The organism is Pseudomonas sp. 273 (assembly GCF_029201425.1).
GTDB lineage: Bacteria > Pseudomonadota > Gammaproteobacteria > Pseudomonadales > Pseudomonadaceae > Pseudomonas > Pseudomonas delhiensis.
In genome coordinates, this window is sequence record NZ_CP116775.1 from 5,081,243 (window position 1) to 5,304,164 (window position 222,922).

Here is a 222,922-nt window from a genome sequence, read left to right on the forward strand (position 1 = left end):
CCCTGATCGCCCACGATGCGGAAATGGCCAGCAACGCCTGAGCCCAGCAGTACCGAAGAAGCCGGCCCCGCGCCGGCTTTTTCATGCCCGCGAAACCTGCGCCCCTGAAACGCAAAAACCGCCCGAAGGCGGTTTCTCACGGCCACGGCGGGCCTACATCAGGAACAGCGTGGCAAGGCCGAGGAAGATGAAGAAGCCGCCGCTGTCGGTCATGGCGGTGATCATCACGCTGGAGCCCATGGCCGGGTCGCGGCCCAGGCGCAGCAGGGTCATGGGGATCATCACCCCGGCGAAGGCCGCCAGCAACAGGTTGAGGGTCATGGCCGCGGTCATCACCAGGCCCAGCTCCCAGTTGCCGTAGAGGTAGAAGGCCACGACGCCTATCACCCCGCCCCAGACCAGGCCGTTGACCAGCGCCACGCCCAGTTCCTTGCGCAGCAGGCGCGTGGCGTTGCTGGTCTGGATCTGGTCCAGGGCCATGGCGCGGACGATCATGGTGATGGTCTGGTTGCCGGAGTTGCCGCCGATGCCGGCGACGATCGGCATCAGCGCGGCCAGCGCCACCAGTTTTTCGATGGAGCCTTCGAACAGGCCGATCACCCGCGAGGCGACGAAGGCGGTGATCAGGTTGGTGGCCAGCCAGGTCCAGCGGTTGCGCACCGATTTCCACACCGAGGCGAAGATGTCTTCCTCCTCGCGCAGACCGGCCATGTTCAGCACTTCGGTCTCGCTTTCCTCACGGATGAGGTCGACCATCTCGTCGATGGTCAGGCGGCCGATCAGCTTGCCGTTCTTGTCCACCACCGGGGCGGAGATCAGGTCGTAGCGCTCGAACGCCTGGGCGGCGTCGTAGCCGTCCTCGTCGGGCTGGAAGGTCACCGGGTCGGTGGCCATGACCTCGGCCACCTGCTTGTCCGGGTCGTTGACCAGCAGGCGCTTGATCGGCAGCACGCCCTTGAGCAGGCCGTCGTAGTCGACCACGAAGAGCTTGTCGGTATGCCCCGGCAGCTCCTTCAGGCGGCGCAGGTAGCGCAGCACCACTTCCAGGCTGACATCGTCGCGGATGGTGACCATCTCGAAGTCCATCAGCGCGCCGACTTCGTCTTCCTCGTAGGACAACGCCGAGCGCACGCGCTCGCGCTGCTGCGCATCGAGGCTTTCCATCAGCTCGTGGACCACGTCGCGCGGCAGTTCCGGCGCGAGGTCGGCGAGTTCGTCGGCGTCCATTTCCTTGGCCGCGGCGAGGATCTCGTGATCGTCCATGTCGGCGATCAGCGTCTCGCGGACGGCGTCGGATACTTCCAGGAGGATGTCGCCGTCGCGCTCGGCCTTGACCAGCTGCCAGACCGTCAGGCGGTCGCCCAGCGGCAGCGATTCGAGGATGTGGGCGATGTCGGCGGGGTGCAGGTCATCGAGCTTGCGCTGCAGCTCGGCGAGGTTCTGCCGGTGCACCAGGTTCTCGACGAGGTCCTGGTGCTGGCCTTCCTGGCGGTGCGCCAGGTCTTCGACCAGCTTGTGCTTGTTCAGCAGCTCGACCACCTGGTTCAGGCGGTCCTGCAGGCTTTCCTGCGGCTTCTTGGCTTCTACTTCGGTCATAGCACGCTCCACCCCCAGCGGCGGAGCGCGCACGGGGGCTTAAAACATCAGGTCGTGTTGAGGCAATCGGGGTTCTGGGTAACTACTGGGTAAGTCCATGGTGGTGTGCCCACGCGCCCATGTCGGGCAGATAGGGGAAATGATAACACTCCGCAGCGCGTTCAGCGTTACAAAATAGCGGCTAGAACAATCGCTTGCGGCACAAAGTTGAGGGTGACTTCACTCGCTATCACTGACGCCGGAAAAAGCTGTCGAGACACCCGGAAATTTCGCGAAGGCCAGGCGGGATAGGCTGCATGCAGCCCTGTCACGGAGGATCGGAAATGCGCCTGCCGCCCCTGCACTGCCTGCTCCCGCTGCTCGCCCTCATGGCAATGGACAGCCCTGCCGCCACGCTGTTCCGCTGCGAGGCCGCCGATGGCCGCGTCGGCTTCCACCAGCATGGCTGCCCGCCGGGCCAGGCGCAAAGCCGGCAGCGGGCGCACAACCCGACGCCGGGCAGCGGCAAGCCGGTGCCCCTCGCCCGCCAGGACCCGGCGCGCCGGCAGGCGGCCCCGGGTGGCGGCGGGACGGTGGTGGTCGGCGAACGCGAGGACGGCTGCGGCAACCAGCTCGACGAGCGGGAAAGGCGCACCGCGATCCTGCAGAAGCGCATCCGAACCGGCATGACCCGCGCGGACGTGGAAAGCGCCTTCGGCCGCCCGGACCGCGTCAGCCAGTTGGACGAGCGGCAGCGCTACCACTACGACGCCAGGCCCGGCCAGGGCAGGCGCACGGTGACCTTCGACGAGTTCGGCTGCGTGCAGGGCAAGAAGGCGCGCCAGCGGCGCTGAGCCTGAGCCCGGGGCCTGAAAGTTCAGGCGCAAAGAAAAAGGGCCTGCATTGCTGCAGGCCCTTTCGGTAGATGGCGCACTCAGGAGGATTCGAACCTCCGACCGCTCGGTTCGTAGCCGAGTACTCTATCCAGCTGAGCTATGAGTGCGCTGGTTGGTGCAGTTTAGCCAGGTTCACCAACTGGTGCAGCAGCTTAGGCCGAGGCCTTTCGTCGCTGCTGGCGTCCGCTTTCGCGTACCGCCTGTGTAGTGGCGCACTCAGGAGGATTCGAACCTCCGACCGCTCGGTTCGTAGCCGAGTACTCTATCCAGCTGAGCTATGAGTGCGCTGATGGGGCGCAGATTCTAGTCCTAACTTTCAGACGTGTCAAACAGATTTTTCAATCTTTTCAGTAGCTTAGCTACCTGACGCGTCATTCGCACCAGAATGTGCAAATGGCGGAGAGGGGGGGATTCGAACCCCCGACACCCTTTTGAGGTGTACTCCCTTAGCAGGGGAGCGCCTTCGGCCACTCGGCCACCTCTCCGCAACACGGGGCGCATGATATCCATGTTTTCCCCGTTTGCAAAGAATTTTTTTAGAAAAATTAATGGTTTGGTTCTTGGTCTTTCTCTTTCTGGATGCGCTGGTAGATCTCTTCGCGGTGGACAGCGACTTCCTTCGGCGCATTCACGCCAATGCGCACCTGATTTCCCTTGACGCCCAGCACGGTCACAGTGACGTCATCACCAACCATCAGGGTCTCTCCGACCCGGCGAGTCAGAATCAGCATTCCTTTCTCCTTTCGTGTTTCGGATAAGCAGTCTGCAAAAAAGAAAAATGGCGGCAGAGCCACTGAATATCAAGTGTGTGCTCCTTCACCCAAGTATTGACCAGTCCACGCGGAATGAAAGTTCCGGTGGCCCGGTCAAAAACGACAAAAGGCGCGGGATGAGCCGCGCCTTTTGCATGATGCCGTCTTACTCGCCCTGGCGGGCCGGGGCATCGAGCTCGAAGGCGGTGTGCAGGGCACGTACCGCGAGCTCCAGGTATTTTTCCTCGATGACCACCGACACCTTGATTTCCGAGGTGGAGATCATCTGGATGTTGATGCTCTCCTTGGCCAGCGCCTCGAACATGCGGCTGGCGACGCCGGCGTGGGAACGCATGCCGACGCCGACGATGGAGACCTTGGCGATGTTGGTGTCGCCGGTGGCTTCGCGCGCGCCGATGTTGGCGGCGGTCTGCTTGAGGATCTCCAGGGCCGCCAGGTAGTCGTTGCGGTGCACGGTGAAGGTGAAGTCGGTGGTGTTATCGTGCGAGACGTTCTGCACGATCATGTCGACTTCGATGTTCGCGGCACTGATCGGCCCGAGGATCTTGAAGGCCACCCCGGGGGTATCCGGTACGCCACGGATGGTCAGCTTGGCTTCGTCGCGGTTGAAGGCGATGCCGGAGATGATCGGCTGTTCCATGGATTCCTCTTCATCAAGGGTAATGAGGGTGCCCGGACCCTCCTGGAAGCTGTGCAGCACGCGCAGCGGAACATTGTACTTGCCGGCGAACTCCACCGAGCGGATCTGCAGCACCTTGGAGCCCAGGCTGGCCATTTCCAGCATTTCCTCGAAGGTGATCTTGTCCAGTCGGCGGGCCTGCGGCACTACGCGCGGGTCGGTGGTGTAGACGCCATCGACGTCGGTATAGATCTGGCACTCGTCGGCCTTCAGCGCCGCGGCCAGGGCCACGCCGGTGGTGTCGGAGCCGCCGCGGCCGAGGGTGGTGATGTTGCCGTGCTCGTCCACGCCCTGGAAACCGGCGACCACGACCACGCGGCCGGCCTTGAGGTCGCTGCGGATGTTGGCGTCGTCGATGCTCAGGATACGCGCCTTGGTGTGGGCGCTGTCGGTCAGGATGCGCACCTGGTTGCCGGTGTAGGAAACCGCCGACACACCGCGCTTGATCAGGGCCATGCTCAGCAGGGCGATGGTGACCTGCTCGCCGGTGGAGACCATGACGTCCAGCTCGCGCGGAACCGGCTGCTCCATGACCTGCTTGGCCAGGCCGATCAGGCGGTTGGTCTCGCCGCTCATGGCGGAGACCACCACCACGATGTCATGCCCCGCCTCGCGGAATTTCTTCACCTTCTCGGCCACCTGCTCGATACGCTCGACGGTGCCGACGGAGGTCCCTCCAAACTTCTGTACGATCAAAGCCATTTCAAAAGCCGCCTGATTCCTGAAGGGCGCCCATTAGACAGGCATCGCTGCCCCTTGCCAAGGCCCGCCGGGCGCGCCGCGGGCCTGGCCTTGCCGGTGCTTACCGGCCCTGTTCGACGAAGGCCTTGGCCAGGGCCAGGGCCTCGTCCAGCTTGCCGGCGTCGGTGCCGCCGCCCTGGGCCATGTCCGGGCGACCGCCGCCCTTGCCGCCCACGGCCGCCGCGGCCTGCTTCATCAGGTCGCCGGCCTTGAGTTTGGCGGCCAGGTCCTGGGTGACCCCGGCGACCAGCACCACTTTCTCTTCGAACAGCCCGCCGAGCAGGATCACGCCGCTGCCCAGCTTGTTCTTCAATTGGTCGACCAGCGCCAGCAGCGCCTTGCCGTCCAGGCCGTCGAGGCGCGCGGCCAGCACTTTCACCCCGGCCACGTCCACGGCGGAACCGGCCAGGTCGTCACCGGCGGCGCTGGCGGCCTTGGCCTTGAGCTGCTCCAGTTCCTTCTCCAGTTGGCGGTTGCGCTCGAGCAGGCCGGAGAGCTTGTCCAGCAGGTTGTCGCGGCTGCCCTTGACCAGGCCGGCGGCTTCCTTGAGCTGCTCTTCGGCGCCGTTCAGGTAGGCCAGCGCAGCCGCGCCGGTCACCGCCTCGATGCGGCGCACGCCGGCGGCCACGCCGCCTTCGCTGGTGATCTTGAACAGGCCGATGTCGCCGGTGCGGGACACGTGGGTGCCGCCGCACAGCTCGACGGAGAAGCCGCCGCCCATGGTCAGCACGCGCACCTGGTCGCCGTACTTCTCGCCGAACAGCGCCATGGCGCCCTTGGCCTTGGCGGTGTCGATGTCGGTCTCTTCGGTCTCGACCTCGCTGTTCTTGCGGATCTCGGCGTTGACGATGTCTTCCAGCCGCTTCAACTGCTCGGGCTTGATGGCCTCGAAGTGGCTGAAGTCGAAGCGCAGGCGCTGGCTGTCGACCAGCGAGCCCTTCTGCTGCACGTGGTCGCCCAGCACCTGGCGCAGCGCGGCGTGCAGCAGGTGGGTGGCGGAGTGGTTCAGCGCGGTGGCCTGGCGCACGCTGGCGTCGACCTCGGCCTTGACCGCGGCGCCGACGCTCAGGCTGCCCTGGGCGACGATGCCGTGGTGCAGGTGGGCGCCGCCGGCCTTGGTGGTGTCGCGCACGTCGAAGCGCACGCCGGCGCCGGACAGGGTGCCGCAGTCGCCGACCTGGCCGCCGGATTCGGCGTAGAACGGCGTCTGGTCGAGAACGACCACGCCCTCCTCGCCTTCGTTGAGCTTCTCGACGGCCTTGCCGTCCTTGAACAGCGCGATGATCTGCCCGGCGCCGGAAACACCCTGGTAGCCCAGGAAGCGGGTGTCGCCGTCGACCTTGACCAGGGCGTTGTAGTCCATGCCGAAGGCGCTGGCGGAGCGGGCGCGCTCGCGCTGGGCCTCCATCTCGCGCTCGAAGCCTTCCTCGTCGAGGGTCAGGCTGCGCTCGCGGGCGATGTCGTTGGTCAGGTCCACCGGGAAGCCGTAGGTGTCGTACAGCTTGAACACCACGTTGCCGGGGATGACGCTGCCTTTCAGTTCGCTCAGGTCCTGTTCGAGGATCTTCAGGCCCTGTTCGAGGGTCTTGGCGAACTGCTCTTCCTCGGTCTTGAGCACGCGCTCGATGTGCGCCTGCTGTTGCTTCAGCTCGGGGAAGGCTTCGCCCATCTCGGCCACCAGGGCGGCGACGATCTTGTGGAAGAAGCTGCCCTTGGCGCCCAGCTTGTTGCCGTGGCGGCAGGCGCGGCGGATGATGCGGCGCAGCACGTAGCCGCGGCCCTCGTTGGACGGCAGCACGCCGTCGGCGATGAGGAAGCTGCAGGAACGGATGTGGTCGGCCACCACTTTCAGCGACGGCGCGTCGTCGTTGGCGCAGCCGATGGCCTCGGCGGAGGCTTTCAGCAGGCTCTGGAACAGGTCGATCTCGTAGTTCGAGTGGACGTGCTGCAGGACCGCGCTGATGCGCTCCAGGCCCATGCCGGTGTCCACGCTCGGCGCCGGCAGCGGGTGCATGACGCCGTCCGCGGTGCGGTTGAACTGCATGAACACGTTGTTCCAGATCTCGATGTAGCGGTCGCCGTCCTCTTCCGGGGAACCGGGCGGGCCGCCCCAGATGTCGGCGCCGTGGTCGTAGAAGATCTCGGTGCAGGGGCCGCAGGGACCGGTGTCGCCCATCGCCCAGAAGTTGTCGGAGGCGTAGGGGGCGCCCTTGTTGTCGCCGATGCGCACCATGCGCTCGGCGGGCACGCCGACTTCCTTGGTCCAGATGTCGTAGGCCTCGTCATCGCTGGCGTAGACGGTGACCCAGAGTTTTTCCCTGGGCAGGTTCAGCCACTTGTCCGAGGTCAGGAATTCCCAGGCGTAGTGGATGGCGTCGCGCTTGAAGTAGTCGCCGAAGCTGAAGTTGCCCAGCATCTCGAAGAAGGTGTGGTGGCGCGCGGTGTAGCCGACGTTTTCCAGGTCGTTGTGCTTGCCGCCGGCGCGCACGCACTTCTGGCTGGTGGTGGCGCGAGTGTAGGCGCGTTTCTCCAGGCCCAGGAAGCAGTCCTTGAACTGGTTCATGCCGGCGTTGGTGAACAGCAGGGTCGGGTCGTTCGCCGGAATCAGCGAACTCGACGCTACGCGGGTATGCCCCTTCTCTTCGAAGAAGCGGAGGAAGGCTTCACGGATTTCAGCGCTTTTCATAGGTTCTTCCACGGAAAAATGCGGCCACGAATCGCCGGCAAAGGGCCGCATTATATCGGCCCTGCGTACCGGGTACAGTGTGTTTGTACGATAGATGGCAGCTATTGTGCTTCCATCCTAGTCAGTCGCGACGAAAGGCGGCGAAAGCCTCGACGATACGGGGAATGTCCGCCGTTTTCACGTCCAGGTGGGTGACCAGGCGCAGGCGCGGGGCGGCGCTGACGCGGATGCCGCGCTCGCCGAGGAAGCCGCGCAGGGCTTCGGCGCGCTCGCCGATGCCGACGTAGACCATGTTGGTCTGCACCGGCTCGATGGCGTAGCCCAGCTCCGCCAGGCCGCGGCCGAGGGTCTCGGCGTTGGCGTGGTCCTCGGCCAGGCGCTCGACCTGGTGGTCCAGCGCATACAGCCCGGCCGCGGCCAGGCCGCCGGCCTGGCGCATGCCGCCGCCGACCATCTTGCGCAGGCGACGGGCCCTGCCGATCAGCTCGGCGCTGCCGCACAGCACCGAGCCCACCGGCGCGCCCAGCCCCTTGGACAGGCACACCGAGACGGAATCGAAGTGGCGGGTGATCTCGCCGGCGTCCACGCCCAGCTTCACCGCCGCGTTGTACAGGCGCGCGCCGTCCAGGTGCAGGCCCAGGCCGCGGCGGCGGGTCAGCTCGCGGGCGGCGGCCAGGTAGGCCAGCGGCAGGACCTTGCCCTGCATGGTGTTTTCCAGGGCCAGCAGGCGGGTACGGGCGAAGTGGAAGTCGTCCTGCTTGATGGCCGCCTCGACCTTGCCCAGGTCCAGCGAGCCGTCGGCCTCGCCCTCGATGGGCTGCGGCTGGATCGAACCCAGCACCGCGGCGCCGCCGCCCTCGTATTTATAGGTGTGGGCCTGCTGGCCGACGATGTATTCGTCGCCACGGCCGCAGTGGGCCATCAGCCCGAGCAGGTTGCTCATGGTGCCGGTGGGCACAAAGAGCGCGGAGGTGAAGCCCAGGCGCTCGGCCAGGGTGGCCTCCAGGCGGTTGACGGTGGGGTCCTCGCCATAGACGTCGTCGCCCAGCTCGGCCCGGGCCATGGCCTCGCGCATCCCGGCACTGGGCAGGGTGACGGTGTCGCTGCGAAGGTCGATGACGGACATGGCGGGCTCCTGGAAAGCGGGGAAAGAGCCCGATGCTATGTGCTTGGCTGCCTGGGGACAAGGCTCGGAAGCGGGTCTTCGCGGGCAGGGGAATGGCGCGGGTGGAGCGGCGTAGGAGCGGATCTCATCCGCGAATCGCGCCGGTGGGTCCGGCTATCGCGGACAAGGTCCGCTCCTACGGCGGGAGGAATACCGTGCCTCCCGGCAACCTGTAGGAGCGGATCTCATCCGCGATTCGCGCCGGTGGGTCCGGCTATCGCGGACAAGGCCCGCTCCTGCGTTGCAGGCGAGCCTGGCTTCTCGTAGGAGCGAGCTTGCTCGCGAACCGCATAGCACCGCAGCCACTGGAAAATCTGTTCGCGAGCAAGCTCGCTCCTACGAAGAGCCCCCAAACGCCGGGCGCTCAGAGTTCCGTGGGCACCACGAGGATGCCCGCGCGCAGGCCGTTTCTCACCCGCGGGTTGGGGAAGATGATGCGGGCGCCCTTCTCTTCGACGATCCAGCGGGTGCCGCCGATGTCCTCGGCGAGCAGGTAGCCGTGGTCCAGCTCGGTGAAGTTGTCCACGGCATCGTCCAGGTGCAGGCGGAAGTGATCGCTGTGCTTGATCACCTCGCGGGACACGGCGAACAGTTGCAGGCCGTCCAGGCCGCCCTCCCCGGCCGGCGCCTCGGTGCCGTCGACCAGCACCTGCAGCAGCCCCTCCAGGCGGCCCAGGTTGACCACCTGGTTCTGCCCGAAGGGCCGTGCCTTGCCCAGTTCCAGGGTGAAGGCCTCGGCACCCAGGCGGCTATAGGTGTAGGAGCTGAAGGTGATGCCGGTCTTGCTCTGCAGCAGCACCGCGTCGATGCCGGCGCTACGCAGCCGGGCCAGTTCCGTGCGGGAATGCTCGCGCCCCTCGCTCCAGGGGTAGAGGGCGAACTGTTCGATCTTCGAGCCGCGGATGGCCGTGTGCAGGTCGTAGTGCAGGCGCTGGCGGCCGTCGCGGGCGAAGAAGGCCGCGGCCAGGCGCTCCAGCTCGGCGGCGCGCAGGGCCTCGCTGCCGCTGCCGTCCTCGTGGCGGCCGCAGAACAGGCGGTTGATGTCCTGCTCCAGGTAGCGTTCGCCGCGGCGCATGGCCTCCGGGTTGCCGAGCAGGAACAGCAGGCGCGCCGCCGGCTTCAGCTCGCCGCGGGCGATGCGCTGGACCAGGCGGTCGAGCAGCTCGATGGGCGCCGTCTCGTTGCCGTGGATGCCAGCCGAGAGCAGCAGGTCCAGGCCGTTGTCGCGGCCGCTGGCGGGGGTCACCTCGAGGGCGCCCTCGGCCAGCCAGTGCAGGCGCGTGCCGTCGGCGGTGAGCTGGATCTTCTCGGTCGGCTCGCGACCGACGAGGGTCAGGTCGAGCAGCTTGCCCAGTGCTAGCATGCGCGGGTCTCCCGGTTGGCCGCCGGCACCTGCGGGCGGCGGCCCCTGCGATCAGTGATGGTCACATCCACAGTCTGGACCATGTTCGTGGACTTCGGCGGCCTCCAGCTCCAGGCTCAGGCTGAGCTGGTTGACCGCCTGCGGGCGGACCACCAGCAGCGGCACCTCGGTGTCCTCCTCGAAGGACTCGGCGTAGATCAGCAGGCCGCCCTTGCCGTCGGCCTCCAGCCACAGCTCGCGGCCTTCCAGGCGGATGGCCAGGCGGGCGCTGTGGGTCTCGCGGCGGGCGCCGGTGGCGTCTTCGAGGATCAGCGGAAGGCTTTCGGTGGTCATGATGTTCAACTCATCTGGAAGGGGTAGACGGAGCCCAGTTTAAGGATCCGGCTCAGTTCATCCAATGCCGTCCGGCATTCCACCAGCAGTTGCGGGTCGGCCAGGTCGGCTTCGGACAGGCGGTCGCGGTAGTGCTTGTCGACCCAGGCCACCAGGGTGTCGTACAGCGCCGGGGTCATGACCACGCCCGGGTTCACCGCGGCCAGCTCGGCCTCGTTGAGCGCCACGCGCAGGCGCAGGCAGGCCGGGCCGCCGCCATTCTGCATGCTCTGCTTGAGGTCGAAGACCTTCACCTCATGGATCGGCCCGCCCTCGGCGGTCAGGCGCGACAGGTAGCGCCACACGCGCTCGTTCTGCCGGCACTCTTCCGGGACGATCAGCAGCATGCTGCCGTCGGCGCGGCTGAGCAACTGGCTGTTGAACAGGTAGGAACGCACCGCGTCCTCCACCGCGACCTGGTCGGCGGGCACCCGCACCGCCTGGAAGCGGCCGCCGCGGCGGGCCAGCTTGGCGTCCAGCTCGGCCAGCACCCTGTCGGTGTCGAGGAAGGCGTCCTGGTGGTAGAACAGCACCTCGCCGTTGCCCACCGAGATCACGTCGTTGTGGAACACGCCCTGGTCGATCACCGCCGGGTTCTGCTGGGCGTAGACCACGCCCTCCTCGCCCAGGCCGTGCAGGCGGGCCACCGCCTGGCAGGCTTCCAGGGTCTGCCGCGCCGGGTAGCGCGCAGGCTGAGGGAAGCGGCTGTCGAAGGCGCTGCGGCCGAACACGAAGAACTCCACTCCGGCCTCGCCGTAGCCCTTGCAGAAGCGCGTGTGGTTGGCCGCGCCTTCGTCGCCGAACTGCGCCACCGCCGGCAACGCCGGGTGGTGGGCGAAGTGCTTCTCGTCGCGGAACATGGCGCCGAGGATACGGCTGGTGACTGGGTGCTCGATGGAGCGGTGGAACTTGCAGTTGAGGTTGGCGGCGGTGAAATGCACGCGGCCATCGGCGGTGTCGGCGCTGGGGCTGACGGTGGCGGCGTTGGCCGTCCACATGCACGAGGCCGAGCTGACCGCGGCCAGCAGCGGCATGGCTTCCCTGGCCGCCTTGGCGATCACCTCGGTGTCACTGCCGCTGAAGCCGAGGGCCCGCAGCGAGGCCACGGCCGGGCGTTCCTGCGGGGCCAGCACGCCCTGCTTGAAGCCCATGTCCATCAGCGCCTTCATCTTCGCCAGGCCCTGCTTGGCAGCTTCCTTCGGGTTGGACGCCACCTGGCTGTTGCTCTGCGAGGCGACGTTGCCGTAGGACAGGCCACCGTAGTTGTGCGTCGGGCCGACAAGACCGTCGAAGTTCATTTCATGGGCGGTCATCACAGGCTCACTCCCGGAGTCAGGGTTGCAGGCAGGGCAAGGCTTTCGCTTTCCAGCGAGGCCACCGGATAGGCGCAGTAGTCGGCGGCGTAGTAGGCGCTGGGACGGTGGTTGCCGGAGGCGCCGATGCCGCCGAAGGGTGCGCTGCTGGCGGCGCCGGTCAGTTGCTTGTTCCAGTTGACGATGCCGGCGCGGCTCTCCAGCAGGAAGCCCTCGAAGCGCTCGCGGGAGTCCGACAGCAGGCCGGCGGCCAGGCCGTACTGGGTGGCGTTGGCCTCGCGCATGGCCTCGTCGAAACCGGCGTAGCGGATGACCTGCAGCAACGGGCCGAAGAACTCCTCGTCCGGGCGCTCGCTCACGGCGGTCACGTCGAGGATGCCGGGGGTCAGCAGGGCCGCGCCCTCCAGCGGCTGGGACATGGCCAGCAGGGCCACGGCGCCATTGGCCAGCAGGTGTTCCTGGGCCTTGAGCAGGTGCTCGGCGGCGGCCAGGGAGATCACCGAGCCCATGAACGGCGCCGGCTGTTCGTCGAAGCGGCCGACCTTGATGCTCGCGCTCACCGCCACCAGGCGCGCCAGCAGGGCGTCGCCCCAGGCACCGGCGGGCACCAGCAGGCGCCGCGCGCAGGTGCAGCGCTGGCCGGCGGAGATGAAGGCGGACTGGATGATGGTGTAGACCGCGGCGTCCACGTCCCGCACTTCATCGACGATCAGCGGGTTGTTGCCGCCCATCTCCAGCGCCAGGATCTTCTGCGGCTGGCCGCCGAACTGGCTGTGCAGCAGGTTGCCGGTGCGGCTGGAGCCGGTGAAGAACAGGCCGTCGATGCCCGCGTGGCCGGCCAGGGCCACGCCGGTGTCGCGGGCGCCCTGCACCAGGTTGAGCACGCCCGCCGGCAGGCCGGCGTCGATCCAGGCGCGCAGGGTCAGTTCGGCGACTTTCGGCGTCAGCTCGCTGGGCTTGAAGATCACCGCGTTGCCGGCCAGCAGCGCCGGCACTATGTGGCCGTTGGGCAGGTGGCCGGGGAAGTTGTAGGGGCCGAACACCGCGACCACCCCGTGGGGCTTGTGGCGCAGCACGGCAGTGGCGTCGGCCAGCGGGCCGCTCTTGGTGCCGGTGCGCTCGCGGTACGCCTGGACCGAGATGGCCACCTTGTTGACCATGCTGGTGACCTCGGTGGTGGCTTCCCACAGCGGCTTGCCGGTCTCCTCGCCGATCGCCCGGACCAGCTCGTCGCTGCGCGCCTTGAGGGTGGCGGCGAAGGCTTCCAGCACGGCGATGCGTTCCTCCAGCGGGCGCCGCGCCCAGGCCGGGAAGGCGGCACGGGCGGCGGCCACGGCGGCGTCGACCTGCGCAGCGTTGGCGGCGCGGCCGCTCCAGACCACGGCCTGGCTGACCGGGTCGAGGGATTCCAGGGCATCGCCCTCGCCCGCCTGCCACTGGCCGGCGATGTAGTGGGTAGTCATCTCTTGTTCTCCTCCGATCCGCGCGGGATCAGCGTTTTCCGGCGGACAGCGGCACCGCGCGCACCGAGGCGCCGGCGGACAGGCGCAGGCGCTTGGCGGTCTGCGCGTCGACCACCAGGGAGCCGGCGGCGACCCGCGCCGGGGCCGCGGCGATGCGGCACTCCTCGCGCTTGCGGTTGTGGATCAGGTAGGGCTCGGCGTCATCGCCCGGCGTGCCGATGGCCAGCACCAGGGCCTGGCTGTCGGCGATGGCGCGGATCTTCTCGGTCGGCGCCTCGATGGCCGGGCCCGCGTCGAAGATGTCGACGTAGCCCTGGTAGCTGAAGCCCTCGGCCTTGAGCATGGCCAGCGCCGGTTCGGTGTCCGGGTGCACGCGGCCGATCACGTTGCGCGCCTCTTCCGAGAGGAAGCAGGTGTACAGCGGGAATTTCGGCATCAGTTCGGCGATGAAGGCCTTGTTGCCGACACCGGTCAGGTAGTCCGCCTGGCTGAACTCCATCTTGAAGAAGTGCCGGCCCAGGCTCTCCCAGAACGGCGAGCGGCCGTCGGCGTCGGACATGCCGCGCATCTCGGCGATCACCTTGTCGCCGAACAGCTCGCGGAACTCGGCGATGAACAGGAAGCGCGCCTTGGACAGCAGGCGGCCGTTGAGGCCCGTGCGGTGGTCGGCATGCAGGAACAGCGAGCACAGCTCGGACTGCCCGGTGAGGTCGTTGGCCAGGAACAGCGTGGGGATCTCGCGGTGGATGCCCAGCTCCTGGGAGGCGCTGACGGTGAGGCCGACGCGGTAGTTGTACCAGGGCTCGCGCAGGCCGACGGCGCCGGCCACGGCGGAGATGCCGACGACCTTGCCGGCGTCGTCCTCGAGGACGAACAGGTAATCGGCGTCGGCTCGCTCGGCTTCGCCGCGGAAAGCCTTCTCGGCCCAGCCGACGCGGTGCGACAGGCGCTGCTCGTTGGCCGGCAGCGTGGTCAGCCCGGTGCCGGTGCTGCGCGCCAGTTCGATGAGGGCCGGCAGGTCGGCGCTGGTGACAGGACGAACGATCATATTCACTCCGTTTCGGCTTCAGGCCGCAGGCTCCAGGCCACAGGCGAAAGCTTCCGTTTGGGCCCGCAGCCTGCCGCTTGCAGCCTGCAGCCCATGACTCACACCGCCACCAGGCGGACGCTGGCACCTTCGCCGATGCCCAGGGCCTCGGCGGTCTCGGCGCTGAGGGTCACCGGCTTGCCGGGCACCCAGTCCAGCTCGGCGACCAGCGCACGGTAGTCCTGCAGCAGGCCGTTGGTGACCAGGTAGCTGCGGGTGGCCTTGGGCACCTCGCCGATGCGCACCGGCACCAGGCGGCTCTGGGCGATGGAGCGGATGCCCGAGGTGCGCGCGTGCAGGGTCGGGCCGCCATCGAAGATGTCGATGTAGTTGTCGGTCTCGAAGCCTTCGCGCATCAGGATGTCGAAGGTGATCTGCGCCCGCGGGTGCACCTGGCCCATGGCCTCCTGCGCCTCGTCCGGCAGCAGCGGCACGTAGATCGGGTAGTGCGGCATCAGCTCGGCGAGGAAGGTGCGGCTCTTCAGACCGGAGAGCTTCTCGGCCTCGCTGTAGTTGAGGTCGAAGAAGTTGCGCCCGACGGCGTTCCAGAACGGCGACTCGCCCTGCTCGTCGCTGTAGCCGACGATCTCGGTGACCACGGCGTCGGCGAAGCGCTCCGGGTGGCTGGCCATGAACAGCAGGCGGCCGCGGGAGTTGAGCTCGGCGATGGGGGTGTTCACCAGCTCGCGCCGCACGTAGAAGCTGGTCAGCAGGCTGTTGCCGGTGAGGTCGTGGCACAGCGAGAGGACGTGGATCTTGTTGTGGATCTTCAGCTCGCGCGAGGCGTGCACGAAGGTCTCGTTGCGGAAGCTGTAGAAGGGCTCGGAGAAGCCGGCCGAAGCGACGATGGCCGAGCAGCCGACCAGTTGCCCGGTCTGCGTGTCCTCGAGGACGAAGAAGTAGCTTTCCTCGCCGTTGTAGCTGACTTCGGCGGCGAACGAGGCCTCCGAGGCCAGGATCTTTTCCTTCAGCCTTTCCGCGTCGTCCGGCAGCGACGTGACGCCGACCGGGCTGTCCGCGGCGAGACGCTGCACCTGCTGCAGGTCGGCCACTTGGGCGGGGCGCATCACCAGCATGGCGTCACTCCTCTAACCAGACAAAACCACATGAACTTTCCCCGTCGCGTCGCGGGCACGGGACAGCCTGCGCCAACGCATTCGGGGCCTGCGAAGAACGGCCGAGCGCACCCGGCCGGGTCGAACCGGTGCCGGCGGAATGGCCGGCGCCGTACTGCCGATCAGCCGCGGGTGAGCTTGGCCACCGCGCGTTCCAGGCGATCCAGGCCTTCGTCGATGTCGGCGTCCTCGATCACCAGGCTGGGCGCGAAGCGCACCACGTCCGGGCCGGCCTGCAGGATCATCAGGCCTTCCTTCTCGGCGGCGTTGAACACGTCCTTGGCCTTGCCCTTCCAGGCATCGGACAGCACCGCGCCGATCAGCAGGCCGAGGCCGCGGACCTGGGTGAAGATGCCGTATTCCTGGCCGAGCTTCTCCAGGCGCGCCTTGAAGCGCTCGTGCTTGGCGCGCACGCCTTCGAGCACCTCAGGAGTATTGATCACATCGAAGGCCGCGCCAGAAACCGCGCAGGCCAGCGGGTTGCCGCCGTAGGTGGTGCCGTGGGTGCCCACCACCAGGTGCTCGGCGATCTTCGCGGTGGTCAGCATGGCGCCGATGGGGAAGCCACCGCCCAGGCTCTTGGCGCTGGAGAGGATGTCCGGGACCACGCCGTAGTACTGGTAGGCATAGAGGTAGCCGGTACGGCCGAAGCCGCTCTGCACTTCGTCGAAGATCAGCAGCGCGCCGTTGTCGTCGCACAGCTTGCGCACGCCTTCCAGGTAGGCCTTGTCGGCCGGCAGCACGCCGCTCTCGCCCTGCACCGGCTCGACGATGACGGCGCAGGTCTTGTCCGAGATGGCCGCCTTGAGCGCGTCCAGGTCGTCGAACGGGATGTGGGTGATGCCCTCGACCTTCGGCCCGAAGCCGTCGGAGTACTTGGCCTGGCCGCCGACGTTGACGGTGAACAGGGTGCGGCCGTGGAAGCTGTTGACCATCGAGATGATCTCGTACTTCTGCGGACCGTAGACGTCGTGGGCGTAGCGGCGCGCCAGCTTGAGCGCGGCCTCGTTGGCCTCGGCGCCGGAGTTGGCGAAGAACACCCGCTCGGCGAAGGTGGCGCCGATCAGCTTCTGCGCCAGGCGCAGGGCCGGCTCGTTGGTGAACACGTTGGAGACGTGCCAGATCCTGTTGGCCTGCTCGGCCAGCGCGCCGACCAGCGCCGGGTGGCAGTGGCCCAGGGAGTTGACGGCGATGCCGCCGGCGAAGTCCACCAGCTCGCGGCCGCTCTGGTCCCAGACTCGCGAACCCTGACCACGCACCGGGATGAAGGCGGCCGGAGAGTAGTTGGGGACCATCAACTGGTCGAAGTCGGAGCGTTGTACCTGAGCATGCGGAGCGGACATCGGTGTTCTCCTGCCTGGTGAGGCGGCTATCGATGGAAGGATTGTAGGGACGAAAGACCGGTTGGCATTGCCGCCAAGCGACAACTTCTTATAGCGCCAACCCGTGGATTTCCGAGGCTTTCGGAAATGCGACAGAAAGCGTCGGTAAGGCGCAGTGTAAAGCCAGGGAAGGCCCGCGGGTACAAGGCGCGGGGGAATTTGTTCGATGGCCGGACAGGGGCGCACCGGGCAGGCTTTTCGTAGGGCGAATAACCGTTCGCGGTTATCCGCCGACGGAGTTGGCGCGGGGGCCAGAGCCAGCCTGGGCGCTTGCTCGCGAAGGGGATTCCCCGGTGGCTACGGCGCCTGAACTCGGCTCCGCCCCTCTCCCTAACCCTCTCCCTGAAGGGAGAGGGGACCGTTGGGCAGATGCTGATGTTTCGGCGTTAGCCGGCTCGCACAGCAATTACCGGCTGAAACCATGCCTCCTCTCGGCACGGACAAGCCCCCTCTCCCTTCAGGGAGAGGGCTGGGGAGAGGGAACGCGGCCAAGCCCAACACCAGCATAACCGGGAGCTTCCCCCGCTCCGCTCACCCCCGCTCCCCAGGCCCCGGCGCACCATCGGCAGCCCCCTGCCCACGACGCTGGTTGCGGTCTTCGCGAGGGGTCACGCCAAAGAAGTTGCGGTACGCGCTGGAGAAGTGCGGCCCACTGGAAAACCCGCAGGACAGGCCGATCTGGATGATCGACTTGCTGGTCTGCATGAGCATCTGCCGCGCGCGGTTCAGGCGCAGTTCCAGGTAGTACTGACTGGGCACGCGGGTCAGGTACTGCTTGAAGATGCGCTCCAGCTGGCGGCGCGACACGCAGACGTGCTGGGCGATCTCGTCGGTGGTCAGCGGCTCCTCGATGTTCGCTTCCATCAGCAGCACCGCCTGGGTGAGCTTGGGGTGGCTGGAGCCCAGGCGGTTCTTCAGCGGAATGCGCTGGCGCTCGCTGCCCTCGCGGATGCGCTCGACCACCAGCTCCTCGGACACCGCGCCGGCCAGTTCCGCGCCGTGGTCGCGGGACAGCACCGCCAGCAGCAGGTCGAGCACGGCCATGCCGCCGCAGGCGCTGAGGCGGTCGCGGTCCCACTCGAACAGGTGGTTGGTGGCGATGACCTTGGGGTAGCGCTCGGTGAAGTCGTCGTGCCAGCGCCAGTGCACCGCGGCGCGGTAGCCGTCGAGCAGGCCGAGCTGGGCCAGCGGGTAGATGCCGGCGGACAGCGCGCCGACGCTGGCGCCGCCGCGGGCCAGCTGCTTGAGGGCGGCGGCCAGCGGCGCGGAGACCTGCTGCGGCGCCTCGTCGGCGACCAGGAAGACGCGCTGGCACTGCTCCAGCACGCCTTGCCAGGCCTGCCCCGGCAGGCGCCAGCCGTCGCCCTCGGCGGGCTGCTCGGCGTTCATGAACACCGGGTCGTAGAGCGCTTCGGGGTGCAGGCGCCGGGCGACCCGCAGGGCCTCCTCGGCGAGCGCCAGGGTCAGCGCGCGGGTCTGGGGCCAGAGCAGGAAACCGATGCGTTGGGCAGTCATGCGGAGGCTTCTGTCGACTTCTTCGGGGGACAGCTTACTTCAAGCTGCCGGAAAGGAACTGCTTCAGACGCTCCGATTGAGGGTTGGCCAACACCTCTTTCGGACATCCACGCTCTTCCACCAGGCCCTTGTGCAGGAACACCAGCTGGTTGGAGACCTCACGGGCGAAGCCCATCTCGTGGGTCACCACCACCATGGTGCGGCCTTCCTGGGCCAGGTCCTGCATGACCTTGAGCACCTCGCCCACCAGCTCCGGGTCCAGCGCCGAGGTCGGTTCGTCGAACAGCATCACCTCCGGCTCCATGGCCAGGGCGCGGGCGATGGCCACGCGCTGCTGCTCGCCGCCGGACATGTGCGCCGGGTAGGCGTCCTTGCGGTGCGCCACGCCGACCTTGGCCAGGTAGTGCTCGGCCTTCTCCAGGGCTTCCTTCTTCGATACGCCGAGCACGTGCACCGGCGCCTCGATGACGTTGTCCAGGGCGCTCATGTGCGACCACAGGTTGAAGTGCTGGAACACCATCGACAGGCGCGAGCGCATGCGCTGCAGCTGGCGGGTGTCGGCGGCCTTGAGCGCGCCGTCCTTGTTCGGCACCAGCTTCAGCTCCTCGCCGTTGAGCAGGATCTTGCCGGCGTGGGGCTGCTCCAGCAGGTTGATGCAGCGCAGGAAGGTGCTCTTGCCCGAGCCGGAGGAGCCGATGATGCTGATCACGTCGCCCGCTTTCGCCGCCAGGGAAACGCCCTTGAGCACTTCGTGGGTGCCGTAGCGCTTGTGCAGGTCTTGGATTTCCAGTTTGTACATGTCGGTTACTCGAATTCAGTCGTTGATCAGCCGGCCCGTACGGAACGGCTCACGCCCGGCCACCTTGGCCATCCAGTGTCCTGCCAGCGCGTAGCGCCCCCGTTCCAGGGCGAAGAGCACGCCGGCGGTCCCGGCGTACAGGGTGCTGACCTTGTCGTTCAGCGGGTCCACCACCTCGAACAGCGCCTCGCCCTTCTCCACCCACTCGCCGGCGCGGCGCAGGAAGCTGACCACCCCGGCATGGGGCGCGGCGAGGTATTCGGTGCCCTCGAAGGGCATGCCTTCGCAGCACTCGGCCGGCGCTTGCGGCCAATCGCCGGCGATCAGCCCCTGTTCGGCGAGGAAGGCCAGGATCGCCTCGGCGTTGGCGCGCGCCTGCTCGACGCGGGTGTCGTCCATGCTGCCCAGCTCGACCGTGGTGGCCATGCACGCCGCGGGCAAAGCCGCCTGTGGATAGGCACGGGCCAGGCGCAGCCAGGGCAGCGAACAGGATTCGTCGAAGGAATTGCCGCCGGAATCCTCCGCCAGCAATGCCACGCCCGCCTTCAGCCGCGCCGCCAGGGAGCGCCACTGCGGCCAGTGCTGGGGAATGGCGTAGAGGTGGATGCAGGCCTCGAAGTCGCAGTGCAGGTCGAGCACCACGTCGGCGTCGCAGGCATGGCGCAGCAGCAGGCGTTGCAGGCCCTGCAGCTCGGAAGTGGCCGGCGCCAGCGCGTCCAGGGCTTCGCGCATGTGCTGGCGGACCAGTTGCACGTTGGCCGGTGCGTCGGCGCCCAGCTGGCCGGCGACGCGCGGCTCGACCAGGGACGCCAGGTCGACGAAGCCGCGGTTGAAATTCTGCCCGCTGCTGGTCTCGAAGCGCCCGAGGTGGCTGGCCTGCAGCCACTGGCCGAGGCCGACGGGGTTGGCCACCGGCACCAGCTCGACGGTGCCGAGCAGGCGCCCTTCGGCCTCCAGCGCGGCCAGGCGCAACTTCAGCTCCCAGGCGGTGCGCATGCCCGGCAGCTCGTCGGCGTGCAGGCTGGCCTGGATGTAGGCCTTGCGCTCGCCGGCGCCATAGCGGAAGACGCTCAGGCGGCGTTCGGCGCCGAGGCTGGCGCAGGGCAACAGGTGATCGATGCGTTGCATGCTCCGCTCCTCCGCCTCAGTGCTTGCGCGGTGCCAGGTAGGCCAGCCAGCGGCGTTCGGCGGCCTTGAACAGGCGCACCAGGATCAGCGTCAGGATCAGGTAGAAGACCCCGGCGGTGATGAAGGCCTCGAACGGCAGGTAGTACTGCGAGTTCACGGTGCGCGCGGCGCCGGTGATGTCCACCAGGGTGACGATGGACGCCAGGCTGGTGGTCTGCAGCATCATGATCACCTCGTTGCTGTACTGCGGCAGCGCGCGGCGCAGCGCCGAGGGCAGGAGGATGCGGCGGTACATCTTCAGGCGCGACATGCCCATGGCCTTGGCCGCCTCGATCTCGCCGTGGGGCGTGGCCTTGAGGCTGCCGGCGAGGATTTCCGCGGTGTAGGCGCTGGTGTTGATGGCAAAGGCCAGGCAGGCGCAGAAGCTGGCGTTGGACAGCCAGGGCCAGAAGGCGCTGTTGCGCACCGCCTCGAACTGGGCCAGGCCGTAGTAGATCAGGAACAGCTGTACCAGCATGGGGGTGCCGCGGATAACGTAGGTGTACAGCCAGGCCGGCAGGTTCACCGCCGGGCGCTTGGACACGCGCATCAGCGCCAGCGGCACGGCCAGCAGCAGGCCCACGGCCAGGGAGATCAGCAGCAGCTTGAGGGTCACCAGCAGGCCGCTGAAGTACAGCGGCAGGTTTTCCCAGATGACGGTGTAGTCGAAGATCATCGCGTGGCTCCCCTTACAGTTCCGCGACCTTGACGCCCACCGAGTAGCGGCGCTCGAGCAGGCGCAGCAACAGCAGCGAGACGCTGGTCACCACCAGGTAGAGGGCGGCGACGAACAGGTAGTAGGTAAACGGCTCGCGGGTAGCGTCCGCGGCCTGCTTGGCCTTGAACATCATGTCCTGCAGGCTGACCACCGAGATCAGCGCGGTGGCCTTGACCAGCACCAGCCAGTTGTTGGTGAAGCCGGGGATGGCCAGGCGGATCATCTGCGGCACCTGCACGCGGAAGAACACCTGCAGGTGGCTCATGCCGTAGGCGAAGCCGGCCTCGGCCTGCCCCCTGGGGATGGCCATGAAGGCGCCGCGGAAGGTTTCCGAGAGGTAGGCGCCGAAGATGAAGCCGAGGGTGCCGACGCCGACCACGAAGGGGTTCAGGTCGATGTAGTCGTCGTGGCCGAGCAGCGGCGCCACGCGGTTCACCAGGTCCTGGCCGCCATAGAAGATCAGCAGGATCAGCACCAGGTCGGGCACGCCGCGGATCACCGTGGAATAGGCGTCGCCGCACCAGGCCAGCCAGCGGACGGGCGACAGGCGGAAGGCCGCGCCGACCAGGCCGAGCACCGCCGCCAGGGCCATCGACAACAGGGCGAGCTGGAGGGTCAGCCAGGCACCATCGACGATGGTGGCCGCGTAACCGTTGAACATGGTCAGCACCTCATGCAACCGCTCGCCGCAGCGGCGAGCGCAGAACGACGGGCCACGCCGCCCGCAGCCCGGAAACCGACGACAGTCGCCAAGACGCCCGCCGCCCAATAAAAAAGTGGCACAAACTTCAGGTCTCGGCCCGGGTTTGCGCCACTTTTCGGTCAGGGGTCAGTTCGAACCGTAGACGTCGAACTTGAAGTACTTGTCCTGGACCTGCTTGTACTTGCCGTTGGCACGGAGCGCGGCGATGGCGGCGTTGAACTTGCCGGCCAGGGCGCTATCGCCCTTGCGCACGGCGATGCCCACGCCTTCGCCGAAGTACTTCTCGTCGGTCAGCTGCGGGCCGACGAAGGCAAAGCCCTTGCCGGCGTCGGTCTTGAGGAAGCCGTCGTCGAGGTTGACCGAGTCGGCGACCACCGCGTTCACGCGGCCGGCCACCAGGTCCATGTTGGCTTCCTGCTGGGAGTTGTAGCGCACCACTTCCACGCCGGCCGGGGTCAGCTCGCCGGAGGCGTAGCGGTCCGCGGTGCTGCCGCGCAGCACGCCGACCTTCTTGCCCTTGAGGTCGGTCAGCGGGTCGTTCAGCGCCGAGCCTTCCTTCATCACGTAGCGGGCCGGGGTGTTGTAGTACTTGTTGGTGAAGTCCACGGACTTCTTGCGCTCGTCGGTGATGGTCATCGACGAGAGGATGGCGTCGATCTTGCGCACCTTCAGCGCCGGGATCAGGCCGTCGAACTCCTGCTCGACCCAGGTGCACTTGACCTTCATCTCTTCGCACAGCGCATTGCCGATGTCGACGTCGAAGCCGGCCAACTGGCCATCGGGGGTCTTGAAGGAGAACGGCGGGTAGGCCGCTTCGATGCCGATACGCACGGGCTTGTCGTCGGCGTGGGCCATAGCGGTGATAGCGGAGAGCGCCAGCGCGCCGAGAAGTGCGAACTTCTTCATCAGTAACTCCTTCGAGGGTAGGACTTCGATTGGCAGGAGAAAGGGGTTGGCCCAGGCTGCCCGTGCAGAAGTGAAGGTTCTTGTCGTCTGCGCGCATTGCCGTGGCGGGTTTCTCGTGGAAAACCACGCCATCCAGGGTGAGCGGCATTCTAGCGACAGCCCCTGGGCGGTTATTTCTTCAATGCGACAACTAATTATAGAAGCGCCGGAGAGCGGGCTTCGACATCTTGACGGGGCGGATTTTAGGTGATCAAGGCGGGAATAGTAAAACCTATATCCACTGCAGGTATCGGGCCATGATATGAATACCTCAGTAATTACGCGGCCTCCAGCCCGGAGGCGGGTTGATGGACGTCGGAAAACACGCACGGGAAGTGTGCGAAATGTTTCCGGGCGCCTCATTTTGTCGCAGCGGGGCGGGTAGTGTTACCGCATGCCATTCGGCGTCGGGCGCCAACCTGTAGGAGCGGGCCCTGCCCGCGATTCGCGCGCAGGGCGCGCTCCTACATGGAATGGTACGGGGGGTGGCGTAGGAGCGGATCTCATCCGCGAATCGCGCCGGGACGGCCGGCTATCGCGGACAAGGTCCTACGACGGTGCATCCCTGGAACCGTAGGAGCGGACTCTGTCCGCGATTCGCGCGCAAGGCGCGCTCCTGCACGTAGGATGGGTGGAGCGAAGCGATACCCATCGCCCCGGCTCAGGCCAACTCGGTGATCAGCTCCAGGGTTTCCGGGTGCCTGGCCAGCAGGCGGATCAGCAAGGTGGCCTGATCGTTGGGGCGCGAGCGGTTCTGCTCCCAGTTCTTCAAGGTCGCCGGTGCGGCATGGAGGATGCGGGCGAAGACCGGCTGGGACATGTTCAGGCGTTCGCGCAAGGCTGCTATCTCCTCCCCGGTGGCAGGCAGCAGCGGCGCCGATTCGACCTTGTGGGTTCGCAGGGTGATCTTGCCCTGCCGCTCCGCCGCCAGATCGTCGAAGCCCTCCAGCAACTCGGCAAAGATGTCACGCTTGCTCATCGCACCATTCCTCTCGATTTCAATTCCGCCTGCAGCAGCACGGCCAACTGGTTTCTCTGCCGCTCGTTCAGATCATCCTGCTCATCCTTGTCGTACAGGGTGAACAACCAGAACTGAGCACTACCCAGCCAGCAGTAATAGATCACTCGCAACCCTCCCCGTCTTCCCTTGCCACGCCCGGGATCACCGAAACGGACCTTGCGCAGGCCGCCGGTACCGGCGATCACATCGCCGGCGTCAGGCCGTGCCAGCAGAAGCTGCTGGAACAACCGAAACGCCTCGTCATCCAGGTAATGACGGCGATTACGCTCGAACGGGGATAGCTCAACGAATGCGGCCTTCATATTATATGCGCTATTAACGTATATTTTTGAAGCCACAGACTGCATGGCTACAACCATGTGGGTCGATCGACCGAATAAGACAGCCCTGTAGGAAATCAGCTCAGCGCACAAAGAAAAACGCCCCGGCTTGCCGGGGCGTCTTTCGTTTCAGCGGCGGATCAGGCGGCCTTCATCGCCCGGTGAGTGTCCACCAGGTGCTGCACCACGCCCGGGTCGGCCAGGGTGGAGATGTCGCCCAGGGCGTCGTACTCGGCGGTGGCGATCTTGCGCAGGATGCGGCGCATGATCTTGCCCGAGCGGGTCTTCGGCAGGCCCGGGGCCCACTGGATGACGTCCGGGGTGGCGATCGGGCCGATTTCCTTGCGTACCCAGGCCTTGAGTTCCTGGCGCAGCTGCTCGTTGGCTTCCTCGCCGGCGTTCAGGGTGACGTAGACGTAGATGCCCTGCCCCTTGATGTCGTGCGGTACGCCAACCACCGCGGCCTCGGCCACTTTCGGGTGGGCGACCATGGCGCTCTCGATCTCGGCGGTGCCCATGCGGTGGCCGGAGACGTTGAGCACGTCGTCGACGCGGCCGGTGATCCAGTAGTAGCCGTCCTCGTCGCGGCGGGCGCCGTCACCGGTGAAGTACATGCCCTTGAAGGTCTTGAAGTAGGTGTCGACGTAGCGGTCGTGGTCGCCGAACAGGGTACGCGCCTGGCCCGGCCAGGAGTCGAGGATCACCAGGTTGCCCTCGGCCGCGCCCTCGATGATGTTGCCCAGGTTGTCCACCAGGGCCGGAACCACGCCGAAGAACGGCTTGGCGGCGGAGCCCGGCTTCAGGGCGTGGGCGCCCGGCAGCGGGGTCATCAGGCAGGCGCCGGTCTCGGTCTGCCACCAGGTGTCGACGATCGGGCAGCGCGACTGGCCGACGGTCTCGTAGTACCACTGCCAGGCTTCCGGGTTGATCGGCTCGCCCACCGAACCCAGCAGGCGCAGGCTGGAGCCGTCGGCGCCTTCGACCGCGGCCTTGCCCTCGGCCATCATGGCGCGGATGGCGGTGGGCGCGGTGTAGAGGATGTTGACCTTGTGCTTGTCGACGATCCTGGCGACGCGGGTGATGTCCGGGTAGTTCGGCACGCCTTCGAACAGCACGGTGGTGGCGCCGTTGGCCAGCGGGCCGTAGACCACGTAGCTGTGGCCAGTGACCCAGCCGATGTCGGCGGTGCACCAGAAGACTTCACCGGGGCGGTAGTCGAACACGCGCTCATGGGTCAGCGAGGCGTACACCAGGTAGCCGCCGGTGGTGTGCAGCACGCCCTTGGGCTTGCCGGTGGAACCGGAGGTGTAGAGGATGAACAGCGGGTCCTCGGCGCCCATTTCCTTGGGGGCGCAGGTGGTGCCGGCGACCTTCATCAGGTCTTCGTACCAGACGTCGCGGTGCGAGTGCCACTTGATGTCCGAACCGGTGCGCCTGCAGACGATGATCTTCTGCACGCTGCTGGTTTCCGGGTTGGTCAGGGCGTCGTCGACGTTGGCCTTGAGCGGGGTCTTCTTGCCGCCGCGCACGCCTTCGTCGGCGGTGATCACGATCTTCGAGCGGCAGTCGATGATGCGGCCGGCCAGGGCTTCGGGGGAGAAGCCGCCGAACACCACGGAGTGGATGGCGCCGATGCGGGTGCAGGCGAGCATGGCCACCACGGCTTCCGGGATCATCGGCATGTAGATGGTCACCACGTCGCCGCGGTGCACGTCCTGGCCGCGCAGGGCGTTGGCGAACTTGCAGACCTGCTCGTGCAGCTCGCGGTAGGTGATTTCCTGGTGCTCGGACGGGTCGTCGCCTTCCCAGATGATCGCCACCTGGTCGCCGCGCTCGGCGAGGTGACGGTCGAGGCAGTTGTAGGAAACGTTGAGGGTGCCGTCGGCGAACCACTTGATGTCGACGTGGTGGTCGTCGAAGGAAGTCTGCTTGACCTTGGTGAAGGGCTTGATCCATTCCACCCGTTGGGCCTGCTCGCGCCAGAAGCCGTCGGGGTTGACCACCGACTGCTGGTACAGCTTCTTGTAGGTGGCTTCGTCGGTCAGGGTATTGGCGGCCACTTCGGGGCGCACGGGATACACGGATGCCGCAGTCATGACACGTTACCTCGGTTCGGAGTGTTGTTCTTGTTGGGACCAAGTTGTAACGGCCGGGGTGCGCAGGGACCATACGACCATGGTCTTACCAATCCTTAGTCGTAGTGATAAGCCCCATCAGCCCGGCTGACGGGGCCTGCGGCAATGCGTCACAGTCCCAACAGACGAGGCAGCCCGAGGGAGATCAGCGGTACGTAGGTGATCAGCAGCAGGAACGCCAGCAACACGCTCAGCCACGGCAGGGCCGCGCGCACGGTGGAACCCAGCGGCATGCCGGTGACCGCCGAGGTGACGAACAGGTTGAGCCCCACTGGCGGGGTGACCAGGCCGATCTCCATGTTCACCACCATGATGATGCCCAGGTGGATGGGGTCGATGCCCAGCTCCATGGCGATGGGGAAGAGGATCGGCGCCAGGATCAGGATCACCGCAGACGGTTCCATGAAGGCCCCGGCGACCAGCAGCAGGACGTTCACCAGCAGCAGGAACTGCCAGGGCCGCAGGCCCAGGTCGACCATCCAGGCGGTGACCTGCTGGGGAATCTGCTCGGTGGTCAGCACATGGGCGAAGAGCATGGCGTTGGCGATGATGAACATCAGCATGATCGACAGCTTGCCGGACTCCAGCAGCACCCGCGGCACCTCGCGCCAGGCCAGGTCCTTGTATACGCACAGGGCCACCCAGGCGGCATAGATCGCCGCCACTGCGGCGGCTTCCGTGGGGGTGAACAGGCCGCCGTAGATGCCGCCGAGGATGATCGCCAGCAACAGCAGCCCCCAGCCCGCCTCGCGCACCGCCCCCAGCACCTGCCGCAGGCTGGCCCGCGGCAGCGCCGGCAGGCGGCGCACCCGCGCCACCACGTAGATCGCCAGCATCAGCACGACCCCGAGCAGCACGCCGGGGACCACCCCGGCCATGAACAGCTTGCCCACCGACTGCTCGGTGGCCGCGGCGTAGACCACCATGACGATCGACGGCGGGATGAGGATGCCGAGGGTGCCGGCGTTGCACAGGATGCCGGCGCCGAAGGCCTGCGGGTAGCCGGCGCGGACCATGCCGGCGATGGCGATGGAACCCACCGCCGCGACCGTGGCGGGGCTGGAGCCGGACAGCGAGGCGAACAGCATGCAGGCCAGCACCGCGCCTATGGCCAGGCCGCCGCGGATGTGCCCGACGCAGGCGTTGGCCAGGGCGATCAGCCGCCGCGCCACGCCACCGGTGGTCATGAAGGCGCCGGAGAGCAGGAAGAACGGGATGGCCAGCAGGGTGTAGTGCTCGCTGGTCTCGAACAGCTTGATGGCCAGCGAGCGCACCGAGTCCTCGCTGAACAGCATGAGCGTGAGCGAGCCGGCCAGGCCCAGGGACACGGCGATGGGCACGCCGATGAACATCAGCGCGAACAGCAGGATGAACAGGAACAGCACCGTCATGGCCGCGTCTCCTCGGTGTCCTGCAGCTTCAGCGCCTCGGCGGCCTCGTCGGCCAGGCCGAGGCCGGTCTGCCGCCCGCGCAGGATGCGCACCAGCACCTCGAGGAAGCGGACGAACACCAGGGCGAAGCCCAGCGGCACGACCAGCGCTATGTGCCATTGGCGCACGCCGAACCGGGCCAGGTCCTCGGCGCCGATGCCGGCGCCGCGCAAGGTGCTCACCCAGTCGAAGCTGCCCACCGCGAGCAGGCCGGCGTAGGCCATGCAGCACAGGCAGGCGAGCAGGCCGAGCCAGCGCTGTACGGGGCGCGACGCCAGGCGCACCAGCACGTCCACGCCTATGTGCCCGGCCGTGCGCACGCCATAGGCCAGGCCGAGGAAGATCAGCCCGGCGAACAGCGCCTTGGTCAGCGCATTGCTCCAGCTCATGTCCTGGGCCACGCCGAGGATGGCATCGCCCACGGCGTAGCTCGGGCCGCTGATGGCCGGCCAGGTATCGCCCAGGTCGTAGAACAGGGTGAACACGTTGGTCACCACCACGTAGAAGAATGTCACCAGCGCCATGGCCGCCAGCAGCAGGGCGATGAGGCCCTCCTCCAGGCGCTCGCAGGCACGCTTGAGTCGTTGCATGGCTTCGCTCCGGAATGGTTCGCAAAAACGGGTTCAGAGGGGACGGTTGGCCGCCTCGGCGGCCTGGATCAGCTCGGGGCCGATGTCGTCGGCGAACCTTCGCCACACCGGCTGCATGGCCTGGCGCCAGCTGGCGCGCTGGGCCGGGGTGAGCTCGTGGATCTGGCTGGCGCCGCTGCCGGCGATCTGCTGGCGGGCCTCGAGGTTGAGCTGCGCGGCCTGGCGGTTGACCTCCGCCGAGACCTCTTCCATCACCGCCTGCAGCGGCTCGCGCAGGTCCGCCGGCAGGCCGTTCCAGAAGGCGGCGTTGGTGATCACCATGTAGTCCACCACCCCGTGGTTGGAGGCGGTGAAGTGCTTCTGCACCTCGAAGACCTTCTGGCTGGCGTAGTTCGACCAGGTGTTCTCGGTGCCATTCACCACGCCGCTCTGCAGGCCCTGGTAGACCTCGGCGAAGGACATCTTGCGGGAGATGGCGCGCAAGGCGCGGAACTGCTCGTCGAGCACCGCCGAGGCCTGCACGCGGAACTTCAGGCCGCGGGCGTCGGCCGGTTCGAGCAGTACGCGGTTGGCCGACAGCTGCTTCATCCCGTTGTGCCAGTAGCCCAGGCCGAGGATGCCCTTGCCCTGCATGCTGGCCAGCAGCGCCCTGCCCTGCGGGCTGCGCTGGAAGCGGTCGACGGCATCGATGTCGTCGAACAGGAACGGCAGGTCGAAGAGCTGGATGGACCTGGCGTAGTGCTCGAACTTGGCCAGGGACGGCGCCAGCATCTGCACGTCGCCCAGCAGCAGCGCCTCCATCTCCTTGCCGTCGCCGAACAGCGAGGAGTTCGGGTAGACCTCCACGCGCACCCGGCCGGGCAGGCGTTCCTCGGCCAGGCGCTTGAACAGCAGCGCGCCCTGGCCCTTGGGGGTGTTCTCCGCCACCACGTGGGAGAACTTGATGACCACCGGAGTCTCGGCAGCGTGTGCCAGGCTGGCCACGGCCAGCGCCAGGACGCCGGACAGCGTCCGCAAGATGGTTCCGAACATCGCTTCGCCCTCTGTTTGTTCTTGTCCGTGCGAGGTGGGCCGGGTTGCCAGCCGGAAACGAGCCTGACGCACTGAGGGCGTTCGGAGAATTCACCATTTCCCAAGCCCGCGTTTGGCATTTTGTAACGCCATGCACGAAGCGCCCTGCGCACAGGGGCGAACGCAGGATCGGGGCGGTGTCGCGAGGAAGTACGGCCGCGCCAGGGACGGCGCGGCTCAGGCGGCATGGCGCCTCAGTTCGGCAGGCGCGCGCTGTGCGTGAGCATCAGTTGCTCGTCCTCGGCGAGCATGCCGGGGATGCAGTCGCGGAGGAATTCGACCCAGGTGCGGATCTTCGCATCGAGGAACTGCCGCGACGGGTAGAGCGCGTAGATGTTCAGGTGGAACAGGCTGTAGCCGGGCATCACCCGCACCAGGCTGCCGTTGCGCAGACCCTCCACCGCCGAGTACACCGGCAGCGCGCCAATGCCCATGCCGGCCACCACCGCCTCGGTCAGGGCGTCGGCGGTGTTGACCTGGAAGTGGGTGTGGTCGATGTGCGCCAGCTCCTCGCCGTCCGGGCCGTGGAACAGCCACTTGTCCAGCGACATCACGCTGTTCACCAGGCGCAGGCAGCGGTGCCCGGCCAGCTCCGCGGGCACCTTCGGCGAGCCGTGGCGGGTCACGTAGGCGGGCGCCGCGCAGAGCACGCTGTGGGTCTGCCCCAGGCGCTTGGAGACGAAGCCGGAGTCGGGCAGCTCGGGGGCGATCACCACCGAGATGTCGTAGCCCTCGTCGAGGATGTCGGTGGTGCGGTTGGCCAGGGTCAGGTCGAAGCTGACTTCCGAGTACATCTCGCAGTACTGGGAGATCGCCTTGATCAGGTAGTGCTGGCCGATGCCGGTCATGGCATGCACCTTGAGCTTGCCGGCCGGGCGCGAATGGGCGTCGCTGGCCTCGGCCTCGGCTTCCTCGATGTAGCCGAGGATCTGCTGGCAGCGCAGCAGGTAGCGCTGGCCGGCCTCGGTAAGGGCGATGCGGCGGGTGGTGCGGTGCAGCAGGCGGGTACGCAGGTGGGCTTCGAGCTTGGCCACGGTACGCGAGACGTAGGCCGTGGTGAGGTCCATGCGCTGGGCGGCGGCGGTGAAGCTGCCGGTCTCGGCGACACAGACGAAGGCACGCATGTTGTGCAGCAGGTCCATCATTTCTCCTGAGAGCCTGTCCGCGAGCCATGCCGGGCGACGCCGGCCATGGCAAAGTCTTGTTACAGATTCGCGACAGGCGGCGAATTGTCGCATAACTGCCCCCGGCGAATTGTTGTTTTTCAGGCAACAATAATTCGCCCAACTGTCAGCTTATCCTGCCCCCGGCCGTTTTCTAGAATCGCCTCCCCACCGCGGCCCCTCCGCAGTTCCCAGGATTCACAGCTGTGTTCCGCCATACGCGCCAGGCTCGTTCCGCCCCCGCTCCGTCACCCCGTCCGCAGCCCCGCGGTCGTACCGCCACCGACACACCCCTGCCCCGATGAACAGCCTCACCCGCATCAGCGCGCGCCTGCCCGGCACCGACGCGCTGCGCCAGGCGGCGTCCGCCTGGGCCCATAGCGACGGCGTCACCTGGGTGTTCATCGGCAAGACACTGCTCACCGCCTTCCTCGCCCTGTGGCTGGCCTACCGCCTGGAACTGCCGCAGCCCAACACCGTGCTGGTCAGCGCCTTCATCGTGCTGCAGCCGCAGAGCGGGCAGGTCCTGGCCAAGAGCTTCTACCGCATCCTCGGCACCCTGGCCGGGCTCACGGTGATGGTCACCTTCATCGCCCTGTTCGCCCAGGAGCGGGTGCTGTTCCTGCTCTGCGTGTCGATCTGGGTCGGCCTGTGCACCGCCGGCGCCGCGCGCTACCGCGACTTCCGCGCCTATGCCTGCCTGCTGGCCGGCTACACCGCGGTGATGATCGGCATTCCCGCCACCCTGCACCCCGAGGGCGCCTTCATGGCAGCCCTGTGGCGGGTGCTGGAGATCACCCTGGGCATCTTCTGCACCGGCCTGGTCAGCGCCCTGGTGCTGCCGCAGACCAGCAGCGCGGCGCTGCGCAACGCCCTGGACACGCGCTTCGGCGACTTCGCCGGGCTGGCCGCCGCGGGCCTTGAGGGCACCCTCGACCACGCCCGCTTCGAGCAGGCCGCCGCGCGCATCGCCGCCGAGGCCGTGGGCCTGGAGAACCTGCGCAACGTCACCGCCTTCGAAGACCCGCACATGCGCCTGCGCAGCGGCCGCCTGGCGCGCCTGAACAGCGAGTTCATGCAGCTGACCACGCGCTTCCACGCCCTGCAGCGCCTACTCGACCGCCTGCGCGAACGCCAGGCCGCCGCCGTGCTGGAAGTGCTGATGCCGTGCCTGGTCGAGGTCGGCGGCCTGCTCGCCGGCTGGCATGGCCGGCCGCTGCGCGATGCCGACGCGGCCTTCCTCGCCGCGCAGCTGGAGCACTGCCGCCAGCAACTGATGCCGCAGATCCGCGAGGCCCGCGCCAGGCTCGCCCACGCCTGCCCGCGGGAGGCCGACCAGCTGGATTTCGAGACCGCCGCCGAGCTGCTGTTCCGCTTCGCCGGCGACCTCCACGACTACGCCCAGACCCACGCCTCCCTGGCCGCCCACAGGCACGCCCGCGAGCAGTGGAAGGAGCGCTTCACGCCCAAGGCCAACGCCGTGGCCGCGGCGGTCGCCGGGCTGCGCTGCGCGCTGCTGGTGATCGTCGGCGGGGTGTTCTGGATCGAGACCTCGTGGGTCAGCGGCGCCACCTTCACCCTCACCTCGGTGCTGATCGCCGCGCTGTCGTCGGCCTCGCCCAACCCCAAGCGCCTGTCGCTGCAGCTGACCCTCGGCACCCTGCTGGGCGCCACCCTGGGCTTCGTCCTCACCTTCCGCGTGCTGCCGCACCTGGATGGCTTCCCGCTGCTGTGCATGGTGCTGGCGCCGGTGTTCGCCCTCGGCGCCTTCCTCATCACCCGACCGCAGTGGAGCGGCTACGGCGTGGGCCTGCTGGTGTGGTTCTGCATCGCCTCGCTGCCGGCCAACCTGGCGCGCTACGACGCCTACACCTTCATCAACGAGTACCTGGCCATGCTGCTGTCCATGGGCATGGCGGTGGTGGCGGCCATGGTGATCCTGCCGCCGAACCGCCCCTGGCTGTGGGAGCGCCTGGAAGCCGAGCTGCGCATGCGCGTGGTGCACACCATCAGCGACCCGCTGAAGGGCCTGTCGGCCGGCTTCGAGAGCGGCACCCGCGACCTGCTCAACCAGGCCTACGGCCTGGCCAGCGGCCGCCCCGACGTGCAGCGCCGGCTACTGCGCTGGATGTTCCAGGTGCAGGAGGTGGGCCTGGCGATCATCGAACTGCGCCGCGAGCAGGCGCGGCTGCCCGACGAGCCCTGGTACGCCGAGCACTTGCCCTGGCGCCGCGCCATCCGCGCCATGGGCCGGGCGCTGATCCGCCTGTTCATCCAGCCCAGCGAGCACAACCGCCTGCGCGCCCTGGCGGCGGTGGAACACGCCATCCACAGCACCCGCACCACCCAGGAACCGCGCCCGCCGCACTTCGGCACCTCGCCGCTGCGGCGCATGTGCAGCTACCTGCACTTCATCCGCACCTCGCTGCTCGACCCCAGCTCGCCGCTGCGCGAGACGTCGCGGGGTTGAGGAAGCCGCGCGCCGTGCCCCACCTGTAGGAGCGCGCCCTGCGCGCGAATCGCGGACAGAGTCCGCTCCTACGGTTCCAGGAAGCACGGTCGTAGGAGCAACTGTCTTGCGGCCCGCGCCGAAATGCTCTTCGTAGGAGCGAGCTTGCTCGCGAATAAACCCCGCTGCGGAGTCCGTTCGCGAGCAAGCTCGCTCCTACAGGTTGCCGGAAGGCGTGGCATTTCCCTGTAGGAGCGGACTTTGTCCGCGATTGGATTCACCCGCCACGCCGGACACCCCGATGGCACGGCCAACGGCGGATAACCGCGAACGGCTATTCGCCCTACGGTCAATTGCCTCTGCCACGCGGAACCATCCGGTGGCACGGTCGTAGGAGCGGACTTTGTCCGCGATAGCTGGAACCACCGGCGCGATTCGCGGATGAGATCCGCTCCTACAATTGGTGCATCCTGATACCCATTGCGCGATGGCCGCGACATGACCGCGCAGCGTCATCATGACCGCATGCGCCCCGCAAACCCCCGCCATTGCTGGATTATTGCCTTTTAGTACGAGGTATTTTTGGCTTCCGGGCATATGAATATGCCCGCCGCGGACCTACCATTTGCTTGCTGTTGAAGCGCGCCGCAACACCCAAGAACCCGATAGCTACATCCCCAAAGACATCTTCCCGATGAAGCCGCCGAACTTCGTCCTGGCCACGTGCGCCCGGATGCGGCTCCCGCTCGGGAAAAAGGCAGGAAAACTCATGAAAGCCCTAGTCGTTCTGGCCCTGGCCAGCTTCTCCACGCTCGCCCTCGCTGCGCAGGCGGACGATGCTGCCCAACCTCAGAGTCCGGCAGTGGAGCAATACACCTACGGAATGAACCTGGACGTCGCCCACGTGGTTTCCACCACCGACGTCTCCAACCAGTGCGGGATAGTGCCCGCGCAGATGACCTACGAAGACTCGCAAGGCCAGCGCCACACCATCGAGTACCAGGTCTGGGGCAACGGCTGCACTGGCGGCTAGGCCCATCCGACGCCACCGCGAAGGGTCCACGCCCCCTTCGCGGCGCGTTGCTCCTTCCCTTCCCTCCCCTCGCCCTTCCCTAAGGCTGCAGCACCGACCTCGCCAGGTTGCGGCTGTGCGCCCCGAACGCCCGGATCAACGCCAGCAACTGCTCGTCCAGCTGCGCATCGTGCTGCAGCGGCGCCACCTCGTTGCCGGCGCTGAAACCGACGCCGGCATCCGCCGGGATCGTTGCCAACCAGTGACCGATCGCCGCATCGAAGGCCGCCGCATGGGCGTGGGATTCGGCCGCCACCACCTCCCGCGGGTAATCGGCCGAATACGCCGGGTAGCCGCCGTCGCCGGAGGCATCGGCATAGGCGGCCAGCAGCGCCGAACCCTGCGGCTTGCGCAGCGACTCCAGCAGCCAGTCCAACTGGTAGCGCTCCACGCCCAGGTGGCGGCTGGCCACGCGGCTGATGGCGGCCTTCTTGTCGGCATCCAGGCCGGCCAGGGCCTTGAGCGCCGTCCACAGCATGCTGGCGGTGGTTTCACCGGGCAGCGGGGTGCTGTGGTAGGGCTGCGTCAGGTCCTGGACGTAGTGCATCGACCAGCCGAGGAAGCGGTAGCCCCAGTACGGGTGGCCGTGCTCGAAGGCGTAGCGCGCCAGGCCATGGAACTGGTAGGCGCGCCACTCAGGCCAGCTGCGCTGCAGGTAGGGCGCACCGGCGAAGATGATCGCCGACTCGTGGTAGAAGCCCATGTGGAACGGCGCCTGGGAGCTGAACTCGTAGCCCGGGTCGCCGAACGGCTGCGGGCCGAAGCCGTAGCGCTGGCCGGCCACGCCGGGGTTGTCGCTGAACAGGTGGATGTCGTGGCCGAAGTCCGGCTCGTCGCTGGCGCTGGCCAGCACCGCCAGGGCCGGGACCGGCTCGCCCGGCTGCAGGGCGATGAAGCGCCAGCGCGCCCAGCCGGAAAGGTCGTGGAACACCAGGACATCCGAAGCCTTCAGGTGCGCCCGTGCCGGCTGGTCGTGGCCCGGCGCGGGCTGGATGGCGTTGGCCAGCTTGACCTCGGGGTTCAGGCGCAAGGCGCCGAGGAAGGCCTGGCGCAGGTCCTGCTCCGTGCCGCTGAAGCGCAGCGCGTCGGGGCGCGCCGGGTACTGCCGGAAGTGCTCGCGGGCGAAGCGTTCCTGCTCGTCGAGCAGGGCCACCAGGCCCTCGCGCTCGGCGGCGAGGAAGGCCTCCAGCGGCTCCATGGGCACCGCCGGCGCATTGGCCACGGCCGGCAGTTGCGCCAGGGCCTGGTAGCTGCCCAGGGCATGGTTGGACCAGGCCCACAGGCAACGCGGCAGGATCAGCAGGGCCAGCAGCAGGACACAGCGCAGCAGGTGGTTCATGGGGCTTCCACTCTTGTCGGTCGATGCCGCGCAGCCTAGCAACCCGCACGCCGCGAAGCACTGTCGCACGGGGCCAGCGCGATTCACCGATAAGGCCAGGCTGACCATCATCAATGGCGCCCCCGGAGCCAGCCACTACACTTGCCGGGCATGACCTGCCGGCATAGCGCCGTTGCCGCCGGCCACCGCAAGAAGGCGTTCCCCATGCTGCAATCCGTTTCCCCCAAGCACGACCTGCCGCTGAAGAACGAAGCCGACCCCCAGCGCAGCGGCGTGCTCGCCCCGTTCAGCATCGCGGCCTTCCGCATCATCTGGATCTGCAACCTGTTCGCCAACCTGGGCACCTGGGCACAGTCGGTGGCCGCCGCCTGGGTGGTCACCGAGGCCCACGCCAGCCCGCTGATGGTGGCGATGATCCAGGTCGCCTCGGCGTTGCCGCTGGTGCTGCTGTCGATCCTCTCCGGGGTGCTGGCGGACAACCACGACAGGCGCAAGATCATGCTCATCGGCCTGTCCATCGAGCTGTCCGGCGCGGCCCTGGTGACCGTGCTGGCCTTCTTCGGCTACCTCGACCCGCTGCTGCTGATCCTGTCGATCCTCTGGCTGTCCCTGGGCAGCTCCATCACCATCCCGGCCTGGCAGGCGGCGGTGAACGAGCAGGTGCCGGCGCGCTTGGTGGGCGATGCGGTGCTGCTCAACAGCGTCAACTACAACGTCGCCCGGGCGGTGGGCCCGGCCATCGGCGGCCTGCTGCTGTCGGCCACCGGCGCGCCCTGGGTGTTCCTGTTCAACTGCCTGTGCTACGCCGCGCTGATCTGGGCCATCTGGCAATGGCGCCGCGAGGTGCCCAAGCGCACCCTGCCGCCGGAGCACATCTTCGAAGGGGTGGTGGCGGCGCTGCGCTTCACCCAGTACTCCAGCGTCACCCGCCTGGTGATGCTGCGCTCGGCGGTGTTCGGCCTCTCCGCCAGCGCGGTCTGGGCGCTGCTGCCGCTGCTGGCGCACCGCAACCCGGACGGCAACGCCTCGGTGTACGGCTACATGCTCGGCGCCCTGGGCCTGGGCGCCATCCTCGGCAGCACGCTGGTGGGCCGCCTGCGCAGGGTGATCGGCACCAGCCGCCTGATCAGCCTGGGCGGCGGCACCCTCGGCCTGGTGCTGCTGATCCTCGGCGGCGTGGACAACCTCTGGGTGCTGTTCCCGGCGCTGATCGTCGGCGGCAGTTGCTGGATCGCCGCGGTGGCCAGCTACAACTCGGCGGTGCAGATACTGGTGCCGGACTGGGTCAAGGCCCGCGCCCTGGCGCTGTACCAGACGGCCCTCTACGGCGGCCTGGCGCTGGGCTCCTTCCTCTGGGGCCACTTCGCCGGGACCATGGGCGTGCAGGGCGCGCTGCTCGCCGCCGGGGTGTTGCTGCTGATCTCGGTGGCGCTGCTGTACAACTCGCGCCTGCCGGAGCTGAACCCCGGCAGCATCGCCCGCGCCCCCGGCACCCTGCCGGGGGAGCCGACCTTCGTCTTCGACACCCAGCGCGGCTCGGTGCTGGTGACCATCGAGTACCGCATCCCGGCCGAACGCACCCGCGACTTCGTCCGCGCGGCCAAGCCGCTGCGCCGCCTGCGCCTGCGCAACGGCGCCGAACGCTGGGCGCTGTACCGCGACATCAGCGACAAGGAGGCCTGGCAGGAGGTCTTCCTGGTGGACAACTGGATCGCCCACCTGCGCATGCTCGACCGCATGACGCTGGAGGACAAGACCATCATCGACACGGTCACCAGCCTGCACGCGGGCGACGCGCCGCCCAGGATGAGGCACGGGGTGAGCTATGAGTCGGGGAGCTACGAAGCGCCGCCGGAGACGTTGGGGTGAGGGAGGATTCGAGCGCACAGGGGGTTCTGCTGCCTGGGCTGAACATCGCTCCCTCTCCCCAGCCCTCTCCCTGAAGGGAGAGGGAGCTTGTCCGTGCCGAGAGAAGGAATGGCTTCAGCCGGAAACCCTCAGTGTTGCCGGCTGACTCCAGAACATCAAACCCTGCCCAACGGTCCCCTCTCCCTTCAGGGAGAGGGTTAGGGAGAGGGCTACGCGTTCGAACCACACACCACACGCCCCCGGCTGACTAAATCGCCAACCCCACTAACACCGCGCACTCCACCAACTCCACCAAAGCCCCCGCCGTATCCCCGGTGGTGCCATCCAGCCTCGCCATCAGCCGGTTGCGCCACCAGAGGAACACCGCCAGGGCCACCACCAGCGCGACCAGGCCGCTGAGGCCGGTCAGCGGCATCAGCGCGGCGTTGAGCGCCAGCATCCAGGGCAGCGCGCGGCGCGGCAGGTGGTCGGCCAGGGCCTGGCCGAGGCCGCCGGGGCGGGCGTAGGGGGTGGTGAGGAACAGCAGCGGCAGCGCCACCCGCGCCAGCCACGGCGCCAGCAGCAGGGCCCAGAAGTGATGGCTGTCGAGCAGGGCCGCTATGGCGCAGAACTTCACCAGCAGCATCACCACCAGCACCACCACCGCCACCGGGCCGCTGCGCGGGTCCTTCATGATCGCCAGGGTGCGCTCGCGGTCGCCCAGCCCGCCCACCCAGGCGTCGGCGGTGTCGGCCAGGCCGTCCAGGTGCAGGGCGCCGCTGAAGGCCACCCACACCGCCAGCAACAGCGCGGCGTGCAGCAGCAGGTAGGTCTCGCCGAAGAAGTAGCCCAGGGCATAGAGCCCGCCGCCCATCAATGCCCCTACCAGCGGGTAGAACAGGGTGGCGCGGCCGAACTGCTCGGGCGTGGGCACCTCGCCCAGGCGGATCGGGATGCGGCTGAGGAACTGCAGGGCGATCAACGGCAGGAACAGGTTGCTCATCGGGGCGCGCTCGCGGCGGACTCGACCGGTTGGATGCTCCAGCCGCCGGCCTGCGGCTCGATGCGCAGCGCCAGCCGTTCGCCGTGGGCGACGCTCACCTGCAGCAACTGCTCGCGCGGCAGGCCCTGGGCGCGTGCGCCGAGCAGGCGCATCACGCCGCCATGGGTCACCAGCAGCAGGTGCTTTCCGGCATGCGTCGCGTACAGCCGCTCCAGGGCCGCGAACACCCGCGCCTCGAAGGCCGCGAGCGGCTCGCCGCCCGGCGGGGTGAAGGCGTAGGGGTCGTTCCAGAAACGGGCTAGCGCATCGCTATCAGTCTCCATCAGCTTAGCTGCGCAAAGCCCTTCCCACTCGCCGAAATCCAGTTCGCGCAGGTCCGCCTCCAGGTGCAGCGGCAAGCCGCTGGCGGCGGCCAGGCGCTCGGCGAAGGCCGCGCAGCGGCGCAACGGCGAGCTGACCAGGGCGTCCCAGGGCGAGGCCAGGCCCAGGCCGGCCTGCATCTGCGCCCAGCCGGCGGCGGTCAGGGCGTCGTCCAGGCGGCCGCGGAAGCCGCCGCCCAGCTCGGTTTCGCCGTGGCGCAGCAGGTCCAGGCGCAGGCTCATGCCGGGCGGTCCGACACCGCCGCCTCGGCGAAGGTGGCCATCTCGGCGTGCAGCCGGCAGGCCTGGCGCAGCAGCGGCACGGCCAGGGCGGCGCCGCTGCCCTCGCCCAGGCGCAGGCCGAGGTCCAGCAACGGCTGCGCCTCCAGGGCCCGGAGCACGCGCTGGTGGCCGGGCTCGGCGCCGCTGTGGGCGAACAGCAGCCAGTCGCGGCACTGGGGGTTGAAACGCACCGCGCAGAGCGCCGCGACGCTGCAGATGAAGCCGTCCACCAGGGCGACGATGCCCTTCTGCGCGCAGGCCAGGTAGGCGCCGGCCAGGGCCGCCACCTCGAAGCCGCCGAGGCGGCACAGGGCCTCGAAGGGCTCGGCGCAGTGCGCGCCATGCAGGGCCAAGGCGCGCTCGATAACCGCGGCCTTGTGCGCCACGCCCCTGGCATCCAGCCCGGTGCCCGGGCCGACCAGGGACACGGCGCGTTCGCCGAGCAGGCCGCAGGCCAGGGCGGCGGCGCAGGTGGTGTTGCCGATGCCCATCTCGCCGCCGATGAACAGCTCGCTGCCGGCCTGCTGCGCGCGGCGCACGGATTCGCGCCCGGCCTCTAGGGCGATCAGACACTGCGCGGCGGTCATCGCCGGCTCGCGGGCGAAGTTCAGGGTGCCGGCGCCGACCATCAGGTGCAGTACGCCGGGCAAAGGCTCCAGCGGCACGGCGGTGCCCAGGTCGATCACTTCCAGGCGTGCGTCCAGTTGGCGGGCCAATACGCTGATGGCCGCGCCACCGCGCACGAAATTGCGCAGCATCTCGCCGGTCACCGCCTGCGGGTAGGCCGAGACGCCCTCCTCCACCACGCCGTGGTCGCCGGCGAACAGGGCGATCCAGGTGTGATCCAGGCTGGGCCGCTCACGCCCCTGCAGGCCGGCGAGGGTGATGGCCACCTCCTCCAGGCGGCCCAGGGCGCCGCGCGGCTTGGTCAACTGGTCCTGGCGCGCGGCGGCCTTGTCGCGCGCCACGCGGTCCACGGGTTGGCACGGCTCGCGCCACCATTGCAGGCTCATACGGGGTCTCCCTTGAGGGTCATGGGCAGGCCGGCGACGGTGAACAGCACCCGTTCGCTGACCTCGGCCAGGGCCTGGTGCAGCCAGCCGGCCTCGTCGACGTAACGCCGCGTCAGCTCGCCCAGGGGCACCACGCCCAGCCCGGTCTCGTTGCTGACCAGGATGATCCGCCCGGGCAGCCCGGGCAGCGTGGCCAGCAGCTCATCGATTTGCGGTTGCAGGTGCGCGCCGTCGTCGGCGAGCAGCAGGTTGGTCAGCCAGAGGGTCAGGCAGTCCACCAGCAGGCAGCGGTCCGGCGCGGCGTGCTCGGCGAGGACCCGCGCCAGGTGCAGCGGCTCTTCCACCAGGCCCCATTCGGCCGGACGGCGTTCACGGTGGTGGCGGATGCGCGCGGCCATCTCGCCATCGCCACTCTGCGCGGTGGCGAAATAGGTGACCGGCAGGCCGCTGCCCTGGGCCAGGCGCTCGGCCAGGCGGCTCTTGCCGGAACGGGCGCCGCCGAGGATGAGTTCAAGCATTGGGGTTCTCCGGGGAAGTCTTGGCCTGTAGGGGGCGCGGCGGTGCTGGTTCGCGAGCAAGCTCGCTCCTACGAAGAGCAGCAGCTTCGTAGGATGGGTGGAGCGAAGCGATACCCATCTCAAAGACCGCACAGGGCTTTCAGTTTGGCGGTATCCAGATACGCCTCCACCTGGTCGGCCAGGCGCTCGATGTCGCGCTCGCGCAGCCCGTGATAGTCCAACGGCTGCACTTCGCCCAGGCCAGCCCAGCGCAGCAATGCGGCACAGGCGTCGGGGGCCTCGAACAGGCCGTGCAGGTAGGTGCCCATGACCTGGCCGTCGGCGCTCAGCGCGCCATCGCAGCGGCCGTTGTCGAGCCGTACCGCCGGGTTCTCCAATGCGGGCCCGGTAGTCACGCCGGCGTGAATCTCGTAGCCGCCGACCTCGGCGTCTTCCAGCGCCAGCCGGCCGCGCACGTTGCGCAGTTGCTTCTCTGGCTCCAGCACCGTGTCCAGCGCCAGCCAGCCGAGGCCGGCGCTGTCGCCGGCGGCGCCCTCCAGGCCGTGGGGGTCGGACAGCGTGCGGCCGAGCATCTGCAGGCCGCCGCAGATGCCCAGCAGCTTGCCGCCATAGCGCAGGTGGCGCTCGATGGCGGCGTCCCAGCCCTGGGCGCGGAGGAAGGCCAGGTCCGCGCGCACGCTCTTGGAGCCGGGCAGGATGACCAGGTCCGCCGCCGGCATGGCCTGGCCGGGGCCGACGAAGGTCAGTTGCACCTGCGGGTGCAGGCGCAGCGGGTCGAAGTCGGTGTGGTTGCTGATGCGCGGCAGCACCGGCACCACCACCTTCAGGCTTTCCCCCGTCTTGGCGGCCTGGCGGACGTCGATGGCGTCCTCGGCCTCCAGGTGGAAGTCCATCAGGTAAGGCAGCACGCCGAGCACCGGGATGCCGGTGCGCTCCTCCAGCCAGTCCAGGCCCGGCTGCAGCAGCGCGATGTCGCCACGGAAGCGGTTGATGACAAAGCCCTTCACCCGCGCCCGCTCGCTTGCCGAAAGCAGTTCCAGGGTGCCGACCAGGTGGGCGAACACGCCGCCACGGTCGATGTCGGCGATGAGGATCACCGGGCAGTCCACCGCCTCGGCGAAGCCCATGTTGGCGATGTCGTTGGCGCGCAGGTTGATCTCCGCCGGGGAGCCGGCGCCCTCCACCATCACCACCTGGTAGGCGTCGAGCAGACGCTGGTGGGATTCCAGCACGGCCTGCTTCGCGATCCGCTTGTAGTCGTGGTAGGCGGCGGCGTTCATGCTGGTCACCGCGCGGCCGTGGATGATCACCTGGGCGCCCACGTCGCTGTTGGGCTTGAGCAGCACCGGGTTCATGTCGGTGTGCGGCGCCAGGTGGCAGGCCTGGGCCTGCACCGCCTGGGCGCGGCCGATCTCGCCGCCGTCGGCGGTCACCGCGCTGTTCAGCGCCATGTTCTGCGGCTTGAACGGCGCCACCGCCACGCCCTGGCGGCGCAGCCAGCGGCACAGCGCGGTCACCAGGGTGCTCTTGCCGGCGTCGGAGGTGGTGCCTTGCACCATCAACGTAGTGCCTTGCGCCATCAGGGGGGTCATGGGGTGCTCCATTGCCCGAGGGCGCTGGCCAGGCGCGCCCAGCCGGCTTCGTCGGCGGGCAGGCCGAAGCGCAGGCTCGGCGGGCTGTCGAAAAGACGCACGAGGATGCCGCGGCGGGCCAGGTGTTCGTGCAGTTCAGCCGCCCGAGGGTAGGCAAGCCACTGGAACAGCGCGGTGCCCTGGGTCAGCAACTGGTGGGTTTTCAGAAGCGCGGCCAGGCGCGCACCGGCCTGTTCCAGCGCAGCGCGGCGTTCGACTTGCAGCGAGTGGTCGGCCAGCGCGCGCTGCGCCACCCAGCGGGTCGGCCCGCTCACCGCCCAGGGCCCGAGCAGCTCGGCCAGGCGCGCCAGCAGCGCCGGTTCGGCGAAGGCGAAGCCCAGGCGCGCGCCGGCCAGGCCGAAGAACTTGCCCAGCGAACGCAGCACCACCAGACCCGGCCAGCCGCCGGCCAACGGCAGCAGGCTCCGCCCAGGGGTGCAGTCGATGAAGGCTTCGTCCACCACCAGCCAGCCGCCACGAGCATGCAGGCGCGCGTGCCAGGCGAGCAGGCGTTCGGCGTCGAAGCGCCGGCCGGTGGGGTTGTTCGGGTTGACCAGCAGCAGCACGTCGAGCTGGTCGATCAGCGCGTCGACTTCGTCGTCCGCCAGTTCCAGCAGTTCATGGCCATGGCGCCGCCAGGCCGCCGCATGCTCCGCGTAGCAAGGCGCCAACACGCCGACCCGGCCAGGCTCGCGCAGGCGCGGCAGGGCCTGGATCGCCGCCTGGCTGCCGGGCAGCGGCAGCAGCGAATCGCAGCCGTAGTAGTCGCGCGCGGCCTGCTCCAGGCCGTCGCCCTCTTCCGGCAGGCGCTGCCAGGCCCTGGCGGGGATGTCCGCCACGGGCCAGGGCCAGGGGGCGATGCCGGTGGACAGGTCGAGCCAGTCGGCCAGATCGATGCCGTAGCGCTGCGCCGCCGCGCGCAGGCGTCCGCCGTGCTCAAGCATGCAGCAGCGCCCCCAGGCCGAGGATCGCCAGCAGCCACAGCAGCACGCCCTGGCGCACCAGGGCCAGCGCCCGCCAGATGTCGCGGGCGCCCGGCGCCGGGCCTTCGCCCAGTTGCGGGCGCTGGTGCAGTTCACCGTGGTAGACGGCATTGCCGCCCAGGGCCACGCCGAGCGCACCGGCGCCGGCGGCCATCACCGGGCCGGCGTTGGGGCTGTCCCACCGCGGCGCCTGTATGCGCCAGCTGCGCAGGGCCAGGCGGGTATTGCCGAGCAGCGCGTAGGTCAGGGCGACCAGGCGCGCGGGGAGGTAGTTGAGAGCGTCGTCGATCTTCGCCGCGGCCCAGCCGAAGCGTTCGAAGCGCGGGTTGCGGTAGCCCCACATGGCGTCCAGGGTGTTGCTCAGGCGGTACAGCACCACGCCCGGCGCGCCGGCCACGGCGAACCAGAACAGCGCGGCGAACACCGCGTCGCTGCCGTTCTCCAGCACCGATTCGGTGGCGGCCTTGGCCACCGCGCTGCCGTCCAGTTCGGCGGTCTCGCGGCTGACCATGTAGCCCACGCGCTTGCGTGCCTCGGGCAGGTCGCCCTGGCGCAGCGCCAGCGCCACCGGCTCGGCGTGCTCGCCCAGGCTGCGCAGGCCGATGGCGGCGTAGAGGGCGATGGCGGAGACCAGCCAGCCGAGATGCGGGAGCAGGGTCAGCAACCAGGTGATGAAGGTCAGTGGCAGTACCGCCAGGGCCCAGGCGGTGACGCCGTGGCTGCGCCAGCCTAGGCCGGGGGTGTTGCTGTCGGGAAGTACGGAGTTGGGCGTAGCACCCTCTCCCCAACCCTCTCCCTGACGGGAGAGGGGCTATCCGTGCCAACCGTCGACAATGGCACTCGGGCTCGGTTGAAGCGGCGCTCCAGGCGATCGGCCAGGCGCCCGAAGGCCACCAGCGGGTGCCAGCGTTTCGGCTCGCCCAGCAGGCCGTCCAGGGCCACGCCGGCGACGCTCAGCAGGGCCAGGCTCATGGGCGTTCCCCCCAGTGGTTCTGGTAAAGCAGTTCGCTCAGCGGGCGCGGCTCGCGCCAGCCCTCCAGGGCCAGCATGGGCGCTGGGTAGAACGCCTCCACCGGCCCCAGGCAGAGCACCGCCACCGCCTCGCTGCCCGCCGGCAGGCCGAGCAGTTCGCCCAGGGCGGCGGGTTCGAACAACGACACCCACCCCAGCCCCAGCCCCTCGGCGCGGGCCGCCAGCCAGAGGTTCTGGATGGCGCAGGCCAGCGAGGCCAGGTCCATCTGCGGCAGGGTGCGGCGGCCGAAGACGTGGGCCTCGCGGCCATCCGCCAGGGCCGCCACCAGCAACTCGGCGCAGTCACGGATGCCTTCGACCTTCAGCCGCATGAATTCGTCGGAGCGCTCGCCCAGGGCCTCGGCGGTCTTCACCCGCTCTTCCTCCACCAGGCCGTGGATGGCCTCGCGCAGCTCGGGGCGGGTGATGCGGATGAAGCGCCAGGGCTGCATCAGCCCGACGCTGGGGGCCTGGTGCGCTGCTTCCAGCAGGCGCGCCAGCAGCTCCGGGGCCACCTCGCCGCCGCTGAAGTGGCGCATGTCGCGGCGTTCGGCGATGGCGCGGTAGATGGCCGCGCGCTCCTCGGGGCTGTAGGCGTGCTCGGTCATGGGCGGAAGATCGCGGTGGCGGCCATCGGGTTCGACGGCAGGTAGAAGTGGATGTAGGACGCGGTCAGGCGGCCCAGGCGGAACACCGCCTCGGCCACCGGCTTGGCGTTCGGGCAGCTGCCGCGCAGGGCCGGCTCCAGGCCGGTGTCCAGCAGCGAGTGGTGGAAGGTGTGGCCGCGCAACGGGCCCTCGGGCAGCTCGACCTCCTGCAGGGCCAGGGCGGCCAGGCGCTTCTGCAGGGTGGCGCGGCCGGGCAGCAGGCCGAGCAGTTGGCCGCATAGGCCATTGGCGTCGGTCAGGCCGTCGAGCAGGTAGAGCATGCCGCCGCACTCGGCCAGCAGCGGCTTGCCGGCGGCGTGATGGGCGCGGATGGCAGCGGCCATGGCGCGGTTGTTCTCCAGTTGTGCCAGGTGCAACTCGGGGTAGCCGCCGGGCAGGTAGAGGCTATCCACCTCCGGCAGGCATTCGTCGCTGAGCGGGGAGAAGAAGCACAGCTCGGCGCCCAGTTCGCGCAGCAGGTCGAGGTTGGCCTGGTAGAGGAAGGCAAAGGCGGAATCGCGCGCCACGCCGATGCGCACGCCGGCCAGGGACGGCGGCACCTCGCGCGCGGCCGGCGCCGCGAAGCTCACCGGCGGCGGCAGGTCCACCGCGCTGCTGGCGGCCAGGGCATCGGCGGCGGCGTCCAGGCGCGCATCCAGGTCGGCCAGCTCCTCGGCCTGCACCAGGCCCAGGTGGCGGCTGGGCAGCTCCAGCTCGGCGCTGCGCGGCAGCGCGCCGTACCAGCGGATCCACTCCGGCAGGCTGTCGCGCAGCAGGTCGCTGTGGCGCTGGCTGCCGACGCGGTTGCCGAGCACCCCGGAGAACGGCAGGCCCGGCTGGTAGGTGGCCAGGCCCACGGCCAGGGCGCCGAAGGTCTGCGCCATGGCCTGGCCGTTGATCACGCCCAGCACCGGGACGTTGAAGGTGCGCGCCAGGTCGGCGGCCGAGGGCGTGCCGTCGAACAGGCCCATCACCCCCTCGATGAGGATCAGGTCGGCCTCCCCGGCCGCCTCCCACAGCAGGCGCCGGCTCTGCGCCTCGCCGACCATCCACAGGTCGAGCTGGTGCACGGGCGCGCCGCTGGCACGGGCGAGGATCATCGGGTCGAGGAAGTCCGGGCCGACCTTGAACACCCGCACCCTGCGCCCCTGGCGCGCGTGCAGGCGGGCCAGGGCGGCGGTGACGGTGGTCTTGCCCTGCCCCGAGGCGGGAGCTGCGATCAGCAGCGCCGGGCACTGGCGCGCTTGCGGCATCAGAACTCCACCCCTTTCTGCGCCTTGATGCCGGCCTTGAAGGCATGCTTGACCAGGCCCATCTCGGTGACGGTGTCGGCGGCCTCGATCATCCCCGGCTGCGCGGCGCGGCCGGTGACCACCACGTGCTGGTGCGCCGGGCGCGCGGCGATGTCGGCGAGCACCGCGTCCAGTTCCAGGTAGCCGTGCTTGAGGGCGATGTTCAGCTCGTCCAGCACCACCAGGCCGATGGCCGGGTCGGCCAGCAGTTCGCGGGCGATGCCCCAGGCCTGCTGCGCCTTGTCGATGTCGCGCTGGCGGTCCTGGGTCTCCCAGGTGAAGCCCTCGCCCATCACGTGGTAGCGCACTTCCTCGGGGAAGCGCCGGAAGAAGGCTTCCTCGCCGGTGCTGGCGGCGCCCTTGATGAACTGCACCACGCCGGCCCGCATGCCGTGGCCGAGGGCGCGGGCGAGCATGCCGAAGGCCGAGCTGCTCTTGCCCTTGCCGTTGCCGGTGAGCACCAGCAGCACGCCGCGTTCGTCCCGGGCCTGGGCGATCTTCTCGTCGACCACTTCCTTCTTGCGCTGCATGCGCGCGCGGTGGCGCTCGTCCTTTTCCGGGGTCTCGCTCATCGTTCTGTCTCCTGGCCGCGGACGGCCGTGCTCGCGGCGCCGGGGCACCGTGGCTGATGGGGCATGCGGGAGTGACGAAGGAACGCAGCCGGGCGGCGCGGGGCCGGGGCTGGAGGGGAATTGCTCATCTGCCTGATCGCTCCACCGCTCTCACCCGCGCGGCTAAAAACCGGGATGACGCGGGGCGATCGGAGCGCGGCCTGGGCAGCGCCCGACGGCTTCCGGCGCGTCGTCGTCGCTACGGGCCGGTCTCCGGGCTCGCGAGTGGAGGTCCTGGGACTTCCCCGGCCGCGCCTTCCCATGCCGTTGGCACAGTGGCTGTTGCGACCGCGTGACTCGCCTACCGTTGCGGGGGCAGCGCCGGAATGACCGAAAAGGCTCGGTTCCACCGGCTTCCCTGTTTCACCTTCAGCCATGACTGAAGGCACCTGTAGCAGGCGCGCAGCTTAGAGGCTGGTGGGGTGGCCGGTCAATCGGCGGCGGCGATGGGTCGCGCCGCCGGCGCCGGCGTCGCGGCCGGGTCCTGGCGGCACCAGCGCAGCCAGATGAACTGCAGCTGGACCAGGGTGGCGCGGGCCAGTTCGCGGTCCTCGGCCGGCAGCCGGTGGTCGCCCTCCAGGGCCTGGAACAGCGCCACGCTGGCCGCATCCAGGGCCTGCTCGCGGCCGGCGCGCGGGCCACCGGCGAGCAGCAGGTCGTGCAGGCGCAGCAGGTAGGCGTCGCGGGCCCGCCGTACGGGGCCGCGGGCCGCGGCCAGGCGCGCGCGGAGGAACAGCAGCTCGTCGCCCAGGTCCAGCGCCAGCAGGCCGCCGCGCCAGCGCGCACGGCGTTCGGCCGGCAGGTTCCTGTAGAACTGCGCCAGGCGCAGCAGGCGGTCGGCGCTGCGGCCGTCGAACCACACCTCCGCCACCGGCAGCGGGCCGCGGGTGAGCCGCGCCAGGTCGACGAGGATGGCCGCCAGCACGCGGCGGTAGTGGCGCTGCCCCGGCGCCAGGCGCACCAGGTTGAACACCAGCACGGCGAAGGCCACGCCGACCACCGTGGCCAGCGCCGAGTTGAGGAAGTGGCCGAGGTCGTAGCTCATCGCGTTGCTCGGCCCGATGTTCTTCACATAGAAGATGCAGAAGGACGAGGCGATGGCGGCGATGGCGGGCCGCGTCATGCACAGCGCGGCGATGAACAGCGGCACGCCCAGCACCAGGGCCAGCGCCGGGAAGCCGTCGCACAGCGGCAGTATCACCAGGCCCGCGATGCCGGCGAAGGGCACCGACAGGACGATGCCGCGCAGGAAGTTGAGGCCGGCGCCAGCCGGGTTGTCGCGGCTGGCGAACAGGCTCAGCACCACGCCGGTGATGGACACCGCGCCCAGGCCGCTGGGCCAGGCCGTGGCCAGCCAGAAGGCCGACACGCAGAGGAATGCCAGGGCACTGCGCAGGCCGTAGAGCAGCCCGCGCTCGATGTCACGGTGCCAGACGATCACCCCCGGCGCGTTGCGCGGCGCCTCGCCGTAGACCAGCGCCTGCATGCTGCGCCGGGCCTGCCCGGCCATCGCCAGGGTGCGCACCAGGCATTCCAGGCACAGGCGCTGCTGGGCGCTCTCGTGGGCCCGCGCGGCCTCGCCCAGGCGCTCGCGGCAGTCCTCGAAGGCGCGGTACCCGGCCTGCTCCAGCAGGTCCATGACCTCGCGCCGCCAGGGCTCCAGCGCGGTGGCGGGCGCCTGGTCCAGCAGCCGCCACTCCCGCGCCACCTTGCGCGCCGCGCGCAGCAGGCCCAGCAGGTCGGCGTTCAGCACCCGCAGCGCCTGGGCCCGGCGGCGGCCGCTCTCGCCCTCGAACCAGGCGTGTTCGCGCTGCGCGTCCACCGCCACGATGCGGCCCATGGCGCGGATCAGCGGGCCGCGCTCGTCGGCACCGGTCAGTTCGGCGGCGGCCGCCTGCAGGCCGGTCTCCCAGGCGCCCTTGCCCTGCTCCGCCAACTGCTGCTGCACGCGCCGCGGCCACAGCACGATGCTCACCAGCGAGGCGCAGAGGATGCCCAGGCCGATCTCCGAGCAGCGCGCCACGGCCTGGTCGAACACCGTCATGGGCGCGGCGCTGGAAGGCAGCGCGACTATCGCCGCGGTGTAGCCGGCGAGGACGAAGCCGTAGGACGAGAAGTTCTGCAGCAGCGAGGCGCCGGCGGTGCAGAACGCCAGCCAGGCCGCCATGGCCAGGAGGAACGGCAGCGGCGCCTGGCCCAGCACCGCGATCAGCGCCACCGAGACCATGGCCCCGAGGCAGGTGCCGAGCAGGCGGAACACGCTCTTGGCCAGCACCATGCCGCTCAGCGGCTGGCTGACCACGAACACCGTGACCAGCGCCCACTGCGGTTGCTGCAGCTCAAAGCGGAACGCCAGGTAGAGGGCGAGAATGCCGGCCAGCACCGACTTGGCGGCGAACTGCAGGTCCGTGCGGCGCGGGCGCAGCACGGCGCGGAAGAACTCGACGAATGGCGAAAGGAAGGCTGGCATGCAGACATACCGGCAAAATCGTTGATCGAACTATTAAATAGCTTGCTAACAATGTCAAGAAACATCCTGTAACCTCCCTGAGTGGAAGGCGACGGATGGTCCCGTCACACAACTCCGCTAGACTCCGTGGGATGACCGAAACCGCTCAAGCCGGCCAGCTGCGCCTGGACACCTCCGCCTCCCCGCCCCTGCTGCAAGTCAGCGGCGACTGGACGCTCGCCCATTTCGCCGACCTGCAACGCCAGGTCGGCGCGCTGGACGGCCAGCGCGCCCATGCCGGGGGCTTCGACTTCAGCCGGCTCGGCGCCCTCGACACCGCCGGGGCCAGCCTGCTCGCCGACCTGATCGGCGCCAGCGGCCTGCAGCGCCTGGACGAGATCGCCGCGGATGTGCCCAGGGAACGCCGCGACCTGCTGCGCGCGGTGGGCAGTTCCATCACCCAGTGCCGCCTGCACGAGAAGAAGCCGCCGCCGCGCAACGCCCTGGTCGAGCTGCTGGAACGCATCGGCCTCGCCATGGAAGCCTTCTGGAAGGACCTGGTGGGCGTGCTCGGCTTCATCGGCCTGACTCTCGAAAGCCTGGCGCGCTGCGCCCTGAATCCCCGGCGCTGGCGGCCCACCTCGCTGGCCGCGCACATGGAACAGACTGGCCTGGACGCCGTGCCCATCGTGGCCCTGCTGACCTTCATGGTCGGCGCCGTGGTGGCCTTCCTCGGCGCCACCGTGCTGAACAAGTTCGGCGCGGCCATCTACACCGTCGACCTGGTGGGCTTCTCGTTCCTGCGCGAGTTCGGCGTGCTGCTCACCGCCATCCTGCTGGCCGGGCGTACCGCCAGCGCCTTCACCGCGCAGATCGGCTCGATGAAGTCGAACCAGGAGATCGACGCCATCCGCGCCCTGGGCCTGGACCCGATGGAGTTGCTGGTGCTGCCGCGGGTGCTGGCGCTGCTGCTGGTGCTGCCGCTGCTGACCTTCCTCGCCATGCTCTCGGGCATCGTCGGCGGCGGCGTGGTCTGCGCGCTGTCGCTGGACATCTCGCCGCGCATGTTCATGGTCATGCTGCAGAACGACATCGCCGTGCAGCACTTCCTGGTCGGCCTGGTGAAGGCGCCGGTGTTCGCCTTCGTGATCGCCGTGATCGGCTGCCTGGAAGGCTTCCGCGTCAGCGGCAGCGCGCAGTCGGTGGGCGAGCACACCACCTCGGCGGTGGTCCAGTCGATCTTCGCGGTGATCCTCATCGACGCCGTCGCCGCGCTGTTCTTCATGGAGATGGGCTGGTGAGCGACGAAGCCATCATCCAGGTCCGCGACCTGTGCAACCGCTTCGGCGACCACGCGGTGCACGAGCACCTGGACCTGGACGTGCGCCGCGGCGAGATCCTCGGCGTGGTCGGCGGCTCCGGCACCGGCAAGTCGGTGCTGCTGCGCGCCATCATCGGCCTGCGCCGGCCCCAGGAAGGGCGGATCCAGGTGTTCGGGCAGAACCTGCTGGAGCTGCCGCCGGAGCAGCGCTCGAGGATCGAGCGGCGCTTCGGCGTGCTGTTCCAGAACGGCGCGCTGTTCTCCTCGCTGACCGTCAGCGAGAACGTCTGCCTGCCGCTGATCGAGCACGCCGGGCTGGCCCGCGAGGACGCCGAGTACCTGGCCAAGGTGAAGATCTCCCTGGCCGGCCTGCCGCCGGAGGCCGGCGACAAATACCCCTCGGAGCTGTCCGGCGGCATGGTCAAGCGCGCCGCCCTGGCCCGCGCCCTGGCCCTGGACCCGGACATCCTGTTCCTCGACGAGCCCACCGCCGGCCTCGACCCCATAGGCGCGGCGGCCTTCGACCAGTTGATCCTGACCCTGCGCGAGGCCTTCGGCCTCACCGTGTTCCTGGTCACCCACGACCTGGACACCCTCTACACCATCTGCGACCGCGTCGCGGTGCTGTCGCAGAAACGCGTGCTGGTGGTCGGCAGCCTCGACGAGGTGGCCGCCAACCCCGACGCCTGGGTCCAGGACTATTTCCACGGCCCGCGCGGCCGTGCCGCGCAGCAGGCGGCGGACCGCCTGCGGGAGGAGAACTGAATGGAAACCCGCGCCCACCACGTGGTCATCGGCCTGTTCACCGTGCTGGTGGCCATCGGCGGCCTGCTCTTCGGCCTGTGGCTGGCCAAGAACAGCAGCGACCAGCAGTACAACTACTACGACGTGATCTTCACCGAGGCGGTGACCGGCCTGTCCCAGGGCGGCACCGTGCAGTACAGCGGGATCAAGGTCGGCGACGTGGTCAGCCTGCGCCTCGACCCGCAGGACCCGCGCAAGGTGCTGGCGCGCATCCGCGTGTTCGACCAGACGCCGATCCGCCAGGACACCCGCGCCAAGCTGGCCATCACCGGGGTCACCGGCACCGCCATCATCCAGCTCAGCAACGGCTCGCCGGAGAGCCCGCCGCTGGTGGGCAAGGACGGCCAGGTGCCGGTGATCAAGACCATCCCCTCGCCACTGAGCAAGCTGCTGGCCAACGGCGAGGACATCGCCACCAACGTCAGCAACCTGATCAACAACGTCAACCGCATGTTCTCCCAGGATAACGTCGACCGCATCAGCCGCACCCTCGACCACATCGACCAGGCCACCGCGGTGATCGCCGAGCAGCGCGGCGACATCCGCCGCACCGTGCAGGAACTGGCCGCGGCCAGCGAACAGGCGAAGCTGACCCTGGCCAATGCCAGCCAACTGCTGGGCAACGCCAACCAGTTGCTCGGCAGCCAGGGCAAGGACACCCTGCTCAGCGCCCAGCAGACCCTCACCGCGCTGCAGCGCAGCAGCGAGAAGATCGACCGCCTGCTGGACAGCAACTACGACTCGGTGAACGGCGGGCTGAACGGCCTGGGCGAGATAGGCCCGGCGGTGCGCGAGCTGCGCGCCACCCTGGAGAACCTGCAGCGGGTGACCCGCCGCCTGGAAGAGAACCCGACCAACTACCTGTTCGGCGGCAACCGCACCAAGGAGTTCCAACCATGAAGGCCCCCTGCGCCTGCTCGGCTACAGCGCCCTCGCCGCCCTGCTCGGGGCCTGCTCGATCCTGCCCAGGGCCGAGACCCCGGACGTCTACCTGCTGCCGGCGCAGCAGCAACCGCCACGCGCCACCCCGGCGGTGGACTGGTCGCTGCGGGTGCTGGCGCCCCGGGCCAGCCAGGTGCTGGACAGCAACCGCATCGCCGTGCAGCCCAGGGGCGACCTGCTCAGCGTCTACAAGGGCGCCCGCTGGGCCGACGGCGCCCCGCCGCTGCTGCGCGACCGCCTGCTCGACGCCTTCCGCGCCGACGGCCGCATCCAGGCCCTGAGCAGCGACGAGGTCAGCCTGCAGGCCGACCTGGAACTGGGCGGCGACCTGCGCGCCTTCCAGGGCGAATACCGCGACAAGGGCGTGGAAGCGGTGGTCATCCTCGAAGCCCGCCTGGTGCGCAGCGCCACCCAGCGCATCGTCGCGACGCGCCGCTTCGAGGTCCGCCAGCCGGCGGCCGGGGAAAAGGTGCCGGAAGTGGTCACGGCCTTCGGCCAGGCCACCGACCGCCTGGCGGCCGAAGTGGTGGGGTGGACGCTGCAGCAGGGGCAGGCGCAGAAGTTCGAGCGGTGAAAGACCGCCCCCATGGCACGTAGGGCGCATAACGCCTACGGCGTTATCCGCCGTTTGGCCTCGGTCCCCGGCGGCGCCAAGGCCAACCTCGGTGTTGGCTGTGGCCCCGGTGTATCGGCGTATAACCGCGAACGGTTATACGCCCTACGGAGCGCCTTTCGCAGGATGGGTTGAGCGAAGCGATACCCATCGCCACGGCTAGTCGGAAACCCGCCTGCGCCAACCCGGATCGGTCAAGCGATAACACTGCAGGGGACTGCGCGGCGAATCCGGTTGGGTCATTTCCAGCAATCCGGACGCCATCGCCGGCCCCAGGTAGTTCTTCCGGAAGGTTGGCCGGTGCGACAACCCCAACCTGCGCATGATTTCCGAGGACTTGAGGGCTTCTCCCTTGTTGAAAGCCTGCAACAGCTGTTGCACGCTCTCGTTTACTTGATCGGTAACTTGATCGCTTACTTGTTCGGTCTGCGCGACTTCGTCCATGGCTGCCAGTAATGCCCGCAACATGTAGTCAACGAAGGGCGTCGCCTGTGCAACATGGTCGGCCTCGGCCAAGGCCGCGTAGTAGGCCTCCTGCTGAGCATGGATGACCGTCTCCACCGGCAAATAAGCCAACAGCGGATTCCAGCGACTGAGTATCAAGGTCTGCCAGAGTCGCCCCATGCGCCCGTTGCCATCGGCGAACGGGTGAATGAATTCGAACTCGTAATGAAAAACACAACTCGCCAGTAGCGGGTGCCAGTCCGTATGGCCCAGCCACTCCAGCAACTGCCCCACCAGCGTCGGGATACGGTTGGCCGGCGGCGCCATGTGTAGCAGTTGGTCACCCCGGTAGATGCCAACACCGCCCTGTCGAAAATGCCCCGCGTCGTCGATGAGCCCTTCCATCAGGCTGGCGTGGGCTGCCAATAGATCGGGTTGAGAGGTCGGGTGCCAGGAAGGCAGGTATTCATAGGCGCGAAAGGCATTGCGCACTTCCTGGATTTCACGGGGCAATCCCAGCACCCGCTTCCCCTCCAGCACGGCAGTGACCTGCTCGACGCTGAGGGTGTTGTTTTCGATGGCCAGAGAGGCCTGGATGGTACGGATACGGTTGCCGCGCCGTAGTTGAGGCGTCAATGCCGAGTCGCCACCCACCGAAAGTCGGCCGACCCGCTCGCAGATTTCACCGACCAATCGCAGCAGTGAAGCGGAAAGGGCAAGCGGTGGTTCATAGGCCTTCATGGCGATATCTGGTCCGAGTCTGCGCAGGCATCCGAAGCGATAGTGCGTACATTGGTGGCACTGCCACCCGTGGCAAACACCGAGCGCACGTTATTGATTCTCCACCCGCCGCAACAGATAGGTATCCATGATCCAGCCATTGGCCTCGCGGGCCTCCAGGCGGGTCTCGCGGATGCGCTCGGCGACTTCGTCCAGGCGCCCAGCGACCAGCAGCTCGTCCGGGGTGCCGACGTAGGCGCCCCAGAAGATCTCCAGGTCCTGGCCGCGCAGGCCGGTGTAGCTGTCCTGGGCGTCGAGCATCACCACCACGTCGTCCACGCCGGCGGGCATGCCCTCGCGGGCCAGGCGGCGGCCGGTGGTGATCTGCACCGCGCCGCCGATGTGGTTGAGCGGGATGCGGTGGCGCGCGGCCAGGGCCTGCACGCTGGTGATGCCGGGGATGACTTCGTAGTCGAAGCGCAGCCGGCCGCTGGCGAGGATGGCGTCGAGGATGCGGATGCTGCTGTCGTACAGCACCGGGTCGCCCCAGACCAGGAAAGCGCCGCATTCGCCGTCGGCCACGTGCTCGTCGATCAGTTGCTCGAACAACGCCTGCTTGGCCGCATTGAGGTCCACCACGCTGCCGGCGTAGTCAGCCACGCCGCGCTCGCGCTCCGGCAGGGCGGCTTCCACCACGCGGTAATCGGTGCGCTCGACATAGCGTTCGCAAATGTCGCGGCGCAGGTCGAGCAGCTTGGTCTTGCTGGCGCCCTTGTCGAGCAGGAAGAAGACATCGGCGCGGTTCAGCGCCTTGACCGCCTGGATGGTCAGTTGCTCGGGGTCGCCGGCGCCCACGCCGATCAGCAGCAGTCGTTTCATGGTCATTTGCAGTGGTAGGGGCTTTCGCCTTCCAGTTCCTGGTCGGCGTCGAGGTCACGGATGATCACCGTGGCCTTGGGGTAGCTGGAGCAGAGCGCGTTGCGCACCGTGTAGAGGCCGGTGCCCTGGGCCAGGAAGGACTTCTTGTTGAGCTTCTGCCCGTTGGCGTCGACGGCGTCGATCTCGTAGTGGCCGCCGAAGGTCTTGCAGCCGCCCAGTACCAGCAGGCTGGCACCGAGCAACAGGGGAATCGCTTTCATTGCCTCTCCTTGTCTGCGACCGGCAAAGGTGCGAAGCCGGTCATTCTGAGGATGTCAGGCCTGCTTCGACAAGCCCGGCGGCCATTTGCTCCCTCAGCGCTTGCCCATGGAGCGGCGCGAGCCGCGGGGTGCCGGCGGCCGGCGCACGTCCTTGTCATGGGCCTTGCGCGGCTGGTAGCCGGCGGCGGCGTCCTTCTGCGCGGCAAGGGCGGCGCGGGTCAGTTCGGCCAGGGACAGCGGGGCCTGGGCCGGGGTGTCCGCGCTGTCGTCGCGCGGCGGCTGTTGCGAGGAAGTCATGGTGTGGACCGGATGAGGGATACGGAAACGGCGCCCATCATACCCGATAGGCGCCACGCCCGCTGCTGCTCAGGCGCCGACCGGTTGCCCCGCGGGCCCCGCCGGCTGCGCCAGGCCGAGGCTTTCGTCGAAGCGCAGCAGGCGCCCGGCGTTGCCCAGCACCAACAGGGTGCTGAGGTTGTGCAGCACGGCGGCGATCATCGCCCCGGCGGCGCCGAGCAGGCCGAAGGCGGCGGCCGCGACTATCGCCAGGGTCCAACCCAGGCCGATCGCCACGTTGACCTGCAGGGTGCGCCGGCACTGGCGGCTCAGCCGCACACAGGTGCCCAGGCGGCGCAGGTCGCTGCCGATCAGCACCACGTCGGCCGAGGCCAGGGCGATGTCGGCGCCGCCGGCGCCCATGGCCACGCCGACCACGCCGGCCTTGAGCGCCAGCGAGTCGTTGATGCCGTCGCCCACCACCAGCGGGCGGAAACCCTTGTCGATTTCCTCGCCGACGCGGCGCAGCTTGTCTTCCGGCAGCGCCTGGGCGCTGACCTCGGCGATGCCCACCTCGCGCGCCACGCCCTCGGCGACGCTGCGACGGTCGCCGGTGAGCAGCAGCTGGCGGCCCAGGCCCAGTTCGCGCAGCTCGGCCATGGCCCGGGGCGCTTCCGGACGCAGGCTGTCGGCCAGCAGCAGCCAGGCGCGGAAACGCCCGCCCAGGGCCAGGCCGGCGATGGGGCCGTCGTGCTCGGGCACCGGCGCCGTGGCGATGCCCAGCTGGGCGAAGAGTTCGGGCCGGCCCAGGGCCGCCTCGCCCTGCGGGGTGTGGGCGAGCACGCCCAGGCCCTGGCGTTCGCGGATGTCTTCCAGCGGGTGGTAGGCGTCGTGGGGCACCAGCGCGGCCAGGGCGCGGCTGACCGGGTGGCTGCTGGCCGCGCCGAGGCTGGCGGCCAGCTGGCGCAGGGCCGCCGAGTCTTCCCCCGGCTCGCCGCGCAGGGCCTGCAGGCGCAGGCTGCCGTGGGTCAGGGTGCCGGTCTTGTCGACCACCAGCGAGGTCAGGTCGGCCAGTTCCTCGAGGAAGGCCGAGCTGCGGATCAGGATGCCGTGGCGCGCCGCCACGGCGATGCCGGCGATGGCCGTGGCCGGCGCCGACAGCACCAGGGCGCAGGGGCAGGCGGCCACCAGCACGGCGAGCATGGCCTGGGGGTCGTTGGTGACGAACCAGGTGACCGCGGCGATCAGCAGTACCAGCACCATGTAGCGCCCGGCGTAGCGCTCCAGCAGGCGGGTGATCGGCGGCTTGGCGCGTTCGGCGCGCTGCATCAGGGCGATCACCTTGCCCAGGGTGGATTCCTCGCCGGTACGCGTCACCTCGATGCGCAGCAGGCCGTCGAGGTTGATGGCGCCGCCGTAGACCTCCATTCCCGCGCCGGCCTCCAGCGGCACCGACTCGCCGGTGATGGGCGCGGTGTCCAGGCTGGCCTGGCCGTCCAGCACCCGGCCGTCGGCCGGCACGCGGTCGCCGGCGCGCACTTCCACCTGGTCGCCGGCGCGCAGTTGGGCGTTGTCCACTTCCTCCACGGCGCCGTCGGCGCGGATCCGCCGGGCCTGGCTGCGGGTCAGGCGGCCAAGGGCCTCGATGGCTTCCTGGGAGCCGATCACGCTGCGCTCTTCCAGCACGTGACCGAAGATCATGATGATCGGCAGCAGCGCGGCGGTCAGCAGGTCGCCGGTGGCCCAGGCGCCGAGCATGGCCAGGGCGATCAACTGGTCGGTGATGCCGTGCAGGCTGGGGTGGCGCAGGCTGGCGGCGGCCGAGCGCAACACCGGCACCGCCACCAGCAGCGAGGCGACGCCCAGCAGCAGCTGCGCCACGCCCTCCTGCTGCGGCGCCAGCCAGCGCCAGAGCAGGCCGAGCAGCAGCAGGCCGAGGGCGAGCATGGCCAGGCTCAGCTGGCGGGCGGCGGCGCGCTGCTCGTCGCGGCTGAGCATGGCCCCGGTGAGATGGCCATGGCTGTGGCCATGGTGATGGCCGTGGTGGTGGTGGTGTGCGCTCATCGATGGCTCAGGTCATTGGGTCGACGCGGTGTCGTCATCCTTGAGGATGGTCGCCCGGGGTGGGAAGCGCGTGTCCGGGCGCTTCACGTATTCCTCGGCCTCGGCTTCGGTCAGCACCCAGATCTGGTTGATCTGGCCGCTCTGGCCAGTCTTCAGCGCGACGAACTTGTCCTTCAGCTGCGGCATCAGGCCGTTGACGATGAACAGGTTGTTCTCGGTGCGGATACGCACCGAGACGGCCACCGGGTAGCTCACGGTCTTTTCGTACAGCCCCAGGCTGACCACCTGCTTGAGCAGGTTGGGCTTGGGCCGCTTGAGGGTGATGACCGGGAAGCTGGCGCTGTCCACCACGCCCACCAGCATGCCCGAGGGCAGCTCGCGGCCGGCCTCGGCGCTGCCGGCGCCGAGCAGCATGCCCAGGGCCAGCAGCAGTGCGCCCAGGGGGCGCCAGCGGTTGCCCCGCGACGGAGTGGAGGAGTGCCGGTAAGCGACAGCGTTCATGGAGTGTCCCGCCCTAGGTGTTTTCTCGGAATGTGGGTGTCGGGCCCGTGGCCCTCGGCGAGCCTAGCGCGTCCGTGTGACATCTGTCCGCCCATTGCTTCACGGCTGCGGCCCCTGGAGGATCAGGCGACCGGCGTCGCGCGGATCGACCGTGGTCACCGAACCGGCCTTGGCGAGTATGCCCGGCACCCGCTCGCGGTACAGCCGCAACAGCAGGCCCGGGTCCTGGCTGGCGGCCAGGCTGGCGATGGTGGCGGTGTCGGCATGGGCCTTGGCCAGGCGCTCGCCGGTCTGGGCGCGGGCCACCTGCAGGGTGCGGTCGGCGGCCTGGGTGGCTGCCTGGGTCTGCCGCGCGGCGTCGTTCTGCGCGCTGGCGACGTTCTGCTCGGCCAGTTGGCTGGCGGTGAGCACGGCGTTGAAGGCGCTCACCGCCTCGCGCGGCAGCGAGGACTGCACGTCCACCCGCTCGATCTCGATGCCCAGCCCGCTGCCGGCGGCAGCCAGTGCCACCAGGCTCTGGTTGACGCCCTGCTGCAGGTCGCCGCGCAGGCGCTCGCGGCGCTCGGCCACGGCGCTGTCGCTGCCGACCAGCTCGGGGCGGGCGACCAGGATGGTGTCCAGGTCGCGGGCCGCGCACACGGCCACAGCATTGCGCGCCACCAGGCGGTCCAGCGCCGGCAGCACGTGCTCGCCCTGGAGCACGTAGGCGTAGGGGTCGACCACCTTGTAGAACACCCGCACGTCCAGCTGCACGACGCCGGCGTCGCCGGTCAGCAGGTAGCCGGAGCCGGCCGTGGCGTCGTTGACCAGGCTGACGTCGAGGTCGGCCTTCTGCGCCTGGGCCGAACGCAGCAGGGTTTCCACCCGGCGCTCGATGACCCGCTCGGCGGCCGGCAGCAGCACCACCTGCTCGAAGGGCCGCGGCCAGGCCAGCAGCAGGCCGGGGTTGGCGATGCGCTGCAAGGCGCCCATGCGCAGCACCACGGCGCGGCTGTCCGGGCCGACCTCGCGGACGTTGGACAGCGCCCAGCCGAGCGCCGCCAGCAGCGTCACGCCATAGAGTGCGACGAACGCCAGGCGCCCGGCCTGCAGCCAGGGGCTGCCGCCCTCCCCGCGCTCAGTCATGCTGCGCACCCGGCTTCGGCGCCGGCAGTTGCGGCGGGCCGTCCACCAGCACGCGGAAAGGCGCGGCGTCGGTACGCAGGACCAGGCGGGTGCCGGAGTTGACGATGGTGCCCAGGGTGTCCAGCGAGCGCAGCAGGTTGTACAGCTCGGGCGAGCCGGCGTAGGCCTTGGCGTAGATCTGCGCCGCCTCGACGCGGGACTGCGCCTCGATGTCGGCGGCCTTGACCGTGGCGTCGGCCTGCAGGATGCGCGCGTCGCGCTCGGCGGCGGAGCGGATCTCGGCGGCCTTGCGCTTGCCCTCGGCGGTGCGCTCGGTGGCGATGGTCTCGCGTTCGGCGCGCATGCGGTCGACGGTGGCGCCGAGGGTCACCGAGGGCAGCGTCAGGCGCTCGATGCCCACCTGCAGCACGCGCACGCCGTAGGTGTCGCGCAGGGTCTTGTCGATCTGCCCGCGCAGGCGCTGCTCGAAGTCGGCGATGCGCACCTTGCCGCCGTCGGTGTTCACCAGGTCGGCCAGGTCGAAGCCGCTGGCGGTGGTTTCCAGGGCCGAGCCGACGAAGGTGCGGATCTGCCGCGCCGCCTCGTCCGGCTGGTTCTGCACCGCGCGCATGAAGCGCTGCACGTCGTCCGCATCGGGCTGCACCTGCCAGGCCACGTAGGCCTGGACGATGATGCGCAGGCCGTCGCGGGTGCCGACGTCCTGCAGGCCGCTGGAGGTGGTGCGCAGGCGCAGGTCCACCGGGATGGCCGCCTCGAAGGGCACCGGCAGGCGCCAGGCCAGGCCCGGCTGCAGCAGCACCCGCACCGGGTTGCCGAAGCGGGTGACCACGGTCGCCTCGCCGGAGCGCACCTGCACCAGGCAGGCGCTGGCGGCGGCGAACAGCACCAGCAGCGCGGCCAGGGCCATGCGCCGCCAGGGCATGGGCCCGCCGCCGGCGTGCTCATGGTCGTGATGAGGGTGGCCGTGCTCGTGGTCGTGGTGCGCGTGGTCGTGGCTGTGCGACGAACTCAAGGGGCGAGCTCCTGTTTGGCCGGCTTGCGCGCCGGGTCGAAGGGCGCGGCGAGGAAGCCGCGCAGGTCGAGGGTCGGCGCATCGCCGGCGCCCAGTCGGTGGTCGATGACCAGGGCGCTGGCACTGCCCAGGCCCTGGCCCAGGCGGGCGAAATACTGTTCCAGCAGGAACGACTGGCCGGCGTCCTGCCAGGCCTTGCGCTCGGCGCCGAAGCGCAGGTCGGCGGCCCGGGCCGCGGCCAGCGTCTCGCGGGCGTCGGCGTTGGCCTTGTCCACCGCCTGGCTGGCAGCCAGGCGGGCCTCGTTGCCCTGTTCGGCGGCCTTGCCGCGCTCGCGGGAGATCAATGCCTGGGCGGTGATCTGTGCCGCCTGCACGCCGTGGTAGGCATTCGCCGCACCGGCCGGCGGGTGGATGGCCTCGACCACGGTGGCGAGGATTTCCACGCCGCTGTGCAGGTCGTCGAGGTCGGCCTGCACGGCCTTGCCGATGTCCTGCGCCAGAGCCTCGCGCTGGCCGCCGAGGACGCTGTCCAGGGTGCGCGAGGCGAAGTCGTGGACCAGCACGCGGCTGGCCGTGCTGCGGATCAGCGCCGGCACGTCGGCGCTGTTGTAGGTGGCGGCCAGGGCCGCGGCATCGCTCAGGCCGATGCGGTAGACGAAGCGCACGTCCATGTTGACCACCTGGAAGCTCTGCTTGCCGTCGGCGGCGCTGGCGATCACCTGGGATTTCTCGCTGCGGTGGGAAGCGTCCCACAGGCGGTTGGCGCTGTCCGGCGCGGGGCCCTCGGCCGGGCCCGGCGGGTCGGCGGTGGCGGAATCGCCGGAGGTGGCCAGTTCGTGGATGACGCCGTTCTCCACCGCGATCACCCGCCCGAACGGCCAGGGCAGCCCGGCATGCAGGCCCGGCTGCAGCACCGCCTCGGGCTTGCCGAAGCGCTCGTAGACGCCGCGGCCGTCCAGGGGCACCTCGTGGATGCCGCTGAGCAGCCAGCCCACCAGCGCCACCAGCGCGGCCACCGGCAGGAAGGCGCGGCGCATGAAGGCGAACGCCCAGACCTGGCGCAGGTCGATGCCGAAGCGCTGCTGCAATTCGTCCTGCAGGAACTGCAGCGGCCGCGGCGGCCAGCGCAGTTGCCCGGCCACCAGGCTACGGGCGACCAGACGCGGCTCCTCGCGCTCGCGCTGCGGCAGGAAGGCGGAAAACACCGCGCGCGCCAGCAGCTCCACGGCCACCGCGGCGGGCAGCAGGCCGAGCAATACCAGCAGGCGCACCGGCCAGAGGTTGTCGGCGCTGGCGAACAGCAGGCCGGGCAGCGACAGCAACTGCACGGCGATGACCAGTCGCAGCAGCGGCGCCAGGGCGGCGGCCTCCGGCCACTGGGCCGCGGTGCTGGCGGCAAGGTGGCGCTCCAGCACCAGCAGACCGAAGGCGCCCAGCAACAGCAGGCCGGCGCCGACATAGGCCGCCTGGCCGAGCTCGGCCCCCGGCAGCGCCAGGCTCCAGCCAGCGCGGATCACCAGCAACGCGGCGACGGCGAGCCCCGCCAGCCAGAGCGCGCCGGGACCGACGCGCAGCAACAGCCCGCGGATGCCACGGCCGATGCTGTCGAGGAAGCGGTCATAGGCACTCAGCGCCTCGGGCGGCAGCGCCTCCTGCGCCACCTCGCGCCCGCCGAACCAGCGCAGCCCCGGCTCCTGCCCCAGCGCCCGCGCCCGCCAGGCGTCCACACGCCAGGCCGACTGCGCCGCCGCGGCCAGCAGCAGCAAGGCCGCGGCGTTGTTGCACAGCAATGGCAGCCAGGGCGAACGGGCAGCGAACAGGCCGATGAGGATCGCCAGGAGGAACAGCAGCCCGGCCAGCACGGCGCTGCCCAGGGCCAGGGCGAACAGGCGCCGGGCATGCACCGCGGCCTGCTGGAAGCGCGGCAGCGCCTGCAGGTCCTCACCCGCGGTGTCCAGGTCGACTCGCATCACAACTCCAGAGGCGGCCATGGGGCCAGCCGGTACATCGGCGCGCAGGGAAACAAAATGTAACCTTATAACAGTCGGGGTGAAATTCTCGTCGAGACTCGGCGCAAAGAAAAGCCCCGTCCGCGATTTGCCGCGCGGCCCCGCAGCGTTCTATCTTGGCGAACCGTTCAAGTACCGCCGAGGTCCCCGATGAGCTCCCTGCGCGAATCCCTCGCCCGCTTCCCCCGCCTCGACCTGGTCGGCGCCCCCACTCCACTGGACAAGCTGGAACGGCTGTCGGCGCGGCTGGGCCGGGAGATCTTCGTCAAGCGCGACGACCTCACCCCGCTGGCCATGGGCGGCAACAAGGTGCGCAAGCTGGAGTTCCTCGCCGCCGATGCGCTGGCCGCCGGCGCCGACGTGCTGGTCACCGCCGGCGCCATCCAGTCCAACCACGTGCGCCAGACCGCGGCGCTGGCCACGCGCCTGGGCCTGGGCTGCCTGGCCCTGCTGGAAAACCCCATCGGCACCGCCGACGCCAATTACCTGGGCAACGGCAACCGCCTGCTGCTCGACCTGTTCGGCGCCCAGGTGGAAGCGGTCGCCAACCTCGACGACGCCGACGCCCTGCTGGAGCAGGCCTGCGAGCGCCTGCGCGCCCAGGGGCGCAAGCCCTACCTGGTGCCCATCGGCGGTTCCAATGCCCTCGGCGCCCTGGGCTACGTGCGCGCCGGCCTGGAGCTGGCCGAGCAGGTGCGCGCCAGCGGCCGCCACTTCGCCGCCGTGGTGCTCGCCTCCGGCAGCGCCGGCACCCACGCCGGGATGGCCCTGGCGCTGGCCGAGGCACTGCCGGAAACCCCGGTGATCGGCGTCACCGTCTCGCGCCCCGACGCCGCCCAGCGGCCCAAGGTGGAAGGCCTGGCGCAACGCACCGCGGACCTGCTCGGGCGGCCGCTGGCGGCGCATTGCGCCGTGCACCTGTGGGACGCCTACTTCGGCCCGCGCTATGGCGAGCCCAACGCCGGCACCCTGGACGCGCTGCGCCTGCTCGCCGCGACCGAGGGCCTGCTGCTCGACCCCGTCTACACCGGCAAGGCCATGGCCGGCCTGCTCGACGGCGTGGCCAAGGGCCGCTTCGCCGACGGCCCGCTGCTGTTCCTGCATACCGGCGGCGCCCCGGCGCTGTTCGCCTACCCGGCGTTCCTGTGAATTCACACGGGTTATATGAATAAGAAATTTTATTATTTTATTGCATAACCATTGACCCCCTATAGTCCCGCGGCCTACTAACCTGCTTGAAACACCAAGAACGAGGGCAACCATGAACTTCTCCATCCTGCGACGCGGTTTCATCTTCGCCGGCCTGACCCTGGCCCTCGGCGCCAGCTTCCTCGGCCAGCAGGCCTCGGCCGACGAGGACCTGCTCAAACAGATCCAGGCCAACGGCGCGATCAAGGTCGGCCTGGAAGGCACCTACCCGCCCTTCAGCTTCGTCGACGAGAGCGGCAAGCTGTCCGGCTTCGAGGTGGACTTCGCCGAGCTGCTGGCCAAGGAGCTGGGGGTGAAGGCCAAGTTCCAGCCGACCAAGTGGGATGGCATCCTCGCCGCCCTCGAATCCAAGCGCCTGGACGTGGTGATCAACCAGGTGACCATCTCCGAGGAGCGCAAGAAGAAGTACGACTTCTCCGAGCCCTACACCGTCTCGGGCATCCAGGCCCTGGTGCGCAAGGGCGACGAAAGCAAGTACGACAAGCCCGAGAAGCTCGCCGGGGTGAAGGTCGGCGTGGGCCTGGGCACCAACTACGAGCAGTGGCTGAAGCAGAACGTGCCGCAGGCCGACGTGCGCACCTACGAGGACGACCCGACCAAGTTCCAGGACCTGCGCAGCGGGCGCATCGACGTGATCCTGGTGGACCGCCTGGCGGCCTTCGACATGGTCAACAAGACCAAGGGCGCCATGGCCCTGACCGGCGCGCCCTTCGCCCGCCAGGAAGCCGGCATCGCCCTGCGCAAGGGCAACCCCGAGCTGCTCGGCGCGCTGAACAAGGCCATCGAGAAGTTCAAGGCCGACGGTTCGCTGAAGCAACTCTCGGAGAAGTGGTTCCAGGCTGACGTGACCCAATGATCGACGAAAGCCTGCAGCTTGCGCTGGATTCCGCGCCCTTCCTGCTCAAGGGCGCGGTCTTCACGGTAGTCCTGAGCGTCGGCGGCATGTTCTTCGGGCTGCTGCTGGGGTTTATCCTCGCCCTGGCGCGCCTGTACGGCCACGCCGTGTTCAGCTGGCTCGCGCGCATCTACGTGTCCTTCTTCCGCGGCACGCCGCTGCTGGTGCAGTTGTTCATGATCTACTACGGCCTGCCGCAGCTGGGCCTGGAGCTGGACCCGCTGCCGGCGGCGCTGATCGGCTTCTCGCTGAACATGGCCGCCTACGTCTGCGAGATCCTCCGCGCGGCCATCGGCTCCATCGACCGCGGCCAGTGGGAGGCGGCCTCCAGCATCGGCATGACCCGCGCCCAGACGCTGCGCCGGGTGGTGCTGCCGCAGGCCGCGCGCACCGCCCTGCCGCCGCTGGGCAACAGCTTCATCTCGCTGGTCAAGGACACCGCCCTGGCTGCCACCATCCAGGTGCCGGAGCTGTTCCGCCAGGCACAGCTGATCACCGCGCGGACCTTCGAGGTGTTCACCATGTACCTCACCGCGGCGCTCATCTACTGGGTGCTCGCCAGCGTCCTGGCGCACCTGCAGAACCGCCTGGAAGCGCGGGTCAACCGCCATGACCAGGAGCACGAGGCATGATCGAGGTACGCAAGCTCACCAAGCGGTTCCGCGGCCAGGAGGTGCTCAAGGGCATCGACCTCTCGGTCGCGGCCGGCGAGGTGGTGGCGATCATCGGCCCCAGCGGCTCGGGCAAGACCACCCTGCTGCGCTGCCTCAACCTGCTGGAGATCCCCAACGGCGGGACCATCCGTGTCGGCGACATCGAGATCGACGCCTCGCGCCCGCTCAAGCCGCAGCAGGGGCTGATCCGCAAGCTGCGCCAGCACGTCGGCTTCGTGTTCCAGAACTTCAACCTGTTCCCCCACCGCACCGCGCTGGAGAACGTCATCGAAGGCCCCGTGATCGTCAAGAAGGAGCCCCGCGAGAGCGCCGTGCAGCGCGCCCGCCAGCTGCTGGCCAAGGTCGGCCTGGCCGGCAAGGAGGATGCCTATCCCAAGCGCCTCTCCGGTGGCCAGCAGCAACGCGTGGCCATCGCCCGGGCCCTGGCCATGCAGCCGGACGTGATCCTCTTCGACGAACCCACCTCGGCGCTGGACCCGGAACTGGTGGGCGAAGTGCTGGCGACCATCCGCGGCCTGGCCCAGGAAAAGCGCACCATGGTCATCGTCACCCACGAGATGAGCTTCGCCCGCGACGTCGCCAACCGGGCGATCTTCATCGACAAGGGGGTGATCGTCGAACAGGGCGACGCCAAGACGCTGTTCGCCCATCCCCGCGAGGAACGCACCCGGCAATTCCTCAGCAAGTTCCTCAACCCCGAGCAGGGTCGCTCCGAATAGATCATATTATTCGATACCAAAGCTCGGATATTTGCGCTTTTTTATCGACTTGATCGGGATCAACATAGCCTCCATGAACCGCGCAGGCCGGCCACTCCGTCGGCCTTGCGCCCCAAGAGGACTGATCCCATGATCGAACGCAGACCCTTCGACCAGCTCGGCGGCGCTCACCACGGCTGGCTCAACGCCAAGCACCACTTCTCCTTCGCCGAGTACTACGACCCCGAGCGCATGAGCTGGGGCAACCTGCGCGTCTGGAACGACGACGAGATCGACCCGGGCACCGGCTTCCCGCCGCACCCGCACCACGAGATGGAAATCATCACCTACGTGCGCCAGGGTGCGATCACCCACCAGGACAGCCTAGGCAACAAGGGCCGCACCGAAGCGGGCGACGTGCAGGTGATGAGCGCCGGCAGTGGCATCGTCCACTCCGAGTACAACCTGGAAAAGGACGTGACCAGGATCTTCCAGATCTGGATCCTGCCGACGCAACGCGGCGGCACGCCGTCCTGGGGCGCCAAGCCGTTCCCCAAAGGCGACCGCGCCGGCCGCTTCGTGACCCTCGCCAGCGGCTTTGAGAGCGACGAGGACGCCCTGCGCATCCGCGCCGACGGCCGCCTGGTGGCCGCCACCCTGAAGGCCGGGCAAAGCGCCGAGTACCCCCTGGGCGCCGACCGCCGCGCCTACCTGGTGCCGGCGACCGGCAAGGTGGAAGTCAACGGCGTGCCCCTCGCCGCCCGCGACGGCGCTGCCATCGCCGAGGAAGCGATGGTGAAGGTGACGGCGCTGGAGGACAGCGAGGTGATTCTGGTGGATGTTGCCTGACGGTCATGGCGAAACGAAAAAGGGCACGCGTCTACGTGCCCTTTTCTTCTCGGCGCATCTAGTGTTCGCCGCCTGGATTCTCCACAGCAGGGCAGGTACCGGGTAACAGATATATCTTCGCTCCGCCCATCACACCTGGTACCTGAACCTCCCGGTAATGCTGCTCAATGTACTCCAGCAACAGCCCGTAAGTGTTCTTCAACTTCAGACGCTCCAGACCATCCACGGTCGCCTCGGGTGCAAGGAGGATAAGCCTAGTTCGAGCGATGGCCGCAATATGCCTACGCTGGAACTCCACCGACCGGGGGTACAAGTAGTACATTTCCCAGAAAGGGGCCCGAACTCCGAGGAAAGCATAGATTCCTGGAAAGTGCGGGGCAGCCATGAACTCGTCTGGTGCAATAGCACACTCTTCTACGACACCACGCAATGCGTTCAACATTTCTACCGTTGGCCGCTCAACCTCGAATTTCCGATTTCCGATAACTATCTGCGAAACATTATCTGCATTGGCCAAGCGCATCCGCAAGAACCTCACTCCCGGCTCACTGGGAAGCCAACAGGCTAGAACCAGAGCGACCGAGAAGGCAAACAGGCATCGTGCGGCAACTCTGGATCTGGCGAAACCGTCGCAGTAGTACGCCAGAGACACGAGCGCGAGAATAAACGGCAAGGTGGCCTGCGCAATGTGACCGAAATCCGCCCGATCAAAGCCCTGCTGCAAATAAGGCAGTCCAGCGATACAAGCAGCCCCTAATAGCAGAATTACGGGTTTTCTCTCCCTCTGCTCACGTCTTTCTCGCCAGAGAAACAGAATGAATCCGCCGACATAGATCAGCGGTATCAACACGCAAGCAATACCAACTGCAACGCTCTGCAGTCCGTTTATGCCAAACTCTGCAGGAAAACCGACGCGCCATAGGAAGGGAATAGGCAATGGCAATTGCCAGTTCGCAGTGAAAAGCACTGAATCGACGAAGGCCCCGCGGAAATCAGCATTGAGCAATATCAGGAACAGCAGCGGCGAATAGCCAATGATGACACCTGCGCCAAAGAACACAGAGGTTCTCGGGAGCAGTTGCCACCTCTTCGTAATGAACAGATAACCTCCGCAAAGGAGGGCTGTAAAAACATAGAAAACACCATGATTCCGGCCAAAGATTGCAGCTATTCCCGTAATGAAGCCGAACCCCAACCAGCGTCGTACAGAATCCGGCCTGGATAGAATCCAGAACACCAGACCACAGAGCATGAGCGATAGGGATTGCTCGAACACCTTATGGCGCGGATACCCGAGACCGATGGTCAGCAAGGCGGCACAACCGAGGCGCCACGCGAACGGTAACCCTGCACGGCACATCGCAAACCAGACGACCGCCAGCCCCATAGTGCCGAACGCAGCACAGGCCAGCAGCATGGAGAGCAACCCGGAGTCTCCCAGAAGGTGGAAAAACAGGCCGTTCCAATAGTAACGGCCGGGGTCGTAGCTGAAGAAGTCCAGTATTGGTAGCTCTCCCAGCGCGGTTCGTTGCGAGGCATACCAGAGCAATCCCTCATCGGCCCAACTGAAGCCATATCGCCATTGCAGCAAGAAAGCCAAGCCGCAGGTCAAGGCTGAACCAAGCAAGGCCTCGACTACCGCACCTCTGATCCTGGAGGCTTCAGGTAAGTCATGGGTCATCTTGTCGATCCTTGGATTGGGAATGAGAGAGCCTGAACCCCAGAGTCGGCTCAAAGTGTAGGTGATCAGTGGAATCACCAAGGCTGCGAAAACTACAGAAGAGGCGACAGGGAGAAGCTGTGAGCGCAACAAATACGCCAGGACAAGGTTGTTAATCAGGAACGCACTGAACGCTATCAAGAAAAAACGCAGCATTGCTCGGCGCTGGCTTCCTGGACGTCGAAACGTCCAGTAGTAGTTGCCAACAAACGACAATCCGAACGCACTGAGGAATGCCACCAGGTTGGCCAGCATAGCCGGCTGAGCGGCCTGGGTGATGAGTCCCCAGGCAACGAGCATATGAATGAGTGTCGCCAGACTGCCAACGACTGCGAATCGAAAGACTCTTAGGCATTCTTGGAGCAGCCAGGATCCGTTCATGAAGAAGGCCCTGTCACTCATTGAGTCTCAGCCAGACAGAACACCGATAGCCCGGCCAACCGATTATGGTGCATCCAGAAAGTCTCCACCTGGCAGATGCTTCTCAATGTGGCATTGACCAGCGGTGAGTGACGAGTCAACTGCGAACGTGGAGACTGAGAACCGCGGCGGACTCGCTCCAACAGACGCAATACCGCTGCCAACGGGAAGACAGAACCAAAAAAGTAGTTCGATTTTTTGATTTTAAGCCCTGCTTTGCGCAAAGTATCTTCCAGTTGACTCAGGGTATATCGACGTCGATGCTCCAAGAATTCGTCATGGCCACTCCAGAGAAACTGGAAAGCCGGAACCGTCACCAGAAAACGAGTGCCCGCCGGTACCTTGTCCCTATACAGAGCCAGTAGCCCGACATCATCGTCGACATGTTCGATCACATCCATCAGCAAAACCAGACTGGCATCCACATGATCTATAGCCTTGCGTAGATGCAGGCACTTGTCCGAAATCATTTCATCCTTTTCGGCAGTGTAACTGGTATCCACACACCATGCTTCACGGGCAGTTGTATGCGTCAATAAATAGCGTGAAAAAAAAGCAGAACCGGAACCTACATCGAGAATGCTGGGACCTATATCCCTCCCAACGATGGAGGATAATGCTTTCGCCTTGGAGCTGTAGTACCAGTGCCCTTCGACAGCAGCGCCAAGAATTTCGGACTCCTTCAGATCCATCAGTCATCCTTAGGTTCATAAATTTTGCGCACCAGATAGATGGGGCGTCTCTTGGTTTCCAGGTAAGTCCTCCCCAAATACTCCCCCAGTACCCCTATACCTACTAGCTGCAACCCTCCCAGAAACGTCACTGCAACCATCAGCGACGCGTAACCAGGTACATCAACCCCATGGATAATCACTTTCAGAGCGATGAACACGGCGAACAAGAACGACACCAAAGAAACGAAAGCGCCTAGATAGGTCCAAATGCGCAGTGGTTCAGTACTAAAACTGGTAATGCCTTCTAGAGCGAAGTTCCACAACCGCCAGCCATTGAATTTGCTTTTCCCGGCAATACGTTGCGGCCGTGAGTAATGGACTTGTGCAGTTCTGAAGCCTACCCATGCGAACAGACCCTTCATGAATCTGCGCGACTCAGGGAGCTTGTTCAGCGCATCGACCACACAACGGTCAATCAGCCGGAAGTCGCCAGCGTTCTCCGGTAGCTTCAAATCGGAGATCCGATTGTACAGTCGGTAGAACCAATTGGCCGAGGCCCTTTTCGGCCATGAGTCAGTATCCCTATCGACACGACAGCCAAGCACGACGTCAAAACCTTCCCGCCATTTCTCAATCATTGTCAGAATCAATGCCGGCGGATCCTGCAAATCCACATCGATAGGCACTACCACTCGCCCAGTGGCAACCTGTAACCCCGCAGTCAATGCCGCTTCCTTGCCGAAGTTCCTGCTCAAATCGACCACTCTCAACCTTGGATCTCGACGCTGTGCTTCTAACACTTCAGCAAGGGTTTCATCGGTGCTGCCATCATTGACGAAAATGACTTCCAGATGAATTTCGGAGCTCTCCGCAAATACTCGGCTCAACTCATCAATGAACAAACCTATTGTCGTCGCCTCGTTGAAAACCGGCACCACGAGTGACAAGGCCAATGGAACTTCCGAGCGAGGATCGGCAGTCAATTCATCACCATCCGTTTTCGTTTGGATTTTTCGCAATGGCCAATGGACCAGAAGCAGAGACAAGCCACAGCAGCACTTGAACTTCAAGGCCTTCGTAAAGGCAGGGGACTAAGTCGGTGCAGAAAACCACACCGACTCGATAGGAGCAAGGTTATCAAAGGAAACTGGTGGACCGAAGGAGGATCGAACTCCCGACCTCCGCATTGCGAACGCGGCGCTCTCCCAGCTGAGCTATCGGCCCGATAGGGTAGGAATCTAACCCAGGCATTACCTGCAGGCAACGATGGCACTGTCGGAAAAATAGACACCCCTCAGCACCCATTCAACGCTTGCGACACAGCCCCATGCCATCGCCCAGCGGTAACAGCGAATAGTCCACCCGCGTGTCGCTTTTCAGCGCCAGGTTCAGTTGCTGGATGGCTCGGGTGTCGGCGCTTTGCGGGTTGGCTTCGAGCACCCGGCCGCTCCACAGCACGTTGTCGAAGATCGCCAGGCCGCCCTGGCGCAGCAGCGTCAGGGCGTGCTCCAGGTAGCGCGGGTAGTTGGCCTTGTCGGCGTCGATGAAGGCGATGTCGAAGCTGCCCGCCTGCCCTTCCCTTTCCAGGTCGGCCAGGGTGTCCAGTGCCGGGCCCAGGCGCAGTTGGATGCGGCTTTCGACGCCGGCGTCGCGCCAGTACGACTGCGCCGTGGCGTTGTAGTCGCCGGGCAGGTCGCAGCAGAGGATGTGGCCGTCTTCCGGCAGGGCCTCGGCCATGCACAGGGCGCTGTAGCCGGTGAAGGTACCCACTTCGAGGATGCGCCGGGCGCCGGTCAGCTTCACCAGCAGGGCGAGGAACTGGCCCTGCTCGGGGGCGATCTGCCAGCGTGCCGTGGGCAGGGCGGCGGTTTCCTCGCGCAGGCGCGCCTTCAGCGGCGTGTCGCGCAGGGAGGTGTCGAGCAGGTATTGGTAGAGCGCGTCGTCGAGGTTGAGCGTACGGGTGGTCATGGGCCCTCCTGAAGATCAGGGATGGAGGGCGAGGCTCTGTACCGCGAGGACGCGCTTGGCTTCCAGGAAGGCCCGCTGCCAGTAGGGGCTGTCGAGGCTGTCCAGGCGTACGGTCCCGCCCGTTCTGGGCGCATGCACGAAGCGCCCCTCGCCGACATAGATACCCGCATGGCTGACGTTGCGTCCACCGTTGGTGGCGAAGAACACCAGGTCGCCGCTCTGCAGGCCCTCGCGGCCGACCACGGGGGCACGCATGCCGATCATCTCGCGGGTGGAGCGCGGCAGCTGCAGGCCGGTGGCGTCGCGGTAGACGTAGCCGATCAGGCCACTGCAGTCGAAACCGCCGTCAGGGGTATTGCCGCCCCAGCGATAGGGCGTACCCACCAGGCCGATGGCGCGTATCAGCACGTCGTCCGCGGCCTGGGAATCGCTGCCGAAGTTGTTCGAGGGGGCGTAGACCACCGGCGGTGGCGCAGGCGGCGTATGGCTGGCACAGGCCGCCAACAGGGAGACCAGTGCGAGAGAGAGGATACGAAGGGAGGTATGCATGTGATGGCATCCCCGATTCAGGAATGCCATCACTTTGCACCGTCAAACGGTTAAGCGCAATACTTAAAGTAAAACTTTAAGATTAGCGCGTTACCGTCTGCTGCGCCTGGTAACCCGGCTCCAGGACGCGTTTGGCTTCCATGTAGCTCAGGCGCCAGTAGCTGTCGTCCAGGTTGTCCACCCGTACACCACCGCCGCGGCGGCTGGCGGAGTGGATGAACTGGCCATCGCCGATGTAGATGCCGGCGTGGCTCACGCGCCCGCGACCACGGTTGTTGAAGAAGATCAGGTCGCCCGGTTGCAGGTCTTCCTTGGAGACCAGCGGGACGTCCATGGTGATCATCTCGCGCGTGGAACGCGGAAGCTTGATTCCAGCCTCTTCGCGGAACAGATAGCCGACGAAGCCGCTGCAATCGAAACCGGTTTTCTCCGAACGGCCCCCGAAGCGATACGGCGTGCCGATCAGTTCGAATGCGCGATCCAGAATGCTGGAAACCCGCCCTGACGGGTTCCCGTTATCATTTCCTGCCCCCTCGTCTTCTACATCCGCCAGCGTTGCCTGATGGTGGTCAATCTGAGCCCAGCTGCGGGTGGCCTGCTCTACGGCAACCTGCTGTTGACCCGGCTGGGACTCCGGCGAATGGCTGGCGCAAGCGGCCAGCAACAAGACGAAACTCATGGGCACGAGGGGTGCGAAGCGTCTAAGCATGGGCACGACCGTGTCTCATTAGTTCCATTAGCGCGCTAATGTGCCCGCTCGATCGAGGCGATGCAAGTTTTTTATCGCGAAATGTGACCTATCAGTTGCGGCAGAATGTCTAAGGCTCGACCGACAATTCTCGCATCGACCCTCGCGCTGAGGTCGGTCAGCCCCGGATTCACCTCGGCGACGAATCCACCGGCGGCGCGGGTGCGCAGCACCGGCTCGACGATGTAGGGGAAGCTCGCCGTGGTCCCCACCAGCAGCACCACCTCGAAGCCCTTGCGCAGTTCGCCGTAGAGGCTGTCGATCGCCGCCTCCGGCAACATCTCCTCGAACAACACCACCGGTGGCCGCAGCACGCCGCCGCAGTCCGCGCAACGCGGCGGCAGCGGACGCTGCAGGTGCGCCTCCAGCTCATCGCTCTCGGCCCCGCACGACTGGCAGAACAACGGCCGCAGCTCGCCGTGGATCTCGATCAGCCGCTCCGGCGGCGAACCGGCGCGGCGATGGAAGCCGTCGATGTTCTGCGTCAGCACCCAGCCCCCCGGCTTGCGCCGCTGCAGTTCGGCGATGGCCTCGTGGCCGGCGTTGGGCGTGGCGGCGAGGCAGGCCCGGCCGAGCTGCGCCAGGTACTTCCAGCACAGCGCCGGGTCACGCCGCAGCATGGGCCCGGAGATGGCCGTCTCGATGGCGATGCCTTCCTCGGTCACGCCGTTGTACAGGCCGCCCAGGCCACGGTAGGTGGGCATGCCGGAATCCGCCGAGAGGCCGGCGCCGGTGATCACCAGGATGCGCTCGGCGCCCTGCAGGGCGTGGACGAGCGAGGCCATCGAAGCGTCCATGGGGTGGTTCCTGTCAGGCTGGCGCGTCGCCAGCGGGTGGATGCTGCGCGGCGAGGCGTTGCAGACGCCCCAGCAGCGTCGTGCGCGGGATGCGCAGGCTGGCGGCCGCCTGTGAGAGGTTCCCGCGCGCCCGGCGCAAGGCCTCTTCTATCAGCTCGCGCTCGTGTTCCGCCAGCCTTTCGCGCAAGCCCATCGCCGGCGCCACGTCATCGGCCGCGACGCTGGCCGCCACGACCTCCGGCGCCTCATCGGCGAAGACCACCTCGTCGAGCACCGCGCCAGCCTGGCCATGCAGCAGCAGGCTGCGGCGGATCACGTTCTCCAGCTGGCGCACGTTGCCCGGCCAGGCGCAGGCCTGCAGGCGCGCCAGCGCCCTCGGCCCCAGGGCCGTCACCTGCGGGTTCAGGCTGCGCGCATCGCGGCGCACGAAGGCCCGGGCCAGCAGCTCGACGTCCGCGGGCCGTTCGCGCAGCGGCGGGATGCTCAGGCTACCGACCTCCAGCCGGTAGTAGAGGTCCTCGCGCAGGCGCCCCTCGGCGATTGCCTGGCGCGGCGCCTGGTTGCTCGCGGCGATCAGGCGCACGTCCGCCTGCATCGGCCGCAGGCCGCCCAGCGGCAGGTAGCTGCCGTCCTGCAGCACGCGCAGCAGCTTGCTCTGCAGGGCCATGGGCATGGAGTTGATCTCGTCGAGGAACAGCGAGCCGCCTTCGGCCAGGGCGAACATGCCCTTGCGGTTCTCGGCGCCGGTGAAAGCGCCGCGGGTAGTGCCGAACAGGGTGCTTTCCAGCAGCGTCTCGGGGATGGCCGCGCAGTTCAGGGCGATCATCGGGCCGCCGCGCCGCGGGCTCAGGGCATGGGCGCGGCGGGCGAAGAGTTCCTTGCCGGTGCCGGTCTCGCCATGGATCAGCAGCGGCAGGTCGGTCGCAGCGAAGATGTCCAGGCGCTGCAGTTGCCGCAGCAGGCCGGGCGTGACGCTGAGGATCGACGGGCAGTCCGGCTCGTCGCCCGCGGCGGCGCCCTCCGCCACCACCTCGCCCACCTCCATCGCCCCGAGCAACTGGCCATCGCGCCCCTGCAGCGGGATCGCCCGGTGCCGGTACTGCAGCAGTTCGCCGCCGGCGCCGACATAGGCCTGCAGCGTATCGATGGATGGCCGCCCCTGCGCCAGGCAGCGCAGCAGGGTGCTCTGCTCGGCCGGCAGCCAGGGCGCGCTCTGCAGCACGTGCATGCCCAGCGCCTGCCGGGGGTCGAGACCGTCGAGCAGGCCACTGGCCCGGTTGTAGTAGACGAAGCGCCCCTGGGTATCGACCACCGTGACCGGTTGCCGCAACCCGTCGAAGATCGGCGCCAGGCTGTCCACCAGCCAGCGCAGCGCGTCATTTCCCGCAGGAACCGTCGATTTGTCGACAACAGCCATGGCAGCCCAGCCTTTTATATCCGTCCGAATTTCGACAACTGTCCCAGTTTCGACGAAAGCGCGCGAGCCCGCACCGCTCCCGGTCAACGCCGGGCCAGTAAAACCGTCGCCGGCGCGCCGGCCCGCCTGGCGCATGCCTTGCAACGTGACGAGCATCCACCTGCAAGAGGAAACGCCATGTTCAAGCACATCATCGCCCGCACCCCGGCCAGCAGCCTGGTCGACGGCCTGACCTCCAGCCACCTCGGCAAGCCGGACTTCGCCAGGGCCCTGGAGCAGCACAACGCCTACATCCGCGCACTGCAGACCTGCGACCTGGACATCACCCTGCTGCCGCCGGACGAGCGCTTCCCCGACTCGGTGTTCGTCGAGGACCCGGTGCTCTGCACCTCGCGCTGCGCCATCATCACCCGCCCCGGCGCCGAGTCGCGGCGCGGCGAGACCGCGATCATCGAGCAGACCATCCAGCGCTTCTACCCGGGCAAGGTCGAGCGCATCGAGGCGCCCGGCACGGTCGAGGCCGGCGACATCATGATGGTCGGCGAGCACTTCTACATCGGCGAATCGGCGCGCACCAACGCCGAGGGCGCCCGGCAGATGATCGCCCTGCTCGAGAAGCACGGCTTCACCGGCTCGGTGGTGCGCCTGGAAAAGGTGCTGCACCTGAAGACCGGGCTGGCCTACCTGGAGCACGGCAACCTGCTGGCCGCCGGCGAGTTCATCAGCAAGCCGGAGTTCCAGCACCTGAACATCGTCGAGATCCCCGAGGAAGAGGCCTATGCGGCCAACTGCATCTGGGTCAACGAGCGGGTGATCATGCCCGCCGGCTACCCGCGGACGCGGCAGAAGATCGCCGACCTCGGCTACCGGGTGATCGAGGTCGACACCTCCGAGTACCGCAAGATCGACGGCGGCGTCAGCTGCATGTCCCTGCGCTTCTGATCGGCCGCCCTGCCGGCGGGCCCTGCGGCCCGTCGACGCCGGCGCGGGCCCCCTCCCCTTCGCCGGCGCTCACGCGTGGCGGCCCCACCGCCACGCCACCGGTTGCCGTCTCGGAGGCGCAAGATGTCGATTTCGGATAAAGGAAAGCTGGGCCTGCCGGCGCTGACCGCCCTGGTGGTGGGCGGCATCATCGGCAGCGGTATCTTCAGCCTGCCGCAGAACATGGCCGAAGGCGCCGGCGCCGGGGCCATCCTCATCGCCTGGGGCATCACCTTCGTCGGCATGCTGACGCTGACGCGGGTGTTCCAGTGGCTGTCGACCACCTGCCCGGAACTGGACGACGGCGTCTATGGCTACGCCCGCGAGGGCTTCGGCGAGTACCTGGGCTTCAACGCCGCCTGGGGCTACTGGATTTCCGCCTGGGTCGGCAACGCCGGCTACCTGGTGGTGCTGTTCAGCGCCCTGGGCTCGTTCGGCGCCCTGGCCTTCTTCGGCGACGGCACCACCTGGCCGGCGCTGCTCGGCGAGCTGGTGGTGCTCTGGCTGATGCACGCATTCGTCCTGCACGGGGTGCACAACGCGGCCATCACCAATGCCATCGTCACCCTGGCCAAGGTGGTGCCCATCGCCCTGTTCATCCTCTGCGTCACCCTGGCGTTCCGCGTCGAGGTGTTCCGCCTGGACTTCTGGGGCAGCCCGGCGCTGGGCAGCATCACCCGCCAGGTGGAAACCACCATGCTGTACACCGTGTGGGTGTTCCTCGGCATCGAGAGCGCCACCGTCTACGCCAGCCACGCGCGGCGCGCGGCCGACGTCAGCCGGGCCACCCTGCTCGGTTTCGTCATCACCCTGCTGTTGCTGGTCTGCGTCTCGGTGCTGTCGCTGGGGGTGGTACCGCAGCACGAACTGGCGCAGATGAAGAACCCGTCGATGGCCCAGGTGATGGCGGCCGCCGTCGGGCCCTGGGGCGCCACGCTGATCAACATCGGGCTGATCGTCTCGGTGGGCGGCGCACTGCTGGCCTGGACCATGCTGGCGGTGGAGATGCTCTACCTGGCCGGCCGCGGCGAAGGGCACACCGCGCCGGCGCTGTTCGGCAGGACCAATGCGGTCGACACGCCCGCCCCGGCGCTCTGGCTGACCAGCACGCTGATCTCGGTACTGCTGCTGATCGCCTTCCTCAACGCCTCGGGCTACAACGCGCTGATCCAGCTGGCCACCTCGATGGCGCTGATCCCCTACCTGCTGTGCGCCGGCTTCTGTCTCAGGCGCGTGCTGCGCCAGCCCACCCCGGCGCTGCTGGCGATGGCGACGCTGGGCACGGTCTATGGCGTCTGGCTGCTCTACGCCGCCGGCCTGAAGTACCTGCTGCTGTCGATGATCCTCTACGCCCCGGGGCTGGGCTTCTTCGTCCGCGCCCGGCGCCAGCGCGGCCTGGCGGCCTTCGGCAACGCCGGCGAACGGGCGCTGGGCGCGCTGGTGCTGGCCCTGGCACTGGTGGCGCTGTGGATGGTCGGCAGCGGCCGGCTGGGGCTCTAGTGGTTGACGGTGTACGACAACATCATCGAGAGCTGGCACAGCGGCCGGCCGCTCTGCTCGTGCCAGGCGTTGAAGGCGGCCTGCACGGCGGCTAGGTCCTTCTGGCTGGTGGGCGCCTTGTCGATGACTTCCTGGGCCTTGAGCGCGGCGACCACGTCGTCGGAGGGGATGAAGGTGTCCTTGCCGGCCATGCGCAGGAAGCGCGGCGCCGACAGCCCGCCCAACTGGTTGCCGCGCTTGGCCAGCAGCTTCCACAGGCCGACGATGTCGGTCACCGGCCAGTCCGCCAGCAGCTTGCCGAAGCTGCCGTACTCGCGGGCGATGTCCAGGACCATCTGGGCGTTGCGCGGCACGCTCTTGAGCTTGCCCAGGTGGCGGATCAGGCGGGTGTCCTGCATCAGGTTCTCCAGCCGCTCGCCGCCCATGAGCACCACCTTGTGCGGGTCGAAGCCGAAGAACACTTCCTCGAAGGCCGGCCACTTGGCGTCCACCAGGCTGTGCTTGAGGCCGGCGCGGAAGATGCGCAGGCTGATCAGCGACAGGTAGCGGTCATCGCTCACCGCGGCCAGCTCGGCCGGGCTTTTCGGCTGCGGCAAGCGCGCCTCCAGCGCCGCCACCGAGCCAAAGCGGTTCAGGCAGTATTCGTGCAGCCATTGGTAGTCGCGCATCGCCCTTCCTTTATTACAGGTTCATCACGTCGACGAAGCGCGGCGTGGCGGTGTCGTCGATACGCAGGCTGGCGAAGTCGAACAGGTTGCGGTCGGCCAGCTGCGAGGGCACCACGTTCTGCAGGGCGCGGAACATGATTTCGGTGCGACCGGGGGTCTTGCGCTCCCACTCCAGCAGCATCTCCTTGACCACCTGGCGCTGCAGGTTCTCCTGCGAGCCGCAGAGGTTGCAGGGGATGATCGGGAATGCCTTGAGCTGCGAGTAGGCCTCGATGTCCTTCTCGTTGCAGTAGGCCAGCGGGCGGATCACCACGTTGCGGCCGTCATCGGACAGCAGCTTGGGCGGCATGGCCTTGAGGGTGCCGCCGTAGAACATGTTGAGGAAGAAGGTCTCGAGGATGTCGTCGCGGTGGTGTCCCAGCGCCATCTTGGTCGCGCCTATCTCGTCGGCGTAGGTATAGAGGGTGCCGCGGCGCAGGCGCGAGCACAGCGAGCAAGTGGTCTTGCCCTCCGGGATCTTCTCCTTCACCACCGAGTAGGTGTCCTTCTCGATGATGTGGTACTGCACGCCGATGGATTCCAGGTAGGCCGGCAGCACGTGCTCGGGGAAGCCGGGCTGCTTCTGGTCCATGTTCACCGCGACGATCTCGAACTTGATCGGCGCGACCTTCTGCAGGTACAGCAGGACGTCGAGCAGGGTGTAGCTGTCCTTGCCGCCGGACAGGCAGACCATGACCTTGTCGCCGTCCTCGATCATGTTGAAGTCGGCGATGGCCTCGCCGACCTGGCGGCGCAGGCGTTTCTGCAGTTTGTTCTGGTTGACCGAAAGGGTACTGGCCATGGTGCTGTGGAATCCGGGGGGAAGACGAAAAGCTGGTTATTTTACGCGCACCCCGCCTTCATCGGTAGCCTGATGCTAGGCTCATGCCCATGACTTGCGACCTCGACGCCCGCCTCGACCTCGCCGGGCAGTTGCTCGAACTGCTGCGCGAGGCCCCCGAAGGCCTCTCCGAATACCAGTTGATCCAACAACTGAAGGCGCGGCATTCCACCCATGTCCCGCACCTGCCGCTGCTGGACAAGCTGGTGCTGTTCCGCACCCACTTCCTGGTGTTCAACGCCCTCTACCGCCTGCGCGATGAGCTTTGCGCCGAAGAAGCCGGCTTCCTGCAGATCGGCCCGCTGCAGATCCGCCTGCTGCCCTGGCAGAGCGGCGCGCCCGGCCTGGTGGAAAGCGACCCGCTGCGCGCCTACTACCTGGACGAGAGCAACCTGCGCGACACCACCGAGCGCGACGTGGAGAAGCTGCTGGAGAGCTTCTGGACGCGCATGCAGGGCGATGGCGAGAAGGCCGCCGCGCTAGCGCTGTTCGAGCTGGAGGACGGCCCCGTGGACTACGCGCTGATCAAGCTGCGCTACCGCCAGTTGGTCAGCCAGCACCACCCGGACCGCGGCGGCAGCACCACGCGCCTGCAGTCGATCAACAAGGCGATGGAAATTCTCGAGCGCTATTACAGCCGCCCATGAAACTCCGATTTGCTCTAACCCCAGGCAGGACGCGGCCCTGGGGCCTTTCCTATACTGCGACACAAGGTCGCACGAGTCTGACGGGCACCGGAAGGCGCTGTCCACGCGTCCCCGGCGCGGCGCTGGGAGGCGGCCTGCATAATAACGAGGAGGTTGCCGAGATGATCCATCATGTGTGGGGGCTCTTCACCCATCCCGATCAGGAATGGCAGGAAATCCGCGGCGAAGAAGAAAGCATCAGCCACATGTACCTGACCCATGTGCTGATATTGGCTGCCATCCCGGTCATCTGCGCCTACATTGGCACCACCCAGGTGGGTTGGGTGCTGGGCAGCGCGGGACCGGTCAAGTTGACACCGGCGAGCGCGATCCAGCTCACCGTGCTCACCTACCTGGCGATGCTCGCCGGCGTCGCCGTCATGGGCGCCTTCATCCACTGGATGGCGCGTACCTACGACGCCACCCCGAGCATGACCCAGTGCATAGTGTTCGCCGCCTACACGGCGACCCCGCTGTTCATCGGCGGCGTGGCCGCGCTCTACCCGCACCTGTGGCTGGGCATGGTCATAGGCACCGCGGCGGTCTGCTACACGGTCTACCTGCTCTACGTCGGCATCCCGACCTTCATGAACATTCCCAAGGACGAAGGCTTCCTGTTCTCCAGCTCGGTGCTGGCGGTGGGCCTGGTGGTGCTGGTGGCGATGATCGCGCTGTCGGTGATCCTCTGGGGCAGCGGCGTGGGGCCGGAATACACCTGAGGTTTGGCTGGCGAATGCAGACCGGGCCCTGGGGCCCGGTTTTCGTTTTTTGGGGTTTGGTTTCTGGCTTGGCCACAGAGTGCTGTCGAAGTCCGCCCCCTCTCCCTAACCCTCTCCCTAAAGGGAGAGGGGACCGTTGGGCAGAATCTGGTGTTATGGCGTCAGCCGGTCAGCCCGGCAGGTTCCGGCTGAAACCATCACTTCTCTCGGCACGGACAAGCCCTCTCTCCCTTCAGGGAGAGGGCTGGGGAGAGGGCGCTCTTGAACCTGGCACCTACGCCGCCGGCAAACTCCGTTCGCGAGCAAGCTCGCTCCTACGCAGAGCAACCTGCCAGCCTTGCCTGAAACTCCACCCGGCTTGCCCGAACCTGCACGGCGGACGAGCGGCCTGCACAACGCCGCCGGCTCCGGCATAATCGGCAGCCGCCGGAGAAAATACTGTATGCCCGAACAGCTCAACGCCCGTGTCGAAGCCTGCTACCAGATGGCAGAAGGCTTCTTCCAGCGCCGCTTCCCGCGCCCGGAAGTGAGCTTCCGCCTGCGCGGGCAGAAGGCCGGGGTGGCGCACCTGGACGAGAACCTGCTGCGCTTCAACCCCCAGCTCTACCGCGAGAACCGCGAGCACTTCCTCAAGCAGACCGTGGCCCACGAGGTCGCCCACCTGATCGCCCACCAGATGTTCGGCCCGCGCATCCGCCCCCATGGCGAGGAATGGCAGCTGATCATGCGCGGCGTCTACGGCCTGCCGCCGGACCGCTGCCACACCTACGAGGTCAAGCGGCGCCGCGCCACGCGCTACATCTACCGCTGCCGCTGCGACGAGAACCCCGACTTCCCCTTCTCCGCCCAGCGCCACAACCTGGTGGCCCAGGGCCGCCGCTACTACTGCCGGCGCTGCCGCACCACCCTGGTGTTCACCGGCGAAGTGGTGCGCGAGTAAGCCCCTTCAGGCAATCACCTTGGCCGCCTTCAGCGCCGCCACCTGCTCGTCGCTGTAGCCCAGTTCGGCCAGCACCTCGGCGCTGTGCGCACCCGCGGCCGCGCCTATGTGCCTGGGCGCCGGCAAGCCGGCGGAGAAGCGGATCGGGCAGGCCATCTGCCGCTGGCTGCGGCCATCGCCGCGGGGCACCTCGGTGACCAGGCCGCGGGCCTGGATCTGCGGGTGCTCCACCGCCTCGGACAGCGGCAGCATGGGTTCCACGCAGGCGTCCACGGCGGCGAAACGTTCGCACCAGTCGGCGAAGTCGCGCTTCTCGAACTCGATGGCGATCTCGCGCTTGAGCACCTGCTGCTCCTCAGCCTTGGGCGACAGGCCGCGGGCGGCCAGTTCCGGGCGGCCGATGGCGGCGCAGAACTGCTGCATGAACTGCGGCTCCAGGCTGCCCACCGAGAACCAGCGGCCGTCGCGGGTGCGGTAGTAGTCGTAGAAACTGCCGCCGTTCAGCGCCTGGGTCTCCATGCCCGGCTCCACGCCGCAGGCCAGGTAGCCGGCGCCGGCCATGCCGTTCAGGCTGAAGGCGCAGTCGGTCATGCTGACGTCCACCTGCTGGCCCTCGCCGGTCTGCTGGCGGTGGATCACCGCGGCCAGCAGGCCCATCACCCCGTGCAGCGAGCCGCCGGCCAGGTCCGCCAGTTGCACGCCCAGGGGCAGCGGGCCGGTATCGCGGCGGCCGGTGTAGCTGGCCACGCCGGCCAGGGCCAGGTAGTTGATGTCGTGCCCGGCGCGGTCGCGGTAGGGCCCGGTCTGGCCGTAGCCGGTGATGGAGACGTAGATCAGCTTCGGGTTGATGGCCTTGAGCGCCTCGTAGCCGACGCCCAGCTTGTCCATCACGCCGGGGCGGAACTGTTCCAGGACGATGTCGTACTCGCGCACCAGCTGCTTCACCACCTCCACCGCCTCGGGCCGCTTCAGGTCCAGGGCGATGCTGCGCTTGTTGCGGTTGAGGTAGGCGTGGCTGGCCGAGACACCTTCGTCGTGGGGCGGCAGCACGCGCACCAGGTCCATGCGCGTGGGCGATTCCACGCGCAGCACCTGCGCGCCCATGTCGGCCAGCAGCAGCGAGGCGAAGGGCCCCGGCAGCAGGGTGGAGAAGTCGAGGACTTTCAGCGAGGCGAGCGGGCCGTTCATGGGCACTCCTGTGTCGTGGTTCTGCAGCCGGGCCTCAGAGCTTCATGCCGCGGCTGATGATTTCCTTCATGATCTCCGAGGTGCCGGCGAAGATGCGCTGGATGCGCGCGTTGGCGTACATCCGGCAGATCGGGTACTCCCACATGTAACCCCAGCCGCCGTGCAGTTGCACGCCCTCGTCGACCACCTTGCCGAGCAGTTCGGTGGTGAACAGCTTGGCCTCGGCGGCCACCTCGGGGCTGAGCTTCTTCTGGTTGTGGTCCATCACGCAACGGTCGGTGAACACCTGGGCCACGTCCACCTGGGTGCGCATCTCGGCGAGCTTGAAGCGGGTGTTCTGGAAGTGCGCGATGGGGCGGTCGAAGGCCTTGCGCTCCTTCACGTAGTCGATGGTCGCCTGCAGCGCCGCCTCGGCCCCGGCCACCGCGCCGCAGGCATTGGTCAGGCGCTCCTGGGCGAGCATGTTCATCAGGTAGTAGAAGCCGCCCTTGGCGTCGCCCAGCAGGTTCTCCTTGGGCACCTTGACGTCGTTGAAGAACAGCTCGGCGGTGTCCTGGCTCTTCATGCCCAGCTTCTTCAGGTTGCGCCCGCGCTCGAAGCCGGGCATGCCGCGCTCCACCAGGAACAGGCCCATGGCGTGCTTGTTGTTGGGGTCGGTCTTGGCCGCGACTATCACCAGGTCGGCCAGCAGGCCGTTAGAGATGAACACCTTGGAGCCGTTGAGGACGTAGTGGTCGCCCTTGTCCACCGCGGTGGTGCGCATGCCGGCCAGGTCGGAGCCGGCGGAGGGCTCGGTCATGGCCACGGCGAGGATGGTTTCGCCGCGGATGATCCCGGGCAGGAAGCGCGCCTTCTGCTCGGCATTGCCGTACTCGGCGATGTAGGGCCCGCACAGCGCCGAGTGCAGCGGGATCATGAAGCCCGGCTCGTTTATCCGCGCCAGCTCCTCGCACATGATCTGCTCGTAGCGGAAGTCCTTCAGCCCGGCGCCGCCGTACTCCTCGTCGGCCCAGGGCAGCAGGAAGCCCTGCTCGCCGGCCTTCAGCCAGACGCTGCGGTCGACCACCCCGGCCTCTTCCCAGGCCTCCTGGTGCGGCACCACCTCCTTGGCGAGAAAGGCGGCGAAGGCATCGCGGAACAGGTTGTGCTCGATCTCGAAGTGTATGCGCTGCATGGCGGCGAATCCTGGTCGTTGGAGGTGCCGGCAGGTTAGGTGCCAGCCCCGCCGCGCCTCAATGACGGCAGCGCTCAGCCTGGATTGACGCTTTCGTTCAAGCGGTGATCGACGCGTGGAGTTGAAGAGCATCGCGGACGAAGTCCGCTCCTACGGTTCCGGGGACGCACGGCCGTAGGGCGTATAACGCCTACGGCGTTATCCGCCGTTGACCTTCGCGCCAGTGTGCCGCTGGCGAAAAAAAGCCCCGCCAGGTGGCGGGGCCCAAACCATAGGAGTGACGTCTTGCTTCAGCGCGCTGTTACCACAGCGGCATGGTGTAGCTGAGGATCAGGCGGTTCTCGTCCACGGAGTTGGAGGAGGCGCTGTTGCTGGCGAAGTCGCTGCGGGTGGTCGCGTTGCGCCACTTGATGCCGAAGCCCTTGAGCGCGCCTTCCTGGACGACGTAGGCGATGTCGGTGTCGCGCTCCCATTCCTTGCCATCGTCGCCGCTGGCGTTGAGCAGGTCGACGTTGTCGCCCTTCACGTAGCGGGTCATGAAGGTCAGGCCGGGGATGCCGAGGCCGGCGAAGTTGTAGTCGTAGCGGGCCTGCCAGGACTTCTCGTCCTTGTTGGCGAAGTCCAGCACCTGGATGTAGTTCACCAGGTAGGGGTCGGTGCCGTTGATGTAGGCGAAGCCGGTATCGCCGCTCATCTTCTGGTAGCCGACGCCGAAGGCGTGGTAGCCCAGGTTGTAGGTGACCATGGCGTTGAACGCCTTGTTGTCGACGTTGCTGCCGCCGTCGTCGGTGGACTTGGCCCAGCGGATGTCGGACTTCAGCGACTGGCCTTCGGCGATCGGCAGGGTCCAGCCGACGGTCAGGTAGTGCTGCTTGTAGAAGTCGTCCAGCTGGCCGTAGTGGTAGCCGGTGCTGAAGTTCTTGGTCCAGTTGTAGGTGGCGCCGGCGTAGTCGAACTCGTTGGTGGTGGTGCCGCTGCGCACGGAGATGTTCTTCTTGCCGCCGGTGGTGACGGTCATTTCCTCGTAGTCGGAGGAGTCGCGGCGGTTGGTCTGGTTCAGGCGGCCGGCGTCGAAGTTCAGGCCGTCGAGCTGGGTGGAGTTGATCGCGCTGCCCACGAAGAGCTGCGGCAGCAGGCGGCTGTCGTTGGTGACCACGACCGGCAGCTTGGGCGTCAGGGTGCCCATCTTCAGGGTGTTCTTCTCGTAGCGCAGCTTGAGGGTGGCGCCACCCTTGCTGAAATCGTCCGGAGCGTCGCCATCGGCGGTCTTGGGCAGCAGGCCGGTGCCGGTGCGGTCCGGGCTGGAGTCCAGCTTCAGGCCCAGGGCGGCGATGCCGTCGACGCCCACGCCGATGGTGCCGTCGGTGTAGCCCGATTCGAACTTCAGGATGAAGCCCTGGCCCCACTCTTCGGCCTTGCTCTGCTGGGCGGGGGTGGAACTGCGGAAATCCCGGTTGAAGTAGAAGTTGCGCAGTTCAACGTTGGCCTTGCTGTCCGAAATGAAGTCGGCATGAGCGACTGCGGGTACGACAATGCTGGCGCCGAGCACGGCCTGCGCCAGCCCGCCCATGGCAAAACCGGCGTAGTTCTTACGGATCATCAGGATTCCCCTTATGGTGTTTTAAGCGTTGAACACGCTGAGCGCCTGGCATGCAGGGCGCGGCCCCCATGGTCTCGCGCAGCCGTTTGGCGGCTCTTCTGTGTTGCGGGGAATCTTGGCCGGGGGTTATTTCAGATCGGCGGCATAGATATAAACTTTTTGTTACAGCTGAACTTTTCCGAAAAACTCGACTACGCGGTCATCGGCTGACAGTAGCGACTGTCAGCAATGACTGACGCACCGGACGGGCGGCAGTATGCTGTCGCCTCCCTCTCCACCACCGCGTCCATCCCATGCAAGAACTGCAACCGCTGATCGAGCGCTACGGCCCCGCCCTGCTCTTCCTCAATGTGCTGCTGGAACAGCTGGGCCTGCCGATTCCGGCCTACCCGGCGCTGATCGTCGCCGGCGCCCTGGCGCTGCAGGGGCACGGGGCATCCCTCGGCGAGGCGCTGGCAGTGGCCACCCTGGCCTGCCTGATCGCCGACACCGCCTGGTACTTCGCCGGCCGCCGCTATGGCGGCTTCCTGCTGCGCAGCATCTGCAAGGTGTCGCTGTCGCGCGACAGCTGCATCCGCCAGAGCCAGAGCCTGTACCTGCGCATCGGCCCGCGCGCGCTGCTGATCAGCAAGTTCCTGCCCGGCGCCGGCGCGCTGTCCACCAGCCTGGCCGGCATGACCGGCACGCCGCTGCGCCGCTTCCTCGGCTACGACTTCGCCGGCTCGGCGCTGTGGGTGGGCTCGGCGCTGCTGCTGGGCGCCGTCTTCAGCGACACCGTCGACAGCCTGCTGGGCTGGCTGCACGACTACGCCAGCCGCGGCCTGCTGTTGCTCCTGGCGGCCTTCGCAGCGTTCATCGCCTGGCGCCTGTGGCAGCGCTACAGCCTGCTGCGGCGCACCGCGCGGGTTCCCCGGATCAGCGTGGAGGAGCTGCGCGAGCGCCTGGACCAGGGCGATACCCCACTGATCCTCGACGTGCGCGCCGAGGCCGGCGAGGACGGCATCCCCGGAGCCATCCCGATGGCCCTGGACAGCCCACTGGACGGGCTGGCCGACAGCCTGGGCCGGGCCGACGTGGTCATCTATTGCGCCTGCCCCAACGAACTCTCCGCGGCCATGCTCGCCGAGCGCCTGCGCAAGCTCGGCTACCCGCGCGCCCGGGCGCTGTCCGGCGGGCTGGAGGCGTGGCATGCGAGCCAGGCCCGGTCCGGAGTCGACGCGCTTTCGTAGCAGCGGGTTCATCCGCGATCAATGCGCGATGCAGGGCTATCGCGGACGAAGTCCGCTCCTACGGGAATGACATTCCGCCGCGGGCTCCGGCAGCCGTGGCGATGGGTATCGCTTCGCTCAACCCATCCTACGACGGTGTTTCTCCTGCGCCGCGCAGGATTCCATCCGCGATTGGACTCACCGGCCACGCCGGGTACCCTGGCGGCACGGCCAACGGCGGATAACCGCGAACGGTTATTCGCCCTACGTCATGGGCGGGCCTGGCGTAGGGCGCATAACGCCTACGGCGTTATCCGCCGAATCGCGGGCAGGGCCCGCTCCTACAGATTGATGGAAAGCGTCAGCGCCGCGAGTGATCCCGGCGCAGCTCGGCCAGCCGCGCGGCCAGCAGGTCCAGGCCGGCTTCGCGGTCTTCCGGCAGGCGGCGCAGGGTCGCCTGGGTCAGGCGCATCTGGCGGATGAAGCGCCGGCAGTGGCGACACAGCAGCAGGTGGCGGCGCACCGCCAGTTTCTCGCGCAGGCCGAGCTGGCTGTCCAGCAGGTCGCTGGAGAGGGCCACCAGTTCCTTGCAGGTCAGCATTGGCCGGTCTCCTCGAAATGCTCCAGGGTGGCGAACAGCTTCAGCCGCCCGCGGTGCAGCAGCACCCGGACATTGGAGAGGGAAAGCGCCAGCAGATTACAGATTTCCTGCAATTCCAGCCCCTGGCGCTCGCGCAGCAGGAGCACGCTGCGCTGCATGTCCGACAGGCTGAGCAGGGTCTTTTCCAGGCACTCGCGCAGTTCGTCCTCGGCCAGCAGGGCCTCGGGCGAGTCCGAATGCCAGGCCTGGGGCGCGGCGCTCCAGTGGCCGTCGGCGGCGAAGCGGCTGTCGTCGACGCTGCCGTGGGGCGCCGGCAGGTCGTCCAGCGACACTTCCCGGCGCACCTGGCGCAGCCTGCTCTTGGCGGTGTTGGCGGTGACGGTCAGCAGCCAGGTCTTGAGGCTGGAACGCCCCTGGAAGCCGTCCAGGTGGCGCACCACCGCGAGCCAGGCGTCCTGCACCACCTCGTCGGCCAGCGAGGGGCCGACGATGGCGCGGGCCACGGCGCGCATGGCGCCCTGGTAGGCCGCGACCATCTCGCGGAAGGCCGCGTCCTCGCCGGCGCGCAGGCGCGCCAGCAGTTCGCCGTCGGCTTCGCCCACCCGGTCAGCGCTTGCGCAGGATCACGCTGCCGATGGAGTAGCCGGCGCCGAAGGAGCTGAGCACGCCGATGGAACCGGCGGGCAGGTCCTCGTGGTACTTGTGCAGGGCGATCACCGAGCCGGCCGAGCTGGTGTTGGCGTAGGTGTCGAGGATCACCGGCGCCTCGTGGGCCTCGGCGTCGCGGCCGAGCAGCTTGCGGGTGATCAGCAGGTTCATGTTGAGGTTGGCCTGGTGCAGCCAGAAGCGCTTGACCTCGGTGACCGGGATGTCGTTCTGCGCCAGGTGCTCGCCGATCAGCTCGGCGACCATCGGGCAGACGTCCTTGAACACCTTGCGGCCTTCCTGGACGAACAGCTTGTCGCGCTGGCCGATGCCCTCTTCCGCAGCGCGGTTGAGGAAGCCGAAGTTGTTGCGGATGTTGTTGGAGAACTGCGTCAGCAGCTTGCTGCTGACGATGTCGAACTGCTGCTTGCCGGCGGCCTGGTCGGCGCGCTCGACGACCACGGCGGTGGCGGCGTCGCCGAAGATGAAGTGGCTGTCGCGGTCACGGAAGTTCAGGTGGCCGGTGCAGATTTCCGGGTTGACCATCAGGATGGCGCGGGCCTGGCCCAGTTGCACGGCGTTGGCCGCGGCCTGCAGGCCGAATGTGGCCGAGGAGCAGGCCACGTTCATGTCGAAGCCGAAGCCCTGGATGCCGAGGGCGGCCTGGACCTCGATGGCCACCGCCGGGTAGGCGCGCTGCAGGTTGGAGCAGGCGACGATGACCCCGTCGATGTCCTGCGCGGTGCGGCCGGCGCGGTGCAGCGCCTCCCTGGCGGCATGCACGGCCATCTCGCAGAGGATGCCCCAGTCGTCGTTGCTGCGCTCGGGGATGCGCGGGACCATGCGCTGCGGATCGAGGATGCCTTCCTTGTCGACCACGAAGCGGCTCTTGATGCCGGAGGCCTTCTCGATGAAGGCCGAGCTGGATTCGCTCAGCGCTTCCAGTTCGCCCTTGGCGATGGCTTCGGCGTGCTGGTCGTTGTACTGGCGGACGTAGGTATTGAAGGACTCCACCAGTTCATCGTTGGAGATGCTGAACGGCGGGGTATAGAGACCGGTTCCGCTGATCACGACTTTATGCACGGTCAATCCTCTTCTCAATCTGGCTGCCGGCCCCGGCAGCATGGTTAGGCATCGATGTGCCCGCCCGCGGGCCGGCACTGCAAAAAGGGGTTCGGCCCGCATGGGCCTGAGGGCACGGCCTGATGACCAGGCAGTGTGCCATCGAAGGTGGCGCGCTGGCATCTTCCACCGCCCAACGGCGACGGCGCTGCGCGGCGCTCGAATAACCGCCGATTATGCGGCAAATCGTCGGCAAATGCCGCTACCGCGGCGCAGTTTTCCAGCATACAGACCTTGTACCGGCCGGTGATTGAAATTCCCGAAAGCCGCTATAGACAGACGATCCAGGCGAGTTGGCGGAACCACCCTGCGCTCTTGCGCAAATGCCCTTGGGGCGAGTGCCCGCATGCCATCGGGCAGGTGCGCTGAACCCCGGCAGGAAAACCGCTGTCGAGGAAAGGGGCGCCCGCCGGCGCCCCTTTTCATTGGCAAGCACAGAGGTAGCGATGCTGGTTTCCCTTCAGGCGCTGCGGGCCCTGGCCGCCTGGCTGGTGGTGTTCCATCATTTCATGCAGGTGTTCTTCGATTTTCGCGCCGACAGCCTCGGCGGGCGGCTGCTGTCCACCCGCGGCCAGGTCGGGGTGGACATCTTCTTCGTCCTCAGCGGCTTCGTCATCCAGTTGTCCTGCGCCGGGCGCCAGGTGCCGGGCCTGACCTTCCTGGCCCAGCGGGTCGCGCGCATCGCCCCGGCCTACTGGCTGTACACCGCCATCACCGCGCTGATCCTCTACGCCTTCGGCAACCTGATGCCGGTCTACGGCGTGGCCCTGCCGCAGCTGCTGCTGTCGCTACTCTTCCTGCCCAGCCAGAACCCCGGCGGCTTCGGCTTCTACCCGATACTGCCGGTGGGCTGGACGCTGAACTTCGAGATGCTCTTCTACCTGCTGTTCGCCCTCTCCTTCGCCGTGGGCGAACGCTGGCGCCCCTGGCTGGTGGGCGCGCTGCTGGCCCTGGTCAGCGGCGTGCTGGCGAAGGCGCCGTGGCTGAGCAACTTCTACCGCGACCCCATCGTCTGCGAACTCCTCTTCGGCCTGCTGCTGGCCGAACTCCACCGCCGCGGCCTGCTGCGCCTGCGCGCCTCGGTGGCGCTGCCGCTGGCGCTGGGCGCGGTGCTGGTGCTGCTGCACTTCCCCGCCGAGCATCCCTGGCGCCCGCTCACCTGGGGCCTGCCCAGCGCGGTGCTGGTGGCCGCCTGCGTGGCGCTGGAGCCGTGGTTCGCCGGCTGCCGCCCGCTCAAGGCGCTGGGCGACTGGAGCTATTCGGTGTACCTGGTCCACGTGATAGTGCTGTGGCTGGGCAGCTACTGGCTGCACCAGCGCCTGGGCCTGGGTCCGTACCAGACGCTGGCGCTGTGCCTGCCGGCGATCCTGCTGCTGGCCTGGCTGAGCTACGAATGGGTGGAGCTGCGCCTGGGCCGGCGCCTGAAGCGGGCCTGGGCGCCGCGCCCGGTGCCGGCCTAGCCGTCGCTGCAGACCAGGCGGTTGCGCCCCAGGGCCTTGCCGCGGTAGAGGCGGTGGTCGCAGCAGCGGTACAGGGCCTCGGCGTCGTCGCCGTCCTGCGGCCACTCGGCCAGGCCGAAGGTGGCCGACAGCGGGATGACATGGCCGCGGTACAGCAGCGGGTTGGCCGCCAGGTCCGTGCGCAGGCGCTCCACCAGCGGCGTGGCGTCGAAGCCAACGGTGTTGCGCAGCAGCAGGGCGAACTCCTCGCCACCCAGGCGGCCGATCATGTCGCCGGCGCGCAGGTGCAGGCGCAGCCGGGCGCAGAGGTACTGCAGGGCCTTGTCGCCGGCGTCGTGGCCCCAGCGGTCGTTGACGTCCTTGAAGTGGTCCACGTCCAGCAGCACCAGCACCCAGCGCTGGTCGTTGCCGCGGGCCTCCTCCAGGCAACGCAGCACCGCGCGCTGGAAGGCCTCGCGGCTGGCCACGCCGGTCAGCGCGTCGCTCATCGCCAGGCGCCGCAGCAGTTGCTGGGCCTGGGCGCGGCGGGTTTCGTAGATGTGCACGAAGGCCATGATCAGCAGGCCGCAGAGGATGGCGTTGCCCAGGTCGATCATCCCCGGGGCGTCCAGGCGCATCGGGTGCTGGCGCAGGTAGAGCAGCGCGGCCACGCCGACGAAGGGCACCGAGAGCAGGAAGCCGCGCCACGCCCCCAGCAGCAGGTAGGCCATCACCGGCATCAGGTAGAGCCAGACGAAGGCCGTGGCCGAGGCCTGCGGCATGATGATGATGTAGACCAGGAAGCAGAAGGTGGGCAGCAGGTAGGCGTAGATCCACGGCGTCAGGTCGCGCACCCGCACCAGGCGCCAGGTGGCCCAGAGCAGCAGCAGGCAGACCAGCACCTCCAGGCCCGCCAGCAGGTAGTTGCCGTTGAGGCACTGGAGCACCGAAAAGACGCCCAGGGTCAGCCCGGTGCAGAGGAAGATCAGGCGCATCAGCAGGCGCTGGTCGGCCAGGTCCAGTCCGCTGGTGCTGGCTGCCGGCTCCCCCGGCGCATTGGCTTTTGCCTTGTCGTGCATGGCTACCTTTCCCTGGCCCCGCCCGGCATGGCGGAGCGCTGGACGAAACGACCGCCCATCCGCGTGGGTGGAGTCTAGCCAGTCCGCCCGCCCGGCATCACCGCCGGTCGTCGCCCGCCGGACGGTGCAACGGAGGCGCCCACCACCCCACGGCGAATTCACGGCAGCTTCATCGCCGCTGCGCTAGCCTTCGAGGAACCCCAACCACGGAGGGCGCCCATGCGCGTACTGATCGCTTCGCTGTCCCTGCTGGCCCTGGCCGGCTGCTCGTCCTACCAGGCCAAGCAAACCGGCACGGTGCCCGCCGACCGCCTGCTGGGCTTCCAGCAGAGCGCCCAGGGCGGCGCCAAGGTCGAGGTCGAGCGCGACCTGGGCTTCCTCGGTGGCGGCTGCATGGTCGCCTTCAAGATCGACCGCCAGTTGGCCGCGCGTATCGCCGTGGGCGAGACCGCCAGCTTCCAGCTGCCGCCCGGCCAGCACATCGTCGGCATCGGCGCCGACGAACAGGGCGAGGGCCTGTGCAGCAAGGGCCTGCTGCGCCGCGAACTGCTGGTGGACCTCGCCGCCGGCGAGACCGCGCAGTTCCGCATCCTCAGCGACGCCAACAAAGGCTTCGACATCCTCCCGGCCCAGCGTTGACGCCCGGGCGGGGCCACGCCCCCGCCCTTCCCCGCTTTACCCGTCGATACGTCGCACCAGGCGCGCCTGCAGCTGCTCCAGCTCGGCGGGGTCGGCCTTCTGCGCGGCGTGGATGCCCAGGCCCTGGCCGGCATAGCGCGGCACTATGTGCACGTGGATGTGGAACACCGTCTGCCCGGCCGGCGCGCCGTTGAACTGGGCCACCTGCACGCCGTCGGGGTTCAGCTCGTCGACGATCGCGCGGGTCAGGCGCTGCACCACGCCCATCACCTTGCACAGCGCGTCGGGGTCGACCTCGAGGATGTTGCGCGCGGCGCTGCGCTTGGGCACCACCAGCGCATGGCCGTGGGACTGCGGGAAGAGGTCGAGGAAGGCGAGCACGTCGTCGTCCTCGTACAGCTTGTAGCAGGGGGCGTCGCCGCGAATGATCTGGGCGAAGATGTTCTGCGGGTCGTAGGTGCCTTGCAGGCTCATGGCGCTGTCCTTGAGCGGTGGATCGGAGGCAGCACCATACCGGCTCGCGGCGCCGCTGGCACCTCCCCCAGCAGGTTCGGCGGCGTATGCTGGGCGTTCGACTTTCAGACCGGAGTTCCCATGCCTTCGCTCGCCGACTTCCCGATCACCCGCAAATGGCCCGCCACCCGCCCCGACGTCCTGCAGCTGTACTCGCTGCCCACGCCCAACGGCGTGAAAGTGTCGATCATGCTGGAGGAAACCGGCCTGGCCTACGAGCCGCACCTGGTCAGCTTCGAGCGCAACGACCAGTTCAGCCCGGAATTCCTCTCGCTGAACCCGAACAACAAGATCCCCGCCATCCTCGACCCCGACGGCCCCGGCGGCCAGCCGCTGGCGCTGTTCGAGTCCGGCGCCATCCTCATCTACCTGGCCGACAAGACCGGCCAGCTGCTGCCCCAGGACCCGGCCCGGCGCTACGAGGCGATCCAGTGGCTGATGTTCCAGATGGGCGGCATCGGCCCGATGTTCGGCCAGCTCGGCTTCTTCAACAAGTTCGCCGGCCGCGAGATCGAGGACAAGCGGCCGCTGAATCGCTACGTGGAGGAGTCCCGGCGGCTGCTCGCGGTGCTGGACCAGCGCCTGGAAGGGCGCGACTGGGTGATGGGCCAGGAGTACGGCATCGCCGACATCGCCATCTTCCCCTGGGTGCGCAACCTGGTGGGCTTCTACGAGGCCGGCGACCTGGTGCAGTTCGAGCGTTTCGGCAATGTGCAGCGGGTGCTGGAAGCCTTCCTGGCGCGGCCGGCCGTGCAGCGGGGGTTGGGGATTCCGGAGCGGGGTTGAGGTTGGGGTTGGGCCTGTAGGAGCGAGCTTGCTCGTGAACGATGGCAGCCGGGCGGGTCGGTGCGCATCCTCAAGAACGCCCTCTCCCTAACCCTCTCCCTGAAGGGAGAGGGGACCGTTCGGCGTACTCGGGTGTTTCGGCGTTAGCCGGCTTGTACCGAGCCTCCGGCTAACACCAAATCCTTTCTCGGCACGGACAAGCCCCCTCTCCCTTCAGGGAGAGGGCTGGGGAGAGGGGACGGACTTCGACACCGCTCCGGAGCCGAACCTGACACCATCGTTCGCGAGCAAGAACTAGGCGTCCCCCTCGCTCCTACGAAAAACCGCGTCAGGCCTCCACCTGGCTCCATTGCTTGGACAGGCGCTTGTCCGACACCGGCACCTTGGTCCCCAGTTGCTGGGCGAACAGCGACACGCGGTATTCCTCCAGCATCCAGCGGTACAGGGTCAGCTGCGGGTCGCGCTTGCCTTCCTGGGCGTGCTTGGCCTGGCGGGCCTTGTACTGGTCCCAGTAGCCGGCCATCTCGCCGCTCCACACGCGGTCGCGCTGGACCTGGCCGGCGACCTTGTCCAGGCGCTGTTCCACCGCCTTCAGGTAGCGCGGGTATTCCTTCAGCCATTCCAGCGGGGTGTCGCGGACGAAGCCGGGGTAGACCAGGTTGGCCAGTTGCCCCTTCACGTCGTTGAGCGGCACCGTCATGGCCAGGTCGACCTTGCCCTTGAAGCGCTTCTGCAGGCCGTGCCACAGCTTGAGGATTTCCAGCACCAGGCGGGCGATGCGCTCGGCGTGCTCGGTCCAGGCGCCGCGCTTTTTCTCCGCCAGCGAGGCCAGGGCCGCGCCGTCGCGGGGCAGGTTCGCCTCGCCTTCGAGGATGCAGCTGTCCAGGCTGGCCAGGAGGATGTCTTCCACCAGAGCCTCGACGCGGCCCAGCTCGCGGTACAGCAGGCCCATCTCGGTCTGCCCCGGCAGCTTGCCGCGGAGGAACTTGGCCGGCTCGGCGAGCTGCTGCAACAGCAGGCGCTGCAGGGCGCGGCGGTGCTGGTACTCGGCCTCGGCCTGGGTCGGGAAGCGGTTTTCCTTGACCGTGCCGCCCTCCTCCACCAGCGCCGGGTAGACCGTCATCGACAGCCCGGCGACCTTCTGCTGGGCCTTCTCGGCCACCTCGGCGAAGCCCTTGGCTTCCACCGGTTTCTGCGGCTTGTCGGACTGCGGGATGGCCAGGGCGGCCTGGCTGGCTTCGGCGAAGCGCGCGGTGAGTTCGGCGAGGTCGCGGCCTTCGCCGAGGAACTTGCCGCGGGCGTCCACCACCTCGATGTTCATCCGCAGGTGGCTTTCCACCTGGGTCTCGGCTTCGGCCCAGGCTTCCTCGGCCACGCGGCCGCCGGTCATGCGTTGCAGCTCGCGACCGAGGGCCTCGGGCAGCGCGCCTTCGGCGAAGACCATCTTGCCCAGCGCCGCGCGGACGAAGTCCGGCACCGGCACGAAGTTCTTGCGGATGGCCTTGGGCAGGTTGCGCACCAGCGCCACGCACTTGGCCTCCAGCAGGCCCGGCACCAGCCATTCCAGGCGCTCGGCGGGCAGCTGCGGCAGCAGCGGCGCCGGCACCCGCAGGGTCACGCCGTCGCGCGGGTGGCCCGGCTCGAAGTGGTAGGTCAGCGGCAACTGCAGCTCACCCAGGCGCAGGCGGTCCGGGTAGAGGCCGGCGGTGACTTCGCTGGCGTCGCGGGCGAGCACGTCTTCCTCGCGCATGATCAGCAGGTCGGGCTGCTGCTTGTGCTCGCGCTCGTACCATTTCTCGAAGCTGGCGGTCTGGTAGATGTCCGCCGGCAGGCGTGCGCCGTAGTAGGCGAACAGGGTTTCTTCGTCGGCGAGGATGTCGCGGCGGCGCGCCTTGGCTTCCAGCTCGTCGAGCTTTTCCAGCAGTTGGCGGTTGGCCGAGAGGCACTTGGCGCGGCTGTTGATTTCGCCGCGCACCAGCGCCTCGCGGATGAACAGCTCGCGCGCCACCGGCGGGTCGATGGGGCCGTAGTGCACGGCACGGCGGCCGACGATGATCAGCCCGTAGAGGGTCACCTGCTCGTAGGCCACCACCTGGCCGCGCTTCTTCTCCCAGTGCGGTTCCAGGTGGTTCTTCTTCACCAGGTGGCCGGCCAGGGGTTCCAGCCAGTCCGGCTCGATCTTCGCCACCATGCGCGCGAACAGCTTGGTGGTCTCGACCAGTTCGGCGGCCATGATCCACTGCGGCTTCTTGCGCCCGATGACGCTGGAGGGGTGGATCCAGAAGCGCCGCTGGCGCGCGCCCAGGTAGTCGCCGTCCTTGGACTTCTGGCCGATCTGGCTGAGCAGGCCGGAGAGGATGGCCTTGTGCACCGCGCCATAGTCGATGTCGCGCTTGGGCTGCTCCCCTTCCTTGTAGGAGCGAGCTTGCTCGCGAACGCTCTTCGCGTCTTTGGCCGCCTGGGGTTTCGGAGCGTTGGGTTGTTCGCGAGCAAGCTCGCTCCTACGGGGAGCATCGCCCTTGCCGAAGGGGAGTTTGAGTTCGCGGCAGATCAGGGTGAGCTGGCGGTGCGCGTCTCTCCACTCGCGAAGACGCAAATAGTTCAGGAAGTTCTTCCGGCACCAGCTGCGCAGGGCATTGGAGCCCAGGGCCTGGCGCTGTTCCTCGAAGCCGCGCCAGAGGTTGATCAGCGCGGCGAAGTCCGAATCCGGGTCCTTCCACTGCGCGTGGGCCTGGTCGGCGGCCTGCTGGCGTTCGATCGGGCGCTCGCGCGGGTCCTGCACGGAGAGCGCGCTGGCCACGGTGAGCACTTCGTTGAGGCTGCCCTGGTTGGCCGCTTCCAGCAGCATGCGGCCCAGCCGCGGGTCCACCGGCAGGCGCGCCAGTTGGCGGCCCAGCGGCGTCAGCTGGCCCTCGCGGTTCACCGCCGAGAGCTCCTGCAGCAGGGTGAAGCCGTCCTTGATCGCCTTGCCGTCCGGCGGCTCGATGAAGGGGAAGGCCTCGATGTCGCCCAGGCGCAGGTGGAGCATCTGCAGGATCACCGCCGCCAGGTTGGTGCGCAGGATTTCCGGGTCGGTGAAGGCCGGCCGGCCGTTGAAGTCTTCCTCGCTGTACAGGCGCACGCAGATGCCCGGCTCGACCCGCCCGCAGCGGCCCTTGCGCTGGTTGGCGCTGGCCTGGGACACCGCCTCGATGGGCAGCCGCTGGACCTTGGCGCGGTAGCTGTAGCGGCTGATGCGCGCGGTGCCGCTGTCGATCACGTAGCGGATGCCCGGCACCGTCAGCGAGGTCTCGGCGACGTTGGTGGCGAGCACGATCTTGCGCCCCGGCATGGGCGCGAAGATCTTCTGCTGCTCCGCCGGGGTCAGCCGCGCGTACAGCGGCAGCACCTCGGTATGGCGCAGGTTGGCCTTGCGCAGCATGTCGGCGGCATCGCGAATCTCACGCTCGCCGGGAAGGAACACCAGCACGTCGCCGGGGCGCTTGCCGATCTCGCGCTCGTGGGCGGCGATCTCGTCCAGCGCGCGGAGGATGCCTTCGTCCACCGAGAGGTCGTCGAACAGCGCTTCGCCGTCTTCGTCCACTTCGGCGGCCAGCGGCCGGTACCAGGTGTCCACCGGGTAGGTACGCCCGGAGACCTCGACGATGGGCGCATCGCCGAAATGCCTGGAGAAGCGCTCCAGGTCGATGGTCGCCGAGGTGATGATCAGCTTGAGGTCGGGCCGGCGCGGCAGCAGGGTCTTGAGGAAGCCGAGCAGGAAGTCGATGTTCAGGCTGCGCTCGTGGGCCTCGTCGACGATGATGGTGTCGTAGCGCTCCAGGTAGCGGTCGTGCTGGGTCTCGGCCAGCAGGATGCCGTCGGTCATCAGCTTGACCAGGGTGCTGTCGTCGCTCTGGTCCTCGAAACGCACCTGGTAGCCCACCAGCGAACCCAGCGGCGTGCCGATCTCCTCGGCCACCCGTGTGGCGACGCTGCGCGCGGCCAGGCGGCGCGGCTGGGTGTGGCCGATCAGGCCGTGGCTGCCGCGGCCCAGCTCCAGGCAGATCTTCGGCAGCTGGGTGGTCTTGCCCGAGCCGGTCTCGCCGGCGATCACCACCACCTGGCTCTTCTGCAGCGCGGCCTTGATCTCGTCGCGCTTGGCGGCGATGGGCAGGCTGTCGTCGTAGCGGATCGCCGGGACGCTGGCGCGGCGCGCCTCGACCTTGGCGCAGGAGGCCTGGAAGCGCTCGACCCACTGCGCCAGTTTGCCTTCGTCGGGGTGCTTGCGCAGTTCGTGGAACTGCCGGCGCAGGCGGTGGCGGTCGCGGATCAACGCCTGGTCGAGGCGTTGCAGGAGCTGGTCGGGGCTGGGCGTTACGTCGGTCATCGGCTGCGCTGGCGTTTCGGCGGAATGCGGCCGCGCGCCTGGCAGGCGGCCGCTCCGGAATGGGACAAATGCGGGGATTGTCGCAGACCAGCGGCCGGCGCCGCCATGCCCAATGCATGGCGGCGGCTTTTCAGGCGGGGGTCAGATGCGGAACTGGCCGACCAGTTGGCGCAGCCGCTCGCCCAGGCCGCTCAGCTCGCCGGCGGTGCGCGCGCCCTGCACGGAGTCCTCGGCCACCTGGTCCACGGCATCGGCGATCTGGTGCACGCTGCGGTTGATCTCCTCGGCCACCGCGGTCTGTTCCTCGGCGGCGCTGGCGATCTGCGCGTTCATCGAGTTGATGGTGCCGATCAGGTTGGCCATGGCGTCCAGCGACTGCCCGGCCTGGTCGGCCTGGCTGCGGGTGCGCCCGGCCATCTCGCTGGCGCGCTGCATGGCCTGCACGGAGCCGGCGGTGGTGGCCTGCAGGCGGTCGATCATCTGCTGGATCTCGCCGGTGCTCTGCTGGGTGCGGCTGGCCAGTGCGCGCACTTCGTCGGCGACCACCGCGAAACCGCGCCCGGCCTCGCCGGCGCGGGCCGCCTCGATGGCTGCGTTGAGCGCCAGCAGGTTGGTCTGCTCGGCGATGGAGCGGATCACTTCCAGCACGCCGACGATGCCGCGCACGTCCTGGCTGAGGGTGTCCAGGGCCTCGCTGCTGCTGCTCACCTCGCCGGCCAGGTCGTTGATCTGCGCCACGCACAGGTCCACCTCGCGCTTGGCCGCCTGGCCCTCGCGGTCGGTGTCGCGGGCGGCGTCGGCAGCGCGCTGGGCGCTGCGCGCCACTTCCTGGGCGGCGGCGGTCATCTCGTTGATCGCCGTGGCCACCTGGTCGGTCTCGCTGCGCTGGCCGGCCATCGCCTGCTCCGAGCGCTGCGCCTGCTGGGCGACGTTGCCGACCAGGCCGGACAGTTGCCCGGTGGTGCCGGCCACCTGCTGCACCAGGTTGTGGATCTTCTCGACGAAGCGGTTGAACGACTGCGCCAGTTCGCCCAGTTCGTCACGGCTTTCCACCGGCAGGCGGTGAGTCAGGTTGCCATCGCCGGCGGCCATGTCGTCGAGGTTGGCCTTGATCCGCAGCAGCGGGCGGACGATGGCGTTGCCGGTGGGCACCGCCACCAGGCCGATGACCACCAGCAGCGCCAGCGCCGAGCCGATCATCAGCAGCAGCAGGTCGTTGATATGGTCGTGCAACTGTTCGCGGGCCTTCTGCACGTCCTCCTCGATGTCGTCCAGGTTCAGCGAGGTGCCGAACACCAGGTTCCACTTCGGCAGGTACTGGGCGTAGCCGATCTTCGGCACGACGGCGCTGTTGCCCGGGCGGGTGAAGCTGTAGTGCACGTAGTGGCTGTCGTCCTGGCCGGCGCGCACCAGCTCGCGGATGGCATAGACGCCATTGGGGTCGCGGAAGCTGCTGAAGTCTTCGCCGATACGTTCTTCGGTGGTGCCCTGGAAGACGCGCACCGAGCGGGTGTCATAACCCCAGAAGTAGCCACCGTTGCCGTAGGTGAGGCGCTTGAGCAGCGCCACCCCGGCCTGGCGCGCCGCGGCGTCGCCCTCGGCCGCGGCCTGGTACTGCGGGCCGACCGCCGCCAGGGCGACGTCGACGAACTGCTTGAGCTGGACCTGGCGGTCCTCGATCAGGCTCTGGCGGATCTGTTCCTCCTGTTGCGTGGACAGCCGCTTCAGCGCCACCAGGGTCACGGCGCAGAGCACCAGGGTGAGGAGCAGGATGGGAATCAGCGCCAGGCTCAGGACCTTGGCGCGCAGGCGCAGGGAGGGAATCACGGGGGCGGCCTCCGTAGGCAGGGACGACGGCATCAAAAAACCCGCCGTGTGGCGGGTTTCTTGTTATCGGCTCAGGCCCTGGCCTTCTTTAGCTCTTCGTCACGCAATTCGCGGCGGAGGATCTTGCCGACGTTGGTGGTCGGCAGGCTCTCGCGGAATTCCACGAACTTCGGACGCTTGTAGCCGGTCAGGTTGTCGTGCATGTGCTTGACCACCTGCTCCTTGGTCAGGGTCACGCCCGGGCGCGGCACCACGAACACCTTGATCACCTCGCCGGAGCGCTCGTCCGGCACGCCGATGGCGGCGCACTGCAGCACGCCGGGGAGGGTCGCCAGCACGTCTTCCAGCTCGTTGGGGTACACGTTGAAGCCGCTGACCAGGATCATGTCCTTCTTGCGGTCGACGATGCGCATGTAGCCGTCTTCCTGGATGATCGCCACGTCGCCGGTGCGCAGCCAGCCGTCCGCGTCGAGGATCTCGTCGGTGGCCTCCTGGCGCTGCCAGTAGCCCTTCATCACCTGCGGGCCCTTCACGCACAGCTCGCCGCGCTCGCCCAGGGGCAGCTCGTTGCCGGCGTCGTCGATGACCTTGCACAGGGTCGAGGGCACCGGGATGCCGATGGTGCCGATCTGGATCTTCTGGAACGGGTTCACCGACACCACCGGGCTGGTCTCGGTCATGCCGTAGCCTTCGCAGATGGCGCAGCCGGTGACTTCCTTCCAGCGCTCGGCCGCGGCCTGTTGCAGGGCCATGCCGCCGGAGAGGGTCAGCTTCAGGCTGGAGAAGTCCAGCTTGCGGAACGCCTCGTTGTTGCACAGGCCGACGAACAGGGTGTTCAGGCCGACGAAGCCGGTGAACTTCCAGGCCGAGAGCTCCTTGGAGAAGGCGTTCAGGTCGCGCGGGTTGGTCACCAGGACGTTGTGGTTGCCGGTGAGCATCATCGCCATGCAATGGAAGGTGAAGGCGTAGATGTGGTACAGCGGCAGCGGCGCGATGAGGATCTCGCAACCCTCCTGCAGGTTCGAAGCCATCAGCTCCTTGCACTGCATCATGTTGGCCACCAGGTTGCGGTGGGTCAGCATGGCGCCCTTGGCCACCCCGGTGGTGCCGCCGGTGTACTGCAGCACGGCCACGTCGTCGGCCTTGGGCGACGCCTCGCGCACGCTCTTGCCGCGGCCCTTGGCCAGGGCGTCGTTGAGCTTGACGGCGTTGCCGATGTGGTAGGCCGGGACCATCTTCTTGACGTACCTGACCACCGCGTTGACCAGCAGGCGCTTGAGCGGCGGCAGCAGGTCGGCGACCTCGGTGATGAGCACGTGGCGGATGCCGGTGCGCGGCAGCACTTCCTCGGCCAGGTGGGCCATGTTGGCCAGGCACACCAGCGCCTTGGCGCCGGAATCGTTGAACTGGTGCTCCATCTCCCGCGCGGTGTACAGCGGGTTGGTGTTGACCACGATGAGGCCGGCGCGCATGGCGCCGAACACCACGATGGGGTACTGCAGGACGTTGGGCAGTTGCACCGCGATGCGGTCGCCCGGTTGCAGGTCGGTGTTGTTCTGCAGGTAGGCGGCGAAGTCACCGGAAAGCTGGTACAGCTCGCCGTAGGTCAGGGTCTTGCCAAGGTTGCTGAAGGCAGGCTTGTTGGCAAAGCGTTGGCAGGACTCCTTGAGTACCGCGAGGATGTTCGGGTACTGGTCGGCATTGATCTCGGCAGCGATACCTGCTGGATATTTGTCCTTCCAGAAATTGTCGATCATGGAAGCCCACTCCGTAAGCAACAGCTGATACACCGCTATGCGGCTGTTTGTTGTGATTTTGACGCCTGCCGGCCCTTTCGGGGAAGCGAAGGCGCGCCGAGATTATCAGCTTTGCCGGGGAGCGACCAGCACAAAGACCGGTCGGCCGGTAAAAAAATGACCGAAAGCAATGCTTTCGGTCACGTTTTATGACAGTCGTCGGAAAGCCCCGGAACAGGGCCTTCGACGTCGGTTTCAGGCGCTCTCGCGCAGCTCGCGGCGGAGGATCTTGCCCACCGGGGTCATCGGCAGGGCCTCCTTGAGGACGATCTGCTTGGGTACCTTGTAGCCGGTGAAGTTTTCCTTGCAGTAGGCCTTCAGCTCTTCCACCGTCAGCCCCGGCTCACGGGCCACGACGAAGAGTTTGACGGCCTCGCCGGAACGTTCGTCCGGCACCCCGACCGCGGCGCAGTTGGCCACCTTCGGGTGGGCCATGACCACGTCCTCGATCTCGTTGGGGTAGACGTTGAAGCCGGAGACGATGATCAGGTCCTTCTTGCGGTCGACGATGCGCACGAAACCGTCCGCGTCTATCACCGCGATGTCGCCGGTGCGCAGCCAGCCCTCGGCGTCCAGCACCTCGGCGGTGGCTTCCGGGCGCTGCCAGTAGCCCTTCATCACCTGCGGGCCCTTCACGCACAGCTCGCCACGCTCGCCCAGGGGCTGCTCGTTGCCCTCGTCGTCGATCACCTTGAGCGCGGTGCCCACCACCGGGATGCCCACGGTGCCCAGGCGCGCCAGCTCGCCGTAGGGGTTGGTGCTGACCACCGGCGAGGTCTCGGTGAGGCCGTAGCCCTCGACCACGGTGCAGCCGGTGGCGGCCTTCCAGCGCTCGGCGGTGGCCGAGACCAGCGCGGTGCCGCCGGAGTTGGTGACCTTGAGGTTGGAGAAGTCCAGGTCCTTGAACTCCGGGTGCTCCATCAGCGCCACGAACAGGGTGTTCAGCCCCAGCAGCGAGGAGAAGCGCCACTTCTTCAGCTCCTTGATGAAGCCGGGGATGTCGCGCGGGTTGCTGATGAGCACGTTGTGGTTGCCGTTGTGCATCATGCACATGCAATTCGCGGTGAAGGCATAGATGTGGTACAGCGGCAGCGGCGCGATCATCACCTCGCCGCCCTCGTTCATCAGCGGGCGACCGTCGGGGCCGTGCTGCGACAGGCAGGCGTCCACCTGCAGCATGTTCGCCACCAGGTTGCCGTGGCTGAGCATGGCGCCCTTGGCCACGCCGGTGGTGCCGCCGGTGTACTGCAGCACGGCGATGTCCTCCAGGCCGACCTTGACCGGCTGCAGGGCGTGGCCGCGGCCCTGCTGCAGCACCTCCCTGAAGGGCACCGCCTGGGGCAGCTGGTAGTCCGGCACCATCTTCTTCACGTGCTTGACCACGGCATTGACCAGCAGGCCCTTGAGCGCCGGCTGCAGGTCGCCCATCTGCGCCTCGATCAGGTACTCGATGCCGGTGTCCGGCAGCACCTCCTGCACCAGCTTGCCGAACAGGTTGACGTAGACCAGCGCCCGCGCCCCCGAGTCCTTGAACTGGTGGCGCATCTCGCGGGCGGTGTACAGCGGGTTGGTGTTGACCACCACCAGGCCGGCGCGCAGGGCGCCGAACACGGCGATGGGGTATTGCAGGACATTGGGCATCTGCACGGCGATGCGCTCGCCGGGCTTGAGGTCGGTATTGCGCTGCAGGTAGGCGGCGAAGGCGGCGGACAGGCGGTCCAGCTCGGCGTAGGTGAGGGTCACGCCCATGTTGCTGAACACCGGGCGGTCGGCGAAGCGCTTGCAGGAGCGCTCGAACACTTCCACCACCGACTTGTAGGCGCCCAGGTCGAGCTGGCTGGGCACACCGGCGGGACGTTTGTCGTTCCAGAATTCCGCTTGCATTGGCTGTTGTCCTCTTTATTACCTGCAAGGCTGTTCCCGGCCGGCTCCCTCGGGCTTCCGGCGCTGGGGCATCCGTCGCAAAGTAGCAGTTGCCCGGAGGAGCGCAAATAGTTCGGGCCTTCCCATTTATTTCGTGAATCTCGCCCCACCGCGGGCGGGATTCACTGCGCATTGCCGGCCGCTGCTAGAATGCCGCCACCCCGAGCCGGCACAAGGATTGCCCATGCCGTACGCCGCCTACTGGCTGACCGCCAGCGACCAGACCCCGCTGTACACCCACCATTGGGCCGCCGACGCGCCGAGGGGCGTGGTGATGCTCTCCCACGGCATGGCCGAGCACGCCGGGCGCTACGCCCGCCTGGGCGAGGCGCTGAACGCCGCCGGCTGGGCGCTGTTCGCCATCGACCAGCGCGGCCACGGCCGCACCGCCGAGCACGGCGACCTGGGCCACTACGCCGACCAGGGCGGCTGGGGCAAGGTGGTGGGCGACCTGCTCACCCTCAACCGCCACGTGCGCGAGCAGCACCCCGGCCTGCCGGTGGTCCTGCTCGGCCACAGCATGGGCAGCTACATCGGTACCGCCTACCTGCTGCAGCACAGCGCCACGCTGCAAGGCGCGGTGCTCTCCGGCTCCAACTACCAGCCGGTGGCGCTGTACCGCAGCGCGCGCCTGGTGGCCCGCTTCGAGCGCTGGCGCCAGGGCCCGCTGGGGCGCAGCGCGCTGATCGAGTTCCTCTCCTTCGGCTCCTTCAACAAGGCCTTCAAGCCCAACCGCACGGAATTCGACTGGCTCAGCCGCGATACCCGCGAGGTGGACAAGTACATCAGCGACCCGCTGTGCGGCTTCCGCTGCAGCAACCAGCTGTGGATCGACCTGCTCGGTGGTCTGGAAGACATCACCCCGGTGCCGCACCTGGCGCGCATCGCCCCGGCCCTGCCGCTGCTGATCATCGGCGGCGAGCGCGACCCGGTCAGCCAGGGCAAGCGCCTGCGCGACCTGGCCCGGGCGATGACCCGCGCCGGGGTTCGCGACGTCCAAACGCAGATCTACCCCGAGGCCCGCCACGAGTTGTTCAACGAGACCAACCGCGACGAGGTCACCCGCAACCTGATCGCCTGGCTGGACGGAATCCTTTCCGCAGGCCAAGGCGCGAACCACGAGGAAAAGCCATGACCCAGGTGCAGAACGTTCCCTACGCCGAGCTCGAAGTCGGGCAGAAAGCCAGCTTCCAGCGCCCGGTCGGCGAGCGCGACATCCAGCTCTTCGCCGAAGTCTCCGGCGACCGCAACCCGGTCCACCTGGATGCCGACTACGCCGCCGCCACCCTGTTCAAGGAGCGCATCGCCCACGGCATGCTCAGCGGCGCGCTGATCAGCGCCGCGATCGCCACCACCCTGCCCGGCCCGGGCACCATCTACCTGGGCCAGAGCCTGCGCTTCACCCGCCCGGTAAAGATCGGCGACGTGCTCGACGTGGAGCTGGAAGTGCTGGAGAAACTGCCGAAGAACCGCGTGCGCATCGGCACCCGCGTGCTCAACCAGAACGGCGAGGCGGTGGTGGAAGGCGAAGCCGAGGTGCTGGCGCCGAAGCAGAAGCTGGACATCGAACTGCCGGCGCTGCCGCCGATCACCATCGGCTGATTACATTTCCGCCGACGGATAATCGCGGACGGAGTCCACTCCTACGTCCGTGCTCGACCGTAGGGCGAATAACCGTTCGCGGTTATCCGCCGCCGGCCGGAACGCCGGTGCCCGACGGCGGCGGCGGATAACGCCGTAGGCGTTATGCGCCCTACGGGTTGGAAAGAGGCGGCGCAGCCTGCAAGACAGTTGCTCCTACGCCTCCAGGAAAGCACGGGCGTAGGAGCGGACTCCGTCCGCGATGAAAAGTCGCAGGCAAAAAAACGGGCGACCGAAGTCGCCCCAAGTGCCTTGCGTGCTCTGTGATCGGGAAGGAAATCAGCCCTTCTTGTGGCTGTCCTTCCAGATGAAATATCCGACTCCACCGCAGAACAGGACCATCAGACCAACGGTGACAATGCCGGCGAGAACCACTTCGTCGATGAACATGATGCTGGCCTCCTGGATCCCTGTGCGTTTTGAAGATGGGCTCAGGTTAGCGTCGGCCGGGGGCGCGATATTGACCTGGATCAATGGCCGCAAAGCCCCGGTTCACGGGGCTTCGGATAACTGATCCAGATCAAGTTCGGGGAGGGTTGGGCTGCGGTGCATGGCCGCGCGGGGCGGCTTTGGAAGGGGAAATCCGGGCAGGCGGGACGGGCTCAGCGCTTCTTCGGCTTGCCCTTGCCCTTCTTGCGGGCCTTGCCCAGCGGCAGGGCCTGTTCGAAGGCCTTGCGCACTTCCTGCAGGCGTTTCTCGTGGACGTCGTGGATGCGCTTGTCGCGCTCGGCGTTGAAGTCGATCAGCTTGTCGTCGTTGCTCATGATCAGGCATGCACCAGGCGGAAAGTCAGGTTCAGGCGGGGGGCGACCGGGCGCTGCGTCTTGGCCACCTGATGCTGCCAATAATGCTGCGTTGCGCCGGACATGACCAGCAGGCTGCCGGAATCCAGCGCCAGGGAATGCTCGATGGCCGTGCGGCCCTTGCGGCGCAGGTCGAAGCGCCGCGTGCCGCCGAGGTTCAGCGAGGCCACCAGGGGGTTGCGGCCGAGCTCCGGTTCGTCGTCGCTGTGCCAGCCCATGGAATCCCGGCCGTCGCGGTAATAGTTGAGCAGCACGCCGTTCAGGCGCTGGCCGGCCTCGGCCTGCACCCGCGCGCGGATTTCCGCCAGCAGCGGCGTCCAAGACAGTGGTCGGTGGACCAGGCCGGAGTAGCGGTAGCTGGCCTCGGCGTCGCCGTACCAGGCCACCAGGCGCGGCACCGGGTAGTCGCGGCCGTGCAGGTGCACGCTGGGCTGCTCCCAGGGTGTGTTCTCCACCAGTTCGGCGAGCCAGGCCGCGGCGCAGGGCGGGTCGCACCAGTGCGGGATCAGGCGCAGCTCGGCGTGTTCGAGGTGGATGGGCGCGTCGGCGAACAGCATGGCGGTAACGGGAGCAGGTCGAGAAGCACAGCTTACTACGCCGCTCAGACCTCGATGTCGATCCAGATGCCCTTGCGCGGCGCCTCGCCCAGGCCTTCGTCGACCGCCTCGGCGGCGTCCGCACCCTCGCCTTCCGCGGCCTCGCCCTGCGCCTGCCGCCGGCGGCGCCGCTGCCGCTGCGAGTATTCCTCCTGCGGCGTCATCTCCGCCGGGTGGCGCTCCAGGCCCACGGCGGCATCGTCGGCGGCCGGGGCCACCGGCGCCACCGGGGCGACGTCCGGGCGCGAGCGCGCCGGGTCCTGCTGCGCGGTGACCGGCAGCACGTCGCTGGGGATCGGCGGGATCATGGCTGTCGCTGGCTCCTCGCGGGCTTCAGGTTGTCGGCTGGCGGCGGCAGGCGCCGGCGCCCTCGCTACACTTCACGGAACAATCCGCATCCACCCCGGCCTGGCCGGCAGCGCGGGGCTGGCGCAGGCCCGTCGCCCCGGCGGCGACTCCACCCGGCCGCCGGGGGCGAACGGGCGTCGCTGAAAGCCGCGTGTTCCGTTACCATAGCCGGCTTTTTGCGGGAGGTGTCCATGGCGCAGTATCAACCGGGTCAACGCTGGATCAGCGACAGTGAAGCAGAATTGGGGCTGGGAACCATCCTGGCGCTCGACGGACGGCTGCTCACCGTGCTCTATCCGGCCACCGGGGATACCCGCCAGTACGCCGAGCGCAACGCCCCGCTGACCCGCGTGCGCTTCGCCCCGGGCGACGAGGTGACGCATTTCGAAGGCTGGAAGATGACCGTCCGCGAGGTCGAGGAGGTCGACGGCCTGCTGGTCTACCACGGCATCAACTCGCACAACGACGCCAAGGTCCTGCCGGAAACCCAGCTGTCCAACTTCATCCAGTTCCGCCTGGCCAGCGACCGCCTGTTCGCCGGGCAGATCGACCCCATGCCCTGGTTCGCCCTGCGCTACCACACCCTGGAGCACCGCACCCGCCTGCTGCAATCCTCGCTCTGGGGCCTGGGCGGCGCCCGCGCCCAGCCCATCGCGCACCAGCTGCACATCGCCCGCGAAGTCGCCGACCGCATCGCCCCGCGCGTACTGCTGGCCGACGAAGTGGGCCTGGGCAAGACCATCGAGGCCGGCCTGGTGATCCACCGCCAGCTGCTCTCCGGCCGCGCCAGCCGCGTGCTCATCCTGGTGCCGGAGAACCTGCAGCACCAGTGGCTGGTGGAAATGCGCCGGCGCTTCAACCTGGAAGTGGCGCTGTTCGACCGCGAGCGCTTCGCCGAGAGCGACGCCAGCAACCCCTTCGAGGACAGCCAGCTGGCCCTGGTGGCCCTGGAGTGGATCAAGCGCGACGAGCGCGCCCAGGACGCCCTGTGCGCCGCCGGCTGGGACCTGCTGGTGGTCGACGAGGCCCACCACCTGGTCTGGCACCCCGAGCAGGCCAGCCCCGAGTACCAGCTGGTGGAAACCCTGGCGCAGATCATCCCCGGCGTGCTGCTGCTCACCGCCACCCCGGAACAGCTCGGCCTGGACAGCCACTTCGCGCGCCTGCGCCTGCTCGACCCGGACCGCTTCCATGACCTGGAGGCCTTCCGCCAGGAAAGCAGCCAGTACCGCCCGGTGGCCGAGGCGGTGCAGGAACTGATCGACCACGGGCGCCTGTCGCCCACTGCCCGCGAGGCCATCCACGGCTTCCTCGGCGACGCCGGCAGCGACCTGCTCGGCGCGGTCGAAGGCGGTGACGAAGAAGCCCGCGCACGCCTGGTCCGCGAGCTGCTCGACCGCCACGGCACCGGCCGCGTGCTGTTCCGCAACACCCGCGCCGCGGTGCTCGGCTTCCCCGAGCGCCGGCTGCACCCCTACGCCCTGCCGAACCCGGTGGAGTACATGGAGCTGCCGATCGGCGAGCACCCGGACCTGTACCCGGAGGTGAGCTTCCAGGCGCAGCTCGATGACAGCACCGACGAGAACGCCCGCTGGTGGCGCTTCGACCCGCGCGTGGAATGGCTGATCGACACCCTGAAGATGCTCAAGCAGTTCAAGGTGCTGGTGATCTGCGCCCACGCCGAGACTGCGCTGGACCTGGAAGACGCCCTGCGCCTGCGCTCGGGCATCCCGGCCACGGTGTTCCACGAGGGCATGAGCATCCTCGAACGCGACCGCGCGGCGGCCTACTTCGCCGACGAGGAATTCGGCGCCCAGGTGCTGATCTGCTCGGAGATCGGCAGCGAAGGCCGCAACTTCCAGTTCGCCCACCACCTGGTGCTGTTCGACCTGCCGGCCCACCCGGACCAGTTGGAACAGCGCATCGGCCGCCTCGACCGGATCGGCCAGCAGCACACCATCCAGCTGCACGTGCCGCACCTGGAAGGCAGTCCGCAGGAACGCCTGTTCCAGTGGTACCACCAGGCGCTCAACGCCTTCCTCGCCACCTGCCCCACCGGCAACGCCCTGCAGCACCGCTTCGGCCCGCGCCTGGTGGAGCTGCTGGACGGCGGCGACGACGAAGCCTTCGCCGCCCTGCTCGAAGAAGGCCAGGCCGCGCGCCTGGCCCTGGAGGCGGAGATGCACAGCGGCCGCGACCGCCTGCTGGAGCTCAACTCCGGCGGTGCCGGCGAGGGCGAGGCGCTGGTGGAGGCCATCGAGGAGCAGGACGACGAATTCGCCCTGCCGATCTACATGGAGAAGCTGTTCGACACCTACGGCATCGACAGCGAGGACCACTCCGAGAACGCGCTGATCCTCAAGCCCAGCGAGAAGATGCTCGACGCCAGCTTCCCCCTGGGCGACGACGAGGGCGTGACCGTCACCTACGACCGCGCCCAGGCCCTGGTCCGCGAGGACATGCAGTTCCTCACCTGGGAACACCCCATGGTCCAGGGCGGCATGGACCTGGTGCTGTCCGGCTCGCTGGGCAACACCTCGGTGGCGATCATCAAGAACAAGGCGCTCAAGCCCGGTACCGTGCTGCTGGAGATGCTCTTCGTCAGCGAGGCGGTGGCCCCGCGCAAGCTGCAGCTGGGCCGCTTCCTGCCGCCGGTGGCGCTGCGCTGCCTGCTCGACGCCAACGGCAACGACCTGGCCGCCCGGGTGGCCTTCGAGACGCTGCACGAGCAGTTGGAAAGCGTACCGCGCGCCAGCGCCAACAAGTTCGTCCAGGCCCAGCGCGACGTGCTGGCCAAGCAGTTCTCCGCCGGCGAGGCCAAGGTCGCCCCGCGCCACGCCGAACGCGTGGAGAAGGCCCGCCAGCAACTGGTGGCTAGCCTCGACGAGGAACTGGCGCGCCTGACCGCGCTCAAGCAGGTCAACCCCAGCGTGCGCGACAGCGAGCTGGAAGCCCTGCGCACCCAGCGCGACGAGAGCCTGGCCCTGCTGGACAAGGCCTCGCTGCGCCTGGAGGCGATCCGCGTGCTGGTCGCCGGCTGATCCGCGCCACGCCGAAAAGGCCGCCCCGGGAAACCGCGGCGGCCTTTTTCATGCCCGCCCAATTGGCGTCACCCCGTAGGAGCGGACTCCGTCCGCGATTTCGCGGGCAGGGCCCGCTCCTACAGGTTGCAGGGAAGCACGGTATGCCTCCCCCGTAGGAGCGGACCTTGTCCGCGATAGCCGGACGATCCGGCGCGATTCGCGGATGAGATCCGCTCCTACGCTGCCCCACTCACGCCATTCCCATGTAGGAGCGCGCCCTGCGCGCGAAATCGCGGGCAGGGCCCGCTCCTACAGCTCAGGCATTCCCCTCCCCACCACCGGCATATCCGCCCCCACCGTCTACTATTGACGCTGCGCAAGGGAATCCACCCCGGGGAGAGCTAGAGTTTTCCCACCAAGCCACTCATTGAGGGATACATCATGTACGAGCGCATTCTGGTAGCAGTGGACGGCAGCCCGGTTTCGGACCGCGCACTGGGCGAGGCGGTCAAGCTGGCCCAGCTGACCGGCGGCGAGCTGCGCGTCATCACCATCGTCGACAGCCCGCTGCGCCATCTGCCCGACTATGCCGTCTACTACAACCCCGAGCCGCTGCGCGAAGCCGCGCTGAAGGCCGCCGACGACGTGCTGGCCAAGGCCCGCGAGCTGGTGGGCGACAAGGTCAAGGTGAAGTTCGACCGGGTCTGCCAGGAGCGCGCCAGCGAGGAAGTCGCCGAGCGCATCGAGCTCGAGGCCGAGGACGCCAAGTCCGATCTGATCGTCATGGGCACCCATGGCCGCCGCGGCGTACGCCGGCTGATGCTGGGCAGCGTGGCCGAGGGCCTGCTGCGCGTCAGCAACCGCCCGGTGCTGCTGGTTCGCGACAAGTAAGTCCAACCCCAATGAAAAAGGCCGTGCGGGGCGCCTCGCACGGCCTTTTTTCGCCTGCCCCACCCTGTAGGAGCGAGCTTGCTCGCGAACGAGCCCCGCTGCGGACTCTGTTCGCGAGCAAGCTCGCTCCTACGAAAGCATCGGCGTCATTCACCCGCCGCCACCGCATTGCCGCGGCAGGAGTGGAAGATATCCAGGCCGGGCTGGTACAGGCTGGTGCGCACGTCCATCAGGCCGAGCACCGAGTGGAACAGGTTGTCATGGCTCAGGCCCTGCTCGTCGCGCTTGCCGGCCAGGCAGCCACGGTCGATGCCCAGGTCGCGCAGGGTCGAGGGGCCGAACCACATCACCATGGGCACGTGGGTCTGCGCCGCCGGGGCGATGGCGTAGGGCGCGGCGTGCAGGTACACGCCGTTCTCGCCCAGCGACTCGCCGTGGTCGGAGACGTAGAGCATCGAGGTGTCGTACCTGTCGCTGTTCTTGTTCAGCAGCTCGATGACCTTCGCCAGGAAGAAGTCGGTGTAGAGGATGGTGTTGTCGTAGACGTTCACCAGCTCGTCCTTCGAGCAGCTACCCAGCTGGTTGGTGCGGCACACCGGCTTGAAGCGCTCCATGTCCGCCGGGTAGCGGTCGTAGTACTCCGGGCCGTGGCTGCCGTCGGCGTGCAGGACGATGATGGCGTTGTCCTTCAGGCCGTCGATGTACGCCTGCAGGTCCTGCAGCAGGGCCTCGTCCAGGCAGCGGTTGCCGTCGCAGAACGGGCCGGGCTGGTTCTTCGGGATGTCGCGGTGCGGCACGCGCAGGCAGGTGCCCTTGCAGTCGCTGTTGTTGTCCAGCCAGAGCACCTGCAGGCCGGCGCGCTGCAGCACGTCCAGCAGGCTCTCGTAGGTCTTGCCCTTCTTGTCGCTGTAGTCCTCGCGGGGGAATTTGGAGAACATGCAGGGCACCGACACCGCGGTGGAGGTACCGCAGGAGTGCACCTGGGTGAAGTTGAGGATGTCCAGCTTCGCCAGTTCCGGGTTGGTCTGCCGGGCGTAGCCGTTGAGGGAGAAGTGGTCGGCCCGCGCGGTCTCGCCGACCACGAAGACGAACAGCGACTTCTTCGCCCGCTGCGAGGCCTTGGCGCCCTGCACCGCGTCCTCGCCGACCTTCTGCACCACCAGCTCGGCCTTCTTGATGCCCAGGCGCTGCTTGCCGTATTTGCTCACGGCATAGATGTAGTTGGTCGGGTTGATGAAGTGGGTCAGCTTGTCTTCCTCGCGGAAGATGGGCGCATAGGTGGAATAGAAGCCGCCCACCATGACCGCCACCGCGGCCACGCAGGCGAACACCACCAGCACCTTGTTCAGCAGCCCGCGCAGGAAGGGCTTGTAGGCCACCGGCAGCGCCCAGACCAGCGCCGACGGCAACGCCCCGAGCAGCAGCAGGTAGGCCACCAGCCGGCCGCTGAACAGCGCCTCGGCCTCGCCCGGGTTGGTCTCGAAGACGTTCTGCACCATCACCGTGTCGATGGTGATGCCATAGCTGTTCATGAAATAGGCGGCCGCCGCCGAGCACAACGCCACCAGGGTCAGCGCCGGCTTGAGCAGCGGGCGGAAGGACACCAGGGTCAGCAGCAGGGTGAAGGCGGCCCAGAGGAAGACGCCGAAGGACGCGAAGAAGGCGATGCGGTACGCCCCCTGCAACGGCACCAGGCCGTCCAGCGCCTTCCAGGTGGCTAGGTTGTAGAACAGCACCAGGGCCAGGGAAAACAGCAGCACCAGGCGGTTGGAGCTGATCGTGGGTAGCAGGCGACGGTTGCCCTCGGACATCGAGGCACTCCTTGACGGTACAGCGGAAAACGGAAAAGCCCGCCGTCCCCGGCGGGCGGGCCGAATCTACTGATCAGTTAGTCAAAAAAGTGTCAAATTCGCCACTGAATCGATACAACGTTTGTCGGCTCAGGCCGATCGCAGCTGCTCCCGCCAGACCGGCAGCCAGCCCAGGCCGGCGGCGGTGACGCCCTGCGGACGGTATTCGGCGCCCAGCCAGCCGTCGTAGCCCTGGGCCCGCAGCGCCGCCAGCGCCGGCGCGAAGTCCAGTTCGCCGCTGCCCGGCTCGCCGCGCCCCGGGGCGTCGGCGAACTGCACGTGGCCGATGTGCCCTTGCAGCTGGCGCACGCATTCCGCCAGGTCCAGGCCCATGCGCGCCATGTGGTAGAAGTCCAGCTGCGCCGCCAGGTTCGGGTGGCCGACGCGCGCCAGCATGTCCAGCTGGTGCTGCGGGGTGTTGAGCAGGAAGCCGGGCATGTCGTGCAGGTTGATCGCCTCCATCAGCAGCGGGATGCCGCGGCCGGCGAAGGCCTCGGCGGCCTGCCCCAGGTGTTCGGCGAGCAGCGCCAGCGCCTGCTCGCGTTCGACGCCCTCGGCCAGGCGCCCGGCCAGCACGTTGATCTTCTGCGGGCGCAGCACCTCGGCGTAGTCCAGGGCCTGGCGCAGCCCGGCGGCGAACTGCGCCTCGCGCCCCGGCACCGCGGCCACCCCGGCGCCGCCCTGCATCAGGTCGCCGGCCGGCAGGTTGAACAGCACCAGCGGCAGGCCGCTGCGCTGCAGCTCGGCCTGCAGTGCCTCGGCCGGCACCTCGTAGGGAAACTGGACCTCCACCCCGGCGAAGCCGGCCTCGGCGGCGGCGCGCACGCGCTCCAGCAGCGGCAGCTCGGTGAACAGCAGGGACAGGTTGGCGCAGATCGGCATGGCGGCGTCCTCAATCGCGGGGTTGGCGGTACTGCTCGACCAGGGTGGCCGGGTCGTGCTCCAGGTGGCCCTGGCTGCCGTGCAGGCGCATCAGTTGCGCGGCCAGGCCGCTCATGGGCGTGGCCGAGCCCTGTTCGCGAGACAGCTTCACCGCGGTATCCAGGTCCTTGAGCAGGGTGCGCACGTGCCACTTGATGGGCTCGAAGCGGCTCTCGGCCATCTGCGGGGCGAGGATCTGCAAGGGCCTGGAGTCGGCGAAGCCGCCGGCCAGGGCCGGGGCGATCAGGCTGGCGTCGACCCCGGCGCTCTCCGCCAGGGCCACCACTTCGGCGATCACCAGGGCGTTGCAGGCGACGATCATCTGGTTGCACACCTTGGTCACCTGGCCGGCGCCGACCTCGCCCATGCGCGTCAGGCGCTGGCCGAGGTGGGCGAGGACGGGGCGGATGCGCTCGATGTCGTCCACCCGGCCGCCGGCCATGATCGCCAGGGTGCCGGCCTCGGCGCCCGGCGTGCCGCCGGAAACCGGCGCGTCGACCCAGCGCATGCCGCTGCGCGCCTCCAGCTCGGCGGCCATCTCGCGGGTGGCGGCCGGCTCCAGGCTGGAGAAGTCCACCAGCAGTTGGCCGGGCTTCGCCCCTTCGACGATGCCGCCGGGGCCGAACACCACCTCGCGCACGGCGGCGGTGTCGGCCAGACACAGCATGACGATCTCGGCTTCCGCGCACAGCTCGGCAGGGCTGGCCACTGCGTGGGCCCCCTCCCCGGCCAGCAGCTCGCGCTTGGCGGCGGAGCGGTTCCACACGCTCAGCGGGTAGCCGGCGGCGAGCAGCCGGCGGCTCATGGGCACGCCCATCAGGCCGAGGCCGGCGAAGGCGATGGAGGGCAAGGCAGACATGGACGACTCCTGTCGGGCAAAATGGCGGGCACGGGGGCGGCCATCTTACCGCCCACCAGCGCCTTCGCCGAGCCTGCGAGCCCGCCGCCGTGGTCATTTCCACGCGCACCGGCAGACCGCCACTATACTTCCCAGGCTTTTTCCGCTATTGAACCGGAGACTGCTCCCATGCTGAAACGCACCCTGGCGCTCGCCGCCTGCTTTGCGCTGTCCCTTTCCGCCAGCCTCACCCAGGCCGACACCCTCAAGGAACTGAAGGTCTCGGCAATCCCCGACGAAGCCCCACCGAGCTGCTGCGCAAGTTCAAGCCGCTGGGCGAATACCTGCAGGAACGCCTGGGCATGCCGGTGAAGTTCATCCCGGTGTCCGACTACGCCGGGGTGGTCGAGGCGCTGGCCGCCGACCGCCTGGACATGGCCTGGCTGGGCGGCTTCACCTTCGTCCAGGCGCGCCTGAAGACCGGCAACGCCATCCCGTTGGTGCAGCGCGAGCAGGACCAGCAGTTCACCAGCAAATTCATCACCGCCGACGCCAGCGTGAAGTCGCTGCAGGACCTCAAGGGCAGGACCTTCGCCTTCGGCTCGGTGTCTTCCACCTCCGGCAGCCTGATGCCGCGCTACTTCATGCAGAAGGACGGCATAGTGCCCGAGCAGTTCTTCTCCCGCGTGGCCTACTCCGGCGCCCACGACGCCACCGTGGCCTGGGTCCAGGCCGGCAAGGTGGACGCCGGCGTGCTCAACGCCTCGGTCTGGCAGAAGCTGGTGGACGCCGGCAAGGTCGACACCGACAAGGTGAAGGTCTTCGCCACCACCCCGACCTACTACGACTACAACTGGACCGTGCGCGGCAATCTCGACCCGGCCCTGGCCAAGAAGATCAAGCAGGCCTTCCTCGACCTGGATCCGAGCAAGCCGCGCGACAAGGCCATCCTCGACCTGCAGGCGGCCAGCCGCTTCATCGAGACCAAGCCCGAGAACTACAAGGGCATCGAGGAGTCGGCCCGCGCCGCCGGCCTGTTGAAGTGAGCCTGCGCCTGACCGGCGTGGAGCACCTCCACGCCAATGGCCAGCGCGCCCTCGCCGGCATCGACCTGCGTGTCGAGGCCGGCGAGCGGGTGGCGATCATCGGCCCCTCGGGCGCCGGCAAGACCACCCTGCTGCGCGTGCTGGCCACCGCCCTGAAACCCAGCCACGGCGAGATCGAACTGCTCGGCAGCCAGCCCTGGCGCCTGGGCAGCCGGGCCCGCCAGCGCCTGCGCGCGCGCATCGGCCTGATCCACCAGGCGCCACCACTGCCACCGCGGCAGCGGGTGGTCAACGCCGTACTGGCCGGGCGCCTCGGCCAGTGGCCGCTGTGGAAGAGCCTGGCCAGCCTGGTCTACCCGCTGGACATCGACGGCGCCCTCGCCGCCCTGCAGCGCCTGGACCTGGGCGACAAGCTGTTCCAGCGCTGCGACCAGCTTTCCGGCGGCCAGCTGCAGCGTATCGGCATCGCCCGCGCGTTGTACCAGCAGCCGGAACTGCTGCTGGCCGACGAGCCGGTCTCGGCCATGGACCCGGTGCTCGCCGGACACACCCTCGCCCAGCTCAACCACGAAGCCGACGCCCGCGGCCTGACCCTGCTGGCCAGCCTGCACGCGGTGGAACTGGCCCTGGCGCACTTCCCGCGCATCGTCGGCCTGCGCGATGGCCGCATCGCCTTCGACAAGCCGTCCGCCAGCGTAAGCCCGGACGACCTGCGGCAGCTCTACGCCAACGAGCAGTTGAGCGTGGATGCCCCGGCGCCGGTCGAGCCGCTGCACGTGGTGCAGATCCCGCGATGCTGAAACCCCGCGACCCCGCCGCCCTGCCGCGGCTGCTGCTGACCCTGCTGGCCCTGGCCCTGCTGTGGCCCGGCGTGCGCCTGAGCGAGCTGGACATCCCCGGCCTGTTCACTGGCGACAACGCCCGCACCATGGCCGGCTTCCTCGCCGGCTTCTGGCCGCCGGCCCACGACGCCGAGTTCCTCGCCGTCCTCGGCCGCGCCACCCTGGAAACCCTGGCCATCGCCACCGCCGGCATGGCCCTGGCCTGGCTGATCGCCTTCCCCGCGGCCCTGCTGGCCACCCGCGCGCTGTCGCTGTCCGCCCTGCCCGCGGCGGCCTGCCGGCCTGGTGGGCGCGCGCCCTGCGCTGGCCGGTGCGGCTGCTGCTGATCGTGCTGCGCAGCATCCCGGAGATCGTCTGGGCGCTGCTGTTCGTCCGCGCCGTCGGCCTGGGCCCAACGGCGGGTGTCATGGCCATCGCCATCACCTACGGCGGCATGCTCGGCAAGGTCTACGCGGAAATCTTCGAGTCGGTGGACCCGCGCCCCACCCGCGCCCTGCTGCTGGGCGGCGGCTCGCGCCTGGGCGCCTTCGCCTACGGCCTGCTGCCCCAGGCGGCGAGCGAGATGATTTCCTACACCGTGTACCGCTGGGAATGCGCGATCCGCGCCTCGGTGGTCATGGGCTTCGTCGGCGCCGGCGGGCTCGGCCAGCAGGTCGACCTGTCGCTGCGCATGTTCGCCGGCGGCGAAGTGGCCAGCATCCTGCTGACCTTCCTGCTGCTGGTGCTGGGCGCCGACCAGCTCAGCCGCTTCCTGCGCCGGAGGCTGGAATGAACCGCGCCCGCGCAGGCCTGCTGCGCAGCCTGGGCTGGAGCCTGGCGATCCTGGTCGCGGTGGCGGCCTCCTTCATCTACCTGCAGATCGACAGCGAAGGCCTGCTCAGCGGCGAAGGCCTGCACCAGATGCTCGGCTACGCCCGCGACTTCTTCCCGCCGGACCTGTCCGCCACGCACCTGCGGGCGGTGGGCCGCGGCGCCCTGGAAACCCTCGCCATGTCGGCCCTGGGCACGCTGCTCGCGGCGCTGCTGGGCATGCTCTTCGCCCTGCCGGCCGCCGGCCGCTTCGGCGCCGCCGCGCAGAGCCTGGCGCGCTTCGTCCTCAACGCCCTGCGCGCGGTGCCGGAACTGGTGTGGGGCGCGCTGATGGTGCTGGCCGCCGGCCTGGGCCCGAACGCCGGCACCCTGGCCCTGGCCCTGCACACCGGCGGCGTGCTCGGCCGGCTGTTCGCCGAGGCCCTGGAAAACACCCCGGCGGAACCCGCCGAGGCCCTGCGCCTGGGCGGCAGCGGGCGGGTCGCGGCCTTCGCCTACGGCACCCTGCCGGCGGTCTGGCCACAACTGGTGGCCTACATCCTCTACCGCTGGGAGAACAACATCCGCATGGCCAGCGTGCTCGGCTTCGTCGGCGCCGGCGGCCTGGGGCAGATGCTCTACTTCAGCCTCAGCCTGTTCCAGCAGGCCCAGGCAGCCACGGTGATCCTCGCCATGCTGGTGCTGGTGCTGGGCGTCGACAGCCTCAGCGCCTGGGCGCGGCAGCGGTGGGTCAGCGCCTGAGCCGTGCCGGTGAATGGGTTTGTCGGTGGCATTGGCGTTGGGTTGACGCCGGTATAGTCCGGCGTCGCCAATGAGTCCAATCGCGGACGGAGTCCGCTCCTACAGGTTGCTGTGAGACATGGCATTCCCACCGAACTTTTCCGCGATAGCCGGAAATATCGGTGCGATTCGCGAATGAGACCCTACCCCGCCACCGCTGTCCCACCTGTAGGAGCGCGCCCTGCGCGCGATTCGCGGGCAGGGCCCGCTCCTACAATGGGGCGAGATGGGAGACGCGAATTTCGATCCAGTCACTCCCGCGAACGACGGAGCCCAGAAGACAGTTGCTTCTACGTTATTTTCTGTTCGCGCCGAGGTGCTCTTCGTAGGAGGACCCCGGCACACCAACTATCGAAGTGGCGCATCAGCGGGAGCGGTATTTCCAGAGCAGATACAGCAGATGGGCAATGCGTCTCACATATCGCATGGCGAACATGGCCAATAGCAGAGACACGGCAAAGGCCACGGTGGCATGGAGGTTCACGAAGCTCTCCATCCCATGCAGGCCCAGCGCACCGCTTGCCCAATCCAATGCCTTCACGGGCAACGGGCGATACAGGATGCCCCCACAAAGGGCGCGAAGAAATAAGTGAGACCTGCAGTAGCAGCGATATACAGAAGGACGAGAGCTGTCTTTTTCATCTTACCTGCAGCACGCCATAGGCACGACTTCCATCGGCAAGCACCATCGGCAAAGTACATTTCAAAGCCGCCGATAGCCAATCGAACTGAACCTGGTATTGCAACACCACACACCCCTTGCTAAGTGCGCCAGGGCCTATCGGATGCAATCTGAAATTGCCTCGACGGATGTGCCGGACAAACGTCCAGTCATCAATCACCTCGTCATCCCTGTAGAGCGAAAACCAGCGCTCCTGATCGACGCCGAATACACGGCTTGCCTTGTTGTATAGCCAGCCGAGACGTCCACCGGACTGGCGATCGAATATGTAGTAGCGCCCCCTGGGCAGAGGGCCTTCGTCCACCCGGGAAACGAATCTCGGGTCGTTGCGAGTCGCGCCGTCACCGGAAAAGGCCGGAAATCGCCCCACCCCACCACACTCCAGATCACTGAAGAACTTGCCATTGAGCTCGAACGAGCAATAAACGGGCATGCCTGCACCACCTGAGCAATCCATCCGCTCCCACTTCCGGAAAACCGCGGCGGTGGGAAGAGTGATGCCTAGGTTGGTCGTACAGACCTCAGGAAAGAATCGCCCGAATACGTCAAGGGATGTAGGAGCCTGCTGTTCCTTCAGGCGAAACGATCGTCACTTGGGTAGCCATCGCTGTCCGGAAATGAAGAAGCCCGGCACTGGCCATAATGCAAGGCTGCTGGGTTTCTCTCGTCCCTGAGACAGAAACCTCCGCTTCACACGCATGAAAAAGCCCGGCATCTGCCGGGCTTCTTCGTATCAGGGCTCACTCGTCGCCATGGATCACCTTGTCCAGGTCCACCGGGTCCCCCGGGTGGGTCCCCAGCTTGACGCGGATGTCCTCGAACATCGCGTCGTATTCCTTGTGGATGCGCACGATGGGCCCGAAGCGCGGATGCAGGCCATGCTTCTGGGCGATGCGGGTGGCGTCGCTGGCGAAGTTGAAGGCCTGGTCCTTGGGCATGTCGAACTCTTCCTTGAAGGCATTGCCGTCGATGCTGCCGTCCATGGTGAAGTGGACATAGGCGCCCTTCCCGGCGTCGTGGCGAATCTCGTAGTACAGGTTGATATCCAGCGCTTGCTGGTCAAGGCCCGGCAGGGCGTGGAGATGCAGGTGACCAGGCTCGAACATGACGTAACTCCTTGCAGTGGTCCCGCAAGTCTAGCTCGCCTGTGGGTAACGCAAGGGGCCCCGGATCAATGCAGGCGGTTTTTTTCCGCACGCTCCTGGACCAGCACCCAGGGCGCCACCACCACTGCCCACAACTGCGGGTCGCGCTCGAGGAAGTCGCGGGCGCGAGCCTCGTCGACCCTGGCCAGGCCGCCGTTGGCCAGCCAGGCGGCGACTTTCTGGCGGTCGTCTTCGGCCACGGCCTGCGCGGCCTCCACCAGGTCGACGGCCTCGGCCACCTGCAGCAGGGCGCCGCGGGCGAAGAACGGCTGCAGCTCCTGCCAGGAAATCATCGCGGTCTCGCCGAGCAGCTTGGCATAGAGGGTGCTAGTTTGTTCAGTCATGGTACTCACCGGGAAATCAGGCGGCGCCATGATACCGCCCGGCCGGCGCCAGGCAAGTTTCCCGGGAGCCGCGTGGGGGCGGATGGACCAAAGGAGGGGTACTGGCACAACGCCGTTTTTCTATACGTTTGTTTCGTCTTTGCGACATGGGTCGAAACGCCCCGCCGCCACCCGCTTTTCAAGCGGCGAAGCGGCACTCTACACTGTACCGGTACAGTTGCCGGCGGATTCCGCCCCGGGCGCAGAACCCGGCGAACCGCGGCCACGAACCACAAGAACGAAAACACAAGAATGAGTGGAGCATTATGAAAAAGGGTACTCAACGTCTTTCCCAACTGTTGACCGCCATGGCCCTGGCCGGCGTCGCCAGCTATTCGATGGCCGCCGATACCATCAAGATCGCCCTGGCCGGTCCGGTGACCGGCGCGGTCGCCCAGTACGGGGAGATGGAGTTCGTCGGCGCCAAGATGGCCATCGAGCAGATCAACAAGGCCGGCGGCGTCGACGGCAAGCAGCTCGAAGGCGTGGTCTACGATGACGCCTGCGATCCGAAGCAGGCCGTGGCGGTCGCCAACAAGATCGTCAACGATGGCGTCAAGTTCGTCGTCGGCCACCTGTGCTCCAGCTCCACTCAACCGGCATCGGACATCTACGAGGACGAAGGCGTCCTGATGATCTCCCCGGCCTCCACCAGCCCGGACATCACCAGCCGCGGCTACAAGCTGATCTTCCGCACCATCGGCCTGGACAACATGCAGGGCCCGACCGCCGGCAAGTTCATCGCCGAGCACGTCAAGCCGAAGATCGTCGCCGTCATCCACGACAAGCAGCAGTACGGCGAAGGCATCGCCACCGCGGTCAAGAAGACCCTGGAAAACGCCGGCGTGAAAGTCGCCGTCTTCGAAGGCATCAACGCCGGCGACAAGGACTTCTCCTCGCTGATCGCCAAGCTCAAGCAGGCCAACGTCGACTTCGTCTACTACGGCGGCTACCACCCGGAGCTGGGCCTGCTGCTGCGCCAGACCTCCGAGAAGGGCCTGAAGGTCGGCTTCATGGGTCCGGAAGGCGTCGGCAACAAGGAAATTTCCGCGATTGCCGGCCCGGCTTCCGAAGGCCTCTACGTGACCCTGCCGAAATCCTTCGACCAGGATCCGAAGAACCAGGCCCTGGTCGCCGCCTTCAAGGCCAAGAACCAGGACCCGAGCGGCCCGTTCGTGTTCCCGGCCTACGCCGCCGTGCAGGTCATCGCCGACAGCATCAAGAAAGCCGGCAGCGAGGACACCGACAAGGTCGCCGCCGCCCTGCGCGCCAATACCTTCGACACCCCCACCGGTGCCCTGGCCTTCGACGAGAAGGGCGACCTGAAGAACTTCAACTTCGTGGTCTACCAGTGGCACAAGGACGGCACCAAGACCGAAGTCAAATAAGGTCTGCCGCCTGAGTCCAGAGCCCACTGCACCAGCAGTGGGCTTTGTTTATTCCGCGTATTCCGGGGGTCCGTCGCGCCACAAGCGCCGCTTCACGCGACGCCCGAGGAGTTAGGTGATGCCTGAGCTCTATCACTACCTGCAACAGCTGATCAACGGCCTGACCGTTGGCAGCACCTATGCCCTGATCGCCATCGGCTACACCATGGTCTACGGCATCATCGGCATGATCAACTTCGCCCATGGCGAGGTCTACATGATCGGCTCGTACGTAGCCTTCATCGTGATCACCGGCCTGGCCATGATGGGGATCGTCAGCCTGCCGATCGTCATCTTCTGCACCTTCGCCGCCGCCATCATCGTCACCAGTGCCTACGGCTACAGCATCGAACGGATCGCCTACCGGCCGCTGCGCGGCAGCAACCGGCTGATCCCGCTGATCTCCGCCATCGGCATGTCGATCTTCCTGCAGAACGAGGTCCTGCTCGCCCAGGATTCCAAGGACAAGGCCATCCCCAACCTGCTGCCGGGCAACTTCGTCTTCGGCGGCGACGCCGGCGTGACCATCTCGTACATGCAGGTGCTGATCTTCATCGTCACCCTGCTGGCCATGTACGGCCTGAGCATGTTCATCTCCCGTTCCCGACTGGGCCGCGCCTGCCGCGCCTGCGCCGAGGACATCAAGATGGCCAACCTGCTGGGGATCAACACCAACAACATCATCGCCCTGACCTTCGTCATCGGCGCCACCCTGGCCGCCGTGGCCGCGGTGCTGCTGGGCCTGCAGTACGGCGTGATCAACCCGAACATCGGCTTCCTCGCCGGTATCAAGGCCTTCACCGCCGCGGTGCTCGGCGGCATCGGCAGCATCCCCGGCGCCATGCTCGGCGGCCTGGTGCTGGGCGTGGCCGAAGCCTTCGGCGCCGACGTGTTCGGCAACCAGTACAAGGACGTGGTGGCCTTCAGCCTGCTGGTCCTGGTGCTGCTGTTCCGCCCCACCGGTCTGCTCGGTCGTCCGGAGGTGGAGAAGGTATGAACAAACGACTCAAGACGGCCTTCTTCAGCGCCCTGCTGGTACTGGCGGTGGCCTACCCGATCCTCGGGGTGAAACTCAGCGTCATCGGCATCGGCCTGCAGCTGGAAGGCGTCAGCCCGGCCACCCTGTGGACCATCGCCGCGTGCGCCGTGGGCATGTTCGTCTGGCAACTGGTGCGCGACCGCTTCAGCCTCAGCCGCGGCCGTACCCTGCACCTGGGCGAGAACAACTTCCTGTATCGCTCCCTGACGCGGCCCTCGGTACAACGCCAGGTGATCGTCCTGATGATCCTGGTCGCCCTGGTCTGGCCCTTCTGGGGCTCGCGCGGCGCGGTGGACATCGCCACCCTGGTGCTGATCTACGTGCTGCTGGGCCTGGGCCTGAACATCGTGGTGGGCCTGGCCGGCCTGCTGGACCTGGGCTACGTCGGCTTCTACGCCGTGGGCGCCTACAGCTATGCCTTGCTCTCCCACTACTACGGCCTGGGCTTCTGGACCTGCCTGCCGATCGCCGGGGCGATGGCCGCGCTGTTCGGCTTCCTGCTCGGTTTCCCGGTGCTGCGCCTGCGCGGCGACTACCTGGCGATCGTGACCCTGGGCTTCGGCGAGATCATCCGCGTGCTGCTGCGCAACTTCACCGACCTCACCGGCGGCCCCAACGGCATCAGCGGCATCGAGAAGCCCTCCCTGCTCGGGCTGACCTTCGAGCGCCGCGCCCCCGAGGGCATGCAGACCTTCCACGAGTTCTTCGGCATCGCCTACAACTCGAACTACAAGGTCGTGTTCCTCTACCTGGTGGCGCTGCTGCTGGTGCTGCTGGTGCTGTTCGTCATCAACCGCCTGCTGCGCATGCCCCTGGGCCGTGCCTGGGAAGCGCTGCGCGAAGACGAGATCGCCTGCCGCGCGCTGGGCCTGAACCCGACCATGATCAAGCTCTCGGCCTTCACCCTGGGCGCCTGCTTCGCCGGTTTCGCCGGCAGCTTCTTCGCCGCGCGCCAGGGCCTGGTGACCCCGGAGTCGTTCACCTTCATCGAGTCGGCGACCATCCTCGCCATCGTCGTCCTCGGCGGCATGGGCTCGCAGCTGGGCGTGATCCTCGCCGCCGTGGTGATGATCCTGCTGCCCGAGCTGATGCGCGAGTTCAGCGAATACCGCATGTTGATGTTCGGCGCCATCATGGTGCTGATGATGATCTGGCGTCCGCAGGGCCTGCTGCCGATGCAGCGCCCGCACCTGGAGTTGCGTAAATGAGTCGACCGATTCTTGAAGTATCCGGCCTGACCATGCGCTTCGGTGGCCTGCTGGCCGTCAACGGCGTCGCGCTCAAGGTCGAGGAAAAGCAGGTGGTCTCGATGATCGGCCCCAACGGCGCCGGCAAGACCACCGTGTTCAACTGCCTGACCGGCTTCTACCAGCCCACCGGTGGCCAGATCCTGCTGCGCGGCGAGCCCATCCAGGGCCTGCCGGGGCACAAGATCGCCCACCGCGGCGTGGTGCGGACCTTCCAGAACGTCCGCCTGTTCAAGGAAATGACCGCGGTGGAGAACCTGCTGGTCGCCCAGCACCGGCACATCAACACCAACTTCTTCGCCGGCCTGCTGAAGACCCCGGCGTTCCGCCGTGCCGAGGCCGAGGCGCTGGACTATGCGGCGCACTGGCTGGAAGTGGTCAACCTGAAGGACGTGGCCAACCGCCCGGCCGGCACCCTGGCCTACGGCCAGCAGCGCCGCCTGGAAATCGCCCGCTGCATGATGACGCGCCCGCAACTGCTGATGCTCGACGAGCCAGCGGCTGGCCTCAACCCGCGCGAGACCGAGGACCTCAAGGCGCTGATCGCCATGCTGCGCGCCGAGCACGGCGTGACCGTGCTGCTGATCGAGCACGACATGAAGCTGGTGATGAGCATTTCCGACCACATCTACGTGATCAACCAGGGCACGCCCCTGGCCGACGGTACCCCGGAGCAGATCCGCGACAACCCGGACGTGATCAAAGCCTATCTGGGGGAGGCCTGAGCCATGCTGAAGTTCGACAAGGTCTCCACCTTCTACGGCAAGATCCAGGCCCTGCACGAGGTCAGCCTGGAGGTGCAGCAGGGCGAGATCGTCACCCTGATCGGCGCCAACGGCGCCGGCAAGTCGACCCTGCTGATGACCCTCTGCGGCTCGCCGCGGGCGGCCTCCGGCAGCATCAAGTACCTCGGCGAGGAACTGGTCGGCCAGGAATCCTCGCACATCATGCGCAAGAGCATCGCGGTGGTCCCCGAAGGCCGCCGGGTGTTCGCCCGCCTGACCGTCGAGGAAAACCTGGCCATGGGCGGCTTCTTCACCAGCAAGGGCGACTACCAGGAGCAGATGGAGCGCGTCCTGGGGCTGTTCCCGCGCCTGAAGGAGCGCTTCAGCCAGCGCGGCGGCACCATGTCCGGCGGCGAGCAGCAGATGCTCGCCATCGGCCGCGCGCTGATGAGCAAGCCCAAGCTGCTGCTGCTCGACGAGCCGTCCCTGGGCCTGGCGCCGATCATCATCCAGCAGATCTTCGACATCATCGAACAGCTGCGCAGCGAAGGCGTGACAGTCTTCCTCGTCGAGCAGAACGCCAACCAGGCGCTACGGCTCGCCGACCGCGGCTACGTGCTGGAGAACGGCCGGATCGTGATGCAGGACACCGGCGCCAACCTGCTGGTCAACCCCAAGGTACGCGACGCCTACCTGGGCGGTTGAGCCCCTGGCGGTAATGCAAAACGGCCCTTCGGGGCCGTTTTTCTTTGCGCGCCGGCCTGGCAACAGCGAGCTTGCCCGCGGACCGGAAATCCATCATGAGGAAACCTGGCTTTGCAGTCCCTCCCCTGTTTCGACAACCGCGCAGGGGACAGAAATGGCGTCAGCCCAAGGCTCCGCAATTGCCGGAAAACACCGTTCGCGAGCAAGCTCGCTCCTACATCCAGCGGCCCGCATTCTTCCTAGCCTGGAACCTCCCACTCAAGGAGGCCAAACATGGAAAGAGGCACCGTATTGCAGAACGACCGCAGCCTGGCCGCAGGCCGCCCCCGCCTGCTCACCCACGCGGGGGCGAGCAGGGGCAACGGTTTCGATGCGGCGAGTCTCAACACCGACTTGTGGCGTAACTCGCACTGGACTAGACTAACCGAACTTAGTCCATCGAGCCCCGCCATGCAAACCGTCAACATCCACGAAGCCAAGACCCATCTGTCCCGGCTCGTAGAGCAGGCCGCCAAAGGCGAATCCTTCGTGATAGCCAAGGCAGGCAAGCCCATGGTCAAGGTCGTTCCGCTGGACGCGCCGGACGCGGGTCAATCGAAGCGACTGGGCTTCATGGCCGGCCAATTCAGCGTCCCGGACGATTTCGAGCGCATGGGCCAGGCTGAAATCGAGCAGCTTTTCGGCAACGACGCATGAAACTGCTGCTGGATACCCATCTGCTGCTGTGGGCAGCCAGCGAGCCGGAGCGCCTGTCGGGGGAAACCCGCGCCTTGATCGAGGCGCCGGAGAACGAACTGTTCTTCAGCCCGGCCAGCCTGTGGGAAATAGCCATAAAACGGGGCCTGGGCCGCAATGACTTCCAGGTGGACCCACGGCTCCTGCGCAGGGGCCTGCTGGACAACGGCTATGGCGAACTGCCCATTGGCAGCGGGCATGCAGTGGAAACCGACAGCCTGCCGTCGATCCACAAGGACCCGTTCGACCGCATCCTGGTCGCCCAGGCCATGGTCGAAGGCATCACCCTGCTGACATCCGATGCCCTGGTTGCGCAGTATCCCGGCCCGGTTCGAAAGGTCTGACAGCAAGAAGAACCCACTGCTTTCTTCAACGCCTCGAGCGACCCCTTCGGGGGTCGTTTTTCTTTGCTCAGGAAACCTGGCTCGCCCGCGCCTCGTCCCCTTCCCGCTGGGCAAGAAACTCCAGCATCTTCTGGCTGCCATCGGTGAGGTCGGCACAGATGGCCGCGCGGGCCGCGGCGCCATCGCCCTTGCGCAGGGCATGCAGCACTTCCCAGTGGTGCTCCACCGCCATGCGCTCGTTGAAGCTGCCGTAGGTCCGCGCGATCAGCGGCCCGGTGCGCATCCACAGGCTGTCGAGGAAGCCCTTGAGCAGCGGCATGCCGGCGATCTCGGCGAGGGCGAAGTGGAAGGCCTGGTTGAGCTTGAGCGCTGCCACCAGGTCGTCGGCATGGATGGCCGCGAGGTTGTCGCGGATGTTCTTCTCCAGCATCGCCAGTTGCTCGGGCGTGACGCGACCGGCCGCGGTCTCGGCGGCCAGGCCCTCCAGGGCCAGGCGGATGCTGCGGATTTCCAGGTACTGCTCGCGGCTCAGCACCGGCACGCGGATGTCCCGCGGCGTGCGGAGCACCAGCGCCTGCTCCTTGGCCAGTTGCAGGATGGCGTCGCGCACCGGCGTCACGCTGGTGCCCAGTTGCTGCGCCAGGTCGCGGATGCGCAGGCGGTCGTCGGGCTGGAAGCGCCCGGTGATCAGTGCCTCGCGCAGCAACGCGTAGACGCCGCTGCCCAGGTAGGCATGGTTGAGGCCGTCGATGGGATAGTTCATGGCTTCCTCGTGGGTCCGGGCGCGATGATGCGGTGCTGGCCGGCGAATTGCCAGCCACCCGCTCAGACGTGCTGGCCGCCGTTGACGTGGATCTCCGCGCCGTTCACGTAGGACGCCCCCTGGGTGCAGAGGAAGTGGATCAGCGAGGCCACCTCCTCCGGCTTGCCCAGGCGGTGCATGGGAATGTCGCGCTCGACGATCAGTTCGGTGCCCGAGGACAGGATCGAGGTATCGATCTCCCCCGGCGCGATGGCGTTCACCCGCACGCCATGGCGGCCGAAGTCGTAGGCCATCTCGCGGGTCAGCGCCGCCAGCGCCGCCTTGGACGAGGCATAGGCCACGCCGGCGAAAGGGTGCACCCGGGAGCCGGCGATGGAAGTGACGTTGATGATGCTGCCCTGGGCCGCCTTCAGTTCCTCGAACAGCCCGCGGGCCAGCAGCGCGGTGGAGAACAGGTTGACGTTGAACACCTTCAGCCAGGTGCCGTAGTCGCTTTCCAGCACGCCCATGCGCTGCCCCTCCGGGCCCTTGGGCGAGATGCCGGCGTTGTTCACCAGGGCGTCCAGGCGCCCGCCGAGCTTCTCGCGGATCGCCGGCAGCGTGGCCTCGACGCTGGCGATGTCCTCCAGGTCCAGGTGGATGTGGTTGAGCAGCCCCTCGGCCCAGGGGCATTCGGCCACCCAGTCCTGGCGCGAAGCGGTGAACACCCGCCAGCCGGCGGCATTGAAGTGCTTCACGGTGGCGTGGCCGATGCCGCGGCTGGCGCCGGTGAGCAGCAGGGTCCTGGGTTCGCTCATGCAGGTATCCGTCCGTTTCGGGCTCGAGGGAGTAGGCTGAATCATGGCTCAAACGATGTGCATTGAAAATATGATGCATCATATTTTATTTGTGATCTAATGGCCGCCAGCACAACCCAGAACGACAAGAACCGGAGTCCAAGCGCATGCCGCTGACCGCCCTCGCCCACGATCCCCTGCTGGAAGCCGCGCCCGCCCAGGTCACCGCGGAACAGGCCGCGGCCATCGCCCGCGACCTCTTCGGCCTGCAGGGCCCGCTGCAACGCCTGGCCGGCGAGCGCGACCTGAACTTCCAGGTCGGCGCCCACGACAGCGCCAGCCGCCTGCTCAAGCTGTCCCACCCGCTGGAGGACCCGCAGGTGGTGGACTTCCAGAACCGCGCCCTGCTGCGGGTGCAGCAGGCCGACCCGAACCTGCCGGTGCAGCGCGTCTACCCGGCCCTCGACGGCCAGTACCAGACCTGGGTGGAAGTGGACGGCCAGCGCATGCTGGCGCGGTTGATGTCCTTCGTCGAAGGCCTGCCGCTGCACCGCGTCCCGCAGCGCTCGCCGGCCCTGCGGCGCAACCTGGGCGAAGCCCTGGCGCGCCTGGACCTGGCCCTGCACGGCTACAAGCACCCTGCCTCCGGCCACGAGTTGCTCTGGGACCTGCAGCACGCCCAGCGCCTGCGCCCGCTGCTGCGCCACATCGAGGAAGCCAGCCTGCGCGAGCTGGTCGAGCGCGCCCTGGACAACTTCGAGGAACACGCCCTGCCGCGCCTGCCGACACTGCGTGCCCAGGTGATCCACAACGACCTCAACCCGCACAACGTGATAGTCGACGCCGCGCACCCCGAGCGGCTGTGCAACATCCTCGACTTCGGCGACATGGTCCACGCCCCGCTGGTCAACGACCTCGGCGTGGCCGCCGCCTACCAGTTGGGCAGCGAGGGCGACGTGCTCGCCCCGGCCCTGGAATTCATCGCCGCCTACCACGCCCGCAACCCGCTGCAGGAAGCCGAGCTGGACATCCTCTGCGACCTCATGGCCACCCGCCTGGTGCTCACCCTGGGCATCACCGCCTGGCGCGCCAGCCTGCACCCGGAGAACCGCGACTACATCCTGCGCAACGCCCGCCAGGCCCGCGCCAGCCTGCAGGGCCTGGCCGGGCTGTCCCGATCCGAGGCGCGCGAGCGCATCGCCCGCGCCTGCCACGAGGAGTCCCCCGCATGACCATGACCAACGGCTACAGCCCGGCCGACGCCGAGCGCCTGAGCGACAAGGAACGCAGCCTGATCGAGCGCCGCGAGCGCCTGCTCGGCCCGGCCTACCGGCTGTTCTACGAACGCCCGCTGCACACTGTGCGCGGCGAGGATGTGTGGCTCTATGACGAGCAGGGCCGGCAGTACCTGGACGCCTACAACAACGTCGCCTCGGTCGGCCATTGCCACCCGCGGGTGGTCGAGGCCGTCGCCCGCCAGGCGGCGGTGCTGAACACCCACACCCGCTACCTGCAGGAAGGCATCCTCGACTACGCCGAGGACCTGCTCGGCACCTTCCCCGCCGACCTGTCCCAGGTGATGTTCACCTGCACCGGCAGCGAGGCCAACGACCTGGCCCTGCGCATCGCCCGCCACCACACCGGCGGCAGCGGGGTGATCGTCACCCGCTTCGCCTACCACGGCGTCACCGGTGACATCTCCGAACTCTCGCCGGCGCTGGGCAGCGGCATCACCCTGCCCGCCCATGCGCGCACCGTGCGCGCACCGGACGCCTACCGCCTGGGCGCGGAGAACATCGCCCGCCTGCTCGCCGAGGACGTGCGCGCCGCCATCGCCGACCTGCGCGCCCACGGCATCAAGCCCGCCGCGCTGCTGGTGGACGGCATCTTCGCCAGCGACGGCGTGTTCGCCGGCCCCGCGGGCCTCCTCGCCGAAGCCGTGGCCGTGGCCCGCGCCGAGGGCCTGCTGTACATCGCCGACGAAGTGCAATCCGGCTTCGCCCGCACCGGCGAGCACATGTGGGGCTTCCAGCGCCATGGCGTGCAGCCGGACCTGGTCACCCTGGGCAAGCCCATGGGCAACGGCCAGCCCATCGCCGGCGTGGTGGCGCGCCCGCAGGTGCTGGAGAGCTTCGGCCGCAGCGTGCGCTACTTCAACACCTTCGGCGGCAACCCGGTGAGCTGCGCCGCCGGCCAGGCAGTGCTCGACGTGATCCGCGACGAAGGCCTGCAGCAACGCTCGGAACGGCTCGGCAGCTACCTGCGCGAAGGCTTCCAGCGCCTGGCCCAGCGCCACGAGCTGATCGGCGACGTGCGCGGCGCCGGCCTGTTCCTCGGCGTCGAGCTGGTCGCCGACCGCGCAACCAAGGCCCCGGCCGCCGCCCAGACGCGCCGGGTGGTCAACGCCATGCGCGAGCGCGGCGTGCTGATCAGCGCCGCCGGCCCGCAGGAGAACATCCTCAAGATCCGCCCGCTGCTGGCCTTCCAGCAGGAGCACGCCGACCTGCTGATCGAGACGCTGGACGCGGCCCTGGGCGAGGTCACCGGCTGAGCGGGGCGCACCGCTACAGGTGCACCCCGACGTTGATCATCCCGGCCGAGTTGCCCAGCATCACGAACTCGCTGGCGAAGCGGCCGACCTGCGCGCCGACCGAGGGAATGACGGCCGGCGCCACGCCGTAGCGGTTCAGCGGGATCTTGTCGCGGTACTCGCCGTGGTAGCCCTGCAGCGCGCCGCCGGTGACCTTGAAGTAGAACGGCGAGTCGTCCAGGTCGAAGCGCTTGCCGGCGTATGCATAGTTGGAGCGCTGGCGGAACGAGTTGCGGAAGGTCGCCCCGCCCCACACCCAGCCGTCGGCGCGGTTGCGCTCCAGGCCGACCAGGTTCTGGTGGTTGTTGTGTTCCGGGTCGTGGTTCCAGTGCCGGGTGATGACGCTGGTCTGCAGGTACCAGGAGTCACCCTCGCCCGCCCAGGCGAGGGGCGCCAGCAGCAGCGCGACGAGCGCGATGATCGGCTTCCTCATGACTATGCCTCAGAGCGTGACGCGGCTGGCGCCGTTGACGCTCATGACGCGCACGCGGTCGCCGACGCGGAACACCTGCGCAGGGTCCACGGCCTGCACGTAGGCGCGGGAGATGCCGTCGTCCTCGCGGACCACGATTTCCACGCCCTGGGTGCGGGTGACGCCCTCCTCGATGGCCGAGCCGGCGGCGCCGCCGGCCACCCCGCCGAGGATGGTGGCGATGGCCGCGCCACGGCCACCCCCGATGCCACTGCCGGCGATGCCGCCGACGGCGGCGCCGGCCAGGGTGCCGATCGGCGTCTTGGTGCCTTCGATCCGCACCGCCCGCAGCGACTCCACGGTGCCCATGCGCACGGTCTGCACCGCGCGGGCGTCGGCGCGGGAATAGCTGCTGCCGGACAGGTCGGAGGCACAGCCGGAAAGCGCCAGGGCACTGCCGACGAAGGCGGCCAGCAGCAGGGAGCGGGGGCTTTTCAGGGTCGAAGCTTTCATGGACGGAGACTCGCGGAGGGTTGCCAAGGGAATGGGCAAAGCCTATCGACCACCCCCTGAACCTCTCCTGAACCCCGTCTGAACCTTCGCTGAACGAAACTGAACGAAGCTGAACGGCGCCGGTTTCAGCCCTGCAAGCGCAGCAGGCGCTGGCGCGCGCGCTCGAACCAGGCCAGCAGGTAGTCCACCAGCAGCTGCGTGCGCCGTGGCAACCCACCCTGGTACGGATGCACCAGGAACACCGGCGTGCTGCGCGTCTGGTAGTCGCACAGCAGCCAGCGCAGGCGGCCGTCGGCCAATTCGTCCTGGAGCATGTAGGACGGCAGCCGGGCGACGCCGACGCCGGCCAGCGCGGCCTTCTTCAGCAGGGTGTAGTGGTTGCTCGCCAGCCCACCGCCGACCTCCACGCGGAACAGCTCGTGCTCGCGCTGGTACAGCCACTGGTCGGGGTCCGGGTAGTGGGTGTTGAGCAGGCAGTTGTGCCGCGCCAGCTCGGCCGGGCTGCGCGGTTCGCCGTGGGCGGCAAGATAGTCCGGCGTGGCGCAGGTCAGCTCCTGCAGGGCGAACAGTGGGCGCGCCACCAGGCGCTCGTCGCCGGCAAGGCCGGAGCGGATAGCCAGGTCGAAGCCCTCGGCCACCAGGTCACGGCGCTCGTTGGCCAGGTCCAGCTCCAGGCGGATGCCCGGGTGGCTGCTGGAGAACTCCACCAACCAGGCATCGAAGAAAGTCTCGCCCAGGGACACCGGCACGCTCATGCGCACCGTGCCGCGCGCTTCCTCCTGCAGCCGCGCCACCGCCTGCCGCGCCCGCGCCGCCTGGGCGTTGAGCGCCTGGGCCTCGGGCAGCAGGGCCTGGCCGGCGGCGGTCAGCGCCAGGCGCCTCGTGGTGCGGTGCAGCAGGGTCACGCCCAGGGCCTGCTCCAGGGCGCTGATGCGCTTGGACAACTGCCCCTTGCTGCACCCCAAACGCTCGGCGGCGCGGGTGAAGCTGCCGCATTCCAGCAGCACGGCGAAAGCCGAGAGGTCTTCCAGCTCGCCCATGATTGTTTCCCCACGAAAACGGAAGGTTGCCGATTGGCCTGGTTATCCAAACAAAATACGTCCCTAGACTGGCTCCGTCACCCACCCGTTCCCGGAGTCAGCATGAAGATCATCCTCGTCGGCGCCAGCGGTACCCTCGGCCAGGCCGTGGCCAGCGAACTGGGCCAGCGCCATGAGATCGTCCGCGTCGGCCGCAGCAGCGGCGACCTGCGCGTGGACATCACCGACAGCGCCTCGATCCGCGCCCTGTTCGAGCAGGTCGGCCCCTTCGACGCCCTGGTCAGCGCCGCCGGCAAGGTGCACTTCGCCCCCCTCGCCGAGATGGGCGAGGCCGAGTACGCCGTCGGCCTGCGGGACAAGCTGATGGGCCAGGTCAACCTGGTGCTGATCGGCAGCCGCTACGCCAACGACGGTGCCTCCTTCACCCTGACCACCGGCATCCTCAGCGAGGAGCCGATCCGCCAGGGCAGCTCGGCCACGATGGTCAATGCGGCGGTGGAAGGCTTCGTGCGCAGCGCCGCCATCGAACTGCCCCGCGGGCAGCGGATCAACGCGGTGAGCCCGAACGTGCTGGTGGAGTCCATGGAGGGCTACGGGCCCTTCTTCCGCGGCTTCAAGCCGGTGCCGGCGGCGGACGCGGCGCTGGGCTTCGCGCGGAGTGTGGAGGGGGCGGAGACGGGGCGGGTTTACAAGGTTTGGTGAGCGACGGGGGCGGCTGGCTTTTCGTAGGAGCGAGCTTGCTCGCGAACGGAATCCTACCGGGTAGCATCGGTGCGCATTCTCAAGAGCGCCCTCTCCCTAACCCTCTCCCTGAAGGGAGAGGGGACCGTTGGGCAGGGCTGGATGTTCTGGCGTTAGCCGGCAACACCACAGGTTTCCAGCTGAAACCATTCCTTTTCTCAGCACGGACAAGCCCCTCTCCCTTCAGGGAGAGGGGACCGTTGGGCAGGGCTGGATGTTCTGGCGTTAGCCGGCAACACCGCAGGTTTCCAGCTGAAACCATTCCTTTTCTCAGCACGGACAAGCCCCCTCTCCCTTCAGGGAGAGGGGGCCGTTGGGCAGGGCTGGATGTTCTGGCGTTAGCCGGCAACACCGCAGGTTTCCAGCTGAAACCATTCCTTTTCTCAGCACGGACAAGCCCCCTCTCCCTTCAGGGAGAGGGGCCGTTGGGCAGGGCTGTGTGGTGGTTCAATTTCCTCGGACACCTCGATAGGTGGAAAATCCACTGAATAGAGGAGTCATTCATGAGCCGTAAACGCAGAACATTCGATGCCAGTTTCAAGCTGCAAGTCGTCCAGATGATCAAGGACCAGGGCCTGAGCATTACGCAGGTCTGCCGAGATATGGACCTGGGAGAGACGGCAGTTCGCCGCTGGATTCAGCAATACGAAGCCGAACTGTCGGGACAGGCGGGAGTGGGTAAGCCGCTGACACCCGAGCAGCAGCGGATTCGTCAGTTGGAGGCCGAGAATCGCCAATTGAAGCAGGACAACGACCTGCTAAAAAAGGCTTCGGCCTTCTTTGCCCGCGAACTGAAGTGATTTACCGATTAATCGCTCAGCAGCAGAAGAAGGTCGGGATTACGCGGCTGTGCCGGCTGCTGGGTGTCAGTCGGTCAGGCTACTACACCGCGCAGCGCCGCCCCTTGCGCCCATCCCTGCACTGCCCGGTAGCCGCCTCCCTGAAAGCCCTGTTCATGAGCTGCGGGCGTACCTATGGGAGTCGTCGCCTCCACGCCGCCCTCAACTCCGAAGGCGTGCGCGTAGGACGCTACCGAGTCCGCCGGCTGATGCGCGAGCACCGGCTTCGGCCTGTCTGGAAGCGCAAGTTCGTGCACACGACCAACAGCAAGCATGACCTGCCGATAGCCTCCAATCTGCTGGCCCGCCAGTTCGATCCTCCGGCCGTAAACCAGGCCTGGGTGGCGGATATCACCTACATCCGTACCCGTCGAGGTTGGCTGTACCTGGCCGCGGTGATGGACCTGTATTCGCGCAAGATCGTCGGCTGGGCGATGGCACCGAACATGCCGGCGGAACTGGTCTGTTCGGCGCTACAGATGGCGATTGCTCAGCGGCAGCCAGCACCAGGCCTGGTCGTGCACTCGGATCGTGGTAGCCAGTACGCCAGCGAGGTTTATCGTGCGCTGCTCAGGCGGCATGGCCTAGTTTTGAGCATGAGCCGCAAGGGGAACTGCTGGGACAACGCCGTCATGGAACGTTTCTTCCTGAACCTGAAAATGGAGCGGGTCTGGCAACGTGACTACGCCAATCATGCCGAGGCTATGACCGACATCGCCGACTACATCGTCGGCTTCTACAACAACGTACGTCTGCACTCCAGCTTGGGCTATCTGCCACCCACCAGCTACGAGCGCAGGCCACCCAGACAACCTATCGAAGTGTCCGAAATTATTTGACCACCACACTGGATGTTCTGGCGTTAGCCGGCAACACCGCAAGTTCCAGCTGAAACCATTCCTTTTCTCGGCACGGACAAGCCCCCTCTCCCTTCAGGGAGAGGGTTGGGGAGAGGGAACGGCGTCAACCTCAGACACCGAAGCCACCGGGTAACTCCGTTCGCGAGCAAGAACTAGGCGTCCCCCTCGCTCCTGCAAGAAGCCCGCACACCCTCACTCCTTCTTCCCCGCATAGCAAACCGGCGAACTCCCCTCCCCCACCCTTTCCATCTCGTCCTCGAGGAACTCCGCCAGCACCCGCGCGTTGTTGTGCTCGGTGTCCTTCGCCGCGTAGAGCAGCGTCAGGTCGCCCTTGCCGGCGATGCCCAGCAGCTTCCACCAGTGCTCCGGGTGCGCCGCCAGCTCGGCGTGGTAGGCGCGGCGGAATTCATCGAACAGGCTGGGATCGTGGTGGAAGCGCTGGCGCAGTTCGTTGGACGGCGCCACCTCCTTGAGCCATTCGTCCAGGTGCAATTCCTCCTTGCTGATGCCCCGGGGCCAGAGCCTGTCCACCAGTACCCGGTAGCCGTCTTCCGCGGCCGGGGCCTCGTAGGCCCGCTTGTAACGAATCATCGGATGCCTCCTTTTGCGACAGTCCCTACCACTGTAGCCCTTGAGCGGGTGCCCCCGGCTCGGTAACGTGGGCGCATTTTTCCGGGAGCCCTACCTCATGCGTCCAGCCCGCCTCTTCCTCTATGCCCTGCTGCCCCTGTTCGCCGCCTGCCAGGTGTGGAAGCCCGAGCCCACCCGCCAGGATGCGCCGACGCGGGTCCAGGGCGAGATCACCCGCCAGGACGGCGGCCTGGTACTGCGGCCGTGCAACGAGCAGCGCCAGTTCAACCTGGTGGACGGCCCCGACAGCGCCGTGGCCCGCGAGTCCCGCGACCTGTTCGCCGATGGCGCCGGCAAGCTGTTCATCGACGCGCGCGGCGCCTACTCCGGCGGCCAGGCCAGCAACACCGACGGCAAGTTCGAGGTGCGCTCGCTGTACCGCCTGCAGAACGAGGGCCATGGCTGCGACGACCCCAACTTCCGCCAGACCATCGTCCAGGCCGGCGGCAACGAGCCGGGCTGGAGCGTGATGGTCAACGCCCAGGGCCTGCTGCTGCAGCGCCCCGGCCAGGCGGACCAGGTGCTGCCCTACGTGGTGGAAAGCGTGCCCGGCGGCAGCAGCAGCTATTCCACCGAGGCCAATGGCGAGAAACTCGAGCTGTGGGTAGCCCCGGCACGCTGCGTCAACGACATGAGCGGCGCGGTGAGCAGCCTCACCGCCGAGCTGCGCCTGGACGACAAGGTCATGCGCGGCTGCGCCTACCCCGGCGCCGCCTACCAGGAGTAGGCCGGCCCGTCACAACCCCAGCGTCGGCAGCGCCTCGGGCAGTGCGCTGCCCTGCTCCACGCAGGCGCGCACCGCGTCGATCAGCGGCTCCAGCTGGAAGCCCTGCTGGATCAGCCACAGCGGGTCGTAGTAGCTGGTGGCATAGCGTTCGCCGCCGTCGCAGAGGATCGCCACCACCGAGCCGGATTCGCCGCGCGCGATCATGCCCTGCGCCGCCAGCAGCGCGCCCACCAGGTTGGTCCCGCTGGAGCCGCCGACGCGCCGCCCCAGGCGCTGCGCCAGGTAATGCATGGCCGCCAGCGACCAGGCATCGGGCACCTTGACCATGGCGTCGAGCACCGCCGGCAGGAAGGAAGCCTCCACCCGCGGCCGGCCGATGCCCTCGATGCGCGAGCCGCAGTCCAGGGTCAGGCTGCGGTCGCCGGTGCGGTAGGCGTCGAAGAACACCGAGCGTTCGGCGTCGGCGCAGAGCACGCGGGTCTGGTGCCGGCGGTAGCGGGCGAAGCGCCCGAGGGTGGCCAGGGTGCCGCCGGTGCCGGGGCTGGAGACCAGCCAGGCCGGCTCGGGGAAGCGCTCGTGGCGCAGCTGCTGGAAGATCGATTCGGCGATGTTGTTGTTCGCCCGCCAGTCGGTGGCGCGCTCGGCGTAGGTGAACTGGTCCATGAAGTGGCCGCCGCTCTCGCGGGCCAGGCGCTCGGATTCGGCGTAGATCTGCGTGGGGTCGTCCACCAGGTGGCTGCGGCCGCCGTAGAAGGCGATCTGGGCGATCTTCTCCTTCGAGGTGCTGGCCGGCACCACGGCGATGAAGGGCAGCCCCAGCAGGCGCGCGAAATAGGCTTCGGAAATCGCCGTGGAGCCGCTGGAGGCCTCGATCACCGGCGCCCCCGGCTTCAGCCAGCCGTTGCACAGCGCGTAGAGGAACAGCGAGCGCGCCAGGCGGTGCTTGAGGCTGCCGGTGGGGTGGCTGGACTCGTCCTTGAAGTACAGGTCGATGCCGGGCAGGCCCGGCGCCTCCAGGGGGATCAGGTGGGTGTCGGCGCTGCGCTGGAAGTCCGCCTCGATGATGCGGATGGCTTCGCGGGTCCAGTCGCGGATGTCGATGGACATGGGGCGTTTCCTCGTTCGGTCAGTCGAGCACCCCGGCGGGCGCGGGCGTGGCGCTGCGCCACTGGCTGAGGGCGACGCCGGCGAACACCAGGGCGGTGGCCAGCAGTTGCTGGCCGTTTAGGCGCTCGCCCAGCAGCAGCCAGGCGAACACCAGGGTGAACACCGGGATCAGGTTGATGAAGCCGGTGGCCTGGCTCGCCGGCAGCCGGCTGACGCCGAAGTTGTACAGGCCGTAGGCGCCGACGGTGACCACGCTGCCCAGGTACACCAGGGCGAACAGCCCCTGGCCGCTGGGCGCCGGCGGCAGGCCCGAGCCGACGGCCGCCAGCGGCAGGAAGAAGACCGAGCCGATGAAGGCCTGCATGGCGGTCAGGATGAACGGCGAGTAGCGCGCCGACAGGTGCTTGAGCAGCAGCGTGTAGCCGGTGGCGCAGACCATCGCCAGCAGCTCGAAGAAGTTGCCCAGCAGCGGCTGCGGCGCGTGCTGGTCGGGCTCGCCGGCGAGGGTCAGCCAGAGCGCGCCGAGCACCGCCAGGGCGAAGCCGGCCCAGGTGTTGCGCGCCACCCGCTCGTGCAGCAGGAGGAAGGCGCCGACCGCCACCAGCAACGGCAGCAGCGCGGTGATCATCCCGGCCTGGGCGGCGCTGGTGTACTGCAGGGCGAAGGATTCGCAGACGAAGTACAGGCACGGCTCGCACACCGCCAGGCCCATCAGGTACTTCCAGTCGCCGCGCCGGTACTCCATGCGCCCGCGCCAGCGCCAGGCGGCGAGGAAGATCAGGCTGCCGATGGCCATGCGGGCGAAGATCACCCACATCGCCGGCCATTCGGCGAAGGCCAGCTTCAGGGCGATGAAGGAACTGCCCCACAGCGCCATGGCCAGGACCAGGCATGCCAGGGCGAAGGGCCGGGACTGCTGCACGGGACGCTCCGAGAAATGAATCCCCGCAGTATAGAAGCGCGCCGCGGGTGGCCGACAGGCACAGCGCCGGGGGAAAACTGTAATGGCCCCGCCAAGGCTCTTCGTAGGGCGCATAACGCCTACGGCGTTATCCGCCGTTGCCCTCGGCCTCGGTGCTCGAGCCAGCGGCGGATAACCGCGAACGGTTATTCGCCCTACGCGTTCACCTGCCCCGTTCCCAGCGACGGATGATCGCGGATAAATCCGCGCCACCATCCCAAGGAGTGGTCCTACTCCCAAGGCTCCCCGCGGGTACGCGGCATGCGCGGCAGGCGCGCCTGCATGGCAGCCTTGGCCAGCAGGTGGGCGCTGACCGGCGCGGTGATGAACAGGAACAGGGTGATCAGCACCTCGTGCAGGCTCACGCCGCTGCCGCTGCTGAAGTACAGCAGCGAACCCAGCGCCACGCCGCCCACGCCGAGGGTCGAGGCCTTGGTCGGCGCGTGCAGGCGCGTGTAGAAGTCCGGCAGGCGGTACAGGCCCACGGCACCGAGCAGGGCGAACAGGCTGCCGCCCAGCAGCAGCGCGCTGACGAGGATTTCCACGAACAGGTTCATTCGATGATGTCTCCGCGCAGCAGGAACTTGCACAGCGCCACGGTGCTGACGAAGCCCATCACCGCGATCAGCAGCGCCGCCTCGAAGTACAGGCCGCTGCCGCGCCAGATGCCGAACAGCAGGATCAGCGCGATGGCCTCCACCGACAGGGTGTCCAGCGCCAGGATGCGGTCGGCCGCGCTCGGCCCTCGCACCAGGCGCGCCACCGTCAGCAGCAGGGCCAGGGCGATCAGCGCCAGGCACAGCGGGATCACGTAGGCGAGCATTCGAACACCTCCTTCAGCGGCGCCTCGTAGCGCGCCTTGATGTCCGCCACCAGGGCCTGCGCGTCGGGCACGTCGAGGCCGTGCACCAGCAGGCTGCGGCGGTCGGCGCTGAGGTCGGCGGAGACCGTGCCGGGGGTCAGGGTGATGACACTGGCGAGGATGGCGATGGGCAGGTCCTCGCGCAGCTCCAGCGGCACCTCGACGAAGCCCGGGCGCAGGTCGCGAGTCGGCCCGAGCACCAGGCGCGCGACCTGCAGGTTGGCCATGACGATGTCGTACAGCACCAGGCCGATGAAGCGCAGCAGCAGGCCCGGGCGCCGGATGCGCAGCGGCGCCAGCAGCATGTCGCGGCACAGCAGCGGCAACGCCAGGCCGAGCACGGCGCCGAGCAGCCAGTGGCCGAAGGAGAAGTCGTCGACCAGCAGCACCCAGCCCAGCAGCAGGCACAGGCTGAGCAGCGGATGCGGCAGCAGGCGGCGGATCATGCGCCACCTCCGGCCAGGATCGCCCGGCGGTAGAGGTCGACGTCCAGCAACTGCTCCGCCGTGGCCTGCAGGTAGGCCTGCAGCGGCTTGGCGAACAGCACCAGGAGCACCGCCGAGGCCAGCAGCGCCACCGCCGCCAGCAGGCGCAGCGGGTCACGCTCGGCGCTGCCGAGGGCGGTGCGCCCGGTATTCCAGAACAGCGTGCTGCCGGCGCGGCTGAGGGCCACGGTGACCAGCAGGCCGCTGCTCAGAACGATGGCCCACAGCGCCAGGGCCTCGCCGCCGCTGGCCGAACGCAGGATCAGCAGCTTGGCGAAGAAGCCGGAGAACGGCGGCAGGCCGGCCACCGCGATGGCGCCGACGAAGAACAGCGCGCCCAGCAGCTGCGGCTGCAGCAACGCCGGGCCCTGCACCAGCAGGCCGGCCTTGTCGCCGCGCTGGCGGGCGATCAGGTCGGCGAGCAGGAACAGCCCGCCCACCACCCAGGTGCTGTGCAGCAGGTAGAACAGCAGCGCCGCCAGGGACTGCGCCGAGCCCAGCGCCAGCACCGCCAGCTGGGTGCCGGCGGACACCACCACCAGGTAGGCCAGCAGGCCCTGCAGGCGGGTGGCCGCCAGCGCCCCGAAGGTGCCGGCCAGGATGCCCGCCAGGGCCAGCGGCCACAGCCAGGCCTGGGCCAGGTTGGCCAGCTCGCCGGCGTGGTCGCCGAAGATCAGCGTGTACACCCGCAGGATGGAGTAGATGCCCACCTTGGTCATGATCGAGAACAGCGCCGCCACCGGCGCACTGGCCTCGGCGTAAGCGCGCGGCAGCCAGAAGTACAGCGGCAGCAGCGCCGCCTTGAGGCCGAACACCACCAGCAACAGCAGCGCCGCGGCGCGCACCAGGGGCGCATCGGCCATACCCAGCTGGGCCACGCGGCCAGCCATGTCGGCCATGTTCAGGGTGCCGGTCACGCCGTAGAGCACGCCCACGGCGATCAGGAAGAACGCCGAGCCCACCAGGTTGAGCACCACGTAGTGCACCCCGGCGCGCACCCGCCCTGCCCCGCCGCCGTGCAGCAGCAGCGCGTAGGAAGCGATCAGCAGGATCTCGAAGAACACGAAGAGGTTGAACAGGTCGCCGGTGAGGAAGGCGCCGTTGAGGCCCAGCAACTGGAACTGGAACAGCGCGTGGAAGTGCTTGCCGCGGCGGTCGTCGCCGCGCAGCGCGTACAGCAGCGCGAAACTGGCCAGCAGCGCATTGGCCAGCAGCATCAGCGCGCTCAGGCGGTCGAGCACCAGGATGATGCCGAACGGCGGCTGCCAGTTGCCCAGGGCGTAGAACTGCACCTGGCCACCGGCGGCCTGTTGCAGCAGCAGCGCGCTCAGCGGCAACAGCGCCAGGGTGGCCAGCAGCGAAAGCCCCCGCGCGGCGCGCGAGGCGTGCCCGACGAGCAGCAGCAGGCAGCCGGCGAACAGCGGCAGCAGGACCGGGGCGATCAGCAGATGGTTCATTCGCCCTCCTCCCGCGCCTTGCCGTCGACGTGGTCGTCACCGGTCTCGGCCAGGCCGCGCAGGGCCAGGACGATGACGAAGGCGGTCATGGCGAAGCCGATGACGATGGCGGTCAGCACCAGCGCCTGCGGGATCGGGTCGCCGGGATGGGCCACCTGGCCCAGCACCGCCGGCTCGCCGGCCAGGCGGCCCATGGCGAAGAGGAACAGGTTCACCGCGTAGGAGATCAGGGTCAGGCCCAGCACCACCGGGAAGGTGCGCGCGCGCAGCAGCAGGTACACGCCGCTGGCGGTGAGCAGGCCGAGGGTGATGGCAAACAGCGCTTCCATCAGCGGGCCTCCTTGGCCGGCGCCGGCTCAGGCGGCGCGTTCAGCTCGCCGAGGCCGGCGAGGATCAGCAGGGTCGCGCCCACCACCGTGAGGTAGACGCCCAGGTCGAAGAGCATGGCCGTGGCCAGCTCGAACTCGCCCACCAGCGGCAGTTGGAAGTGGCCGAAGGACGAGGTCAGGAACGGATAGCCGAAGGCCCAGCTGCCCAGGCCGGTGAGGCCGGCGACGAACACCCCCAGCCCCGCCCCGCGTGAATAGCTCAGCGGCAGGCGGGTACGCACCCAGCGGCTGCCGCAGGCGATGTACTGGAGGATCAGCGCCACCGCGGTGACCAGCCCGGCGATGAAGCCGCCGCCCGGCAGGTTGTGCCCGCGCAGGAAGATGAACACCGCCACCAGCAGCGCCAGTGGCAGCAGCAGCCGGGCCAGGGTCGCGAGGATCGGCGGGTGGGCGTCGGCCGACCAGGCCAGGCCCTCGGCGTCGCGCGCGCGGCGCGGCAGGCGCAGGCCGTCGAGCAGGGCGAAGATGCCCACCGCGGCGATGGCCAGCACGCTGATCTCGCCCAGGGTGTCAAAGCCGCGGAAGTCGACCAGGATGACGTTCACCACGTTGTGCCCGCCGCCCCCGGAAACGCTGTGCTGCAGGTAGTAGCCGGCGATGCTGTCGTAGGGCCGGCTGAACACCGCGTAGGCCAGCAGCGCCACCATCACCCCGCAGGCGACGGCCACCAGGAAGTCGCGCAGGCCGCGCAGGCTGCTGCTTTCCTTCGGCGTGCGCTGCGGCAGGTAGTAGAGCGCGAGCATCAGCAACACCATGGTCACCACTTCCACCGCCAGTTGCGTCAGCGCCAGGTCCGGCGCGGCGAAGCGGGCGAAGGCCAGGGCCACCAGCAGCCCGGCGATGCTCAACACCACCAGCGCCACCAGGCGCTGGCGGTGGAAGACCGCGGTCAACGGCCCGGCCAGGGCCAGCAGCGCCAGGCACAGCGCGGTGACCGGGTCGACCTCGACGAAGGCGCGGCTGCCGGCCAGCGCGGGCAGGCCCGCCAGGCCGGTGCAGACCACCACCAGCGCGGCCAGCAGCAGCCAGAGCACGTAGCGTTGCAGCGAGCCGTTCTCCAGCAGGGCGGTGAGGCCGCTGGCGAAGCCTGCCAGCCGTTGCACCTGCGCCTCGAACACCTCCTTGGCGTCCACCGCCGGCAGACCGGCGAACCAGGCGAACAGCGGCCGACGCTGCAGGTACAGGGCGATGCCGCCGACCAGGGCGATCAGGCTCATCGCCAGCGGCGCGTTGAAGCCGTGCCAGATCGCCAGGCTGTAGGCCGGCAGCGCGCCGTTCAGGCTCGCCGAGGCGGCCGCCGCCAGCAGCGGCGCCACCGTCCAGGCCGGGGCCATGCCGACCAGCAGGCACAGGCCCACCAGTATCTCCACCGGCACCTTCATGTAGCGCGGCGGCTCGTGGGGCGTCTTCGGCAGGTCGACCGGCTCGCCGTTGAAGAACACGTCGTGGATGAAGCGCACCGAGTAGCTCACCGAGAACAGCGTGGCGACGGTGGCCAGGGTCGGGATCAGCCAGTTGAAGGCGCCGGCCATGTTCTGCGAGAGGGTCTCGCCGAAGAACATCTCCTTGCTGAGGAAGCCGTTGAGCAGCGGCACCCCGGCCATGGACGCCGAGGCCACCATGGCCAGCACCGCGGTGTGCGGCATGTACTTCCACAGCCCGTTGATGCGGCGCATGTCGCGGCTGCCGGTCTCGTGGTCGATGATCCCCGCGGCCATGAACAGCGAGGCCTTGAAGGTGGCGTGGTTGATGATGTGGAAGATCGCCGCGACGTTGGCCATGGGCGAGTCCAGGCCGAACAGCAGTGTGATCAGGCCCAGGTGGCTGATGGTCGAGTAGGCCAGCAGGCCCTTGAGGTCGTTCTGGAACAACGCCAGGAAGGCGCCCAGCAGCAGCGTCGCCAGGCCCGTCAGGCCGACCAGGTAGAACCACAGGTCGTTGCCGGCCAGCGCCGGGTACAGGCGTGCCAGCAGGAACACGCCGGCCTTCACCATGGTCGCCGAGTGCAGGTAGGCCGACACCGGCGTGGGCGCCGCCATGGCGTGGGGCAGCCAGAAGTGGAAGGGGAACTGCGCCGACTTGGTGAACACGCCCAGCAGCACCAGCACCAGGATCGGCGGGAACAGCGCGCTGGCCTGCAGCACCCCGCGCGCGGCGAGCACGTCGCTCAGCTCGAAGCTGCCCACCACCTGGCCGATCAGCAGGATGCCGGCGAGCAGCGCAAGGCCGCCGCCACCGGTGACCGCCAGGGCCATGCGCGCGCCGCGGCGGGCGTCCGAGCGGTGGTTCCAGAAGCCGATCAGGAGGAACGACGACAGGCTGGTGAGTTCCCAGAACCCCAGCATCAGCAGCAGGTTCTCGCTGAGCACCACGCCGAGCATGGCGCCCATGAACAACAGCAGGAAGCCGTAGAAGCGCCCGGTGGGCTCACGCTCGGAGAGGTAGTAGCGGGCGTAGAGGATCACCAGCAGGCCGATGCCGAGGATCAGCAGGGCGAACAGGAAGCCCAGGCCGTCCAGGCGCAGGCTGAGGTTCAGGCCCAGTTCCGGCAGCCAGTCGTAGCGCGCCAGCAGCCGTTCGCCGCCGAGCACGCCGCGCTGGGCGAACAGCAGCCCCAGGCCCAGCAACGGGGCGACGGCCGCCGCCGCGGCGCAGGCATTGCGGCCCAGGCGTTCGAACAGGACCGGCAGGCAACAGCCCAGGAAAGGCAGCGCGATCAACAGCGCCAGCATCATGACCTTCTCCTTAATCTTTCAGACACGGCTGACTTACCAGGAAAGCCGTGGAGCCGAACGATTATCCATATCTATCGAACGCGCGTCTTGGATAGAACTATTACGAAAGGCTGGGAACGGAAAAAAGCGCTGTCCGGAAACGATAGCGCGCGACACCGGAAACCGGGGTCGCGCGCCAGGAGCCGTTGCCGCCCGGATGGGCGGAGCGATCAGTGGGAAACGCGGCTGGTGCCGTTGACGGTCAGGATGCGCACGCGCTCGCCGACGCGGAAGATGGCACCCTGGTCGACTTCCTGCACGTAGGCGCGGGAGCTGCCGTCGTCTTCACGCACGGTGATCTCCACGCCCTGGGTGCGGGTCAGGCCTTCCTCGGTGGCCGCGCCCAGCAGGCCGCCGGCCACGGCACCGATGATGGCGGTCACGTAGCTGCCCTTGCCGCCACCGATGGCGCTGCCGCCGATACCGCCCACGGCAGCACCCGCCGCGGCGCCGATCGGCGTCTTGGTGCCCTCGATCTTCACCGGGCGCAGGGCTTCGATGGTGCCCCAGCGTACGTTCTGCACGGTGCGGGCCTCGTCACGGCTGTAGGTGTCGCCGGTCAGGCTGGACTGGCAGCCGCCGAGGGCCAGGGCCACTGCAGTGAAACCGGCGAGCAGGAAGGCGGATTTACGCATACGGAAACCTCCGGATAGATATGTGAATATTAGACTCTGCCGCGCCCCTTGCTGTCACGCCGGCCAAATCAAAGTTTTCGTTCGATTCAGCCACCGTACAGCTTCTTCCTACAGCTGCGGCAAAAGCGCACGTTCATCCCCGATTCCGCTTGGGGTAAGGTCAGCGTCCCCGCGAGGAAGGCCCCATGGACTACTTCATCATCGTCGTCACCACCGCCGCCGGCCTGTACTTCCACTGGTGGCTGTTCGTGCGCATCCGCCGCTGGATGGACCGCGACCTGGCGCTGTCGCTGGCCGGCGACGATCCGCAAAAGCGCGAATACCTGCTGCACTGCCTGCAACTGGCCCGTGACGAAGGCGTGTCGCGCAGCGACCTGCCGGCGTGGCTGCAGCGCGCCGCCGACGACTACCGCGCCGGCTGAGCCAGGCTCCACAGGCGCGCCAGCTCCTCGGCGCGCGCCTCCAGTTCCTCCGCGGCGCCCGCCATGGCCTCGGCCAGGCTGACGGGCCCCGGCACCAAACTGAAGGCCGCGGCGATGCCGGCCTCGTGCAAGCGCCCGTAACCCGGCCCCAGGCTGCCGGCCAGGGCGATCAGCGGGACGCCCGCGGCATGCGCCGCCCGGGCCACGCCGATCGGCGTCTTGCCATGCAGGCTCTGCTCATCCAGGCGGCCTTCGCCGGTGATCGCCAGGTCGGCGCCATGCAGTGCCTCTGCCAGGCCGGAAACCTCGGCCACCAGTTCCACGCCGGGACGGAAGCGCGCCTTGAGGAAGGCCCGCGCGGCAAAGCCCAGGCCGCCCGCCGCGCCGACGCCGGGGAACAGGCTGTGATCCTGGCCCAGGGTGCGGGCGGTGACTTCGGCGTAGCGCGCCAACGCGGCGTCGAGCTGACGGACCTGCTCGGGGCTGGCGCCCTTCTGCGGGCCGAACACCGCCGAGGCGCCGTGCTCGCCGCACAGCGGGTTGTTCACATCGGCGGCGACTTCCACCTCGACCTCGGCCAGGCGCGGGTCGAGGCCCGCCAGGTCGATCTCGTGCAGTTCGGCCAGGGCCGCGCCGCCGTCGCCCAGGGGCTCGCCGCTTGTGGCGAGGAAACGCGCGCCCAGGGCCTGCAGCAGGCCCATGCCGCCGTCGTTGGTGGCGCTGCCGCCGAGCCCGAGGATGACCTTGCGCGCCCCGGCATCCAGCGCCGCGCGGATCAGTTCGCCGGTGCCGTAGCTGGTGGTGCGCGTCGCATCGCGCTGCGCCGGCGCCACCCAGTGCAAGCCACTGGCGGCGGCCATCTCGATCACCGCGGTGCCCTCCTCCAGCCAACCCCAGTGGGCCCGCACCGGCGCCCCCAGCGGCCCGCGCACCTCGCATTCGCGACGTTCGCCGCCGGTGGCCGCCAGCACCGCATCCACGGTGCCCTCGCCGCCGTCGGCCATGGGCCGCAGCAGGATCTCGTCGAGCGGCCGCGCCCGCGACCAGCCTCGGGCGATGGCGGCAGCGACCTCGGGGGCGGACAGGCTTTCCTTGAAGGAGTCGGGGGCGATGACGAGTTTCATGGAGCGGTCCGTGGGCAGGGCGAGAGGAGGCATCCTACACCGCATTACCAACGGTTTCCCTGTAGGGCGAATAACCGTTCGCGGTTATCCGCCGCTTGACCTTGGCCGTATCCCACTCGGACTCATGCCGGGAACCGGGGCGGACTGCGGGTTCGGCTCGACCATGGTGTCGATGATGGAATGGGTGTAACGGCGTACAACCGTGAACGGTTGTACGCCCTACGCCTGTAGGAGCAACTGTCTTGCAGGCTGCGCCGGGGCGCTCCTACATAGGAGGGCGCGGAGCTTTGTACGAGCCGGCGTAGGATGGCGTTGAGCGAAGCGATACCCGTCACCGTGACCGCATGGGTTTCACAAGCTCAACCCATCCTACGAAAAGTGCCGTGCGGGGATCAGGGCGCCAGGCGCTCGCGTTGCCAGGCGCCATCCACCAGGCGGTAGTTCAGGCGGTCGTGCAGGCGGCTCGGGCGGCCCTGCCAGAACTCGAGGCGCTGCGGCAGCAGGCGGTAGCCGCCCCAGTGGTCCGGGCAGTGCGGGGCGACGTCCATGAAGCGCTTCTCGGTCTCCGCCAGCATCCGCTCCAGTTCCTCGCGACCGCTGATCACCCGGCTTTGCGGCGAGGCCCAGGCGCCCAGGCGGCTGCCCAGCGGGCGCACCCGGTAGTAGGCGTCGGACTCTTCCACCGAGACCTTCTCCACGCGGCCCTCGATACGCACCTGGCGCTCCAGCGCCGGCCAGAAGAAGGTCATGGCCGCGCGCGGGTTGGCCGCGAGCTGCTCGCCCTTGGCGCTGTCGTAGTTGCTGAAGAAGGTGAAGCCGCGGTCGTCCAGCCCCTTGAGCAGGAGCACGCGGCAATGCGGCTGGCCGTCGGCGTCCACCGTGGCCAGGGTCATGGCGTTGGGTTCGACCGGCAACTGCTCGGTCTTCACCGCGTCCTCGAACCATTGCTGGAACAGGACGAAGGGCTCTGCGGGCGCCTGGGTCTCGCAGAGTCCGTCCCGGGTGTATTCGCGGCGCATGTCGGCCAGGGTCTGGGCCATCGTCGTCTCCTCAGGAAAGCCAGTGCCATAGCTTAACCAGTGGAAAGCGGGATTGCTTGACCGGCGACAAGCGCCGCGTGGCTTCAGTTGCTTTGGGCCAGGGCCAGCAGGCCGCCGCGGGGGTCAGCATGACTTCGACGCGGCGGTTCTTGGCGCGGCCGGCCTTGGTCTTCTCGTCGGCGATGGGCTGTGCGTCGCCGACGCCCTTGTAGCGCAGGCGGTCGTTGCCCAGGCCGCTGAGGCGGAAGATCGCGGCGATGGCCACGGCGCGCTGCTGGCTGACCTTGTCGTTGGTCGCCTTGTCGCCGCTGCTGTCGCTGTGGCCGAGGATGAACACGCCGGCCTGCTGGTCCTTCTCGACCACCTTGGCGACATTGGCCAGCGGCGCCAGGGTGATCGGCAGCAGCAGTTCCGGGCGCTTGGGATTGAAGGAGCCGTCCACCGGCGCGGTCAGCACCAGGGCGTTGTCGCGGCGTTCGACGCTGAACTTGCTGCCGGCCACGGCGGCGCGCACCGAGGCTTCGTACTGGTCCAGCCAGGCCTTGGTGTCCTGGGCGCTGGGCGCGGCCACCGGGTTTTCCGCCTTGGCCTGGGCCGAGGCGGAATCGCCGAAGGGCCACCACCAGTGGCCGCCGGCCGACTTGTCGGTGGCCGCATCCACCTGGGCCACCACCGGACGGGGCGCCTCGGCGGGAGCCTTGGCCTCGGCCCGGGCGCTGGCCGCGGAATCGCCGAACGGCCACCACCAGTGGCTGCCGCCCTCGGCCTTGGCCTGGCTGGGCGCCGGCGCGGCGGCGTCCTGGGACTGGAAGTGGCTGCAGGCGCCCAGGGCGACGCAGAGGGACAGGGTGGAAAGCTTGAGCAGTCTCATGGGCGGACTTCCATTGGACGGTCTTGGGGCAACAGGGGCGGACACAAGTTAATGTCGCGAATCAGGATTCGAACATAACTTACTAAGGGAAATAGGTATTTTGCTCTTCAACTGACGAGCGGTGAAACCCCGACCCTATCAGCGGGGGAAAACCGCGGCCAACGCCAACGGTATTTCCCCATGAAGTCGCCATTCGAGCGGAGCCGCGGCGGAAGGTTCCGCCGCTTCGTCGGCCAGGCGCCGCGGGGCGCCTGGCCGGCGGCTTTCACAGGCAGTCGCCGGCGATGCGCGCCAGTTTCTGCGCGCGCGGGTCCATCAGCACGTAGGGGCCGAGGGTGTTGGTGACGAAGCCGAAAGCCAGGCCGCGCTCGGGGTCGGCGAAGCCCACCGAGCCACCGGCGCCGGGGTGGCCGAAGGCCTGCGGGCCGAGGCCGTAGGTGGCGTTGGCCAGCTCCGGCTGGTCTAGCATGCAGCCCAGGCCGAAGCGGGTACCGGTGAGCAGGGTGCGGTCCTCGCCGCGGGCGTGCTCGCAGGTCAGTTCGGCGAGCAGCGCGGCATCCAGCAGCTTGCCCTGCAGCAGGCCGTCGTAGAAGCCGGCCAGGGCGCGGGCATTGCCGTGGCCGTTGGCCGCCGGCTGCTGCATGCGCCGCCACTCGGGCTTGTTGGTGCTGGTGAGGATCGACGGCGGGTTGGTGAAGGCGCGGGTGCTCAGGGCGGTCGGCTCGCTCATCAGGGTGCGCAGCAGGCGCTGCGCCGCGGCGTCGCCGAGGTTGCCCTTGGCCCGGGCGATGTGCGCCACGCGGGGGAACTCGGCATCGTCCAGGCCGATGTGGAAGTCCAGCCCCAGGGGCCTGGCGGTGCGCTCGACGATGGCGGTGCCGGGCTCGCGGCCATCCACCCGGCGGATCACCTCGCCGATCAGCCAGCCGTAGGTGATGGGCGCGTAGCCATGCTCGCTGCCCGGGGTCCACCAGGGTGTGTCGGCGGCCAGCGCGGCGGTCATCGCCTGCCAGTCGTACAGCGCCTCGGCGGGCAGCATCTCGTGCAGCGCCGGCAGCCCGGCGCGGTGGCAGAGCAACTGGCGCACGGTGATGGCCTGCTTGCCGGCGGCGGCGAACTCCGGCCAGTAGCGCGCCACCGGGGCGTCCAGCTCCAGGCGGCCCTCGCCCACCAGTTGCAGGGCGGCCACGGCGGCGAAGGTCTTGGTGCAGGAGAACAGGTTGAGAAGGGTGTCGGCCTGCCAGGCCTGGCCCTCGTCCTTGCCGGCGTTGCCGGCCCAGAGGTCCACCAGGGTCTCGCCGCCGACCTGGATGCACAGCGCGGCGCCCCGCTCCTGCGGGTCCTCGAAGAGCGCGGCGAAGGCGTCGGCTACGGGGGTGAAGCGGCTGTCGCAATGGCCTTGCAGGGACATGGGGCACTCCAGGCTGGGGACGAAAGGCGCATTCTTCCAGCACCCCGCCGGCTTGTGAACCCGACCAGGGTAGGGCCGCGGCCATCATGGCCGCGGCGAATGCCGTTCTATTGCACCGCCGGCGCCTGCTGCGCGGCGCTGGCGGTGGCGTCCGGATCGACCCGCGGGGTGGGCGCCTCGGGCGCTGCCTTGGCGGCGGCGCGGGCCTCTTCCAGCATGGCCTTCATCACTTGCTGGTTGCCCTTGCGCACCGCGTCGATGAAGCCGGTGAACGGCAGGTCGGTGATGCCGACCAGGCCGATATGGCCGTTCTCGCCGTCGAGCAGGCGGCCGCTGGCGGGCTGGTCGAGGTACTGGAACCAGTGCGCGCCGACGATCTGCGGGTCCTTCACCGCGGCGGCGAGGAACTGCTGGTAGCGCTCGCCGCGCTGCTGTTCGTTGTACACCTCGGAGACGCCGCCCCAGAACGGGCCGCGGTCGCGCGAACCGAAGTGGAACTCGCTGATCAGTACCGGCTTGTCGAGGCTGCGCACGTAGGCGGCGTCGTAGCCCTGCTGTGGCGTCGGCGCGTAGAGGTTGAAGCTCAGCAGGTCGCAGTACTGCGCACAGGAAGCCAGGGCCTCCGGGGTGTTCACCGAGAAGCGCCCGCCCAGCAGCAGGTGGTTGGGGTCGTGCCAGCTCAGGGAGTCGCGCAGGGTCCTGAAGTACTGGTCGGCGTACAGGCGCAGGAAGGCGCTGTAGTCCTGCTCGATGGCCGGGTGTTCCGCCTGCACCGCGGGGGCCTGGTAGCCCGGCGCATCCAGGTCTTCCCAGGCGCCCAGCTCGACGCCCCAGGCCTCGGCCAGGGCCTCGTGCTCGTGGTACTTGTCCTTGAGCTGCTTGATGAAGGCGCGCTTGGCCGGGCTGTCGGTGGACAGCGCCAGCGCGCCGAAGGCCAGGGCGTAGTGGTTGCGCGGGTCGCTGCCCTGCCCGGCCCAGGCCAGCTCGTTGTCGGCGTAGTAGCCGAGCAGCCAGGGGTCTTCGCGGTGGTCGCGGGTGGCGATGGCGATGGCGCGCTCGGCGGCCATGGCGAACTTCGGGTCGAAGGGGTCGGGCATGGCGCCCCACCAGTCGTAGCCGGTGCTGACGGTGGCGTAGTCGCCGCCGATGGCCAGCGGCAGGCTGTAGGGGATGCGCGAGGCGCCGGCGAAGGCCGGCTGGCTCCAGTTGCCCAGGCCGTTGAAGCCCCAGGCGTCGAGGCGCGCCAGGGTGCGCTCCAGCCAGGCGTCGGCGGCCTGCTGGCCGCTCAGCCCGGCGGTGGCGCGGTAGCGGTTGGCAGCGTAGAAGTCGTACCAGCGGCCGTGGCCGAAGGCCCTGCCCTGCTGGGCGCCAACGCCGTCGCGGTCGTCGCTCTGGCCGTAGAAGTCGGCCAGCGGTTCACCCTCGGCGGGCAGCTCGTTGAACATGTACTCGCGGCCCTCGACGTAGGTCTGGCTGCTTTCGCTGTTCACCGTGTTCACGCCCAGGGACCAGTACGGGTGCCCGTCCGGCGTCACCAGCCACCAGCGGCCGTTGCGCTTCTCCGTGCGGAAGAAGCCGGTGGCCTGGAAGTCCGGGCCCTCCAGCAAGCCGCCGAAGGTGTCGCTGGGCTGCGCCTGGGCCTGCCATTTCTTCAGTTGCTCGCCTTCGGCCTTCCAGGCGTTGGCCAACTGCTCGATGCTCTTCACCTTCTCCGGCCAGTCGCTGCGGGTGGACTGGCCGTAGGCGTCGATGATGCCGGTGTAGGCCCGGCGCAGCTCGTCGCCGCCGGAACGGGTGCCGAAGCGGCCGACGAGGATGTCCTGGGCCGCCTTCGGGCCGCTCAGGTAGATGCGCACCGCGCCGACCTTGTTGCGCTGCAGCTCGCCGGTGACCACCGGGGCGACGATGACGCGCTGGCCGTCCAGGGTCATCGGCATCGGCACCCCGGAGCGCATGCCGAACAGTTGCGGCGCGGTGGCCTGCAGCGGCACCAGCAGGGTCTGCGCCGGGCCTGCGGGCAGTGCGACGCTGGCATGCAGGCCGGGCGTGCCGTCGAGGTTGTCGATGTCGATCTCCAGGGTCAGCGCCCAGCCCATGGCGCTCTGGATGCGCAGGCTCATGGCGTCGGCCCGGGACCAGTCCCAGCTGCCGCTGGCGGGCTTGAGGGTGAGCGTGGGGCGGGCCGCCGGGTGGAACTTCACCCGCCGCAGGACCTCGCCCTCGGGCGTGGCCTCGGCGGTGGCGCTGGGCAGGTCGGCGTCCTGCAAACCGACGTTGACCACGGCCATCGGCTTGACGAAGTTGAACAGGGTGTCGTCGCTGGGCGCGGCCCACAGCGGGGCGCTGGCGAGGCTCAGGCTGAACAGCAGGGGCAGATGCCAACGGAGTGAACGCATGCAACCTTGTCCTTGGGGCGGCGCCGGGCGCCGCCGGGGTTTGCGAGCGGGGACGGCGCGCCGCCCCCTGTACCGGGTGCCGCGCCCTACGCGATCTCGCGGCGGAACGGCGGCAGGGCGTTGAGGATGGCCTTGCCGTAGCGCTGCGTCACCACCCGACGGTCCAGCAGGGTGATGGTGCCGCGGTCCTGCTCGGTGCGCAGCAGGCGCCCGCAGGCCTGCACCAGGCGCAGCGAGGCGTCGGGCACGGCGATCTCCATGAAGGGGTTGCCGCCGCGCGCCTCGATCCACTCCGACAGCGCCGCCTCCACCGGGTCGTCCGGCACCGCGAAGGGGATCTTGGCGATCACCACGTGCTCGCAGTAGGCCCCCGGCAGGTCGACGCCCTCGGCGAAGCTGGCCAGGCCGAAGAGCACGCTGGGCTCGCCGTCGTCCACGCGGGCCTTGTGCTTGTTGAGGGTCTCCTGCTTGGACAGGTTGCCTTGGATGAGCACGCGCTTGCGCCAGTCGCGCTCCAGGCCGTCGAAGACTTCCTGCATCTGCTTGCGCGAGGCGAACAGCACCAGGGTGCCGCGCGCGCCCTCGACCATGGCCGGCAGCTCGCGGACGATGGCCGCGGTGTGGGCGGCGGCGTCGCGCGGGTCGGCCTTCAGGTCCGGCACCCGCAGCACGCCGGCCTCGGCATGGTGGAAGGGGCTGGGCACCACGGCGGTGACCGCCGCGCGCGGCAGGCCGGCGCGCATGCGGTAGCGGTCGAAGGTGCCCAGGGCGGTCAAGGTGGCGGAGGTCACCAGCACGCCGTAGGCGACGTTCCACAGGTTGCGGCGCAGGGTCTCGGCGGCGAGGATCGGGCTGGCGTTGGCCTCGATGTCGTAGAAGGTGCCACTCTCGGCCAGGGTCAGCCAGCGCGCCATGGGCGGGCTGTCTTCAGGGTCCTCGCAGGTGAAGGCGGTCCACAGTTCCCAGTTGCCCTGGGCGCGGGACAGCAGGCTGCCGAACAGCGGGTACCACTCCTCGGCCTGGTAGCTGGCGACGCCGGCGGTACCCTCGCCGTCCATGGCCTGCTTGAGCAGTTCGGTGAGGCGGGTGAAGAGGTCGGTGAGCTTGGCGAAGCCCTTCTTCAGCTCGATGCCCATCTCGCGGATGTGCTCGGGGACCACCCCGCCCTCGAAGCGGTGGCGCGGCCGTTCGCGGCCCTCCATGTCCTCGCCGGCGCGGAAGTCGCCGATCTCCTCGCAGGCGGTGAACATGAACTGCTGGTGGGTGCGCAGCTCGCGGGCCAGCTCCGGCACCTGCTCGATCAGCCGGCCGAGGTCGCCGGGCAGCGGGTTCTGCGCCAGCAGCTTGGTGAGGTTCTTCTCCACCTGCCCCAGCCAGTCGGCGGTGGCGCGCAGGCGGGTGAAGTGGGCGAAGTGGCCGATGGCCTTGTCCGGCAGGTGGTGGCCTTCGTCGAAGACGTAGAGGGTTTCCCGCGGGTCGGGCAGGATGGCGCCGCCGCCCAGGGCCAGGTCGGCCAGCACCAGGTCGTGGTTGGTGACGATGACGTCGACCTTGGTCATGCCCTCGCGCGCCTTGTAGAAGGCGCACTGCTGGAAGTTCGGGCAGTGGCGGTTGGTGCACTGGCTGTGGTCGGTGGTCAGCTGTGCCCAGTGGGCGTCCTCGATGGCTTCCGGCCAGGAGTCGCGGTCGCCGTCCCAGCGGTTGCCGGCCAGGCGCTCGATCATCTGGTTGAACAGCTTGGTGCCGCTCTCGTCGACGTCGATGCGAAAGCCCTCTTCCTCGAACAGCTGGGCGGTGGCGTTCTGCGCCTGGCCCTCCTGCAGCAGGTGGTCGAGCTTGGACAGACACAGGTAGCGGCCGCGGCCCTTGGCCAGGGCGAAGCTGAAGGCCAGGCCGCTGTTGCGCAGCAGGTCGGGCAGGTCCTTGTGGACAATCTGCTCCTGCAGCGCCACGGTGGCGGTGGCGACCACCAGGCGCTTGCCGGCGGCCTTGGCGCAGGCGATGGCGGCCAGGCTGTAGGCCACGGTCTTGCCGGTGCCGGTGCCGGCTTCCACGGCGACCACCGCGGCCTCGCCGGTGCGGTGGCCTTCCTCGTCGGCCTGGATGGTGCCCAGGACCTTGGCCACTTCGGCGATCATCAGGCGCTGGCCATAGCGCGGCTTGAGTTCCTTGGCTTCCAGGAAGCGCGTGTAGGCGCCCTGGATGGTGGCCTTGAGTTCGTTGCTGAGCATGGAGTTCCCGGGCATCGGAACACATTCCGATGCTGGATAAATTTTCAGTGGTTCGATTGGGCCGCTATCATAGCGCGCTTATTTCCAACCGCCAGCGGAGATCGCCGAATGACCGCCTTTGCCCCCGTCTACGCCCTGCACGTCCTGGCCGCCCTGGTCTGGGTCGGGGGCATGTTCTTCGCCTGGGTGATCCTGCGCCCGGCGGCCGTCGCCGCGCTGGATGCGCCGGCGCGGCTGAAGCTGTGGAGCGAGGTGTTCCGGCGCTTCTTCGCGTGGGTCTGGGTGGCGGTGCTGGTGCTGCCGGTAACCGGTATCGGCATGTTGCAGCTGAGCTTCAACGGCGTGGCCGGCGCGCCGCGCTACGTGCAGGTGATGATGGGGCTGTACGTGGCCATGCTGGCGCTGTTCCTGCGGGTGCAGGCGCTGCAGTTGCCGGAGCTGCGCCGCGCCATCGAGGCGGCCGACTGGCCCGCCGGCGGCGCGGTGCTGGGGCGCATCCGCCGCACCGTGGGCAGCAACCTGCTGCTGGGCCTGGCGCTGGTGGCGATAGTCGCCGCGCGCCCGCACTGGTAGGTACTGGCGCGGGCCGGGCCCGCGCCGGCCGGGTTCAGAAGCGCACCACGTCCAGGCGGCCCTGGGCACCACCGGGGCCGGCCTTGCCGGCCCCGCCGTCGTGGCCGGCCTTGCCGCCGTCCACCGAGTACAGCAGGCAACCCTTCTCGCCGCTGCGCGCGCCGGCCTTGCCCGGCTTGCCCGGGGCACCGCCGGCGCCGCCTTCCAGGCGCACCTTCACCTGTTCCACGGGGAATTGCTGGGGCACCTCCAGGCGCACCACGCCGCCGGCGCCGCCGGTCTGGCCATCACCGGCATCCTGGCCGTCGCCGCCCTGCTGCGCGCCACCCCACAGGCAGCCGCCGCTGCGCGCGCTGGCGCCGTCGAGGCCGTCGTAGCCCGGCGCACCGACGCCGCCCCGTACGTCGACCATCAGGTTCTCCACCTGCACGTCCTGCAGGCGCAGGGTCAGGGTGCGCCCCGGGCTGGCCGGGCGGTGGAAGCTGCCGGAAGCGCCCTGGGCGGCGATCACGCTGCCGTCGGCCAGGGTGCCGTGGACGACCTCGATACGCAGCGGCTGCTCGCCGGGGAACACACCCAGTCGGGCATTCTTCTGCAGGTCGAGTTCGTCGATGTGCAGCACCTTCACCCGCGACGGGATCAGCAGCGCGCCGCCCTCCGCCACGCGGACGTGCTCCAGGCTCAGGGACTCACCCTTCACCGGCAGGCGCAGCACGGTATTGGCCTCCACCTGCACGGAAGCCGCGCTGGCGGCCTCGATCGGCGCCAGCAGCATCAGGCCCAGCAGCAGCTTACGCATGGCTGCCCTCCTTGGCCTGGGCCGGCAGCGAGAGGAAATGGAAGACGCCGAACAGCAGGACCTGGATGCGGTCCAGCCAGGGGTGCGCCCGCCCCTTCAGGCGCGCGCCGAGCGCCAGCAGTTCGACAATGTGGATCAGCAGGACGAGGCCCCCGGCGACCTGCAGCAGGGTCGCGAACGGATGGGCGAAGGAATGCAGCAGATTGGCCAGCACCGCCAGCCAGAACAACAGGGCAACGACCTTGCCCAGCCCTACGAAAGCCTTCATGAAGATGCTCCCCCGATTTCTTGTGCCGGCACCATACCCCGGAGGCGGGTGACGATGCCATAGCCTGCCGCGCAAACACGAAGGGGGCCCAACGGCCCCCTTCGCTTCAACGCACGCCGGATGTCACTGGCGCTTGATCAGGATCTCCACGCGACGGTTTTCCGCGCGGCCTTCCTTGGTCTTGTTGTCGGCGACCGGTTTGCTTTCGCCGTAGCCTTCCACCGACTTGATGCTGCTGGCGGATACACCGGCATCGACCAGGTAGTCGGCCACCGCGTGGGCGCGGCGTTCGGACAGTTTCTGGTTGTAGGCGTCGGTGCCGACGCTGTCGGTGTGGCCGGAGATGTCCAGCGTGGTGGTGGAAGCCTCGCCTTTCAGGCGGGTGGCGATGGTGTCGAGCTTGTCCTTGTCACGGTTGTCGATCTTCGACGAGTCGAAGGCGAAGTGCAGGTCCCTGACCACGATGGTCTCTTCCTTCGGCAACGGAGCCGGTTCGGGAGCCGGTGCGGGCGGCGGCGCTTCGACCACCTTCTCGCCTTCGCCATGAACCCAGCAGTAGGACGCGCCGAGCACGCCGCCGATCAGCGCGCCCCAACCCGCCCAGGCACTGCTCTCGATGGAGCCCAGGCCAGCGCCCCCTACACCGCCGACCAAAGCGCAGGTCGGCCAGTCGGACTTCTGCAACCCTGCGCAACCGGTGAGCAGCGTGCTTACCAGCAGCAGGGGTAAAGCGGTCCTTTTGATGCTCATATATCAGTCTCTCCTGTGAGATGGGTCTGAACCGACAATTACCGAGTAAAGACGGCGATGCACGAATACGCCAGCACTAGGCCATGAAGGGGTTCACAGGCTAGTCTCTGCGCATTCCGAACGAGAGTTTGCGCACACCGATGATTTCCGATCGCACGCCCCAGCAGGCGCTGGCCGCCCTGCTCGACCGCTACGCCCCGCAACGCCTGCTGCTGGTAGGCGCCCAAGGCATCCCCGCCGTGGAAGCCTTCCGCCAGGCCCACCCCGACTGCCAGGTGCACGGCGCCGCCGCGGGCGCCCTGCCGGCGGAACTGGCGGCGCAGCGCTACGACCTGGCGCTGCTGGCCGACTGCCTGGAACACCTGGAGCGCCGCGCGGCGCTGCAACTGGTCGGCGGCATCCGCAACCTCAACAGCAGCCGCGTCGCCGTGCTGGTCGACCTGGCCGAGGCCGGCGTCGCCGAGATCGACTTCTATGCCCTGGGCATGCAGGCCAGCGAACGCTTCCAGCGCGACGATCAGACACTCACGCTGTTCACCTATGATCTGCGTGAATACAAGCAGGTCCCGGATTGGCTGAACGCCAAGTTCTGGGCCAACCCGGAAAACTTCGGCAAGTACTGGTGGTGACCATGACCGAGCCCAGCTGCCCCTGCGGAAGCGGCCTGTCCCTGGCGGACTGCTGCGGCCGCCTGCACGCCGGCCAGCCGGCGGCCACCGCCGAGGCGCTGATGCGCTCGCGCTATAGCGCCTACGCCCTGGGCCTGGTGGACTACCTGCGCGACACCACGCTGCCGGCCCAGCAGGCCGGCCTGGACCTGGACGCCATCCGCGCCTGGAGCCTGGGCAGCACCTGGCTGGGCCTGGAGGTGGAAGGCCACGAGGTGCTCGGCGGCACGCCGGAGCACGCGCGGGTGACCTTCACCGCGCGCTGGCACGACGCCAACGGCGAGCACAGCCACCGCGAATGTTCCGGCTTCGTCCAGCGCGACGGCCGCTGGTACTTCCTCGACCCGACGGTGCCGCTCAAGCTCGGACGCAACGATCCCTGCCCGTGCGGCGCCGGCGGCAAGCTGAAGAAATGCTGCGGGCCGTGGATCGGCTGATGCGGCAAATGCACCGAGGCATGCCTCGTAGGATGGGTTGAGCGAAGCGATACCCATGCGGTCATGGTGATGGGTATCGCACTCAACCCATCCTACGTCAGCGTAACGAGGGAGACTGCGTGCACCCATTGGGTGCACCGGGCCCTTCGGCTAGAATGCGCGCTTTTTCGCGGGCCCCGCCATGCTGCTGACCGTTCTCTACATCATCGCCATCACCGCCGAGGCCATGACCGGCGCGCTTTCCGCCGGGCGCCGCAGCATGGACCTGTTCGGCGTGGTGCTGGTGGCCTGCGTCACTGCGCTGGGCGGCGGCTCGATGCGCGACATGCTGCTGGGGCACTACCCGCTGACCTGGGTGCGCCACCCGGAGTACCTGGTACTCACCGCCGGTGCTGCACTGGTCACGGTGTTCATCGCACCGCTGATGCGCCACCTGCGCTCGCTGTTCCTGGTGCTCGACGCCATTGGCCTGGTGGCCTTCACCCTGATCGGCTGCCAGGTCGGCCTGGAGGTGGGCCACAGCCTGCTGATCGCCGCGGTCAGCGGGGTGATCACCGGAGTGTTCGGCGGCATCCTGCGCGACATCTTCTGCAACGACGTGCCGCTGATCTTCCGCCGCGAGCTGTACGCCAGCGTGTCCTTCGCCAGCGCCTGGTGCTACCTGATCTGCATCCAGCTGGAGCTGCCCAACGAGCAGGCCATGCTGATCACCCTGTTCGCCGGCTTCCTGTTCCGCCTGCTGGCGATCCGTTTCCACTGGGAAATGCCCAAGTTCGTCTACAAGGACGACCCCCAGCAGAACGGCTGAGCGCGCTCAGTCGGCCAGCTTCAGGTGGCTGGTGTCGGGCGCGGGCGCGGCGGGGTCCGGCTTGGCCTGGCCCATGTCGCTGCCCACCGGGGCCAGGCTGAACTGGCTGAGGTCGACCTGCGGCGCTCGCGGCTCGGCCCTGTCGTCCTGCAGGTCCGCGCCCACGGGGGCCAGGCCGAAGTCCGGTGCGTCCACCTCGGCGAAAGCCGCCATGTATTCGTCGCGCGGGGCCACCTTCAGGCGCCCCGGGGTGGCCGCGGCCGGTGCTGCTGCGGGCTCGGCCGGCGGCGGAGCCAGCTCGATCTCCTCCACCGCGGGGGCCATGTCCACCACCTCGACCTGCGCGCCGGCCCGTTCCAGAGCGCCGCGGTACTTGTCGGCAGCGGCCGCGTCGAGGTTATTCTTCAGCACCAGGCGGCGGCCGGAAAACAGCAGGGCGATGCGTTGCGCATCGGCCTGGAACAGCTTGGCCAGGTTGGCCTTCACCGCTTCCGGATCGGCGCCTGGAAGCGTCTGACCGGAAAAGACGATTTCGTAACGGCTCATCCATCACACTCCTGTGTTTGCCCGTCTGCCGAGGGCCGGCCCAGTATGGGACAACTTCTTTTAACGTAACAACAACTTGCGGCCAAGCAGCCGCTTGGTACACTGGGGCGTCTTGGGGACTGACATGAATTATCAGGCGCAAACGATAAGAATTATCAGCCTAGTCTGGGTTTTCGCGCTTCTCTCCGGCTGCAGCTGGATGACCGGCAGCTTCGAAAGCCCCGACGTGAAGCTGATGAAAGTGGACGTGGTGAAGGCCCGCCTGCTTGAGCAACAATTCACACTGCACTTCCGTATCGACAATCCGAACGACTTCAGCCTGCCGGTGCGCGGCCTGGCCTACAAGGTCAAGCTCAACGACGTCGACCTGGCCGAAGGCGAGTCCAGCCTGTGGTTCACCGTGCCCGCCAACGGCCGGCAGAACTTCGAGGTGCCGGTGAACACCAACCTCTGGCGGCACATGAAGTACATCGTCAAGTTGCTGGAAACCCCCGACAAGCCGATCAAGTACCGCCTCGAAGGCGAGGTGAAGACCGGCCTGCTGTTCGGCCGCACCGTGCATATCGCGCGCAATGGCGAGATAATCCCCGGCGATTTCATCCCGGAGTGAGGCACCCATGAGCCAGGAACCCCATGTGCATGGTCCCGACTGCAATCACGACCATGATCATGACCATCACCACCACGTGCACGGCCCGCACTGCAACCACAGCCACGAGCCGGTGCGCAACCCGCTGAAGGACGTTGGCCGCAACGACCCCTGCCCCTGCGGCAGCGGCGCCAAGTTCAAGAAGTGCCACGGCGCCTGAGGCGCTGACCCCGCCTGGCGCGGGTGGGCTAGGCGAGAACGCCGTTTCTTCCGTGAGGGGGGAACGGCGTTTTCGTACCCGGCTGGAACAAAAGCCCCTGTAGGAGCGAGCTTGCTCGCGAACCTTGCCCTCTCGCTCCTCCCTTGACCTTGTCATTCCCGCGAACGCGGGCCCCAAAAAAGATGTCAGGTTTGGGTGTAGCGCGCCGCTCCGAGTGCGTTGATGTCTCTCGTTTCGCCCCCTCGGGCGAGTCACTTTTGTCAATCGCCACAAAAGTAACCAAAAAGGCTTGCCCCGACATACGGGCCCGATGAAGCCGGGCTACCCTCGCGAATTCCCCCGCCACGGAGGCCCGCCCCGACAGCACGTCCCTGTGCTGATCGGGGCTCTAGCGACATCCATGTCGCATGACCTCCTGAGCGCCGGTTTCGCTCGGCCTTCTGAAGGGGCGTTCCGGTGCGCTCGGATATTTCTCTGGAAATCTAAAATCAAGAGCGGCACTGCTCTTCGTAGGAGCGAGCTTGCTCGCGAACCCTGGCTCCCCGCGTTCGCGATAGTCCGTAGGGCGCATAACGCCTACGGCGTTATCCGCCAAATCGCGAACGGAGTCTCCTACGGTTCCAGAGACGCACGGGCGTAGGAGCGGACTCCGTCCGCGATTGGCTCGCCGGACGCACCGGGCTACCCTGTGGAGCGCTCCCCTTCGCGAACATCCTCACCTGCCCTCCCGGCCCTCCACACCCCGCGAATTCCCTGCTCCCGCGGCTTGCGCGAAGGGGCGTGCCTCACTAACGTAGCGGCTTTCCGCAAGCCCTGTGCAGGAGCACGCTTCCATGGCCTCGCGAGCCTTCCGCCCGCTTCCCCGATTCGGCCTCGCCGCCGCCCTCAGCGCCGCTGTCAGCCTGGCAGGCTGTCAGACCTGGCTGAACGACCGCTACGCCGACAGCCTGCCGCCGACCTCCGGCGTGCAGCCGCTCAAGGGCCTGGCCGAAAGCGTGTCGGTGCGCCGCAATGCCCTGGGCATGCCGCTGATCGAGACCAGCACCTTCCACGACGCGCTCTTCGCCATGGGCTACGTGCATGCCAGCGACCGCATCAGCCAGATGGTCGGCCTGCGCCTGATGGCCCAGGGGCGGCTGTCGGAGATGGTCGGGCCGGGCGCCCTGGAGATCGACCGGTTCATGCGCACGGTCAATCTCAAGCAGTCCGCCAATGCCCTCTACGCCGGCGCCTCGCCGAGGCTGAAGCGCTTCTTCGAGACCTATGCGCGCGGCGTCAATGCCTACCTGTTCCGTTACCGCGACAAACTGCCAATGGACATCGCCGAGTCCGGCTACCGCCCGGAATACTGGAAGCCGGAGGACTCCGCGCTGGTCTTCGCCCTGCTCAACTTCGGCCTGGCGGTGAACCTGCAGGAGGAGCTGGATTCCCTGGCGCTGGCACAGAAGGTCGGCGCCGAGAAGCTCGCCTGGCTCACGCCCATCTACCCGGACGAGGAGCTGCCCTTCGCCGAGGCCGACAAGCTCAAGGGCCTGAAGCTCGCCGGGCAGATTCCCGGCCTGGCCGAGGTGGGCGGCGCCGCCGAGGCGGTGGCCAGCCTGCAGATGCTCGGCGTGGCCGCCTCCAACAACTGGGCCATCGCCCCGCAGCGCAGCCGCAGCGGCAAGAGCCTGCTGGCCAACGACACCCACCTGCCGCTGTCGATGCCGTCGATCTGGAACTTCATGCAGGTCCGCTCGCCGAAATACACCGCCGCCGGCGTCACCATCGCCGGCGTGCCCGGGGTGGTGGCTGGCTTCAACGGCAAGCTGGCCTGGGGCATGACCATGGTCATGGGCGACAACCAGGACGTCTTCCTCGAACAGGTGCGGCGCCAGGGCGGCAAGCTCTACTACCTGGCCGACGGCCAGTGGAAGCCGGCCCGCGAGCGCGTCGAGACCTTCTTCGTCAAGGGCCAGCGCCCAGTGCGCGAGACCATCTACGAGACCCGCCACGGCCCGCTGCTCAACAGCGCCCTGCTCGGCGCGAAGAAGAACGACCTGCAGCCGCTGCCGCTGTCCAGCGGCTACGGCCTGGCCTACCAGAGCATCCAGGCGGTGTCGGACAAAAGCCTGGATGCCTTCTTCGACCTGTCGCGGGCCAGGAGCGTCGAGCAAGCCTTCGACGCCACCCGCGAAATCCGCGCCATGCCGCTGAACATCGTGTTCGCCGACGAGAAGCACATCGGCTGGCAGGTCACCGGGCGCTTCCCCAACCGCAAGGACGGCCGCGGCCTGCTGCCCTCCCCGGGCTGGGACGGGCGCTACGACTGGGACGGCTACGCCGACCCGATCCTCCACCCGTCCGACCAGGACCCGCAGCAAGGCTGGCTGGGCACCGCCAACAACCGCACCGTGCAACCCGGCTATGGCGCGCAGCTGTCCAGCTCCTGGTACTACCCCGAGCGTGCCGAGCGCATCGCCCAGCTGGCGAACGCCAGCAACCGCCACGACGCGCGCAGCATGATCGCCATGCAGTACGACCAGACCACGCCCTTCGCCGCCAAGCTGCAGGGCATGCTCGACGCGCCCGGCATGGCCGGGCCGTTGAAGCAGGCGATCCAGGCCCTGCCCGCCGGCCAGCGCGAGCTCGCCCGCGAGGCCCTGGACCGGCTGATGGCCTTCGACGGCAAGCTCTCCGCCACTTCCGCCGATGCCGCCCTCTACGAAGCCTTCCTACAGGAAAGCGCCCGGCAGATCTTCCTCGACGAACTGGGCCCGGAAGACAGCCCGGCCTGGAAGGCCTTCGTGCAGAACGCCGACCTTTCCTACTCGGCCCAGGCCGACCACCTGCTGGGCCGCGACGACAGCCCGTTCTGGGACGACGTGAAGACCCCGCAGAAGGAAGACAAGCCAGCCATCCTCGCCCGCAGCCTGGCTGCCGCCACCGCCTTCTGCGAACAGAAGCTCGGCGCCGACCGCCGCGCCTGGCAGTGGGGCAAGCTGCACACCTACGACTGGGTCAGCGACAGCACCAAGATGGCGCCCTACCTGGACGCCGGCCAGCGCGCCAGCCTGGGGGCGATCAAGGGCTACCTGGACCGCGGCCCCTACCCCGCCGGCGGCGACCACAGCACGCTGAACGTTTCCGCCTACGCCTGGGGCCAGGACTTCGACACCTGGCTGATCCCGGCCATGCGCATCGTCGTCGACTTCGGCCAGAGCGAGCCCATGCTGGGCCTCAACAGCAGCGGCCAGTCCGGCAACCCGGCCAGCCCGCACTATGCCGACGGCATCGACGCCTGGCTGAAGGGCGACTACATGAGCTTCCCGTTCCAGAGCCAGAACCTCGACCGCGTCTACGGCAGCAAGCGCCTGACCCTGGTGCCGCAGAAATAGTCGGCCGGCGCGGGAACTTCCGCCGCGCCGCCGACTCATAACTGTCGACTTACTCCATGATCATCTTGAAGGCACCCTCGGGTGCCTTTCTTTTGGTTCATCGCGCTTTCCCGGGGAAGGCGGCCTTGATTTTCAGGAAGAAGTAGGCGGAGTCCCTGAAGCCATAGGCCATGCGCTTGATCACCTTGATGCGGTTGTTTACCCCTTCCAGCAGGCTGGTGTGCATGGGGAAGCGAGCGCTGGCCAGGATGCCTCGGGCGTATTTGCGCAGATTGCGAGCGAAGCGTTGCAGCGGGGCCAGGCCACTGTCCCTGGCGTGGCGCAACCAGTCCCGCCAGCGGCGCCAACCCTCCCGCACGCTGGGGGCGTACCAGATTTCCTTGAGCGCATCCTTGAGCACGTAGACCGTGGCCAGTGGCTGGTTGGCCTCGAGGATTTCCTGCAACTGCACGGCTTGCTGATCCTTGAGGTTTTCGCGATTGCGCAGCAGCAACCAACGACTCTGCTTGATTACCTTGCGTGCCGCTTTGTCCTGGCGTAGCGCGTTGGCCTGATCGACACGGATGCGGTCGATCACCTCCCGGCCATAGCGAGCCACCACGTGGAATAGGTCGTAGACCACTTCGGCACGGGGGCAATGCTGTTTTACTTCCAGATCGAAGGCGGTGTTCATGTCCATCGCCACGGCCTCGATTTGCTGGCAGCGCTCACCGAGCAGTTCGAAGAACGGCTGAATCGCCTCGCGGCTGTTGCCATGCCCGACCCACAGCACGCGTGTCCGCTGCGCATCCATGATCACGGTGGCGTAACGATGTCCTTTGTGAAGAGCGAACTCGTCCATCACCAGGCGGCGAACGTCACCCGGCTCGAAAGCACCGACTGCGGCCTCTAGACGACGTTTGTCGAGTTGCTTGAGCGTGTGCCAATGCAGACCGACGAGGCGACTGACGTGACTGATGGGCAGTAATTGCAGCAAAGCCTCGAGCCAGATGCGCAAGCGCTGGGTCAAGCGCGACGCTGGCTCCAGCCAGTCGATCCGCTCGGTCACCCGACCACAGCGCAGGCAGTCGACGCGGCGCACCGGCAGTTGGAGCAGGACGCGCTGGTCGAACAGATCACGATCACGCACCCGGCGAATCCGCCGTTCGTGGATTAATGGACTGGCCTGACCGCAGCGCCCGCATTTGGGGACAGCGCTGGCGTGAGGCTTGAGCTCGATCAGCAGGGTGCTGTCGGCAGATGGGTGGCAGGCGATGACTTCGTAGCCTGGCCAGAAAGCAGCAAGATCAATAGGATGCACGGCGACAGCAGGGGGTGGGGGTTGGTTCGTTTGGCGACTGCCAATCTACCCGCTTCCCTGACTGTCAATCCGCTCTTTCCCCAGACTCCGCGAAGAACCTTTCTTTTTTGGTGCCTGCGCCACAACCGGCGCACCAGGCTGTTACCGAAAGCCCCGCCCCCTCGCCCCGTAACGGGGCATCGCTTCCCCGACCGGCTGCTATACCTGTCGTAGGAACGCGCCTGTCGTCCGCCTCCTACCGCCGAGGCCCGTGGTTGCGCCCCTGGTTCGAAACTTGCTGTCACATTGATGTTATGCCTTTCGTTCCACTGCTTGAATCAACCACCAAGGATTCCAACCGATGAAAAAAGCATGGCTAACCCTCTCCGCCCTGGTGCTGCTGGCTGGCGCCGGAGCCTTGCAGGCCAAGGAATGGAAAGAAATCCGCTTCGCCACCGACCCGTCCTACGCGCCCTTCGAGTCCAAGGCGCCGGACGGCAGCCTGGTCGGCTTCGACATCGACCTGGGCAACGCCATCTGCGCGCACCTGAAGGTCAAGTGCGTATGGATGGCCAACGACTTCGACGGCATGATCCCGGGCCTGAAGGCTCGCAAGTTCGATGGCGTGATCTCCTCGATGACCGTCACCGAGGCGCGCCAGAAGGAAATCGACTTCAGCGACAAGCTGTTCACCAGCCCCACCGCGATGATCAGCAAGAAGGGCTCGGGCCTGGAGGCCACCGCCGAATCCCTCAAGGGCAAGACCGTCGGCGTCGAGCAGGGCACCATCCAGGAAACCTTCGCCAAGGCCAAGCTGGAGCCGGCCGGGGTCAACGTGAAGAGCTACCAGAACCAGGACCAGGTCTACGCCGACCTGGTGTCCGGGCGCCTGGACGTCTCGCTGCAGGACATGCTGCAGGCCGAGCAGGGCTTCCTCACCACCGACCAGGGCAAGGGCTTCGAGATCAGCAAGCCGGTGCATGACCCGCTGATGCCGGCCGACATCGCCATCGGCATCAAGAAGGGCAACAACGAACTGCGCGAGATGATCAACAAGGGCATCAAGGCGATCCACGCCGACGGCACCTACGACAAGCTGCAGAAGAAATACTTCGGCGACATCGACATCTACAACGACTGACCCGCGCCCGCCGCCCCCGGCCGCCGCCAAGGCGGCCGGGGGCGGTCTATTCTGCTGACAAGGCACAAGGAGTTTCCTGCGCATGCTCCAGGACTTCTTCCGGACTCTGGCCGAGAACATGAGCCTCAAGGGTTACGGCTCCATCCTCCTCGACGGCACCTGGATGACCGTCAAGCTGTCGATCTGCTCGCTGCTGCTGTCGGTGCTGCTGGGCCTGCTCGGCGCCAGCGCCAAGCTGTCCGGCTCGAGGCTGCTGCGCTTCCCCGCCATCGCCTACACCACGCTGATCCGTGGCGTGCCCGACCTGGTGCTGATGCTGCTGATCTTCTACAGCCTGCAGACCTGGCTGGCCGACATCACCGACTACATGGACTGGGACTACATCGAGATCGACCCCTTCAGCGCCGGCATCATCACCCTCGGCTTCATCTACGGCGCCTACTTCACCGAAACCTTCCGCGGGGCCATCCTCGCCGTGCCGCGCGGACAGCTGGAAGCCGCCAGCGCCTTCGGCCTGACGCGCCTGCAGCGCTTCCGCTTCGTGCTCTTCCCGCAGTTGATGCGCTTCGCCCTGCCAGGCCTGGGCAACAACTGGATGGTGCTGATCAAGTCCACCGCGCTGGTCTCCATCATCGGCCTCTCCGACGTGGTGCGCGCGGCCCAGGACGCCGGCAAGAGCAGCTACCGGCTGCTGTTCTTCCTGCTGGTGGCGGCGGCCATCTACCTGCTTTTCACCACCGTTTCCAACATCGTGCTCAACGCCCTTGAGCGCCGCTATGCCATCGGCGTGCGCGAGGCCCTGCGATGATCGAGTTGCTGCAGCAGTACGGCAAGGCCTTCCTCTGGACCGACGGCTACCACATCACCGGCCTGGCCATGACGCTCTGGCTGCTGACGGTGTCCATCGCCTTCGGCTTCACCTTCGCCATCCCCCTGTCCATCGCCCGCGTCTCGCGCAACCCGCTGGTGCGCTGGCCGGTGCAGTTCTACACCTACGTGTTCCGCGGCACGCCGCTCTACATCCAGCTGCTGGTCTGCTACACCGGCATCTACAGCGTGGCGGCGGTGCGCGAGCAGCCGATCCTCGACGCCTTCTTCCGCAACGGCCTGAACTGCACCCTGCTGGCCTTCGCCCTGAACACCTGCGCCTACACCACCGAGATCTTCGCCGGGGCCATCCGCAACATCGCCCACGGCGAAGTCGAGGCGGCCCATGCCTACGGGTTGAGCGGCTGGCGCCTGTATCGCTACGTGATCATGCCCTCGGCGCTGCGCCGCTCGCTGCCCTACTACAGCAACGAAGTGATCCTCATGCTGCACTCCACCACCGTGGCCTTCACCGCCACGGTGCCGGACATCATGAAGGTCGCCCGCGACGCCAACGCCGCCACCTTCCTGTCCTTCCAGTCCTTCGGCATAGCCGCGGCGCTGTACCTGGTGACCTCCTTCACCCTGGTCGGCCTGTTCCGCCTGGCCGAACGCCGCTGGCTGGCCTTCCTCGGCCCCAGCCATGGCTGAACCCCATCCACCCACGGCCGCCAGGGGGCGGCCGGCGCACCCGAGGACTCCATGACCACACTGAAGATCGAAGGCCTGTACAAGCGCTACGGCGACAACGAAGTGCTCAAGGGTGTTTCCCTGGAAACCCGCACCGGCGACGTGGTGAGCATGATCGGCGCCAGCGGCTCGGGCAAAAGCACCTTCCTGCGCTGCATCAATTTCCTCGAACAACCCGACGAAGGCAGCATGAGCCTGGACGGCGAGGTCGTGCGCATGGTCCCCAGCCCTGGCGGCATGCGCGTGGCCGATGCGGCGCAGCTGCAGCGCATCCGTACCCGGCTGGCCATGGTGTTCCAGCACTTCAACCTGTGGAGCCACCTGACGGTACTGGAGAACATCACCCTGGCCCCGCGCCGCGTCCTGGGCATCGAGCGCAAGGAAGCCGAGGAGCGCGCGCGCAGCTACCTGGCCAAGGTCGGCCTGCCGGCGCAGGTGGAGGACAAGTACCCGGCCTTCCTCTCCGGCGGCCAGCAGCAGCGCGTGGCCATCGCCCGCGCCCTGGCCATGGAGCCGGAGATCATGCTGTTCGACGAACCCACCTCGGCGCTGGACCCGGAGCTGGTGGGCGAGGTGCTCAAGGTCATCAAGGCCCTGGCCGAGGAAGGCCGCACCATGATCCTGGTGACCCACGAGATGGCCTTCGCCCGCGAGGTCTCAAGCCAGGTGCTGTTCCTCCACCAGGGCCGCGTCGAGGAACAGGGCCCGCCCCAGGAGGTGCTGGGCCATCCGAAGAGCGAGCGGCTGCGGCAGTTCCTCAGTGGCAACCTGAAGTGAGGTCGGCGCGGTTGTCCGTCCCTGGCTCGACAGGATAAGGGCGGGGGAACGGAGCCAGGCCCGGCGCCGGCGTATCGTCGAAGTCCGTTGCCCTCTCCCCAGCCCTCTCCCTGAAGGGAGAGGGGGCCGTTCGGCGTCAAGCGAGGCCAAACAGGCATCCTGCACACCCGCCCGCTCTTGTAGGAGCGAGCTTGCTCGCGAACAGGCCCCCGGCTGACTGCATGGCCGCCCATTCTGCCCAACGGCCCCCTCTCCCGCTTGCGGGGGAGGGTTAGGGAGGGGGAGCGGAGCCAAGCCCAGCACCAGTGTGTCGTCGAAGTCCGTTGCCCTCTCCCCAGCCCTCTCCCGCAAGCGGGAGAGGGAGTCGTTCGGCGTCAAGCGAAGCCAAACAGTCATCCTGCACACCCGAGCTACCCGCTCTCGTAGGAGCGAGCTTGCTCGCGAACGGAGCTACCGGCTGACTCCATGGCCCCTCGTCCTGCCCAACGGTCCCCTCTCCCGCAAGCGGGAGAGGGGACCGTTCGGCGTCAAGCGAGGCCAAACAGGCATCCTGCACACCCGCCCGCTCTTGTAGGAGCGAGCTTGCTCGCGAACAGCCCCCCCCCGGCTGACTGCGTGGCCGCCCATTCTGCCCAACGGTCCCCTCTCCCGCTTGCGGGGGAGGGTCAGGGAGGGGGAGCGGGGCCAAGCCCAGCACCAGTGTGTCGTCGAAGTCCATTGCCCTCTCCCCAGCCCTCTCCCGCAAGCGGGAGAGGGAGCTGTCCGCAGCAGCCGGGCAGCGACATCGCTAGCCGGTTGGCCCGCAATCGCGCGCAGGGCGCGCTCCTACAGGGGGGCCATGCCGCCCTCTCTCCCCGCCCCCAGGCAACAAAAAACCGGGCCATGGCCCGGTTTCTCGTATCCACCTTCGGCCTCAGGCCTTGGGCAGGGTCACGCCGGTCTGGCCCTGGTACTTGCCGCCGCGGTCGCGATAGGAGACCTCGCAGGCTTCGTCCGACTGCAGGAACAGCATCTGCGCCACGCCCTCATGGGCGTAGATCTTCGCCGGCAGGTTGGTGGTGTTGGAAAACTCCAGGGTCACGTGGCCCTCCCACTCCGGTTCCAGCGGTGTGACGTTGACGATGATGCCGCAGCGCGCGTAGGTACTCTTGCCCAGGCAGATGGTCAGCACGTCGCGGGGAATCCGGAAGTATTCCACGGTGCGCGCCAGGGCGAAGGAGTTCGGCGGGATGATGCAGACGTCGCTGTTGATGTCGACGAAACTCTTCTCGTCGAAGTTCTTCGGGTCCACCACCGCCGAGTGGATGTTGGTGAACACCTTGAACTCGGCCGCGCAGCGCACGTCGTAGCCGTAGCTGGAGACGCCGTAGGAGATCACCCGGCTGTCATCGGCGCCGCGTACCTGGCGCTCGACGAAGGGCTCGATCATCCCGTGCTCCAGGGCCATGCGGCGAATCCACTTGTCCGATTTGATGCTCATGGCGGGCGTCCCGTAGCTGCTGAAAAATGAAACGCGAATCTTACCGGCAGGCGCGCCGCCCGGCAAAGGGGCGCGCCGGGCGGCCTTGTCGCAGGGTCAATCCTCGCTGATGGAGATGCTCGGCATGGCCGGCGCGTCCTTCTCGCTCAGGGCGATGCGCGCACCGACGCAGCGGGCCATTTCCTGGTAGATCATCGCCAGTTGGCTTTCCGGGTCGGCGATCACCGTCGGCTTGCCGCCGTCGGCCTGCATGCGGATGGCCATGGACAGCGGCAGCGAGGCCAGCAGCTCCACGCCGTACTGCGCCGCCAGCTTCTCACCGCCGCCCTCGCCGAACAGGTGCTCGGCGTGGCCGCAGTTGGAGCAGATGTGCACCGCCATGTTCTCCACCACGCCCAGCACCGGGATGTTGACCTTGCGGAACATCTCCACGCCCTTCCTGGCGTCGAGCAGGGCCAGGTCCTGCGGGGTAGTGACGATCACCGCGCCGGCCACCGGGACCTTCTGCGCCAGGGTCAGCTGGATGTCGCCAGTGCCCGGCGGCATGTCGATCACCAGGTAGTCCAGGTCGTTCCAGGCGGTCTGGGTGATCAGCTGCAGCAGCGCGCCGGAGACCATCGGCCCGCGCCATACCACCGGGGTGTTGTCGTCGGTGAGGAAGGCCATGGACATGACTTCCACGCCATGGGCCTCCAGCGGCACGAACCACTTCTGCTCGCGCACCTTCGGCCGGGTGCCCTCGGCGATGCCGAACATGATGCCCTGGCTGGGGCCGTAGATGTCGGCGTCGAGGATGCCCACCCGCGCGCCCTCGCGGGCCAGCGCCAGGGCCAGGTTGGCGGCGGTGGTGGACTTGCCCACGCCGCCCTTGCCGGAGGCCACGGCGATGATGTTCTTGACGTTGCTCATGCCCGGCACCTGGGCCTGGGCCTTGTGCGCGGCGATCTTCACATCCACCTTCACCTGGGCCGACTCCACCCCGTCGGCGGCCTCCAGGGCCATCTGCACGGTCTGCGCCAGGCCGTTCCTGAACAGGCCGCAGGCGTAGCCCAGCTCCAGGCCCAGGGCAACGCGGCCGCCCTGGATGTCGAGGTCGCGCAGGTAGCCGGCGTCGAGCAGGTTCTGGCCGGTGTGCGGGTCGGTGATCTGGCGGAGGACGGCCTCCACCGTGGCGCGGGTGACGACGCTCATGGGTTCTCCCGAAAAAAGGCTGAGCACGGTAGGAGGGAATTCTAACAGCAGCGGCAGGCTACAGGCTGCAGGCTTCAGGCGAACAGCAGGCAGCGAACGCTCTTCGCTCCTGCCTGCAGCCTATGGCCTGCCGCCTGTAGCCTGTTGTGGCTTGCAGCTTGCCGCTTCCTATATAGTTACCGACTTCCCTCGTTTTGCCCCAATGGCCTGAGCATCATGTCCGAAAACCGCCAGATCCTCGTCACCAGCGCCCTGCCCTACGCCAACGGCTCGATCCACCTGGGTCACATGCTGGAGTACATCCAGACCGACATCTGGGTGCGTTTCCAGAAGATGCGTGGCAACCAGGCGGTGTACGTCTGCGCGGACGACGCCCACGGCTCGGCCATCATGCTGCGCGCCGAGCGCGAGGGCATCACCTCGGAGCAACTGATCGACGCCGTGCGCGCCGAGCACATGGGCGACTTCGCCGACTTCCTGGTGGACTTCGACAACTACCACTCGACCCACTCGCAAGAGAACCGCGAGCTGTCCTCGGCCATCTACCTGAAGCTGCGCGAGGCCGGGCACATCGCCACGCGCCCGGTGACCCAGTACTTCGACCCGGAAAAGCAGATGTTCCTGGCCGACCGCTTCATCAAGGGCACCTGCCCGAAGTGCGGCACCGCCGACCAGTACGGCGACAACTGCGAGGCCTGCGGCGCCACCTACGCGCCCACCGAGCTGAAGGACCCGAAATCGGCGATCTCCGGCGCCACCCCGGTGCTCAAGGAGTCGCTGCACTACTTCTTCAAGCTGCCTGACTTCCAGACCATGCTGCAGCAGTGGACGCGCAGCGGCACCCTGCAGGAGTCGGTGGCCAACAAACTCGCCGAGTGGCTGGATAGCGGCCTGCAGGAGTGGGACATCTCCCGCGACGCGCCCTACTTCGGCTTCGAGATTCCCGACGCCCCGGGCAAGTATTTCTACGTCTGGCTGGACGCGCCCATCGGCTACATGGCCAGCTTCAAGAACCTCTGCGCGCGCCGCCCGGAACTGGACTTCGACGCCTACTGGAACAAGGATTCCAAGGCCGAGCTGTACCACTTCATCGGCAAGGACATCGTCAACTTCCACGCGCTGTTCTGGCCGGCCATGCTCGAAGGCGCCGGCTACCGCAAGCCGACCGCGCTGAACGTGCACGGCTACCTGACCGTCAACGGCCAGAAGATGTCCAAGTCCCGCGGCACCTTCGTCAAGGCGCGCACCTACCTGGACCACCTGGACCCGGAATACCTGCGCTACTACTACGCCGCCAAGCTGGGCCGCGGCGTCGACGACCTCGACCTGAACCTCGAGGACTTCGTGCAGAAGGTCAACTCCGACCTGGTCGGCAAGGTGGTCAACATCGCCAGCCGCTGCGCCGGCTTCATCCAAAAGGGCAACAACGGCCTGCTGGTGGACGCCAACCCGGCGCCGGAACTGGTCGAATCCTTCCAGAGCGCCGCGCCGAGCATCGCCGCCGCCTACGAGGCCCGCGACTTCGGCCGTGCCATGCGCGAGATCATGGCCCTGGCCGACCAGGCCAACGCCTGGATCGCCGACAAGGCGCCCTGGGCGCTGAACAAGCAGGAAGGCAAGCAGGCCGAGGTCCAGGCCATCTGCGCCCTGGGCGTGAACCTGTTCCGCCAGTTGGTGATCTTCCTCAAGCCGGTGCTGCCGAAGCTGGCCGAGGCCGCCGAAGCCTTCCTCAACGTCGCCCCGCTGAAGTGGAGCGACCACGAGAACCTACTGGCCAACCACCAACTGAACCCGTTCAACCCGCTGATGACCCGTATCGAGCCCGCGAAAATCGAAGCCATGATCGAAGCCTCCAAGGAAGACCTCGCCGCCGCCAACCAGCCCCAGGGCAATGGCGAACTGACCAAGGACCCGCTGGCCGCGGAAATCAACTTCGACGCCTTCGCCGCCGTCGACCTGCGCATCGCGCTGATCGAGAAGTGCGAGTTCGTCGAGGGCGCCGACAAGCTGCTGCGCCTGTCCCTGGATATCGGCGACGAGAAGCGCAACGTGTTCTCCGGCATCAAGAGCGCCTACCCGGACCCGAGCAAGCTCGAAGGCCGCCTGACCCTGTACGTGGCCAACCTGGCCCCGCGCAAGATGAAGTTCGGCGTCTCCGAAGGCATGGTCCTGGCCGCCGGCCCCGGCGGCGAGGAAATCTACCTGCTCAGCCCCGACAGCGGCGCCAAGCCGGGCCAGCGCGTCAAGTAAGCTGACCACCCCACGCGACGCCGGCCCCAGGGCCGGCGTCGTCGTTTCCGCAACGCCCTCACTTCCGCCCGCCACGGCGCCCCGCTAGACTCGCTGCGCCCCAAAGGACATCCCCGCGCAAGGAACCGCCGATGCCCCCGCACCACCACCCGGCCCGCCGGCCATGAAGAAATCCAACGTCGTCGCCACCCTGCTCACCGGCAGCGTGGTCGTGGCCATGCTCCACCACAACCCGGTGTACCGCGACCGCTACGCTACCCGCGAAGACTGCCTGAAGGACTGGGGCAGCACGCCCAGCGCCTGCGAGCCGGAACCCTCCGGCAGCACCAGCGGCGGCAGCAGTGCCGGGCGCAGCTACTACGGCCCCAGCTACGAGGAAGGCTCGCGCCCGCGCACCGCGCAGAGCTTCCAGGTGCAGTCGCGGCAACTCATCACCCGCGGCGGCTTCGGCGCGTCCGGGGCGCGCTTCTCCGGGGGCGGCTGATGCGACGCCTGGCCATGGAGCCGCGGCCGGACTGGCGCGAGCGCTGCGAGTCGGTCGGCTTCACCTTCCACAGCATCGACGGCCGCTACTGGGACGAGTCGGTCGCCTACGAATTCACCCTGGAGCAGATCGAGACGCTGGAAGCGGCGAGCGAAGACCTGCACCAGCGCTACCTGGAAGCGCTGGACTGGGTGATCGCCCACGAACACTTCGCCCCCTTCGCCCTGCCCGAGGCCGCCATCGAGGAAGCCGTGCGCGCCTGGCGCCGCCAGGACCCGAGCCTGTACGGGCGCTTCGATTTTTCCTGGAACGGCAGCGGCGCGCCCAAGCTGCTGGAGTACAACGCCGACACCCCCACCGGCCTGCTGGAGGCCAGCGTGGTGCAGTGGCACTGGCTGAACGACCTGAACCCCGCCGCCGACCAGTTCAACTCGCTGCACGAGAAGCTGATCGCGCGCTGGCGCGCCATCGCCCCGGACGGCCCGGTGCACTTCTGCGCCATCGACGGCCACGAGGAAGACACCGGCAACGCCCTCTACCAGCAGGACACCGCGCGCCAGGCCGGCCTGCAGACGCGTTACCTGCCCGTGGAGTTCATCGGCCACCACGCCGGGCGCGGCACCTTCGTCGACCAGTACGAACAGGACATCCGCCACTGCTTCAAGCTCTACCCCTGGGAATGGCTGATGCAGGACGACTTCGGCCGGCACCTCGAACGCAGCGGCACCCGCTTCGTCGAACCGGCCTGGAAGCTGCTGATGTCGAGCAAGGCCATGCTGCCGATCCTCTGGCAGCTCAACCCCGGCCACCCGAACCTGCTGCCGGCGAGCTTCCGCGACGACCTGCCCGGTGCCTACGTGCGCAAGCCACTGTATTCCCGCGAGGGCGAGAACATCCGCATCGTCGCCGGCGACCTGCGCCTGGAAAGCGACGGCCCCCACGGCGACGCGCCCTGCATCTACCAGGCCTACGCGCCGCTGGCCGAATACGCCGGCAACCACGCCGTGCTCGGCTGCTGGGTGGTCGGCGAGCAGGCCGCGGGCCTGGGCATCCGCGAGGATGCCAGCCCCATCACCCGCGACAGCAGCCGCTTCGTGCCGCACTACTTCATCGACTGAACCAACGGCGGCGCCCGCAGCGCGCCGCGAGGGAATCCCATGGACCTGTTGCCCAACTTCATCGTCTACCTGGCCGCCGCCCTGGCGCTGTTCGGCCTGTTCGCCAGCCTGTACATCCGCCTGACGCCCTATGCGGAAATCCGCCTGATCCGCCAGGGCAACCTGAGCGCCGCCACTGCCCTGGTCGGGGCCCTGCTCGGCTTCGCCCTGCCGTTGGCCAGCGCCATCGCCAACAGCGTCGGCCTGCGCGACATGCTGCTCTGGGGCCTGGTGGCCATGCTGGTGCAGGCCCTGGTGTACCTGGGTATCTCGCGCCTGGTGCCGGAGCTCAAGGCCGGCATCGCCAACGACACCCTGGCTCACGGCGTGTTCCTCGGCGGCTGCTCGCTGAGCGTGGGCCTGCTCAACGCGGCCTGCATGGTCTACTGAAGCGCCGGCGATTGCCGCTGGGGCGACATGCGCATAACCTATGCGCATGTCGACGCGGAGATTCCCATGCACACGACCTACGACCCCCAAGCCCCGAAGAAAGCCACCAACCTCAGCCTGAACAGCGACCTGCTGAAGCAGGCCCGCGAGCTGGACGTGAACCTCTCGGCGGTGCTGGAGGAAGCGCTGGCCGAAGTGGTCCGGGAGCGCCTGCAGGCACGCTGGCTGGAACAGAACCGCGAGGCCATCGACGCCTACAATCAGCATGTGGAAGACGCCGGCGTCTTCGGCGACGACCTGCGGAGCTTCTGATGCAGTTCGACCTCTACCGCAACCCCAGCCCGCGCGGCCGCGGGGAAATCCCGCTGCTGCTGGACGTGCAGAGCGACCTGCTCGCCTCGCTGAACACCCGCGTGGTGATCCCGCTCAGCCGCGGCAAGGGCCTGGCCGGCATCAGCCGGTTGATGCCCGAGGTGCTGGTGGAGGGCGAGAAGCTGCTGCTGCTCACCCCGCAGATGGCCGGCGTGGCCCGCCGTGACCTGGGCGAGGCGGTGGGCAGCCTGGCGCACCTGCGGCAGGACATCGTCGCCGCCATCGACCTGCTGACAAGGGGAATCTGAGCATGCGCAAGCTCTACCCTGCCCCGGGCGCCCGGCCATGACCGAACTCGCCCTGATCCTGGTCAGCGCCATCCTGGTCAACAACTTCGTGCTGGTGCAGTTCCTCGGCCTGTGCCCGTTCATGGGCGTGTCACGCAAGATCGAGACGGCCATCGGCCTGGCCCTGGCCACCACCTTCGTGCTGACACTGGCCTCGATCTGCAGCTACATCCTCCAGCGCTACGTGCTGCGGCCGCTGGACCTGGAGTACCTGCGCACCATCGGCTTCATCCTGGTGATCGCCGTGGTGGTGCAGTTCACCGAACTGCTGGTGAAGAAGAGCAGCCCGCTGCTGTACCGGGTGCTCGGCATCTTCCTGCCGCTGATCACCACCAACTGCATCGTCCTCGGCGTGGCCCTGCTCAATGCCAACAAGCCCGAGTACGGCTTCCTGCAGTCCAGCGTGCAGGGCTTTGGCGCCGGCCTGGGCTTCTCCCTGGTGCTGGTGCTGTTCGCCGCCCTGCGCGAGCGCATCGCCATCGCCGACGTGCCCGGGCCCTTCCAGGGCGCGGCCATCGGCATGATCACCGCCGGGCTGATGTCCCTGGCGTTCATGGGCTTCACCGGGCTGATCAAGCTATGACTGCCGTGCTGCTCGCGGTCGGCGTGCTGCTGGCCCTGTGCCTGGCCAGCGGCGCCCTGCTCGGCTACGCCGCGGTGCGCTACAGGGTCGCGGGCGACCCGGTGGCCGAACAGGTCAACGCCCTGCTGCCGCAAACCCAGTGCGGCCAGTGCGGCTATGCCGGCTGCAAGCCCTACGCCGAGGCCATCGCCCAGGGCGACGCGATCAACAAGTGCCCGCCCGGCGGCAGGGCCACCATCGCCGCCCTCGCCGACCTGCTCGACATCGAGGCGCCGCCCCTGGACGCCCCGGCGCAAACCCCGCCGCGGGTGGCCTTCATCCGCGAGGCCGAGTGCATCGGTTGCACCAAGTGCATCCAGGCCTGCCCGGTGGACGCCATCGTCGGCGCCGCGCGGCAGATGCACACGGTGATCGCCGACGAATGCACCGGCTGCGACCTGTGCGTGGAGCCCTGCCCGGTGGACTGCATCGAGATGCGTGACCTGCAGGTCGGCGTACGCGAATGGAAATGGCCGCTGCCCGCTGCCCGGCTGATCGCCAGCGACCGGGAGCAGGCCGCATGAACGCCAAGGCCTGGGACTTCCCCGGCGGCCTGCACCTGCCGACGCACAAGCAGCAATCCACCGCCGGCCCCATCGTCCGGGCGCCGCTGCCCAAGCGCCTGGTCCTGCCGCTGCAGCAGCACACCGGCGCGCCCGCCCTGCCCTGCGTGGACGTTGGCGAGCGCGTGCTCAAGGGCCAGATGATCGCCAGCCCCGGCAGCGCCATCAGCGCGGCCGTGCATGCGCCGACCTCCGGCACCGTGGTGGCCATCGGCGAACAGCCCTACCCGCACCCGTCGGGCCTGTTGGCCGAAGCCATCGTCATCGACGCCGACGGCCGTGACGAGTGGGCGCCGCTGCAACCCAGCCCGAACTACCGCCAGGAAAGCCCCGCCGCCCTGCTGGAACGCATCCGCCAGGCCGGCATCGCCGGGCTTGGCGGTGCCGGCTTCCCCACCGCCGCCAAGCTGGCCGCGCGCGCCGCCGAGGACCTGCACACCCTGGTGATCAACGGCGCCGAGTGCGAGCCCTACATCAGCGCCGACGACATGCTGATGCGCGAACGCGCCGCCGAACTGGTGGAAGGCATCGAGATTCTCATGCACCTGCTGCAGCCGCAGCAGGTGCTGCTCGGCATCGAGGACGACAAGCCGCAGGCCATCGAGGCCCTGCGCCAGGCCATCGGCGAGCGCGCCATCGAGCTGCGCGTCGTCCCGACCAAGTACCCCTCCGGCGGCGAGCGCCAGCTGATCCAGTTGCTCAGCGGCCGCGAGGTGCCCAGCGGCGGGCTGCCGGCGGACATCGGCATGGTCTGCGTCAACGTCGGCACCGTCGTGGCGCTGCGCGACGCGGTGATCCTCGGCCGCCCGCTGATCTCGCGCATCACCACCCTGACCGGGGCCGCCCTGGCGCGGCCGATGAACGTCGAGGCGCTGCTGGGCACGCCGGTCGGCGAACTGCTGGACTTCGCCGGCCTCGACCACGGCCGGCTCGGCCGCCTGCTCATGGGCGGCCCGCTGATGGGCGTCACCCTGGGCGACCTGCAGGCCCCGCTGGTCAAGACCGCCAACTGCCTGCTGGCCGCCACCGCCGAGGAACTGCCGGCGCCACCCGCGGCCCTGCCGTGCATACGCTGCGGCGATTGCGCCCAGGCCTGCCCGGCCAGCCTGCTGCCGCAGCAGCTGTACTTCTTCGCCCGGGGCGACGACCACGAGCAACTGCAGGCCTACAACCTGTTCGACTGCATCGAGTGCGGCGCCTGCGCCTACGTCTGCCCCTCCAGCATCCCGCTGGTGCAGTACTACCGCGCGGCCAAGGCGGACATCCGCGAACTGCAGCTGAAACAGCAGAAGGCCGAACACTCGCGCCTGCGCTTCGAGCACCGCCAGGAACGCCTGCGCCACGAGGAGGCGCGCAAGGCCGAGGAACGCCAGGCCCGCCTGGAACGCGCCGCCCGCGCCCGCGAGGCCCAGGCCGCCGCGCCGGTGGCGGAAGCGCCGCAATCGGCCATCGAGCGCGTGAAGGCGGAGAAGGCCGTGGGCAACGCCGGCGCCGACCTCAAGCGGCTGAAGATCGAGGCCAGCATGGCCCGCGTCGCCCTGCAGAAGGCCGAGAAGCAACTGGCCGCCCACGACACCGAGCAACTGCGCGCCCAGGTCGAGGCCCTGCGCCAGGCCGCCGAACAGGCGCGCCTGGCCCTGGAGGCCGCCGAAGCCGGGCCGGCCCCCGCCGCCCCCGTGCCGGAAGCCCGCGACGAAGCAGCCCTGAAGAAAGCGAAGATCGACGCCGCCATGGCCCGCGCCCAGTTGAAGAAGTCCGAGAAAGCCTTTGGCGAAGCGCCCGGCGAACAGCAGCAGGCCACCCTCGCCCAACTGCGCGAAGCCGCCGAGCAGGCCGAGCGCCGCCTGGCGCAGTTGCAGGCGACGCCCGAACCCGCGGCAGCACCGGCCGGCGACGGCATGGCGCAACTGAAGAAGGCCAAGGTCGCCCTGGTCACCCGCCGCGCCGAGCTTCGGAAAGCCGAGCAGGACGGCGCCGGCGAAGCGCAGCTGGCCCTGCTGCGCGAAGCCCTGGCCGAGGCCGAGCGCCAGCTGCACGCCGCCGAGGACGCCAGCGGCAAGCCGGCGCCGGACCTGCAGCGCATCGACAAGCGCCCGGTGGACGCCGCCACCCGCGCCCTCAAGACCGAACTGGCCTACGCCCGCGCCGACCTCAGGAAGCTCGAACGCGAAGGCGCCGACGAAGCCCGCCTGGCCGCCGCGCGCGAGCGCCTGGCGGCAGCGGAAAGCGCGCTGGCCGCGCGCGATACGGAGTAGCCCATGGCCCTGCCGCGTTTTTCCTCACCCCACGCCACCGGCGCCAACCGCACGCAGAAAGTCATGCTGCAGGTGCTCGCCGCGCTGGCGCCGGGCGCCCTGGCGCTGATCACCCTGTACGGCGTCGGCCCCCTGTTCAACCTGCTCTGGTGCTCGGCCGTGGCCCTGGGCACCGAAGCGCTGATGCTGCACCTGCGCAAGCGCCCGCTGGCGGTCTTCCTCCAGGACGGCAGCGCGCTGGTCACCGCCGTGCTCCTGGCCCTGGCCCTGCCGCCCTACGCGCCCTGGTGGCTGAGCCTGCTGGCCACCACCTTCGCCCTGGTGTTCGGCAAGCACCTGTACGGCGGCCTCGGGCAGAACCCGTTCAACCCGGCGATGCTCGGCTACGTGGTGGTGCTGGTGTCCTTCCCCCTGGAAATGACGCGCTGGCCCAGCCCCGACGCCGGCCTGGGGCTGGTCGACGGCCTCTCGCGCATTCTCGGTCTCGGCGCGCCGCCGCCGGACGCCTGGGCCGGCGCCACCGCGCTGGACGTGCTGAAGAACAACCACAGCCTGACCATCGACGAGCTGGTGACGCAGAGCACGGCCTTCGGCCATGTCGGCGGGCACGGCGTGGAGCTGGTCAACCTGGCCTTCCTCGCCGGCGGCCTGTACCTGCTCTGGCGCAAGCTGTTCACCTGGCATGCGCCGCTGGGCATGCTCGGCGGCCTGTTCGTCATGAGCCTGCTGTTCTGGAACGGCTCGGGCTCGGATTCCCACGGCTCGCCGCTGTTCCACCTGTTCAGCGGGGCGGCCATGCTCGGTGCCTTCTTCATCGTCACCGACCCGGTCTCCGGCGCCACCAGCAACCGCGGGCGCCTGGTGTTCGGCCTGGGCGTGGGCATCATCACCTACGTGATCCGCGCCTGGGGCGGCTACCCCGACGGCGTGGCCTTCGCCGTGCTGCTGATGAACCTGGCAGCGCCGACCATCGACTACTACACCCGCCCGCGCAGCTACGGGCACAAGAAGCCCAAGCGCGGCTTCAAGCTGGGGGAATGAGATGGCCGACAGCCGCCGCTCCATGCTGAAGAACGCCCTGCTGCTGGGGGCCTTCGCGGTGCTCTGCGTGGGCCTGGTGGCGGTGGTCCACCAGTTCACCCAGGCGCGCATCGAACAGGCCCAGCGCGAGGCGCGCGGGCGCCTGCTGCTGGAGCTGCTGCCGCTGGGCAGCTACGACAACCACCCGCTGGACGCCCCCGTCGAGGTCTTCGAGCCCAAGCTGCTGGGCAAGCCGCAGCCGGCCCAGGCCTTCGTCGCCCGCCTGCAGGGCCGCGCCACCGGCGTCATACTTCCGGCCACGGCGCCGGACGGCTACAGCGGCGCCATCGAGCTGCTGGTGGGCGTCAGCGCCGAAGGCCGCCTGCTCGGCGTGCGGGTAGTGGCGCACAAGGAAACCCCGGGCCTGGGCGACAGGATCGAACTGGCCAAGAGCGATTGGCTGCACGGCTTCGACGGGCGCTCCCTGGCCGACCCCGGCGAGGCCGGCTGGAAGGTGAAGAAGGACGGCGGCCGGTTCGACCAGTTCGCCGGCGCCACCGTCACCCCGCGCGCCGTGGTCAAGGCCACGCACAAGGCGCTGCAGTACTTCGACGCGCACAAGACCGAGCTGCTGGCGCCGGCGGCCGGAGGCGAGGCACATGAATAGCTACCGCGAGATCGCCCGCCAGGGCCTGTGGCGGAACAACCCCGGCCTGGTCCAGCTGCTGGGCCTGTGCCCGCTGCTGGGCACCAGCAACTCCATGGTCAACGCCCTGGGCCTGGGGCTGGCGACCATCTTCGTGCTGGCCTGCTCCAACGCCGCCATCTCGGCCACCCGCCGCTGGCTCAGCGAAGCCGTGCGGCTGCCGGTGTTCGTGCTGATCATCGCCGCCCTGACCACCTGCATCGAGCTGCTGATGCAGGCCTGGACCTTCGAGCTGTACCAGATCCTCGGCATCTTCATCCCGCTGATCACCACCAACTGCGTGATCCTCGGCCGCGCCGAGGCCTTCGCCGCGCGCAACGGCATCGCCCGCTCGGCCTTCGACGGCCTGATGACCGGCGCCGGCTTCGCCCTGGTACTGCTGGTGCTGGGCACCTTGCGCGAACTCATCGGCCACGGCACCCTGCTGGCCGACATGAACCTGCTGTTCGGCCCGGCCGCCGCCGGCTGGAAGCTGCAGATAGCCGACTACCAGGGCTTCCTGCTCGCCGTGCTGCCGCCCGGCGCCTTCCTGCTGCTGGGCCTGCTGATAGCCCTGAAGAACCGTATCGATGAAAGCCTGGCGGAACGCGCCAAGGCGCAGGCGGGCAACGTACCCGCCGCAGAGCGCCAGCGCGTCCGCGTGACCGGAGTGATCGAATGAATGCCGCCAAGCGCGCGGAGATTTTCCGCCGTCTGCGAGAAGACAACCCCGACCCCAAGACCGAACTGGCCTACGACTCGCCCTTCGAGTTGCTGATCGCGGTGATACTGTCCGCCCAGGCCACCGACGTCGGGGTGAACAAGGCCACGGCCAGGCTCTACCCGGTGGCCAACACCCCGGAAGCCATCTACGCCCTGGGCGTGGACGGGCTGTCGGAGTACATCAAGACCATCGGCCTGTACAACAGCAAGGCGAAAAACGTCATCGAGACCTGCCGCATCCTCATCGAGAAGCACGGCAGCAAGGTCCCGGAGAACCGCGAGGACCTCGAGGCGCTGCCCGGCGTGGGGCGCAAGACCGCCAACGTCGTGCTCAACACCGCCTTCCGCCAGTTGGCCATGGCGGTGGACACGCACATCTTCCGCGTCGCCAACCGCACCAACATCGCGCCGGGCAAGAACGTCCTGGAAGTGGAGCGCAAGCTGCTCAAGTTCGTGCCCAGGGAATACCTGCTGGACGCCCACCACTGGCTGATCCTGCATGGCCGCTACGTCTGCAAGGCGCGCAAGCCGCAGTGCGGCAGCTGCCGGATCGAGGACCTGTGCGAGTACAAGCACAAGACTTCCGACGATTGAGTGCTATCGTCAAAAGCATCGCCGCTCATTGAAAAAATCTTTTTTACCGCCCCGAGCTTTGTCGCTATAAGGGGCGCCAAGCACACCCCGCAAGTTGGAGTGATCGTTATGGCCGATAAAGAAGATCTCGAGCTCGAAGACGAAGTGAGCACCGACGATGCCGACGACAGCGCCGAAGCTGCCGCCGAAGTCGCCAAGACCAACCTGACCAAGCGCCGCATCATCGACAACTACCTCGAAGAGCGCCGCCTGCAGCGCCAGTTGTCGGACTACGACTTCGACCTCTGAGCCCTGCCCTGCATGAAAAAGCCCCGCACTTGGCGGGGCTTCGTTTTTCCGGCTCATGGGTCCGGCGCACCTGCGCTCATTGAAAGACCATATTGTCCTCAGCCAGCACGACGTTTCCCCCGTACAGTGCCTGCAAGCGAGACAGCAGGTCGCTGCGCGCCTCCCCGTGCGTCAGCACGTGGGTGCCGATCAGCAGCCCGGGTTTCACCTTGGCCATCAGCGCCGCCAGCTGCGCTTCCGTGGTATGGGCATCGAGCATGTAGTCGCGCCACTCCCCCGGAAGCTTCCCGGTGCCCGCCGAGCTCATGACTTCGCTGATGACGATGTCGCTGCCCGCCAGCTTCTCCTCCAGTGCCGGGGTCAAGCGGTACGAGTAGTCGCCGGTGATGGCGATCACCAGGTCCGGGGTTTCCACCCTGTACCCGTATGTTCTGTCGGAGCTCCAGCTGCCATGGACGACCTGGAAGGCGGAAACGCGAACGTTCTCGTCGGCGAAGACCAGGCCGGGGGCCGAGAACTCCCTGGTTTCCACGGTGATGCCTGCCTTGTTCCTCGTCCTGGCCGAAGCCAGGCGATAGTCTATCCACGCCTTGTTCCCCTCCAGCACGCCACGCACCAGCGCCTCCGTGCCCGGCGGGCCATGGACCCTGGCCGGTCCCTGGCGGCCGTATATCCAGAAGCGCAGGAGAAACGCCGGCACATCGAGGACATGGTCGCTGTCCAGGTGCGTCAGGAACAGCTTGTCCATGTAGCCGGCGCCCGGGTACCCGGTGGGCATCTTCCACGCGGGGAAGACCTTGCCGTCCGCATACCTGGACAGGTTGTTCATGCTGCCATGCCCGGCATCGAACACGTAGACCTGGTCCCTCACCACGATCGCGATCGATTGCCCGGCCTTGTTCGGCTCGAGGATCGGGCTGCCGGTTCCCAGGAAGACGATGCGCGTCTGGTAGTCCCTGCCCGTGCCCATGAGCCGGCCCAGGTCGACACTGCGGTAGAGGGGAGCCTCGTCCCGGGACGCGGCGATGCTCGGCGAACCGAGGCAACAGAGCGACAGCAACAACAGGATCAGCTTGTTGTTCATACTCCCTCCTCAGAAACCCTTGTGGATATTGGCGATCACCCGGGTACCCTGGCCCCGGTTCCTGGCGTCGAACTCCTCGTACCAGGCCACCCCGAAGCCCAGCCGTGCCTGGCGATGGAAATAGGAGAAGGCCGGCCCGAGCGCGGAGACGGACTCCTTCGAGCGGCCGACCCTGCGCCCGTCGATGCGATCGTCGCGCAACTGTTCCAGCCTGTAGCCCGCCAGGCCCAGCCTGAGGCGCTCCGATACCAGGTAGCCGCTCGACAGGCTCAGGTTCATGGCCGCACCGGGCTGGACACTCCGGGCCCGGCCGCCGACGGGGTCGTCGTTGCGCTCGCTCCAGACATACCCGAGGTTGAAGCTGTGGCTCCAGCGCCCACTGAAGTAGGTGCCGGCGAACATGGGGTTCAGGTAGAGGTAGTTGCTCCCGACATTGACCTGCTGCCTAGCGTCATAGGCGCCGGTCGGCAAGGTCAGCGCCAAGATCGACTGCAGGGTGAGCCGCCCGGAGCCGAGCGGCATGTCGCGCCAGGTCAGCTTCACCGGCCGCAGGGTGATGTCGCCCACGCCGGAATCGCGTCCCCTGGCTCCTCCTTCGACATCGATGTCCGAGTGGATGACGGGCAGCCTGACCGTGAAACCGTATTCGGCGCCAAACACCTTCTGCGAGGTATTGAGCGCATATTGAAAAATGCTGGTGCTTATTCGGTTGTTCTTTTCCCCGGGTGTTTCCTCTCCGTAGCCGTCCTTTATGTTTTCAACCGAATAGAAGTTCTGTTGAAACATCAGGTGGTGCCCCGGCCTCGCCAGGCCCTCGGCGAAGAAACCACCGCCGAGATTGACCGGCGGCAGCTTCACCGGATCGACGTTCCTTGCCAGAACCGGCTGTTGCAACAGGTAGCCCACGACACCCAAGGCAAAAAGTGGCGCCTTCATTTCCCTTCCTTTTCTTGTTCTTCGTCGCCTTCGGCCAAGCCCTCCACGCAACCGCAATCGTCATGTCGACGAACGGCACAAAGAAGGCTCGAAATCCGCAATGGCTATTCGATAGAGCGCCATTGGCAGCGCTCCCCCGGCTCCTCCCTGAGCAAGGCTCTGATTCAGCTACTTCCCCCATGAAACAATGTTTCCCCGGGGAAATAGCAGAAGACATGCCAGCTCATTGGGCTCGGCAGGAAATCCGTGTTTCAGGCATTAAACCTTTGGAATCAGCCAGTTGAATGAAAAACTCGCCGAGTGCCGATACGCCGGCCAAGGTTCGACGTTTCAATGCTGAACAGGGGGATGAATCGACGTGCGAGGTGGGGCGGCCATGCCCAGGTCCCTACCGATGCCTGGTTCATTCGGTAACACCGCGGCGGGCATGAAAAAGCCGCCTGGCCGAAGGGGCCAGGCGGCTCGAACTTGGCGCCGGAGGCCGGCTGCTCGCCTCCAGGGGTAACCTCAGTCCTTGCGCTGCGGCGACAGCAGCTCGACCTTATAGCCGTCCGGGTCCTCGACGAAGGCCAGGATGCTGGTGCCGTGCTTCATCGGGCCCGGCTCGCGGGTGATCTTGCCGCCGCGCGAGCGGATGTCCTCGCAGGCCTTGTAGACGTCGTCCACTTCCAGGGCGATGTGGCCGTAGCCGGTGCCCAGCTCGTACTTGTCCACGCCCCAGTTGTAGGTCAGCTCGATGACGCTGTTCTCGTCCTCGGCGCCGTAGCCGACGAAGGCCAGGGTGAACTGGCCGTCCGGGTAGTCCTTGCGGCGCAGCAGGGTCATGCCCAGGACTTCGGTGTAGAAGGCGATGGACTTGTCCATATCGCCGACGCGCAGCATGGTATGCAGCAGTCTCATGGGGTGCGTACTCCTCAATCAGGCCCTGTTCCGGGCTTCTAAAACACGAACCCCGGCTCGTGGCCGGGGTTCGTCTGGCTCAGGGGTGCAAGCTTATCAGAACAGCTTGCGGCCCTTGTTCGCGGCGATGCGCATGCGCAGCGCGTTGAGCTTGATGAAGCCTGCGGCGTCGGCCTGGTTGTAGGCGCCGCCGTCTTCCTCGAAGGTCGCGATGTTGGCGTCGAACAGCGAGTCGTCGGACTTGCGGCCGACCACGATGACGTTGCCCTTGTACAGCTTCAGGCGCACCACGCCGTTCACGTACTCCTGGGAGGCGTCGATCATCTGCTGCAGCATCTCGCGCTCCGGGCTCCACCAGTAGCCGGTGTAGATCAGCTTGGCGTAGCGCGGCATCAGCTCGTCCTTCAGGTGGGCGACTTCGCGGTCCAGGGTGATCGACTCGATGGCACGGTGGGCCTTGAGCATGATGGTGCCGCCGGGGGTCTCGTAGCAGCCGCGGGACTTCATGCCGACGTAGCGGTTCTCGACGATGTCGAGGCGGCCGATGCCGTTGATGCCGCCGATGCGGTTCAGCTCGGTCAGCACCTGCGCCGGGGTCATTTCCTTGCCGTCGATGGCGACGATGTCGCCCTTGCGGTAGGTCAGCTCGATGTAGGTCGGGGTGTCGGGGGCCTTCTCCGGGGAGGTGGTCCACTTCCACATGTCTTCTTCGTGCTCGGTCCAGGTGTCCTCCAGCACGCCGCCCTCATAGGAGATGTGCAGCAGGTTGGCATCCATGGAGTACGGCGACTTCTTCTTGCCGTGGCGCTCGATCGGGATCTCGTGCTTCTCGGCGTAGTCCATCAGCTTCTCGCGGGACAGCAGGTCCCACTCGCGCCAGGGGGCGATGACCTTGACGCCCGGCTTGAGCGCGTAGGCGCCCAGCTCGAAACGCACCTGGTCGTTGCCCTTGCCGGTGGCGCCATGGGAGATGGCGTCGGCGCCGGTCTCGTTGGCGATCTCGATCAGGCGCTTGGCGATCAGCGGGCGCGCGATGGAGGTACCCAGCAGGTACTCGCCTTCGTAGACGGTGTTGGCACGGAACATCGGGAAGACGAAATCGCGGACGAACTCTTCGCGCAGGTCATCGATGTAGATTTCCTTGACGCCCATGGCTCGCGCCTTGGCACGGGCCGGCTCGACCTCTTCGCCCTGGCCGAGATCGGCAGTGAAGGTCACCACTTCGCAGTTATAAGTATCCTGCAGCCACTTCAGAATCACCGAGGTATCCAGGCCACCGGAATACGCCAGGACTACCTTCTTCACGTCCGCCATGCCATCACTCCACGGGGGTTGTCACGAAAACCCCCGATTCTACTGCCGCGCTTTGGGAAATTACAGAGGCGCGACAGCTTTTGACGACAAAGCGACAGATTCTATCGAGGGTGCGACTAGGCGCCGCGGGCGCTCGGCTGGCCCAGCGGCGCCGAGGCGGGGGCGTTGCCGGCCGGGGCCTTGGCCTGCGGCGCGGCGGGCGCCGGGGCCTCGGGCGGCGTGGTGCCGGGCTGCGCCGCATTGGGCGTGGCGGTGGGCGCCGGCGGGGTTTCCGGCAGCGCCTCGCGGGACAGGTGCAGGGTCACCCGGCGGTTGCGCGCGCGGTTGGCCTCGGAGTTGTTCTTCACCAGCGGGTAGCGCTCGCCGTAGAAGCGCACGGTGACCTGCTCCTCGGGCACGCCGTGGGCCTTCAGGTACTCCATCACCGCCAGCGCACGGCGCCGCGAGATGTCGCGGTTGCTCAGGCGGTTGCCGCTGTTGTCGGAATGCCCGTCCAGCTCGATGCGGTTCACCGTCGGGTCGGCCTTGAGGTATTGCAGGACGATGTCCAGCTTGGCCCGGGCCACGGCGTCCAGGGCGTCGCCGCCGCCGGGGAAGCCGACCTGGGCCTGGCGCACCTGGTCGAAGTTCACCGGCAGCATCTTCGTCGAGCAGTCCTGCAGCTGCGCGTAACCATCGGCGAAACGCGCCGCCAGCAGGCGTACCCGCAGGTCCTGGCCACCCGCCGCCCGCAGGCGCACCTCGGGGCTGCGCCCTTCCAGCACACCGTCGAGCAGGCGCCCGGCCTGCTGCTGGCTGCTGGTGAAGGACACCTCGCCGGCGACCAGGGCCACCGGGCCCAGGTCGATGTCGACCTGGGTCGGCCGCCACGGCGGCGCCGCCGCCAGGAGCGTCGCCGAACCGCTGCCGGCCCAGTTGCGCTGCGGCTTGAGGCGGAAGGTCGGCTGCTCGCCGGCGCGCCAGACGAACTCGCCGACGCCGAAGCCATCCACCTGTTGCGACAGGCGGCATTCGAACTGATCGCCCGCCGCCGTCCAGCGCGCGTTCTCCAGGCGCGTCTGGAAGGTCAGCCCCCAGGCCGGCACGCTGGCGCACAGGCCGAGCAGGAGAAGGTAGGAATGGCGCACGGATGGCTCCGGGTAATGCTGGAAAGTACCCAGGAGATATCGGACAGGGCCGGTAAAACTTGATAGCGAGTGCCGGCGACGGGCTTTTCCGGTAGCATTTCCCTACTTAACTCCGCTGCAAATCGTCCTCTGGTATCCCCATGTCCGACCGCCTGACCCTGCTGCGCCCCGACGACTGGCACATCCACCTGCGCGACGGCGCCGCCCTCGCCCAGACCGTCGGCGATGCCGCGCGCACCTTCGGCCGCGCCATCGTCATGCCCAACCTGGTGCCCCCGGTGCGCAACGCCGGCGAAGCCGACGCCTACCGCCAGCGCATCCTCGCCGCGCGCCCGGCCGGCAGCCGCTTCGAACCGCTGATGGTGCTCTACCTCACCGACCGCACCAGCCCCGAGGACGTGCGCAACGCCAAGGCCAGCGGCTTCGTCCACGCCGCCAAGCTGTACCCGGCCGGCGCCACCACCAACTCCGATTCCGGCGTGACCAGCATCGACAACATCTTCCACGTGCTCGAAGCCATGGCCGAGGTCGGCCTGCCGCTGCTGGTGCACGGCGAGGTGACCCGCGCCGAGGTGGACGTGTTCGACCGCGAGAAGCGCTTCATCGACGAGCACCTGGCCCGCGTGGTCGAGCGCTTCCCCACCCTCAAGGTGGTCTTCGAGCACATCACCACCGGCGACGCCGCGCAGTTCGTCCTGGCCGCCCCGGCCAACGTCGGCGCCACCATCACCGCCCACCACCTGCTGTACAACCGCAACCACATGCTGGTCGGCGGCATCCGCCCGCACTTCTATTGCCTGCCGATCCTCAAGCGCAACGTGCACCAGGAAGCCCTGCTCGACGCCGCGACCAGCGGCAGCCCGAAGTTCTTCCTCGGCACCGACTCGGCGCCCCACGCCCGCCACGCCAAGGAAGCGGCCTGCGGCTGCGCCGGCTGCTACACCGCCTACGCCGCCATCGAGCTGTACGCCGAAGCCTTCGAGCAGCGCAACGCCCTGGACAGGCTGGAAGCCTTCGCCAGCTTCCATGGCCCGGACTTCTACGGCCTGCCGCGCAACGCCGACAGCATCACCCTGGTCCGCGAGGAATGGCAGGCGCCCGCCAGCCTGCCCTTCGGCGATCATGAGGTGGTGCCCCTGCGCGCCGGCGAAAAACTGCGCTGGCGCCTGCTGGAGGCCGGCGCATGAGTGAAGAGCACTACGAAGAAGAATTCGACGGCAACTTCCCCCCCGGCCCGCGCCACCCCATGGCGCGCCGCTTCCGCGGCTACCTGCCGGTGGTGGTGGACGTCGAGACCGGCGGCTTCAACTGCGCCACCGACGCCCTGCTGGAAATCGCCGCGGTGACCATCGGCATGGACGAGAACGGCTACCTGTTCCCGGAACATACCCACTTCTTCCGCGTCGAGCCCTTCGAAGGCGCCAACATCGAGGCGGCGGCCCTGGAGTTCACCGGCATCAAGCTCGACCACCCGCTGCGCATGGCGGTGGCCGAGGAGCAGGCACTCACCGAGATCTTCCGTGGCGTGCGCAAGTCGCTGAAGGCCAACGGCTGCAAGCGGGCGATCCTGGTCGGCCACAACAGCAGCTTCGACCTCGGCTTCCTCAACGCCGCGGTGAACCGCACCGGCCTCAAGCGCAACCCGTTCCACCCGTTCTCCAGCTTCGACACCGCCACCCTCGCCGGCCTGGCCTATGGCCAGACGGTGCTGGCCAAGGCCTGCCAGGCCGCCGGCATGGAGTTCGACAACCGCGAGGCGCACTCGGCGCGCTACGACACCGAGAAGACCGCCGAGCTGTTCTGCGGGATCGTCAACCGGTGGAAGGAATGTGGTGGGTGGATGGAGGATGAGGACTGATTTTGGTCCTTGAGCCACTGCCATGAAAAAGCCCCGCCGATCAGGCTGTGTGAAAACCTCAGGATCGGTCCCGCTGGTTAAAAAACAACCTGGATTTCGCGTTTCTACGCGGATTCTGGATTGGCTGAATAGCCAAGCCTCTTCAGATTTCACGTAGGAACGCTCTCTTCGAAGAGCCGCTCGGGTTTTCACACAGCCTGCGATGCGGGGCTTTTTCGTTCATGCCACTGCAGAGGCTGGCAGGGCCTGCGGGTCCAATCGCGGACGGAGTCCTACACCCGTGCTCGACCGTAGGGCGAATAACCGTTCGCGGTTATCCGCCGCCGGCCGGAACGCCGGTGCCCGACGGCCGCGGCGGATAACGCCGTAGGCGTTATGCGCCCTACGGGTTGGAAAGAGGCGGCGCAGCCTGCAAGACAGTTGCTCCTACGACCGTGCCTCCTGGAACCATTGGTTCAGGATCCGCCCTACGGGTTCCGGCGTTCGCGGGAGTGACGAGGGGAAAGGATGGCGCCTTGCTTCCCGACCACTCAGGCCAGCCCCCTCTCCCGCTTGCGGGAGAGGGTTGGGGAGAGGGAGTGGAGCCAGTCAGAAACACAGCCGCCGCCGGTAAGCACCGTTCGCGAGCACGACCGGAGCGGACTCCGTCCGCGATTGGATTCACCGGCCACGCCGGACGCCCCGATGGCACGGCCAACGGCGGATAACCGCGAACGGTTATCCGCCCTACGGCGAGGCGGGCCTGACTCACCCTTCGCAGCTCAAAAAGACCATTCGTCGCCATGCCGGAATGTCGCCCCTCAAACTTTGACAATCATTCTCATTAACATTAGTATCGACGCCAACAACCCCACACCAGTAGTGCCATCCATGTACGTCTGCCTCTGCCAAGGTGTTACCGATACCCAGATCCGCGACGCGATCTACGAGGGATGCTGCAGTTACCGCGAAGTGCGCGAAAGCACCGGCGTCGGCACCCAGTGCGGCAAGTGCGCCTGCCTCGCCAAGCAGGTGGTGCGCGAGACCCTCGGTGACCTGCAGGGCGCGCAATCGATGAACTACTCGCTGGCCTATGCTGCCAGTTGAGCGATGCCGATTCGGCATACGCCAGAAGAACCGGGCCCAGGCCCGGTTTTTTTATGCCCGCAATTCAAGTATTTAGCGTCTAACTGCGGAATGAAAACATTCGTATTCATATTCCTTTTTATAACTAAATCAATAGCTTACGTTTGACATCAGGTTATAAGAAGCCCAAAATTTCAGTCCTACCCCACTCCATACGGCAGGACTCGGCATGAAAGGCGACAAGAAAGTCATCCAGCATCTGAACAAGGTCCTCGGCAACGAGCTGATCGCCATCAACCAGTACTTCCTGCACTCGCGCATGTGGAACGACTGGGGCCTGAAGCGCCTCGGCGCCCACGAGTACCACGAGTCGATCGACGAGATGAAGCATGCGGACAAGCTCATCGAGCGCATCCTCTTCCTCGAGGGCCTGCCCAACCTGCAAGACCTGGGCAAGCTGCTGGTCGGCGAGAACACCCAGGAAATGCTGCAGTGCGACCTGAACCTGGAACTCAAGGCCGCGAAGGACCTGCGCGACGCCATCGTGCATTGCGAAAGCGTGCATGACTACGTCAGCCGCGACCTGCTCAAGAACATCCTCGAGTCCGAGGAAGAGCACATCGACTACCTGGAGACCCAGCTCGGCCTGATCCAGAAGGTCGGCCTGGAGAACTACCTGCAGTCGCACATGCACGAAGACGACTGATGGCTACGGGCGCCGCCCTGCGCGGCGCCCCGGCCCTGCTCTACCCCGCCTGCTGCGGGCGGCGCACGAGGTGCGCCCAGCACAGCAGCCCCGCGCACAGCCCCACCACCACCAGCAATGCCAGGCGCAGGCCGATGTGCTCGGCCAGGATGCCGATCAGCGGTGGCCCCAGCAGCAGCCCGCCATAGCCGAACGACGCCACCGCGGCGACGCCGCTGGACGCCTCCACGGCCGGCCGGTTGCCGGCCGCGCCGATGAGGATCGGCACCACCACCGACAGGCCCAGGCCGACCAGGGCGAAGCCCGCCACCGACAGCTCGACGCGGCCGCCGAACAGCGCCAGCAGCATGCCGGCGATGGCCAGCAGGCTGAGCCCGCGCACCAGGGCGACGTCGGCGACGTGCAGGCGCAGGCGGTCGCCGAACAGCCGGCCGACCACCATGGTCGCCGAGAAGGCCGCGAAGCCCAGCGCCGCCACCCGCTCCGAAGCGCCCAGGACGCTGTGCAACAGCAGCGCGCTCCAGTCCGCCACCGCGCCTTCGGAGACGAACGCGCAGAGCGTCAGCAGCCCCAGGCCAACCAGCGCCGCCGGCGGCAGCCGCGGACCGCGCCGGCGCGGTTGCGCCTCGGCTTGCGGTTCGCTGCGCCCCTCCAGCAGGCGCCGGCCGAACAGCGGCAGGGCCAGCAGCGCCAGCACGGTGAGCAGGCTGAAATGCCAGAACGGCGTGAGCCCCGCCAGCAACGCCGCGCCCAGCGCGCCGAGCAGGCCGCCGAGGCTGTACATGCCGTGCAGGCTGGACAGGCAGGGCCGGCCCAGCAGGCGTTCCACCTCCACCGCCTGGGTGTTCATCGCCACGTCCAGGGTGGCGAAGGTCAGCCCCACCAGCAGCAGCGCCAGGGCCAGCTCCCACCAGCCGTGGCACAGCCCCAGCAGCGGGAACACCAGCAGCAGCGCCGCGGCGCTGGCCAGTGTCACCCACCGGCTGCCGAGGCGGCGCACCAGGGCGCCAGCGAAGGAGAACGCCAGCAGCGCGCCGAGCCCGGCGCCCAGCAGCGCCTGGCCCAGCGCCTGCTCGTCGACGCCGGTGAGGCTCTTCAGCGCCGGGATGCGCCCCATGACGCTGCCATGCACCAGCCCGCCCGCGCCGAAGCAGAAGGCGCAGGCCCAACGGGCCGCGCGGGCCCTCTTGCGGTCGTCCATCGGTTCGAATCCCTTCCCCGCACAAATGAAAAACCCCGCGCTGGCGCGGGGTTCTTCGCTACGACGGCTACGCCGTCGATCAGGCTTCGGCGTTGCCGACGGCCTGCTTGATCAGCGGCTGCAGTTCGCCCTTCTCGAACATCTCGACGAGGATGTCGCTGCCCCCGACCAGCTCGCCACCCACCCACAGCTGCGGGAAGGTCGGCCAGTTGGCGTACTTCGGCAGGTTGGCGCGGATTTCCGGGTTCTGCAGGATGTCGACGTAGGCGAATTTCTCGCCGCAGGCCATCAGCACCTGCGCGGCGCGGGCGGAGAAGCCGCACTGCGGAGCGTTCGGCGAACCTTTCATATACAGCAGGATGGGGTTGTTGGCGATCTGCTCTTTGATGGTATCGATGATGTCCATTGGCTAACCTCGGCTGAACTTCGCTACTGCCCGGCCATGCAGCCGGTACTTTGCCGGCAGTGTACCGGAAAGCCGAGCACCGCGCTCGGCTTTACCGCCGACTTCAGGCCGCCTCCACCTCCACCGGCACGCCATTGAGCGCGGCGTTGCCGGACAGCGTGTCCAGGTGGCGCTCGTCGGTCAGGTCGTTGGCGCTGGCGCCGCCCTGTTCGCTGGCGATGGCCAGTTGCACCCCGGGGCGCGCGTGGCCCCAGCCATGGGGCAGGCTGACCACCCCGGCCATCACCTCGTCGCTGGCCGCCACCTCGATCTCGACGCTGCCCACCCGCGAGCGTACCCGCACCCGCTGGCCGTCCACCAGGCCGCGGCTGGCCAGGTCCCTGCGGGTGCATCAGCAACTGGTGGCGCGGCTTGCCCTTCACCAGGCGGTGGTAGTTGTGCATCCAGGAGTTGTTGCTGCGCACGTGGCGGCGGCCGATCAGCAGCAATTGGCCCTCGGCCGGCGCCGGGGTGTCGGCGAAGCGCCCGAGGTCGGCGAGGAACAGCGCCGGCGCGGCCTCCACCTGGTGGCTGGCGGTCTTCAGCCGCGCTGCCAGGTTCGGCTGCAGCGGGCCCAGGTCGAGGCCGTGGGGGTGCTCGCGCAGGCGCGCCAGGCTCAGCTTGTGCTCGCTGGCATCGCCGTAGGGGCCGAAGCGCAGGCCCATGTCGATCATCTGCTCCGGCGGCGCCGTCGGCTTCAGCTCGGTGCCCTGGCGCGCGGCATAGGCCCTGGCCAGGCCGACGAATATTTCCCAGTCGTGCAGCGCGCCGGCCGGCCGGGGCAGCACCGCCTCGTTGAAGCGGGTGACGTTGCGCACCGCGAAGACGTTGAAAGTGGTGTCGTAGTGCTCGTGCTCCAGCGGCGCTGTGGGCGGCAGGATGAGGTCGGCGTAGCGCGTGGTCTCGTTGATGTAGAGGTCGATGGCGAGCATGAACTCCAGGCCGTCCAGGGCCTGCTCCAGGCGCCGCCCGTTGGGGGTGGAGAGCACCGGGTTGCCGGCCACGGTGATGAGCGCGCGGACCTGGCCCTCGCCCTCGCTGAGCATTTCCTCGGCCAGCGCCGCCACCGGCAGCTCGCCACCGTATTCCGGCAGGCCGGACACCCGGCTGCGCCAGCGGCCGAAGGCGCCGCCGGAGGTACTGGCCACCAGGTCCACCGCCGGCGTGGTGCAGAGGCTGCCGCCGACGCGGTCGAGGTTGCCGGTGACCAGGTTGATCAGTTGCACCAGCCATTGGCAGAGGGTGCCGAAGCGCTGGGTGGAGACGCCCATGCGCCCATAGCACACCGCCTTGTCGGCGGCGGCGAAGTCCCGGGCCAGGGCGCGGATATCCGCCGCCGGCACGCCGCAGCGCCGGGCCATGGCCTCGACGCCGAAGGGCGCCAGCGCCGCGCGCACCTCGTCCAGCCCGGCCACCGGCAGGTGGCTGGCGCGCCCCAGGTTCTCGCCGAACAGCACGTCGAGGATGCCCAGCAGCAAGGCCGCGTCCTGCCCCGGGCGGACGAACAGGTGCTGGTCGGCCAGCGCCGCGGTCTCGGTGCGCCGCGGGTCCACCACCACCAGGCGGCCGCCGCGGGCCTTCAGGGCCTTGAGGCGCTTTTCCACGTCCGGCACGGTCATGATGCTGCCGTTGGAGGCCAGCGGGTTGCCGCCGAGGATCAGCATGAAATCGGTATGGTCGATGTCCGGAATGGGGATCAGCAGGCCGTGGCCGAACATCTGCTGGCTGACCAGGTGGTGCGGCAACTGGTCCACCGAGGTGGCCGAGTAGCGGTTGCGCGTCTTCAACTGGCCGAGGAAGTAGTTGCTGTGGGTCATCAGTCCGTAGTTGTGCACGCTGGGGTTGCCCTGGTACACGGCCACGGCGTCGTTGCCGTGGCGCTCGCGGATTTCCGCCAGGCGCGCGGCGACCAGCTCGAAGGCCTCTTCCCAGGCGATCGGCTGCCACTCGCCGCCGACCCGCCGCATCGGCTGGCGCAGGCGGTCGGGGTCGTTCTGGATGTCCTGCAGGGCCACCGCCTTGGGGCAGACGTGGCCGCGGCTGAAGCTGTCCTGCGCATCGCCCCTGATCGACAGGATGCGCTGTTCCTCGGTCTCGATGGTCAGGCCGCAGATGGCCTCGCACAGGTGGCACGCACGGTGGTGGAGGGTCTTGCTCATGGCTCGCCTCTTGTTGTTGCGCCGACCTTCGCGGGCCGGTCGTTACCAGAGCGAGCACTATGGAACGGCGCTGCGGCGAGCGCCACAAGCCTAAGTGCAGTGAATCGCGGGATATAGGCGCGAATCGGGGCCGCGCAGCTGCCCGGCGGGGCGCTCCGCGGCAAACTTGCGTGAATGCGTAATTTCCTTATAGGATCGCGTCTTCCCCCTAAATTTCCGCTGCATGCGGTCAGGCCGCAGGTTCAGTCCGTTTTTTCTCGAAAAGCCGGCCAGACCCTCGGTCGCAACTCTGAGAATAAGCAGTAGGTACTGAATCATGAGCGCAAGGCACTTCCTCTCGATGCTGGATTACACGACCGACGAACTCCTCGGTCTGATCCGCCGCGGCAGCGAGCTGAAGGACCTGCGCGACCGAGGCGTGCTCTACGAGCCGCTGAAGAACCGCGTGCTGGGCATGATCTTCGAGAAGGCCTCCACCCGGACGCGGATTTCCTTCGAGGCCGGCATGATCCAGCTCGGCGGCCAGGCGATCTTCCTCTCCCCGCGCGACACCCAGCTGGGCCGCGGCGAGCCCATCGCCGACGCGGCGAAGGTGATGTCGCGCATGGTCGACGCGGTGATGATCCGCACCTTCGCCCACAGCACCCTCATCGAGTTCGCCGCCAACTCGCGGGTGCCGGTGATCAACGGCCTGTCCGACGACCTGCACCCCTGCCAGCTGCTGGCCGACATGCAGACCTTCCACGAACACCGCGGCAGCATCGCCGGCAAGACCGTGGCCTGGATCGGCGACGGCAACAACATGTGCAACAGCTACATCGAGGCGGCCATCCGCTTCGACTTCCAACTGCGCGTGGCCTGCCCCGAGGGCTACGAGCCCAGCGCCGCGCTGCAGGCCCTGGCCGGCGAGCGCGTGCGCGTGGTCCGCGACCCGCGCGAGGCGGTGGCCGGCGCGCACCTGGTGAGCACCGACGTCTGGGCCTCCATGGGCCAGGAAGACGAGGCCCAGGCGCGCCTGCGCACCTTCCGCCCCTACCAGGTGAGCCGCGAGCTGCTCGACGGCGCCGCCGCGGACGTGCTGTTCATGCACTGCCTGCCGGCGCACCGTGGCGAGGAGATCAGCGAGGACCTGCTGGACGACCCGCGCTCGGTGGCCTGGGACCAGGCGGAGAACCGCCTGCACGCGCAGAAGGCGCTGCTCGAACTGCTGGTCGAACACGCCCACTACGCCTGAGCCCTCATTGCCGCCGCACGGCCCCGGCCTGCCGTGCGGCACGGGGTCGCCGGCATCGCGTTGGCGAGTAATTCTCATTCGCCACGTGTAAACTCTCTGCCTCCGCTTCTTTCTCCACGGCACCATCCATGACCCGACCGCTGTTGCTCGAACTCAGAAACCTCTCCTGTGGCTATGGGCAACAGCGCGTGGTGCAGGACGTCAGCCTGCACCTGAACGCCGGCGACATCGGCTGCCTGCTGGGCCCCTCGGGTTGCGGCAAGACCACCACCCTGCGCGCCATCGCCGGGTTCGAGCCGGTGCAGGAAGGCGAGATCCACCTGGCCGGCGAGACCATCTCGCGCCCCGGCTTCACCCTGGCGCCGGAGAAGCGCCGCATCGGCATGGTGTTCCAGGACTACGCGCTGTTCCCGCACCTGACGGTGGAGGACAACGTCGGCTTCGGCATCCGCAAGCACCCCGAGCGCCGGCGCATCGTCACCGAGCTGCTGGAGCTGGTGAAGCTCGACAAGCTCGGCCGGCGCTACCCCCACGAGCTGTCCGGCGGCCAGCAGCAACGCGTGGCCCTGGCCCGCGCGCTGGCCCCCGAGCCGCTGTTGCTGCTGCTCGACGAACCCTTCTCCAACCTCGACGTGGAGCTGCGCCGCAAGCTCAGCCACGAGGTCCGCGAGATCCTCAAGGCGCGCGGCACCAGCGCCGTGCTGGTGACCCACGACCAGGAAGAAGCCTTCGCCGTCAGCGACCAGGTCGGCGTGTTCAAGCACGGCCACCTGGAGCAGTGGGACACCCCCTTCAACCTCTACCACGAGCCGCAGACGCCCTTCGTCGCCAGCTTCATCGGCCAGGGCTACTTCATCCGCGGGCAGATGCTTGACCCGGACAGCGTGCAGACCGAACTGGGCGTGCTGCGCGGCAACCGCGCCTACAGCCTGCCCCAGGGCAGCGCGGTGGACGTGCTGCTGCGCCCGGACGACCTGGTCTACGCCCCGCAGGGCCCGCTGAAGGCGCGCATCGTCGGCAAGTCGTTCCTCGGCGCGGCCACCCTGTACCGCCTGCAACTGGCCACCGGCACCCTGCTGGAGTCGATCTTCCCCAGCCACGCCGACCACCAGCCGGGCGAGGAAGTCGGCATCGGCGTGGCCACCGACCACCTGGTGCTGTTCCAGGCCGAGGGCAGCGTGGCGCTGGACTCGCCGCGCTGACGCGGCCCCCGGAAGGAAAGGGGGCTGTTCGTGCCACCGGGGCGTCCGGCGTAGCCGGTGAATCCAATCGCGGACGAAGTCCGCCTACGACCGTGCCCGACCGTAGGGCGAATAACCGTTCGCGGTTATCCGCCGTTGGCCGTGCTACCGGGGCGTCCGGCGTGGCCGGTGAGTCTGCTCCTACGTCCGTGCTTCCTGGAACCGTAGGAGCGGACTCTGTCCGCGATTTGGCGGATAACGCCGTAGGCGTTATGCGCCCTACGAACTATCGCAAACGAGGAAACCCAGGGTTCGCGAGCAAGCTCGCTCCTACGAGAAGCCATGCTCGCCTGCAACGTAGCAGACTCTGTCCGCGATTCGGCGGATAACGCCGTAGTGAACAGCATTACGCTGCGGCTCAGGCCTTCTCCGCCTGGTCCGCCTCGACGATCGCCAGCAGCGCCGCCTCGTCCACCACGTCCATCTGCTCCGGGCGCAGGAAGCGCTCGCCGTATTCGCGGTAGACGCCGCTGGCCACGAACAGGCGGAACAGCCCCGCGTCCACGTGGCGGTCGCGGGCCATGCAGGCGAGGATCTTCAGCGACTCGGAGAGCGTCTTCGGCGCCTTGTAGGGGCGGTCGGCGGCGGTCAGTGCCTCGAAGATGTCGGCGATGGCCATGATCCGCTCGGGAATGCTCATGTCCTCGCCCGACAGCCGCCGCGGGTAGCCGGTGCCGTCCATTTTCTCGTGGTGGTTGGCGGCGATGGTCGGCACCCGGCGCAGGTGCCGGGGCAGCGGCAGCGCGCTGAGCATCATCAGCGTCTGGACGATGTGCTCGTTGATCTTGAAGCGCTCCTCGTCGGTCAGGGTGCCGCGGCGGATGCCCAGGTTGTACAGCTCGCCGTAGTGGCTGGCGAAGGCCGGCAGGCGCATGTCGAAGCCCCAGGCGTTGCGCGGGTCGTCCCGGGCCACCGGCGGCTTGCGCTCGCCCCAGGGCACCTGGTGCGACGGCTTGTCGGCCAGCAGGCGCTCCTCCACCGGCAGCGGCTCGGCCGGCGTCGCCGCCAGGCGCTCGGCCTCGTCGTGGGAAATGCCGATACGGTCGTCGAAGTGCCGCCACCAGCGGCGCTCGCCGATGCGCGCCAGGCGCTCGATGTCCTCGTCGCGCATGAACTCGCCGCCGACGTTGGCCTGGGCGACGAAGGCGAAGTCCTCGCGCAGCGCCTGCTGCTCGGCATCGCGCCGCTCGCCCAGGACGGCCTCCTCGCCGCCCTCGGCGCGGCCGCGCCAGTAGCGGATGTCGGCGTCGCGCCAGAGCACCTCGAAGCGCATGCGGACCTCGTGCAGGCGGTTGTACAGTGTCTCCAGCTTGGTGGCCTTGTCCACCACGTACTCGGGGCTGGTGATCTTGCCGCAGTCGTGCAGCCAGGCGGCGATCTGGAATTCGTAGCGCTCGGCGTCGCTCATGGCGAAGGCCGCGTAGGGCCCGTCGCGGTCGTCGATGGCCTTCTGCACCAGCATGTCGGCCAGCTGCGGCACCCGCTCGCAGTGGCCGCCGGTGTAGGGGCTCTTGGCGTCGATGGCATCGGCCAGCAGCTTGATGATGGCGTCCAGCAGGCGCTGCTGCGCCTCGATCAGCTGGCGCGTCTCGATGGCCACGGCGGCGGCCCCGGACAGCTCCTCGACGAAGCGCTTGAACGGCCGCCGCGGCTGGCGCCGGCGCTCGCCCTCCTCCTGCAGCTGCAGCACCAGCATGCCCAGCAGTTCCTCGCTGCGGTTGCGCAGCGGCACCTCCATGTGCCGGCCGCGGCCGCTCAGGGCCTGGTCCACCAGGCTGGCCAGCTGCGCCTCGTCGAAGCCCTCGATGAGCAGCGACTGCGGGTAGTGCCCGCCGTTCACCGCGCAGGCCTGCGCCAGGCGGTTGTCCTGCTCCTGCAGCAGGTACACCGCGCCGCCCCGCACGCCGGTGGCCTCCACCAGGCGCGTGAGCACCTCGGCGAGCATGCTGTCCAGGCGCGTCTCGCGGCTCAGGCTCAGGGTGATGCCCTGGAAGTTGTGGATGGTCCGCGACATGCCGCCGAGCACCCGGCTCAGCTCGCGCACCTCGCGGATCTTCGAGTCGACGCCCACTGGCCGGGCGAAGTCGAAGGCCGCCAGCGCGCCCACCTGGTCGGCCAGGGCCCGCAGCGGGCGGGCGATGCGCCGGCCGATCAGCCAGCCGAGCAGCAGCAGGACCAGCAGCAGCGCGCCGCTCCAGGCGGCCTGGCGCAACAGCACCTGGCGCGCGCCGGCCAGCAGTTCGTCGGCCGGGATGCCGATCAGCACCCGCGCCTGGCCGCTGGCGAAGTTCACCAGCGGCACCCAGATGCCGTACCAGTCCTCGCCCGCCACCTGGTAGCGCTGCGGCGTGCCGGCCGGGCCGCCGAGTTCCACCAGGCGCTCCAGGCTGGGCACGCCGAGTTCGTCGAGGTGGGCCAGGCGCACCTCGTGGTCGTCGTGGCGCAGCAGGCGTTCCAGGTCCGGGTAGGCGATCACCGTGTTCTGCGCGCCGAGCACCGCCAGCTCGGTGTTGGCGGTCTGGCGCAGGTCGCCCATCTCGGTGGCCAGGTCGTCCACCGAGGCGTCCATGCCGATCACCGCCGCGCCGTCGACGCTGCGCAGGGCCAGGGTCAGGCCGATCTCCTGGGTGGTGAAGAACACGTAGGGCTGCGTCAGCACCGTGCCCTTGCCGGTGTAGGCGTCCTTGTACCAGGGACGCTGGCGCGGGTCGTAGCGGTAGTCGGGGCGTTCCTGGCGCTGCAGCAGTTGCAGCCGCGCATCGTAGAAGCGCCATTCGCCGACCAGCGCGCCCTGCTCGCCGAGGGTCTGGCTCTGCACCAGGTAGAGGGTCTTGTCCGGCGCCTTGAGCGCCTGCCGCGCCTTCGCCGTGCGCAGGGCGCGGATCAGCAGGAACTCGCCGTTCGGGTAGCCGACGTAGAGCGCGCTCAGGGTGCGGTTGGCGCGCAGGTTCTCCGCCAGCATGGGCAGGCGCTCCAGGCGCGCCGGCAGGTTGTCGGTCTGCGAGATGCCGTCGTAGCTGAGCAGGCGCAGGGTGTTCTGCGCCGGGTCGAGCAGGCGGCGGATGCGCTCGTTGACCGTCACCCCCAGTTGCGCCGCGGACTCGCCCGCCGCCGTCACCAGCGCCCCTTCCACGCCGCGGTAGCCCTGCACCAGCAGCGACACGGCCAGCACCAGCATGCTCAGGATGATGGCGCCGGTCACCAGGACCTGCAGGGGAATGCCGCGCTTGTCTGCCCTCATGGTGCCTCGTCCTGTTCGCCGAGCCCATCGGGCGTCGGTCGGTAGCCGTTGTCGAGAAGCGACGCCGCGACGTCCAGCGGCGCGTTGCCGAGGAAGATGCGGGCCAGCGAGCCGTCCAGCCGCAGGTCCTCGAACAGGCGCTGCCACTGCGCGCTCTGCGCCGCGCTGAAACGCCCGCGGGCCAGCACCAGGCTGCGCGGCACGCCGGTCCCGCGGGCCACGTCGATGCCACGGAAACGGTGACGCAGCGCCGGGTCGTGGAGCAGGCCGGCCAGGCTCAGCTCGTGGCCGATCAGCCCGTCCACCTCGCCCCCCAGCAACGCGTTGAAGCAGGCCGTCTCGTCGACGTATTCGCGCACCCGCCCCTCGCTGCGCAGGATGCGCAGCATGGCGTCCAGGTAGGGGCCGTGGTTGTAGCCGGCGACCGCGCCCAGGCGCACGCCCGGCAGCGCGTGGAAGTCGTCCAGGCTGTGCAGGTCGGCGGACAGGTCCAGCGGCACGATCAGCCGCTCGCGCAAGTGCAGGTAGGGCACGAAGTAGGCGTAGCGGCGTTGCTCGGCGGTGGCCACGGCGCTGGTGGCCATGTCCAGCTCGCCACGCTGCAGGGCCGTCCAGATCTGCGCCCGTGGCCGCACCGAGACCTCGAAGGCGCAGCCGGTGCGGCGCGCAAGCTCGGCCACAAGGTCGGCGTCCAGGCCCTTGCCGTCGTGGTAGAACACCTGGTTGCGGTAGAACGCCAGGCGCACGGGTTGCGTGCAGCCGTAGCGATCGTCCGCGGCCGCGGGCAGGCACAGGCAGGCCAGCACGGCGAAAGCCAGCCCGGTTCGCAAAACAGGGTGCACGACCATGAATCCGACCCATCCATTGTGTCGGCCAGGGAGGAGCGCAACGACCTCTTCCGCGGCTGGAGGATTCGCAGGAAACGACTGAAGGAAAGTGTAATAGGGCGCTGGCCTTTTGCCGGAAAAACGCAGTTCGTCGGATTCCCGGCCGACGGCAGTGGGAAAACGCCCGGCACAGGGTTGCGGTCGACGAACCGTCCTGCTTAACTCTGCCCCATGCGTGACTCATCGGTCACGCATCACGTCCAAGAAGATTTTTCCGCCCGGCACTTCCCCGCCCGGCCTTTCCTACCTGCCTCGAAAGCCCCGCGCACGGCCCTCGAAAAGAGGTTCGACGCTTCGCTTTTGCAATTATAAGTTTTTGAAAATAAAGAAAATATGAACTTTCGCCGGGTGACATGAAGCTGTCACCTCGAGGCGCTTTCCTTCTGCCTGGTAGTTCTCTCGCACCCGATCGTGGGGTGCATCCATTCGAGCTGCGTCTGGAGGAAGCGACATGAGGCCGGAAACCGCCGTCGTCGAGATTCTGCAACACCGGGTATACACGGAGTTCCACGCCAACAGGGAAGCACGCCAGACCATCATCCTGGTCAACGGCTCGCTGTCCACTACCGCCTCCTTTGCGCAAACGGTGAAATACCTGCAACCGCACTTCAACGTGGTCTGCTACGACCAGCCCTATGCCGGCGGGTCCAAGGCGCACAACGACTGCCGCGAGTTCATCAGCAAGGAGTACGAGGCGCAGCTGCTGCTGGGCCTGATCGAGCACTACCGCGCCGACGTGGTGATGTCCTTCTCCTGGGCGGGGTGGCCACCCTGCTGGCCCTGGCGCAGCGCCCGAGCCGCATCCGCAAGGCGGTGATCAGCTCCTTCTCGCCGCTGCTCAACGCCCCGATGCTGGACTACCTGCACCGCGGCCTGGACTACCTCGGCGCCTGCGACCGGCCGAACGTCGCCAACCTGGTCAACGACACCATCGGCCGCTACCTGCCGCAGTTGTTCAAGCGCTACAACTTCCGCCACGTCGCCAGCCTGGAGGAGCACGAGTACCGGCAGATGCACTTCCACATCCGCCAGGTGCTCCAGCTCAGCGCCGAGAGCTACATGGAGAAGTTCGCCGCCATCGACATCCCGCTGCTGTTCGTCAATGGCGAGCTGGACCTCTACACCACCCCGGCCGAGGCCAAGCTGTTCCAGCAGCTGATCCGCGATTGCGAGTTCCGCACCATCCGCAACGCCGGGCACTTCATCGACGTCGAGCACAAGCAGGGCTGGCAGGACACCCGCGACACCCTGCTGGGCTTCCTGAAACCGCAGCGCCAGCCGGTCAGCCTGTCCCTGGGCAACGGCTACCTGCCCAACCACGAGGGCATTCCGCTGGCCGCCCTGGCCGGCTGAACGCCCCTTCCCCGTCGTCCGGCTCCCGCCCCTGTGGCGGGCGGCCGAGGCCGGCCCGCAGCCGTGATGGCAATCCGCAGGGCTCGCCGCCTCGCTCCCCACGCACTACTATCCGGATAAGCCCCACCCTCACCGGGCCGCCCTTGCGGCCACACCGGGGCAGGACACCGCCAGCGCGCGGTCGAGTACCCAGGTGCCCTCCCGGGCATCCGCACCAATGGAAGCTGTAATGTCCCCCAGACCCACCATCAATGCCTCGGTCAGCCCCAAGGGCACCCTCGAAACCCTGTCCCAGCGCGAAGTCCAGCAACTCAGCGAAGCCGGCTCGGGCAGCGTCTACCAACTGTTCCGCCAGTGCGTCCTGGCCATCCTCAACACCGGCGCGCGCATCGACAACGCCAAGACCATCCTCGACGCCTACCGCGACTTCGAGGTACGCATCCACCAGCAGGACCGCGGCGTGCGCCTGGAACTGGTCAACGCGCCGGCCGACGCCTTCGTCGACGGCGAGATGATCGCCGGCACCCGCGAGATGCTTTTCAGCGCCCTGCGCGACATCGTCTACACCGCCAACGAACTGGACGACCAGCGCGTCGACCTGCACACCTCCCAGGGCATCACCGACTACGTCTTCCACCTGCTGCGCAACGCGCGCACCCTGCGCCCGGGCGTGGAGCCGAAGATAGTCGTGTGCTGGGGCGGCCACTCCATCAGCACCGAGGAATACAAGTACACCAAGAAGGTCGGCCACGAGCTGGGCCTGCGCAACCTGGACGTGTGCACCGGCTGCGGCCCGGGCGTGATGAAGGGGCCGATGAAGGGCGCCACCATCGGCCATGCCAAGCAGCGCCACCACGGCGGCCGCTACCTGGGCCTGACCGAGCCGGGGATCATCGCCGCCGAGGCGCCCAACCCCATCGTCAACGAGCTGGTGATACTGCCGGACATCGAGAAGCGCCTGGAGGCCTTCGTCCGCGTCGGCCACGGCATCATCATCTTCCCCGGCGGCGTCGGCACGGCGGAGGAGTTCCTCTACCTGCTGGGCATCCTCATGCACCCGGACAACCAGGACCTGCCCTTCCCCCTGGTGCTCACCGGCCCGCGCAGCGCCTCGGCCTACTTCGAGCAACTGCACGCCTTCGTCGGCGCCACCCTGGGCGAGGCGGCGCAGCGGCGCTACCAGATCATCGTCGACAACCCCGCCGAAGTGGCGCGGCACATGGCCCAGGGCCTGAAGGAGGTCAAGCAGTTCCGCCGCGAGCGCAACGACGCCTTCCACTTCAACTGGCTGCTGAAGATCGACGTCGGCTTCCAGCGCCCCTTCGACCCCACCCACGAGCACATGGCCGGCCTGCAGCTGAGCACCGACCTGCCGCCCCACGAACTGGCGGCCAACCTGCGCCGGGCGTTCTCCGGGATAGTCGCCGGCAACGTCAAGGAAAAGGGCGTGCGGGCGATCGAGGAGTTCGGCCCCTACGAGATCCACGGCGAACCGGCGCTGATGCGCCGCCTGGACGAGCTGCTGCACGCCTTCGTCAAGCAGCACCGGATGAAGCTGCCGGGCGGCGCGGCCTACGAGCCGTGCTACCGGGTGGTGGAGGGCTGACCTGCGCCATTCCCTGTAGGAGCGCGCCCTGCGCGCGAATCGCGGGCAGGGCCCGCGCCTACGGGGGCCGCATTGCGCCCGGGCATCGGCCAGCTTTTCGTAGGAGCGAGCTTGCTCGCGAACGAGGTAACCGGCGGCGCCGCTGCCATGCCAACCTCCGCGCCCTCTCCCTAACCCTCTCCCTGAAGGGAGAGGGGACCGTTGGGCAGACGTGGATGTTCTGGAGTTAGCCGGCAACACCGAAAGCTACCGGCTGAAACCATCACTTCTCTCGGCACGGACTAGCCCCCTCTCCCTTCAGGGAGAGGGCTGGGGAGAGGGAGCGGCGCCCACCCAACCCACCAAAACCACCGGCGAGCCCCCTCACTCCGTCTGCAGATTCGCCTCCACCCGCGCCAACAACCCCTGCAACTGCTCCCGCTCCTGCGCGCTGAACCCCCGCACCGCCACCTCCGACAGGTGCCGGCCCTGGCCTTCCACCTCGGCGTAGACCGCATCGCCTTCGGCGCTCAGGCTCAGGCATACGCTGCGCTTGTCCAATGCATCGGCGCTGCCCTCCAGCAAACCGCGATTGCGCAGCCCCTGGATCAGCCGGGCGATCTGTGCCTTGTCGCGGCCGCTGTGCTCCACCAGCTGGCGCTGGGTGGCGCCCGGGCGGCGGGCGAAGAAGGCCAGCACCTTGAATTCCATGTGCGTCAGGTCGTGGGGGCCGTCGCGCAGTTCGCGGTACTGCCGCGAACGGTACAGGTGCATGACGGCATGGATGGTTTCGAGAACGTCGTCGGCTTTCATGGCTATACGGTTGACTTTATCAACTAATGATTCTTATGATCGTTGATATTATCAACCATAGCCCAAGAGGGCCACCCATGACCCAAGCCACCCAGCAACGCCGCGTGCACCGCGTCCGCCACGAACTGCGCATGCGCGAAGTGCAGGTCGCCCGCCGCGAGCAGCTCAGCCCGCATTTCGTCAGCCTCACCTTCGCCGGCGAGGCCCTGGCCGACTTCGTGTCCGCCGGCTTCGACGACCACGTCAAGTTCATGTTCGAGGACGACGACGGCAGCATCGTGCGCCGCGACTACACCCCGCGCCGCTTCGATGCCCAGGCCCGCGAGCTGACCCTGGAGTTCGCCCTGCACGGCCACGGCAAGGCCTGCCAGTGGGCCGAGCACGCCCAGGTCGGCGACAACGCGGTGATCGGCGGCCCGCGCGGCTCGATGATCGTCCCGCCGGACTTCGACTGGCACCTGTTCGTCGCCGACGCCACCGGCCTGCCCGCCGTGCACCGGCGCCTGGAGGAAATGCCGGCGGGCACCCGCGCCATCGTCCTGCTGCAAGTGGAGGCGGCCGACCGCCGCCGGTTCGCCACCGCCGCCGACCTCCATCTGCAATGGTTCGACGACGACCAGGCCTTGCTGGCCGCCGTCGAGGCCCTGGCCCTACCCACCGGTGAAGGCTTCGCCTGGGGTGCCGGCGAGGCCGCGGCCATGGTCCGCGTGCGCAACCTGCTGCTGGAGAAGGGCCAGCCGAAGGAAGCCATGCGCGTCGCCGCCTACTGGCGCCAGGGCCAAGCCGACTACCACGAGGAACTCGGCCAGTGAAACGCACCTGCCAGGCGTCGCCGGCCCCGGTCGACGCCCGTGCAAGCACCTCATAAACAAAACCGATACCCGCTTAAGGATTTCCCAGAGGCAGCCCCCGCCCCTTGAGCCTTACAGTCGCCCCACGCCGAAAAACGGCGAGGTGATTCCTGCCGGTCATCATCGTTTTCGAAGCCTGTTGGAATTTTCACCACTACAAGAACAAAAGGTGAACGCGAATGCTCAAGCAAAACCCCGGCGGCACGCAGACTGTCGACGTCAAAGACTGGATCGACAGCCGCCCGATCTCGCCCTACCAGTGGCTGGTCCTGTCCCTGTGCTTCCTCATCGTCCTGTTCGACGGCTTCGACGTGGCCGTGATGGGCTTCATCGCCCCGTCGCTGATGCAGGAGTGGGGCCTGTCCCGCGCCGCCTTCGGCCCGGTGATGAGCGCCGGGATGATCGGCCTGGCCATTGGCGCGCTGACCGCCGGCCCCTACGCCGACCGCCTCGGGCGCAAGAAGGTACTGCTGATCGCGGTCACCGGCTTCAGCCTGCTCAGCCTGGCCTGCGCCTTCGCCCGCAGCCCCTACGAACTGGCCATCCTGCGCCTGCTCACCGGCGTCGCCCTGGGCGCCGCCATGCCCAACAGCACCACCCTGCTGGCCGAATACCTGCCCGAGCGCAGCCGCTCGCTGCTGATCACCATCATGTTCACCGGCTTCAACATGGGCTCGGGCCTGGGCGGCTTCCTCGCCGCCTGGCTGATCCCGCAGCACGGCTGGCAGGCGGTGCTGCTCGCCGGCGGCCTGCTACCGCTGGCCCTGCTGCCGTTCCTGCTGTGGCTGCTGCCGGAATCCGCCCGCTTCATGGCCGCGCACAAGGCCCCGGCCGAGCAGATCGCCGCGGCCCTGGCGAAGCTGGGCGGGCGCTTCGCCACCGACACCCGCTTCACCGTCAGCGAACCGCCGGTGCAGCACAAGGCCCCGGTGCGCCTGCTGTTCACCGAGCGCTACCGCCTGGGCACCCTGGCGCTGTGGGCCACCTATTTCATGGGCCTGCTGGTGATCTACCTGACCATGGGCTGGCTGCCCACCCTGCTGCGCGACGGCGGCCTGTCCATCGAGCGCGCCGCCACCATCACCGGGCTGTTCCAGATCGGCGGCACCGTCGGCGCCATCGTGGTCGGCTGGATCATGGACAGGCGCAACCCCAACCGCGTCATCGCCATCGCCTACGCCCTGGGCGGCCTGTGCATCGTCTGCCTCGGCGCGCTGAGCCTGGAGTCCAGCCTGCTGGTGGTGGGCGTGGCCGCCGCCGGCTTCTGCATGAGCGGCGCGCAGACCGGCCTCAACGCCTTCGCCCCGGGCTACTACCCCACCGAGTTCCGCGCCACGGGGGTAAGCTGGATGCTCGGCATCGGCCGCTTCGGCGCCATCTTCGGCTCGCTCGTCGGCGGCACGGTGCTCAGCCTCGGCCTGGGCCTGCCGCTGCTGTTCACCTTCCTCGGCCTGCCGGCGTTCGCCGCGGCCCTGGCGATCCTGGCCAACGGCCACGCCCGGCGCCGCGCGAGCCAGGCCCTGGCCGCGCAGTAACCTGAACCAGAGGACCCCGTCATGGCACGCATCATTGGTGGCCTAGCCGTCTCCCACACCCCGACCATCGGCTTCGCCGTCGACCACGACAAACAGCAGGAGGCGGCCTGGGCGCCGATCTTCGAGGGCTTCGAGCCGATCCGCGCCTGGCTCCAGGCACAGCGGCCGGACGTGCTCTTCTACATCTTCAACGACCACGTCACCTCGTTCTTCTTCGACCACTACAGCGCCTTCACCCTCGGCGTCGACGACCAGTACGGCGTCGCCGACGAGGGCGGCAACCCCCGCGAGCTGCCGCCGGTGGGCGGCCACGCGGCGCTGTCGCGGCACATCGGCGAAAGCCTGATGGCCGACGAGTTCGACATGAGCTTCTTCCGCGACAAGCCGCTGGACCATGGCTTCTTCTCGCCGATGTCGGCGCTGTTGCCCTGCGAAGACGGCTGGCCGCTGCAGATCGTGCCGCTGCAGGTCGGCGTGCTGCAGCTGCCGATCCCCAGCGCGCGGCGCTGCTACAAGCTGGGCCAGGCCCTGCGCCGCGCCATCGAGAGCTACCCGGAGGACCTCAAGGTCGCCATCGTCGCCACCGGCGGCGTGTCGCACCAGGTCCACGGCGAGCGCTGCGGCTTCAACAACCCGGAATGGGACGCGCAGTTCATCGAGCTGCTGGTCGACGACCCCGAGCGCCTGACCGCGATGACCGTCGCCGAATACGCCACCCTCGGCGGCATGGAAGGCGCCGAGGTGATCACCTGGCTGATCATGCGCGGCGCGCTTTCCGCCCGCGTCGACAAGCTGCACCAGGACTACTACCTGCCGTCCATGACCGGCATCGCCACCCTGCTGCTGCAGAACCGCGACCAGGCCCTGCCCGCCCCGGCCATCGAGCGCCACCGCCAGCACATGCGCCACCAACTGGCCGGCGCGGAACAGCTCGAAGGCACCTACCCCTACACCCTGGAGCGCAGCGCCAAGGGCTACCGGCTGAACAAGTTCCTCCACCGCATGATCGAGCCGCAGTGGCGCCAGCGCTTCCTCGCCGAGCCCGAGGCGCTCTACGCCGAGGCCGGCCTTTGCGAGGAAGAGCGCGACCTGCTGCGCCGCCGCGACTGGCGCGGGCTGATCCACTACGGGGTGATCTTCTTCGTGCTGGAGAAACTCGGCGCCGTGCTCGGCGTGTCCAACCTGGACATCTACGCCGCCATGCGCGGCCAGAGCCTGGAAGACTTCATGAAGACGCGCAACCAGCAGGTGCGCTACTCGGTGGCCGGCAAGGCCCCGCGCTGACCCCACTCTAGCCAGCTTCCCCGCCCACCAGCGACGCCCCGCGCCGCTGGCCGGCGACGCTTTGCCCAAGAAACGGAGAACAACAACAATGATCCGCCCGACCAAGCACCGTCTCGTCTGCACCCTGGCCCTGGCCGGTACCGCCCTCCCCGCCTTCGCCGATGGCTTCCTCGAAGACGCCAAGTCGAGCCTGACGCTGCGCAACTTCTACATGAACCGCAACTACGTCGGCGACACCGCCCAGGGCAAGGCCGAGGAGTGGACGCAGAACTTCATCCTCGACTTCAAGTCCGGCTTCACCCAGGGCACCGTCGGCCTCGGCCTGGACGTGCTCGGCCTGTACAGCGTCAAGCTCGACGGCGGCAAGGGCACCGCCGGCACCCAGCTGCTGCCGGTGCACGACGACGGCCGCCCGGCCGACGACTTCGGCCGCCTGGCGGTGGCCGGCAAGGCGCGCATTTCCAAGACCGAGCTGAAGGTCGGCGAATGGGCCCCGGCGCTGCCGATCCTGCGCTCCGACGACGGCCGCTCGCTGACCCAGACCTTCCAGGGCGCCCAGCTGACCTCCAAGGAAATCGCCGGCCTGACGCTGTACGGCGGCCAGTTCCGCCAGAACAGCCCGCGCAACGACGCCAGCATGGAGGACATGAGCCTGTTCAACCGCACGGCGTTCAAGTCCGACCGCTTCGACTTCGCCGGCGGCGAATACCGCTTCAATGGCGACCGTACCCTCGTCGGCCTGTGGAACGCCGAGCTGAAGGACATCTACCAGCAGCAGTACCTGCAGGTGCAGCACTTCCAGCCGCTGGGCGACTGGGTACTGGGCGCCAACCTCGGCTACTTCTGGGGCAAGGAGGACGGTAGCGCCAAGGCCGGCGACCTGGACAACCGCACGGCGTCGGGGATGTTCTCGGCGAAGGTCGGCGGCAACACCTTCTACCTCGGCCTGCAGAAGGTCATGGGCGACGACGAGTGGTTCCGCGTCAACGGCGCCAGCGGCGGCACCCTGGCCAACGACGCCTTCGGCTCCAGCTTCGAGAGCGCGAAGGAGCGCTCCTGGCAACTGCGCCACGACTTCGACTTCGCGGCCCTCGGCGTGCCCGGCCTGACCCTGATGAACCGCTACATCCACGGCGACAACGTGCGCAACAGCAGTACCGACGACGGCACCGAGTGGGCCCGCGAAAGCGAGCTGGCCTACACCGTGCAGTCGGGGCCGCTGAAGACGCTGAACGTCAAATGGCGCAATTCCAATATGCGCCGCGACTGGGGGCGGACCAACAGCTTCGACGAGAACCGGTTGATCGTCAGTTATCCGTTGAACCTGCTGTAGGGCGATTGCGCCGAGGTGGTTTGCGTAGGAGCGGATTCATCCGCGATTTCGCAACGGGGCTCGGCCTATCGCGGACAGAGTCCGCTCCTACGACCGTGCTTCCATGGAACTGTAGGAGCGGGCCCTGCCCGCGATTGGCGCGCAGGGCGCGCTCCTACATGGGAATGATGCGGGCGTTATCCGCCGCCATCCGTGCCCGCCTCCGTCGCCTGGATCACCTCGCGGATGCTCTGCATCAATGCCGCCGACACCGGCGAATGCAGGCAACCGCTGCGGTAGGTCAGGCCGATGGCACGGGTGGTCTGCGGCAAGGGCACCGGCAGCCGGCACAGCTCGCCCGAGGCGATCTCGTGTTCCAGCTGGTGCGCCGACACCGCCGCGAGCATGTCCGAGCGCAGCAGCAGGCCACGAATGGTCGCCAGGTCGCCGCTTTCCACCACCGGCCAGGGCGCGGCCATGCCCGAGGCGGCGAAGCAGGCGTCCAGCAGGCCACGGGCCGGGGAGCCGGCGCGCGGCAATACCCAGCGCGCCTGCTGCAGTTCGGCCAGTAGCACCGGGCGCTGCAGCAGCGGATGGCTATGGCGCGCCAGCAATACCATTTCCTCGGTGAGCAGCGCCTCGCCGGCCAGGTCGCTGGCGTAGTCCGCCGAGCGCAGGGCGCCGAAGACGAAGTCCAGGTCGCCGGCGCGCAACTCGGTGGCCAGCAGGTCGAACGGGCTTTCGTTGGTGATCACCCGCACCCCGGGATGCTCGGCGGTGAGACGGACGATGGCCTCGGGCAGGATGCGCGTGCGCCCCAGCGGCAGCGCGCCGACGTGCACCACGCCCTGCAGGCTGCCGCGCATGGCGCTGAGGTCGGTCTCGATGTGGCGCAGCTCGTTGAGCGCGCGGCGGATCGGGAACAGGATCTCGTGGCTCGCCCGCGTCGGCTGCAGGCCGCGCGGGGTGCGCTCGAACAGCGGCCGGCCGCAGCCGCCCTCGAGCACCTTGAGCGCCGAGCTGACCGCCGGCTGGCTGAGGCTGAAATGGCTGGCCACGGTCTGCATGTGGCGCGTCTCGCAGAGCTTGACGAAGACCTCCAGGCGCCGCCCCTGGAACAGGTACAGCGGCTCCACCGGCGCCGCGCCGAGCAGCCGCGGCACGCTCTCCAGCTCGGCCAGCACGCGGCGTGCGCGGGGCAGCACGCAGTCGCCGTAATCGGTCAGGCGCATGCCGTTGGCGTGGCGCTCGAACAGCGGCGCGTCGAGCCGAGTCTCCAGTTCGGAAATGGCGCGGGTGACCACCGACTGCGCGCGGAACAGCGCCTCCGAGGCCCGCGACACGCTGCCCAGGTCCGCCACGCGGACGAAGGCGCGGACCTGCATCAGGTTCGGCAATTCGACGTCGCTCATTTCCTCTCCCGGCTCACAGCCCTACTCCGGCGGGACTATGCCCAGCCACCCTGGCAAGCGCAATAAGTAAAAAGCATACCTTCCACAACTGAACGCATTAGTCGCTGCCGACCCTCGGTGACATCCTCGACACATTCCCAACCGGAGCCCACCCACATGAACGCAGCACAAAAATCCGCCCTGGTGGTCAGCGCCCATTCCGCCGATTTCGTCTGGCGCGCCGGTGGCGCCATCGCCCTGCACGCCGAGCAGGGCTACGCCGTGCACATCGTCTGCCTGTCCTTCGGCGAGCGCGGCGAATCCGCCAGGCTGTGGCGCAAGGGCGAGATGACCGAGGCCAAGGTCAAGGCCGCGCGCCGCGAGGAAGCCCTGGCCGCCGCCGAGATCCTCGGCGCCAGCGTGGGGTTCTTCGACATCGGCGACTACCCCATGCGCGCCGACAAGGACACCCTGTTCCGCCTGGCCGACGTGTTCCGCCGCGTGCAGCCGGAATTCGTCCTCAGCCACTCGCTGAAGGACCCGTACAACTACGACCACCCGCTGGCCATGAACCTCGCCCAGGAAGCGCGCATCATCGCCCAGGCCGAGGGCTACAGGCCCGGCGAGAAGATCGTCGGCGCCCCGCCCGTGTACGCCTTCGAGCCGCACCAGCCGGAACAGTGCGAATGGCGCCCGGACACCTTCCTCGACATTACCGGCGTGTGGGACAGGAAGTACGCCGCCATCCAGTGCATGGCCGGCCAGGAACACCTGTGGGAGTACTACACCCGCGTCGCCCTGCAGCGCGGCGTGCAGGCCAAGCGCAACGTCGGCATCACCAGCGCGCGCAACATCGTCTATGCCGAGGGCTTCCAGAGCATATTCCCGCGCGTGACGGAGAACCTGGCATGAGCGCGCTGATCGGCAAGACCGGCATCGTGGTGCGCAACATCCCCCGCGCCGCGCAGGAGATGATCGACGAACTCGGCCGCCTGGGCGTGGCCACCGTGCACGAGGCCCAGGGCCGCAAGGGCCTGCTGGACGCCGGCATCCGCCCGACCCAGCAGGGCGTGGCGGTGGCCGGCAGCGCGGTGACCGTGCTGGTGGCCCCTGGCGACAACTGGATGTTCCACGTCGCCGTCGAGCAGTGCCGCCCAGGCGACCTGCTGGTGGTCGCGCCCAGCTCGCCCTGCGGCAACGGCTACTTCGGCGACCTCCTCGCCACCTCGCTCAAGGCCCGCGGCGTGCGCGCGCTGGTCATCGACGCCGGCATCCGCGACAGCCACACCCTGCGCGAGATGGGCTTCCCGGTGTGGTCGAAGGCCATCAGCGCCCAGGGCACGGTCAAGGAAGTGCTCGGCTCGGTGAACCTGCCGCTGCTGTGCGCCGGGCAACTGGTGAACGCCGGCGATATCGTCATCGCCGACGACGATGGCGCGGTGGTGGTGCGCCACGGCGAAGCCGGACAGGTGCTGGAAGCCGCGCGCAAGCGTGCCGACCTGGAGGAGCAGAAGCGCCTGCGCCTGGCCGCCGGCGAGCTCGGCCTGGACATCTACGAGATGCGCCCGCGCCTGGCCGCCAAGGGCCTGCGCTACGTCGACAGCCTCGACGAACTGGAAGGCCGGCCATGAGCCAGACGCGCATCCCCTGCCTGCTGATGCGCGGCGGCACCTCCAAGGGCGCCTACTTCCTGGGCGCCGACCTGCCCGCCGAGCCGGCCCTGCGCGAGCGCGTGCTGCTGGCGGTGATGGGCTCGCCGGACAAGCGCCAGATCGACGGCCTCGGCGGAGCCGACCCGCTGACCAGCAAGGTCGCCATCGTCCAGGCCTCGCGCCGGCCCGACGCCGACGTCGACTACCTGTTCGCCCAGGTGCTGGTGGACGAGGCGCGGGTGGACTACGGGCAGAACTGCGGCAACATCCTCGCCGGCGTCGGCCCCTTCGCCATCGAGCGCGGCCTGGTGCCGGTGCGCGGCGCGGTCACGCCGGTGCGCATCTTCATGGAGAACACCGGGCAGCTCGCCGTGGCGCACGTCCCCACGCCCCATGGCGAGGTGGAATACGCCGGTGACGCGAGCATCGACGGCGTGCCCGGCAGCGCCGCGCCGCTGGTGGTGGAATTCGCCGACGTGGCCGGCTCCAGCTGCGGCGCCCTGCTGCCCACCGGCAACGTCCGCGACCGCTTCGACGGCATCGAGGTCACCTGCATCGACAACGGCATGCCGGTGGTGCTGCTGCGCGCCGCGGACCTGGGCCGCAGCGGCTGCGAGAGCCGCGAGGAACTGGATGCCGACGCCGAGCTGAAGGCGCGCCTGGAGTCCATCCGCCTGCAGGCCGGCCCGCGCATGAACCTGGGCGACGTCAGCCAGCGCAACGTGCCGAAGATGTGCCTGGTCTCGGCGCCGCGCCACGGCGGGGCGATCGACACCCGCTCGTTCATCCCGCACCGCTGCCACGCCTCCATCGGCGTGTTCGGCGCGGTGAGCGTGGCCAGCGCCTGCCTGGTGCCGGGCTCGGTGGCGCAGGACCTGGCCCGTGACGGCGACGGCGAGGTGCGGCGCCTGTCGGTGGAACACCCCAGCGGCGAGTTCAGCGTGGAAATCCGCCTGCGCGACGGGCGCATCGCCGGCTGCGGCCTGGTGCGCACCGCGCGGCTGCTGTTCGACGGCCAGGTGTGCATTCCCCGCGCCCTGTGGTCGCCCCGCTAAGGCTACGGACACCCGCGCGGCGCCCTGCCGCGCGGGTTCGCCGGCGTTGACCCAGGTCATCGCAGTTGTAAACAAACAGTAAATGCGAGTGATTCCAACTCGCTTTTGTCGTATCTATGGGCATTTCCCAACCGCCCGCCGTACCCGGCGCAACAGGAAAACCTCCATGCAAGCCCGAGCCCTGCCCCTCCCCCGCCGCCTGCTGGCCTGCGCGGCCGCCGCCATGACCAGCGCCTTCCTGCTCCTGCAACCCGCCGGCGCCAGCGCCACCACCCTGGACACCGCCTTCGGCCCGGTGCAGGTCAAGGACCACCCGCAGCGCGTGGTGGCCCTGGGCGAGAACACTCTCGACGCCGCCCTGGCCCTGGGCGTGCAGCCCCTGGGCGCCCTGGCCAGCCGCGGTGGCAGCGACATCCCCGAGTACCTCAAGGCCAGGGCCGGCAAGCTGCCGCTGGTGGGCACGGTGCGCGAGGTCAACCTGGAAGCGGTGCTCAAGCTGCGCCCGGACCTGATCCTCGCCAGCCCCGGCCTGACCCGCGAGCAGTACGCCAAGCTCAGCCTGATGGCGCCCACCGTGGTGCCCGGGGGCGGCGCCCTGGACGACTGGCGCGCGGCCTTCCGCACCTACGCCGCGGCCCTGGACAAGCGCGCCGAGGGCGAACGGCGCCTGGCCGAGCTCGACCAGCGCATCGCCGCGCTGCGCCCGCGCCTGCCGGCCGGCGTCAGCCTGAGCGTGGTGCGCTGGAACCCGCAGGGGCCGATCATGATGTCCAGCCACCTGTTCGCCGGCCAGCTACTCGACCAGCTGGGCCTGCGCCCCAACCCGCTGGCGGCCGAGCAGACCAGGCGCCCGCACACCGACATCCTCAGCCTGGAGAACCTGTCCAGGGCCGATGCCGACTGGATCTTCCTCGCCACCCTCAACCCCGACGGCGCGAAAGCCCTGGCCGAAGCCCGCCAGCAGCCCGCCTTCACCCGCCTGAAGGCGGTGCAGGCCGGGCACCTGGCCAGCGTCGACGGGCAGATCTGGAGCAGCAGCTCCGGCTACCTGGCCGCCCAGCAGGTGTTGGATGACGTGGAGAAGGCGCTGGCCAACTGATGCTGCCCGCGCGCCTGTCCCAGCCGCTGGCCCTCGGGCTGGCGGCTCTGCTGCTGTCGCTGTTGTGCCTGGCCAGCCTGCTGCTGGGCGCCGGCGACGCCGGGCCCTGGGCCAGCCTGCAGGCGCTGTTCGGCGGCGCCGACGAAGACACCCGCTTCGTGGTCGGCGTGCTGCGCCTGGCGCGCACCGAGCTGGCCCTGCTGGTGGGCGTGGCCCTGGGCGCCGCCGGCCTGCTGCTGCAGGCGGTGACGCGCAACCCGCTGGCCGAGCCCGGCCTGCTGGGGGTCAGCGCCGGCTCGGCCTTCGCCGTGACCCTGGCGATCAACCTCGGCGCCACCGCCGCCGGCCTGAACCTGGCGGTGGCCGTGGTCGGCGCCCTGGGCGGCTGCCTGCTGGTGCTGGCGGTGTCGCGCCTGCGCGGGGTGGGCGACGACCCGGTGCGCCTGGTGCTGGCCGGGGTAGCCTTCTCCGGCTTGCTCACGGCACTGAGCAGCCTGGTGCTGCTGTGGGACCAGCGCACCGCCGACGAGGTGCGTTTCTGGGTGGTCGGCAGCCTCGCCGGGCGCCCGCTGGATACCCTGGGCTGGAGCCTGCCGGGGCTGCTGCTCGGCCTGCTGGTGGCGCTGCCGCTGATCCGCCCGCTGGCCGCCCTGGCCCTGGGCGAGCGCGTCGCCAGCGGCCTCGGCCACCACCCGCAGCGGGTGCGCCTGGCCGCCCTGCTGGCGGTGGCGCTGCTGGTGGGCACAGCCAACGCCGCCGCCGGGCCCATCGCCTTCCTCGGCCTGATCGTGCCCTACATCGCCCGCCGCCTGGTGGGCAGCGACATCCGCCGCGGCTTCGCCCTGTGCCTGCTGCTGGGCCCCTGCGTGCTGCTGCTGGCGGACATACTGGCGCGCCTGCTGGTACGCCCCTACGAGATGCCGGTGGGGGTGGTCACCGCCTTCGTCGGCGCGCCCATCCTCATCGCCGTGGTGCGCTCGCACCGCCTGCCGACGCTGCAACGCCAATGAACGCCTCCTCCACTCCCCAGGGTTATGGCCTGCTGCGCCTGGGCCGGCTGTCGCTGCTCTGGCACCGCCGCAGCCTGGCGCTCGGCCTGGCGCTGCTGGTGCTGCTGGGCGCCGCCTTCGTGTTCTGCCTGAGCGGCGACGGCCTCGGCGCCGGCCAGGCCATCGCCGCCCTGCTCGGCCAGGGCGATGCCTTCCAGCAACTGCTGGTGCGCGAGCTGCGCCTGCCACGGCTGTGCGCCGGGGTGCTCAGCGGCGCCGCCCTGGGCGCCGCCGGCTGCCTGATGCAGACCCTGGCGCGCAACCGCCTGGCCACCCCCGGCATGGTCGGCCTGGACAACGGCGCCACCGCCTTCGCCGTGGCCTCCATCGTCGCGGTACCGACCAGCCTGGCGCCCTCGGCCCTGGCCCTGACCGGCGCCGCCACCGCCGCGGCGCTGACCTTCCTGCTCGCCGCCGGGGCCGGCGCCCGCGGCTACCGCTTCATCGTCGTCGGCCTGGGCATCGGCGCGCTGTTCGGCGCCCTGACCAACCTGATGCTGGCCCGCGCCGACATAGACGCGGCCAACGCCGCCTACCCCTGGACCGTCGGCAGCCTCAACGCCCGCCCGCCGCTGGCCGTGTGGCTGCTGGCCGGCGGCCTGGCCCTGGGCCTGCCGGCGGCGCGCCTGCTCACCCGGCCGCTGACGGCGATGCGCTTCTCCGACAGCGTGGCCATCGGCCTGGGCGTGCGCCTGGGCGCCATGCGCATCGCCACCCTGGCGCTGAGCGTGGCCCTCACCGGCCTGGCCGTGGCGGTGGCCGGCCCGGTCGGCCTGGTGGCGCTGATCGCCCCCGAGGCGGCGCGCTACCTGGGCGGCCAGCACGGCGTGCCGGTGCTCAACGCAGCCCTGGCCGGCGCCCTGCTGACGCTGCTGGCCGACTGGCTGGGGCGCACCCTGCTGGCGCCCATCGAAATCCCCGTGGGCATCGTCATGGCGGTGATAGGCGCGCCCTACCTGCTGTGGATCATCCTGCGCCAACCTTCCGGGAGACAGCCATGAACCCGAACCCCATCGCCCCGCTGGAGGCCCGCGACCTGAGCATGGCCTACGGCAAGCGACCGATCATCCAGGGCCTGGACCTGCGCCTGCCGGCCGGCCGGGTGACCGCCATCGTCGGCCCCAACGGCTGCGGCAAGTCCACCCTGCTGGCGGGCCTGGCGCGCCTGCAGAAGCCCAGCGGCGGCGCCGTGCTGCTCGACGGCAAGGCCATCGCCAGCCTACCCTCGAAGGAGGTGGCGCGGCGCCTGGCGCTGTTGCCGCAGGACGCCAGCGCCCCGGACGGCCTCACCGTGGCCGAGCTGATCCGCTTCGGCCGCCAGCCGCACCAGGGCCTGTTCCAGCAATGGAGCACCGAGGACCAGAAGGTGGTGGACGCCGCCCTGGCCGCCGCCGACCTCGGCGAGCTGGCCGAGCGGCCGCTGGAATCCATGTCCGGCGGCCAGCGCCAGCGGGCCTGGATCGCCATGGCCATCGCCCAGGACACCCCGCTGCTGCTGCTCGACGAGCCCACCTCGGCGCTGGACCTGGGCCACCAGATCGAGGTCTTCGAACTGATCCGCCGCCTCGCCGGGGCCGGCAAGACGGTGGTGATGGTGGTCCACGACCTGTCCAGCGCCTGCCGCTACGCCGACCACCTGGTGGCGATGAAGGGCGGCCGCGTGCTGGCCGAGGGCGCGCCGGCCAGGGTGGTGACGGCAGAACTGGTGGAGGCGTTGTATGGCGTGCGCTGCACCCTGCTGAGCGATCCCTACAGCGGCACGCCGCTGATCGTTGGGGCCAGCCGGGTGCGAGCCTGCTCTTCGTAGGAGCGAGCTTGCTCGCGAATAGAGTTTGTCGGTGGCTGTGGTGTTGGGTTTAAGAGCGCCCTCTCCCCAGCCCTCTCCCTGAAGGGAGAGGGGGCTTGTCCGTGCCGAGAGGAGGAATGGCTTCAGTCGGAAACCAACGGTGCTGCCGGCTGACTCTAGAACACCCAGCTCTGCCCAACGGTCCCCTCTCCCTTCAGGGAGAGGGTTAGGGAGAGGGTGCTCTCAGTCTTGGTGCCGAAATCCCGGGAGGCCCCATTCGCGAGCAAGCTCGCTCCTACGAAAAGCACCATCCCATTCCCCCCAGCACTCAGATGCGACGAAATGCCAGCACCCAGCCATTGCCCCGCCCCCACCGCCAATGGGATCATTCGCAATTGCATCGAGTTCTCATCAATGGCCTATCCAGCGACACCCAAGCTGCTCCTGGTGGAAGACGACGCCCACCTGCGCCCGGCCCTGGAACGCCACTTCCAGGGCCGCGGCTTCGCCGTGCGCGCCTGCGAGACCGGCACCCAGGGCCTGGCCGCGCTGCGTGACGGCGGCTTCGACCTGGTGCTGCTGGACATCATGCTACCCGGCGTCGACGGCCTCAGCCTGCTCGACGAGCTGCGCCGCCAGCAGACCGTGCCGGTGATGCTGATGTCCGCCCTGGGCGCCGAGCAGGACCGCATCAGCGGCTTCACCCGCGGCGCCGACGACTACCTGCCCAAGCCCTTCAGCCTGGCCGAGCTGGATGCCCGGGTCGACGCCCTGCTGCGCCGCGTGGCCCTGGACCGGCGCCAGGCCGAGGCGCCCCAGGGCGACGCGCTGACCCTCGACGACGAAAGCCGCGACGTCATCCACCAGGGCCGCGCCGCCGGCCTCACCGGCTCCGAGTACCGCCTGCTGGCGACCCTGCGCGCGCACCCCGGCGAGGCGCTGAGCAAGGCCTTCCTCTACCAGAGCGTGCTGCACCGCGCCTACACCCGCCTGGACCGCGGCCTGGACGTGCACGTCTGCAACCTGCGCCGCAAGCTCGCCGCCATAGGCGCGCAGCACCTGCAGATCCAGGCGGTGCGCGGCCAGGGCTACGTGCTGGTGGAAACGGACAGCGCCTGATGCGCCGCCACCCGCTGCTGTGGAAGCTGGCCCTGCTGCAGGTGGGCTTCTGCCTGACGCTGACCTGGCTGATCTGGAACTGGGGCCTGTCGGTGGAGCGCAGCACCTACTTCCTCGACGAAGCCGACCGCCTGTACCTGGCGCGCTACGCCCTGCAGGCCGAAACGGCCTGGCGCGAGGGCGGCGCGGCCGGCGCCGAGGCCTTCCGCCGCCAGCTGGAGCGCGAGGAAGACACCTGGGCCGCGGTCATCGGCCCGCGCCTGGAGAGCCTCGGCAGCACCCCGCTGAGCGCCGAGGAGGCCAGCCACCTGACCTTCATGCGCAAGCTCGACTGGCCCATGAGCCGGCGCCTGCAGGACGAGCTGCCCTACGTCAGCATCGAATTCCCCGAACACCCCGAGGACGGCCGCCTGGTCATCCAGCTGCCCGAGCGCCTGCTGCCCAGCGGCCTGACGCCCTGGACCCACGTCATTACCCACGGCGTGGCGCCGACCCTGCTGGCCCTGCTGCTGGGCCTGGCGCTGTACCGCCACCTGGTGGTGCCGCTCAACCGCCTGCGCGACCGCGCCGACGCCCTGCGCGCCGACGACCTCGACAGCCCCGGCCTGCCGCTGCAGGAGCGCCGCGACGAACTGGGCGAGCTGGCCCAGGCCTTCGAGCACATGGCCGCGCGCCTGCGCCAGAGCCTGGCGCAGCAGCGCCTGCTGCTACGCACCCTGTCCCACGAACTGCGCACGCCCCTGGCGCGGCTGCGCATCGCCCACGACGGCGACCTGCCGCCGGAGCAGCTGCGCCAGCGCCTGGGCCGCGAGGTGGCCGACATGCAGCGGCTGCTGGAAGACACCCTGGACCTGGCCTGGATGGACACCGAGCGCCCGCAGCTGCCCACCGAGCCGGTGCTGGTGCTCTCGGTGTGGGAGGCGCTGCGCGAGGACGCCTGCTTCGAGAGCGGCTGGGAGCCGGCGCGCCTGCCCTGCCCGCTGGGCACCGAATGCTGCGTGCAGGTGCACCTGGACAGCCTGGCCCAGGCCCTGGAGAACCTGCTGCGCAACGCCATCCGCCATTCGCCGGCAGGCGGCCGCGTCAGCCTCGACGGCTGGCGCGAGGGCGAACACTGGCACCTGTGCCTGCGCGACCAGGGCCCCGGCGTGGCCGAGGCGGACCTGGAGCGCATCTTCGAGCCCTACCAGCGCCTGGAGGGCAGCGGCGCGGGCTTCGGCCTGGGCCTGGCCATCGCCCGCCGCGCCATCGAGCTGCAGGGCGGCCGCCTGTGGGCCACCAACGCCCACCCCGGCCTGTGCCTGCACCTGCTGTTGCCGGCGGGCGAAAGTGTTTAGAAAGTTAATGCGCTTTACTCGCAATTGTGAGTAATTATCATCTTCGATCTCTCGCCTTCAGGCTGAACTTCCGGAGATCGAAGATGTCGTCCCGTGCCCAACCCCTAGTCCCCTTCCTGCTGCTGTCCAGCTGCCTGCTGGCCAGCGCCGTCCACGCCGCCAGCCAGGACGAGCAGCCCATCGAACTGGACAGCCAGACCGTGGTCGCCACCGCCCAGGAAGAGACCAAGCAGGCCCCGGGCGTGTCCGTCATCACCGCCGAGGACATCAAGAAGCGCCCGCCGGCCAATGACCTGTCGCAGATCATCCGCACCATGCCGGGGGTCAACCTGACCGGCAACTCCAGCAGCGGCCAGCGCGGCAACAACCGGCAGATCGACATCCGCGGCATGGGCCCGGAGAACACCCTGATCCTGGTCGACGGCAAGCCGGTCAGCAGCCGCAGCTCGGTGCGCTACGGCTGGCGCGGCGAGCGCGACACCCGCGGCGACACCAACTGGGTGCCGGCCGACCAGGTCGAGCGCATCGAGGTCATCCGCGGCCCGGCGGCGGCGCGCTACGGCTCCGGCGCCATGGGCGGGGTGGTGAACATCATCACCAAGCAGGCGGCCAAGGAAACCCACGGCAACCTCACCCTCTACCAGAACTTCCCGCAGCACGGCGACGAAGGCGCCACCAAGCGCATGAGCTTCGGCCTCAACGGCCCGCTCACCGACACCCTCAGCTACCGCGTGTACGGCGACGTGGCCAAGACCGACGCCGACGACTGGGACATCAACTCGGGCCACGAGTCGGCGCGCACCGGCAACCAGGCCGGCACCCTCCCCGCCGGCCGCGAAGGCGTGCGCAACAAGGACGTCAACGGCCAGCTGAGCTGGCGCCTGACGCCCGAGCAGACGCTGGAGCTGGAGGCCGGCTTCAGCCGCCAGGGCAACATCTACACCGGCGATACCCAGAACACCAACAGCAACGCCAACGTGAAGAGCATGCTCGGCCACGAGACCAACATCATGTACCGCGAGACGTACGCGATGACCCACCGTGGCGACTGGGACTTCGGCTCCTCCATGGCCTACCTGCAGTACGAGAAGACGCGCAACCGGCGCATCAACGAAGGCCTGGCCGGCGGCACCGAGGGCATCTTCAGCAACACCGACTTCTACACCTCGACCCTGCGCGACCTCACCGCCCACGGCGAGGTCAACCTGCCGCTGTACGCCTGGCGCAACCAGACCCTCACCCTGGGCAGCGAATGGACGCGCCAGGAGCTGGACGACCCCAGCGCCAACACCCAGACCACCAGCGAGGGCGGCTCCGTGCCCGGCCTGAGCGGCACCGGCCGCGACAGCAGCTCCTCGGCGGAGATCTTCTCGCTGTTCGCCGAAGACAACATCGAGATCATGCCCGGCACCATGCTCACCCCGGCGCTGCGCTTCGACCACCACGACATCGTCGGCGACAACTGGAGCCCGTCGCTGAACCTGTCCCACGCGCTGACCGACACCCTCACCCTGAAGGCCGGCATCGCCCGCGCCTACAAGGCGCCGAACCTGTACCAGCTCAACCCCAACTACCTGCTCTACAGCCGCGGCCAGGGCTGCTACGGGCAGAGCACCAGCTGCTACCTGCAGGGCAACGCCGACCTCAAGGCCGAGACCAGCGTCAACAAGGAACTGGGCATCGAGTTCAAGGACAACGGCTGGGTCGCCGGGCTGACCTACTTCCGCAACGACTACAAGAACAAGATCGAGTCCGGCCTGAGCCCGATCGGCAGCGCCAGCGGCGGCACCGGCAGCTACGCCAACGCCTCCATCTACCAGTGGGAGAACGTGCCCAAGGCGCTGGTCGAGGGCCTGGAAGGCACCCTCACCGTGCCCCTGGCGCAGCAACTGACCTGGACCAACAACTTCACCTACATGCTGCAGTCGAAGAACAAGGAAACCGGCGACGTGCTCTCGGTGATCCCGGACTACACGCTCAACTCCATGCTCGACTGGCAGGCCACCGACGACCTCTCGCTGCAGTTGAGCGTGGCCTGGTACGGCAAGCAGAAGCCGAAGAAGTACGACTACCAGGGCAACCGCGTGACCGGCAGCGCCAACGACGAGCTGTCGCCCTACGCGCTGACCGGCGCCAGCGGCACCTACAAGATCAGCAAGAACCTCAGCCTCACCGCCGGCGTCGACAACATCTTCGACAAGCGCCTATACCGCGCCGGCAACGCCCAGGGCGTGACCAACATCGCCGGTGCCGGTGCCGCCACCTACAACGAGCCCGGCCGCACCCTGTACACCAGCCTGACCGCGTCCTTCTGAGGACCACCCGGCCCCCGCTCCCGGCGGGGGCCGGCAGACGAGATCGCCTGATGAAAACCACCACCCTGCCCCTGGTCCTGGCGCTGGCACTGGCCGCGTCGAGCCAGGCGGCCCTGGCGCAACCGGCGCCGGACCAGAAGATGGACACCACCTTGCTGCAACGCCAGGACCTGGCCTACCGCTTCACTCGCCTCGAACTCGACTCCGCCGACGGCCGGCGCCACTACCGCCTGTGGGTCGGCAAGCCCGAACGCCCGGCTCCCGCCGCCGGCTACCCGGTGCTGTGGATGCTCGACGGCAACGCCGCCCTCGGCGCCCTCGACGCCGCCGGCCTGGCGAAGCTCGCCGACGGCCAGGCGCCGCTGCTGGTCGCGGTCGGCTACCAGACCGACCAGCGCA

At 68.2% G+C, this 222,922-nt stretch carries 204 protein-coding genes, 4 tRNA genes, 6 pseudogenes and 1 riboswitch (2 of these 215 cut by a window edge); of the genes and pseudogenes, 92 read left to right on the forward strand and 122 right to left on the reverse strand.

The window, feature by feature from the left end; all coding sequences use genetic code 11:
* Positions 1–41, forward strand: partial view of a transcriptional regulator AmrZ gene (gene amrZ / locus PKO50_RS23105; RefSeq protein WP_009620783.1) — the final stretch only. It extends 289 nt beyond the left edge of the window; only the last 41 of its 330 coding nucleotides appear in the window; its start codon lies beyond the left edge, outside the window; it ends in the stop codon at positions 39–41.
* Positions 42–153: 112 nt separating this feature from the next.
* Here amrZ and mgtE read toward each other — a convergent pair whose 3' ends face one another.
* Positions 154–1,596: a magnesium transporter gene (gene mgtE / locus PKO50_RS23110; RefSeq protein WP_109934136.1), complete on the reverse strand. Its 1,443-nt coding sequence runs from the start codon at positions 1,594–1,596 to the stop codon at positions 154–156.
* Positions 1,597–1,919: 323 nt separating this feature from the next.
* On the opposite strand from mgtE, the gene bamE reads away from it, so the two are divergent.
* Entirely contained in the window at positions 1,920–2,429 is a 510-nt protein-coding gene (bamE, locus tag PKO50_RS23115; protein WP_275627338.1) for an outer membrane protein assembly factor BamE, read from the forward strand.
* Between the two features lie 72 nt (positions 2,430–2,501).
* Here bamE and PKO50_RS23120 read toward each other — a convergent pair.
* From PKO50_RS23120 to PKO50_RS23250, 27 genes are all read right to left on the reverse strand, one after another.
* Positions 2,502–2,578 (reverse strand) — tRNA-Arg (locus tag PKO50_RS23120).
* Between the two features lie 101 nt (positions 2,579–2,679).
* Positions 2,680–2,756 (reverse strand) — tRNA-Arg (locus tag PKO50_RS23125).
* Positions 2,757–2,865: 109 nt separating this feature from the next.
* A tRNA-Ser gene (locus PKO50_RS23130) sits at positions 2,866–2,956 on the reverse strand.
* Positions 2,957–3,016: 60 nt separating this feature from the next.
* Entirely contained in the window at positions 3,017–3,202 is a 186-nt protein-coding gene (gene csrA, locus PKO50_RS23135) for a carbon storage regulator CsrA (protein WP_003085981.1), read from the reverse strand.
* A gap of 187 nt (positions 3,203–3,389) precedes the next feature.
* Positions 3,390–4,625, reverse strand: coding sequence for an aspartate kinase (locus PKO50_RS23140; RefSeq protein ID WP_089391823.1), 1,236 nt, complete (start codon positions 4,623–4,625; stop codon positions 3,390–3,392).
* Positions 4,626–4,725: 100 nt separating this feature from the next.
* Complete coding sequence (alaS, locus tag PKO50_RS23145) at positions 4,726–7,350, reverse strand: alanine--tRNA ligase (RefSeq protein WP_089391824.1); 2,625 nt, start codon at positions 7,348–7,350, stop codon at positions 4,726–4,728.
* A gap of 121 nt (positions 7,351–7,471) precedes the next feature.
* A complete protein-coding gene (gene ltaE, locus PKO50_RS23150; RefSeq protein WP_089391825.1) occupies positions 7,472–8,476 on the reverse strand; it encodes a low-specificity L-threonine aldolase in 1,005 nt (334 codons plus the stop codon).
* 403 nt (positions 8,477–8,879) lie between these two features.
* Positions 8,880–9,878, reverse strand: a complete 999-nt coding sequence (gene astE, locus PKO50_RS23155) for a succinylglutamate desuccinylase (protein ID WP_275627339.1) — start codon at positions 9,876–9,878, stop codon at positions 8,880–8,882.
* Positions 9,879–9,929: 51 nt separating this feature from the next.
* Complete coding sequence (locus PKO50_RS23160) at positions 9,930–10,211, reverse strand: GTPase (RefSeq protein WP_275627340.1); 282 nt, start codon at positions 10,209–10,211, stop codon at positions 9,930–9,932.
* A 5-nt stretch (positions 10,212–10,216) separates the two neighbouring features.
* Positions 10,217–11,563, reverse strand: coding sequence for an N-succinylarginine dihydrolase (gene astB / locus PKO50_RS23165; RefSeq protein WP_275627341.1), 1,347 nt, complete (start codon positions 11,561–11,563; stop codon positions 10,217–10,219).
* Complete coding sequence (gene astD / locus PKO50_RS23170) at positions 11,563–13,026, reverse strand: succinylglutamate-semialdehyde dehydrogenase (protein ID WP_275627342.1); 1,464 nt, start codon at positions 13,024–13,026, stop codon at positions 11,563–11,565. Before astD ends, astB begins: the two co-directional genes overlap by 1 nt.
* A 28-nt stretch (positions 13,027–13,054) precedes the next feature.
* A complete protein-coding gene (gene astA / locus PKO50_RS23175) occupies positions 13,055–14,074 on the reverse strand; it encodes an arginine N-succinyltransferase (protein WP_109931934.1) in 1,020 nt (339 codons plus the stop codon).
* 98 nt (positions 14,075–14,172) lie between these two features.
* Positions 14,173–15,189 carry an arginine/ornithine succinyltransferase subunit alpha gene (aruF, locus tag PKO50_RS23180; protein ID WP_109931932.1) on the reverse strand — a complete coding sequence of 339 codons (1,017 nt, stop codon included), beginning with the start codon at positions 15,187–15,189 and terminating at the stop codon, positions 14,173–14,175.
* A 161-nt stretch (positions 15,190–15,350) separates the two neighbouring features.
* Positions 15,351–16,571: an aspartate aminotransferase family protein gene (locus tag PKO50_RS23185; RefSeq protein ID WP_275627343.1), complete on the reverse strand. Its 1,221-nt coding sequence runs from the start codon at positions 16,569–16,571 to the stop codon at positions 15,351–15,353.
* A 570-nt stretch (positions 16,572–17,141) separates the two neighbouring features.
* Positions 17,142–18,125 (reverse strand): transcriptional regulator ArgR, encoded by a 984-nt coding sequence (gene argR / locus PKO50_RS23190; protein WP_009620752.1) that lies wholly within the window; start codon positions 18,123–18,125, stop codon positions 17,142–17,144.
* Positions 18,126–18,159: 34 nt separating this feature from the next.
* Complete coding sequence (gene aotP, locus PKO50_RS23195) at positions 18,160–18,924, reverse strand: arginine/ornithine transport ATP-binding protein AotP (protein WP_089391832.1); 765 nt, start codon at positions 18,922–18,924, stop codon at positions 18,160–18,162.
* Between the two features lie 15 nt (positions 18,925–18,939).
* A complete protein-coding gene (locus PKO50_RS23200) occupies positions 18,940–20,052 on the reverse strand; it encodes a succinylglutamate desuccinylase/aspartoacylase family protein (protein WP_275627344.1) in 1,113 nt (370 codons plus the stop codon).
* Positions 20,053–20,068: 16 nt separating this feature from the next.
* Positions 20,069–20,767, reverse strand: a complete 699-nt coding sequence (locus PKO50_RS23205; RefSeq protein WP_089391834.1) for an ABC transporter permease — start codon at positions 20,765–20,767, stop codon at positions 20,069–20,071.
* Positions 20,768–20,780: 13 nt separating this feature from the next.
* The gene (locus tag PKO50_RS23210; protein ID WP_109931925.1) at positions 20,781–21,470 is read right to left on the reverse strand and encodes an ABC transporter permease; all 690 of its coding nucleotides are present in this window, start codon (positions 21,468–21,470) and stop codon (positions 20,781–20,783) included.
* Positions 21,471–21,638: 168 nt separating this feature from the next.
* Positions 21,639–22,418, reverse strand: a complete 780-nt coding sequence (locus PKO50_RS23215) for an ABC transporter substrate-binding protein (RefSeq protein ID WP_009620740.1) — start codon at positions 22,416–22,418, stop codon at positions 21,639–21,641.
* A 700-nt stretch (positions 22,419–23,118) separates the two neighbouring features.
* On the reverse strand, positions 23,119–23,436 hold the full coding sequence (locus tag PKO50_RS23220; protein WP_089391836.1) for a transcriptional regulator: 318 nt from the start codon (positions 23,434–23,436) through the stop codon (positions 23,119–23,121).
* A complete protein-coding gene (locus tag PKO50_RS23225; protein WP_275627345.1) occupies positions 23,433–23,780 on the reverse strand; it encodes a toxin in 348 nt (115 codons plus the stop codon). The genes PKO50_RS23220 and PKO50_RS23225 overlap by 4 nt, the downstream gene beginning before the upstream one ends.
* A 158-nt stretch (positions 23,781–23,938) precedes the next feature.
* Positions 23,939–25,894: an acetate--CoA ligase gene (acs, locus tag PKO50_RS23230; RefSeq protein ID WP_275627346.1), complete on the reverse strand. Its 1,956-nt coding sequence runs from the start codon at positions 25,892–25,894 to the stop codon at positions 23,939–23,941.
* A 149-nt stretch (positions 25,895–26,043) separates the two neighbouring features.
* Positions 26,044–27,324 carry a C4-dicarboxylate TRAP transporter large permease protein DctM gene (gene dctM, locus PKO50_RS23235; RefSeq protein ID WP_109931917.1) on the reverse strand — a complete coding sequence of 427 codons (1,281 nt, stop codon included), beginning with the start codon at positions 27,322–27,324 and terminating at the stop codon, positions 26,044–26,046.
* Positions 27,321–27,953: a TRAP transporter small permease gene (locus PKO50_RS23240; RefSeq protein WP_109931915.1), complete on the reverse strand. Its 633-nt coding sequence runs from the start codon at positions 27,951–27,953 to the stop codon at positions 27,321–27,323. Before PKO50_RS23240 ends, dctM begins: the two co-directional genes overlap by 4 nt.
* Positions 27,954–27,986: 33 nt before the next feature.
* Positions 27,987–28,985 carry a TRAP transporter substrate-binding protein gene (locus tag PKO50_RS23245; RefSeq protein WP_275627347.1) on the reverse strand — a complete coding sequence of 333 codons (999 nt, stop codon included), beginning with the start codon at positions 28,983–28,985 and terminating at the stop codon, positions 27,987–27,989.
* Between the two features lie 233 nt (positions 28,986–29,218).
* Positions 29,219–30,166, reverse strand: coding sequence for a LysR family transcriptional regulator (locus PKO50_RS23250; RefSeq protein WP_275627348.1), 948 nt, complete (start codon positions 30,164–30,166; stop codon positions 29,219–29,221).
* A gap of 322 nt (positions 30,167–30,488) precedes the next feature.
* Here PKO50_RS23250 and PKO50_RS23255 point away from each other — a divergent pair, with 322 nt between their 5' ends.
* Both PKO50_RS23255 and PKO50_RS23260 read left to right on the forward strand, forming a co-directional pair.
* Complete coding sequence (locus PKO50_RS23255; protein ID WP_275627349.1) at positions 30,489–32,657, forward strand: FUSC family protein; 2,169 nt, start codon at positions 30,489–30,491, stop codon at positions 32,655–32,657.
* A 748-nt stretch (positions 32,658–33,405) separates the two neighbouring features.
* A complete protein-coding gene (locus PKO50_RS23260) occupies positions 33,406–33,669 on the forward strand; it encodes a DUF2790 domain-containing protein (protein WP_109933927.1) in 264 nt (87 codons plus the stop codon).
* A 79-nt stretch (positions 33,670–33,748) separates the two neighbouring features.
* On the opposite strand, the gene PKO50_RS23265 is transcribed toward PKO50_RS23260, so the two are convergent.
* Positions 33,749–35,047: a phospholipase gene (locus tag PKO50_RS23265; protein ID WP_275627350.1), complete on the reverse strand. Its 1,299-nt coding sequence runs from the start codon at positions 35,045–35,047 to the stop codon at positions 33,749–33,751.
* A 204-nt stretch (positions 35,048–35,251) separates the two neighbouring features.
* On the opposite strand from PKO50_RS23265, the gene PKO50_RS23270 reads away from it, so the two are divergent.
* On the forward strand, positions 35,252–36,916 hold the full coding sequence (locus tag PKO50_RS23270) for an MFS transporter (protein ID WP_109933925.1): 1,665 nt from the start codon (positions 35,252–35,254) through the stop codon (positions 36,914–36,916).
* Positions 36,917–37,163: 247 nt separating this feature from the next.
* Here the strand turns inward: PKO50_RS23270 and PKO50_RS23275 are convergent, their stop codons facing one another.
* The 11 genes and pseudogenes from PKO50_RS23275 to PKO50_RS23325 all read right to left on the reverse strand — a co-directional run bounded on the left by PKO50_RS23275 (position 37,164) and on the right by PKO50_RS23325 (position 48,715).
* The gene (locus tag PKO50_RS23275; protein ID WP_275627351.1) at positions 37,164–37,898 is read right to left on the reverse strand and encodes an adenosylcobinamide-GDP ribazoletransferase; all 735 of its coding nucleotides are present in this window, start codon (positions 37,896–37,898) and stop codon (positions 37,164–37,166) included.
* A complete protein-coding gene (cobC, locus tag PKO50_RS23280; protein ID WP_275627352.1) occupies positions 37,895–38,500 on the reverse strand; it encodes an alpha-ribazole phosphatase family protein in 606 nt (201 codons plus the stop codon). Before cobC ends, PKO50_RS23275 begins: the two co-directional genes overlap by 4 nt.
* Entirely contained in the window at positions 38,497–39,552 is a 1,056-nt protein-coding gene (gene cobT, locus PKO50_RS23285; RefSeq protein ID WP_275627353.1) for a nicotinate-nucleotide--dimethylbenzimidazole phosphoribosyltransferase, read from the reverse strand. Before cobT ends, cobC begins: the two co-directional genes overlap by 4 nt.
* Complete coding sequence (gene cobU, locus PKO50_RS23290; protein ID WP_109936154.1) at positions 39,549–40,070, reverse strand: bifunctional adenosylcobinamide kinase/adenosylcobinamide-phosphate guanylyltransferase; 522 nt, start codon at positions 40,068–40,070, stop codon at positions 39,549–39,551. Before cobU ends, cobT begins: the two co-directional genes overlap by 4 nt.
* Before the next feature lie 119 nt (positions 40,071–40,189).
* Positions 40,190–41,653 (reverse strand): cobyric acid synthase, encoded by a 1,464-nt coding sequence (locus PKO50_RS23295; protein WP_275630521.1) that lies wholly within the window; start codon positions 41,651–41,653, stop codon positions 40,190–40,192.
* A gap of 5 nt (positions 41,654–41,658) precedes the next feature.
* On the reverse strand, positions 41,659–42,645 hold the full coding sequence (cobD, locus tag PKO50_RS23300) for a threonine-phosphate decarboxylase CobD (RefSeq protein ID WP_275627354.1): 987 nt from the start codon (positions 42,643–42,645) through the stop codon (positions 41,659–41,661).
* Positions 42,638–43,656 (reverse strand): annotated as a pseudogene (cbiB, locus tag PKO50_RS23305) (adenosylcobinamide-phosphate synthase CbiB). Before cbiB ends, cobD begins: the two are co-directional and overlap by 8 nt.
* A complete protein-coding gene (bluB, locus tag PKO50_RS23310; RefSeq protein ID WP_275627355.1) occupies positions 43,653–44,303 on the reverse strand; it encodes a 5,6-dimethylbenzimidazole synthase in 651 nt (216 codons plus the stop codon). The pseudogene cbiB and the gene bluB overlap by 4 nt, the downstream one beginning before the upstream one ends.
* A complete protein-coding gene (locus PKO50_RS23315) occupies positions 44,300–45,595 on the reverse strand; it encodes a cobyrinate a,c-diamide synthase (RefSeq protein ID WP_275627356.1) in 1,296 nt (431 codons plus the stop codon). Before PKO50_RS23315 ends, bluB begins: the two co-directional genes overlap by 4 nt.
* A complete protein-coding gene (gene cobO, locus PKO50_RS23320) occupies positions 45,595–46,206 on the reverse strand; it encodes a cob(I)yrinic acid a,c-diamide adenosyltransferase (protein WP_275627357.1) in 612 nt (203 codons plus the stop codon). The genes PKO50_RS23315 and cobO overlap by 1 nt, the downstream gene beginning before the upstream one ends.
* Before the next feature lie 225 nt (positions 46,207–46,431).
* Positions 46,432–46,653, reverse strand: a riboswitch (cobalamin riboswitch).
* Between the two features lie 22 nt (positions 46,654–46,675).
* A complete protein-coding gene (locus PKO50_RS23325; RefSeq protein WP_275627358.1) occupies positions 46,676–48,715 on the reverse strand; it encodes an FUSC family protein in 2,040 nt (679 codons plus the stop codon).
* A gap of 131 nt (positions 48,716–48,846) precedes the next feature.
* Here PKO50_RS23325 and PKO50_RS23330 point away from each other — a divergent pair, with 131 nt between their 5' ends.
* Genes PKO50_RS23330 through PKO50_RS23345 form a run of 4 tightly spaced genes read left to right on the forward strand, consistent with a single transcriptional unit; the run spans position 48,847 to position 52,335 of the window.
* A complete protein-coding gene (locus tag PKO50_RS23330; protein WP_089391856.1) occupies positions 48,847–49,995 on the forward strand; it encodes an MlaE family lipid ABC transporter permease subunit in 1,149 nt (382 codons plus the stop codon).
* On the forward strand, positions 49,992–50,780 hold the full coding sequence (locus PKO50_RS23335; protein WP_089391857.1) for an ATP-binding cassette domain-containing protein: 789 nt from the start codon (positions 49,992–49,994) through the stop codon (positions 50,778–50,780). The genes PKO50_RS23330 and PKO50_RS23335 overlap by 4 nt, the downstream gene beginning before the upstream one ends.
* Entirely contained in the window at positions 50,781–51,719 is a 939-nt protein-coding gene (locus PKO50_RS23340; protein WP_109936323.1) for an MlaD family protein, read from the forward strand.
* Positions 51,720–51,726: 7 nt separating this feature from the next.
* Entirely contained in the window at positions 51,727–52,335 is a 609-nt protein-coding gene (locus PKO50_RS23345; RefSeq protein WP_275630522.1) for an ABC-type transport auxiliary lipoprotein family protein, read from the forward strand.
* A 198-nt stretch (positions 52,336–52,533) separates the two neighbouring features.
* Here PKO50_RS23345 and PKO50_RS23350 read toward each other — a convergent pair whose 3' ends face one another.
* The 9 genes from PKO50_RS23350 to PKO50_RS23390 form a co-directional block, all read right to left on the reverse strand.
* On the reverse strand, positions 52,534–53,559 hold the full coding sequence (locus PKO50_RS23350; protein ID WP_275627359.1) for a Fic family protein: 1,026 nt from the start codon (positions 53,557–53,559) through the stop codon (positions 52,534–52,536).
* 90 nt (positions 53,560–53,649) lie between these two features.
* Complete coding sequence (cobF, locus tag PKO50_RS23355) at positions 53,650–54,417, reverse strand: precorrin-6A synthase (deacetylating) (protein WP_275627360.1); 768 nt, start codon at positions 54,415–54,417, stop codon at positions 53,650–53,652.
* A 2-nt stretch (positions 54,418–54,419) separates the two neighbouring features.
* Entirely contained in the window at positions 54,420–54,677 is a 258-nt protein-coding gene (locus PKO50_RS23360; RefSeq protein WP_275627361.1) for a hypothetical protein, read from the reverse strand.
* Between the two features lie 93 nt (positions 54,678–54,770).
* The gene (locus PKO50_RS23365) at positions 54,771–54,974 is read right to left on the reverse strand and encodes a hypothetical protein (RefSeq protein WP_009618454.1); all 204 of its coding nucleotides are present in this window, start codon (positions 54,972–54,974) and stop codon (positions 54,771–54,773) included.
* A gap of 69 nt (positions 54,975–55,043) precedes the next feature.
* On the reverse strand, positions 55,044–56,951 hold the full coding sequence (locus tag PKO50_RS23370) for a cation-translocating P-type ATPase (protein WP_275630523.1): 1,908 nt from the start codon (positions 56,949–56,951) through the stop codon (positions 55,044–55,046).
* Positions 56,952–57,029: 78 nt separating this feature from the next.
* Positions 57,030–57,518 carry a hypothetical protein gene (locus PKO50_RS23375; RefSeq protein ID WP_256595967.1) on the reverse strand — a complete coding sequence of 163 codons (489 nt, stop codon included), beginning with the start codon at positions 57,516–57,518 and terminating at the stop codon, positions 57,030–57,032.
* Between the two features lie 99 nt (positions 57,519–57,617).
* Positions 57,618–58,643, reverse strand: coding sequence for a protease modulator HflK (locus PKO50_RS23380; RefSeq protein WP_275627362.1), 1,026 nt, complete (start codon positions 58,641–58,643; stop codon positions 57,618–57,620).
* On the reverse strand, positions 58,636–59,655 hold the full coding sequence (locus PKO50_RS23385) for a protease modulator HflC (RefSeq protein ID WP_275627363.1): 1,020 nt from the start codon (positions 59,653–59,655) through the stop codon (positions 58,636–58,638). Before PKO50_RS23385 ends, PKO50_RS23380 begins: the two co-directional genes overlap by 8 nt.
* Positions 59,652–61,625, reverse strand: a complete 1,974-nt coding sequence (locus PKO50_RS23390; RefSeq protein WP_275627364.1) for a protease modulator HflK — start codon at positions 61,623–61,625, stop codon at positions 59,652–59,654. Before PKO50_RS23390 ends, PKO50_RS23385 begins: the two co-directional genes overlap by 4 nt.
* 189 nt (positions 61,626–61,814) lie before the next feature.
* Between PKO50_RS23390 and PKO50_RS23395 the strand changes: the two genes are divergently transcribed.
* The 5 genes from PKO50_RS23395 (at position 61,815) to PKO50_RS23415 (ending at position 65,989) form a co-directional block, all read left to right on the forward strand.
* On the forward strand, positions 61,815–62,813 hold the full coding sequence (locus PKO50_RS23395; RefSeq protein ID WP_275627365.1) for a D-cysteine desulfhydrase: 999 nt from the start codon (positions 61,815–61,817) through the stop codon (positions 62,811–62,813).
* A gap of 112 nt (positions 62,814–62,925) precedes the next feature.
* The gene (tcyJ, locus tag PKO50_RS23400; protein WP_275627366.1) at positions 62,926–63,729 is read left to right on the forward strand and encodes a cystine ABC transporter substrate-binding protein; all 804 of its coding nucleotides are present in this window, start codon (positions 62,926–62,928) and stop codon (positions 63,727–63,729) included.
* On the forward strand, positions 63,729–64,400 hold the full coding sequence (gene tcyL, locus PKO50_RS23405; RefSeq protein WP_275630524.1) for a cystine ABC transporter permease: 672 nt from the start codon (positions 63,729–63,731) through the stop codon (positions 64,398–64,400). The genes tcyJ and tcyL overlap by 1 nt, the downstream gene beginning before the upstream one ends.
* Positions 64,397–65,161: an L-cystine ABC transporter ATP-binding protein TcyN gene (gene tcyN, locus PKO50_RS23410; RefSeq protein ID WP_109936313.1), complete on the forward strand. Its 765-nt coding sequence runs from the start codon at positions 64,397–64,399 to the stop codon at positions 65,159–65,161. Before tcyL ends, tcyN begins: the two co-directional genes overlap by 4 nt.
* A gap of 129 nt (positions 65,162–65,290) precedes the next feature.
* The gene (locus PKO50_RS23415) at positions 65,291–65,989 is read left to right on the forward strand and encodes a pirin family protein (RefSeq protein ID WP_109936312.1); all 699 of its coding nucleotides are present in this window, start codon (positions 65,291–65,293) and stop codon (positions 65,987–65,989) included.
* 58 nt (positions 65,990–66,047) lie between these two features.
* Here the strand turns inward: PKO50_RS23415 and PKO50_RS23420 are convergent, their stop codons facing one another.
* The 9 genes from PKO50_RS23420 to PKO50_RS23460 all read right to left on the reverse strand — a co-directional run bounded on the left by PKO50_RS23420 (position 66,048) and on the right by PKO50_RS23460 (position 74,282).
* A complete protein-coding gene (locus PKO50_RS23420) occupies positions 66,048–68,090 on the reverse strand; it encodes a GtrA family protein (protein ID WP_275627367.1) in 2,043 nt (680 codons plus the stop codon).
* 17 nt (positions 68,091–68,107) lie between these two features.
* On the reverse strand, positions 68,108–68,821 hold the full coding sequence (locus tag PKO50_RS23425; RefSeq protein ID WP_109936309.1) for a methyltransferase domain-containing protein: 714 nt from the start codon (positions 68,819–68,821) through the stop codon (positions 68,108–68,110).
* The gene (locus tag PKO50_RS23430; RefSeq protein WP_109936308.1) at positions 68,821–69,786 is read right to left on the reverse strand and encodes a glycosyltransferase family 2 protein; all 966 of its coding nucleotides are present in this window, start codon (positions 69,784–69,786) and stop codon (positions 68,821–68,823) included. Before PKO50_RS23430 ends, PKO50_RS23425 begins: the two co-directional genes overlap by 1 nt.
* 165 nt (positions 69,787–69,951) lie before the next feature.
* Positions 69,952–70,027, reverse strand: a tRNA-Ala gene (locus tag PKO50_RS23435).
* Positions 70,028–70,108: 81 nt separating this feature from the next.
* Complete coding sequence (locus PKO50_RS23440) at positions 70,109–70,771, reverse strand: class I SAM-dependent methyltransferase (RefSeq protein ID WP_109936307.1); 663 nt, start codon at positions 70,769–70,771, stop codon at positions 70,109–70,111.
* Positions 70,772–70,786: 15 nt separating this feature from the next.
* The gene (locus PKO50_RS23445) at positions 70,787–71,320 is read right to left on the reverse strand and encodes a C40 family peptidase (RefSeq protein ID WP_109936306.1); all 534 of its coding nucleotides are present in this window, start codon (positions 71,318–71,320) and stop codon (positions 70,787–70,789) included.
* A gap of 82 nt (positions 71,321–71,402) precedes the next feature.
* On the reverse strand, positions 71,403–72,035 hold the full coding sequence (locus PKO50_RS23450; RefSeq protein ID WP_089391873.1) for a C40 family peptidase: 633 nt from the start codon (positions 72,033–72,035) through the stop codon (positions 71,403–71,405).
* Positions 72,036–72,100: 65 nt separating this feature from the next.
* A complete protein-coding gene (locus tag PKO50_RS23455; protein WP_109936305.1) occupies positions 72,101–72,865 on the reverse strand; it encodes an NAD-dependent protein deacylase in 765 nt (254 codons plus the stop codon).
* 13 nt (positions 72,866–72,878) lie between these two features.
* Positions 72,879–74,282: a sigma 54-interacting transcriptional regulator gene (locus PKO50_RS23460; protein WP_109936304.1), complete on the reverse strand. Its 1,404-nt coding sequence runs from the start codon at positions 74,280–74,282 to the stop codon at positions 72,879–72,881.
* A gap of 177 nt (positions 74,283–74,459) precedes the next feature.
* Between PKO50_RS23460 and ddaH the strand changes: the two genes are divergently transcribed.
* Both ddaH and PKO50_RS23470 read left to right on the forward strand, forming a co-directional pair.
* Positions 74,460–75,224 (forward strand): dimethylargininase, encoded by a 765-nt coding sequence (gene ddaH / locus PKO50_RS23465; protein WP_109936303.1) that lies wholly within the window; start codon positions 74,460–74,462, stop codon positions 75,222–75,224.
* Between the two features lie 123 nt (positions 75,225–75,347).
* Positions 75,348–76,763: a basic amino acid/polyamine antiporter gene (locus tag PKO50_RS23470; RefSeq protein ID WP_109936302.1), complete on the forward strand. Its 1,416-nt coding sequence runs from the start codon at positions 75,348–75,350 to the stop codon at positions 76,761–76,763.
* Here the strand turns inward: PKO50_RS23470 and PKO50_RS23475 are convergent.
* Both PKO50_RS23475 and ttcA read right to left on the reverse strand, forming a co-directional pair.
* Positions 76,760–77,431 carry a DNA-3-methyladenine glycosylase I gene (locus tag PKO50_RS23475; RefSeq protein WP_109936301.1) on the reverse strand — a complete coding sequence of 224 codons (672 nt, stop codon included), beginning with the start codon at positions 77,429–77,431 and terminating at the stop codon, positions 76,760–76,762. The two genes, PKO50_RS23470 and PKO50_RS23475, sit on opposite strands and share 4 nt — an antisense overlap.
* A gap of 13 nt (positions 77,432–77,444) precedes the next feature.
* Positions 77,445–78,272: a tRNA 2-thiocytidine(32) synthetase TtcA gene (gene ttcA / locus PKO50_RS23480; protein ID WP_109936300.1), complete on the reverse strand. Its 828-nt coding sequence runs from the start codon at positions 78,270–78,272 to the stop codon at positions 77,445–77,447.
* A gap of 89 nt (positions 78,273–78,361) precedes the next feature.
* Between ttcA and PKO50_RS23485 the strand changes: the two genes are divergently transcribed.
* The 3 genes from PKO50_RS23485 (at position 78,362) to PKO50_RS23495 (ending at position 80,656) form a co-directional block, all read left to right on the forward strand.
* Entirely contained in the window at positions 78,362–78,958 is a 597-nt protein-coding gene (locus tag PKO50_RS23485) for a DNA-J related domain-containing protein (RefSeq protein WP_109937315.1), read from the forward strand.
* Positions 78,959–79,119: 161 nt separating this feature from the next.
* Positions 79,120–79,716 (forward strand): Yip1 family protein, encoded by a 597-nt coding sequence (locus PKO50_RS23490; RefSeq protein ID WP_109936299.1) that lies wholly within the window; start codon positions 79,120–79,122, stop codon positions 79,714–79,716.
* A gap of 442 nt (positions 79,717–80,158) precedes the next feature.
* A complete protein-coding gene (locus tag PKO50_RS23495) occupies positions 80,159–80,656 on the forward strand; it encodes a SprT family zinc-dependent metalloprotease (protein WP_089391881.1) in 498 nt (165 codons plus the stop codon).
* Between the two features lie 6 nt (positions 80,657–80,662).
* On the opposite strand, the gene PKO50_RS23500 is transcribed toward PKO50_RS23495, so the two are convergent.
* The 3 genes from PKO50_RS23500 to PKO50_RS23510 all read right to left on the reverse strand — a co-directional run bounded on the left by PKO50_RS23500 (position 80,663) and on the right by PKO50_RS23510 (position 84,618).
* Positions 80,663–81,844: a CaiB/BaiF CoA-transferase family protein gene (locus PKO50_RS23500; RefSeq protein ID WP_109936298.1), complete on the reverse strand. Its 1,182-nt coding sequence runs from the start codon at positions 81,842–81,844 to the stop codon at positions 80,663–80,665.
* A gap of 34 nt (positions 81,845–81,878) precedes the next feature.
* Positions 81,879–83,018 (reverse strand): acyl-CoA dehydrogenase family protein, encoded by a 1,140-nt coding sequence (locus PKO50_RS23505; protein ID WP_109936297.1) that lies wholly within the window; start codon positions 83,016–83,018, stop codon positions 81,879–81,881.
* 301 nt (positions 83,019–83,319) lie between these two features.
* Positions 83,320–84,618: an OprD family porin gene (locus PKO50_RS23510; RefSeq protein WP_275627368.1), complete on the reverse strand. Its 1,299-nt coding sequence runs from the start codon at positions 84,616–84,618 to the stop codon at positions 83,320–83,322.
* A 293-nt stretch (positions 84,619–84,911) separates the two neighbouring features.
* Between PKO50_RS23510 and PKO50_RS23515 the strand changes: the two genes are divergently transcribed.
* Entirely contained in the window at positions 84,912–85,847 is a 936-nt protein-coding gene (locus PKO50_RS23515; RefSeq protein WP_275627369.1) for a DedA family protein/thiosulfate sulfurtransferase GlpE, read from the forward strand.
* Between the two features lie 340 nt (positions 85,848–86,187).
* Here PKO50_RS23515 and PKO50_RS23520 read toward each other — a convergent pair whose 3' ends face one another.
* From PKO50_RS23520 to PKO50_RS23530, 3 genes are all read right to left on the reverse strand, one after another.
* Entirely contained in the window at positions 86,188–86,427 is a 240-nt protein-coding gene (locus tag PKO50_RS23520) for a zf-HC2 domain-containing protein (RefSeq protein ID WP_109936294.1), read from the reverse strand.
* Entirely contained in the window at positions 86,421–86,963 is a 543-nt protein-coding gene (locus PKO50_RS23525) for a sigma-70 family RNA polymerase sigma factor (RefSeq protein ID WP_256596013.1), read from the reverse strand. Before PKO50_RS23525 ends, PKO50_RS23520 begins: the two co-directional genes overlap by 7 nt.
* 70 nt (positions 86,964–87,033) lie before the next feature.
* Positions 87,034–88,155, reverse strand: coding sequence for a beta-ketoacyl-ACP synthase III (locus PKO50_RS23530; protein WP_109937314.1), 1,122 nt, complete (start codon positions 88,153–88,155; stop codon positions 87,034–87,036).
* A 485-nt stretch (positions 88,156–88,640) separates the two neighbouring features.
* On the opposite strand from PKO50_RS23530, the gene PKO50_RS23535 reads away from it, so the two are divergent.
* Complete coding sequence (locus PKO50_RS23535; protein ID WP_275627370.1) at positions 88,641–89,654, forward strand: acyltransferase; 1,014 nt, start codon at positions 88,641–88,643, stop codon at positions 89,652–89,654.
* Here PKO50_RS23535 and PKO50_RS23540 read toward each other — a convergent pair.
* Complete coding sequence (locus tag PKO50_RS23540; protein WP_109936291.1) at positions 89,651–90,712, reverse strand: GGDEF domain-containing protein; 1,062 nt, start codon at positions 90,710–90,712, stop codon at positions 89,651–89,653. The two genes, PKO50_RS23535 and PKO50_RS23540, sit on opposite strands and share 4 nt — an antisense overlap.
* A gap of 219 nt (positions 90,713–90,931) precedes the next feature.
* On the opposite strand from PKO50_RS23540, the gene PKO50_RS23545 reads away from it, so the two are divergent.
* A complete protein-coding gene (locus tag PKO50_RS23545) occupies positions 90,932–91,351 on the forward strand; it encodes a 3-isopropylmalate dehydratase (RefSeq protein ID WP_109936290.1) in 420 nt (139 codons plus the stop codon).
* Positions 91,352–91,387: 36 nt separating this feature from the next.
* Here PKO50_RS23545 and PKO50_RS23550 read toward each other — a convergent pair whose 3' ends face one another.
* On the reverse strand, positions 91,388–91,825 hold the full coding sequence (locus PKO50_RS23550) for an HIT family protein (RefSeq protein ID WP_089391891.1): 438 nt from the start codon (positions 91,823–91,825) through the stop codon (positions 91,388–91,390).
* A 120-nt stretch (positions 91,826–91,945) separates the two neighbouring features.
* Here PKO50_RS23550 and PKO50_RS23555 point away from each other — a divergent pair, with 120 nt between their 5' ends.
* Positions 91,946–92,650, forward strand: a complete 705-nt coding sequence (locus PKO50_RS23555) for a glutathione S-transferase N-terminal domain-containing protein (protein WP_275627371.1) — start codon at positions 91,946–91,948, stop codon at positions 92,648–92,650.
* A 328-nt stretch (positions 92,651–92,978) separates the two neighbouring features.
* On the opposite strand, the gene hrpA is transcribed toward PKO50_RS23555, so the two are convergent.
* From hrpA to fadD2, 4 genes are all read right to left on the reverse strand, one after another.
* Positions 92,979–97,016 (reverse strand): ATP-dependent RNA helicase HrpA, encoded by a 4,038-nt coding sequence (hrpA, locus tag PKO50_RS23560; RefSeq protein ID WP_275627372.1) that lies wholly within the window; start codon positions 97,014–97,016, stop codon positions 92,979–92,981.
* A 141-nt stretch (positions 97,017–97,157) separates the two neighbouring features.
* A complete protein-coding gene (locus PKO50_RS23565) occupies positions 97,158–98,843 on the reverse strand; it encodes a methyl-accepting chemotaxis protein (RefSeq protein ID WP_275627373.1) in 1,686 nt (561 codons plus the stop codon).
* Between the two features lie 71 nt (positions 98,844–98,914).
* Positions 98,915–100,600 (reverse strand): long-chain-fatty-acid--CoA ligase FadD1, encoded by a 1,686-nt coding sequence (fadD1, locus tag PKO50_RS23570; RefSeq protein WP_109936286.1) that lies wholly within the window; start codon positions 100,598–100,600, stop codon positions 98,915–98,917.
* Between the two features lie 234 nt (positions 100,601–100,834).
* Positions 100,835–102,523 carry a long-chain-fatty-acid--CoA ligase FadD2 gene (gene fadD2, locus PKO50_RS23575; RefSeq protein WP_109936285.1) on the reverse strand — a complete coding sequence of 563 codons (1,689 nt, stop codon included), beginning with the start codon at positions 102,521–102,523 and terminating at the stop codon, positions 100,835–100,837.
* A 223-nt stretch (positions 102,524–102,746) separates the two neighbouring features.
* On the opposite strand from fadD2, the gene PKO50_RS23580 reads away from it, so the two are divergent.
* Both PKO50_RS23580 and PKO50_RS23585 read left to right on the forward strand, forming a co-directional pair.
* Positions 102,747–103,697, forward strand: coding sequence for an alpha/beta hydrolase (locus tag PKO50_RS23580; RefSeq protein WP_275627374.1), 951 nt, complete (start codon positions 102,747–102,749; stop codon positions 103,695–103,697).
* Positions 103,694–104,164 (forward strand): MaoC family dehydratase, encoded by a 471-nt coding sequence (locus PKO50_RS23585; protein ID WP_275627375.1) that lies wholly within the window; start codon positions 103,694–103,696, stop codon positions 104,162–104,164. Before PKO50_RS23580 ends, PKO50_RS23585 begins: the two co-directional genes overlap by 4 nt.
* A gap of 318 nt (positions 104,165–104,482) precedes the next feature.
* Here the strand turns inward: PKO50_RS23585 and ccoM are convergent, their stop codons facing one another.
* From ccoM to PKO50_RS23600, 4 genes are all read right to left on the reverse strand, one after another.
* Entirely contained in the window at positions 104,483–104,593 is a 111-nt protein-coding gene (gene ccoM / locus PKO50_RS34040) for a cytochrome c oxidase subunit CcoM (protein WP_009618523.1), read from the reverse strand.
* A gap of 212 nt (positions 104,594–104,805) precedes the next feature.
* Positions 104,806–104,967 (reverse strand): hypothetical protein, encoded by a 162-nt coding sequence (locus PKO50_RS23590; RefSeq protein ID WP_009618525.1) that lies wholly within the window; start codon positions 104,965–104,967, stop codon positions 104,806–104,808.
* A gap of 2 nt (positions 104,968–104,969) precedes the next feature.
* On the reverse strand, positions 104,970–105,563 hold the full coding sequence (locus tag PKO50_RS23595) for an alpha-ketoglutarate-dependent dioxygenase AlkB (RefSeq protein WP_275627376.1): 594 nt from the start codon (positions 105,561–105,563) through the stop codon (positions 104,970–104,972).
* A gap of 44 nt (positions 105,564–105,607) precedes the next feature.
* Positions 105,608–105,910 (reverse strand): aspartate-semialdehyde dehydrogenase, encoded by a 303-nt coding sequence (locus tag PKO50_RS23600; RefSeq protein WP_275627377.1) that lies wholly within the window; start codon positions 105,908–105,910, stop codon positions 105,608–105,610.
* 225 nt (positions 105,911–106,135) lie between these two features.
* Between PKO50_RS23600 and rapA the strand changes: the two genes are divergently transcribed.
* Both rapA and PKO50_RS23610 read left to right on the forward strand, forming a co-directional pair.
* Positions 106,136–108,991, forward strand: coding sequence for an RNA polymerase-associated protein RapA (rapA, locus tag PKO50_RS23605; RefSeq protein ID WP_275627378.1), 2,856 nt, complete (start codon positions 106,136–106,138; stop codon positions 108,989–108,991).
* A 423-nt stretch (positions 108,992–109,414) separates the two neighbouring features.
* Positions 109,415–109,864: a universal stress protein gene (locus PKO50_RS23610; protein WP_109936539.1), complete on the forward strand. Its 450-nt coding sequence runs from the start codon at positions 109,415–109,417 to the stop codon at positions 109,862–109,864.
* 146 nt (positions 109,865–110,010) lie between these two features.
* On the opposite strand, the gene PKO50_RS23615 is transcribed toward PKO50_RS23610, so the two are convergent.
* The 3 genes from PKO50_RS23615 to PKO50_RS23625 form a co-directional block, all read right to left on the reverse strand.
* Positions 110,011–111,675 carry a phosphoethanolamine--lipid A transferase gene (locus tag PKO50_RS23615; RefSeq protein WP_275627379.1) on the reverse strand — a complete coding sequence of 555 codons (1,665 nt, stop codon included), beginning with the start codon at positions 111,673–111,675 and terminating at the stop codon, positions 110,011–110,013.
* A gap of 129 nt (positions 111,676–111,804) precedes the next feature.
* Positions 111,805–112,596 (reverse strand): TIM barrel protein, encoded by a 792-nt coding sequence (locus PKO50_RS23620; RefSeq protein WP_275627380.1) that lies wholly within the window; start codon positions 112,594–112,596, stop codon positions 111,805–111,807.
* Between the two features lie 10 nt (positions 112,597–112,606).
* Complete coding sequence (locus PKO50_RS23625; protein ID WP_109936536.1) at positions 112,607–113,494, reverse strand: NAD(P)-dependent oxidoreductase; 888 nt, start codon at positions 113,492–113,494, stop codon at positions 112,607–112,609.
* A gap of 168 nt (positions 113,495–113,662) precedes the next feature.
* Between PKO50_RS23625 and PKO50_RS23630 the strand changes: the two are divergent.
* From PKO50_RS23630 to phnE, 4 genes and pseudogenes are all read left to right on the forward strand, one after another.
* Positions 113,663–114,519, forward strand: a pseudogene (locus PKO50_RS23630) (putative selenate ABC transporter substrate-binding protein).
* Positions 114,516–115,319: a phosphonate ABC transporter ATP-binding protein gene (locus tag PKO50_RS23635; RefSeq protein ID WP_275627381.1), complete on the forward strand. Its 804-nt coding sequence runs from the start codon at positions 114,516–114,518 to the stop codon at positions 115,317–115,319. Before PKO50_RS23630 ends, PKO50_RS23635 begins: the two are co-directional and overlap by 4 nt.
* Positions 115,313–116,133 (forward strand): annotated as a pseudogene (locus tag PKO50_RS23640) (ABC transporter permease). Before PKO50_RS23635 ends, PKO50_RS23640 begins: the two are co-directional and overlap by 7 nt.
* Positions 116,130–116,912, forward strand: coding sequence for a phosphonate ABC transporter, permease protein PhnE (gene phnE, locus PKO50_RS23645; RefSeq protein WP_275627382.1), 783 nt, complete (start codon positions 116,130–116,132; stop codon positions 116,910–116,912). Before PKO50_RS23640 ends, phnE begins: the two are co-directional and overlap by 4 nt.
* A gap of 677 nt (positions 116,913–117,589) precedes the next feature.
* Here phnE and PKO50_RS23650 read toward each other — a convergent pair.
* The 3 genes from PKO50_RS23650 to PKO50_RS23660 form a co-directional block, all read right to left on the reverse strand.
* A complete protein-coding gene (locus tag PKO50_RS23650) occupies positions 117,590–118,066 on the reverse strand; it encodes a DUF2778 domain-containing protein (RefSeq protein ID WP_275627383.1) in 477 nt (158 codons plus the stop codon).
* A 307-nt stretch (positions 118,067–118,373) separates the two neighbouring features.
* Positions 118,374–118,739 (reverse strand): DUF5064 family protein, encoded by a 366-nt coding sequence (locus PKO50_RS23655; protein ID WP_109936529.1) that lies wholly within the window; start codon positions 118,737–118,739, stop codon positions 118,374–118,376.
* Positions 118,740–118,804: 65 nt separating this feature from the next.
* Positions 118,805–119,122, reverse strand: coding sequence for a DUF2288 domain-containing protein (locus tag PKO50_RS23660; RefSeq protein ID WP_275627384.1), 318 nt, complete (start codon positions 119,120–119,122; stop codon positions 118,805–118,807).
* Positions 119,123–119,427: 305 nt separating this feature from the next.
* Between PKO50_RS23660 and PKO50_RS23665 the strand changes: the two genes are divergently transcribed.
* The 7 genes from PKO50_RS23665 to PKO50_RS23695 all read left to right on the forward strand — a co-directional run bounded on the left by PKO50_RS23665 (position 119,428) and on the right by PKO50_RS23695 (position 125,383).
* Positions 119,428–120,549, forward strand: coding sequence for a branched-chain amino acid ABC transporter substrate-binding protein (locus PKO50_RS23665; RefSeq protein WP_109936527.1), 1,122 nt, complete (start codon positions 119,428–119,430; stop codon positions 120,547–120,549).
* 118 nt (positions 120,550–120,667) lie between these two features.
* Positions 120,668–121,585 carry a high-affinity branched-chain amino acid ABC transporter permease LivH gene (livH, locus tag PKO50_RS23670; RefSeq protein ID WP_109936526.1) on the forward strand — a complete coding sequence of 306 codons (918 nt, stop codon included), beginning with the start codon at positions 120,668–120,670 and terminating at the stop codon, positions 121,583–121,585.
* Positions 121,582–122,835, forward strand: a complete 1,254-nt coding sequence (locus PKO50_RS23675; RefSeq protein ID WP_109936525.1) for a high-affinity branched-chain amino acid ABC transporter permease LivM — start codon at positions 121,582–121,584, stop codon at positions 122,833–122,835. Before livH ends, PKO50_RS23675 begins: the two co-directional genes overlap by 4 nt.
* A complete protein-coding gene (gene livG, locus PKO50_RS23680) occupies positions 122,832–123,599 on the forward strand; it encodes a high-affinity branched-chain amino acid ABC transporter ATP-binding protein LivG (protein ID WP_109936524.1) in 768 nt (255 codons plus the stop codon). The genes PKO50_RS23675 and livG overlap by 4 nt, the downstream gene beginning before the upstream one ends.
* Positions 123,600–123,602: 3 nt before the next feature.
* Entirely contained in the window at positions 123,603–124,304 is a 702-nt protein-coding gene (locus PKO50_RS23685) for an ATP-binding cassette domain-containing protein (protein ID WP_109936523.1), read from the forward strand.
* 273 nt (positions 124,305–124,577) lie between these two features.
* On the forward strand, positions 124,578–125,000 hold the full coding sequence (locus tag PKO50_RS23690) for a type II toxin-antitoxin system prevent-host-death family antitoxin (protein ID WP_256595979.1): 423 nt from the start codon (positions 124,578–124,580) through the stop codon (positions 124,998–125,000).
* Positions 124,997–125,383, forward strand: coding sequence for a type II toxin-antitoxin system VapC family toxin (locus PKO50_RS23695; protein WP_109936521.1), 387 nt, complete (start codon positions 124,997–124,999; stop codon positions 125,381–125,383). The genes PKO50_RS23690 and PKO50_RS23695 overlap by 4 nt, the downstream gene beginning before the upstream one ends.
* A gap of 67 nt (positions 125,384–125,450) precedes the next feature.
* On the opposite strand, the gene PKO50_RS23700 is transcribed toward PKO50_RS23695, so the two are convergent.
* A complete protein-coding gene (locus PKO50_RS23700; RefSeq protein ID WP_275627385.1) occupies positions 125,451–126,146 on the reverse strand; it encodes a GntR family transcriptional regulator in 696 nt (231 codons plus the stop codon).
* Positions 126,147–126,208: 62 nt separating this feature from the next.
* Positions 126,209–126,943 (reverse strand): SDR family oxidoreductase, encoded by a 735-nt coding sequence (locus PKO50_RS23705; protein ID WP_089394399.1) that lies wholly within the window; start codon positions 126,941–126,943, stop codon positions 126,209–126,211.
* Positions 126,944–127,089: 146 nt separating this feature from the next.
* On the opposite strand from PKO50_RS23705, the gene PKO50_RS23710 reads away from it, so the two are divergent.
* Complete coding sequence (locus tag PKO50_RS23710) at positions 127,090–128,154, forward strand: phosphotransferase (protein WP_275627386.1); 1,065 nt, start codon at positions 127,090–127,092, stop codon at positions 128,152–128,154.
* The gene (locus tag PKO50_RS23715; protein WP_275627387.1) at positions 128,151–129,473 is read left to right on the forward strand and encodes an aminotransferase class III-fold pyridoxal phosphate-dependent enzyme; all 1,323 of its coding nucleotides are present in this window, start codon (positions 128,151–128,153) and stop codon (positions 129,471–129,473) included. Before PKO50_RS23710 ends, PKO50_RS23715 begins: the two co-directional genes overlap by 4 nt.
* A gap of 13 nt (positions 129,474–129,486) precedes the next feature.
* On the opposite strand, the gene PKO50_RS23720 is transcribed toward PKO50_RS23715, so the two are convergent.
* From PKO50_RS23720 to PKO50_RS23730, 3 genes are all read right to left on the reverse strand, one after another.
* Positions 129,487–129,945 (reverse strand): sn-glycerol-3-phosphate transporter, encoded by a 459-nt coding sequence (locus PKO50_RS23720; RefSeq protein WP_275627388.1) that lies wholly within the window; start codon positions 129,943–129,945, stop codon positions 129,487–129,489.
* A gap of 9 nt (positions 129,946–129,954) precedes the next feature.
* Positions 129,955–130,437: a glycine zipper 2TM domain-containing protein gene (locus PKO50_RS23725; protein ID WP_275627389.1), complete on the reverse strand. Its 483-nt coding sequence runs from the start codon at positions 130,435–130,437 to the stop codon at positions 129,955–129,957.
* Between the two features lie 125 nt (positions 130,438–130,562).
* A complete protein-coding gene (locus PKO50_RS23730; RefSeq protein ID WP_275627390.1) occupies positions 130,563–131,477 on the reverse strand; it encodes a LysR family transcriptional regulator in 915 nt (304 codons plus the stop codon).
* 102 nt (positions 131,478–131,579) lie between these two features.
* Between PKO50_RS23730 and PKO50_RS23735 the strand changes: the two genes are divergently transcribed.
* Together PKO50_RS23735 and PKO50_RS23740 are read left to right on the forward strand one after the other, a co-directional pair.
* Entirely contained in the window at positions 131,580–132,179 is a 600-nt protein-coding gene (locus tag PKO50_RS23735; RefSeq protein ID WP_275627391.1) for a short chain dehydrogenase, read from the forward strand.
* A 542-nt stretch (positions 132,180–132,721) separates the two neighbouring features.
* Positions 132,722–133,896, forward strand: a protein-coding gene (locus PKO50_RS23740; RefSeq protein ID WP_275627392.1) for an IS3 family transposase whose coding sequence is annotated in 2 segments (ribosomal slippage) — positions 132,722–132,986 and positions 132,986–133,896 — 1,176 coding nt in all. Because the reading frame shifts where the segments join, the coding sequence is not laid out codon by codon here.
* A gap of 213 nt (positions 133,897–134,109) precedes the next feature.
* On the opposite strand, the gene PKO50_RS23745 is transcribed toward PKO50_RS23740, so the two are convergent.
* Positions 134,110–134,508 (reverse strand): DUF488 domain-containing protein, encoded by a 399-nt coding sequence (locus PKO50_RS23745; protein ID WP_275627393.1) that lies wholly within the window; start codon positions 134,506–134,508, stop codon positions 134,110–134,112.
* Positions 134,509–134,605: 97 nt separating this feature from the next.
* Between PKO50_RS23745 and PKO50_RS23750 the strand changes: the two genes are divergently transcribed.
* Positions 134,606–135,274 (forward strand): hypothetical protein, encoded by a 669-nt coding sequence (locus tag PKO50_RS23750; protein WP_109936513.1) that lies wholly within the window; start codon positions 134,606–134,608, stop codon positions 135,272–135,274.
* A 9-nt stretch (positions 135,275–135,283) separates the two neighbouring features.
* Here PKO50_RS23750 and PKO50_RS23755 read toward each other — a convergent pair whose 3' ends face one another.
* From PKO50_RS23755 to PKO50_RS23795, 9 genes are all read right to left on the reverse strand, one after another.
* On the reverse strand, positions 135,284–136,381 hold the full coding sequence (locus tag PKO50_RS23755; RefSeq protein ID WP_109936512.1) for a PLP-dependent cysteine synthase family protein: 1,098 nt from the start codon (positions 136,379–136,381) through the stop codon (positions 135,284–135,286).
* 19 nt (positions 136,382–136,400) lie between these two features.
* The gene (locus PKO50_RS23760) at positions 136,401–137,303 is read right to left on the reverse strand and encodes a DMT family transporter (protein ID WP_275627394.1); all 903 of its coding nucleotides are present in this window, start codon (positions 137,301–137,303) and stop codon (positions 136,401–136,403) included.
* A 269-nt stretch (positions 137,304–137,572) separates the two neighbouring features.
* On the reverse strand, positions 137,573–137,899 hold the full coding sequence (locus PKO50_RS23765; protein ID WP_109936510.1) for a Na+/H+ antiporter subunit G: 327 nt from the start codon (positions 137,897–137,899) through the stop codon (positions 137,573–137,575).
* Entirely contained in the window at positions 137,896–138,165 is a 270-nt protein-coding gene (locus tag PKO50_RS23770) for a K+/H+ antiporter subunit F (RefSeq protein WP_089394387.1), read from the reverse strand. Before PKO50_RS23770 ends, PKO50_RS23765 begins: the two co-directional genes overlap by 4 nt.
* Entirely contained in the window at positions 138,150–138,650 is a 501-nt protein-coding gene (locus tag PKO50_RS23775; protein ID WP_275627395.1) for a Na+/H+ antiporter subunit E, read from the reverse strand. The genes PKO50_RS23770 and PKO50_RS23775 overlap by 16 nt, the downstream gene beginning before the upstream one ends.
* Positions 138,647–140,146 carry a monovalent cation/H+ antiporter subunit D gene (locus tag PKO50_RS23780; RefSeq protein ID WP_275627396.1) on the reverse strand — a complete coding sequence of 500 codons (1,500 nt, stop codon included), beginning with the start codon at positions 140,144–140,146 and terminating at the stop codon, positions 138,647–138,649. The genes PKO50_RS23775 and PKO50_RS23780 overlap by 4 nt, the downstream gene beginning before the upstream one ends.
* Positions 140,143–140,475: a Na+/H+ antiporter subunit C gene (locus tag PKO50_RS23785; RefSeq protein ID WP_109936507.1), complete on the reverse strand. Its 333-nt coding sequence runs from the start codon at positions 140,473–140,475 to the stop codon at positions 140,143–140,145. Before PKO50_RS23785 ends, PKO50_RS23780 begins: the two co-directional genes overlap by 4 nt.
* A complete protein-coding gene (locus tag PKO50_RS23790) occupies positions 140,475–143,270 on the reverse strand; it encodes a monovalent cation/H+ antiporter subunit A (RefSeq protein WP_275627397.1) in 2,796 nt (931 codons plus the stop codon). The genes PKO50_RS23785 and PKO50_RS23790 overlap by 1 nt, the downstream gene beginning before the upstream one ends.
* Positions 143,271–143,479: 209 nt before the next feature.
* Positions 143,480–143,944, reverse strand: a complete 465-nt coding sequence (locus tag PKO50_RS23795; RefSeq protein ID WP_009620666.1) for a glycine zipper 2TM domain-containing protein — start codon at positions 143,942–143,944, stop codon at positions 143,480–143,482.
* Positions 143,945–144,129: 185 nt separating this feature from the next.
* Here PKO50_RS23795 and PKO50_RS23800 point away from each other — a divergent pair, with 185 nt between their 5' ends.
* Complete coding sequence (locus tag PKO50_RS23800) at positions 144,130–144,366, forward strand: hypothetical protein (protein WP_089394382.1); 237 nt, start codon at positions 144,130–144,132, stop codon at positions 144,364–144,366.
* Here the strand turns inward: PKO50_RS23800 and PKO50_RS23805 are convergent.
* The 6 genes and pseudogenes from PKO50_RS23805 to dinG form a co-directional block, all read right to left on the reverse strand.
* Positions 144,351–145,490, reverse strand: coding sequence for a glycerate kinase (locus PKO50_RS23805; protein WP_109936505.1), 1,140 nt, complete (start codon positions 145,488–145,490; stop codon positions 144,351–144,353). The genes PKO50_RS23800 and PKO50_RS23805 overlap by 16 nt on opposite strands.
* 392 nt (positions 145,491–145,882) lie before the next feature.
* The gene (pdxH, locus tag PKO50_RS23810; protein ID WP_089394379.1) at positions 145,883–146,530 is read right to left on the reverse strand and encodes a pyridoxamine 5'-phosphate oxidase; all 648 of its coding nucleotides are present in this window, start codon (positions 146,528–146,530) and stop codon (positions 145,883–145,885) included.
* 83 nt (positions 146,531–146,613) lie between these two features.
* A pseudogene (locus PKO50_RS23815) lies at positions 146,614–147,401 on the reverse strand (OmpA family protein).
* Positions 147,402–147,666: 265 nt separating this feature from the next.
* Positions 147,667–148,812, reverse strand: a complete 1,146-nt coding sequence (locus PKO50_RS23820) for a serine hydrolase domain-containing protein (protein WP_275627399.1) — start codon at positions 148,810–148,812, stop codon at positions 147,667–147,669.
* A 107-nt stretch (positions 148,813–148,919) separates the two neighbouring features.
* Entirely contained in the window at positions 148,920–151,208 is a 2,289-nt protein-coding gene (locus tag PKO50_RS23825; RefSeq protein ID WP_275627400.1) for a beta-galactosidase, read from the reverse strand.
* A gap of 86 nt (positions 151,209–151,294) precedes the next feature.
* The gene (dinG, locus tag PKO50_RS23830) at positions 151,295–153,439 is read right to left on the reverse strand and encodes an ATP-dependent DNA helicase DinG (protein WP_109936502.1); all 2,145 of its coding nucleotides are present in this window, start codon (positions 153,437–153,439) and stop codon (positions 151,295–151,297) included.
* Between the two features lie 108 nt (positions 153,440–153,547).
* On the opposite strand from dinG, the gene PKO50_RS23835 reads away from it, so the two are divergent.
* Positions 153,548–154,012 carry a CopD family protein gene (locus tag PKO50_RS23835; RefSeq protein WP_275627401.1) on the forward strand — a complete coding sequence of 155 codons (465 nt, stop codon included), beginning with the start codon at positions 153,548–153,550 and terminating at the stop codon, positions 154,010–154,012.
* A gap of 34 nt (positions 154,013–154,046) precedes the next feature.
* On the opposite strand, the gene PKO50_RS23840 is transcribed toward PKO50_RS23835, so the two are convergent.
* The 3 genes from PKO50_RS23840 to PKO50_RS23850 form a co-directional block, all read right to left on the reverse strand.
* Positions 154,047–154,811, reverse strand: coding sequence for a collagen-like protein (locus PKO50_RS23840; protein WP_275627402.1), 765 nt, complete (start codon positions 154,809–154,811; stop codon positions 154,047–154,049).
* Positions 154,804–155,079, reverse strand: coding sequence for a DUF1145 domain-containing protein (locus PKO50_RS23845; protein ID WP_109936500.1), 276 nt, complete (start codon positions 155,077–155,079; stop codon positions 154,804–154,806). The genes PKO50_RS23840 and PKO50_RS23845 overlap by 8 nt, the downstream gene beginning before the upstream one ends.
* 123 nt (positions 155,080–155,202) lie before the next feature.
* The gene (locus PKO50_RS23850; RefSeq protein WP_089394371.1) at positions 155,203–155,829 is read right to left on the reverse strand and encodes an OmpA family protein; all 627 of its coding nucleotides are present in this window, start codon (positions 155,827–155,829) and stop codon (positions 155,203–155,205) included.
* Positions 155,830–155,969: 140 nt separating this feature from the next.
* Between PKO50_RS23850 and PKO50_RS23855 the strand changes: the two genes are divergently transcribed.
* The 3 genes from PKO50_RS23855 (at position 155,970) to PKO50_RS23865 (ending at position 157,742) form a co-directional block, all read left to right on the forward strand.
* The gene (locus PKO50_RS23855; RefSeq protein WP_275627403.1) at positions 155,970–156,458 is read left to right on the forward strand and encodes a DUF6231 family protein; all 489 of its coding nucleotides are present in this window, start codon (positions 155,970–155,972) and stop codon (positions 156,456–156,458) included.
* A gap of 2 nt (positions 156,459–156,460) precedes the next feature.
* Positions 156,461–156,934, forward strand: a complete 474-nt coding sequence (locus PKO50_RS23860; RefSeq protein WP_275627404.1) for a YchJ family protein — start codon at positions 156,461–156,463, stop codon at positions 156,932–156,934.
* A 181-nt stretch (positions 156,935–157,115) separates the two neighbouring features.
* The gene (locus PKO50_RS23865) at positions 157,116–157,742 is read left to right on the forward strand and encodes a trimeric intracellular cation channel family protein (protein ID WP_109936497.1); all 627 of its coding nucleotides are present in this window, start codon (positions 157,116–157,118) and stop codon (positions 157,740–157,742) included.
* Positions 157,743–157,748: 6 nt separating this feature from the next.
* Here PKO50_RS23865 and PKO50_RS23870 read toward each other — a convergent pair whose 3' ends face one another.
* Complete coding sequence (locus PKO50_RS23870) at positions 157,749–158,288, reverse strand: hypothetical protein (protein ID WP_109936496.1); 540 nt, start codon at positions 158,286–158,288, stop codon at positions 157,749–157,751.
* Between the two features lie 124 nt (positions 158,289–158,412).
* Here PKO50_RS23870 and PKO50_RS23875 point away from each other — a divergent pair, with 124 nt between their 5' ends.
* The 3 genes from PKO50_RS23875 (at position 158,413) to PKO50_RS23885 (ending at position 162,474) form a co-directional block, all read left to right on the forward strand.
* The gene (locus PKO50_RS23875; RefSeq protein WP_109936495.1) at positions 158,413–158,898 is read left to right on the forward strand and encodes an LEA type 2 family protein; all 486 of its coding nucleotides are present in this window, start codon (positions 158,413–158,415) and stop codon (positions 158,896–158,898) included.
* A gap of 7 nt (positions 158,899–158,905) precedes the next feature.
* Positions 158,906–159,097: an SEC-C metal-binding domain-containing protein gene (locus PKO50_RS23880; RefSeq protein ID WP_009620699.1), complete on the forward strand. Its 192-nt coding sequence runs from the start codon at positions 158,906–158,908 to the stop codon at positions 159,095–159,097.
* Between the two features lie 833 nt (positions 159,098–159,930).
* Positions 159,931–162,474, forward strand: a complete 2,544-nt coding sequence (locus PKO50_RS23885) for a penicillin acylase family protein (protein ID WP_275627405.1) — start codon at positions 159,931–159,933, stop codon at positions 162,472–162,474.
* A gap of 97 nt (positions 162,475–162,571) precedes the next feature.
* Here the strand turns inward: PKO50_RS23885 and PKO50_RS23890 are convergent, their stop codons facing one another.
* The gene (locus PKO50_RS23890) at positions 162,572–163,774 is read right to left on the reverse strand and encodes an ISL3 family transposase (RefSeq protein ID WP_275627212.1); all 1,203 of its coding nucleotides are present in this window, start codon (positions 163,772–163,774) and stop codon (positions 162,572–162,574) included.
* A gap of 340 nt (positions 163,775–164,114) precedes the next feature.
* Here PKO50_RS23890 and PKO50_RS23895 point away from each other — a divergent pair, with 340 nt between their 5' ends.
* From PKO50_RS23895 to PKO50_RS23910, 4 genes are all read left to right on the forward strand, one after another.
* Positions 164,115–164,894 (forward strand): ABC transporter substrate-binding protein, encoded by a 780-nt coding sequence (locus tag PKO50_RS23895; protein WP_109936023.1) that lies wholly within the window; start codon positions 164,115–164,117, stop codon positions 164,892–164,894.
* A gap of 82 nt (positions 164,895–164,976) precedes the next feature.
* On the forward strand, positions 164,977–165,702 hold the full coding sequence (locus PKO50_RS23900) for an ABC transporter permease (RefSeq protein ID WP_109936024.1): 726 nt from the start codon (positions 164,977–164,979) through the stop codon (positions 165,700–165,702).
* Complete coding sequence (locus PKO50_RS23905; RefSeq protein ID WP_089394089.1) at positions 165,699–166,412, forward strand: ABC transporter permease; 714 nt, start codon at positions 165,699–165,701, stop codon at positions 166,410–166,412. Before PKO50_RS23900 ends, PKO50_RS23905 begins: the two co-directional genes overlap by 4 nt.
* Before the next feature lie 51 nt (positions 166,413–166,463).
* Positions 166,464–167,228 carry an ATP-binding cassette domain-containing protein gene (locus PKO50_RS23910; protein ID WP_109936025.1) on the forward strand — a complete coding sequence of 255 codons (765 nt, stop codon included), beginning with the start codon at positions 166,464–166,466 and terminating at the stop codon, positions 167,226–167,228.
* A 913-nt stretch (positions 167,229–168,141) separates the two neighbouring features.
* Here the strand turns inward: PKO50_RS23910 and dcd are convergent.
* Positions 168,142–168,708, reverse strand: coding sequence for a dCTP deaminase (gene dcd / locus PKO50_RS23915; protein WP_109936026.1), 567 nt, complete (start codon positions 168,706–168,708; stop codon positions 168,142–168,144).
* 96 nt (positions 168,709–168,804) lie between these two features.
* On the reverse strand, positions 168,805–169,899 hold the full coding sequence (gene apbC / locus PKO50_RS23920) for an iron-sulfur cluster carrier protein ApbC (protein ID WP_275627406.1): 1,095 nt from the start codon (positions 169,897–169,899) through the stop codon (positions 168,805–168,807).
* Positions 169,900–170,115: 216 nt separating this feature from the next.
* Here apbC and metG point away from each other — a divergent pair, with 216 nt between their 5' ends.
* The 14 genes from metG (at position 170,116) to PKO50_RS23990 (ending at position 181,589) form a co-directional block, all read left to right on the forward strand.
* On the forward strand, positions 170,116–172,149 hold the full coding sequence (gene metG / locus PKO50_RS23925; protein WP_275627407.1) for a methionine--tRNA ligase: 2,034 nt from the start codon (positions 170,116–170,118) through the stop codon (positions 172,147–172,149).
* Between the two features lie 163 nt (positions 172,150–172,312).
* Positions 172,313–172,633, forward strand: coding sequence for a hypothetical protein (locus tag PKO50_RS23930; protein ID WP_109936029.1), 321 nt, complete (start codon positions 172,313–172,315; stop codon positions 172,631–172,633).
* On the forward strand, positions 172,633–173,751 hold the full coding sequence (locus PKO50_RS23935; RefSeq protein WP_275627408.1) for a glutathionylspermidine synthase family protein: 1,119 nt from the start codon (positions 172,633–172,635) through the stop codon (positions 173,749–173,751). The genes PKO50_RS23930 and PKO50_RS23935 overlap by 1 nt, the downstream gene beginning before the upstream one ends.
* 39 nt (positions 173,752–173,790) lie before the next feature.
* Positions 173,791–174,180, forward strand: coding sequence for a DUF350 domain-containing protein (locus tag PKO50_RS23940; protein WP_109936031.1), 390 nt, complete (start codon positions 173,791–173,793; stop codon positions 174,178–174,180).
* A gap of 66 nt (positions 174,181–174,246) precedes the next feature.
* Positions 174,247–174,492, forward strand: a complete 246-nt coding sequence (locus PKO50_RS23945; RefSeq protein ID WP_109936032.1) for a type II toxin-antitoxin system CcdA family antitoxin — start codon at positions 174,247–174,249, stop codon at positions 174,490–174,492.
* Positions 174,492–174,800 carry a CcdB family protein gene (locus PKO50_RS23950; RefSeq protein WP_256595956.1) on the forward strand — a complete coding sequence of 103 codons (309 nt, stop codon included), beginning with the start codon at positions 174,492–174,494 and terminating at the stop codon, positions 174,798–174,800. Before PKO50_RS23945 ends, PKO50_RS23950 begins: the two co-directional genes overlap by 1 nt.
* A gap of 37 nt (positions 174,801–174,837) precedes the next feature.
* Positions 174,838–175,422, forward strand: a complete 585-nt coding sequence (rsxA, locus tag PKO50_RS23955) for an electron transport complex subunit RsxA (protein WP_109936033.1) — start codon at positions 174,838–174,840, stop codon at positions 175,420–175,422.
* On the forward strand, positions 175,419–175,985 hold the full coding sequence (gene rsxB / locus PKO50_RS23960; RefSeq protein WP_275627409.1) for an electron transport complex subunit RsxB: 567 nt from the start codon (positions 175,419–175,421) through the stop codon (positions 175,983–175,985). The genes rsxA and rsxB overlap by 4 nt, the downstream gene beginning before the upstream one ends.
* The gene (rsxC, locus tag PKO50_RS23965; RefSeq protein WP_275627410.1) at positions 175,982–178,279 is read left to right on the forward strand and encodes an electron transport complex subunit RsxC; all 2,298 of its coding nucleotides are present in this window, start codon (positions 175,982–175,984) and stop codon (positions 178,277–178,279) included. Before rsxB ends, rsxC begins: the two co-directional genes overlap by 4 nt.
* 3 nt (positions 178,280–178,282) lie before the next feature.
* Entirely contained in the window at positions 178,283–179,320 is a 1,038-nt protein-coding gene (locus PKO50_RS23970) for an RnfABCDGE type electron transport complex subunit D (RefSeq protein WP_275627411.1), read from the forward strand.
* A 1-nt stretch (position 179,321) separates the two neighbouring features.
* Entirely contained in the window at positions 179,322–179,966 is a 645-nt protein-coding gene (gene rsxG / locus PKO50_RS23975) for an electron transport complex subunit RsxG (RefSeq protein WP_275627412.1), read from the forward strand.
* Positions 179,959–180,666 (forward strand): electron transport complex subunit E, encoded by a 708-nt coding sequence (locus PKO50_RS23980; protein WP_275627413.1) that lies wholly within the window; start codon positions 179,959–179,961, stop codon positions 180,664–180,666. Before rsxG ends, PKO50_RS23980 begins: the two co-directional genes overlap by 8 nt.
* Positions 180,663–181,301: an endonuclease III gene (gene nth / locus PKO50_RS23985; RefSeq protein ID WP_275627414.1), complete on the forward strand. Its 639-nt coding sequence runs from the start codon at positions 180,663–180,665 to the stop codon at positions 181,299–181,301. Before PKO50_RS23980 ends, nth begins: the two co-directional genes overlap by 4 nt.
* A 108-nt stretch (positions 181,302–181,409) precedes the next feature.
* Positions 181,410–181,589, forward strand: a complete 180-nt coding sequence (locus tag PKO50_RS23990) for a hypothetical protein (protein ID WP_275627415.1) — start codon at positions 181,410–181,412, stop codon at positions 181,587–181,589.
* A 76-nt stretch (positions 181,590–181,665) separates the two neighbouring features.
* Here PKO50_RS23990 and PKO50_RS23995 read toward each other — a convergent pair whose 3' ends face one another.
* The 5 genes from PKO50_RS23995 to PKO50_RS24015 all read right to left on the reverse strand — a co-directional run bounded on the left by PKO50_RS23995 (position 181,666) and on the right by PKO50_RS24015 (position 186,950).
* A complete protein-coding gene (locus PKO50_RS23995; protein ID WP_275627416.1) occupies positions 181,666–182,673 on the reverse strand; it encodes an MBL fold metallo-hydrolase in 1,008 nt (335 codons plus the stop codon).
* 9 nt (positions 182,674–182,682) lie between these two features.
* Positions 182,683–183,609, reverse strand: coding sequence for a transporter (locus PKO50_RS24000; RefSeq protein WP_275627417.1), 927 nt, complete (start codon positions 183,607–183,609; stop codon positions 182,683–182,685).
* A gap of 507 nt (positions 183,610–184,116) precedes the next feature.
* Positions 184,117–184,509: a lactoylglutathione lyase gene (gene gloA / locus PKO50_RS24005; protein ID WP_109935146.1), complete on the reverse strand. Its 393-nt coding sequence runs from the start codon at positions 184,507–184,509 to the stop codon at positions 184,117–184,119.
* A 96-nt stretch (positions 184,510–184,605) separates the two neighbouring features.
* Complete coding sequence (locus tag PKO50_RS24010) at positions 184,606–185,823, reverse strand: argininosuccinate synthase (protein ID WP_109935145.1); 1,218 nt, start codon at positions 185,821–185,823, stop codon at positions 184,606–184,608.
* 116 nt (positions 185,824–185,939) lie between these two features.
* Entirely contained in the window at positions 185,940–186,950 is a 1,011-nt protein-coding gene (locus PKO50_RS24015) for an OmpA family protein (RefSeq protein WP_275627418.1), read from the reverse strand.
* Between the two features lie 140 nt (positions 186,951–187,090).
* On the opposite strand from PKO50_RS24015, the gene pyrC reads away from it, so the two are divergent.
* From pyrC to bfrB, 4 genes are all read left to right on the forward strand, one after another.
* A complete protein-coding gene (gene pyrC / locus PKO50_RS24020) occupies positions 187,091–188,137 on the forward strand; it encodes a dihydroorotase (RefSeq protein ID WP_109935143.1) in 1,047 nt (348 codons plus the stop codon).
* Positions 188,134–188,808, forward strand: a complete 675-nt coding sequence (gene rnt, locus PKO50_RS24025) for a ribonuclease T (RefSeq protein WP_109935142.1) — start codon at positions 188,134–188,136, stop codon at positions 188,806–188,808. The genes pyrC and rnt overlap by 4 nt, the downstream gene beginning before the upstream one ends.
* Positions 188,809–189,678: 870 nt before the next feature.
* Positions 189,679–189,894 (forward strand): bacterioferritin-associated ferredoxin, encoded by a 216-nt coding sequence (locus tag PKO50_RS24030; protein WP_089394108.1) that lies wholly within the window; start codon positions 189,679–189,681, stop codon positions 189,892–189,894.
* 208 nt (positions 189,895–190,102) lie between these two features.
* On the forward strand, positions 190,103–190,579 hold the full coding sequence (bfrB, locus tag PKO50_RS24035) for a bacterioferritin BfrB (RefSeq protein ID WP_009618404.1): 477 nt from the start codon (positions 190,103–190,105) through the stop codon (positions 190,577–190,579).
* 40 nt (positions 190,580–190,619) lie between these two features.
* Here the strand turns inward: bfrB and PKO50_RS24040 are convergent, their stop codons facing one another.
* The 3 genes and pseudogenes from PKO50_RS24040 to PKO50_RS24050 all read right to left on the reverse strand — a co-directional run bounded on the left by PKO50_RS24040 (position 190,620) and on the right by PKO50_RS24050 (position 194,384).
* Positions 190,620–191,780, reverse strand: coding sequence for an MFS transporter (locus PKO50_RS24040; RefSeq protein WP_275627419.1), 1,161 nt, complete (start codon positions 191,778–191,780; stop codon positions 190,620–190,622).
* 79 nt (positions 191,781–191,859) lie between these two features.
* Positions 191,860–192,186, reverse strand: a complete 327-nt coding sequence (gene grxD / locus PKO50_RS24045) for a Grx4 family monothiol glutaredoxin (protein WP_058070522.1) — start codon at positions 192,184–192,186, stop codon at positions 191,860–191,862.
* A 103-nt stretch (positions 192,187–192,289) separates the two neighbouring features.
* Positions 192,290–194,384: pseudogene (locus PKO50_RS24050) on the reverse strand (molybdopterin oxidoreductase family protein).
* 316 nt (positions 194,385–194,700) lie between these two features.
* Between PKO50_RS24050 and argF the strand changes: the two are divergent.
* Both argF and PKO50_RS24060 read left to right on the forward strand, forming a co-directional pair.
* On the forward strand, positions 194,701–195,618 hold the full coding sequence (gene argF / locus PKO50_RS24055) for an ornithine carbamoyltransferase (RefSeq protein WP_275627420.1): 918 nt from the start codon (positions 194,701–194,703) through the stop codon (positions 195,616–195,618).
* 128 nt (positions 195,619–195,746) lie between these two features.
* Positions 195,747–196,820, forward strand: a complete 1,074-nt coding sequence (locus PKO50_RS24060; RefSeq protein WP_275627421.1) for an ABC transporter ATP-binding protein — start codon at positions 195,747–195,749, stop codon at positions 196,818–196,820.
* Positions 196,821–197,217: 397 nt separating this feature from the next.
* Here the strand turns inward: PKO50_RS24060 and PKO50_RS24065 are convergent, their stop codons facing one another.
* Both PKO50_RS24065 and PKO50_RS24070 read right to left on the reverse strand, forming a co-directional pair.
* The gene (locus tag PKO50_RS24065) at positions 197,218–200,100 is read right to left on the reverse strand and encodes an HD domain-containing phosphohydrolase (RefSeq protein WP_275627422.1); all 2,883 of its coding nucleotides are present in this window, start codon (positions 200,098–200,100) and stop codon (positions 197,218–197,220) included.
* Positions 200,097–200,948, reverse strand: coding sequence for a transporter substrate-binding domain-containing protein (locus tag PKO50_RS24070; RefSeq protein ID WP_109934939.1), 852 nt, complete (start codon positions 200,946–200,948; stop codon positions 200,097–200,099). Before PKO50_RS24070 ends, PKO50_RS24065 begins: the two co-directional genes overlap by 4 nt.
* A 490-nt stretch (positions 200,949–201,438) precedes the next feature.
* On the opposite strand from PKO50_RS24070, the pseudogene PKO50_RS24075 reads away from it, so the two are divergent.
* A pseudogene (locus PKO50_RS24075) lies at positions 201,439–202,340 on the forward strand (alpha/beta fold hydrolase).
* A gap of 229 nt (positions 202,341–202,569) precedes the next feature.
* Positions 202,570–203,946 carry a nucleotide 5'-monophosphate nucleosidase PpnN gene (gene ppnN, locus PKO50_RS24080; RefSeq protein WP_109934940.1) on the forward strand — a complete coding sequence of 459 codons (1,377 nt, stop codon included), beginning with the start codon at positions 202,570–202,572 and terminating at the stop codon, positions 203,944–203,946.
* A gap of 363 nt (positions 203,947–204,309) precedes the next feature.
* Here the strand turns inward: ppnN and PKO50_RS24085 are convergent, their stop codons facing one another.
* Positions 204,310–204,738 carry a MarR family winged helix-turn-helix transcriptional regulator gene (locus PKO50_RS24085; protein WP_275627423.1) on the reverse strand — a complete coding sequence of 143 codons (429 nt, stop codon included), beginning with the start codon at positions 204,736–204,738 and terminating at the stop codon, positions 204,310–204,312.
* A 77-nt stretch (positions 204,739–204,815) separates the two neighbouring features.
* On the opposite strand from PKO50_RS24085, the gene PKO50_RS24090 reads away from it, so the two are divergent.
* The 4 genes from PKO50_RS24090 (at position 204,816) to PKO50_RS24105 (ending at position 209,741) form a co-directional block, all read left to right on the forward strand.
* Positions 204,816–205,550 (forward strand): siderophore-interacting protein, encoded by a 735-nt coding sequence (locus tag PKO50_RS24090; protein WP_275627424.1) that lies wholly within the window; start codon positions 204,816–204,818, stop codon positions 205,548–205,550.
* Between the two features lie 218 nt (positions 205,551–205,768).
* On the forward strand, positions 205,769–207,124 hold the full coding sequence (locus PKO50_RS24095) for an aromatic acid/H+ symport family MFS transporter (protein ID WP_275627425.1): 1,356 nt from the start codon (positions 205,769–205,771) through the stop codon (positions 207,122–207,124).
* 21 nt (positions 207,125–207,145) lie between these two features.
* On the forward strand, positions 207,146–208,408 hold the full coding sequence (locus tag PKO50_RS24100; RefSeq protein WP_275627426.1) for a gallate dioxygenase: 1,263 nt from the start codon (positions 207,146–207,148) through the stop codon (positions 208,406–208,408).
* A gap of 88 nt (positions 208,409–208,496) precedes the next feature.
* Entirely contained in the window at positions 208,497–209,741 is a 1,245-nt protein-coding gene (locus PKO50_RS24105; RefSeq protein ID WP_275627427.1) for an OprD family porin, read from the forward strand.
* Positions 209,742–209,917: 176 nt separating this feature from the next.
* Here the strand turns inward: PKO50_RS24105 and PKO50_RS24110 are convergent, their stop codons facing one another.
* The gene (locus tag PKO50_RS24110) at positions 209,918–211,132 is read right to left on the reverse strand and encodes a LysR family transcriptional regulator (protein ID WP_275627428.1); all 1,215 of its coding nucleotides are present in this window, start codon (positions 211,130–211,132) and stop codon (positions 209,918–209,920) included.
* A 156-nt stretch (positions 211,133–211,288) separates the two neighbouring features.
* Here PKO50_RS24110 and galB point away from each other — a divergent pair, with 156 nt between their 5' ends.
* The 11 genes from galB to PKO50_RS24165 form a co-directional block, all read left to right on the forward strand.
* Entirely contained in the window at positions 211,289–212,023 is a 735-nt protein-coding gene (galB, locus tag PKO50_RS24115) for a 4-oxalmesaconate hydratase (protein ID WP_275627429.1), read from the forward strand.
* Positions 212,020–212,742, forward strand: coding sequence for a 4-carboxy-4-hydroxy-2-oxoadipate aldolase/oxaloacetate decarboxylase (locus PKO50_RS24120; protein ID WP_275627430.1), 723 nt, complete (start codon positions 212,020–212,022; stop codon positions 212,740–212,742). Before galB ends, PKO50_RS24120 begins: the two co-directional genes overlap by 4 nt.
* Positions 212,739–213,818 (forward strand): 4-oxalomesaconate tautomerase, encoded by a 1,080-nt coding sequence (locus PKO50_RS24125; RefSeq protein ID WP_275627431.1) that lies wholly within the window; start codon positions 212,739–212,741, stop codon positions 213,816–213,818. Before PKO50_RS24120 ends, PKO50_RS24125 begins: the two co-directional genes overlap by 4 nt.
* Before the next feature lie 166 nt (positions 213,819–213,984).
* A complete protein-coding gene (locus PKO50_RS24130; RefSeq protein ID WP_275627432.1) occupies positions 213,985–214,917 on the forward strand; it encodes an iron-siderophore ABC transporter substrate-binding protein in 933 nt (310 codons plus the stop codon).
* The gene (locus PKO50_RS24135) at positions 214,917–215,927 is read left to right on the forward strand and encodes an iron ABC transporter permease (protein WP_275627433.1); all 1,011 of its coding nucleotides are present in this window, start codon (positions 214,917–214,919) and stop codon (positions 215,925–215,927) included. The genes PKO50_RS24130 and PKO50_RS24135 overlap by 1 nt, the downstream gene beginning before the upstream one ends.
* Complete coding sequence (locus tag PKO50_RS24140) at positions 215,924–216,967, forward strand: iron ABC transporter permease (RefSeq protein ID WP_109935669.1); 1,044 nt, start codon at positions 215,924–215,926, stop codon at positions 216,965–216,967. Before PKO50_RS24135 ends, PKO50_RS24140 begins: the two co-directional genes overlap by 4 nt.
* Positions 216,964–217,773 (forward strand): ABC transporter ATP-binding protein, encoded by an 810-nt coding sequence (locus PKO50_RS24145; RefSeq protein ID WP_275627434.1) that lies wholly within the window; start codon positions 216,964–216,966, stop codon positions 217,771–217,773. Before PKO50_RS24140 ends, PKO50_RS24145 begins: the two co-directional genes overlap by 4 nt.
* 393 nt (positions 217,774–218,166) lie before the next feature.
* Positions 218,167–218,871, forward strand: coding sequence for a response regulator transcription factor (locus tag PKO50_RS24150; RefSeq protein ID WP_089394881.1), 705 nt, complete (start codon positions 218,167–218,169; stop codon positions 218,869–218,871).
* Complete coding sequence (locus PKO50_RS24155) at positions 218,871–220,208, forward strand: sensor histidine kinase (RefSeq protein WP_275627435.1); 1,338 nt, start codon at positions 218,871–218,873, stop codon at positions 220,206–220,208. Before PKO50_RS24150 ends, PKO50_RS24155 begins: the two co-directional genes overlap by 1 nt.
* Positions 220,209–220,291: 83 nt before the next feature.
* A complete protein-coding gene (locus PKO50_RS24160; protein WP_275627436.1) occupies positions 220,292–222,523 on the forward strand; it encodes a TonB-dependent siderophore receptor in 2,232 nt (743 codons plus the stop codon).
* 50 nt (positions 222,524–222,573) lie between these two features.
* Positions 222,574–222,922: the start of an alpha/beta hydrolase gene (locus PKO50_RS24165; protein WP_275627437.1), read on the forward strand. Its footprint extends 545 nt past the window's final position; only the first 349 of its 894 coding nucleotides appear in the window; it begins with the start codon at positions 222,574–222,576; its stop codon lies beyond the right edge, outside the window.

What these genes read in the sequence shown, in the direction of transcription:
- PKO50_RS23870 (WP_109936496.1), bottom strand. Translation starts at nt 158,288, where the DNA reads ATGAGCCGTTACGAAATCGTCTTTTCCGGTCAGACGCTTCCAGGCGCC.
- PKO50_RS23950 (WP_256595956.1), top strand. Translation starts at nt 174,492, where the DNA reads ATGCAGTTCGACCTCTACCGCAACCCCAGCCCGCGCGGCCGCGGGGAA.
- PKO50_RS23545 (WP_109936290.1), top strand. Translation starts at nt 90,932, where the DNA reads ATGCGCGTACTGATCGCTTCGCTGTCCCTGCTGGCCCTGGCCGGCTGC.
- ppnN (WP_109934940.1), top strand. Translation starts at nt 202,570, where the DNA reads ATGTCCCCCAGACCCACCATCAATGCCTCGGTCAGCCCCAAGGGCACC.
- tcyN (WP_109936313.1), top strand. Translation starts at nt 64,397, where the DNA reads ATGATCGAGGTACGCAAGCTCACCAAGCGGTTCCGCGGCCAGGAGGTG.
- PKO50_RS23475 (WP_109936301.1), bottom strand. Translation starts at nt 77,431, where the DNA reads ATGCGCGACTACCAATGGCTGCACGAATACTGCCTGAACCGCTTTGGC.
- PKO50_RS23980 (WP_275627413.1), top strand. Translation starts at nt 179,959, where the DNA reads ATGAATAGCTACCGCGAGATCGCCCGCCAGGGCCTGTGGCGGAACAAC.
- PKO50_RS23415 (WP_109936312.1), top strand. Translation starts at nt 65,291, where the DNA reads ATGATCGAACGCAGACCCTTCGACCAGCTCGGCGGCGCTCACCACGGC.
- rsxB (WP_275627409.1), top strand. Translation starts at nt 175,419, where the DNA reads ATGACTGCCGTGCTGCTCGCGGTCGGCGTGCTGCTGGCCCTGTGCCTG.
- ttcA (WP_109936300.1), bottom strand. Translation starts at nt 78,272, where the DNA reads ATGGCCAGTACCCTTTCGGTCAACCAGAACAAACTGCAGAAACGCCTG.
- PKO50_RS24160 (WP_275627436.1), top strand. Translation starts at nt 220,292, where the DNA reads ATGTCGTCCCGTGCCCAACCCCTAGTCCCCTTCCTGCTGCTGTCCAGC.
- PKO50_RS23325 (WP_275627358.1), bottom strand. Translation starts at nt 48,715, where the DNA reads ATGCCAGCCTTCCTTTCGCCATTCGTCGAGTTCTTCCGCGCCGTGCTG.
- PKO50_RS23935 (WP_275627408.1), top strand. Translation starts at nt 172,633, where the DNA reads ATGCGACGCCTGGCCATGGAGCCGCGGCCGGACTGGCGCGAGCGCTGC.
- PKO50_RS23625 (WP_109936536.1), bottom strand. Translation starts at nt 113,494, where the DNA reads ATGTCTGCCTTGCCCTCCATCGCCTTCGCCGGCCTCGGCCTGATGGGC.
- PKO50_RS23520 (WP_109936294.1), bottom strand. Translation starts at nt 86,427, where the DNA reads ATGCTGACCTGCAAGGAACTGGTGGCCCTCTCCAGCGACCTGCTGGAC.
- PKO50_RS23770 (WP_089394387.1), bottom strand. Translation starts at nt 138,165, where the DNA reads ATGCTCGCCTACGTGATCCCGCTGTGCCTGGCGCTGATCGCCCTGGCC.
- PKO50_RS23425 (WP_109936309.1), bottom strand. Translation starts at nt 68,821, where the DNA reads ATGGATCTGAAGGAGTCCGAAATTCTTGGCGCTGCTGTCGAAGGGCAC.
- PKO50_RS23365 (WP_009618454.1), bottom strand. Translation starts at nt 54,974, where the DNA reads ATGACTTCCTCGCAACAGCCGCCGCGCGACGACAGCGCGGACACCCCG.
- PKO50_RS23695 (WP_109936521.1), top strand. Translation starts at nt 124,997, where the DNA reads ATGAAACTGCTGCTGGATACCCATCTGCTGCTGTGGGCAGCCAGCGAG.
- cobF (WP_275627360.1), bottom strand. Translation starts at nt 54,417, where the DNA reads ATGAAACGACTGCTGCTGATCGGCGTGGGCGCCGGCGACCCCGAGCAA.
- PKO50_RS23510 (WP_275627368.1), bottom strand. Translation starts at nt 84,618, where the DNA reads ATGATCCGTAAGAACTACGCCGGTTTTGCCATGGGCGGGCTGGCGCAG.
- mgtE (WP_109934136.1), bottom strand. Translation starts at nt 1,596, where the DNA reads ATGACCGAAGTAGAAGCCAAGAAGCCGCAGGAAAGCCTGCAGGACCGC.
- PKO50_RS24090 (WP_275627424.1), top strand. Translation starts at nt 204,816, where the DNA reads ATGACCCAAGCCACCCAGCAACGCCGCGTGCACCGCGTCCGCCACGAA.
- ltaE (WP_089391825.1), bottom strand. Translation starts at nt 8,476, where the DNA reads ATGTCCGTCATCGACCTTCGCAGCGACACCGTCACCCTGCCCAGTGCC.
- PKO50_RS23515 (WP_275627369.1), top strand. Translation starts at nt 84,912, where the DNA reads ATGCAAGAACTGCAACCGCTGATCGAGCGCTACGGCCCCGCCCTGCTC.
- PKO50_RS23255 (WP_275627349.1), top strand. Translation starts at nt 30,489, where the DNA reads ATGAACAGCCTCACCCGCATCAGCGCGCGCCTGCCCGGCACCGACGCG.
- PKO50_RS23745 (WP_275627393.1), bottom strand. Translation starts at nt 134,508, where the DNA reads ATGATTCGTTACAAGCGGGCCTACGAGGCCCCGGCCGCGGAAGACGGC.
- PKO50_RS23375 (WP_256595967.1), bottom strand. Translation starts at nt 57,518, where the DNA reads ATGAACGCTGTCGCTTACCGGCACTCCTCCACTCCGTCGCGGGGCAAC.
- PKO50_RS23225 (WP_275627345.1), bottom strand. Translation starts at nt 23,780, where the DNA reads ATGAAGGCCGCATTCGTTGAGCTATCCCCGTTCGAGCGTAATCGCCGT.
- PKO50_RS24140 (WP_109935669.1), top strand. Translation starts at nt 215,924, where the DNA reads ATGAACGCCTCCTCCACTCCCCAGGGTTATGGCCTGCTGCGCCTGGGC.
- PKO50_RS23555 (WP_275627371.1), top strand. Translation starts at nt 91,946, where the DNA reads ATGCCTTCGCTCGCCGACTTCCCGATCACCCGCAAATGGCCCGCCACC.
- astB (WP_275627341.1), bottom strand. Translation starts at nt 11,563, where the DNA reads ATGACCGCCCATGAAATGAACTTCGACGGTCTTGTCGGCCCGACGCAC.
- cobD (WP_275627354.1), bottom strand. Translation starts at nt 42,645, where the DNA reads ATGCTTGAGCACGGCGGACGCCTGCGCGCGGCGGCGCAGCGCTACGGC.
- PKO50_RS23380 (WP_275627362.1), bottom strand. Translation starts at nt 58,643, where the DNA reads ATGACTGAGCGCGGGGAGGGCGGCAGCCCCTGGCTGCAGGCCGGGCGC.
- PKO50_RS23865 (WP_109936497.1), top strand. Translation starts at nt 157,116, where the DNA reads ATGCTGCTGACCGTTCTCTACATCATCGCCATCACCGCCGAGGCCATG.
- PKO50_RS23615 (WP_275627379.1), bottom strand. Translation starts at nt 111,675, where the DNA reads ATGTCCGAGGGCAACCGTCGCCTGCTACCCACGATCAGCTCCAACCGC.
- rsxC (WP_275627410.1), top strand. Translation starts at nt 175,982, where the DNA reads ATGAACGCCAAGGCCTGGGACTTCCCCGGCGGCCTGCACCTGCCGACG.
- PKO50_RS23945 (WP_109936032.1), top strand. Translation starts at nt 174,247, where the DNA reads ATGCACACGACCTACGACCCCCAAGCCCCGAAGAAAGCCACCAACCTC.
- PKO50_RS23490 (WP_109936299.1), top strand. Translation starts at nt 79,120, where the DNA reads ATGATCCATCATGTGTGGGGGCTCTTCACCCATCCCGATCAGGAATGG.
- PKO50_RS23470 (WP_109936302.1), top strand. Translation starts at nt 75,348, where the DNA reads ATGTCGATTTCGGATAAAGGAAAGCTGGGCCTGCCGGCGCTGACCGCC.
- livG (WP_109936524.1), top strand. Translation starts at nt 122,832, where the DNA reads ATGAGTCGACCGATTCTTGAAGTATCCGGCCTGACCATGCGCTTCGGT.
- PKO50_RS24100 (WP_275627426.1), top strand. Translation starts at nt 207,146, where the DNA reads ATGGCACGCATCATTGGTGGCCTAGCCGTCTCCCACACCCCGACCATC.
- PKO50_RS23390 (WP_275627364.1), bottom strand. Translation starts at nt 61,625, where the DNA reads ATGCGAGTCGACCTGGACACCGCGGGTGAGGACCTGCAGGCGCTGCCG.
- PKO50_RS24010 (WP_109935145.1), bottom strand. Translation starts at nt 185,823, where the DNA reads ATGGCGGACGTGAAGAAGGTAGTCCTGGCGTATTCCGGTGGCCTGGAT.
- PKO50_RS23895 (WP_109936023.1), top strand. Translation starts at nt 164,115, where the DNA reads ATGAAAAAAGCATGGCTAACCCTCTCCGCCCTGGTGCTGCTGGCTGGC.
- ddaH (WP_109936303.1), top strand. Translation starts at nt 74,460, where the DNA reads ATGTTCAAGCACATCATCGCCCGCACCCCGGCCAGCAGCCTGGTCGAC.
- dinG (WP_109936502.1), bottom strand. Translation starts at nt 153,439, where the DNA reads ATGCTCAGCAACGAACTCAAGGCCACCATCCAGGGCGCCTACACGCGC.
- PKO50_RS23460 (WP_109936304.1), bottom strand. Translation starts at nt 74,282, where the DNA reads ATGGCTGTTGTCGACAAATCGACGGTTCCTGCGGGAAATGACGCGCTG.
- pdxH (WP_089394379.1), bottom strand. Translation starts at nt 146,530, where the DNA reads ATGGCCCAGACCCTGGCCGACATGCGCCGCGAATACACCCGGGACGGA.
- PKO50_RS24030 (WP_089394108.1), top strand. Translation starts at nt 189,679, where the DNA reads ATGTACGTCTGCCTCTGCCAAGGTGTTACCGATACCCAGATCCGCGAC.
- PKO50_RS23785 (WP_109936507.1), bottom strand. Translation starts at nt 140,475, where the DNA reads ATGGAAGCGCTGTTTGCCATCACCCTCGGCCTGCTCACCGCCAGCGGC.
- PKO50_RS23855 (WP_275627403.1), top strand. Translation starts at nt 155,970, where the DNA reads ATGATTTCCGATCGCACGCCCCAGCAGGCGCTGGCCGCCCTGCTCGAC.
- PKO50_RS23445 (WP_109936306.1), bottom strand. Translation starts at nt 71,320, where the DNA reads ATGCATACCTCCCTTCGTATCCTCTCTCTCGCACTGGTCTCCCTGTTG.
- aotP (WP_089391832.1), bottom strand. Translation starts at nt 18,924, where the DNA reads ATGTACAAACTGGAAATCCAAGACCTGCACAAGCGCTACGGCACCCAC.
- PKO50_RS23525 (WP_256596013.1), bottom strand. Translation starts at nt 86,963, where the DNA reads ATGGTCGCGGCCTACCAGGGCGCCATGCGCGCCGTGGCCCGCGCCATC.
- PKO50_RS23665 (WP_109936527.1), top strand. Translation starts at nt 119,428, where the DNA reads ATGAAAAAGGGTACTCAACGTCTTTCCCAACTGTTGACCGCCATGGCC.
- alaS (WP_089391824.1), bottom strand. Translation starts at nt 7,350, where the DNA reads ATGAAAAGCGCTGAAATCCGTGAAGCCTTCCTCCGCTTCTTCGAAGAG.
- PKO50_RS24065 (WP_275627422.1), bottom strand. Translation starts at nt 200,100, where the DNA reads ATGAGGGCAGACAAGCGCGGCATTCCCCTGCAGGTCCTGGTGACCGGC.
- pyrC (WP_109935143.1), top strand. Translation starts at nt 187,091, where the DNA reads ATGTCCGACCGCCTGACCCTGCTGCGCCCCGACGACTGGCACATCCAC.
- PKO50_RS23880 (WP_009620699.1), top strand. Translation starts at nt 158,906, where the DNA reads ATGAGCCAGGAACCCCATGTGCATGGTCCCGACTGCAATCACGACCAT.
- cobU (WP_109936154.1), bottom strand. Translation starts at nt 40,070, where the DNA reads ATGCTTGAACTCATCCTCGGCGGCGCCCGTTCCGGCAAGAGCCGCCTG.
- PKO50_RS23360 (WP_275627361.1), bottom strand. Translation starts at nt 54,677, where the DNA reads ATGAAAGCGATTCCCCTGTTGCTCGGTGCCAGCCTGCTGGTACTGGGC.
- PKO50_RS23600 (WP_275627377.1), bottom strand. Translation starts at nt 105,910, where the DNA reads ATGATCCCGCCGATCCCCAGCGACGTGCTGCCGGTCACCGCGCAGCAG.
- PKO50_RS23690 (WP_256595979.1), top strand. Translation starts at nt 124,578, where the DNA reads ATGGAAAGAGGCACCGTATTGCAGAACGACCGCAGCCTGGCCGCAGGC.
- PKO50_RS23675 (WP_109936525.1), top strand. Translation starts at nt 121,582, where the DNA reads ATGAACAAACGACTCAAGACGGCCTTCTTCAGCGCCCTGCTGGTACTG.
- PKO50_RS24040 (WP_275627419.1), bottom strand. Translation starts at nt 191,780, where the DNA reads ATGGACGACCGCAAGAGGGCCCGCGCGGCCCGTTGGGCCTGCGCCTTC.
- PKO50_RS23240 (WP_109931915.1), bottom strand. Translation starts at nt 27,953, where the DNA reads ATGCAACGACTCAAGCGTGCCTGCGAGCGCCTGGAGGAGGGCCTCATC.
- PKO50_RS23730 (WP_275627390.1), bottom strand. Translation starts at nt 131,477, where the DNA reads ATGGGCGAGCTGGAAGACCTCTCGGCTTTCGCCGTGCTGCTGGAATGC.
- PKO50_RS23505 (WP_109936297.1), bottom strand. Translation starts at nt 83,018, where the DNA reads ATGCAGCGCATACACTTCGAGATCGAGCACAACCTGTTCCGCGATGCC.
- PKO50_RS23500 (WP_109936298.1), bottom strand. Translation starts at nt 81,844, where the DNA reads ATGAACGGCCCGCTCGCCTCGCTGAAAGTCCTCGACTTCTCCACCCTG.
- PKO50_RS24105 (WP_275627427.1), top strand. Translation starts at nt 208,497, where the DNA reads ATGATCCGCCCGACCAAGCACCGTCTCGTCTGCACCCTGGCCCTGGCC.
- grxD (WP_058070522.1), bottom strand. Translation starts at nt 192,186, where the DNA reads ATGGACATCATCGATACCATCAAAGAGCAGATCGCCAACAACCCCATC.
- PKO50_RS23900 (WP_109936024.1), top strand. Translation starts at nt 164,977, where the DNA reads ATGCTCCAGGACTTCTTCCGGACTCTGGCCGAGAACATGAGCCTCAAG.
- PKO50_RS24150 (WP_089394881.1), top strand. Translation starts at nt 218,167, where the DNA reads ATGGCCTATCCAGCGACACCCAAGCTGCTCCTGGTGGAAGACGACGCC.
- PKO50_RS23205 (WP_089391834.1), bottom strand. Translation starts at nt 20,767, where the DNA reads ATGATCTTCGACTACACCGTCATCTGGGAAAACCTGCCGCTGTACTTC.
- PKO50_RS23765 (WP_109936510.1), bottom strand. Translation starts at nt 137,899, where the DNA reads ATGAACCTGTTCGTGGAAATCCTCGTCAGCGCGCTGCTGCTGGGCGGC.
- astE (WP_275627339.1), bottom strand. Translation starts at nt 9,878, where the DNA reads ATGCTAGCACTGGGCAAGCTGCTCGACCTGACCCTCGTCGGTCGCGAG.
- PKO50_RS23790 (WP_275627397.1), bottom strand. Translation starts at nt 143,270, where the DNA reads ATGATGCTGGCGCTGTTGATCGCGCTGCCTTTCCTGGGCTGTTGCCTG.
- PKO50_RS23655 (WP_109936529.1), bottom strand. Translation starts at nt 118,739, where the DNA reads ATGTTCGAGCCTGGTCACCTGCATCTCCACGCCCTGCCGGGCCTTGAC.
- PKO50_RS24155 (WP_275627435.1), top strand. Translation starts at nt 218,871, where the DNA reads ATGCGCCGCCACCCGCTGCTGTGGAAGCTGGCCCTGCTGCAGGTGGGC.
- PKO50_RS23585 (WP_275627375.1), top strand. Translation starts at nt 103,694, where the DNA reads ATGACCCAGGTGCAGAACGTTCCCTACGCCGAGCTCGAAGTCGGGCAG.
- PKO50_RS23990 (WP_275627415.1), top strand. Translation starts at nt 181,410, where the DNA reads ATGGCCGATAAAGAAGATCTCGAGCTCGAAGACGAAGTGAGCACCGAC.
- PKO50_RS23800 (WP_089394382.1), top strand. Translation starts at nt 144,130, where the DNA reads ATGGACTACTTCATCATCGTCGTCACCACCGCCGCCGGCCTGTACTTC.
- PKO50_RS24060 (WP_275627421.1), top strand. Translation starts at nt 195,747, where the DNA reads ATGACCCGACCGCTGTTGCTCGAACTCAGAAACCTCTCCTGTGGCTAT.
- cobC (WP_275627352.1), bottom strand. Translation starts at nt 38,500, where the DNA reads ATGAGCCTGCGCCTGGACCTGCTGCGCCACGGCGAAACCGAGCTGGGC.
- PKO50_RS23610 (WP_109936539.1), top strand. Translation starts at nt 109,415, where the DNA reads ATGTACGAGCGCATTCTGGTAGCAGTGGACGGCAGCCCGGTTTCGGAC.
- PKO50_RS23905 (WP_089394089.1), top strand. Translation starts at nt 165,699, where the DNA reads ATGATCGAGTTGCTGCAGCAGTACGGCAAGGCCTTCCTCTGGACCGAC.
- PKO50_RS23315 (WP_275627356.1), bottom strand. Translation starts at nt 45,595, where the DNA reads ATGCCGCAAGCGCGCCAGTGCCCGGCGCTGCTGATCGCAGCTCCCGCC.
- tcyJ (WP_275627366.1), top strand. Translation starts at nt 62,926, where the DNA reads ATGAACTTCTCCATCCTGCGACGCGGTTTCATCTTCGCCGGCCTGACC.
- PKO50_RS24085 (WP_275627423.1), bottom strand. Translation starts at nt 204,738, where the DNA reads ATGAAAGCCGACGACGTTCTCGAAACCATCCATGCCGTCATGCACCTG.
- PKO50_RS23720 (WP_275627388.1), bottom strand. Translation starts at nt 129,945, where the DNA reads ATGAGGAAGCCGATCATCGCGCTCGTCGCGCTGCTGCTGGCGCCCCTC.
- argR (WP_009620752.1), bottom strand. Translation starts at nt 18,125, where the DNA reads ATGACTGCCCAACGCATCGGTTTCCTGCTCTGGCCCCAGACCCGCGCG.
- PKO50_RS24000 (WP_275627417.1), bottom strand. Translation starts at nt 183,609, where the DNA reads ATGAAGGCGCCACTTTTTGCCTTGGGTGTCGTGGGCTACCTGTTGCAA.
- PKO50_RS23860 (WP_275627404.1), top strand. Translation starts at nt 156,461, where the DNA reads ATGACCGAGCCCAGCTGCCCCTGCGGAAGCGGCCTGTCCCTGGCGGAC.
- PKO50_RS23455 (WP_109936305.1), bottom strand. Translation starts at nt 72,865, where the DNA reads ATGGACGCTTCGATGGCCTCGCTCGTCCACGCCCTGCAGGGCGCCGAG.
- PKO50_RS23550 (WP_089391891.1), bottom strand. Translation starts at nt 91,825, where the DNA reads ATGAGCCTGCAAGGCACCTACGACCCGCAGAACATCTTCGCCCAGATC.
- ccoM (WP_009618523.1), bottom strand. Translation starts at nt 104,593, where the DNA reads ATGTTCATCGACGAAGTGGTTCTCGCCGGCATTGTCACCGTTGGTCTG.
- aruF (WP_109931932.1), bottom strand. Translation starts at nt 15,189, where the DNA reads ATGCTGGTGATGCGCCCCGCCCAAGTGGCCGACCTGCAGCAGGTGCAG.
- cobT (WP_275627353.1), bottom strand. Translation starts at nt 39,552, where the DNA reads ATGAGCCTGCAATGGTGGCGCGAGCCGTGCCAACCCGTGGACCGCGTG.
- PKO50_RS23440 (WP_109936307.1), bottom strand. Translation starts at nt 70,771, where the DNA reads ATGACCACCCGTACGCTCAACCTCGACGACGCGCTCTACCAATACCTG.
- PKO50_RS23350 (WP_275627359.1), bottom strand. Translation starts at nt 53,559, where the DNA reads ATGAAGGCCTATGAACCACCGCTTGCCCTTTCCGCTTCACTGCTGCGA.
- PKO50_RS23835 (WP_275627401.1), top strand. Translation starts at nt 153,548, where the DNA reads ATGACCGCCTTTGCCCCCGTCTACGCCCTGCACGTCCTGGCCGCCCTG.
- PKO50_RS23910 (WP_109936025.1), top strand. Translation starts at nt 166,464, where the DNA reads ATGACCACACTGAAGATCGAAGGCCTGTACAAGCGCTACGGCGACAAC.
- rnt (WP_109935142.1), top strand. Translation starts at nt 188,134, where the DNA reads ATGAGTGAAGAGCACTACGAAGAAGAATTCGACGGCAACTTCCCCCCC.
- PKO50_RS23265 (WP_275627350.1), bottom strand. Translation starts at nt 35,047, where the DNA reads ATGAACCACCTGCTGCGCTGTGTCCTGCTGCTGGCCCTGCTGATCCTG.
- dcd (WP_109936026.1), bottom strand. Translation starts at nt 168,708, where the DNA reads ATGAGCATCAAATCGGACAAGTGGATTCGCCGCATGGCCCTGGAGCAC.
- PKO50_RS23330 (WP_089391856.1), top strand. Translation starts at nt 48,847, where the DNA reads ATGACCGAAACCGCTCAAGCCGGCCAGCTGCGCCTGGACACCTCCGCC.
- PKO50_RS23755 (WP_109936512.1), bottom strand. Translation starts at nt 136,381, where the DNA reads ATGTCCATCGACATCCGCGACTGGACCCGCGAAGCCATCCGCATCATC.
- astA (WP_109931934.1), bottom strand. Translation starts at nt 14,074, where the DNA reads ATGATCGTTCGTCCTGTCACCAGCGCCGACCTGCCGGCCCTCATCGAA.
- dctM (WP_109931917.1), bottom strand. Translation starts at nt 27,324, where the DNA reads ATGACGGTGCTGTTCCTGTTCATCCTGCTGTTCGCGCTGATGTTCATC.
- PKO50_RS23200 (WP_275627344.1), bottom strand. Translation starts at nt 20,052, where the DNA reads ATGCAACGCATCGATCACCTGTTGCCCTGCGCCAGCCTCGGCGCCGAA.
- cobO (WP_275627357.1), bottom strand. Translation starts at nt 46,206, where the DNA reads ATGAGCGAGACCCCGGAAAAGGACGAGCGCCACCGCGCGCGCATGCAG.
- PKO50_RS23825 (WP_275627400.1), bottom strand. Translation starts at nt 151,208, where the DNA reads ATGCGTTCACTCCGTTGGCATCTGCCCCTGCTGTTCAGCCTGAGCCTC.
- PKO50_RS24135 (WP_275627433.1), top strand. Translation starts at nt 214,917, where the DNA reads ATGCTGCCCGCGCGCCTGTCCCAGCCGCTGGCCCTCGGGCTGGCGGCT.
- PKO50_RS23535 (WP_275627370.1), top strand. Translation starts at nt 88,641, where the DNA reads ATGCTGGTTTCCCTTCAGGCGCTGCGGGCCCTGGCCGCCTGGCTGGTG.
- PKO50_RS23580 (WP_275627374.1), top strand. Translation starts at nt 102,747, where the DNA reads ATGCCGTACGCCGCCTACTGGCTGACCGCCAGCGACCAGACCCCGCTG.
- PKO50_RS24070 (WP_109934939.1), bottom strand. Translation starts at nt 200,948, where the DNA reads ATGGTCGTGCACCCTGTTTTGCGAACCGGGCTGGCTTTCGCCGTGCTG.
- galB (WP_275627429.1), top strand. Translation starts at nt 211,289, where the DNA reads ATGAACGCAGCACAAAAATCCGCCCTGGTGGTCAGCGCCCATTCCGCC.
- PKO50_RS23370 (WP_275630523.1), bottom strand. Translation starts at nt 56,951, where the DNA reads ATGCTCAGCCGCGACGAGCAGCGCGCCGCCGCCCGCCAGCTGAGCCTG.
- PKO50_RS23705 (WP_089394399.1), bottom strand. Translation starts at nt 126,943, where the DNA reads ATGAGCGAACCCAGGACCCTGCTGCTCACCGGCGCCAGCCGCGGCATC.
- PKO50_RS23710 (WP_275627386.1), top strand. Translation starts at nt 127,090, where the DNA reads ATGCCGCTGACCGCCCTCGCCCACGATCCCCTGCTGGAAGCCGCGCCC.
- fadD1 (WP_109936286.1), bottom strand. Translation starts at nt 100,600, where the DNA reads ATGATCGACAATTTCTGGAAGGACAAATATCCAGCAGGTATCGCTGCC.
- bfrB (WP_009618404.1), top strand. Translation starts at nt 190,103, where the DNA reads ATGAAAGGCGACAAGAAAGTCATCCAGCATCTGAACAAGGTCCTCGGC.
- PKO50_RS24130 (WP_275627432.1), top strand. Translation starts at nt 213,985, where the DNA reads ATGCAAGCCCGAGCCCTGCCCCTCCCCCGCCGCCTGCTGGCCTGCGCG.
- PKO50_RS23420 (WP_275627367.1), bottom strand. Translation starts at nt 68,090, where the DNA reads ATGAACGGATCCTGGCTGCTCCAAGAATGCCTAAGAGTCTTTCGATTC.
- PKO50_RS23885 (WP_275627405.1), top strand. Translation starts at nt 159,931, where the DNA reads ATGGCCTCGCGAGCCTTCCGCCCGCTTCCCCGATTCGGCCTCGCCGCC.
- PKO50_RS23275 (WP_275627351.1), bottom strand. Translation starts at nt 37,898, where the DNA reads ATGAGCAACCTGTTCCTGCCGTTGATCGCCCTGCAGTTCCTCAGCCGC.
- PKO50_RS23715 (WP_275627387.1), top strand. Translation starts at nt 128,151, where the DNA reads ATGACCATGACCAACGGCTACAGCCCGGCCGACGCCGAGCGCCTGAGC.
- PKO50_RS23700 (WP_275627385.1), bottom strand. Translation starts at nt 126,146, where the DNA reads ATGAACTATCCCATCGACGGCCTCAACCATGCCTACCTGGGCAGCGGC.
- PKO50_RS23750 (WP_109936513.1), top strand. Translation starts at nt 134,606, where the DNA reads ATGCGTCCAGCCCGCCTCTTCCTCTATGCCCTGCTGCCCCTGTTCGCC.
- PKO50_RS23245 (WP_275627347.1), bottom strand. Translation starts at nt 28,985, where the DNA reads ATGTTCGGAACCATCTTGCGGACGCTGTCCGGCGTCCTGGCGCTGGCC.
- rsxA (WP_109936033.1), top strand. Translation starts at nt 174,838, where the DNA reads ATGACCGAACTCGCCCTGATCCTGGTCAGCGCCATCCTGGTCAACAAC.
- PKO50_RS23795 (WP_009620666.1), bottom strand. Translation starts at nt 143,944, where the DNA reads ATGCGTAAATCCGCCTTCCTGCTCGCCGGTTTCACTGCAGTGGCCCTG.
- astD (WP_275627342.1), bottom strand. Translation starts at nt 13,026, where the DNA reads ATGACTACCCACTACATCGCCGGCCAGTGGCAGGCGGGCGAGGGCGAT.
- PKO50_RS23735 (WP_275627391.1), top strand. Translation starts at nt 131,580, where the DNA reads ATGAAGATCATCCTCGTCGGCGCCAGCGGTACCCTCGGCCAGGCCGTG.
- PKO50_RS24110 (WP_275627428.1), bottom strand. Translation starts at nt 211,132, where the DNA reads ATGAGCGACGTCGAATTGCCGAACCTGATGCAGGTCCGCGCCTTCGTC.
- PKO50_RS24145 (WP_275627434.1), top strand. Translation starts at nt 216,964, where the DNA reads ATGAACCCGAACCCCATCGCCCCGCTGGAGGCCCGCGACCTGAGCATG.
- PKO50_RS23780 (WP_275627396.1), bottom strand. Translation starts at nt 140,146, where the DNA reads ATGAACCATCTGCTGATCGCCCCGGTCCTGCTGCCGCTGTTCGCCGGC.
- PKO50_RS23685 (WP_109936523.1), top strand. Translation starts at nt 123,603, where the DNA reads ATGCTGAAGTTCGACAAGGTCTCCACCTTCTACGGCAAGATCCAGGCC.
- phnE (WP_275627382.1), top strand. Translation starts at nt 116,130, where the DNA reads ATGAACCGCGCCCGCGCAGGCCTGCTGCGCAGCCTGGGCTGGAGCCTG.
- PKO50_RS23995 (WP_275627416.1), bottom strand. Translation starts at nt 182,673, where the DNA reads ATGAACAACAAGCTGATCCTGTTGTTGCTGTCGCTCTGTTGCCTCGGT.
- PKO50_RS23160 (WP_275627340.1), bottom strand. Translation starts at nt 10,211, where the DNA reads ATGACCACCGAAAGCCTTCCGCTGATCCTCGAAGACGCCACCGGCGCC.
- PKO50_RS23660 (WP_275627384.1), bottom strand. Translation starts at nt 119,122, where the DNA reads ATGACTGAACAAACTAGCACCCTCTATGCCAAGCTGCTCGGCGAGACC.
- PKO50_RS23590 (WP_009618525.1), bottom strand. Translation starts at nt 104,967, where the DNA reads ATGAGCAACGACGACAAGCTGATCGACTTCAACGCCGAGCGCGACAAG.
- PKO50_RS23250 (WP_275627348.1), bottom strand. Translation starts at nt 30,166, where the DNA reads ATGGACCTGCTGCACAACATGCGTGCCTTCGTCTGTGTCGCCGAGACC.
- PKO50_RS23140 (WP_089391823.1), bottom strand. Translation starts at nt 4,625, where the DNA reads ATGGCTTTGATCGTACAGAAGTTTGGAGGGACCTCCGTCGGCACCGTC.
- PKO50_RS23820 (WP_275627399.1), bottom strand. Translation starts at nt 148,812, where the DNA reads ATGTCCCTGCAAGGCCATTGCGACAGCCGCTTCACCCCCGTAGCCGAC.
- PKO50_RS23210 (WP_109931925.1), bottom strand. Translation starts at nt 21,470, where the DNA reads ATGTTCAACGGTTACGCGGCCACCATCGTCGATGGTGCCTGGCTGACC.
- PKO50_RS23540 (WP_109936291.1), bottom strand. Translation starts at nt 90,712, where the DNA reads ATGCACGACAAGGCAAAAGCCAATGCGCCGGGGGAGCCGGCAGCCAGC.
- rsxG (WP_275627412.1), top strand. Translation starts at nt 179,322, where the DNA reads ATGGCCGACAGCCGCCGCTCCATGCTGAAGAACGCCCTGCTGCTGGGG.
- PKO50_RS23845 (WP_109936500.1), bottom strand. Translation starts at nt 155,079, where the DNA reads ATGAAGGCTTTCGTAGGGCTGGGCAAGGTCGTTGCCCTGTTGTTCTGG.
- PKO50_RS23970 (WP_275627411.1), top strand. Translation starts at nt 178,283, where the DNA reads ATGGCCCTGCCGCGTTTTTCCTCACCCCACGCCACCGGCGCCAACCGC.
- PKO50_RS23805 (WP_109936505.1), bottom strand. Translation starts at nt 145,490, where the DNA reads ATGAAACTCGTCATCGCCCCCGACTCCTTCAAGGAAAGCCTGTCCGCC.
- PKO50_RS23620 (WP_275627380.1), bottom strand. Translation starts at nt 112,596, where the DNA reads ATGCCGATCTGCGCCAACCTGTCCCTGCTGTTCACCGAGCTGCCGCTG.
- PKO50_RS23725 (WP_275627389.1), bottom strand. Translation starts at nt 130,437, where the DNA reads ATGAAAGCTTCGACCCTGAAAAGCCCCCGCTCCCTGCTGCTGGCCGCC.
- PKO50_RS24120 (WP_275627430.1), top strand. Translation starts at nt 212,020, where the DNA reads ATGAGCGCGCTGATCGGCAAGACCGGCATCGTGGTGCGCAACATCCCC.
- PKO50_RS23340 (WP_109936323.1), top strand. Translation starts at nt 50,781, where the DNA reads ATGGAAACCCGCGCCCACCACGTGGTCATCGGCCTGTTCACCGTGCTG.
- PKO50_RS23940 (WP_109936031.1), top strand. Translation starts at nt 173,791, where the DNA reads ATGGACCTGTTGCCCAACTTCATCGTCTACCTGGCCGCCGCCCTGGCG.
- metG (WP_275627407.1), top strand. Translation starts at nt 170,116, where the DNA reads ATGTCCGAAAACCGCCAGATCCTCGTCACCAGCGCCCTGCCCTACGCC.
- hrpA (WP_275627372.1), bottom strand. Translation starts at nt 97,016, where the DNA reads ATGACCGACGTAACGCCCAGCCCCGACCAGCTCCTGCAACGCCTCGAC.
- PKO50_RS24095 (WP_275627425.1), top strand. Translation starts at nt 205,769, where the DNA reads ATGCTCAAGCAAAACCCCGGCGGCACGCAGACTGTCGACGTCAAAGAC.
- PKO50_RS23495 (WP_089391881.1), top strand. Translation starts at nt 80,159, where the DNA reads ATGCCCGAACAGCTCAACGCCCGTGTCGAAGCCTGCTACCAGATGGCA.
- PKO50_RS23185 (WP_275627343.1), bottom strand. Translation starts at nt 16,571, where the DNA reads ATGTCCGCTCCGCATGCTCAGGTACAACGCTCCGACTTCGACCAGTTG.
- argF (WP_275627420.1), top strand. Translation starts at nt 194,701, where the DNA reads ATGAGCGCAAGGCACTTCCTCTCGATGCTGGATTACACGACCGACGAA.
- PKO50_RS23840 (WP_275627402.1), bottom strand. Translation starts at nt 154,811, where the DNA reads ATGCGTAAGCTGCTGCTGGGCCTGATGCTGCTGGCGCCGATCGAGGCC.
- PKO50_RS24125 (WP_275627431.1), top strand. Translation starts at nt 212,739, where the DNA reads ATGAGCCAGACGCGCATCCCCTGCCTGCTGATGCGCGGCGGCACCTCC.
- PKO50_RS23395 (WP_275627365.1), top strand. Translation starts at nt 61,815, where the DNA reads ATGAGCTCCCTGCGCGAATCCCTCGCCCGCTTCCCCCGCCTCGACCTG.
- PKO50_RS23650 (WP_275627383.1), bottom strand. Translation starts at nt 118,066, where the DNA reads ATGCCCGTTTATTGCTCGTTCGAGCTCAATGGCAAGTTCTTCAGTGAT.
- PKO50_RS23930 (WP_109936029.1), top strand. Translation starts at nt 172,313, where the DNA reads ATGAAGAAATCCAACGTCGTCGCCACCCTGCTCACCGGCAGCGTGGTC.
- gloA (WP_109935146.1), bottom strand. Translation starts at nt 184,509, where the DNA reads ATGAGACTGCTGCATACCATGCTGCGCGTCGGCGATATGGACAAGTCC.
- bamE (WP_275627338.1), top strand. Translation starts at nt 1,920, where the DNA reads ATGCGCCTGCCGCCCCTGCACTGCCTGCTCCCGCTGCTCGCCCTCATG.
- acs (WP_275627346.1), bottom strand. Translation starts at nt 25,894, where the DNA reads ATGACTGCGGCATCCGTGTATCCCGTGCGCCCCGAAGTGGCCGCCAAT.
- PKO50_RS23850 (WP_089394371.1), bottom strand. Translation starts at nt 155,829, where the DNA reads ATGAGCATCAAAAGGACCGCTTTACCCCTGCTGCTGGTAAGCACGCTG.
- bluB (WP_275627355.1), bottom strand. Translation starts at nt 44,303, where the DNA reads ATGACCGAGCACGCCTACAGCCCCGAGGAGCGCGCGGCCATCTACCGC.
- PKO50_RS23270 (WP_109933925.1), top strand. Translation starts at nt 35,252, where the DNA reads ATGCTGCAATCCGTTTCCCCCAAGCACGACCTGCCGCTGAAGAACGAA.
- apbC (WP_275627406.1), bottom strand. Translation starts at nt 169,899, where the DNA reads ATGAGCGTCGTCACCCGCGCCACGGTGGAGGCCGTCCTCCGCCAGATC.
- fadD2 (WP_109936285.1), bottom strand. Translation starts at nt 102,523, where the DNA reads ATGCAAGCGGAATTCTGGAACGACAAACGTCCCGCCGGTGTGCCCAGC.
- PKO50_RS23595 (WP_275627376.1), bottom strand. Translation starts at nt 105,563, where the DNA reads ATGCTGTTCGCCGACGCGCCCATCCACCTCGAACACGCCGAGCTGCGC.
- PKO50_RS23215 (WP_009620740.1), bottom strand. Translation starts at nt 22,418, where the DNA reads ATGAAGAAGTTCGCACTTCTCGGCGCGCTGGCGCTCTCCGCTATCACC.
- nth (WP_275627414.1), top strand. Translation starts at nt 180,663, where the DNA reads ATGAATGCCGCCAAGCGCGCGGAGATTTTCCGCCGTCTGCGAGAAGAC.
- PKO50_RS23220 (WP_089391836.1), bottom strand. Translation starts at nt 23,436, where the DNA reads ATGAGCAAGCGTGACATCTTTGCCGAGTTGCTGGAGGGCTTCGACGAT.
- PKO50_RS23260 (WP_109933927.1), top strand. Translation starts at nt 33,406, where the DNA reads ATGAAAGCCCTAGTCGTTCTGGCCCTGGCCAGCTTCTCCACGCTCGCC.
- PKO50_RS23775 (WP_275627395.1), bottom strand. Translation starts at nt 138,650, where the DNA reads ATGATCCGCCGCCTGCTGCCGCATCCGCTGCTCAGCCTGTGCCTGCTG.
- livH (WP_109936526.1), top strand. Translation starts at nt 120,668, where the DNA reads ATGCCTGAGCTCTATCACTACCTGCAACAGCTGATCAACGGCCTGACC.
- PKO50_RS23485 (WP_109937315.1), top strand. Translation starts at nt 78,362, where the DNA reads ATGACTTGCGACCTCGACGCCCGCCTCGACCTCGCCGGGCAGTTGCTC.
- PKO50_RS23875 (WP_109936495.1), top strand. Translation starts at nt 158,413, where the DNA reads ATGAATTATCAGGCGCAAACGATAAGAATTATCAGCCTAGTCTGGGTT.
- csrA (WP_003085981.1), bottom strand. Translation starts at nt 3,202, where the DNA reads ATGCTGATTCTGACTCGCCGGGTCGGAGAGACCCTGATGGTTGGTGAT.